The organism is Vibrio sp. CJQ_6, assembly GCF_043106745.1.
Taxonomy (GTDB): domain Bacteria; phylum Pseudomonadota; class Gammaproteobacteria; order Enterobacterales; family Vibrionaceae; genus Vibrio; species Vibrio furnissii.
In genome coordinates, this window is the sequence record NZ_JBICMV010000008.1 from 862,472 (window position 1) to 1,052,521 (window position 190,050).

Consider the following 190,050-nt stretch of genomic DNA (forward strand, 5'->3'; position numbering starts at 1 on the left):
TGTCGCGCGCGTGGCGGGCATGTTGGCCGCGCAGGGCGTTACCAAAGGCGATCGCGTGATTATCTACATGCCGATGATCCCCGAAGCGGCGATGGCGATGCTGGCGTGTGCACGTTTGGGCGCCATTCACTCGGTGGTATTTGGTGGCTTTGCGCCAAACGAGCTGGCGGTGCGAATTGAAGACGCCGAACCCAAAGTCATTATGACGGCCTCTTGCGGCGTAGAAGTCAATAAAGTGATTCCTTATAAGCCCTTGGTGGATAAGGCGATCATGGATAGCCGCTGGAAACCTGAGCACGTGTTGGTGTATCAACGTCCGGAGTGCCCGGCCGATTTAACCAGCGAACGCGATTTGGAATGGAACACGCTGATTCAAAGTGCGCTACCGCACGCGTGTGTGCCCGTGTTGGCGACCGACCCGCTATACATTCTGTACACCTCGGGCACGACCGGTAAACCGAAAGGCGTGGTGCGCGACAACGGCGGTCATGCGGTGGCGCTCAAGTACTCGATGAGCAGTATTTATGACATGCCACAAGATGGCGTGTTTTGGGCTGCATCCGACGTGGGTTGGGTGGTGGGGCACTCATACATTGTTTACGCACCGCTGCTGCACGGCTGTACGACCATTTTGTACGAAGGCAAACCAGTGCGCACACCGGATCCGGGTGCTTTCTGGCGCGTGTGTCAGGAATACAAAGTGACCGCGCTGTTTTCAGCGCCAACGGCTTTCCGCGCCATCAAAAAAGAAGATCCGGAAGGGGAACACCTCAAAAAGTATGACTTGTCGAGCGTGAAAACCATCTTTATGGCAGGTGAACGTTTGGATCCGCCGACTTTAGAATGGGTGGAATCAAAAACCGATAAGCCGGTGATTGACCACTGGTGGCAAACCGAAACGGGCTGGGCGATTGCCGGCAATCCGACCGGCATTGAACTGATGCCGATTAAAGCGGGTTCAGCGACCAAGCCGATTCCGGGGTATCAAGTGGAGATCCTCAATGAACTCGGCGAGGTGCTGCCACCCAATCAACAAGGTTTTGTGGCGTTAAAACGCCCGTTACCGCCCAGCTGTTTGCCGACCGTGTGGCGCAACCACGACCGTTTTGAGACCGGTTATCTGTCGCAATTTCCGGGGTACTACGTTTCGGGTGACGGCGGTTATCTCGATGAAGACGGTTATCTGTTCATCATGGGTCGCATTGACGATGTGATTAACGTTGCTGGTCATCGCCTCTCGACGGGTGAAATGGAAGAGATCGTCGGCGCGCACCCTGCGGTGGCGGAATGCGCGGTAGTCGGCGTGCACGATGAACTGAAAGGGCAGTTGCCACTCGGACTCGTGGTGCTGAAAGATGGCGTGAAGATCGATGCGCTGGCGCTGGAAACCGAATTGGTCAGCAGCGTGCGCAGTCAAATTGGCGCGGTGGCGTGTTTTAAACACGCATTGGTGGTGGAGCGATTACCCAAAACCCGTTCAGGTAAGATTTTGCGCCGCATTATCCGCCAGATTGCGGATGGAGAAAGTTACACGGTTCCATCCACCATTGACGATCCAACCAGCCTCAACGAATTGGAAAAGGTGCTGCATCATTAAGGTGTAGCTTGTGCTCAAGCCGCGTGAGAACGTTCTGGCATGCGGCTTGAGGAAACTAGGGGAAACGCAGTTCATTTTGACCCTTTGTGCTCCGCACTCGCGGAGCATTTTTTTACCTGCCGCATACGATTCATCATATGTATTCAAAATATATATGGATAATTACCTGAAATTTATCAACTTATGCAAATACTCATTATTTATTTCAATTAGTAGGCTTTACATATAGTAAGTAAAGCTTACTATATGCCTAACTTGTTTCTAAATGTAACCACGCATTGAGAAAGATGAATAACATAAATCAAAAGGCGAAGTTATGACGGCTCCATCCATTGGCTATTTACTGTGGGATGTTATGCGTCTGGTACGGAAACAGTATCAGGAAGAATCGGGGGCGAATTGCCTCACCATTGCACAAGCCAAAGCGCTGTCACAGATCGCCCGTTATCAGGGCATCAAGCAGGTGGAGCTGGCGGAACTCCTCGAAATCAAACCGATGAGCTTGGTGCGAGTGATCGACTCGTTGGTCGACGAAGGGTTGGTTGAACGTCGTCCTGATCCCAAAGACCGCCGTGCCCATCAAATTCATTTGTTGCCTGATGCTGAGGCGCAGTTAGTGAAAATTAAAGCCGTGAGCAATCGCATTTGGGATGAAGCCTTACAAGGTTTAACGCCAGAAGCGCGCGAGCAATTCATCAGTACGCTGGAACACATTCACAGCAATCTCTCCAAATAAATAATACGTATCAGGAATATCTTGTATGTCTCACGAACAATCACAGACACCTTCCCAACCTGTATCCAAACCACGTCGCAAAACCAAGCGGACCGTACTGCTTTTTCTGGTGCCCATCATGGCGGTGGCGGGAAGCGTGGCGGTCTATCTGCATGGGGGCCGTTATGTGGAAACCGATAACGCGTATGTGAAAGCTGATAAAACGTCAATTACTGCGGAAGTCTCCGGGCGCATCATCAATGTTCCGGTGGAAGAGAACCAACATGTCAAAGCGGGCGAGTTGCTGCTGCAAATCGACCCAACCTCGTACGACATCGCGGTGGCACAGGCGCGCGCCAATCTTAATGATGTCAGCACCTCACTGACCACCTTGAAGGCGGAATACCAGAGCAAACTGGCGAACATTGAGGTGTCTAAAAGTCAGCATGAATACCTTAAAAAAGAAGAAGCGCGTCAGTTTAACTTGTTGAAGAAAAAATACATTTCTGAATCTCAGTTTGATTCGGCGCGCCAGAAAACCTTGGTCGTGGAACTTGAAGTCAACGCACTGAAAAAAGAACTCAAGCAAATTGAAGAGAGCTTAGGCGGCGATGTGACAGCGCCAGTGGAACTGCATCCGAAATATCGTGCGGCGTTGGCAGCTCTGGAAAAAGCGGAAAACGATCTGCAACACGTGAATGTGTACGCGCCCGCAGATGGTGTGGTCACCAAAGTGGTCGAGAAAGGGCAATACACGTCACCGGGCACATTGGCGATGATGCTGATTTCAGCCTCGGATATTTGGATTGAAGCGAATTTTACCGAAACCGAATTGACACACGTTCAGGTTGGCCAGGACGTGGACATTAATGTCGACTACGCGCCGGATTTCAAATGGCATGGCGTAGTGGAAAGCCTAAGCCCAGCAACCGGATCTGAATTCTCAATCATTCCGGCGCAAAATGCGACGGGCAACTGGGTGAAAATTGCCCAACGTTTGCCGATTCGTATCCGTATTGAGGCTAACCCAGAAGCGCCGCAACTGCGTGCAGGGTTAAGCGCCGTCGTGACGGTTGATACCAAACATCAACGTCATCTGTCGCTGTAAGGCTGAGGCGCTCAGATGGAAAGTCATGCGACACCTGTCGCGAGTGATGACAGCGGTAAACGCGGGTTTATTACACTGTCGGTCATGCTTGCGACCATCATGCAGGCACTCGATACCACCATTGCAAACGTGGCGCTGCCGCACATGCAAGGCGCCATGAGTGCAACGCAGGATCAAATCTCGTGGGTTCTGACGTCGTACATCGTTGCTGCCGCAATTGCGATGCCCCTGACGGGTTTTATCGCGGCGCGCATTGGTCGTAAGCGTCTGTTTCTCTATTCGGTAGTTGGATTTACGTTTGCGTCGGTGCTGTGTGGTGCGGCGCAATCGCTGGAACAAATCATCCTCTTTCGCTTGTTGCAAGGGATCTTCGGCGCGAGCTTGGTGCCGCTCTCCCAATCGGTGCTGCTCGACACGTATCCCACCGAACAACATGGTTCGGCGATGGCGATGTGGGGCGTGGGTGTCATGGTCGGGCCGATTCTGGGCCCGTCATTGGGGGGCTGGCTCACCGAGTATTACAACTGGCGCTGGGTGTTTTACATCAACGTGCCGTTTGGGATTCTGGCGTGGCTTGGTATTGCGGCGTTTGTGAAAGAAACCAAGTTAGACCCCAGTCGGCGTTTTGATGTGTTTGGCTTTGCGCTGCTCGGCCTTGCGATTGGGTGCTTGCAGATGTTTCTCGATCGCGGCGAATCGCAGAACTGGTTCTCCAGTATGGAGATCGTCATTGAAGCGGGCATTTCCGTGTTGGCGTTTTACATGTTCACCGTGCACATGTTTACTGCCAAAGCGCCGTTTTTAGAGCCGGTCATGTTCAAAGACCGCAACTTTGTGGTCGGGCTGTTGTTTGGCTTCATGATGGGCGTGATTTTGCTCGCGACGATGGCATTGTTGCCGCCGTTCCTGCAAAACTTCATGGATTATCCGGTGTTGGATGTTGGCTTACTGCTCACGCCACGCGGTTTTGGCACCATGGTCGGCATGATGATCGTCGGGCGGTTATCGGGCAAAGTGGATTTGCGTTACCTGATCACCATTGGGTTATTGCTGATGATCTTCTCGTTGTGGGAAATGACGCACTTTTCAGTATTCGTCACACGTTGGGAAATCATCCATACCGGGATTGTGCAGGGGCTGGGGCTGGGATTGGTCTTTGTGCCGCTGTCGACGCTCACGTTCTCCACATTGGAACCGCGCTATCGCAATGAAGGAACGGCGCTATTTAGCCTGATTCGTAACATTGGTAGCAGCATCGGTATTTCGGTGGTGGTGACTTATCTTGCGCACCGCGCGCAGATTAACCATGCGGTCTATTCCGAGCACATCAATCTGTTCAATCCGGCGTTGCAAGAGGCGGTGCAGAAAGGGGTGTATGACATCTCGAGCACGGCGGGATTGGTTGAAGTCAACAGCATGGTCAGCAGCCAAGCCTATATTTTCGGCTATTTGCAGGATTTCCGTTTCATGATGTACGTCTGTGTGGTGATGATTCCGCTTTTGGTTTTGTTACGCAAGCCGGGGAAACGTTAAGTTTCTATTGAATAAAACGCCGCTCTGCGGCGTTTTTGTTTTATTTTCTCAAGTATTAATCTCAATACTTAGCTTTTCGCGATAAAAACTCATCACACCACGATGTTTTTTTCTCGGACGATCTTATAAAATCTCCTCAAGACTTCTTGATTAACTTCACAAAAATGTCATCAGTTTCGCTCCAAGCGGCCCAAATAGCAGATTTAGAAATTTTGAATCAATTGATGTTCGACCTGCACGATGAACACCATCGCGCCTGCCCGGAATATTTCAAAACGGCAGAAGAGGTGGAGCAGGAAAAGAGTATCGCGCGCTATATTGAAAATCCGGATTGCTTGGTGCTGGTGGCGAAAGTCGATACCCAGATCGTCGGTTTCATTACGGGGTATTTTAGTGAATTAGTCTCATCGGTCAGTAAGCCTGTGCCGATGGGCAGTATTGATGAGCTCTACGTGATGCCGCAATACCGCCAACAAGGCATCGCACGCCAACTGTTTTCTCGTTTAGAGCAAACGTTTGTTGAGTATGGCGTGGCCGAGGTGTTTGTCGAAGTCTGGGATTTTAACAAGGAAGCACAATTATTTTATCAGGATGTCGGTTTTTCCCATCATATTCATTGGTTGAGAAAGTCAGTGCGTCGTTCTTAGGTGGCTGACCCTTTGTGATAATAGGTTATTAGTGTGTACAAGCGATTGTCAGTACTCGGCTTCAGTTTAGTGATTTCTCTCGCGGCGTCGTTTTTTACGTATGCCGCTCCCCAAGTCGCGCCCGAGCATTTAAGAGGGGCGCTGTGCCTTGTTCGAGCTGACGACAAAATTGTGTTGGTCGACGAGATCATTACCAAACAACTCTCCCTGCCTGGCGGCACCATTGAAGGCGGGGAATCACCAGAATTGACGGCGCAACGTGAAACGTGGGAAGAAACAGGCTTGGTGGTGACGGTCGGCAAACTGCTGGGTTATACCGAAAGTGCCGCCGTTTATGATTGCGTCAGCGATTCAGACATCATCGTGTATCAATACATCAATCGCTGGGGCGGGTATGAATTGCCAGTATGGTTTGCACCGCATTACGGCATTGAAGTGTCACAAGCGATGTTGGTGCATCCGAGCCGAATTGCAGACAGCCAATATCGTTTCCCCAAACAGTGGGCGCATATTCAAACGCTATTTAAGGACGCGACCAATCAGTCAACCAATGTGGTGCCTGAACTGATTAAAGCGGCTCCCGCGCTACATCAAACCGAAATCGGTTGGATTGTTGCGCTGCAATACGCAGTGGCAAGTTTGCCGCACGTGGTTGAAACGGCGTTGAGCGAACTGATTTTGGTCAGCGGTGCGTTGGCATCACCGGTGCTGGGGCTGTTGCTGTTTCCGTTTTTCTATTGGCAAAGTGGCCGCGCGTTTTGCTACAAAGCTTTCTTTTCTGTCACGGTGATTTCGCTGGTGTGCTTGATCGCTCAGCAAGGGTTTGCCTTGCCGCGCCCACATGCGTACATGCCATCGATTCAACTGGTGAGCAGTTCGGGTCACGGCTTCCCTAGTTTACCGTTGGCGGTGTGGGTGTGTTTAGGCATTCTCTGGCTACTGGAAAATGAAAAACTGGGCTGGAATAAAAGTACAGGCGCGCTACTGGTGTCAGTGTTGTGGCTGTCGTTATCCAAGTTCTATTCGGGCAGCGCGTTTATCGTCGATATGTTGGTCGGTGCGGTGCTGGGTGCGTTGGTTGCATGGCACATTGTGCGTCTGGATGAAAAAGCGCAAATTCAGGTGGATCGCTTGCTGTGCTCAAGAGGGCCGTGGCTCACTTTGACGGCGATCGCCGCAGTGGTCACGTATTTGTGGCCGATGCCTGTGTTCACCTCTTGGCTGGTCGTGTTAGCGGTCATGACCGTGGTGGTGATGCTGACGCGAGATGCCAACACCCATGCGATGTCATTTCGACAACTGCTGTTTGTGATTATGGCGTTACTGCTCGCCAATGAGCTGGTGAGTTACGCCGCAACGTTCGTGTCATCCAGTGGCACATGGTCGTTGGCGTTGAGCACACTGCGCGAGCCGATTCTGATCATCTTGTTCGTGCTCATGGCACGGCTCGCAACGCGGCAGTCCGTCACGGAAGTGACTCCTTCATGCGATTGAACAAAGCCCGGTGATCTCACCGGGTTTTTTATTTCCCGTCCTTTGCTCATTACGTCCTTCGAATAATATTCTGTTATTTCAACGAATTGTTCGAGTATTCCTCTCATCAGTAAATTGGCCTGATTCGGCCTGTTTCTGCACCGACTTGATTTCACGCAAAATCATCATGTCATCTGAATATTTGGAAATGATCGATTTCTTATTTCGATAACGTACTGATATATAATTAATAAAAAATATTGTAAGAATTTATTTATTAAATATTAATATGAAACGCTTGTCATAAAATTGCCGTGGTCATAGGATAGCTGAGAACACTTTTTGTACAGGATGTGTGCAAAAGATTCGTCTGGTTTTGACAAAATTATCTATACGTTATGGTCATTCCATCTGAAATGACCTCATGGAGGATACAAGATGTGTAATGTTTTAGTGTCTTTTGCTGAACAGGTAAAAGCGGCCCCAAACAGCATCGCAGTGAGCCACGGTGATCGACATTTAACTTATCAGGAACTTGCCCACAGAAGTGACGCATTGTGTGGCGTTCTACAGCAAAACAACGTGCAGTCTGGCGACATTGTCCCTTTAATCGCGCAGCGAACCCCGGAATTTATCATCGGCATCTTGGCCATTTTAAAAGCAGGGGCAAGTTACATTCCCGTCGATATTCATTACCCGCAAAAGCGCATTATTAACATTACCGAGCAAAGCCATGCACCGGTGATCCTCTTGAGTCACAACGCGTTTTCTTCCATCCTTGGCGACACCGACAAACGGGTGATTGCCATCGATCGCGAGACAGAAAGCAGCGCAAATACGTTCACGTCAGTGCCGATTGCCGCCGACAGTACCGCTTATGTGATCTTTACGTCGGGCACCACGGGCGTGCCCAAAGGCGTGATGGTGTCGCATGCGTCCTTATACAACTTAGTGAAATGGCATAACGATGAATTCGACATGACGCCCGCCAGTCGTAGTTCCTTGATTGCGGGGATCAGTTTCGACGTCGCGCAATGGGAGGTTTGGTCGCCGCTGATGTGTGGGGCGCGATTGGTGTTGCCAGACAACGAAGAAACCCGCTTACAACCTGCCAGTTTGTTGAAGTTCTTTGCCAAAAACGACATCACACACGGTTTTGTGCCCACGGTGATGGTGGCTGAGTTTGTCGGTCAGCCGCAGCCCGATACGCTGGCGCTGCGTTACTTGTTCACCGCTGGTGAAAAACTCAGTCCGCTTAATTTGAGCCAAGTGCCTTACCAAGTGGTCGATTATTATGGGCCAACGGAAGCCACCATTTTTGCCACATGCAACCCGGTGGAATGCGTCACCCACAATCCAGAACCGAGCATTGGTTTCCCAATTGCAGGCGCCGAGGTGTTTATTTTAGATGAGCAATTGCAGCGCGTGCCCAAAGGGGAGCCTGGGGAACTCTTTATTGCCGGACCGGGGCTTGCTAAAGGGTACCTTCACAATCCTGAATTGACCGATCAAGCGTTTGTTACCGCGCCTTCGGTGCCGAATACGCGTTTGTATCGCAGTGGTGACCGCGCGCGTCAATTGGCAGATGGGCGGATTCAGTTCTTGGGGCGTTTGGATGATCAGGTGAAAATTCGTGGGAACCGAATTGAGTTGGGCGAAATTGAAAGCGTCCTGCTGCAAGTGAAAGGGGTAACTTCAGCCGTGGCTCTCGTCACCGATGAAGCGTCGTTGGGTGAGAAAAAAATCCTCGCCTTTGTGGCGGCAGACGGCGTGGAAACGGCGACGTTGCGCGACAAATTAACAGAGATGCTCCCGGACTATTTCATGCCTGCGGCGATTCAAATTTTACCGCGTTTGCCATTAACGCCGAATGGCAAAACTGACAAACCCGCGCTGCTGGCGAGTTACCACGCCAAAGTGGCGCACGAATCCAATGCGGTCTTCCAGGGGCTTGAAGCGGTGTTGGCCGAAATCTGGAAAAAACTGTTGGGCGTGACGATTGCGTCAGCGGATGACAATTTCTTTGACCTCGGCGGCCATTCGTTGATGGCGGCCAAACTCGCCACGGCCATCACCCAGAAAACGGGCACACGTGCTTACGTACGTGATATTTACGACTCACCGACCATTCGCACGCTGGCGCAGACATTAGAAGAGCGTAGCAAAGAAACACCACCGACTGCAGATAGCGAGCCGTTGCGTATTTTGCAAGACGATGTGTTTCTCTCGGATGACATCGTGTTCAACAACGATTGGCGTGCTGAGCAGATCACCGCGCCACGCACGATTTTCCTCACCGGCGCCACCGGTTTTGTCGGCTCACAGCTGTTAGCGGATCTGTTAAAAACAACGTCGGCGCACATTTATTGCGTGGTTCGCAGCCACAGTGACGAACAAGCGCGCAAACGCATTGGCGACACCTTGGCGCGCCATGCCGTAGGGTTGTCGGCGGAGCAAGCGGAGCGAGTTCATCCGCTGGCTGGGGATTTAGCTGAGCCGAATTTCGCGCTGTCGCCAGAGGTGTATCAGCAATTGTGCCAAGACACCGACATCATTTATCACTCGGCCAGCGCAGTAAACTTCATTCAACCCTATTCGTGGATGAAGCGCGATAACGTGCAAGGGCTGCGCGAAATTATTCGGTTTGCTGGCGCGACCCGCACCAAACCGCTGATGTTGCTGTCGACCATCTCCGTTTACAGTTGGGGACACCTGCATACAGGGAAAACGGTGATGCGCGAAGATGACAGCATCGATCAGAACTTGCCGGCGGTGATCACCGATATCGGCTATGTGCGCAGTAAATGGGTGATGGAGAAAATTGCGGATCTGGCTGAATCACGCGGCTTGCCGTTGATGACGTTCCGCCTTGGTTACGCCACTTGCCACAGTCAATCGGGGGCGAGTGCGGATTATCAATGGTGGGGACGTTTGGTGAAAACCTGCTTGGAAAGCAAAACCATGCCGATCTTGCGCGATCTGCGAGAAGGGTTAACCACCGTCGACTACATGACGCAGTCGATTGCGGTCATCACCCGTAATCCAGAGGCGTTGGGGCACAAGTTCAACCTCATTCATGAGCAGAAAAATAACCTGACGTTGGAAGCCTTCTTCCAAAAACTGGAGCACGAGTTCAACCTACAATTTAAACGCATGCCATTCACAGAGTGGCTCGCGCAGTGGGAAGAGGATGTCGATGCGCCATTGTATCCGCTGCTGAGTCTATTTAAAGACAACATGACGGGCGGGCAATCAACCGTGCAGCTCTACCAAGACACATATATATGGGATTGCAGTCACGTGAAAGCGTTTTTGCAGGGCAGTGGTGTTGAGGAGCCGATCTTTAATCGCGAGCTGTTAGAGCGCTACTTGCAACGCTCGATCGGTTATACGATTCCCCAATCCGCCAATGTGGCCGATGAAATGTTGAGTTGAGCGTGACGTCGCTTCAATTCGAACGGTGATTCACTGTTTCGGTAGTTCATTTGATTGATCACGGAAAAAGGGCGTCTCAATTGAGTTTGAGACGCCCTTGTTTTTTAAGGTTGAAGCGTTTACCGATTAGCTTTCAAGGCTGAGGTAAGTTTCTAAGAATTGGCATACTTTTACCAAGTCATCGACGGCGATGTACTCTTCGGTGGTGTGCACTTTGGCCATCCCAGTCGAGATGTTCACCGTGGTCAAGCCTTTCTCGTTGAAGTTGTTGGCATCGCTACCGCCACCGGTACGTTTGGTTTTCGCTTCAATGCCCATGGCGTTAAACGCTGCTTTGAGTTCGCAAATCAGCGGATGCGTTTCGTCCAGTACAAAAGCGTTGTAAGCACGAGTCGATTGAATCACGGCTTCTGCACCATGTTTTTTCGCCACGGTGTCAAACGTTGAAATCATGTGCTCGACTTGCGCCGCCAGCTTGTCATCATTCAACGAACGCGCTTCGGCGACGATGGTCAGCTCTGGCATCACGATGTTGGTCGCCTGACCGCCATTCACCATGCCGATGTTGGCAGTGGTTTCTTCATCAATACGCAGCAGTTTCATTTGGGTAATCGCGTCGGCCGCTACGCTGATGGCACTGATGCCATCTTCTGGCACAAGGCCTGCGTGCGCAGGTTTGCCTTTGATGGTTACAGTGAGTTTCTGTTGACCCGGTGCCGCTTTGACAATAGTGCCAATTGGACCGCCGGTATCCAGTACCACCGCTTTGGTGGATTGAATGAAGTTCATGTCGAAGTTTTGTGAGCCTTTCAAGCCACCTTCTTCATGCACGGTGAACGCAATCTCAATGGTTTTGTGGGCACGGTTTTGTTCTTTCAGTGCGCGCACGGCTTCCAGAATCGCCGCGATACCGGACTTGTCATCGCCCCCTAAAATGGTGTTGCCTTTTGAGCGGATGATGCCATCTTCGATGATGGGTTCAATGCCGATGCCCGGTTTGACCGTGTCCATGTGACAGCTCAATACCACGCTGTCCGCTAAGGTGCCATCGAGGCGAGCATAAATGTTGAAGCCGTTGGAGACCGCTTCAGGAACCGACAATTTGTGGACCGTAAAACCCAGTTCGCCCAATTGCTCACACAGGTGTTCGCCAATGGCTTTTTCGTTGCCAGATTCACTATCAATTTGAATGAGTTGCAGGAAGTTGTCGATCAGACGCTGCGAGTGGATGTGACTCATAATAATACCTCGTAGGGAACAGTGGCCATACGATGCATGGAATCGCTGCGAACTGTGCTGAGTTAAATCAATAAAGCACGTAAAAAAGGCCAGTGATCACACTGGCCTTTTATGACGGTTTAAGAACATGGCGATTTAGGCCACGCACTCACATTCGTCAGGGTCGTGCCGTAAACAGCAGGTGTCGAGTTCAAGCAGTGCATCCGAGAACGAGAGCGGCTTGGCATAATAATAGCCTTGTTGATACTGCACGCCTTTCTCTTTGAGATAACACGATTGCACTTTGGTTTCGACGCCTTCGGCGACGATTTCGACCTGTAGTTGATGGGACAGATCAATGATGGCGTTCAGCACCGGCGCATTGACCGACTCCACACCGATGGTATCGACGAAGCATTTGTCGATTTTAAGAAAATCGAACTCAATGTTCTGCAATACGGAAAGCGCGGTACGTCCGGTACCGAAATCGTCAATCGCAACGAGAATGCCGCTGTTGCGCAGTTCATGCAGCACTTGTTGGCCTTGCTCATCCAGCAACTGACGTTCGGTGATTTCGGCAATCAACTGCAGGTTAATGTCTTTGTATGCCTTTGCGTACTGCTTCAGTTTTTCGACGCACACCGGATCAAGCAAATAGGATGGGGGAATATTCACCCCCATGTGATGACGTTCAATCAATTTCGCTTTGCTCCAATCACGGAGGACGCTATCCAACACATAGTCCGTCAGCTTATTGATGAGGCCGAACTCTTCCGCAATGGGAATAAAATTATCCGGGCCGACAAAGCCTAACTTCGGATTGACCCATCGCACTAACGCTTCAAACCCTTTGATTTCACAGGGTTCACTTCGAACGACAGGTTGGTACGCCATAAACAGCTCGCGCCGTTCAAGCCCTTTCCGTAAGTCGTCCACCAAAGAGGAACGCCCACCGAAGAAAAACAGCAGAATGGTGATCAGTACGGAGATAGCGAATGACACCGGAAGCGCACCCAATAGGTAAAAGGTTAATCGCTCGGTGACATAAGGATCGCTGGCTTCCAGCATTAACAAAAAGCTGTATCGATCGGACTTGGCGACCACACTGCGATTGACGGTATTGAAACTGGCGTTATATGGGTACGTTGTGTCGTGAAGTTTAAAGGCTAGCTTCTTGATTCGGTTGTCGGTGTGATAACCCAAACGTCCGGCAATGTAGTTTTTTTCAACCACAGAGATCACGCCGTGGGTCGTGTCGTGCGCATCGGCATCAATAACCAACAGCGTCCGTTTTGCAGGATCGCCTTCCAAATCAAACAGCACCACATTCGATTTGATTTGACCGTTCGGATAATAGCGGCTGATGTCACGATTCAGCTCGCCACGCTTGGACGAGCAGGTGATCGTCCCATCGTTGACGATCAACATTTCCCGCAAAATGCTCTCAAACAGCAGGTCGTCCTGCAATTTTTCGCAATTTCTCGGGTTATAAAGCGCTTTTTCGTTTTCGCTTCTCAGTTCATTAATAATGACTTCAATGCGAGAAACGTATGAATTGGCCATGTTCATTAAATTGCTGTCGACGCTTTCCATGCCTGCACGATACGCCGCAGAAATGACAATAGGTAAAGGCAACAGGATGATGGCCAGAGCCCGTTTCATCCATTGAATTTGTTGTTTGGAAAGTCGTCTTAACATAAATGAAATTTGTCTTAAAAATGATACATGCAACCAAATGCTTGCGCAGTATAAGTGAACGACCTCAAATCACGAAGGGTTATATTTGAACATTGCGTAATTTTTACACTGTTAGAATTTTGTCTGCGCCTCGTTTTGCTTAACGATTCTGTAACGTCAAGATTACCCTGTACGCATTTGTGTACTGTTGAATGTTGCTGATATTTTGTTCGCCAAAATCACTTATTCAACAAAATTATTATTTTATATCAATGAGTAATTGAGCATTTTTACCACGATTCTATTAATTTATACCTTTGATATTAGATGAAGGTAATGAATGTAATAAAAAAGTTACACTGCGTCTGGTCGACAGATGATGGGCAATGATTGGCTCCTCTATATCTTTTTAAAGCGCGCTCATTCAAATTTATAACAACTAATTAACAACAGCTAGTTGACAACAAAAAGACAACTGAACGGAAGGAGTAGAGCATGAGCGCCAACATCAACCCATTGGGTACCGATGGTTTTGAATTTGTCGAGTACACGGCCGCAGATCCCCAAGGTATTGACGATCTAAAGCAGCTGTTTTCTTCGTTAGGGTTTGCTGAAATTGCCAAACATCGTTCCAAAGAAGCGTGGTTGTATCGCCAAGGCGACATCAACTTTATCGTCAATGCGCAGCCGCGTAGCCAAGCCGAAGCGTTTGCCAAAATCCACGGCCCATCCGTTTGCGGCATGGCTTTTCGTGTCGAAGATGCCGCGTCTGCGCTGAAACATGCGTTAAACAACGGCGCAGAGGAGTACAAAACTGAAATCGGCCCGATGGAACTGAGTATTCCAGCGATTTACGGCATTGGCGAAAGCTTGCTGTACTTTGTTGACCGTTACGGCGATCGCAGCATTTACGATGTCGACTTCCACTTTTATGACGATGCTGCCGCGCGCATGCAGGAATCCCAAGCGGGTTTGATGGTGATCGACCACCTCACGCACAACGTGAAACAAGGCCACATGGACACTTGGTCTGGCTTTTATGAGCGCATCGGCAATTTCCGTGAGATTCGCTACTTTGATATCGAAGGCAAACTCACCGGGTTGGTGAGCCGTGCGATGACCGCGCCGTGTGGCAAAATCCGCATTCCGATCAATGAATCCTCGGACGATAAATCACAGATTGAAGAGTTCATTCGTGAATACAACGGCGAAGGCATTCAGCACATTGCACTGAGTACCGACGATATTTACCAAACCGTGCGCACACTACGCGAACGTGGCATGGACTTTATGCCAACGCCAGATACGTATTATGAGAAAGTCGATGCGCGCGTTGAAGGCCATACTGAGAATGTCGACGAGCTCAAAGCGTTGCGCATTCTGATTGACGGCGCGCCGATGAAAGATGGTATTCTGCTGCAAATCTTTACTCAAACCGTGATTGGCCCAGTGTTCTTTGAAATCATTCAACGTAAAGGCAATGAAGGCTTCGGCGAAGGCAACTTCAAAGCGCTGTTTGAATCGATTGAAGAAGATCAGATTCGTCGAGGAGTATTGAGCGATGCATAAGTGGATGACCTTCCCGCACCGGGAAGGGGTATGCTCCAAACAGGCGCATGCCGATTTCCCGAGTGACGCAATATATGAACGTGAAGCGGGCCGCAGCGGTTTCTTCGGCCCAGCGGCACACTTCCATCATCAACATGCCCCGACAGGTTGGAGCGAGTGGGAGGGCGAACTGCGCCCACGCGCGTTTAACTTCAATCACGTTACTGAAGCCTCGCAGCTTTCCCCTTGGTGTGTGCCGCACTTGTTGCACAATCAGGACGTGAAGGTTCGCGTCTGGAAGCTGGCGCAGCCGATGGAGTGCCTAGTGCGCAACGCCGATGGCGACGACTTACTGTTTGTTCATCAGGGCAAAGCGAATTTGTACTGCGATTACGGCCATATGAATATCAGCGAAGGGGATTACGTGTTGATCCCACGCTCGACCAACTGGCGTTTAGAACCGCAAGAGCCGCTGTTTCTGCTGATGATTGAGAACACTGACGCGGCGTACACGCTGCCGGAGAAAGGCATTGTCGGCAATCATGCAGTGTTTGATCCTGCCGTGTTGGAAGTGCCAAGCATCAATGACGCGTTTAAAGCGCAGTATTCCGAGCAGCAAACACAGGTTCAGGTCAAACGCCATGAGCAGGTGAGTGTGATTACCTATCCGTTTAACCCCTTGGATGCGATTGGCTGGCACGGTGATTTGGCGGTGGTCAAACTCAACTGGCGCGACATTCGCCCGTTGATGTCGCATCGCTACCATTTGCCGCCGTCTGCGCACACGACGTTTGTCGGTGCTGGTTTTGTGGTGTGTACGTTTGTGCCGCGTCCGATTGAAAGCGACCCGGGCGCGCTCAAAGTGCCGTTCTACCACAACAACGATGATTACGACGAAGTGCTGTTCTACCACGCCGGTGATTTCTTCAGCCGAGACAATATCGAAGCGGGCATGGTGACTTTCCACCCAGCCGGCTTCACCCACGGCCCCCATCCGAAAGCGTTTCAAGCTGGGATGGAATACAAGAAAAAATTCACCGATGAAGTGGCTGTGATGATTGATACGCGTCATGCACTACAGTTTGGTGAAGCGGCGCAAAAGGTGGAAAACCGCGAGTACGTCTACAGTTGGAAAGCAGTCAAAGAATAATAAGGATAGACAATGAAGTTAGCGACGCTAAAAAATCATACCCGTGACGGGCTGCTTGTGGTCGTCAGCCGCGATTTAACCAAATGCATTGCCGTGCCGGAGATTGCGGAGAATCTGCAGCAAGCGCTGGACAGCTGGAGCATGAACGAACCGATGCTCGATGAAGTGTATCAGGCGCTCAATGAGGGGGAGCTGTATAACGAAATGGAGTTTGACCCGACGCTGTGCGAATCGCCCTTACCACGCGCCTATCAATGGGCCGACGGTTCTGCATACGTGAATCACGTGGAGTTGGTGCGTCAAGCGCGCGGTGCTGAAATGCCGCCAAGCTTTTGGACTGATCCGCTGATGTATCAAGGTGGCTCCGATGCCTTCCTCGGCCCCAAAGACGATATCCTGATGGAAAGCGAAGCGTGGGGCATCGATTTTGAAGGCGAGGTGGCGGTGATCACCGACGATGTGCCGATGGGCGCAGATGCGGAACACGCGGCGCATGCGATTCGCTTGATCATGCTGGTTAATGATGTGTCTCTGCGCGGCCTGATTCCCGGCGAACTGGCCAAAGGGTTTGGCTTTTTCCAATCCAAACCGTCGTCGGCGTTTTCGCCTGTGGCTGTCACGCCCGATGAACTGGGCGAACACTGGGATGGGGGAAAAGTGACGCTGCCGCTGCTGTCGACCTATAACGGTGTGCCGTTTGGTTGCCCGAGTGCGGGGGTGGACATGACGTTTGAATTTCCACAACTCATTGCCCACGCGGCGAAAACCCGTCCGTTAGGTGCGGGCGCGATCATCGGGTCTGGCACCGTATCGAATAAGCAAGGCACCGATTTTGGTACTGCGATTGCTGAAGGGGGCGTCGGCTATTCCTGCATTGCAGAAGTACGCATGATCGAAACCATTCGCGATGGTCAGCCAGCAACACCCTTCATGAAGTTTGATGACACCATTAAACTGGAGATGCTTGATCACAACGGACAAACGATCTTTGGCAGCATTGAACAGCGTGTGGTGCAATATTTACCGCCCAAGCAGGTGATTTATGAGTGAACGTCAACTCTACGGCTACTGGCGATCATCGGCCGCGTATCGAGTGCGGATTGCGCTTCATCTCAAAGGATTGGCATACACACACTGTCCGGTGCATCTGGTCAAAGAGGGCGGCGAACAGCACAGCGCTGCCTATCATCAATTAAACCCCAGTGAGTTAGTGCCGACCTTGGTTGATGGAAAAGTGACATTGTCACAGTCTTTGGCCATTATCGAATACTTGGATGATGTGTATCCGCAAATGCCCTTGATCCCAAGAAGCGGGCATAAGAAATATCAAGTGTTGTCGTTGGCGCACGATATTGCGATGGACATTCATCCCATCAACAACCTGCGCGTTTTACAGTATCTCAGCAGCGAACTTGCTGTGAATGATGCGCAAAAAGCCGAATGGTATCGTCACTGGGTGCAGGTCGGGTTTACTGCGTTTGAAGAGAAGCTTAATACGCGCGCTGGGGCATTTTGTGTCGGCGACGAACTGTCGCTGGCGGATGTGTGTTTGGTGCCGCAGGTTTATAATGCCGAGCGTTTCGGCGTCGATATGACGCCGTATCCACAAATTGCACGAATCAGTGAGTCCTTGCGTCATATTCCCGGCTTTATCAAAGCCGCGCCAGAGCGCCAGCCAGATTCTCAGTAGCGGGAAACTTTGTATCATTGGTTAGAAATAACCTTCGCGCTGATAAGGGTTTAGTTGCATTGCAGCACAATGGCTCCCATAATGTTCGCGTCATGTGTCGCAGGGTCACAACGGCCTTGCTGACACCCAAATATGGGGAATTAAGTGTGCTTACTGCCATTAAAACGCTGCACAGCAAAATGTTTGAATTGGAACAATGGCGCATAGGGATCGTGCATCAAAGCCTCAATGAGGTGCTTACCATGGGCGTTCAGCCGAACAATATGGAGTGGTTTCCAGTTCAGCACTACGATTTTGTTGCCGACCCGTTCTTATTTACACTCGATCATCAACAGTACCTTGCCTGCGAAGTCTTTGACTATCTGCGCGGTAAGGGCAAACTCAAATGTTTCGACTTATCCGGAAAAGAATACCCTTTTTTTGATGCTATCAATGCCCTCGGTGGGCATAAATCGTATCCGTTGGTGATGGAACATCAGGGTGACTATTACGCCATTCCGGAAACCAGCGATCGCCGTGAAGTGGCGCTGTATCGGTTTGACCGTGCGACCCAACAATTCGTTTGGCATCAGGCGCTGCTGTCTGGTGGCGATTATGTGGATACCTCCGTGGTGGAACATCAAGGATATTGGTATCTGTTCACCTCTGGCGCCAGCGATCCATTCACGCAGCATCTGTTTATCTCCGATGAGTTCGCCGGACCGTATCAAGAGCATCCATTATCTCCCATTTGTCGCGATGTGTGTGGCGGTCGAAATGGTGGCGCCATCTTAAAACATGAAGGCGATCTGTATCGCTTTGGACAAAACTGCGATGGCGGTTATGGCAAAAGCTTGTTGGTGATCCGAATCAACACGTTGACGCCGACAGACTATTCAGAGTCCTACGTCAATGAACTGCATCCGGTCGCGCCTTACAGCGATGGAATTCATACCCTTGCTCATGACGATGACACCACCATCATCGATGCCAAAATTCACACCTACTACCTCAAAAATCTGTTGAAGAAGACGATATTTAAAATCATGGAACGATTTGATATTGAACGCCCCTATGATTAAGTGCTATTAAGCGATAGCAGACTGAGAAAAGGGAGCGGCAAGCGCACATATGTCTTTAGAACAATTGATTTCGGATTATGGCTATTTTGCCATTGCGGCCGGGACCTTTTTTGAAGGGGAAACCATTCTGGTTTTAGGCGGCTTTGCTGCGCATCGGAGCTATTTAGAGTTGCCTTGGGTCATTGTGTGTGCGTTTGCAGGTACCTTGTTTGGCGATCAACTGTATTACTACATCGGCCGAATCAAGGGCAAACAAGCGTTGGCCAAACGGCCCCATTGGCAACAAAAATCTCAGCGTGTGTTTGAACTGCTGGATAAACACCAAATTCTACTGATCTTAGGATTTCGGTTTTTGTACGGTTTGCGTACGGTCACGCCGTTTTTGATTGGGGCAAGTAAAGTGCCGCCGCTGCGTTTTCTGATTTTTAATGTCATTGGCGCGGCTTTCTGGGCGATTACTGTGGGTGTATTGGGCTATCTGTTTGGCAATACGCTGGAAATAGTAATTGGCAACATCAAGCATTATGAGATGCAGGCCTTCGCCGTCATTGCGCTCGTTGGCGTAGTCGCTTGGTTTCTACGTCATCGCAAGAAACGTTCACCATCAGATACTCAATAACATCATGACGCCCTTGGTTTTTCACCCAGGGCGTTTTATTTAACTGATTAATTTACTTAACGCATTCATTGATTTAGCGCGCTAATGCGGGGTAGGTAAAGAAAACCAGATGCGTGAGGTTAAAGGCGAAATGGAACAGGACCGCGACCCAGAGTCGGCCACTCCAGTGATACGCCAAACCATATCCCAAACCCGCCAATGCGGCGAACATGACCAAGAGCAATCCGCCAGCCACATGGGCTAAGCCAAACAGCAGACTTGCACTCAAAATGCCCACGATGGTGCCGCCCACGCGTGTCAATGTTTGCTGAATCACACCGCGAAACAGTGCTTCTTCAACCACACACGTTAGCAGCAGGTTGTTGAGCGCAAACAGCCACAGCCAATCCGGTAGCGAAAACTCGGGTTTCAGAGCGCCTAAAACCCAAGCGACCAACAACAACCCGAGCAGTGGCGGTAAAACACATAGCGTCTTTCGCCATTGAGGGGCCGCTTGCGTGCCTAGCAGCGCTGGAAATGCCAGCCAAAGCGCAAAGAAGACCAAAGGTTTGTCGATGTTGAGATAGAGCGAAAACGGCATACTCATCGGGCCGGAAATCACCTTATCGAGAACTTGTGTGTTGCCAAAGCCGGGGAGGGCGTGAATCATCAATGCCACGCACCACAGCAGCAATCCGCACCAAGCCAGTGTGTGTTTATAACCGGTGAGCTTGGGAATGAGAGCGCCTAAGCCTAATCCAAGCAGGCTGATCAATAGCGCGAGAGTGGAGAGCTTATCGCCCAGCCACGCCCCCGCTAAAGTCACCGCCAATAAAGTCAGCGCGGCCGGGCGTTGTTTGCACAGCGCGGCAAGAATCGCGAGGATCAATGGGATCCAAATCCACAGCGAGCTAGTGATGTTCATGTTGTTTTCCACAGAGTTTATGGTGCTCATCGCACGAAAGGCGGCGATTCTATGCAACACGGCACAAGAAACAGATTCTACCAGTCAGTACAGAGTTCTAATTATTTGAAACAATGTTTTAAATTTCATTTTCCCTTACGGAATATGAGAGTAATATAGATGGCAGAAACGACAAATAAAGGACCATTCTTGTGTTTATTGGTAAGACTTCACAACTTGAATTTGCGCAATGTTTATCACCTAAGCTCCTTACGTTGATTCGCGAAGCGCTGGCTAAATTGGCCGATGCAGAAAAAGAGGGCACGCCGATGGCAAGCGGCCGTCATGAGCTGGATGGCGAGCGCGCGTTTTTCTTCATCATGAACGACCACACGCAACATCTTGCGCAGCGTAAATCGGAGTGTCACCGCCGTTATCTGGACGTGCAGATTTTGCTGCAAGGCCGCGAAACCTTTGGTTATAGCCTTACGCCATTTGATGCGTTGGATGAAGACATGCTCGATGATCGTGACTTGGCATTTAGTGAACAACTGAATGATGAGCTGTTTGTCTCCATTCAAGCGGGCGATTTCATCGTATTTTACCCAGGTCAACCTCATCGTCCGTTGATTGCGACTGACGAACAGCCGATGCCTGTACGCAAAATGGTGATTAAGGTGGATAAAGCGCTGTTTGCGTAAGTCACCAGCGCCTGATCAGTGATGATCGTTGAAAAAAAAACGCCCGCATGACGCGGGCATTTTTGTGTTCGACAGTGTTGACGTTAAATAAAGCGACTTGGCCTGTCGGAGAAAATAGCATCCACTTGATTGAGCAAAGGAAACTTATCGCCATCGTTGACCGTGTAACACCAGATTTGATAGCCGTCTTGGCGCAAGGTTTGCACATGCTTTTCTGTCAACCAGCGGTAATTTAAGTTGGCACTGAATGCGTTCACTTCTTTGAGGACCGCTTTGTCTTTGGCAGACAATCGCTCGCTGAGCACGCCGAGCTTATAACCCGGGCAGTGCTGGTGGAGTTCGCGAATGATGTCATGACTGAAACTCGACAGCAGAATCTTCTCTTGCGCCAACGGGCTTTGATCCAGTTGCGCTTTGAGTTGCGACGCCACTTGCGCCACATCGTGATTGTCGACTTTGACTTCGATGTTCAACCCTAAATCGTTGGCAGCCGCCAGTTCGAGCAGTTCTTGCAGCGTCATGATGGGTTCGCCGCTGAACTTGGTGTCAAACCAGCCGCCGAAGTCAAATTCGCGCAGTTCTTCCAACGTGTAGGCATCGACGCGGCCTTTGCCGTTACTGCAACGGTTGATGGTGTGATCGTGACACACGATCAGGACATGATCTTGGGTGGGCTGAACATCGATTTCGACCCACTTGAGGCCCATATCGATCGCAGCCTGTACGCTGACTCGGGTATTTTCCGGGAAAGTTCCGGCCACGCCTCGGTGACCCACAATAATCGGAGACATAACGCTTCCTTAAGCTTTGAGATTGGCGAACTACGCCACGACCATATCGACGTAATGATGCTGACACAATTGTGTCATCTCAGGTGTGGCGAGATCGACAAAGAGTCGTTGTATTTCAGACAGTTTACCGCTAACCACCGGAGCATAGCGCCCCAATTTAGTTTTGTCTGCAACTAACCAACATTGTTCGCTCTGTTCGATGATGGCGCGAGTCAGATGGGCTTCTTCTGGCGTGAAATCGAGCAACTGACCTTTGTCGTTCAAACCGCCCACACCGAAAATACCAATCTTGATGTTAAATTGACGATAGAAGTGGGTGGTGGCTTCGCCGACCGTATCTTCATCCGACGGGCGAACCGCGCCGCCCGCGAGGTGAATCGCCATGTTGGGGTTGCGGCTTAAGGTTAATGCGGCGTTGATGTTGTTGGTGACCACGGTCAGCCCCGGGTGATCCAGCAGTGCGTGCGCCACATGTTTCGGCGTGGTGCCGATGCCCAGAAAAATACTGCTGCCTTCGGGCAATTGGTCCACCACGCGTTGCGCTATTTTCTGCTTCGCGGAGAGATTGATCAGCTCCCGATTGGTGAAGGAGAGATTGTCGTTGGCACTGGGGAGCGAAATCCCGCCATGCACGCGGCGCACCATGCCTTTGTCGCTCAAATCGTTCATGTCTTTGCGAATGGTTTGCACCGAAACATCAAAGCGTTCAGACAACAGCGCGCTAGAGAGCACGCCGTGCGCCTGTTGCAAATACGCCAGAATCTGTTTTTGTCGGGTCGATAAACTCACACGTATCCTTACGCAATCGCGCGTTGAGCCAGAGAAACAGGGCAGAGTCGCTTGCCATGTTCATCAAACAGATGCAGGTTGTCGGGTGTCACCGACAGCGTGAGTGGATCGTGGATCTGCAGCGCCATTTCCGGCGTAACGGCAATGAAATCGCGCTCGCTTTCCAAGCCAATGATGCGGCCATGCACCAGTTGATTTGGCCCCAGCGGTTCGACGACGTTGATATCGAGTTCAAAGCACAGCGTGTGTTCGCTGCAATTGAGTTGCGCATGCTCAGGACGAATGCCGAGCGTGATCGATTCGGCGCTCAAGCCATCATATTCGGGCAGATAACACTGTTGTCCGGCGACATGCAAGCGACCGTTTTTCAGCGACGCGGGCAGAAAGTTCATCGCCGGACTGCCGATAAAGCTGGCCACAAAGGTACTGGCGGGTTGGTGATACACTTCAGCGGGTGTGCCGACCTGTTCAATTTCACCTTGCTTGAGCACCACAATGCGATCGGCCAGCGTCATTGCTTCAACCTGATCGTGCGTCACATACACACTGGTGACGCCCAATTCACGTTGCAGCTTTTTAATCTCTAGACGCATGTGCGCGCGCAGCGCGGCATCGAGGTTAGAGAGCGGTTCATCGAACAGAAACAGCTGCGGATCGCGCACAATCGCACGGCCCATGGCCACACGCTGGCGCTGACCGCCCGAAAGTTTCGACGGTTTGCGATCGAGGTATTCATCAATCTTGAGCGTTTTAGCGACCTTGCGAATTTTCTCATCGATGGTGCTTTTATCCACACCGCGATTTTTCAGCCCGTACGCCAGGTTATCGTACACGCTCATGTGCGGGTAGAGTGCGTAGTTCTGAAACACCATGGCGATGTCGCGCTTGGCGGGTTTCTCATTATCGACACGACGGCCGCCCAAATGAATTTCGCCGCTGCTGATTGACTCCAACCCGGCGATGGAGCGCAAAATGGATGACTTGCCACAGCCAGACGGGCCAACCAGTACAATGAATTCACCTTGCTGAATCGATAAGTCGACCCCTTTGACTGCGCGGTGGCCGTTTTCGTAGGTTTTCACCAGTTGTTTGATATCGAGCATCACGTTGTCCTGCTCCTTGCGCGCTGCGCTGTGTACTAAATGCATCACGGAATTATTTTTCACTTTCGACAAGTCCTTTCACAAACCAACGCTGGAACACCACCACCACCAAAACCGGCGGCAGCATCGCAAGAATGACCATGGCGAAGGCGTAGTCATAGCGGGGCAGGTTGGTCTCATTAATGTTGTTCAGAATCTGTTTAATACCCATCACGATGGTGTTGTAGTGCTCATCGGTGGTCATCATGATGGGCCATAAATATTGGTTCCAGCCGACGACAAACATGATGATAAAAATCGCCGCCATCATGGTTTTTGAGAGTGGAAACAGAATATCGATGAAGAATCGAATTGGCCCGGCGTTATCGAGTTGCGCCGCTTCCAGCAATTCGTCAGGAATGGTTTTAAAAAACTGACGAAAGAAGAAGGTCGCGGTTGCCGACGCAATCAACGGCAGAATTAATCCGGTGTAACTGTTGAGCATGCCAAGGCCGGACACCACTTCATAAGAGGGGATGATGCGTACTTCCAGCGGCAGCAGTAGCGTGACGAAAATCAGCCAAAACCACGCGCTGGCATACGGCAAACGAAAGTAAACCAGCGCAAACGCCGCCATCATCGAGATGATGATTTTGCCAATCGCAAAGCCAAGCCCCATCACCATCGAGTTAAAAATCATGGTGCTGGCGGTGACGTTACCGGCAAAGCCGAGGCTTTTATTCCACGCTTCGTCGTACACCGCCGACAGGTTATCGCCGATGCTCCATTGCAGACCTTCACTGATGATGGTGTTCGGATTGTGGGTCGAACTGGCGAAAATCAGCCAAATCGGCGCCAGCATAAACAGTGCGCCGGCAATCAGGATCACGTGATCCGACAGTTTATTGCTTTTCATAGTCATTCCTTAAACATCGTGTCCATCAGTAGTGCACGCGCTTTTCAACAAAGCGGAATTGAATGAATGTCAGGCCGAGCACCAGCAGCAAAAGCACCACGGATTGCGCCGAACTGCCGCCCAAATCAGCTCCCACAAACCCGTCGCGATACACCTTGTACACCAGCGAGGTGGTGGTGCCGCCGGGGCCGCCGTTGGTCATGGTGTCAATCACGCCAAACGTTTCGAAAAAGGCGTACGTCAGGTTGATCACCAAGAGGAAAAAGCCCGTTGGTGCCAACAGCGGAAAGGTAATTGTCCAGAAGCGTTTGCTGTCGCTAACGCAATCAAGCGTGGCTGCTTCTTTGACCGCGTAAGAAATTGACTGCAATCCAGCAAGAAAATAAACGAAGTTGACCGCGACCTGTTTCCACACCGACACCAAAACGAGTGCAAAAGTGGCATCGAACGGGTCGGTTTGAACGCTGAATGTCCAACCGACTTTGGCGAAGAAATCGGTCAGCACACCGATGTGTGGGTTAAACAAAAATCCGCCGATGATGCCCGCGACGGCTGGCGCGACGGCGTACACCCAAGTCAGCGTTACTTTGTACGAGCCTTGGCCGTGAATCACATTGTCGGCTTTGACGGCCAGCAGCAGCGCGATGGCCAGTGACAAAAACGAGACCAGTACCGAAAACAGCACGGTGAAACCGAGTGATTCCAGATAGTCGCTCGATTGAAACAGCATCTGGTAGTTTTCAAACCAGACGAACGTGGAGGACATGCCCCACGGGTCTTCCAGCATGAATGAGAGATAAACTGCTTTTGCCGCCGGATACACGAAGAAGATCGCGATGATCACGATTTGAGGCGCCAGCAAAACATAAGGCAGTGGTGAGTGAAAAAATTGTTGTCGACGTTCCACGACTCTTTCCAGTAATGCTTAACCCCGAGAATATCCGGTGAAGCGAACAACTTCCCGGTATCTTGGGGTTGGGTTAGCTACTTTTCGCGCAAGCGAAAACAGCATCAAAAAGAAAGCCTGCTTACTCTGGTGAATAAGCAGGCGAGCGCGTTATTGCACGGTGCGTGCGAAGCGATTCAGCAGTTTTTCACTTTCGTCTTCGACTTTGTTCAGGCTCGCTTCAACCGAAGCACGACCTGCGAAAATGTTGTCGAATTCACGGTGCATCACTTCACGAATCTGCGGGTAGTAACCGAGGCGGTAGCCTTTGGTCCATTCACCCGATGCCAGGCTCAGCTGTTTCACGCCCACTTCTGCGTCCGGCTGCTTGGTGTAGTACCCGGAGGCTTTGGTCATGTCATAAGCCGCGTTGGTGACGGGCACGTAACCGGTGGTTTCGTGCCAGTACATTTGCACTTCCGGGCGAGTGAGATAAGCGAAGAAGGCCGCGACCGCTTTGTCTTCCGCTTTCGGATGGCCATTAAGCGCAAACAGCGCCGCACCGCCGATAAAGGTGTGTGTGCCTTTGGCGTTCAGCGACTGCCAGTAAGGCAGGTATGTGGTGCCCAAATTGAAGGTCACGCGGTTACGCAGGCCGCCGAATGAACCCGAAGAGCCCATCCACATCGCCACTTCTTGACGTTCAAATGGCGTCTGGTTTGCATCCCAGTTACTGCCGTAGTATTTGAAGTAACCTTTGTCCGACCACTCTTTGAGTTTCTTGAAATGCATCACCATGTCTTGGGTGTTGAACATCAGCTTAGAAGAGAGTGATTCGTAGCCGTTCTTGTGATCAGAAAGAGGCAGGTCATGGCGCGATTTGAAGTTCTCAAACATGATCCAAGGGGTGTGTGACTGAGAAAATGCCACGTAACCTTTGGATTTCAGCTTCGCTGCCAGCGCTTCAAGCTGCTCGTACGTTTTTGGCGCTTCGCCATCTACGGTGCTCAGAATGTCTTTGTTGTAGTAGAGCACCGGTGTTGAAGAGTTAAATGGCATGCCCACCATTTTGCCATCGTTGTCGGCATAGAAGTTACGCACGCCCGCCAGGTAATCTTTGGCGTTAAATGAATAGCCCGCATCGATCATGATGTCTTGCACGGGTTTTGCCACACCCGGCGCATTCATGATGGTTGCTGCGCCGGCATCAAACACCTGAAGAATGTTTGGTGATTGGCCCGCACGAAATGCCGCAATACCGGCCGTCAATGTTTCAGTGTATTCACCTTTATAAACGGGCGTGATTTTGTAGTCGTTCTGCGATGCATTGAAATCGGACGCAATCTTGTTCACGGTTTCGCCCAACTGACCGCCCATGGCGTGCCACCACGTGATTTCTGTTGCCGCTAAACTGGATCCTGAAAAGGTTGCTGACAGCAGACCCGCTAACCATAGCTTATTCATTGTGTTTTCCCTTGTTGAGTTTCGAACGAGACTGTTCTTGTTTCGTTTGACGCTATGGTGGCGAAGAAATATGTCACATCCGTGGACGTTAAATTTCATTCCGATGAAAGATTTATGGATCGCGTGCGCGGCATCACAGGCTGTGGTTTATCGGACGATTGCACAGTGATAGCGCATAAATACTTATGAATGACCTAATAAGGCGCAATATCTCAGTTCAAAACGCCAGAATATGAGAAAAATACAAAATATAATTGGAACAAAGATTGCTAAGATTAGTAACATCACTGGACGTTATTGTCGTTTTTATCAGGGAAAGAAAATGAAAATAGGTGTGATTGGGGCAGGCGCTGTTGGGGTTGGGATCTGTAACTACTTGTTGACCTTAGGCAGTGTGAGTGAACTGATTTTATTGGACCGCGATGTGGCGCGCGCGGAAGGGGAAGTGTTCGATTTTCGCCACACGGCGGCGCTGACCTTTTCTAAAAATACCCGCATTGTGCCCACGGACGATTATCTGGAGCTGATTGGTGCCGACATCGTGGTGATCACCGCTGGCGCGCAAATTCAGCAAGGCCAGTCACGGATGGATCTGGCTGAAATCAATAGCAAAATTGGTGTGGATATCGCGAAAAAAATTGAGCGTGTTGCTCCGAAAGCGGTGTTGATTGTCGTGACCAATCCTTGTGACATTGTCACGCACAGCATCGTCGCCAACACCGGTTACAGCCCGGGCCGGGTGATCTCGGCAGGTTGCGTGGTGGATACCGCGCGTTTGATGACCATTGTCGCCCAGCGCGTCAATCTCGATCCGAAAAACGTGTTTGGTTACGTGCTGGGTGAACACGGTAGTCACTGTTTTACCCCGAAAAGCTTAATCAGTATCGCCGGACAAGCCGCAGACTATTACTGTGATGCCAACCATCTTGACCGCATTGACGCCGATGAGTTGTTGGAGTCTGTCAAACAGGCGGGTTATGAAATTTTCAAACGTAAAAACAACACCACGCACGGTATCGCGGCCAGTGTGTTTCGTATTATTCAGGCGGTGACCATCAACGAACATTCTGTGCTGCCAGTAGGTACCTTGTTGCGAGGGGAATATGGCCTCAACGATGTGGTGCTGAGTTTGCCTGCGGTGGTAGGGCGAAATGGGGTGGAAAAAATCCTGATTCATCCATTTACCGATGCCGAAATGCAGACGCTGGTGTCGATTGCAGACAACTTGCGAGAAAACATGATAAACGTCGCCAAATCGACGGGATTGAGCTACTAATTTGATCGGGCGAGTATTTTTGCTCGCCCGTTGCGGTTTTTACGTGCCAGCGCTGCGAAGGCTGCTATGCTTACTCCATCCAAGGAATGGATAGAACAGCAAAGGAAACGCGTGAAATTACATACTCTTAAAGGCTACATTCAGAACATCTACCTCGCCGAATACCCCGATAAACTGCTGTTACTTGATGGTGCCAGCCGCGCCGACGTGCCGATGATTCAAGCTTTTATCGAAACGACGCTTGAGCGTCCACTGAGTGACCTCAAGACCGTTGTCGTGACTCACATGCATCCTGATCACGCGGGCGGCGCGCACAAATTGCGCGAGTTGACGGGCTGCCACATCGTGTCGGCCAATAAGGCAACCCATTGGTATCAAGGTTGGGAGGGTGTGTTGATGTACCTGACCGATTTGGCGCTCGCACACTGGATGGCGAATCGCCTGCGCAGCCCCAAGCGCCGCTTATGGTTTGCCCGTAAGCTACTGGCGGACGTTCGTGTGTCTGACGGTGACACCATCCCCGGGTTTGATGAGTGGCAGGTGTTAGAAACGCCAGGACACACTGACCGCGATTTGTCGGTGTATCACGCTGAACAGGGCATCCTGTATGTGGCCGATTTGATTGTCGAAGTGAAGAAGCGGTTGATTTCTCCCTTTCCGATTTTCTATCCGAATCAGTATCGCCGCTCGGTCAAACGTGTTTTGGATCTTGCCCCCAACACATTATTGCTCGCGCATGGTCAGGACATTCCGTTTGATGAAGCGGCGTATCAGCACCTAATCGATACTGCGCCGGTTCGCCCGGCGACCCATTGGCGTGTCGCCAAGCTCAAAGCGAAAAGTGTGCTCAAATCGGTGTGGTTATTTGGCTTTCTGGAACGGAAAAATCAGCTTTGAGGTATCAAAGCCCGCCGCCTGCGCTTTTTTGAGGGCGGCTTGTAATTCATTGTCGGCAATGGTCGGTGTGCGTGACAGCAGCCATAGATAGTCGGTGTTGTAGCCGCTGACCAGCGCCAACGAGTAATCATCTTTCAAATCAAACACCACATAACTGCCATAAAACGGGCCAAAGAACGACACTTTCAAATGCGCGATGTCCGGTGAGGCGACAAACTTGGCTTTGCCTTCGGCTTCCTGCCATTGTTGCGCATGGTCATTCCAGCCTCGATTGATGACCTTGACGCTGCCGTCGTCATTGCGTGAATAAGTGGCGCTGATCTGGTTTAAACCCCGCTCAAAACTGTGGTCGAGTCGCGCAATTTCATACCACGTTCCTAAGTATCGATTGAGCTCAAAATGGCCGACCGGCGTCACTTTATCCGGCGTTCCGGTGCATCCCGCGAGCAACATCATCAACACCACGAATAGATTAAATTTCAACAATTTCATAACACTATCCTTTTTATACACGTGAAAGGGCATACGGAAGATAACGCATAGACGATCATTATTCATCGCGTGATTGTCGCCAGCAGGAAAAGCGGATAGAATGGCAAACTTAGTTGATAATGAGAGCTTTTATCAATAACATATTCGCATTCTCACGCGGTAAATGATTACAATGATGAACCTTTTAAAACCTAGCCTAGTACTGCTTTCTGCAGCGACCATGCTTCCAGCTTATGCCAATACTCTGGACGATGCGAAAGCCATTCAGAACAAAACCAATGCAGCGTCTGCATCCAGCCAGCGCACGATCGACAAAAGCTCGGCCGCCGCGATGGAACTGCAATCGGAAATCGAACAATTGAACGAAGAGGTCAAAAACCTCAGCGTTTACCGCGACCACTTGGCCTCATTGGTTGTAAGCCAAGACAGCGAAATCACCAGCCTTCAAGAGCAAATCGTCGAAATCAATCAAACTCGTCAAGGCATTGTGCCATTGATGTACCAAATGATTGATGGGCTGCAAACCAACCTGAGCGAAGATAAACCCATTCGCCTGACGGCTCGTGAAGACCGCATCGAAAAACTCAAAGCACTGATGCCACGTGCAGATGTCAGCGATGCAGAAAAATACCGTCGTATTTTAGAAGCCTACCAAATTGAGATGGATTACGGTTCGAAGCTGGGCGTTTACCAAGACACCATTCAACTGGCTGAGAACGATGCGGTGAAAGCAGATATTCTTTACCTTGGCCGCGTGTCGCTGATTGCGCGTAACCTGAACGCCACGCAGTACTGGTCTTGGGATCAAACACAGAAACAGTGGTCTGCGGTGAGCGGCAGTAATAAAGCCGATCTCGATACGGCTTACAACCTGGCGAATCAACAAATTGCACCCACCTTGTTGACGCTTCCTGTATCGCTGACTCAAGCGGAGGCAAAATAATGACCTTGAATAAACTTGTCTCTGTGATGGGGCTGAGCCTGATTCTGACCGCGCCAACATTCGCCGCGACAGACTTAGTGCAACAAGCGAGAACGGAAAACCGCACAGAGCAAACACACAACGTGAAACGCGAAGCGGATTTCAAGAAAACCGAACAAGAACTAAAAGCAGAAAAAGCGGCGTTGATTGCCAAACGTAATGCGTTGCAAGCAGAAGCCGACAAACTGTCAGCTCAATTCAGCAAAAATGAAAACAGCCTCGCGCGTTTGGAAGAAAAACTGCGCTTAGAAACGGGCAGTTTAGGCGAAATTTTTGGCGTTGTGCGTCAAAACGCCAAAGAGATCAAAGCTGAGCTAGAACACTCCGTTACTGGCGTAGATCGTCAACAATACGCATCCGTCATTGATGACATTGTGGCGGCCAAATCACTGCCTTCGATGAAACAACTGGTCGGCTTGTGGCATGCGATGGATGAACAGATTGTCGCCAGTGGCGAAATCAGCACGCACGACATCAACTTCATTGATGGCGAAGGCCGCACGCACAGTGCGTCCGCAACACGAATTGGTGCGCTCGGTTTGGTAACAGACCAAGGTTACGTGAGTTGGAACAACGCACGTAAAGATGCCATCGCTTATCACAAACAGCCTGATAACGGCCCAACGTCGTCTTCACTCACGGCGATCGCACAAGGTGACACCGCGCCTGTGGTTCTTGACCCATCGCGTGGCACGTTACTTGAACAACTGGCACAAGCACCGACGCTAAAACAACGCCTTGAAGCGGGTGGTGTGATCGGCAAGATCATTCTGGTGCTACTGGCCGTGGGCCTGATCATTGGTGTGTATCGCGGTGTGGTTCTGGCGATCGCACGTCAGAAAATCAAAGCGCAACTGAAAACGCCAAATCAACCGGGCAACAACCCGCTGGGTCGCATTCTTTCGGTCTACAACAAAGAACAAAACCGCAGCGTGGAAGCGCTGGAACTACGCTTGCTTGAAGCAGTCGTGGATGAGCAAGCGGGGCTTGAAAAAGGACTGTCGATGCTGAAACTGCTGGCTGCACTGGCACCGATGCTGGGTCTGCTCGGTACGGTGACCGGGATGATTGAGACCTTCCAAGTGATCACTCAGTTTGGTAACGGCGATCCAAAAGTAATGGCGGGCGGTATCTCAATGGCACTGGTCACCACGGTGCTTGGCCTTGTGGCGGCCATGCCACTGTTGCTGGCGCACAACATCCTCAGTACCCAAGCAGAAAATATCCGCAATATTCTGGAGAAACAGGGGATTGGTCTGGTCGCGGAAGAAGCGGAACGCGAATGTGGCGTGACGCCAGCTTCTAGCGTGGTTGGCAACGCAGCGTAAGGAATCAAGATGAACCAAGCAGACTGGTTGTTTTCACTGAAAAATCTGTTTTTGCCACTGTCAGAGTTTATGGCTCAGGGCGGAACAGTGCTTTGGTGGCTGGCTGCGGTCGTCGCTTTATGTTGGCTGTTGGTGGTGGAGCGCGTGATTTATCTCGCCTTCACGTTTCCTAAACAACGTAAGCAGTGGGTTGAACAGTGGCATGCGCGCCGCGATCATCAATCGTGGCACGCACATGCCATTCGTGAAGGGTGGATTGGTCAGGCTCATATCGCACTGACACAAAACCTCAACGTCATCAAAGTACTGGTTGCCATTTGTCCGATGCTCGGACTGCTTGGCACCGTCACCGGGATGATCTCGGTGTTTGATGTGATGGCAACCCAAGGCAGCAGCAATCCAAAATTAATGGCGTCAGGCATCTCTCTTGCGACTCTGCCCACTATGGCAGGCATGGTCGCTGCGCTGGCCGGTATGTTCGTGCACGCGCGTTTGGCTAAAACCTGTCGCCTGTTTGAACTGAAATTAGAAAAATCGTTAAGGAGTCAGCGATGAGACTCGGTCGACGTCAGTCGAAACAAGAAGAGGCGCAAATCGACCTCACCTCAATGCTGGATATCGTATTCATCATGTTGATCTTCTTCATCGTGACCAGCTCGTTTGTGCGAGAGTCCGGTGTGGAAGTGAATCGTCCGTCTGCGGCCAATGTGGTGGCGCAGAAAGATGCGGGCATTTTCGTGGCCATTACCTCAGCCAACGACATTTATATTGATAAACGTCAGGTTGATGTGGAGCGCGTTCAAGCCACGTTGGAACATCTCTTACTGGAACAACCGGAAGCCTCTTTGGTGATTCAGGCGGATGAACATGCCTACAACGGCACGGTGGTTAAAGTGATGGATGCGGCGAAAGGCGCGGGCGTGAAGAACATTGCCTTGGCTGCGGAGAAACGCTAATGGGGCGTCTATTGTTAGCCATGCCATTTGCCGCAAGCATCTCGATTGGGTTGTTTGCCTTTATGGCATGGATGGTCAACAACGACGGCATGCGAGCACCTAAGCAAGGCGAATCGCTGAGCTTTAACATGGTGATGGTGGAACAAGAGCAGGATGTGCAACGCCGCCAACGCAGTGTTCCGGAGCAACCGAAAGCCCCGGAACAGCCGCCAGAAACACCGGTATCACAAAAACAGACAACGGCCAGCAACACCGTTTCGCCAACCAGCGTACCGTCACTGGGTTTGGATACGGCGATCAATGGCATAGAAATCAGCGCGCCAACCTTTGGTGACTTTGGTGTGAACCAACAAGCGCTGCCACTCTATCGTGTTGAGCCAAGTTATCCGCCGCGTGCGTTGAAGCGGGGTGTTGAAGGCTATGTGGTGCTTAAATTTACCATTGACGAAACGGGTCGTCCGACCGACATCGAAGTGGTTGATGCCAATCCGCGTCGTATGTTTGAACGTGAGGCAATGCACGCGTTGAGAAACTGGAAATACCAACCCAAACTATTGGATGGCAGTGCCGTATCTCAGCCGGGTCAAACCGTAAAACTGGAGTTTAAATTAGCCAAATGATGAAACGATTAATCGTCTGTCTATTGCTGATGAGCTCGGCGTCACTTGCGACAGCGGCGGAACTGAGCCAATACGCGGCCAACAAAGCGATGCGCGCCAACCAACTTGCGCAAGATAACAAGTTAAGGGAAGCCATCAACACGTTGAAAAATTCTGAGGTGACGCGTGCTTACGACAAAGCGTACTTTGCGCGAATGTTGGGTGTGTTTTATTGGCAAAACGAGCAACTGAAACCGGCGATTCAATCGTTGAATGATGCGGTTTCAAGTGGTCAACTGGTTGATGATCAAGGGTGGACGACGCGTCGCATGCTGGCCGATTTGCTGCTGATGAATCAGCAATACAAGCAAGCATTGCCGCACTACTATGAGCTGGTCAAGTCAGCACCGAAAGATCAAAAGGTGTATGAACTGTGGCTGCGCATTGGGCAAATTCATTATCAAGCGCAGCAGTGGCAAAAGTCACTCAATGCGATTGCACGTTATGAAGGTTTTAAACGCCCAGACGAAGTGACGCCACTGTCGGTCAAACTGGGTGCTCAGCTTCAATTGGAGAAGTGGAAAGATGCCATTCCAACCTTGAAGCGCCTCATTGCGCTGGAGCCGGAGAAAGGCAACTGGTGGCTGCAACTGGTCAGTTTAGAACTCCGTACCGGTCAGAAGAAAGATGCTCTTAGCAGCTTGGGTCTGGCTAAATTGCAAGGTGTGGCGTTAAGTCAGCACGACCTGCGTTTGTTGGCGCAACTTTATGCGCAAAATGGTGTGCCTGAGCGCGCTGCACGTGTGATTGAGTTACTCGATGAAGCGGACTCAGACATTCAACTGATCACCGAGCGTGCCTTCTACTGGCAACGCGCCAAAGAGTGGGATCGCGCGATTGAAACTTGGACGTTGGCTGCCAAATTTGATCGTCGCTACCACTGGAACGTCGCCCAATTGCTCAATCAAAAAGGCGAGTACCGCTCTGCGTTGAGCGAACTCGACCACGTGAAAGAAAAAGATCGTCAGCCGCAAGTGGCTTTGGCACGAGCGCGGGCGCTGTACAAGCTTAACCATTTGGAAGAGGCGCTGATTCAAGCGAAGCGTTCAAACAATCTTGACCCGTCAGATGAAGCGAAAGGCTGGATCAAATACCTCACGCAGTTGCGTCAAATTCAGACGCGCCAAACGTCGTAATACATCGCAACGCCATCTCGAAAAGACCTCCTTGTGAGGTCTTTTTTCGTTCTGAACACCTGTCGGGTATCGGCGTCGTTGAATGCTTGTTGCCCAATCAAGCGCTGGGCTAGGGCGAATGATGAAATCATAGTAACTTGCAAATGATATTGATTTGCAAACAAGAATGGTTCTTTGTATGCTTTACCCCATCATCGAGTTTCAGGATCATCCTTCGTCATGAATAAGGTCAGCACGCAGAGCCAAGCCGCCTTTGAATCGTTGTTTCACTATGCGCAACAACTTACGCCTTATCTGGATGGTCGTGTGGGGGTTGCCCAAGCGGGGGAAGAGGCGATTGCGCTTGAACGTCACAATGGCGACACGTTTGCCGCAATTTATGACGAAATCAAAGCCGCGTCTCCTGAAGCTGGGCAAGCTTATTGGCTAACTCGCACCTGGGGGCTGTTGTGCTGGCAACCGGTGTACCTGTCATTTCTCTCCGTTTACACACAAAAAGCGTTGCCGGATTTTACCCGCATGACGCAATATCGCCGTCCGCTGTTTGTGGCTGGATTCAGTTTTGAACCGCATGAATGGCAGCATGGCAATCGCACGCAGTTGATCCATCGCGTGGCCCATCAATTGACGACGCTGTTTGAACAATATCGCGCAGAGATGAACGAGTTCGTGCGGATTCGTCCGGGGTTTACGCAGCATCTCTTAGCTGACATGCTTTTGAGTTGTCTGGTGAAATTGCAGCAACTTCGGCCGCACTATTCCAACGCGCAAATTCTGACGCAAGCGCGCGTGTGGTTAGCGGCGTTTGATCTGCCAGACAAACACTTATCCAGCTTGAAATTGGATCCAAAATCCCAACAACTCACCTTGGTGCGTAGCAGTTGCTGCCTCGTCTACAAATGCAGCGGCCGCAAGGTGTGTCCGGATTGCCCCCGTGCAGCGGTCAATAAACAAGCGCAAGCGCTCGAGCTGACGCTTGTTCATTAAGTTACATATGCAATCCCTATTCGATTAATAACTAAAACCCATTTGGCGCTCGGCGTGCATAGGCTTATCCTGATCACAGATTAATGATAAGAGGAGCATGCAGATGGCAGAGACAACAGCACTGGTAGTAGAAGGCGGAGCAATGCGCGGCATATTTGCCAGCGGCGTGTTAGATTCCTTCATGGATTTTAACTACCGACCTTATGATTTCGTGATGGGTGTGTCTGCTGGGGCATCGAATCTTGTGGGTTACCTTTCCAATCAGCCACTGCGCAGTTATCAAGTCATCACCAAACTCGCGACCAGTAAAGAGTTTTACAACCCAGGTCGATTTCTTCGTGGTGGTAGCTTGGTGGACGTTCGCTGGTTAATTGATGAAGCCAACCGCATCTATCCTGTGGATGAAGAACGCTTGTTCTCATCGATTCCTTTCTATGCGGCGGCCACCAATGTCGACACGGGTAAAGCCGATTACTATCGGGTGACGCAAGACAACTTTGCCACCGCAATCGAAGCCACGTCGGCGCTGCCCCTAGTGTACAAACCCACGCCATGTTTTTCGGGGGGCTGTTACACCGATGGCGGCATTGCCGATTCAATTCCAGTGAAAGAAGCGTATCGCCGCGGCGCTCGTGACATCACTGTGATCTTATCGCATCCGCTGAGCTATCACATGGCGAAACCGAAAAGTGAATGGATGATGAAACGCCTGTTTTCAAAGCATCCTCATGTGGCGAACTCAATCATTCACCGCTTTGAGAAATACAACGGTTCGTTGGAATTCATTCACAATCCACCGAAAGATGCGACGATTCGCGTGATCGCACCGCCAGAAAACTTTGCCGTCAAGCGCTTAACCATGAAGAAACCGCTGCTTGATGTCGGTTACGACATGGGTGTGAAAGCGGGCAGAGCGTACATTCAGTCCCAAGGAGCCTTATGATGAATTTTATAGAGAAAATGGTCGTTTTCGTGTGTGAGATCGAGACGTATCAAGATGTGTTGGCTGGCCTTGCTAATACGTACGAAGAAGAAGTTTGAAGCGGCTCGCGACTTGTCACACAGGGCCATGGCGTTGGGGATGATAAAGCATGATAACTCTCGCATCGTCACACTCACGCTTTTGGCCTCATTCGATAACCTTTCCACAATAGAGCACATCCCTGACTCATCTGGACGTGCTCATGCAACTCAAACTCACTCTTATTGCTGCGGCGTTATTGACGGCGCAGCACGCGCCAGCCATTGCGAATCCACTGGCTTTTGTTCCTGTCGCCCAAGCCAATGAATACCACGATGGCATCAATATTTATGAATATTGGCAGAGTGAAAAACTCGATGGTATTCGTGCTATTTGGAATGGCAAACAGCTGTTGACCCGCAATGGCAATCGAATCTACGCGCCACATTGGTTTACCGACCCGCTACCGGATTATCCATTGGAAGGAGAGTTGTGGGCTGGACGAGGTCATTTCCCACTTGTGCAGCAGACGGTGCTGGATCACACCCCATCTGATACGGCGTGGCGCAAGATTGATTTCATGCTGTTTGATATGCCGGAAGCTGCCGGCGATTACACCAAGCGTTATTACAACCTCAAATATTTAGTGGAACAGGCCGCCGCATCGCACATCAAATACATCGAGCACTCACCGGTGCTTTCTGAAGCGGAACTGTTGAACTATTTAGACTCGTTAATCAACCAAAATGGCGAAGGTGTCATGTTACGCAAAGTAACAGCGAATTATCAGGCAGGGCGCAGCAACGATCTGTTAAAGCTGAAAAAATATCAGGATGCTGAAGCGCGGGTCATGGGCTATAAATTTGGTAACGGCAAATACAAAGGCATGATGGGGTCGTTGCTGGTCCGCACTGACGAAGGCACCGAGTTTTACGTAGGAACCGGTTTTACTGACGAGCAACGTCAGAATCCACCTGAAATTGGCAGCCTCATCACTTACCGCTATAACGGCTTAACGGCCGAAGGCAAACCTCGCTTCGCGCGCTTTGTTCGCTTTCGTGCCGTGTACTAACGCCATGCCATCATTCATATCGTGAACTCACCTGATGGTGTTAACGACCCACCGTGACGGAGCAGCGCTTAAACAGAGCTTGCCAGTATTGCATGTGATGTTGGATCGCTTGGCGAAATGCTTGGTGGCTCTGCACAATGGTAAAGGCGTAGTCGCTCAACGGTGTCGGTTCAAACGGCGTTAGATTGGGTGCCAATGTGAAGTAAATGCTGTCAATTTTAGCGAGGTAAGGTTGCAGCTTCTCCACATAAATAGATTGAAATACATTGCGTAGATAATTGAGTTTGGTTGGGTTACGGTTGGCACCACAAACAATGGTGGCATCGTGTTGAGTTAATTGCTGGGTGGCCGCACTCAGCCAGCGCGCCGAATTGTCGAGCGAGAATTTCAATTGACCGAGCAAGGGTTGCTTCTCCAACGCTTCTTGATAAGGCGTGACAACTGGCAATGCCACCGCCAGTTGTTGTTGCGCAATGGCCGCATGGATGGCGGAGAACGTGGTTAACGCCTCATTAATCTGTGCCGTATCCCAATGACCTTCGAGCCATTCATGGCTGGTGAGCTGCTGACGCATGGCTGTGCTGGTGTACAACAAGTTGTGCCACTGCGCCGGTAATTGGTCGATTTTATCTGCTTCGATGTCACTTAATTGTTGGCGCAATTTCGGCGAAAGGTCGTTGTCGGTGATGCAGCGTGTGAGGCCGTGCAACAGTGCCAATTCATAATCAAAACGGCGAAATTCATCTTGAACTTTCCCCAGAACGGAATTGCGTTCTGCGATCAGCGAAAACAACGCACATTTGCGCAGTTCATAGCTGTCTAGTAAGCCAAGGGTGAGCGGGTCGATGGTGATGAGAAGATTGCGTTTATCCGGTAAGGTTTGATTTTGCGTGTCAGGAAAGGGAATGGCTGCGGCGTCCTGAACATTAGCAATGCGTTGAATGTAGTCGGCAAAATCACGCTCAATCGCAGGCCGCGCCAAGTCGCAACCTGTCATCCACAGCGCCATCAATCCAATCATCCAATAACGCACGCAACCTCCTTATACTTCATTCCGTATACAAAAAGGCCAGCGTTCTGCTGGCCTTCAAACTCGTGGGTTTAGCGGGACGCAAAATGCATTTGCATGTCGTCGTCTTGTTTCTGCACCCAGTACAGACGCAGGCCGAGCATCAATGCCGCCGAACTTAAGCCGATGATGAAACCAATCCAGAAGCCTTGAGCACCCATCGGTTCCACAATTAGATCCGTCATCCCCAAGATGTAACCGGATGGAAGGCCAAGAATCCAATAGGCGATGAACGTACGGTTGAAAATCGCCGCCATGTCTTTGTAGCCGCGTAGGGCACCTGCGGCGATCACCTGAATGGCGTCAACCACTTGGTAGATGGCTGCAAACATCAACAATGTCATCGCTAGGCTGACAACCGCTGGGTTCTCGGTGTACAACAGTGATACGTGTTCACGGAACAAAACGGTCAATGTGGCGGTGATAACTGCAGTGCCAACACCCACCATCAAACCGACGTTGGAAGAAATCGCCGCACCACGGAAATCTTTTTCACCCAGCGTATGGCCGACCCGGATCGAAACCGCCGCACCAATACTCATCGGTAACATGAACACCAACGATGAGAAGTTGAGTGCCACTTGGTGCGCTGCCACCACGAGGGAGCCTAATGGCGCCACCATCAGTGCAACCACGGCAAAGAGTGTCACTTCAAAGAACAGCGCCGCTGCGACCGGGAAGCCCAGACGGAACAGACGAATCTGCGCTTTCAGTTGGGGTTTGTGGAACGAATCAAACAGCTTAATGTGCGCCAAACGGTTGGATGTGATGACGTAAAACAGCAGCATGAAGAACATCAGCCAGTAAACGATCATCGTGGCCACGCCACACCCAATGCCGCCCAGTGCTGGCGCGCCAAATTTGCCGTAAACAAAAATCCAGTTGAGAGGAATGTTAAACAACAGACCAACAAAACCAATCACCATGGCTGGCTTGGTGAGAGACATGCCGTCGGTAAAGCTACGCAGCGTTTGGAACAATAAAAAGGCTGGTACCGCAAACACCATCGCGTGCATGTAACCGATAGATTTTTCCTGCATCATCGGTTCGACCTTCATCACGCCCAAAATGGCTTCGGTTTGCAGTAGCACGATGATGATCGGCACGGAAATCACCAGGGCTAAAACGCCGCCTTGATGAATTTCAAACGGAATTTTGTGCTGACGTCCGGAGCCGTTGAGTTGTGCCACCACAGGAACCAGCGCCATAAGCAACCCAATGCCAAACAGAATGGAAGGCAACCAAATACTGGCCGCGATGGACACCGCCGCCATGTCGATAGCACTTACGCCACCGGCCATAATGGTGTCAACAAAGCCCATTCCCGTCTGTGCGACAGATGCGATGAGAACTGGCGTCGCCAATTTAATTAAATTAGACGCCTCGATTTTATATTGATTACGGTGCACGAATTTCTCCGGAAGGAACGACTGCTAGAGCGCATCAAAAGCAAATTTTGATGCTGGAGTGAATGATAAAGAAATGTCACACTAAGCACCACGAAAAACTGTCGGAATCACAAAATGTTTACAGGTATTGTGCAAGGCACAGCAAAAGTTGTGACCATCGAAAAGAAAGAAAAATTCCAAACTCATGTGCTCGATTTACCGGCGGGACTGGGACAAGGCTTGGCGATTGGTGCATCTGTCGCGCATAACGGTTGTTGTCTGACGGTGACGAAAATCGAAGGCACGGAAGTTTCGTTCGATTTGATGCAGGAAACCTTACGCCTCACTAACCTGGGTGAACTCGCCCCGGGAGCTTGGGTGAACATCGAGCGTGCTGCGAAATTTGGCGATGAAATTGGTGGCCACAACATGTCTGGGCACATCAGTGCAGTGGCGACGATCACCGAGGTGATCGATACACCCAATAATCGAACCATTTGGTTTGAACTGCCAGCCCAACACATGAAGTACATATTGGCGAAAGGGTACATTGGACTCGACGGGTGCTCACTCACCATCGGTGAAGTCAAAGCGAACCGCTTTAATGTTCACTTGATCCCAGAAACTATGCAGCGCACGTTGTTTGGGCACAAGCAGGCTGGCGATCACGTCAACGTTGAGTTTGATCCCCAAACGCAAGCGATCGTCGATACGGTCGAACGCGTTCTCGCTGCCAAGCAGATGTAAAAAAGAGCGCTTAGGCGCTCTTTTTTTTCTCAGAAAATCTGTTCATCATCCGCATCGATATACAGCTCGATGGTGTCTTGTTGTTCATCCACCATCATGTTGAGGTGAATGGCATGACAACACGCGGGGCAGTCGTCATAAAATTCTTGGCTGCCATTTGAAGAGTCCAGGGTAATGCGGATGGAATGGCCACAATGCGGGCATTGAACCGTTTTTTCAGTGAATTCTCTCATCTCACTTTCCTTACATCTACGGGAGATGAGTTAATAGTAAGCTGCGAAGTTAGTTAAAGAGAGAAATTAAGTACAAACTTTGAGGCAAGGCATAAAACCGATAAAGAACACCCGTTAGCGTATTCTTTATCGTCACAAAGTGTATCCGTGATAAGTGACTAACTGTTTAAAAAGTAAGAATTTTCTTAACCAGTTTGTCCGCCTCGGCAAGGTAATGACCACCAAAGTGGTTGTAGTGATTCAAGATATGGTACAGGTTATAAATGTCTTTGCGTTCACCGTAATTAAAATCAAGCGGTAACACGCTTTCATACCCTTGGTAGAAATCAGGTTGGAACCCGCCAAACAGTTCCGTCATGGCGATGTCGCACTCGCGGTCGCCCCAATAACACGCTGGATCGTAGCAGATCGGGCCAAATGCAGAGTTTGCCACGTTGCCATGCCATAAGTCGCCATGCAGTAACGACGGACGAGGCGAGTGGTTGGCCAAACGCTGTTTAACCAGTTCAACAAACTCATTGATGTTGACCAGTTCAATGCCTTTTTCTTTCAGCAATTGCAGTTGCCAGCCAACGCGCTGTTCGGCAAAAAAGAGGCTCCATTTCTTCGCCCATTGATTGGGCTGCACAATGTTGCCAATGAAATTATCGACATCAAAGCCATACTCTTTTTGATCGCCCCATTGATGAAGCTGCGCCAGTTGAACGCCAAACTTAAAACTGTTCGTCGCATCGTCCAGTGGTTTGGTGGGCAGGTAATTGAGGATGATAAACGCATGGCTTTTGCTGGTGCCAACCAACACCAACTCCGGCACGGAAACGGTCGAGCTTTCCCGCAAAACGCGTAGGTTTTCGGCTTCTAACTCGTATTGGGGCAAATGTTCACGTTGGTTGAGTTTGACAAAATAACGCTCACGGCCATCGGAGATCATGTAGCACTCATGCAGGTCTCCGCCGTTGATCTTGTCTTTTTCTGTGATGTCGAATTGGAACATCAAAGTGTCTGAGAGCTGTTGCGCGATCGCTTGCCACATAGTTTTGCTCCGTCCCGGTACGTCGTTGTTGTAAGACAGTTTAGGCGATCATTGACTATATTTCAGACAACGAATGCACATAATTTCATTCACTTACTGACTCCGTCCTATAAATGCATATAAATGTGACTATTATCAAAAAACCGATAACCCATCATCGTAAGTTATCTCGGTTCACTCATGATCCAGTGCAATAATGTCGCCTTGTAATGCAATATTTAGCCAATCAACATACGACGTCGATTCATCATTTCAGCAAAATGTGTTCGTCTCTTGATATTGGGCAAGAATATGAGGGATTACCTCAGTGAGAAACTGTGAAAAAACGGACACATGGCTTAGTATTACACAAGGTAACGTCGTGTTTGGCATTAAGCGGTATAGCGGAGAAGAAAAGTGGTTGTAGAAACCGATGGTTATTTAGCGCTGATTGAACACCTGGCAATGAACATGGATATCTTTACACGTGAAGGTGACACTGGCGAAGAAAGTGTCGAAGACGTGGCTACGGATATGGTTGCCAGTAACATCATGGCTATTTTTGAACAAAACCCGGAACTCCATTCCAGCGTACGTTTTCAATTGCTGAAAGAAGCGGACTCTGTCGTCGACGATCTCGGCGAAGTGTTAGCGGGCGTGTGGGGTAAACCGGCAACCAACGAACAAATCATCTTCCTTGATGAGTATATTGCGTTGGTGAAAAACCTGTTTGATACAGCAGTCAGCCAATACGATTAATGGATCTCAGGCGGAGTCTCTATCCGCCTGAACTGCCAAAACTTGGAAGCCCAATATGGGTTATCCAACCTCGAAATCATCACACCTTGCGATGTTGAGGCATGCATAAATAGTTTGTTGCCCAGATAAACGCCCACATGCTGCGTGCTACGCGATGTCTTAAAGAACACCAAATCCCCATATTTTGCCTGATTGTATGCCACGGCATTGCCAACTTGGCTTTGTGACGTCGTGGTGCGCGGTAGGGGCTGTTGCCACGCATCGCGATACGCGATCTGCACGAATGCAGAACAATCGACGCCGCGTTTGGTATTGCCACCAAATTGATAAGGGACACCTTGCCATTGGTTGTAAATATCAAAAAACGCAATCTCTTTGCGCGCTTCGAATGAATCGTCTGACATGGCATTGGCCGGCGACGATGGTGCCGCAAGGCTTTCCGATACTTGGTGGTCGGGGGGAACGGATGAACATCCCGCAAGTGCGAGGCATACCACCAGAAAGGGAATACGTTTTCTCATCATCTGTCACTTAAATGAAATTTGAATGAAATATTTCTGACACATTCGATTCCTACCATGGCGACGGATCTTTAAAAGTGGAATCGGACTCTCAACTTCCTATGACTCAGCCTAATCAGCCAGGCAAAGCGTTGTCTCTTATTCAAACGCTCACTGCCATCTTTATGTCGATCACACTACTCGTCATCGTTCTTTCTGTCACTAGTATCAAAGGCATTGAACGAGTGGGTGACCAATTCAATCACCTGTCAGAGCAAGCACTGCCTTTGGCGATGACCAATGCGTCGCTCACTCAAAATATTCTCGAACAAGTTAAATTTCTTGGTTATGGCACTCGCGCCAAAACTGCCGACGAGCTCACCGCCATTCAGTCCAACATTTCTGAGCTCGAGACGCAAGCCCAGCAATCGCTGGAACATATGAAAGCGATTTCGGCGCAGTTTGCCAACCTCATCGACGCCGACAAATTGCAAACGTTGATGGAGAACATTCACCAACTGAGCGCGTTGTCCAACACCATTCTCAATGCCCAGCAACAGCAATTGACTCAGCAAAAGACCATTGCCGAGCAAGCGACCGGCTTCCGTTACGGATTAAGCTCGATTGGACCTGAGATGAGCCGCATCTCGTCGTTTCTTTCGGTCGATAATCCTGAGTCGATGGATGCCGCCAACCGCTTTACGGCCTCAGCCAGCTCGATGGAAAGCACCTTTTTAATGTTGATGATGCAAGATGACTTCAACAACGCGCAAACGCAATACAAAGAGCTGAAAAATCGCCTTGCTGGTTTGGCATTGGCGTTTGATGATTTCAAAGAGTGGCACCCAGATGTCATGGATTTTGCCAGCTTGACTGCGCCGTATGACATGGTGCAAACCGGATTTAAGTCAGGCGGTATTCTTGACCAGATCATCGACAAGCTGCACACCTCACAGCAACAAAACCAACAGTTTGAACAAGCGGCGATCGTGGCTCAAGCGACAGTGAACACACTGAACGCGTTATCAAGCGATGCAAAAGCACTGATTAGCGCCAAAGAGCGCGAAGTGCAAAGCACCATGTTAAGCGTCACTTGGATTCAAGTGGTGAGTGGTGCCGTCTTGGTCGTGATGATTGTGCTGGCATGGTTTGGTTTACGTCGATGGGTCAACAATGGCATGCGAAATATCAGCAAGCACCTCACCTTGATGACCGAACATGATCTTGCTCATCAGGCGTCAATGACGGGGCCGAAAGAGTTTCACCACATTGCGACCCAACTGAATCAGGTGATTGACAGCACCCACGAGTCGATTTCGACCGTGACACGCAACTGCGAAACCTTGTATCAAACCGCTGAGTTAAGTTACGACGCTGCTGATCAATCAAACAAAAGTTTGGCGTTACAGAATCAAGCATTGATGAACATGGTGACCACCATTAACCAGTTGGAAGCGTCGATTCGCGAAATTGCTGGCGTGACTAACGATTCTTACACCGATTCGCTGTCGGCAGCGAAGTATTCTGCGCATGGGGTGACCGTGGTGGAATTGAATCGTCAGCGTCTGCAGTCGTTGGACTCAACGCTCAACATCAACGAAGCCGCCATGTTGGAACTCGATACACGTGTGACCAAGATTCGTGAAATGGTCGATTTAATCAGCGGTATTGCCGACAGCACCAATTTGCTCGCACTAAACGCAGCCATTGAAGCCGCGCGTGCCGGTGAACAAGGGCGCGGTTTTGCGGTGGTTGCCGACGAAGTACGCAAGCTGGCCAGTGATACCACCACACAAACGGCAAATATTCGCGAAATGATGAATGAGTTGGTGCAAGCGGCTGGACGCTCGCGTCAGGCGGTGGAAGATTCAAGATCGGAAATGGCGCACGCACTGACTTCCAGCGAAGAGGTGAAAACCAGCTTTGCGGATATTGAGCAAGCGGTCACGCACATTCGCGCACGCGTCGAACAGATCTCAGTCGCCACCGAAGAGCAGGAGCGCGCGACGGCCGATGTCAGCCAATCAATCACACACATCTCGGAGCAGGGCGAACAGACCAAACTGCAATTGGAATCAATGGTCGAAAGCTCCGAACAGGTCGCGGAGATTGCCGGTCATCAACAAGCCATGCTGCACAAATACACGCTGAGTTAATGATCGCGAAATGGCTGGGTCAGCATTTTGTCCAGCCATTGTTCTCGGGGTTGCTGAAACAGCGGCAGTCCGATTTTCATCCCATCATGACCTTGTTCCGGCTGAGCGATATAGGTGTGGAACATTCGATCCCAAATCGACAGAAAGAAGCCAAAGTTGGAATGGGTTTCCCGTTCAATCACCGAGTGATGCACGCGATGCATGTCGGGCGTCACCACCACTAGACGCAACCATTGATCCACTTTGAGCGGTAAGCGCGCGTTACTGTGGTTGAACATGGCACTGGCATTGAGCAGAATTTCAAACACCACCACAGCCAGCGGAGAAACACCAATTAAGGTGACAGCACCCACTTTGATCCACATGGAAATGATGATTTCGACCGGATGAAAGCGCGTGCCGGTTGTGACATCAATGTCTTGGTCTGCATGGTGCATGCGATGCAGACGCCACAGGGTCGGCAGACGATGAAACAGCACGTGTTGAGCATAGATCACGCCATCGAGCAGGATCACTGACAGCACGAAAGCAAGGGCAGGGGAAAGGTTGAGCCAATACAACACGCCAAACTGAGTGACTTCCGTCCAGTGAGCGGCAGAGACCGCTAAAATCGGCATGGCGAGGGTGAGCAGCACGCTGTTTAAGCCAACCAACCCAAGATTGTTAACCCAACGCAACCATTTTCGCTGCGTGAGGATTTTGCGTGGCTGATTCGATTCCCATAACGCACAGGCAACCAGCACCAAAGTAAAAAACAGCAATCGAACCGCTTCCGTATGTTGTAGCATCACGCCTCCAGCAAATGTCCATTTCGCTAAAAACTTTGCGTTAATTTCCACACAACACTGGCGAACTTGGGTGGCTAACAGTAAAATCGCTGCCTGTTTTCCCCCTCTGTCACAGCGTTTATGAGAATTCACGCCTTTCATCGTTTGTATCAGTATCGACTCGAACGATCAACCAAACCTTTTTTAGCACGCGGTTCGCGTATTCAACGCTGCCCCTATTGCCATGTGAGTTTGGCACACTGTTTGTGCGACCACCAGCCTGATACTGAAACACATCTGGCGGTGATGTTGATCGTGTCAGAAAATGAAGTCTTTAAGCCAAGCAACACTGGGCGTTTGATTGCCGATGTGGTCAAAGAAACCTATGTGTATCAATGGAGTCGCACTGAACCATCACATGAGATGTTGGCGATCCTCAACGATCCTGCTTATTTCCCGGTGGTTGTGTTTCCAGCGGAGCTTGATGAAGACAAACAACGGATGTTAACAACGCTGCCAGAACGGATGGATTCGCGCACTCCGTTGCTCATTTTTCTCGATGGCAGTTGGCGCGAAGCGAAACGTATTTTCCGTAAATCGCCTTATCTTGCCGATTTACCCCTCATGTCCATCGAACCAGACACGTTATCACGTTATGTGATGCGCAAATCTGACAACGAACAACACCTTGCAACGGCGGAAGTGGCCAGTTTGGTGTTGGATAAATTTGGTGAGTTTCAAGCGGCAGAAACCCTGCGCTTGTGGTTTGACGCCTTTAAAGAAAGCTACCTGATGTGTAAATCCCGTCTCAAAATCGATGGAGACAAAGTGGCGTTGAAACGGTTTATTGAACATCGCGAAAGCGAGAAGTCACTCTAAACTCTGGCAATTTGCCGGGTGTGACCGCCGCGATTCGTGCAACAGGCAAAATAAACCTGCCTTTGGTCACGGACTGTGTCAGATGGTCTATGGATAATACTGCTGTTTAACTTTTGTTATTTTGACCCCAAGATTTGGGGTGTTTTACTAGGAGAGAATCGCATGTACTACGGCTTTGATGTCGGCGGAACAAAAATTGAGTTCGGTGCATTCAACGAAAAACTTGAGCGCGTCGCAACAGAGCGTGTGCCAACACCGACAGAGGATTACCAGTTACTGGTGGACACCATTGCCGGTTTGGTTGCGAAATACGACGATGAATTTGGTGTTCAAGGCACGATTGGTCTTGGTTTGCCGGGCATGGAAGATGCCGATGATGGCACTGTGTTGACTGTGAACGTTCCGTCAGCCAAAGGCAAACCTCTGCGCGCGGATCTGGAAGCTAAAATTGGCCGCGGCGTAAAAATTGAGAACGATGCGAACTGTTTCGCGCTGTCTGAAGCGTGGGATGATGCGTTAAAAGATGCACCGTCGGTGATGGGGTTGATCCTTGGTACTGGTTTTGGTGGCGGTTTGGTTTACGAAGGTCGCATTTTCTCTGGCCGTAACCACGTTGCAGGTGAAATTGGTCACATGCGTCTGCCGATTGATGCGTGGTTCCACCTCGGCTCAGAAAAAGCGCCACTGCTGAGCTGCGGCTGCGGTAAAAAAGGCTGCATGGACAACTACTTGTCTGGTCGTGGTTTCGAGCTGATTTACGAACACTACTTCGGTGAGAAGAAGAAAGCGGTCGACATCATTAATGCGCATCAAGCCGGAGAGGCGAAAGCGGTTGAGCACGTTGAGCGTTTTATGGAATTGCTGGCCATCTGTTTTGGTAACATCTTCACCGCAAACGATCCGCACGTGGTTGTACTCGGTGGTGGTCTGTCAAACTTCGAACTCATCTACGAAGAAATGCCGAAACGTATACCGAAGCATCTGCTATCGGTAGCAAAATGTCCGAAAATCATCAAAGCCAAACATGGCGATTCGGGCGGCGTGCGCGGTGCTGCATTCTTGAATATCAAGTAATCGCACCTGATTGAGTCAAGAAACATACCGACTCAAGCAACACACTGAATGAAAGAAAAGGGCGCTGAAATCAGCGCCCTTTTTATCGTCATTTTTTCGGTTTCTTACCTACACCAAAGTTTTCTTTCGGTTGCATGGTAATGAGGCTAAATCCCAGTTTTCGGAAGTGATTGTCGCGGTAATTGCGAACCGCTTTGGTATCCGAAATCGCTTCGATTTGCTGTTCCATTTTCAGATAGTCCGTCAAATCGATGCCTTCTGCTTCCGCCACCGCTTCATGAATGTTGCGATGCTTCTCGTAAGAGAAAGTCAGCGTTTTTTCCTGATCTTTGTAGGTGTAAATGATGGTGCGAGCCATGTTTTCTCTCTCATACCCAATGAATGGGCTAGATTCTGCCTTGTAGTGGGAGGATTGTCACGCTTTCACCGACTTTTACTGTATCAATCGAAGGACTGATTTCAATCAGGCAGTTGGCTTCGCTCATGGAACGCAGAATCCCCGAGCCTTGTTTCCCGGTGGTTCTGGCGGTCAGTTGACCTTGTTCGTTAAGGCTATACACGCCGCGGCTGAATTCCGTGCGGCCCTGACGCGAACGCAGGTCTTCTGTCGCAATGGCTTGGATTTTCAACGGTGACCAATGTGTTTCGCCTTGCATTTTCCGCAGCGCCGGTTCCACGAAGTTAATGAATGACACCATCACAGCCACGGGATTGCCCGGTAAACCAAAGAAAGGCTTGTGGTTGATATGGCCGAACGCCAGCGGGCGTCCCGGGCGCATGTTGATACGCCAGAAATCAATTTGTCCCAATTTCTCCAATGCCGATTTAATGAAATCAGCATCACCAACCGACACACCGCCAGAGGTCATCACCACATCCGCATTCGCCGCGGCATGTTGCAATGTGTCCATCATGCGCACTTCGTCATCCTCAATAATGCCCAGATCGATGATCTCACACCCTAAATTGGTCAACAGTCCCATCAGGGTGAAACGGTTGGAGTCGTAAATGCAATGGTCGTTTTGTTCGCTACCCGGCGCTTGTACCTCATCGCCGGTGGAAAACAGCGCGACTTTTAATTTGCGGTAGACGGGCAGTGATGCCAGCCCCAGTGAGGCGATCATGCCCATTTCGGCGGCATGAACGCGCTGACCTTGTGTAAACACGTTTTGGCCCAACGCTAAATCTTCGCCCGCTTGACGCACATTTTGGCCCGGTTTGATCTGGGCATCGCCAAAGGAAACGTAGCGACCATCGGTGTGTGCTTGTTCCCGCATGACTACCGTATCGGCACCGTCTGGCACCGGCGCTCCGGTCATGATTTTCACCGTTTGCCCAGCATGCAACGTCGCGTTGTAACCGTGTCCGGCCATCACTTCGGCCACCTGTTCAAATTGCGCTAAACCGATATCTTCACTGCGGATGGCATATCCATCCATCGCGGAATTGCGATACGCAGGCACATTGATGGGCGAGGTGATCGTGTCGCACAGGACGCGCTGATACCCCGCATTGACGGCGATGGTGTCTCGCTCACGCAACACGTTCACCGCATCAAGGATCGCCTGACGGCCTTGTTCGACCGACAAAAAGGCGGGAGAGAGCGTGTCGCAGCTGCCAGATTCCGCTTTCTGGGTTGATTTGGGTTGGCTGGCAGTGTTGACGTACGCCAAAACAAACTGAGCGATCGCATCTAAGTCATTGATGTTCATCTGTGGCAACGTGGTATCGACCTGCTCATCGGCGGCGATAGCAATGATGTTGTCATCGTTTGGATATAGCCATGGTTTGCCGACTTCAGCGCGGTGCAGTTCGATTTTCGGAAAGGCGATGTTTTTGCAGCCTTCCACCAAAATCACATCCAGTTGCTGCGCGTCGAAACGTTGCAGCAAATAATCAAATTCGGCTTCAGCGTCTGGTGTTTCAGTCATGAGCGCGTATCGGTTTCGTGACGCAATCAGCATCTGTGACGCGCCAGCTTTCCGCAAGCGATAGCTGTCTTTACCCGGTTTGTCGACATCAAAATTATGGTGCGCGTGCTTTAAAATCCCCAAACGCAATCCCGCTGCAGTCAATTTGGGCACCAGCAGTTCAAGGAGGGTGGTTTTCCCGGTGCCAGAGTACGCGGCAAAGCCAAGTAAAGGCAGTGAAGGACGTGAAGAATGATGTGAACTCATGGCTGAAGCGCTCCAAATTGAGCCAGCTCTTGTGGCGTATTTAAATTGAAAAAGCAGTCGGGTGAATCGCTGAAATCGACTTCTACCGTGTGGCATTCGTTGTAGAGCAGGATGATTTTTCGATCACCACGTTCAAGGAAGGCGGCCAGTCGAGGGAGAACGCGTTTGTGAAATAGAGTAAAAACAGGCTGTTGATGGTTGCCATCGGTGGCAACCACGATATCGGTGTCTGGTGTCACGGCAGCACAAAAACGTTGCACCAAGTCCGTCGCGATCATCGGGCTGTCGCAAGGCACAAAACCAACCCAATCGGTGGTGGCGGCAGTTAGGCCAGCATGGATACCACCGAGAGGGCCCGGATAGCCAGCGAAATGGTCAGAAACCACGGGGGCAAATTGCTGATACCAATCTTGATGACGATTGGCGTTGATAAGAATCCGTTCCGCTTGGGGTTGCAGACGTTCCAAAACGTGCTGCACCAAGGGTTTATCGTTGAGTTTGATCAGTCCTTTGTCGTTTCCACCCATGCGGCTGGCCTGGCCACCCGCTAAAATCACCCAACTAGTTTGAGAGGGAAGTAACATAGGTTTTCTCTTGTTCTTCTTTGACGACATGAAGCAACGGCGATTCAACCAGTGTGAGGTCTTTTATCCACCACTGCTTTTTACACAATGTAGTGAGTGCGTTTGTCTGATGGCTTGTGATCACCAAACTGGAGCCTCGATCCAGTAAATCCTTGGCCATTATAACTAATCTGTCGATGGATTCCTGATCTAATGATGCACTTGGCTCATCCATTAGTAAAATCGATGGTTTCAAAATCCATGCGCGCGCCATGGCCACGCGCTGTTTTTCACCGCCCGAGAGCACCGAAACATGTTCATCGGCAAGTGTTTCTAGCCCCACCATGCGCAGCGCGGTGATCACTTCCGACCGTTTATCTTGAGCCGATTGAGAGGAAAATCGAATACCATACACCACATTTTGGTACACGGTGTCGTCAAATAGATAAGGACTTTGATGAAGATAAATCACGTTGCGACGAGCGTTGGTGTGCCAGAGACGGCGCCACCATGTGTCTTGATTGAGCACTTGGCCCGTCGTTGGCGTCAGCAAGCCGGCCAAAATTTTGAGCAGCGTGGTTTTACCCACACCGTTGTCGCCCTTGAGATAAATCGCGTCGTTGGGACCAATGGAAAGTTGGGGAATGTGAAACAGAACGCGATCTTTAAAACGCATGGATAACTGCTGTGCGGTTAGCTTAATCGACATTCGACATCCTTATGTACGTAGATAGCCTTTGCCACGCATACTGGTAAGCAAAAAATTGAGAGCCAGTGCTAATGAGAGTAGCACCATTCCCAATGCAACACCTTGCGCAAACGCGCCTTTATGACTCTCCATGGCGATGGCGGTCGGAATGTTACGCGTTAATCCCATGATGTTGCCGCCCACCATCATGGAACAGCCAACCTCGGTCACGATGCGAGAAAAACCAGCGATTGTGGCGGCGCAGAGCGGGAAACGGGTTTCCCACATGATGGTGGCTGCGATGCGAGGCACGGATACGCCTAGCGTCATCGCGGTTTCAACCGAACGACGATCGCTTGATTGCAACGCGCCATGCATCATGGAAACCAAAATCGGAAAACAGATCAACATCTGGCCTGCAATCATCGCTTTTTGCGTGAACAGCATCTGCCAATCGCCCAAAGGACCGGAGCGCGACAGCGTCATGTACAGCAATAAACCAATCACCACAGTCGGCACCGCTTGTAGAGTGTTGATCAACGAGAGCAGCAGCCACTTGCCTCGAAAATTGGTGTAAGCCAGCACAAAAGCGAGCAGCACGGAGGGCACCATCACCAAACTGATGGCCGCTAAAGAAACACTAAAGGAGACCGCAACGATCTCCCAAAGTTCGGAATCAAAGCTCACCAGTAAGGTGAGTGCATCCAATGTGGTTTGCCATAAGCTCATGAATGGCGATTACTCGTTCGCGTTTGCAACAAACAGCTGTTGTCCATTCAGTTTAAAGTCGTTAATCAACTTTTGGCCGTTGTCCGCAACCAACCAATCACTGAACGCTTTTGCGCCTTGGTAGTTGATGGTTGGGTAGCGTTCTGGGTTAATCAAAATCACTTGGTATGGGTTGAACAGTGCTTTATCGCCTTGGAACAGCACTTTGAGGTCCAGCTTGTTGGTGTAGGCCAGCCATGTGCCGCGGTCGGTCATGGTGTAGGCTTGCATCTCAGAGGCCATGTTCAGCGTTGGCCCCATGCCTTGACCGACAGAGCGGTAGCCACCAAAGTTCGGTTCAATGTTGGTTTGCGCCCAAATGCCCAGCTCTTTCTTGTGTGTGCCGGAGTCATCACCGCGCGAGATGAAGCTGACACCGCTTGTGGCGATCTGCTTGAACACTTGCGCGACATCTTTCTGTTGCGCTATGTGCGCCGGATCGTTCTCAGGGCCAACAATAATGAAGTCGTTGTACATCAGTTTACGTGGCATCACACCGTAGCCGTGCTCCACAAAGCTCGCTTCTGCTTTTGGTGCGTGCGTCATAACCAAGTCCACGTCACCGTTTTCACCCATTTTGAGCGCTTTCCCGGTGCCTGCGGCAATCACATCCACTTTGTAGCCAGAATCGTGTTCAAACTTCGGCAACAGGTAGTCCAGCAGGCCGGAATGGTATGTACTGGTGGTGGTCGCGAGGCGAATGCGTTGAACATCATCGGCACTGGATGCGGAATAACTGACGAGAAGCAAAGAAGAGGCTGTAAGGCTGAAGATCACTTTTTTCATTCTAATTTCCATTTGGCAGATAAGAGTCATTACAAAGGCATTGCAGCGCGCAGAAGCCGCGCGAGCAATCCGCGTCTTCTTGCAATCTGGATGCCAAAACTAATAACTCAATTCACCATCAAAAAACAAAGGTTATTCAACAAATCCTGACTAAAATAAGTGTTAGTGCACATATGTTAGGACAAATTGTCCCATGTTAAGCGTATCGATAGTAAGGTTAATTGCGTCGATATGTCTCACTAGGTAATTAGAATCCATTATGTCTCAAACGTTTGATTTGCAATCGTCTCTGCAATACCAGGCCTTTTCTGTTCTCGTCGTGGATGATGAACCTGGCATGCAAGCCATCCTCAAAAAATCGCTCGGAAAATGGTTTTCCAAAGTCGACTGCAGCGGCAGCATCGAAGATGCCGAAGCCCTGCGTTGTGAACAACATTACGATCTGATTATTCTCGATATCAATCTTCCCGGCCGCTCCGGCATTGAATGGGAGGAAGCATTCAATGATGAATCCCGCCGTGCGGATGTGATCTTCATGACTGGTTACGCCGATCTCGAAACCGCCATCCGTGCGCTCAAGCTGGGAGCGTCGGACTTCATTCTCAAACCGTTTAACCTCGAACAGATGCTGCAAGCGGTCAAACGCTGCATGGATAAGCGCCTCAACGAGCGCATGCAGTACGCATTGCAGCGCGATTATCAACGCCATTGCGCCACGCAAATCATTGGTCAATCGCAGAAAACCGCACAACTGAAACAGTTGATCCTGCAATTTGCGCCGTCCCGCGCCTCCGTATTGATCGAAGGCGAGTCGGGCACCGGCAAAGAGTTGGTCGCTCGAGCGATTCATGAAGCTAGTGAGCGCCAAGGGCCGTTCGTGCCGGTAAACTGTGGTGCCATTGCGCCAGAACTGTTGGAAAGTGAACTGTTCGGTCATACGTCGGGCGCGTTTACCGGCGCCAAGAAAAGCCGTGAAGGACTGTTTCGTGTCGCCAATGGAGGCACGTTATTTCTGGATGAAATTGGCGAGATGCCTTTGGCCATGCAATCTGCGCTGCTACGCGTGTTAGAGCAGCGCGCCATTCGTCCGGTGGGTTCTGAAAAAGAGATCAGCATTGATGTGCGAGTTGTGGCAGCAACCAACCGAAATCTGATACAAGAAGTGGAACAGGGGCGGTTTCGCGGTGACCTGTTTTATCGCCTGAATGTGCTCAAAATCGATGTCAGCCCACTGCGTGAACGCAAAGCGGATCTTACCGATTTAGTGCCGTTTTTTACCCAGAACCTGTGTGCGGAATTGAGTATGCCGCTGCCCAAATGGGCACATGAAGATGTTTCCGCGATTCAGGATTACGATTGGCCGGGCAACATTCGTGAGCTGAAAAACTTAATTGAACGCTGCATTTTACTCGGCAAACCACCGGCGCATTACTGGCGTGAGTTGCATGGTTACCCTGTGCTTGATGAGGTGACAACGTCACTAGGAAACTCCACCAAACCAACCAGCCATACCGCACTCAGCGACAGTGCGATCGTGGTGCAGACAGCCGAAACCGGGTATCCCAACCATTGGACGCTGAAAGAAGTGGAAAAAGCGCACATCATGCAGTTGGTTGATTTTTATGAAGGTAACAAATCGGCAGCGGCGCGCGACTTGGGCGTCGCCCGCAAAACCTTAGAGCGTAAATTCAAAGAGTGGGATGGCGATGAGCAAGAGAATCTTGGCTAAACTCCCGCTGTGGCAAACGTGGCACCAACGCGTCAAAACCATGGTGCGTTATCGGCTGCTGATACTGACGTCCGTACCTATCGCGTTTACGCTGATTGCGCTGATTGTCATTTCCATCTATTGGTCGATTCATTACACCTGGCAAAGCGCCTTGGTGGATGTGTCGGAACGTTTGGGCGTCGCCTACAACAGCATGACGCTGTTGCAACAAAAACAGGCCAGTTATGTTCGTGCGATTGGCGATTCCTATGAGTTTCGAACCCGAATTCTCACATCCAACCACGATGAGACGCTCAATCAATGGATTGACGAGCAAAAGCAGCGCTTTGACCTCGACTTTCTGGTGTTTGAGCCCGTGGACACGCTCGAGCAGAAGTTTCGCTATCTTGACCTCACTCGCCGTGAATCGTTTTTTGATGTGCTGTCGTCACACGAATTAGCCAGACTCAGCCCGCAGTTGGCTAAACGAGCCGAGATTCCATTCGTTGATTTACCGCAAACCGCTGATTTACCTCAAACCGCTGATTTACCGCAAACAGAAAAGCGCGGCCTCGTCAGCCGCACCGTGATTCCGGTGCTCAACCAATATAACGACATCATCGGATTTTTGGATGGCGGATTGCTGCTCAACAATAGCAGTGTGTTGGTCGATCAAACGCGCGACCTGATTTATCCCATCAAACAGGACAAATTACGGCCCAACGGTACGCTGACGATTTTTCTCGATGACCTGCGGGTCAGCACCAACGTGCCGCTCGACAGTGATGAGAGCGCTGGCCGAGCGATTGGCACACGCGTTTCAAACGCGGTGCGCGATACCGTGCTCAATCAGGGCAAAGAGTGGGTGGATAAAGCCTATGTCTATGATGCGTGGTACATCACCGCATATCGACCCATTCGAGACCAATATGACAACGTGGTCGGTATGCTGTATACCGGCTATTTGGCGTGGCCGTTTGTCAAAGCGTATCTGACGAACATTGTTGAGATTGGCGTGGCGACGATTCTTTTGCTGCTGGCCTCCGGTGTGTTTGTTTACCGAGGTTCGCGCGATCTATTTCGCCCGATTGAGCGGATTCACCGCGTGGTCAAAATGGTTCAATTGGGTAAAAACCAGCGCATTGGTGCGATTGGTTTGGACGAGCAACACGAACTGGCACAGTTGGCCAAGCAATTTGACAACATGCTGGATCTATTGCAGCAGCGCAATGAGGAGATCCAACGTGCCGCACATGAGCTGGAAGAAAAAGTGCTCGACCGAACCGCCAGCTTGCAAGAAAAAACCGAGCAGTTAGAGCATCACATTCAATTACTTAACCAAACCCGCGATAAGCTGATCGTCCATGAAAAACTCGCGGCGCTGGGCGAGCTGACGGCGGGCATTGCCCATGAGATCAACAACCCGACGGCGGTGATCTTAGGCAACACCGAACTGATTCGTTTTGAATTGGGCGAAGACGCCAATCGAGTAACAGAAGAAATCGACGCCATCATGTTGCAAATTGACCGCATTCGAAACATTACGCGCAGTTTGCTGCAATACAGTCGTCATGGCGGCGTGCAGGACGAAATCACTTGGCAGCATGTGAACCCAATCATTGATGAAAGCATGACGTTGGTTAAAACCGGCTCGAAGAAGCGCGACATTGAATTTGTGACCGATCTGCAAGCGCAAAGCTCAGTGGAGGTGAATCGTCATCAACTGCTCCAGATTTTGGTGAACCTGCAAATGAATGCGATTCATGCCATGAACGGCAAAGGGAAGCTGACCATTCGCAGTGAAGATTGGTGTGAACACGGCGACGTGTTGGGCGCGATCGTTCACATTGAAGATGAAGGCTGTGGCATCAAGCCGGAATACCTGAAACGCGTCTTTGATCCGTTTTATACCACCAAGCGCGACGGAACGGGGTTGGGCTTATCCGTCTCACAGAGCCTACTCAGCCAAACAGGCGGCGAAATTCGCGTTCAATCCGAATGGGGCAAAGGCAGTACGTTTAGCGTTTATCTGCCGAGTAAAGCCGATACGCATCTACTCATCACCAAAGCGTCTTAAATCAGCGCGACACACCGTCATCCGTCGTTAAAAAAACGCCTCTCATCTTGAGAGGCGTTTTGACTGATTTACTATTTTTACTGTAGTTACTCGCTAAAGCTTAAGGCGGGCTTGGTGCTTACTGCGCCTGCACCGCGATCTTCGGCGGTTTGATGTCGTGTTTTTTGAACTCTTTCATCACCCGCAAGGTAATGTCGGTTTCAAATAACTTTTCGTACGCGGTATCCACCACATAGGCCTTACAGGTCAACTGCACCGCCAAGTAGTTATCCGTAATGGTTTGTTTCACCAACACGGTCACCGGTTTGGGCAGGTGAATATAACGGCTTGACGATGCGGCTTCTTGAATCAGGTTACGCGCCAATTCAATGTCTTCATCCATGCCAACATAGAAAGGGATCACCACCTGCATGTCCAACGCCCCGTAGTTCCCACTGATGGTTACTTCGTTGAGGAATTTGTTGTTTGGAATGGTGATGATGTCGTCCGTTAAGGTGCGCATGCGTACCGAACGCAAACCAATCGCAATAATATCGCCGTAGTTGCCTTCAAACGTGACGCGGTCACCCACTTGAAACGGGCGGTCAATCATCACGGTCATGCCCGCGATGAAAGAGGCGGCCAAGTCTTTTAATGCAAAACCCACCGACACTGCGAGCGTACCGCCAATCAGCGCGAGGATGTGGTCGTTGATGCGAAAGCTCAACATGAACACCACAATCCCTGCACTCATGTAGATAAAGAACTGCAAGAAGGAGTGACACTTGTGCAGCACCATTCGGTACTGCGCAAATTGAGAGCCGATGGCATCCACCAAGGAGGTCATAAATTTGAGCAACAACCATGTCGCCGCGATGATCAACATCGAGAAGAAGACGCCGCTCCAGCGGATCAAGCTGGCAAATTGTTGAAAATCTTCTAGGTTCGCCAAGTCGTCGGCCGCCCAAACCGGGCGAGCTAATACGAGTAGCAGTAGTGCTGCCCAGCGAAATGATTTGAATCGAGAGAGTGTATTCATTACTTCACCAGCAAATGTTGACGGTCGAGCACGTTGGTAATGGTGCGATACCAGTGGTCAGATACGCGGGTTTTATCTTCAGCCCATTCGATGTAACCGCGGCTTTCAAAGTAGCGCATGATGCCAATCACTTCAGGCACACTGAGCTGCGTACATTCTGATAATTCTTCCGGCGCGGCCACTTCGAGTTGAACAATCGAACGCAGCACCGCCAGCATCGGCTTGGGCATTTTTTCCAGCTCTTGAGATTCAGGAATGTGGAACAAGCGCACCACCACCTGCTGCGTTTCTTTATTGCGATTGAGCGAGCGGCGGAAGAAGCGCAACGCAAACGTCGGGTTACCATCGGCGTAATGCCACAAAATGCGATAGAAACCGCGACGAGCGCGCGTTTCATCACTGCTTTCTTCTTGGCCCCATTGTTTGGGAACGATCAAACCATCGAAAGAGACCGGATGTTCTACGTCGGGATTGATGCGACTGTCGAGCAGATCTTCGAACTGTTTTTCACTCCAGCGTGGCAGAATGCTCACCCAGTCAAACAGCAAACGTTCGCCTCGCGCGCGGTCTACAAAACGCCAGCTCGATTTTTCAATCGCCATCACCACGCGGTGGTTTTTCTTCGAGCGGCGCAACAAGTTGGTCAAGCGCATTAAACTGCTTAACCCGCCCACCATCGGTTTCACCAACCGCTGCGCGTTATCAACGGCAATCAGATAGGTTTGCTCGCTTTTACGCAGATACGCCAGAATCTGCACTTCGGTGGCGTCTTCATCCAAGCCTAGGCTCAACGCCAATAGCGACAACAGTTCGTTGTAGCCGGAATATGGGCAGTTGAGATACAACGGCTCGGCATTTTTCACCTTGTTGAGTAGGGTATACAGCAAGGTCGTGGTACCAATGCCACGTTCACCGCTTACCACACAAATGGCGGGGCTGTCAGTCAGCAGATAGCGCGAAAGCTGTTTGATTTCATCATGCGCATAATCAACCAGTGGGCTGTCGATGGTGCCGGGCAAGACGTAGTTAAACGTTTCGTCACCCCGAATGCGGACGTAGTTCTGATCGGCTGCAATGTTGGTGGTTTGCTTCGCCGCTTCAATCCGAAACAGGTACGCCAACGCTTGACTGAAAAAGGTGTAGTTCGACAACGCAGAGACCAAACGGCGCTGCGTGCCATGTACCGAAATCCAGACCATGGCAACCAAAGTCGCTGCCACGCGAATCAAAAAGGTGTCTTTTTTACTGATGGCCCACAAAACCCACAGCGGCTTATCGGGTGTTTTCTCCACGATGGCAAAAATACGTTCACGCCATAAGTTGAGCACCGAAATAATCATCAACAAGAACCATGCGTACATGGTGTTGAGAATCCAGGTATAAATGGTGCCTTTACCCAATGTGCGCATGGAAATTTGCAACACAACGCCCGTCACAATGATGGTCCAGACAATGCGGCGAATGGTGCTCAGGCGCAGCGCGATCAACGCTTTGTTTGAGGTGTGGCTGGAACGATAGGTGAATTCCAATATCAGACTGACTGCAATCGAGCCTCCCCAAATCCACCAAATGAAGATTTCGAGAAACACCAAATGCTGCAAACTCTTAATGGCACTCAGCACCTGAAGCGAAAGGGTGATCGCAATCAACCAAGCAATCGCTTTGTTTGCACTGCTGATGTACCACACGAGGCGAGCCAACAATGACGGCGACTGTTTATCCTTGAGGTAATTTTGCCAAAACAAGTCAATCAGGTGTTTGCTGTTTCTCAACCACCACACCAGCAAGACATAGATGAACAGCACTTTGCACACCGACCAAATAAATGGCACCGGCGAGATCAGTAAGTCGTTGACCAACGATTGGAAACTGCGAATTTGAAACAGCAACAGGTATTCAAGATTGAGTTGAACCTGTTTCAGTTCGCGTTTGAATTGTGTGACGCCGCCGGGGCCAAAACCAGTGAGCTCTTCACGCGTGTATGCATCGGTGAGCGACAACAATTGCTGTTTTGAGTAGGAGAGGCTGGCGAGAGACAAATAGCTTTGTTGCAGATTGAACCAGTTGAGTTCATCGCTTTGATGGCGATAGTTATCAAGATAGTGTTCAAACTGCTCCACCGTATCGCGCTGCGATTTGATGGTTTCACGCAGCAACAGGTTCACTTTCTGCTGCTCGCTTCGGGACATAAACAACGGTTCCGGTAAAGCCGAGACTTGTTTTTCCAATTCAAGTGCGCTGTCCGACGCTTTGGGGATCAAATCAACGTGGTCGTATTCCCATTCCGCCAAGGCGGGAAACGCCACACACCAACATAACAAGAGTAAGACTCGAGACACTGCCTGCATAGAGGATTCGCTTAGTTAACTTATTGATTATGAGAATTTAGTGTAGTTGATACACAGCCAGAGTCGCGACTCAAGATTGGGATCGCGACTCCATATCGGCAGGCGAAATGACGGGGAGGAATGTGAACGTGGCGTGACAATGTCACACCGTAGGGAGCCTACTCGATGCGTTACGCATTCTCGTCGGCAAGGTGACCTTTAACATCAAAGGTTACTTTGTCGACACCACTGTATATTTGGAAACGCAACCCTTTTGCTCTGGCAATGGTGGTGATGCCGAACTGATGTGCCAGCTCCAACCCCATTTGTGTCACGCCAGAGCGGGATAACAACACGGGTATCCCCATCTGCGCGACTTTAATGACCATTTCCGACGTCAAGCGCCCTGTGGTGTAGAAAATTTTATCTTCACCGCGGACGCCATTCAGCCACATTTCCCCAGCAAGGGTGTCCACCGCGTTGTGACGGCCAACATCTTCTACGAAGGAAAGCACCTGATTTCCCTGACACACTGCACACCCATGTACAGCACCTGCTTTCTTATAGGTGTCATTGTAATGAGTCAGCGCTTCCAGTGCCGCATATATTTCAGATTGTTTCAGTAGAATTTGCGGAACTTGGTAATTTTCCAACAATTTCATGACATTCCCATACATGGTGCCTTGGCCACAACCGGAGGTGACGGTCTTTTTCTTCAAGGCTGGCTCAAGATGATCCAAGTTTTCTTTGGTGACGACCGCCGCGGAGCTGGTTTCCCAGTCAATGATCACCGAATCGAGTGCATCCGGATCGGTAATAAATCCCTGATTCTTCAAATACCCCAACACTAACGCTTCCGGCCGAGAGCCTAACGTCATCAAGGTGACAATCTCTTTCCAGTTCAGCAGCACCGTTAACGGACGTTCACAGGCGATGGACTTCACCAACTTGTCACCGTATTCGTCATACACCTCCACATCCATGGTTTGTAATGGGTTTTCACTGGTTTTAATGATCGAAAGTTTTGTCACTGCCAATTCCTGTTGTTTTGCACATCATGTCTTCACGGGTTCTGAAGCGCGCTATCGGATAAGGGAAGTCCTCAGCAAGGATTGTTCCAAATCTGACTTCAACACTAGCGAAAAAAGCCAAAACGGTCTAATCGTTAATCACACACATGTGGCGCGCCCCTCGTGATAGCAGACGACTGGCGCAATAATTGCTAATTCACGTGAATACGCCAATAAACATGATTGGGTTCTCGTGAGCAGCGACGTTGAGTCGCGACCACAATAGAACAGACCAATCAAACCAAGAACGATTAGGTATCCCCATGTCAGACACACACTCCACCATTTTGGATACAGCGAAAACAGAGACCACCTGGCCACTCGGTTGCGAACTGGTGGCGCATGAAATCACGACGGGTATGTGGGTCACCACCCAGTGGCAACTCAAAGGCTTTCAACTGCAGGCTGATGACGCGCCGTATCCGGCCATTCTTGAACTGTATCGTGATGAACGCACCGATTACCGCTTTAACTTGAGCTCTCAGCAACCCAAACTCTTTCTGGTGCTTGAAAACCCAGAAGAAGATGTTCAACCCAATATCATTCGTTTGACCGCGTCTCAGAGCGTGGCAGGCCAGTATATGGATGGCGATTACTTGGTTTTGTCGAATGAAATGCCGCTGCCTGTGCAGGCGTGGATGGAAGCGTTCATCGGCCGCCATGGTGAACTATTGGAAGTGAAACGTAAGAAGCGCAAAGGCGCGGGGAGAGCCAGTGGCCAGTGAATCGTTTTTATCCCGTTGGTCTCAGCGCAAACTGGAACCGCAAGAGGAATCAGCGTTAGTTGAGGCGCCTACTGCGAGTGTCGAAACGGATGAGGAGCATACCGAAGACGTTGAACTCACAGACGACGTTGAACTCACAGAAGCACATATCGGTAGCGCTGAAGAGACGACCCAAGACGCCAAAGCAACTTCGATTGCGGCATTGCTGGCTTCAGAAGCAACTCAGCAGGTAAAAAAGGCCGCGCTGCGTAAACTGTTTTTGAGTGGTGAGTTCAGTGAAGTCGATCGCCTCAACGATTACGACCATGACTACACCGCCGTGAAATCTCTCAGCGTTGAAGTGGCACAGGGGCTACGAGATTGGATGAACAAAGCCGATGAGGGTATTCAAACTACCGACGTGGACGAGAAACTTGACGGTGAAAGCGGTCACATCGACGCCATGCCAAGTGAATCTGAGCAAACCGCTGCGGTAGAACCGGCCCAAAACTCAGATTCCAATGCGACTACCCATGAGGTAAAGCCGGAGACAAAACATGAGACAAACATTACCACATAAATCGTAGGTACATTTTGACCTATTGAATGAGAAACAGGGTGCGACAATTTGTCTCACCCTTTGTTTTTGTCGCAACGTGAACGGCGCGAAATCGGGTTAACGGGCTGAATTGGCGCTCAAAATCAGGTTGGAACACTAATTGCTATTTTCATCAAAAAAGGGCGAACACAAAAGATTCGCTTCAATCATGGAAACGAGCAATGTTAAAACAATTTCTGCAACAAGCGACGTCACCCAATGGCAGCGCGCGGTGGTTTGCCATTGAAAACACGGTGGAGCTGACCAACTTGATCCCACCGACCGTCAGCTACGAGAGCGGCGGTCATACATTGATTCTCGGCCCCACCAGTCTGATTGAACGCACCGTGCTGCAATTATCTCAAATGGCGTCCATCACGCTGCTGTCGGTTGATGGCGAGCAGGGAACGCATGAGCAGCTCTATTTTGCGGATACGGTTGAAATCAGCGGCTTTCTTGGGGCTTTTAACGTCACCGTCGAAAATCATGGCAAGCGTATGAATCTCGCCAATGCAGCACTTGATCTCGACTGCTTCGATATCGTGCTGGATATGTCGCTCAACGGGGTGATGAGTGAAGAAGTGCCCGTGCCGGGGTATTTCCCGGTTGGACGCGGGTTTCCGAAACTCTCCGATGCGCTGGAAGAAATTCCCGATTTGATGGGCACATTCGATAAACCCAAATACTTTCGTCTCGACACCGATTTGTGCGCGCATTCATCGCGTGGCGTCAAAGGGTGTGACCGATGTGTCGACGCGTGTCCAGCCGGCGCCTTATCCAGCGAAGGCTCCGAGCAGACCGGTCATCGCATTCAAATCAACCCGTATTTGTGTCAAGGCGTGGGCACTTGCGCCACATCGTGTCCAACCGAAGCTATTCACTACGCGCTGCCAAACCCGACCGAAACGCAGAAATTCATTGAGCGTTTGCTACTTAACTATCATCAAGCGGGCGGCGAAAAGCCGATCGTGCTGATTTGTAGCTCGCGTCATGAGCAATACAACTTGATGGCGCTGCGAGTACTGCCTGACAACGTCATGCCAGTCACGGTCGAAGAGCTGCCTTCGGTGGGGATCGATACCTGGTTTGCCGCGCTGGTCAACGGCGCGACGCAAGTGTTGTTTGCTGCCAGTCGTCATATGCCGCCAACCATTCTGCGCATACTCAATCAAGAAGTAAGTCTGGCGCAAAGCTTTTTGACTCACCTTGGTATTCGCAAAGAAACCATCGACATACTTTATCTCGAATCGCTACGCGAAGCGGCACCGACCTTGTGTGATGAACCCCTTGGTTTGCACATTGGCGAGCTAGATGGCAAGAAACGCGATCGTTTATACATTGCGCTTGATGCGCTGGCGACAACGCGTGGCACAGAACCTAGCGCGCAGCCGCTGGCGGCCACAGCACCTTATGGCGCCATTGCATGTTCCACCACCGATTGCACCTTGTGCATGAGCTGTGTGGCGGTGTGTCCAACCCGTGCGCTGCATCATGAAGGGGAGTTACCGTCGCTGAAATTCGTTGAGCAAGATTGCGTGCAATGTGGGTTATGTGTGAAAGCCTGCCCGGAGAACGCGCTCACGGCAGTTCAACAACTCAATTGGAATGCTACTCAGCGTCAATCGGTGATGACCTTGCATCAAGAAGAGCCGGCGAAATGCCTGCGTTGTCACAAGCCGTTTGCGCCTCAATCGATGATCACCATGTTGCAAGATAAGTTACGTGGTCACTCCCATTTCTCCGATCAAGCGTCTCTGGATCGCATTGCGATGTGTGAAGACTGCCGCGTTGTCGATGTGTTTGAGTCGATGGCCAATGATCCCGAAAAACAACTGCGCTACTAAGGAGAACGAGAGATGCCACACGATCCATTGAACGACACCACCGCCTCGGACACCACCGCCTCGATGCGCTCAGACATCTATTTGCTGCTGGCGACGTTGCTGCGTGATGTACCGTCACCATCACTGGTCGAATTCCTTAGCCAGTTGGACTATGAAAACAACGGTACGCCGATGGCTGATGCGTGGCGCGCGTTAACACAAGCCGCGCAAACCACGCCGCCAACGGAGCTTGCGCAAGAGTATCAAGAACTATTCATCGGCATTGGCCGAGGCGAAGTGGTCCCGTTTGCATCATGGCATTTGACCGGTTCGCTGATGGAAAAACCGTTGGCGGAAATACGATTCCACCTCAATGAACTTGGGTTGGAGCGTGATGCGTCGGTGAAAGAGCCGGAAGATCACATAGCCGCCTTGTGCGAAACCATGGCCTATCTGTGCGACGCCAACGATGGCGCGCAGCAGGCGTTCTTTAATCGCCATATTTCACCGTGGTTTGAAAAGCTGGTGGACCAAATTCAACAGGCGCAGCACGCGCAGTTTTATCTGTCCGTCGCTCAGTTACTGTTGGCGTTCCTGACACTGGAGAATATTGCGCTCACACAAGCGCTAGCAAGTCGCCGTAATACACACCGAATCGAGGTGAAAAACCTCACCGATAAAGCTCAGCAATGACGATAAGAAAAGCAGACGAACCAACCCGTGTTGACACCGACGTGTTCAATCACGGGAAAGGGAAAAGGAAGCAATGATGAAAGAAGATAAACCGATCAACGAAAGCAGACGTGAGCTGCTCAAAGGTCTCGGAACCGCCGCGGTCGCTGGCGCTGTCGTGACGGGCGTTTCTCAGCACGCAGTCGCGAGCGAAAAGCCCATTGAAGCGAAAGATACGCTGAAAAAAGGGTATCACGAAACACAACACATTCGTGATTACTACGACACGCTATAGGAGCGCCGTGATGAGACTAACCAAACGTTCAGACAGCACGAGCAAGGAAAAGAATCAGCTTGGTATCAGCCGCCGTGCGTTCATGAAAAATACCTCGCTGGCCGCAGGGGGCGCCGCTGTCGGTGCAGCGTTGTTTGCGCCGGGCATGATTAAGAAAGCACAAGCAAGCGACGTGGATCGCAGCGCAAAAACCGAAGTCAAACGCACCATTTGTTCACACTGTTCAGTCGGGTGTGGCATTTACGCCGAAGTACAAAACGGCGTATGGACCGGCCAAGAGCCCGCATTTGATCACCCCTTTAACGCCGGCGGCCACTGCGCCAAAGGTGCAGCGCTGCGTGAGCATGGCCATGGTGAACGTCGCTTGAAATACCCCATGAAGTTAGAAGGCGGCAAATGGAAAAAGATCTCGTGGGATCAAGCAATCACCGAGATCGGCGATGAAGCACTAAGAATTCGTCAAGAATCCGGCCCAGATTCAGTTTACTGGCTTGGCAGCGCGAAACACAGCAACGAGCAAGCGTATCTGTTCCGCAAAATGGCGTCGATTTGGGGCACCAACAATGTGGATCACCAAGCGCGGATTTGTCACTCCACCACGGTCGCTGGCGTCGCCAACACGTGGGGTTACGGCGCGATGACCAACTCGTTTAACGACATGCACAACTGTAAGTCGATCCTGTTCATTGGTTCTAACCCAGCCGAAGCGCACCCGGTGGCGATGCAGCACATCCTGATCGCGAAAGAGAAAAACAGCTGCAAAATCGTGGTTGCGGATCCTCGCCGTACCCGCACCGCCGCCAAAGCCGACTATTTTGTCTCGCTGCGTCCGGGCACCGACGTCGCGTTCATTTGGGGCATTTTATGGCATGTCTTCAAAAATCAGTGGGAAGACAAAGAGTTCATTCGCCAACGTGTGTTTGGCATGGACGAAATTCGTGAAGAAGTTGCGAAATGGAACCCAAAAGAAGTGGAGCGCGTGACGGGCATTTCGGAAGCCGAAGTGTATCAAACTGCGAAAATTCTGTCTGAGAACCGTCCTGGTTGCGTGGTGTGGTGTATGGGCGGTACCCAGCACACCACCGGCAACAACAATACTCGTGCATATTGTGTGTTGGAACTGGCACTGGGTAATTTGGGCAAATCAGGCGGCGGCGCTAACATTTTCCGTGGTCACGATAACGTGCAGGGCGCGACCGACCTTGGCGTGTTGTCGCACACATTGCCGGGCTATTACGGCTTAGCCAACGGGGCGTGGAAACATTGGTGCCGCGTTTGGGATCTTGATTTTGCATGGCTCAAAGATCGTTTCGACCAAAACGAATATCGCGGTCAGAAACCGATGAACAACATGGGCATTCCGGTCTCTCGCTGGATTGATGGCGTGCTGGAAAACAAAGCGAACATCGAGCAGCGCGACAACATTCGCGCCATGTTCTACTGGGGCCATGCGGTGAACTCGCAAACCCGTGGCGTCGAAATGAAGAAAGCGATGCAAAAGCTCGACATGATGGTCATTGTTGACCCGTACCCAACGGTAGCGGCAGTCATGAACGACCGCACTGATGGCGTGTATCTGCTACCAGCAACGACGCAATTCGAGACTTACGGCAGCGTGACTGCATCGAACCGTTCGATTCAGTGGCGCGATCAAGTGATTCAACCGCTGTTTGACGCCAAGCCCGACCATGAAATCATGTACTTGATGGCGAAGAAATTGGGCATCGCCGACCAGCTGTTCAAACACATTCGTGTCGAGAACAATCAACCGGTGATTGAAGACGTCACGCGTGAGTTCAACAAAGGCATGTGGACCGTCGGTTACAGCGGCCAAAGCCCAGAACGCCTCAAAGCACACCAACAAAACTGGCATACCTTCCATAAAACTACCTTGGCAGCAGAAGGCGGCCCTGTACATGGTGAAACTTACGGTCTGCCTTGGCCCTGTTGGGGCACGCCAGAAATGAAGCACCCCGGCACGCACATCCTGTACGATACGTCAAAACCTGTGGCCGAAGGCGGCGGGACATTCCGCGCGCGTTATGGGGTCGAATTTGAAGGCAAGAGCTTATTGTCAGAAGACAGTTTCTCCAAAGGCAGTGAAATTGAAGACGGCTATCCAGAATTCAGCGACAAATTGCTGAAACACCTTGGATGGTGGGACGATCTGACACCCGAAGAGAAAGCGGAAGCCGAAGGCAAAAACTGGAAAACAGACTTGTCCGGCGGCATTCAACGCGTTGCCATCAAGCATGGCTGTATTCCGTTTGGCAACGCCAAAGCTCGCGCGATTGTCTGGACGTTCCCAGACCGCGTGCCTTTGCACCGCGAACCGCTCTATACGCCGCGTCGCGACCTGATTGCCGATTACCCAACGTGGGATGATGCCGAGTCAATCTATCGTTTGCCAACGCTGTATAAATCGATTCAGGACAAAGACGTCTCGAAAGAGTACCCCATCATTCTGACATCGGGTCGTTTGGTGGAATACGAAGGGGGCGGTGAAGAAACCCGTTCGAACCCTTGGCTGGCGGAACTTCAACAAGAGATGTTTGTGGAAGTGAACCCGAAAGATGCCAACGATCTCGGGTTCAAAGATGGCGAATACGTCTGGGTGGAAGGGGCTGAGAAAGGCCGCATCCATGTCAAAGCCATGGTCACACGCCGCGTGAAACCGGGCATGGCGTTCATTCCATTCCACTTCGGCGGTATTTATCAAGGCGAAGATTTACGCAGCAAGTATCCAGAAGGCACGCAACCTTACGTTGTCGGTGATTCCGCGAACATTGCGACCACCTACGGTTACGATCCAACCACTCAAATGCAGGAAACCAAAGTCACCCTGTGTAACATTCGTAAAGCGTAAGGAGCGCAATCATGGCCAGAATGAAATTTCTATGTGATACCAAACGCTGCATCGAGTGTAACGGTTGTGTCACGGCATGTAAGAATGAAAACGACGACGCACTAGAGTGGGGCATTCAGCGCCGCCGCGTGGTGACGTTAAACGATGGCGAACCGGGCGAAAACTCGATCTCGGTGGCGTGTATGCACTGTACCGACGCGCCGTGTATGGCGGTGTGTCCGGCTGACTGTTTTGTGCATACCGAAGACGGGATCGTGCTGCACAACAAAGATCTCTGCATCGGGTGTGGTTACTGCTTGTTTGCGTGTCCGTTTGGCGCGCCGCAGTTTCCAAAACAGTCGGCGTTTGGTGAACGCGGCAAGATGGACAAATGTACTTTCTGTGCTGGCGGCCCGGAAACCGAGCCGGGTTCGGAAGAAGAGCGCAAGAAATACGGCGCCAACCGGATTGCCGAAGGCAAACTGCCGATGTGTGCGTCACTGTGCTCAACCAAAGCACTGATGGCGGGTGATGCCGAGAAAGTGTCTGACATCTTCCGCCAGCGTGTGGTGGAACGTGGTGCCAAAGGTGCCGGTTGGACCGATGGTGAAGATCTCTCTTACGATGCAACAAGGAGCTAAGTGGTGATGCGACATATTTGGATGCGCGCCACTCGTTATGTGCTGCCGTTACTGGCAGCACTGATGTGCTTTGCTGTTCAACCTTCGTTTGCCGAAGAGAAAAGCAAACCGGATGTGGTGCAAAGAGAAATCACGCAACTGGCAGGCGCAGATTACTGGCGTCAGGTTCGCCAAGGAGAGTCGGGCTATACCACGTCTCAGTCCCCTGAACATGGCGTATTGATCAGCAAACCCGGCGAAACCTGGTTCATCTTGAAAGAAAAATGGATGTCACCGGCTGGCGCAGTCGCCATTTTTGGCAGTATCGCGATGGTGATTTTTGCCTATGTGGTTATGGGGCCGCTGATGCTGAGTAAGCCGAGAACTGGGCGGAAACTGAAACGTTGGTCGCGTTTGGACCGCGCGCTGCACTGGAGCATGGCGTTTACCTTTTTAACCCTTGCGTTCAGTGGCTTGATGCTGGTGTATGGCAAACACTTTTTGAAACCCTATGTGCCGACGGATCTTTGGGGATTCATTGTGTATGCCGCCAAGCAGTACCATAACTACATGGGGCCGATATTCTTTGTGTTGCTGGTGTTTATTCTGCTCAAGTGGTGGCGTAAGTCACTGTTTAGCAAAGTGGATCTGCATTGGTTTATGAAGCTGGGCGGCATGGCAGGCAAACACAAAGGCAGCCACCCGTCGGCCGGTTTCTCCAACGGTGGTGAGAAAGCCATTTATTGGCTGCTGATCTTTTTTGGCGCGTTCGCGGCATTCAGTGGATTGGTGTTGGATTTTCCCATCTTCGGCCAAACGCGCCGTGATATGGAACTGTCGAATTTGGTGCACATGATTTCCGCGTTGATTCTTATCTGCGGTTTCATCTTCCATATTTACATTGGTTTGTTCGGTATGGAGGGTGCATTAGAAGGGATGGTCACTGGCAAAGTTGATGAAACTTGGGCCAAAGAGCATCACGATCTTTGGTACGAAGAGATGAAGCAGCAAGGCCAAATCGAAGAAGCGGACGCCGCTGAAAAGACACATCACGTTGTGACAGGAGAGCCTAAGCATGAAACCCGCTAGTCAAAACGGCGCCGTGTGGTTTGTTTATATCGCCAGCTTACTGACACCGTTCACCTGTTTGGTATCCGGCGTGATTGGGATCATTTACGCGGGCTATCGTCTGGACAAGAACGAAGATGGGGAGGTGGCGAATTCTCACTATTATGGGCTGATTCGCAGCTTCTTCTTGTTTCTGACTTTCTTTGTGGTCTTGCTTGTCACCGTTGCGACCTCCAACGGCTTGATTATTGGCGTTAACCGATACTGGTACGCCAATTCTTGGCTCAACAGTGTGGGGTACGCCATTCCTTACATCGGCGCACTGATTGCGTGTTTTGCCATGCTGATCTGGATCGGGCGCATGGTGCAGGGGATGAAGCAGTTGAAAAGCGATATTCCGCATAAGCCATCGAACGGCCCTAATCTCTGATTCAACACCCGGTTTTATACCGGGTGTTTTTTTGCGCAACATTCCAGTGCGCATCAAAGTAGTGCCATTTCTCCATATTGGTGCATTGTCCGCACCAGCATAAACCAACCCATTCACCACGTTTCAACTCATCTTTTTACTTATTTAAATCATTTCAATCACTTATTAATTGCTCATCAGTCATTAATATAACCTTCAATCATTGGAACGTATCTTGCTCTATCAGTGAAAAAATAGAATAACCTCACCAACTTGGTGAAAATTTAAACGAGTAGCACAGGATTAGTGCACTACTTTGTTATGGAGTAAATGAGAATGAGTGAAACCGTAAGTCAGGTACAAGGTGCCGTTCAAACCCTGACCCAAAGTTCAGATACTTTATTTTTGCTGCTTGGCGCCATTATGGTGTTTTTGATGCATGCAGGATTTGCATTTCTGGAAGTGGGAACCGTCCGAAAGAAAAACCAAGTCAATGCGCTGGTGAAAATTCTGGCCGATTTTGGCGTGTCCACCATTGCCTATTTCTTTATTGGGTATTGGATTGCCTACGGCGCCAACTTCTTTTCTGATGCCGCAACGTTGTCGCAGGGGAACGGTTATGAGTTGGTAAAATTCTTCTTTCTATTGACGTTTGCCGCAGCAATCCCCGCCATCGTATCAGGCGGCATTGCAGAGCGCGCCCGTTTCTACCCTATATTGATGGCGACATTTTTCACCGTCGGGATCGTGTATCCATTCTTTGAAGGCATCATCTGGAACGGAAATTACGGCATTCAAGCGTGGTTTGAATCCAGCTTCGGCGTCGGGTTTCATGACTTCGCAGGTTCCGTGGTCGTGCATGGTGTCGGCGGTTGGATTGCGCTGATTGCAGTGATTTTTCTGGGCATGCGGAAAGGGCGCATTCGCGCTGGCAAACACACCAACTTCGCACCATCGAACATTCCGTTCTTAGCGCTTGGCGCGTGGATCCTCAGTGTGGGTTGGTTTGGGTTCAACGTTATGTCCGCGCAAACCCTCAACGGCATTAGCGGCTTGGTTGCGATGAACTCCTTGATGGCCATGGTTGGCGGGATTTTAGCCGCGTTAATTGCCGGCAAAAATGACCCCGGCTTCATTCACAATGGCCCGTTAGCAGGCTTAGTCGCAGTTTGTGCGGGATCGGATTTAATGCATCCACTTGGCGCATTGGTGACGGGTGCGATCGCTGGCGCGTTGTTCGTGTGGCTGTTTACGCAGTTACAAAACAAAACCAAAATTGACGATGTGCTGGGCGTTTGGCCATTGCACGGCGTATGTGGCGCGTGGGGCGGCATTGCTGCGGGGATCTTCGGTCAAGCTGCATTGGGCGGCATGGGCGGTGTTAGTTTCGTCGTGCAAGTGCTGGGAACCGGATTGGGCATTGGGGTTGCGGTCGTTGGTGCGTTTGTCGTGTACGGCGCGCTGAATCGCGTTTCAGGCTTGCGTCTCTCGGAAGAAGACGAGTTTAACGGGGCCGATTTGGCAATCCATAAAATCTCTTCGGTGAACGAAGAGTAGTACGCCACACTCTGGGATGAAAGAGCAGGTGATGAACCTGCTCTTTTTGCATTTGGGCTCACAGAAGAGGGCATAGTTGTTTGAATTAATACTATGGTCTAACCCGCAAAGCTAGGGATGTCGGGGCATCGGTGCTAAGCTAGCCGAAAAGCAAAATAAAAGGACGTTGTATGAATTTTCCGTATCGCAATGTTGTTGTACTGACGGGTGCAGGCATCTCGGCAGAATCCGGGATTCAAACTTTCCGAGCCCAAGACGGACTATGGGAAAATCACCGAATCGAAGATGTCGCGACACCGGAAGGGTTTGAGCGAGATCCGAATCTCGTCCAAGATTTCTACAATCAACGCCGCCGTAAACTCCAGTCTGAGAGTATCCAACCCAATGCTGCGCACATCGCGCTAGGTAAGTTAGAGAAAGCACTCGAAGGCAGCGTCACCATCATCACTCAAAATATCGATAACCTGCACGAGCGTGGCGGCAGTCAAAACATCATCCATATGCACGGCGAGCTACTGAAAGCGCGCTGTAGCGTCTCCAATCAAGTGGTTGAGCATAAAGATGACATTCTCACTGGCGAGTTGTGTCATTGCTGTCAGATGCCGTCGCAGATGCGTCCACACATTGTGTGGTTTGGGGAGATGCCACTGCGCATGGGCGACATCTATGCTGCGTTGGAACAAGCGGATCTATTTATTTCGATTGGCACGTCCGGCGTGGTGTATCCAGCGGCTGGTTTTGTCCACGACGCGAAAATGCATGGCGCGCACACGATTGAAATTAACTTAGAGCCGAGTGCGGTAGAAAGTGAATTCGCCGAGAAACGCTACGGTAAAGCCAGCGTGGAAGTCCCACGTCTGGTCGAAGAAATTCTGGCATTGCAAGAACCGACCATCAAGCACGCGTGACGATAACATCGCGCGCCAATAGGCGGTAGATACCGTGATGGAGAGACTGGGATAAAAAAAGCGGCCAATGGCCGCTTTTTGCTTGGTTGCGAATTACTTTGAATTCACTTTAAGCTTTTGGAAGTACTCTTCGTACAGTGCGGCGGCTTCGCCGACTTCATCTTGCCAAACGCCACTGTCCATCACAGATTGAGGCGGGAAGACGTTCGGATCATTTGCAAATTCAGCAGGCAGCAGGCTGTATGCGGTTTTTACTGGCGTTGGGTAGCCAATTTCCAACGCAATTTTCGCTGCATTTTCAGGGCGCAGGAGGAAGTCGATCATTTTGTGCGCAGCTTCTACGTTTTTCGCACCGGCTGGAATCGCGATGCTGTCCATCCAGAAAATCGTGCCTTGCTCTGGCCAGATGATTTCAATTGGCGCGCCTTCTTCACGAGCCATGTATGCAGAACCATTCCACAACATGCCCAGAGAAACTTCACCCGCCAAATATGGGTTCGCTGGGAAATCCGAGTTAAAGACCAACACGTTTGGCATCAGCTTTCTCAGTTCGTGATAAGCCGCTTCGATTTCTTTGGGATCGGTGGTGTTTGGTGAGTAACCAAGTTTGCTAAGCGCGATGTGGAACACTTCACGTGCATCATCCATCATCATCAGCTGACCTTCCCACTTCGCGTCCCACAGGTCGCCCCAGTTTTTCACGGAAGATTTGTCCAGCATGTCAGTATTGATACCAATACCAGTTGCGCCCCAGATGTAAGGAATCGAGTACTTGTTGTCCGGATCGAAAGGCTTGTTCAAATAGTTAGGATCCAAATCCGAAAAATGACTCAATTTTGATTTATCGATTTCGCGCAACATACCTTCTTTGCGCATTTTTGAAACGAAATAGGTTGATGGCACAACCAAATCGTAACCCGAGCCTTGAGTTTTCAATTTCGCATACATGCTTTCATTGGACTCATAGGTCGAGTAGATGACTTTAATACCAGTTTCCTTAGTGAAATCTTCCAAGACTTCGTTAGGAATATATTCAGACCAGTTGTAGAAATACAGTTGTTGGTCGTCAGCAATTGCATTGGTAGTGAATAGAGTCGCAGCGCATAGTGCGCCAGCATACAGTTTACTTTTCATTACTTTTCCATGATGTAGTGCAAGAGCCTAGCCAGGCAGGAGCGTGTTCATTTGGGGGGAAGAGTATACCAGCTCAAAAAAAAATAGGCAGCCAAGGCTGCCTATTTCATTCATTTTCGGAGTTTACTGACCCGCTTTAAGCTTCATGAAGTAATCTTCGTACTTCACAGTTTTGTCGCCAACAGCTGCTTGCCATTCAACACGGTCCAGATCTTCTTGAGAAGGGAAGAGTGGTGCGATGTCTTGGAACTTGTCGTTCGATGCTTTCACGCCAGTGAGGTAACCCGTGTCACGTGAGATTTGCTCTGCAATTTCAGGACGCAGCAAGAAGTCGATCATCTTGTGTGCCGCTTCTACGTTTTTCGCGCCAGATGCAATCGCAAAGTTATCAACCCAACCGATACCGCCTTCTTTCGGGAAAACCAGTTTCAGAGGAAGACCTTCTTTTTGCGCTGCTGCTGCTGAACCGTTCCACAACATGCCTAGGCCAACTTCACCAGACAGGTAAGGTGCCGCTGGGTTATCCGAGTTGAAAACCAAAACGTTTGGCATCAGTTTTTGTAGTTCAGCGTAAGCTTCGTCAATCTGTTTGTCGTCAGTGGTGTTACCTGAGTAACCCAGTTTACGTAGTGCGATATGGAACACTTCACGCGTGTCATCCATCAGCATCAACTGACCGGCCAATTCCGGTTTCCACAGGTCGCCCCAGCTTTGGAAATCGTTTGGATCGTACATGTCGGTGTTCACTGCCAAACCTGTGATCGCAACAACGTGAGGAATCGAGTAATCGTTGTTTGGATCATAAGGTTTGTTCAGATAGTTTGGATCCAAATTTTTGAAGTTTGAAAGCTTAGATTTATCAATTTTCTGAAGCATACCCTCATCACGCATCTTAGAAACGAAGTAGGTTGATGGAACAACCAGATCGTAACCTTCGTTATGCGTTTTGAGCTTAGCGTAGAGTGTTTCATTCGACTCGTAAGTCGAGTAAATCACTTTGATGCCTGTTTCCTTAGTAAATTGTTCCAGAATGCCGCTGTTGATGTACGGTCCCCAGTTCATAAATACCAGTTCTTTATCTTCCGCTGCTGCTGTACCCGTAAACAGTGAAAGCGCACATGCACTACCAGCCAATAGAGTAGCCCATTTTTTCATTGACGTTAGCTCCAAACCAAACGTTGCCCATTCGGGCGTTAGATAGAAAAACAGAATGACGTGAGTCATTCTGTTTCGTGCTTTTTAAGAAATTGAATTCTACTTCACTTTTTCCCTTGCTAACAACTGTGAAGTGATAACAAGTACTAAAGAAATCACTAACATCACTGTAGCAAGTGCGTTGACTTCTGGCGAAATACCCACTTTAACCATCGAGTAAATCTTCAAAGGTAGAATTTCGTAGGTTGGTCCAGTCACAAATGAGCTGATAATCACGTCATCTAGCGACAGAGTGAAACTTAATAACCAACCCGCAGCAACCGCAGGTTTTGCCAAAGGCAGAATGATTTTTTTCAAAATCACCCATTCGCTGGCACCCAAATCTTTTGCGGCTTCCAACATTTTTACGTCAAACCCATTGAGGCGGCTGTAAACCGTCACCACCACAAATGGCAAACAGAATGTAATGTGTGCAATCAACAGGGTAAAGAAGCCCAGTTTTGCACCCAACACTAAGAATAGCGCAAGTAGAGAAATTGCCATGACAATATCTGGGGACATCATCACAACAAATAGCATCCCGTTGACCATGCCTTTGCCTTTGAACTGATAACGGAATAGGGCAACTGCTGTCAGGCTACCAATGATGGTTGCCGCCGTGGCAGAAAAGACCGCTACGTTCAAGGAGTGCCAAGCCGCTTGCATCAAGCTGTCATTGGCAACAAGAGCGTGGTACCACTTAACCGTAAATCCACCCCATTTAATGCCAAATTTGTTGTCGTTAAACGAGTTGGCAATTAGCACGATGATCGGTAGGTACAAAAATAAGTACACTAAGCTCATAAAGCTAAATCTAACTGCTCTTCCCATTAGTCTAGCTCCACTTTTTTGTTCAACAGTTTACCCGCGCGGTAGTACGCATACAGCATGACCGCCATGGCCATCGTCAATGCAATACTGGTTGCAGCGCCAAACGGCCAGTCACGCGCGTTCAGCACTTGGCTCTTAATCACGTTACCAATGAGCAAGTTCTTCGCCCCGCCAAGCAGGTCAGCAATGTAGAACATGCCCAACGCCGGAAGCAGCACGAGCAAACAACCGCCGATGATACCCGGCATTGTCAGAGGCAGGATCACTTTGGTGAGCGTTTGCAGTTTGTTCGCGCCCAAATCGCGCGCCGCTTCAATGTAAGTGCCGTCTAGTTTCTCAATCGCAGAGTAGAGCGGCAGAATCATAAATGGCAGCAGAATGTAAACCAGACCAATCATGACCGCAGTCTCGGTGTACATCAGACGAATCGGAGTATCAATCAAACCAATGCCCATCAGCGCTTGGTTCAAAATCCCTTGCGTCCCCAGAACAATCTTTAAGCCGTATGTACGGATCAGAGAGTTAGTCCAAAACGGCACAATCACCAAAAACAGCATGATCGGGCGCCATTTCTCGGGCATTTTGGCCACGATGTAGGCAAATGGGTAACCGATAATCAAGCACAAAATAGTGGCCACAATCGCCATGTAGAACGAATGCAGCATGACTTTGGCATATAGCGGATCCAATAAACGCGCGTAGTTTTCAAGCGTGAATGTGAGGTCAATCAGATTGGCTTCATCACGCGTTAGAAAACTGGTCCCCACGATCATAAGGTTAGGGATCAGAACAAATAGAACCAACCAACCAACAATGAGGGTAATGATCGCGTTTTGAAGACTAAGCTTTTTGCTCATCATTGAGGACTACCTCCCAGCTTTCAACCCAAGTGATTGCGACTTTCTGGCCGATAGAGTGGTCCACATCCGGATCATCTTCGTTAAAGAATTCGCTAACCAGTACGCGCATACCAGAATCTTCTAGTTCAATGATCGATTCCAGCGTCATGCCTTTATAGGTACGATCGGTCACTCGACCCAAAATACCGTTGGTTTCAGACTCTTTAATCTCTTCAATGCGCAAATCTTCAGGACGAAGCAGAACCTGCAACTTATCACCCGAGTTAACGTCTTGATCGTAATAAACGACCGAATCAACGCCTTCGATTTCAACACGCACGCGTTTTTCATCCAGACGCTCTTGCATCACGGCGTTGAACACGTTGATTTCACCGATAAAGCGGGCAACAAACAGGTTCTTCGGTTCTTCGTAAATTTCACGTGGAGAGCCATCTTGTTCGATCACACCGTCACGCATCACGATGATACGGTCCGACATCGACAGGGCTTCTTCCTGATCGTGAGTTACGAAAATAAAGGTAATGCCTAATTGACGCTGCAGCTGTTTGAGCTCGATTTGCATCTGTTTACGTAATTTGTAATCCAGTGCAGACAGCGATTCATCCAGCAGCAATACTTTAGGTTTGTTGACAACAGCACGAGCAATCGCAATACGCTGTTGCTGGCCACCAGAAAGTTGATGCGGTTTGCGTTGAGCCATTTGCTCAAGACGCACCATCTTCAGTGCTTCTAGAACGCGAGGTTCGATCTCTGCCGTTGGCACTTTCTGCATACGCAGACCAAATGCAACGTTCTCGAATACCGTCATATGCGGAAAGAGTGCATAGCTTTGGAAGACAGTGTTGACGTGTCTTTGCTCAGCAGGAACGGAAGTAACATCTTGACTATCAAGAAGAATTTGACCTTCATCTGCCGTCTCAAAACCGGCGATCATTCTCAGGACGGTGGTTTTACCACAACCAGATGGCCCCAATATGGTTAGGAATTCACCGTGGTTTACATCAAGATCTAAGCGACTGATGATTTCCTTACCATCGAAACTTTTACTAATGCCAGAAAGACGAATAACTGGCTTTCCTACTGAATTTTGTTCGTTCAACGTCTGTTTTTCTCCCACCTTGGTCCGTAGATTCGCTCTACTGATTAGACCTGTAGCAATACACCAAGTAAGGCGCGAATCATAATCATCATGGAAACGAATTCAAAGTTTTTTCTTATTCTGAAACAGAAAAAATTTTGCACCTAAAAGTAAAGATTAATTACCATAGGCGTTTCGCTTAACTCTTAATGGTTTCAAGTGGTTAATTATCAACCATAGTTTCCAGAAAGCAAGACGAGTTTGGCACACAGAGTTTAGACTCGGTAGCATTTCAGTATAATGACCGAGTATTTTATCTGTCTTGTATAGGTCGCATTTTTGACAAGCCAACTTAGGGCACATTATGAATAACGATATCGAAAAAGATTTCAATTTGGGAGGAACGGTTGAGCGCGCTCTGTCGGGCCAGTATCAACTCAAGATTGGAGAGGTATTTAAAGAAGCCTTTGACTGCACCATTAAACATTTTCTGTCCTTTTCTCCTGCCATTGTGATGCTCATTGTCGTTCAGGTTGCGATCTTCTTTATCGCACTCAAACTGCAACTTGGTGATCCATCGATTATTGTCTCTGCCATCGCTCAAGACGGCGTGTTCCCACAAGGTCTGGTGCAGGCAATATTTATCGCAAACTTCAGTTATGAAGTGGTTAGCGCGCCGATTTATGCTGGTGTGTGTCTGATGGCAATGAGCCACGCAGCAGGGTTGAAGACCAAAACTGGCCATATCAGCAAAGGCCTGCAATACACGGTGCCGGTGATCATTGCCACACTATGTGGGTTAGTACTACAAGGCGTGGCGGGCATGCTGTTCCCGCTGTTGTCGATGTATCTTTCATTGGCGTTTAGCAACTCAGTGCTTCTGATTTGTGAAAAGCAAGTGACACCGATGCGTTCATTGCTACTTTCACTGCGCGCCGTCAACAAGAAAATTCTGCCGCTGGTCGTCATCTACATCGTCATGATGATGATGTTCGTCGCCGCTGCAATCTTTTATGGCATTGGCCTTATCTTTGTGCTGCCATTTTTCTTCCATGTCAAAGGCATTATTTACCGCAATATGTTTGGTATTCGCCTTAAGATCGTCACCACATCGTCAAACCATGACGACGATAACAATGATAATAACCAAGATTCACAGGTGTTTAATGCTTAATAAGAATAAGTATCTCGCTTTATCTGTCGTTGCTGTGATTGCTAGCTGCAGCGTTTACTATGTCAAACAACACTCGACCGACTCAATGTCGATTGAGATGAATGGTCAGGCTGTGTCTGATGCGCCAGATTTCGCCGCCATCAGCGATATTCCAGAGAAAAAGCATGCATTTTTCTCTTACCTGAAACCTGGGATCGCGCTGGAAAACGAGCGCGTCATGAAAGAGCGTAAAATTATCAAGCGCATCAAAGACAATTTTGAGAAAAATCGGGTGTCCGAAAAAGATCTCGATGATGCGAAACACTTAGCGCGTCTATACAATGTGGCGTTGACCGACAACCAAGTCGACGACAAATGGCTGGCCATCATGCTGCATCGTGTGGACGTCCTCCCAGAAGCGCTGGTATTGACTCAAGCCGCCAATGAATCAGCATGGGGTACATCACGCTTTGCCCGCGAAGCAAACAACTACTTTGGTCAGTGGTGTTACACTGAGGGCTGTGGTTTGGTGCCTCGGGCACGTGCCGAAGGCATGACTCATGAAGTGGCGAAATTTAGCTCGGTCCAAGAATCGATTCATCGCTATTTCATGAACGTGAACCGCAACGCTGCGTATTACGACTTACGCAAAATTCGTTACGATCTACGCCAAGACCAAAACAACTTACTCAGTGTCGAGACTGCTGTTGAACTCACGAACGGTCTGCTGAAGTATTCAGAACGCGGCGCAGATTATGTGGCAGATCTTCAAACCATGATCCGTCACAACCAAAAATATTGGCTCAACTAAGCATGAAAAAAACACTGTCATCCTTAATGCTCGCGACACTTTGCGCGAGCTTCTCTGCGCCAACCTGGGCGCAAGAGTACATGTTTACCTATTCAAAACTGTACTCACAGATGAAAAACAACGTGAAAGACAACCATGAAGATGTCAAAGTTGGCTTTTTCTTTGTCGATGCCGACAACAAACAACTTTGTCACATTGAAAAAGCATGGATGGAGAAAGAGGAGCACTACGAAGCGCTGACGCCATCGGCGGGGCATGAGTTGATTGTGCCACTGGATAATAATCTTCGCCAAGCCAACCCGTTGGTGTTTGTTGATACGCCGAATGATCGCCGCTGCGATTTTTCCATGGTGGTCATGACAAAAGCACCACTTGAAGGCAAAGTGACTTACGCGCAAGTTGAAACGTTGCTGCCACAGATGCAAAGCTTACTGGAAGATTTAGGCGGCATGTTTGCCAGTTGGTTTACACCGGCGGTGACGGGTGTGACGCTGGAATTTGCCAACGATCTGAATTCGACGATCGAACTCAGCAGCGGCGAAAGCATTCCCGTCATTCACGGGAAAGCACAGGTTGATTTGGCGCAAATCGGCCAAGACGGTTGGATGATGCTGCCTGAAACCACAACGCGCGTGTTGCCTTATCTGCCAAAAGGCAAAAAATAGCATTCGAAACGTTCATCCATCGATACAGAGATAAAACAAAGGCTGCATACGCAGCCTTTGTTTTTATTAGATATTCGTGACATCTAATTTTAAACTTGGGTCAAACTCCATCACCAAATCTTCGTCTTCAACCTGTTGGGTGGGCATCTCTTCTTTATCGAAGCCGATGTCACCACCATTGATCACGCCAGAATCGCGGTCGATGGATTTGAAATCAAACAGTTCAAAGTCTGCCAAGTGGCTTGGTACCACGTTCTGCATCGCGCGGAACATAGACTCAATACGACCCGGGAACTGCTTGTCCCACGCATTGAGCATCTGTTTGATGTTTTGACGCTGCATGTTTGGTTGTGAACCACATAGGTTACAAGGAATGATCGGATAACCACGCATGTCAGCATACTTAATGATGTCTTTCTCACGGCAATAGGCCAATGGTCGAATCACCACGTGCTCACCGTTGTCAGAGACCAACTTTGGCGGCATGCCTTTCATTTTACCGCCGTAGAACATGTTCAAGAACAATGTCTCGATGATGTCATCGCGGTGATGGCCCAAAGCAATCTTTGTCGCACCTAGCTCTTTTGCGGTGCGGTAAAGAATGCCACGGCGTAAACGAGAACACAGTGAACACGTCGTTTTACCTTCAGGAACTTTGTCCTGAACGATCGAGTAGGTGTCTTCTTCGACAATTTTGTATTCTACGCCAAGGCTAGCCAAATACTCAGGCAGAATGTGTTCAGGGAAGCCAGGCTGCTTCTGATCAAGGTTAACGGCAATCAGAGAAAACGAAATCGGTGCGCTTTTCTGTAAGCTCATCAAAATTTCGAGCATGGTAAAGCTGTCCTTACCGCCGGACAGACACACCATGATGCGGTCGCCATCTTCAATCATGTTGAAATCAGCGATAGCCTGACCAGTATTACGACGAATGCGCTTTTGCAGTTTATTGAAATTGTATTGTTGAGCTTTGGTCAACTCTTGTGTTTGCTCTGTCATCAGCCTGCAGTCTTACTTCTTCAAAACAAAATGAAGTGCGTATGATACGGATAAATTATCCAGATGCTAGTGCTATCCGTGCTAGAAAAGAAAAAATCCCCAGCACTCAGGCCGGGGATTCATCACCATGGTGATCAGGTTAGCTGGCTGTTTTGGGATCTAGCGGGCTAATGTAGCCAGGTGGTTTCAATGCCAACACGTCACAATTGATTTTATCAATCACATGTTCGGCGGTGTTCCCGATAAATACGGCAGATAACCCCGTACGGCCCGTGGTTCCCAGAATCACCATCGCCGCGTTCAGTTTGGTGGCCGCCTCAGGAATGACATCTTCTGGCAACCCTTGTTCAACCATGGTTTGTGCTTCATCAATACCGTGTTTCTGACGCAGCGCTTTCATCGATGTTAAATGATGACCGCGTACCGCATCCGTGTAGGTGGTGGGGTCAAATTCCGGCAGCTCAATCGTAATATTGGCAGGTGTGACCGGGTAGGCGTTCACCAGATAAGGCGTTGCTCCCAAGCGTGACGTCAGGCACAGCAACTGTTCGACCATGATGTCGTTCAATTGCAGATGCGTTTCAACTTCTGAGCCGACATGGACAGACGCGACGATATTTGCATCTGCCGGCCATTCTGCGTTTTTGACCAACAGCACTGGCGTAGGGCATTTACGCAACAAGTGCCAATCAGTCGGCGTGAAGATCACCGACTCCAACACATCATGCTTGCGCGTGCCTTTAATGAGGATATCGTGCTCACCGGCAAATACTTCGCCGATGATCGCTTCGTAAGGGCGATTATGCCAAACCACTTTGACATCAAACATCACCGACTCATCAACATAAGATTCCGCGACTTTTCTCATCCACTGCTCACGCTGGTGAATTACGCCTCTGCGCATGGCGTCACGCTCATCAACAGAGAGCATGGATGTCATATCGTAAGAAAAATCATAGATAGACAGGAAAAACGTAATGCGGCTGGTTGATTTGCTTTTAGCAGCCAGTTGCATCGCACGGGCGAGGGCAGGTTGCTCATCATGATTGATGTCGGCAACAACTAAGATTTTGCTATAGATACTCATAACAAACTCCTTGTGAGTGGAGGAGATTTCTTACTTTTACTTTAGCGTAGTTAATCGAAGAGTTTTAGCTATTTAGGAAGGAAAATCGGAGAAGTATGAAGTAGCTCATTAATGAGCTACTTCATTGATGTTACTTGCTTTCTTGTGAGACGCCAGCCAATTCCATCAGCGCATCATGATCAAGAATGGTAATGTATTTACCTTTTACGCTCAGAATTTCTGACTTTTGGAAACGACCCAGTAGGCGACTGATGGTTTCAACCGTCAAGCCAAGGTAGTTACCAATATCACCACGTGTCATGGTCAGACGGAATTCACGAGGGCTGAATCCACGCTGAGAGAAACGCGTTGAAAGGTTGTACAGGAACGCTGCCAGACGCTCTTCAGCGTTTTTCTTCGATAGCAGCAGAATCATTTCCTGGTCGCCTTTGATTTCATTACTCATCAGGCGCATAATTTGCTGACGCAGTTTAGGCATTTTGCCAGACAGGTCATCAAGAATTTCGTATGGAATCTCACACACCATAGATGTTTCAAGCGCTTGCGCGAAACTGGGGTGAGAATCACCGGTAATCGCATCAAAACCGACTAAGTCACCGGCAAGATGGAAAGCGGTAATTTGCTCGTCACCTTGTTCAGTAATGGTGTAGCTTTTGATGGTGCCTGAACGAATTGCGTACAGAGAGCGCAGATCATCACCAGCTTTAAACAGTTCCTGACCCTTCTGAATCGGCTTTTTACGCTCGATAATCTGATCAAGCTGATCCAACTCTGATTCATTCAGAGTAAACGGGATGCAAAGTTGGCTAATACTGCAGTCTTGACAATGAATTGCACAACCACCGGATTGAATGCGTTTTGCAGCAGGCTTTTCAGAAATCATAACAACCTTTCACTATTTGATATACATCAATATTTTAGCATCCCTTAACCCCAAAGGATAGCGAAAATAATTGTGCAAAGAATCAACTACCTAAACTAAGGTAATCAGCATGTTTACGGCTCCGACACCGGTATAAACGCCGTAAACGATAATAAATATTGCCGCTATATGACGAAATATTTTCGATTGTTGCAACTCTTTTATTTTTGTTGCCCCAAAACCGACCAACAGCATCGCGGGTAATGTGCCTAAACCAAACGCCCCCATCACAAGTGCGCCTTGCAAAAAACCACCTGAAACCGCGGCCCAAGTCAAAATTGAATACACTAAGCCACATGGCAACCAGCCCCAAATGAAACCAAACGGCAGGGCATACCAACTCTTTTTCAAAGGCAACAGTGCTTTACCGGCAGGCGAAATGCCTTTCCAAAGACGTTGTCCTAACGCCTCGAGCTTGAGGACACCAAACCACCAACGCCCCACATACAAGCCAAGACCAATCATCAGGATCGCGGCCAGCAATCGTAACCAAACCAAAAAATGATTGAGATCCGCAACGGCAGAAAGAGAGGCGGTTAACCCGCCAACAATGGCACCAAACACCATGTAGCTGCCAAGACGGCCGAGATTATAGAATAGCAGCGGCATAGCTGGATTCGTTTGATGATTTAAGGTGAGCAGCGACCCCAAACCGCCACACATACCCATGCAGTGACCAGCACCCAATAAGCCAATCACAAAGGCGCCGATAAAATCGGGGCTCATTGTTTATCCTTACCGGATTGATCGGCGTGCTCATCATCTTCAAACAAAATGTTGTGCCCCTGACGCTCCAGATCCTCAAACTGCTCGCTTTTCACTGCCCACAAAAAAATGGCAACAGCGACACACACAAGCACAATCGCAATCGGGATCAGAATATAGAGGCTTTCCATTTACTTACCTTGTTCTTTCAACAAACGAAGAGAGTTGGATACTACTATAATTGAGCTGGCAGACATACCCACCACCGCCACATAGGGTGCAACTAATCCCGCCACCGCCAAAGGTAAAATCAGTAAGTTGTAGCCCAAAGACCACGCAAGATTTTCACGAATAATACGTCGAGTTTTCAGCGCTAACGTGCGAGCCTCTAACAATTTATCCAACCTATCACCAAGTAAAACCATGTCGGCCGACGCTTTCGCGACGTCAGTGCCGCCACCCATCGCCACAGAAATGTGCGCGCCAGCAAGCGTCGGCGCATCGTTAATGCCATCGCCAACCATCATGGTGATATCTTGGGTATTGATTTGATTCAAGTACGCCAGTTTATCTTCTGGTTTAGCCTGAGCAACCACATGATCAATGCCCATCTGACGAGCGACGGTTTGCGCGTTTGCTTCAGAATCGCCGGTCAACAAGGTAATTTTGATGCCAGCATCGTGAAATTTGTCGATAAATGTTTTTGCTTCTTTTCGTATTGGGTCTTGGTAATGGAAGGTCGCGACATGGTCACCGTCCACCGCGAGATAAATGGCGTTCACTTCACCTTGGTGAATGTCATCCAATACAAATTTCGCGCTACCGATCTTCACGTCATGTGTTCCGTATCGGCCCACAACGCCAGAGCCGATCACGTTCCGTACTTGCTCTACAGCAAACGTTGTATCCGCGTACGTTCTAAATGCCTTGGCAATGGGATGATTCGCGTGTTGTTCCAACGACGCTGCGAGCGCCAGACATTGTTTTTCCGTCCACGACGAATGAAGAACCACTTGGCCGATTTCGATATTACCATGCGTCAAGGTGCCCGTTTTGTCGATCACCAAGTGATTGACCTTACACAACGTTTCAAACACGTGGCTCTTGCGAAGCAAAATCCCAAAGCTCCCCATGCGTGATGTGGCACACGTGAGCGCCGTCGGAGTGGCCAAAGAGAGCGCACAAGGGCAGGTGGCGACCAAAACAGACAACATGATCCAAAACGCATCATCTGGGTTTGCTTCATGCCAATAGAACCATGTCCCGGCGGCAATAATCAAAATGACTGCAACAAAATAACGCGCCACAACGTCTGCCACTTCAGCAATACGAGGTTTGGACGACTGGGCATCATCTTGAAGACGTACGATATTGGAGATGACCGAATCGGCTTTCGATGCCGTCACTTCCAGCTCAAACGCCTCTTCTCCATTGAGGGTACCCGCAAATACCGCATCGCCAACACTTTTAACCACTGGTAGCGATTCACCCGTTAACATGGACTCATCGACATGGACGCGTCCCTGTCGAATATGACCGTCAGCAGGAATATGTTCCCCAGGAAGCACTCGAATTCGATCGCCCAATTGCAGCGTTTTCACTGGCACTTGCTGACCATCGAGCGTGGTAGCAATCGCCGGGATCAATTTGAGTAAATTACCGCTGGCCGCCGCCGCTTTACGGCGTGCTCGCATCTCAAGAAAACGTCCAACCAACAGGAAGAATGTGAACATGGAGATGGATTCGAAAAAGACTTCGCCTTGTTGGGTCACCGTTGCAACCAAACTCGCCACATAGGCAAAGATCAGCGCAATTGACACCGGAACGTCCATGCCAAGCGTTCGACCCTTAATACTGCGCCACGCGTTAAAGTAAAATGGCAATGCCGAGTAGAGCAGAACGGGGGTCGCGAAGATCAAACTGACCCAGCGAAAATAGTTTTTAAACTCCGTGTCCAAATCGCCGAAGGCTTCGAGATACAACGCGACAGCCAACATCATCACTTGCATTGTGGCAAGGCCCGCAATGCCGAGACGATAAAGGTATTGCTTCATCGTCTTGTGGTAAAACGCTTCATGTTGGTCTGCTTCAAATGGTGCAGCTTTGTATCCCAGTTTGTGGATTTGGCTGAGAATCTCGCTTAATTTGGCTTTGGATTTATCCCAACTCAGCAGCGCACGGTTGGTGGTGGTGTTGACACGAATCGAAAGCACGCCGGGTTCGTTAGCCAATTGCTTTTCAATGAGCCAAGCACACGCAGCACAAGACACGCCATCAAGTGACAATGTCACTTCACTGCAATCTCCTTGATTGCGCACAAATTCGGCTTGAACATCGGAATTGTCGTAGTGAATGAGCGATTTCAGTTGCTCAGGTACCAACTCCACTTTTTCAGCAGGTGCCGTGCGAAATTGGTAGTAGGAGACAAGGCCGTTTTCAACGATGGTCTGCGCCACCGTCTGACATCCAAGACAACACATTTCTCGGTCTTCTCCGAGAATCTCGACTTTAAAATCCGTGTTGGCTGGGACATCTTCACCGCAGTGATAACACGCTGTCGTCATGGCATTAATCATTCATCAGGCGAGTTGGAGACTCAGAAGGGAACGTGACTCGGCCTTGAACCAACCATTCGCTATTGTGAGGCGTCAATTCAATAAACCAAGGGCCTTGAAGTTCGTTATCGCGAACAATTCGATAACGGCCTTTTGCATCCGCGGTTAATAACATGGAGAAATCACGGTCAGGGAGCGTGCGATGTGCAAACATGGCTTGAACGGCCGGGTAGTGCTCAAGCTTACCTTTATCCAACTCGATCACAATGTCATTCCCGTCAGAATAGACCGACGCGTTGAGACCGAGCTCTTTGGCCACATGAATTTTCGACAAATCAATATTAATGCCTTTGCCTTTTTTATAGTAATCCTCCGTCACCAAGGATACTGAGTTATTGGAAAACACGATGACAGTGATGATTGTCCAGACAACGACCGTAAGCGGAAGAATAATCAGAAACCACGGCCAGAATTGTTTATACCAAGGCTTTACCATAAAAAAGTTCTCTACAACAAATAAGAAGGCTCTAACTTAAGAGAAAGACAGCCCCTTTGGAAAGGGGCTGTTATTGGACTGTTACTTATTTTTCTGAATTGCTCAGGCTCCAGACATAAGCCGCAACCAGTTGCACCTTGTCTTCACCGAGGATATCAATCCATGCAGGCATCACACCTGAGCGACCGTTCGATACAGTCTCAGTGACCGCAGCACGTGAGTCGCCAAACAGCCAGTCTTGGTCTGTCAGGTCTGGGGCACCTACAGCTGGGTTACCTTTACCGTCAGTACCGTGACACGCGGCACACACAACAAAGCGTGCTTTACCCGCTTCGGCTTCACGAGCGTTCACAGAACGACCCGATAAGCTCAGAGCATAGCTCACGACTTCCTGAACGCCTTGTTCACCCAGCGCATCTTTCCATGCTGGCATTTGACCGATACGTCCGTGACGAATTGTCGTCACGATAGCATCAGGTTCACCGCCATACAGCCACGCATTGTCAGTTAGGTTAGGGAACCCCTTCTGACCACGCGCATCTGAACCGTGACACTGAGAACAGTTTTGTAAGAACAAACGCTGTCCAACTTTTAGTGCATCGGAATCGGCTGCAATTTCAGGAATAGGGCGCAGATCTGAGCCGCCATCTTTGTAAGCCAGACGTTTGAATGCTTCACCAAAATAGGTGTCTGCATCGTCGAGTTCTTTCGCGTACTGCACCAGTGTTTTGTTATCCTGAGCAGCCGCAATCGAGGCTTTTGATTCTTCCAGTGAGCGAACTCGCTGGTCAGAACTTTGCCAACCCAACACGCCCTTAAAGTTACCCAGACCCGGGTAAAGAGTCAGGTAGACCGCCGCAAAAATGAATGTACTTACAAATAGGTAAGTCCACCATTTTGGCAATGGGTTGTTGATTTCGCGAATACCATCGTACTCGTGGCCCATGTCTACGCCTTCTTCCACGCCCATTTTGTCTTTCAGACACCAAAAGAGCAGGAAAGCACAGCCGAACAGGGTTCCAAGTGTGATGACGGTAATCCATAGACTCCAGAATGTTGTCATTACTTAGTCACTCCTTGTTTTTTTGAGGGCGCTTGCTGTTCGTCAGCAAAAATCAAATTGGCAGCCTCATCAAAGCGAGCTTTACGTTTCTTGCCGTAAGCCCACCAAACAACGCCAATAAAGCAGACGAAAAGCACTATGGTCCAAATACTGTGAATAGTACCGATATCCATAATTACCCCTGTTATTTCATTGCATGACCAATAGACTGAAGGTAAGAGATAATGGCATCCATCTCCGTTTTACCTTCCACATCTTTTGTCGCATTCGCGATTTGTTCATCAGTGTATGGCACACCAAATTTGTCACGGAACAGCTCAAGTTTTTGTTGAGTGTATTTTCCGTCAAGGACATTTTCAGCGAGCCACGGGAAGCCTGGCATGTTTGATTCTGGAACCAGCTCACGAGGATTCATCAAGTGAACACGATGCCATTCATCAGAATAACGGCCGCCAACACGCGCGAGATCCGGACCAGTACGCTTAGAACCCCATAAGAATGGGTGTTCCCACACACTTTCGCCGGCAACAGAGTAGTGACCATAACGTTCAGTTTCAGAACGGAATGGACGCACCATTTGGCTGTGACAGACGTTACATCCTTCGCGAATGTAGATATCACGACCTTCCAGTTGCAATGCCGTGTAAGGCTTCAGGTTTTCAACCGGCTCAGTTGTTTGCTTTTGGAAAATCAACGGTGTGATTTCAACCAACGCGCCCCAACTGATCGCAAAAACGATGAAAATAGCCAACAAACCGACATTACGCTCAATGATTTCGTGGCGATTATTAGAATTATTACTCATTCCTCAATCTCCTTAAGCCGGTTGTTGGATAGCTTTCAAGCTATCTTTTGGTGCAGCAATGGTCTTATACGCGTTGTATGCCATCAGGAACATGCCCGACAGGAAGATGAAACCACCGATGAAACGAACGGTATAGAACGGATAAGACGCCTGAACTGATTCGACAAAGCTGTAAGTCAATGTACCGTCAGAGTTTACGGCACGCCACATCAGGCCTTGCATCACACCAGAAATCCACATCGCAACGATGTACAGCACTGTGCCGATGGTTGCCAACCAGAAATGGGCATTCACCAAGCTCATGGAGTACATGCGCTCTTGACCAAAGAGGCGAGGAATTAGGTGGTAAACCGAACCGATAGAGACCATCGCAACCCAACCCAGCGCACCAGAGTGAACGTGACCAATCGTCCAGTCGGTGTAGTGAGAAAGTGCGTTCACGGTCTTGATCGACATCATCGGGCCTTCGAAGGTCGACATACCGTAGAAAGACAGAGAAACGATCAGGAATCGAAGAATTGGGTCATAGCGCAGTTTGTGCCATGCACCTGATAGCGTCATGATACCGTTGATCATGCCACCCCAAGATGGTGCGAACAGAACCAAAGACATCACCATACCCAACGACTGAGTCCAGTCAGGTAGCGCTGTATAGTGAAGGTGGTGTGGACCCGCCCAAATATACAAAGAGATCAGTGCCCAGAAGTGAACGATTGACAGACGGTAAGAGTAAACTGGACGTTCAGCTTGCTTAGGGACGAAGTAGTACATCATACCTAGGAAGCCGGCGGTCAGAAGGAAACCAACTGCGTTATGGCCGTACCACCATTGAACCATAGCATCCACCGCACCAGAATAAATCGAGTACGATTTCCCCATAGAAACAGGGATTGCCATGCTGTTCACGATATGAAGAACTGCGACGGTGAGAATAAACGCACCGAAGAACCAGTTTGCTACATAAATATGAGACGTCTTACGTTTCACCAGCGTTCCAAAGAACACCACGGCGTAAGAAACCCATACAAGAGCAATCGCGATATCAATCGGCCATTCCAATTCCGCGTATTCTTTACCTGAGGTGTAACCCAGAGGCAGAGAAATAGCGGCAGAAACGATTATCGCTTGCCATCCCCAAAAGGTGAATGGGACGAGCGGGCCACCAAAGAGACGAGTTTGACAGGTACGCTGCACAACATAATAAGATGTTGCAAACAGTGCACTGGTACCAAACGCAAAAATTACCGCATTTGTATGCAGAGGACGTAAGCGACTATACGTCAGCCACGGCGTATCAAAGTTGAGCTGTGGCCATACTAATTGAGCGGCAATCAAAACACCAACACCCATACCGACAATACCCCAGAGAATAGTCACCAAGGTAAATTGACGGACGACTGTATAGTTATAGTTTTGTTCAAGCTGCTTTTCTTGGCTCATTTGCATGCTTCCAATGTCTAATTAACTACACTTTACTTCCAACACGACACATGTCGTAATGCCACCCAAGTTCACAATAAAAATTAATGTCTTTTCATAACGTTAATCCTATTGCTGACTTTATAAAAAAGTGGCATTTTCAGGCCACAACTATACTGCAATTAACAATTCAATGACAGTGTAGTAACCTTACTATCCATCTGGATTTGACCTTTTATTTCAAAACTTTGAAGTTTGTTACATGGGGAACACAAAGACATGGCGGCTGAAAAGCTAACCAAACATAGACTTGCTCAAATAATCACCACCTTAGCTGTGCTCGTGATCGCTTTTTTTTGGCGCACGATCACATATCGTGATGTACCAACACAGGAATGCATTCCACAACCAAAATGTTCTTTATTTGTGAATGGACAAAAATTAACTGTAACAAAAAGTGAAGAGTTCCCAGGCGTGTATATAATTCGTCCAATCCCCGTGGAATGGCGCTTAGAATCGGATGATGAATTGATTCGAGAAGGCGAAAGTGTGCAGCTCAAGGTGATTCGCAACAACTCAAAAACAAATAGCACGATTAATATTAATGACTCAGTAAACATTAATATTAATGATTAATAAGGTCGTATAATTTGCGAGACAGCGTTCATTAAGTTACGAGAAAAAATTTAATATCGCCTCAAGTTAATGTATAAAGATTGAAGAATTTTTTTAACTTATATTCGCATATGCGATTGATAACGACTTTTACTCAATCTTCTGATCTCATCAATGCTATTCATCAACTGAGAGAGTCCCTAATATTAAAGGGGCTTTCTAGTGTTGCTCTCTATTATACTGACGAATATCCTGTAGAAACATTATTCACGCTATTTAAGCAAGCATTTCCTAATATTCCTTTTATTGGGTGTTCATCGTGTAAAGGCGTGATGACTGAAAAAGGTTATCATACCGGCCCAGTCATCGCCGCCATGGGGATTTACGATTCAAACCAGAGCGCGTACGGAACCGGATTGATTGCATTGGATGAAGGCCAAGACTTTCGAAAATCCACTCGCAAAGCGATTCAACAAGCACTGCGTTCTGCAGGCCGAATTGGCGAAGTTCCAAGTCTGATTGTGCTTCATGCAACCCCCGGTCATGAAGAGCTGTTTATCGATGAAATTGACGATACGTTCGGGACTCAAATCCCCATCATCGGGGGCAGTGCAGCAGACAATTATATTCAAAAGCAGTGGTCAAGTATGACGGAGCAAGGCTGGATTCAACGTGGCATTGCGATTGAGCTCTTTTTCCCATCTAAGCCGCTGACCACTGGATTTAGCGCAGGCTATTCACCCACAGAGTTTGTTGGCACAGTCACGAAGGCGTCCGGACGTTTTATCCATGAAATCGATGGAGAGCCGGCTAAACAAATCTACAAAGAGTGGATCAGTGATCACTCCAGCGTCCAAATATCAGAACATTATCTCTTTCACCACGTCACTCGCTTTCCACTCGGCCGCGTTGCCGGGCACATTCATCAGCAGCCGTATTACAAACTATCTCATCCAGTGCGCATGACACGCAGCGGATCGATGGAGATGTTTACCGCTGCTGTTGAAGGCGAAACCGTCACGTTGATGACCGGATCCAGAGAGCAACTGATCAATCGAGCGTCTCGAGTTGTAAAAGAGGCCAATACCCAGAATTATCATGAGTCACAACTACTTGGCTCAATCATCATCTATTGCGCCGGTTCAATGTTGCGCCTTGGCGAAGATATTCTCGAAGTGCAACGCCAATTAAAATCCCAAATGAACAATCAACCGTTTATTTGTCCCTTTACCTTCGGTGAACAAGGGCGTTTCATCGGTGGCGAGAACGCACACGGGAACTTGATGATCTCGTCAGTCCTATTCTATGAGTCTGAGTAACCATCTGATGGAACAAGAAAAGATAGAGCAGCTTAATGAAGCGTTATTGGAACTGGAACGCAGCAAAGAACGAGAACAGCGTCTGGCCGAAGAAAACCGGGTCATTTTGGCGGCGTTATCCGCGCTTAGTCACGCCGACAACAAATACCAAATTTTTGAAGAACTGAAAAAAGTCCTCAGTCGCTACATTCGGTTCGACGACTTCATCGTGATTTCAAAAGATAAAGAAAGCAGTATCTTTTCGACGTATCTAGCATCTAACTTAGCGTTTCAAGGCAAAGAGTGGTTCAACGGCGACAAGTTTCAACGTGTGTTGGATGGTGAATGCATCATTCTTTTCGAGCCCAGCAAACTCGATGAGTTTCAAAACTTAAATCACTTTCTAAAAGATCAGATCAACTCAGCACTCGTGACGGGAATTCGAGCGCAAACCAGTGACTCTGTTTTGCTATTACTGGGCACACGAAAAGGGCAATTTAGCCTCGAAACTAAATCAACGCTGTCACGCTTTCGCCCATTACTTGAACGCGCGATAAACGACATTGAACACAAAGAAGCGCTGCAAAAACTGGTCGATTTAAAAACTCGAGAACTGAAATTTGCTCAGCAACTGGCGGAGCAGGCGAACCAATCCAAGTCACAATTCCTTGCCATGATGAGTCACGAACTACGTACGCCACTCAATGCCGTGTTAGGGCTGATTGATTTACTGCGTGATGATTCAGATGCTTATCAGCAAGACATGCTGGAGCAGATGGAAAATTCGGCTGAGTTACTTTTGGTCATCATCAACGACATCCTCGACCTCAGCCGCATCGAGTCAGGTCATTTTGAGTTACAACGTCACTGGATTAGTTTAAGCCGTAAGCTCCAACATGCACTCGAATACCATAGCCAAGTAGCGCAAGCCAAAGACATTACCTTCAACGTCAAAGCCTCCATTTGTGAGCAATTTGAATATTGGGTCGACTCAGTTCGTCTCACTCAAATCCTATTTAACATCATCGGCAATGCAATCAAGTTTACCCATCACGGTTTTGTCGATGTATCACTGGTGACCGCACGGGATCGCCTAGAGATTGAAGTCAAAGATTCCGGCATTGGGATCGACAACGAGCGAATCGAACACCTGTTTTCACCCTTCATTCAAGCCGACACCTCGATTACGCGGAACTACGGCGGAACCGGGTTAGGGTTAGCCATCACCAAACATCTGGTTGAACTGATGGGGGGCAGCATTACCGTGAGTAGCAAACTAGGCGAGGGAAGTCTGTTTACGATTTCGATTCCTTTGCAATCGCGAAGTTCAGAAACATCTCATCTCGATGAACTTCCGCTCTCTCATACCGCATCACATCGTGCGCTTGATGACACCAAACACATCCTCGTTGTCGAGGATACCAAGACAAACCAAATGGTCATCCAGCTCTTACTCAATCGAATGGGTTACAACGTAACACTTGCTAATAATGGACAACACGCCATAGAACTGGTTGAAAAAGATAGAACTTTTGACCTGATCTTCATGGATATTTCAATGCCAATCATGGATGGGATTCAAGCAACTCGCATTTTGCGTTCTCGAAAACTCGCCACACCGATCATTGCACTGACTGCACACGCCATGAATAGCGATCATGAAAACTGTTTGGCCGCAGGGATGAATGACATTGTGTTGAAGCCCATCCGAAGCAAAGAGCTACAACGAATCTCAGATCGCTACCTGAATCACCAGCGATAGGTGAGACCTATCTCTGTAATAGTTACAACCTGATCGGTTGATATTGATTCTCATTTAAATGAGGAATATGTTGTCTATAGCAGATTTATTTCAGGCATGACAACTGATGAACACCACACTTTATTCGCCTAAACACGACCGATTCACTCAGCTTTCTTTTAAGTTTAAAAGCAAACTTCTGTTACTCGGACCAGCATTTATTGCCGCAATTGGTTACATTGACCCGGGTAACTTCGCCACCAACATCGAAGCCGGTTCAGCCTTTGGCTATCAACTTCTTTGGGTGGTACTGTGGGCAAACCTCATGGCGATGTTAATTCAATATCTATCCGCGAAACTCGGCATCGTGACAGGCAAAAACCTAGCGGAACATCTAAGAGAACGGTTGCCAAAATGGGCGATAGTGCCTTATTGGATCCAAGCAGAACTCATCGCCATTGCGACTGACCTGGCTGAATTTATTGGGGCTGCAGTCGGTTTTCAATTGTTGTTCGGTATTCGGTTGATTGATGGCGCCGCCATTACAGCCGTCGCAACCGTGGCCATATTGATGCTCAATAAGAAAGGGCAAAAACCGTTGGAAATGACGATTGGTGGGCTGCTACTGTTTGTCGCCATTGTCTACGTGGCAGAATTGCTGTTTGCACATCCATCGGGCTCAGACCTCACAACCGGCATCTTGGTCCCAACACTAAATAGTAGTCATCAAATCTACTTAGCAGCCGGTATCTTAGGGGCAACGGTTATGCCACACGTCATCTACCTGCATTCCGCATTGTTTAAAAACACCTACAATCAAACCGTAGAAAAACGTCTGCGTTCAACCAAATTCGATGTGTCCATCGCGATGATTATTGCCGGTTTCGTGAACATCGCGATTGTTGCAATGGCGGCGGCAGCATTTCACGCCAGCGGAAATCAACATGTGGCAGAAATCGAAACTGCATACAAAACGCTGGAACCGCTGGTTGGTAAGGCCGCATCCATCTTGTTTGGTATCTCACTGATAGCATCAGGTTTGTCATCCACGGTTGTTGGCACAATGGCAGGCCAAGTCGTTATGCAAGGGTTTGTCCGTATGAGCATTCCCATGTGGTTGAGAAGAACCATCACCATGGCGCCGTCGTTTGTGGTGATTGGGCTAGGCATTAACACCACACAAATATTGGTGATGAGCCAAGTCGCACTTAGCTTTGGTATCGCATTGGCGATCATTCCGCTGATTCTGTTTACCGCGAACTCAAGTATCATGGGGAAATACACCAACAGTAAAGCAGTCACATCGACTGGCGGTGTCATCATTGGTTTGGTGTTGTTATTGAATGCGTATCTGCTTACGACACTGATCTAAACAAAAGCAAGCCATCTTAATTACCATATTGATTACGCGTGTGAACGTGAATCAATATGGTAATTATATACTTTATGGTAAATCATTTATGTTCAATGCCTTAAGTGGTTCTCAGCAAGAAAGAGGGCCAAACCAATATATTTCATGGTGCTCGAGTGACATCATTTAACATAATATACATAATGCGCACTGGAGCATTTCTAATTTAAGGGCTACAAAGCCCGTTAAAGCCATTGATATTCCTGAGATTCCTAGCCCGTTATACTTTTTTGCAATGCGCTGCCAAGCTTGTTGTGCTTCGTACGTTTTGGCTTTATCAGCAGCCAAATACACAAGTACAGTTTCTGCATCAGCACCAATTGCGTTTGCTAAATAAAGTGCTTCTGTTTCAGTTAGATAGCGTTCGCCTTTTCTAATTCCCGACAACTTTTGAACACTTATCCCTAAGTCGTGAGCGATTTGCTTATCCTGCACATAGTTTTTCACCTGTTTATAGGCGTCTAACAGTTGGTTTATGTACATTTCTAAATCCTGATTGCTGTGTTTCTGTAGTCATTCTAGCTCATCTGTCCGCAAAAACGTGTATTTACAATACTCAGATATGCGTATTTACTGTACGCAAATCTGTGTATTAGACCACCTTGGGCGTTAGCCCTTGAAGCTTTCGCGCTTGGTGGTCGCTCTCTCAACTGTTCAAGGTGGTTGGTCATGGCATTCTCAAGTAAACACATTCAAGCAAGCGCATTTTGTCAGTTTGTTAAGCGCAATTGGGATTTGATTGGTTGGCTTTCGTCTTGTCTGCTTGTTTTCCTGTTCTTCTACGGTCTCGCCGTTCTTAGCAAACTTTTGCCGGATTACGTTGAAATTGGTGCTGGAAAATATTTTGAAGTTTCTGATTGGTACTCTGATGAACATGCTCGACCACTGATTGCCAGCGCTCTTTCTGATGGTGAAATCAGTTTCTCAGAATACTACGAGATTAGAGATGCCATGTCTGAAAAAGCCAAATTGACCCGCCTGATTCAGGAGAGCAATTAATCATGGCTGCTGAAAAAATCTTTTATGACCTCATGCCTGACAATTCTGTATCCGTTTACATGTTCGGTGATTGGGATTATTTCAGCTCATACGCTGGCCTTGTTTCTTATCTGAATTCGAACGGCGTTTATTACAAGCTGGTTGATATTACAAACACCACGCTTGAAGAACGTCTAGTTATTATGGGGATTCAACAATGAAATTTGCTTGTTTGGATTGTGGTTCTAATTACGAATCCCCGACTCTTTGCTGCTGTCCAGAATGTGGTTCTGGTCTTATTAACCAAATGAACATGGATGATATTCAGGTATTTGGTAAAAAATCTCAGCGTAAAAAAACCGATGACCATCGTTTATCGTCATCCTATGTATATCGCCCTAAAAAGGCTGGCTTGCCTACTGAATTTGTTAACCATACCGTTAACGAATATACGTTTATTGAAGATTATGAGCAGTCGCCTGTTATTGTCGATTACTTGTGCTTTACGGTGAATATGTCTGACTTCCGGCATTGTAAAAAAGAATCGCCCTATTCTGGCATACACTTCCCCGATGAACCTAAATTCTCCACACATCAGGCTCGGTTCTACGAAGATATTGAAGCGTATGAACGTTATTTTCGTGAAGTGTATATGGATTATTTGCAGGAGTGTGTACGCCGCTTTATTCAGTATGTGCTTGGGTTCAATTATGGTGCGCCTCGTGGCCGTGGCTTCCAGTTCTATCAGGATTCGTTTGTATTGACCTCTGAGTTTGGTGATGACTACTGCGGTCAGGTCGGTTTTGGCGGTAACAGAGACACCATTCACTTTCAGATTACTGGACACGGCTGTAAACACCTTTTTGCGCAGCGCTCTTGCCGTTTCCTGCATCACTGGCTTTCAACGATTTTGTGTTGTAAGCAACTCGCTCGTATTGACTTGGCCTTTGATGACTTTGATGGCCTGCACACTTGTGAAGCTGCCGAACGCGCTTCCAAACATGGTGCCTTTAAACGCTCTCGCGGTTTCGCTCCCAAAATCAAAAGCGGTGATGAATGGGAATGGGCTGAGGATGGAAGCAAAATTTTTACTCGTGAAGAGCGTAATTTTGGCTCTCGTCAATCGTTAGTTTACTGGCGTATTTATAACAAGAAACTTGAGCAGAATATCGACGCTGAGGATTTTCAGTGGTATCGCTCTGAGGTTGAATTAAAAAAATGGGATACGGATATTTTATTAAATCCGTTAGGTGGCTTTATTGCATTAAATGCTTATGCTGCCTCCCTTATTTCTGAAGACGTTGCACCTGTTGTAACGCGCACCAAAAAGAAAAAGCGTGCGGCCTGTGATGTATTGGCGTCTGCCTTTTGGGCAAAACGTCAATATGGTCGAGTGGTAAATAGTTTGTTGAATTTATATCAAGGTGATTTCGAAAAAGTAGTCACCACGTTGGTCAGGGACGATAAATTATTATCTTATCCGTCTATGCACCAGAAATTAATTAATGCTTTGGAGTAAATAACATGGCTCGTAATCGTTTATTTGTGTTGGGTGTTGATATTTATTGGAACAGTATCGAGGGGGATTTTGCTGTATTAAATATCTCTCGCCCTTTGCGTGAACTCGATATTAATAAGAAAGAAACGGGTTTTAAAATGACTCGTCGAACTCTTGGTGAATCCGGTGATGTTTCTCAATACGACAAACCTATTCGAATTGACCACGAATACGCACTCAAGCTCGAAAAGGTTGGCGCTCTCGTTCCTCGTCGTGAATATGAGTTTGATTTGGACTTGAACCCGCTCGACCCGTTAGCGGGTTCTATTGTTACCAAACTGATTCCGGTTGACCCCGAAATCAAGAAACACTTTGAAGCCTCTCTTGGCGAAAAACAAGGGGCTTAACCATGAGTCAATGCGTAATCGCTTCGAATGGGTATGTCGTTCCGTCGTCCTCGTCTTGCGATTACGTCCTGTTAACCGCTACTGAGTTGGAAGAATTACAAGCCGATTCAGTGGGCGCGTTAAGTATTGACCAGAACTTATACACCACGGTCAGTGGCTATTTGTTGTTGTCGCTTGTCGGTGGTCACGTTCTAGGTCGTATCGTTAAAGGCCTCGGTCGAGGCTGATTTTTGTATGTCACTAACAACGGAGTAAATCCTTATGAAAAACATTCTTGCTTCTATGAAACAACACGCGGGTAAAGTTACCGCGGCTACTGGTGCTTTGGTTCTCTCTGGTGCGGCTAACGCAACCGTTGAAGAATCGCTGAACGCGGCTGTTGCTTCTGGCCAATCAAACTATTCGATTGTTGTTATCGGTCTGATTGGTTTGGCGGCTGTCGGTTTTGGCCTCCGTGCAATCGTGGGCGCGATGCGTTAAGCCATGGTTGAGCTGATATCAAACGTCGTCACCATACTTCTAGCCGTGGCTAATGGTGGGGCGTTCATATACGGCTTCTACACTGGAATCAACGCCTCCTAACGGGGGCGTTTTACTTCATGGGGTGCCTTATGCGATGCGCGACGAATACCTGTTTGACTCTCCTACTTTTGCTTACTGCTTTTCTGACTTTATCTTCATCTGCTTATGCTGAGGAAGTCGGTTGTCCTGTTGGTGCTAGTCGCCTTATGTGGTGGTCTGAGTCCATTGGTGCTTTCCCTACGGTTTGTTCGAGTTCTAATAATTGTCGTTATCAGGCACCTGCCACTACATCGTGTGCGAATGGTTGGTGTAGTGCTTATATGGTCAGTGATGGAACCTTGTGTGAAGAAGGCGAAAATCCGCCTGAGTGTGAAGGTGATGATTGTGTGACGCCTGCTCCCGTTCCTGACCCTGAGCCAGACCCTGACCCGTACCTTCCTCTGAACAATTATTTTAAAGCTACTTGCACTAATGGGGTTTGTACTGGAACGGTTGAGACCAATTCTGCCATTAGAGCGTGGTCGGAGACTTCATATAATTGGGCGCACTTCATGAATAATCGGGGCTATAAGGCGCTTACAGATGCTCTAACGCTTACCATTCCCCAAAAAATCGTTAAGGCAAAGAAAGATACACTCGACAAACTGGATGACATCGAAGCCAGTATTGAGAGCCAAAGCGAGATTGATTTGGATTCTCTCCTTCTGAATTCCCAACAATACAGGGATGATCGTCAAATGATGAACACTATCTTGAGACTTTCAGGTCAAGCGGAAAGTGCGGCGAACATTTCCAGCTTTAAACTCGATATGCTCAGCTTAGATATGATGAAGCTGAACGACAAAATCGATGGGAATCAAGGTTCAAATACTGCCAACATTTCAGCACTGGCCGACAGCATGACGTCAAATTTCAAGACGACTAACGGCAATATTTCGGCTCTATCTGATGGTCTTGAAGCCCTCTCTTCTCAAATCAGCGGTGCGGGTGGTACTGGTGGTGATGTTGATTTGTCCGGTGTCGAATCAAAGTTGCAAGGCATCCAAGAAACTCTCAACGGTAAAGGTATGGTTGGGCGTCCCTTTGAGGGACAAGTCGATTTTGAAGCAAACGGCCTTTACGGCTCTGATGCGATTGAAAATCTTGAGGGTGAAATCGAACAGCTTGAAACACAGTATCATGAGCAAATGGAGCAGTTTAAATCACTGTTCACGTTTGATGAGTCCGAGCTTGCTGATGGGACTTACATTGAACACAAGTGGACGTTTCGATTTGCTAACGGTCATGTGAACTCGTTCTCGTCTGGTGTATTTCCAGCCTTACTTGAAAACTCAAGCTTGATTGCTGCCGTCCTGTTGTTTCTTGCCGTCTTGCTCGGCATCAAAGCCCTGACGGATTAGGAGGACGTATGCAATTCTTAGTCGATCTCATTAGCTCACTTGGCGATTTCGGTCAGACCATCGTCGATTTTTTGGACTTCGTTCCGACCTACTTTCAACAGCTCGTTGCCTACATCAACGTGTGGTATATCAAGCTCAAACTTGTCGGCCTGATTTGGACAATGCAAGTCTACTACGCGACCGCTCAGATACTGCTTGAAGAAATCGGATTCACTCAGGCGATTGCCTCGGCCTTTAACGCACTGCCGGACGAGCTGCGTTATTACGCGCACGCTTTTGGCCTACCTCGCGCAATCAGTACCTATTTCAATTTCCTTGCCACTGGCTTCGTCATGAAGATGTTGAGGTGATGACATGGCTATTACTATTCGGACAGGCGCTAACGGAGCCTACAAATCATCTTATGTTGCCTACTTCGTGATATTGGAAGCGCTCAAAGCTGGCCGTGTTGTTGTGACCAATATCGAGGGTATGGAACCACTCGACGAAATTGAGCGCCGTCTTGACCTCCAGTTCCCGAGCACGACCCGTTTGATTCGTATCTTTAGCCGCGACAAAAACGGGCTTGACCTGTGGCAACATTTCTTTTGCTGGTGCCCGCTTGGGGCGTTGATTGTTATCGATGAATGCCAGGATATTTTCTCTAAGAACATCGGCTTTCGTATGGAAAAGGTAACGGCTCGCCCTTTGTCTGATTTTCTCGATAACTTGCCGAGTGACTACGAGAATTTCTTTAACTCGCGCCATGTGCCTGTTGATATGACCAAGCTCAAGCCGTCTGAAATCGATGACCGTGGTCAAGCTGAGTACGACGAGAACGGGCGGATTATCTACCCCTTCACCTTTAATGAAGGGTTCGCGCGTCACCGTAAATATAACTGGGATATTGAATTGCTCTCGCCTGACTGGGGACAGATAGACACAGCGATTCGGGCTTGTGCGGAACAGTGCTTTTTCCATAAGGCCAATGACGGCATGTTCTGGGCTAAGCGTAAACCTTATGTCTATAAACATCCCAAAAACACGTCAACGCCTGTTATACCCAAAGGCAAAGACCCCAACGTCATGACGGTCAAAATCCCGCTCGATGCGTTCCTGCTCTACAAATCCACGGCAACGGGTGTTGCTCGTCATTCTGGCGCGGTTAACGTGCTTTATAAAAACCCGAAATTCATCGGCGCTTTGGTCGTGGGTATCGGCTGCATGGGGTATTTTTTCTATGGTTTATCCGGTTTGGTTTTTGGTTCTTCTGAGGAAGTGGCGAACACGTCCACGTCAAAGACTCAATCTAACGTTTCTGCGTCGGCCGATGGGTCTGGTCAAACGGGTTCTAAAGGTTCTGGCGTTCTACCTAATGGTGGGAATCGCAATTCGTCTAACGGCGGTGCCCGTGATTCAGTTTCTCTTGCAGCAAACAGGCTTGAACTGATGCGGCAAATGCTCGGCCTGTATGAGATTCAAAGCCTCTACTACACAGGACACACGACGCAATCGACGAGCACCGGCTTTAAGTTCATGGTCACGCTGGAAGCAAAAACACCGGATGGTGTTTATCGGTTTGACGACACGTTCCTTAGAGCGAACGAGATTAAGTTTGTGCATTACGATGACTGCTTGCTCAAGCTGACTAAAGAGGCTGTTGACCTTAATGTATTTTGCAAGCCTCGTGAAGATGCGCAGCAGGCGAGGCCTGAGCGGGCTGAAATCAGTTTAAATTCTGTTTTTTAAGGAGTGGTTAAGATGGAAACGGTCACGTTTACGATGGAGCAATTCCAAACGATTATAGATACGCTGATTGTGCTTTGTGTGGTCACGGGTGCATTGTCGGCCTTTATGGCGCACCTTGTGTTGCCGTCGGTCGCTTATGGCGCTCGCCGGATTAGGGTTTGGTATCGATATCGACGAAATAAAGCGTAATCGCACGGCGGTATGTCAAAAAATGACATACCGTTTTTTTTGGGGTGGGATAAAAGTTGAAGTCGTTCTCTGAACTATCCCCGAAGGGATAAGGGAGCAAGCCTGCGACCGTGGCACCAAGCCACACGAAATCGGTTAGTGTCTCGGTTGATTTGAATGGCGCGGTTTGTATCTGCCCATGTTAAAAGGCATAAAATACACCACGTCCTGCTAAGCCATAAGTGATGTGCAGCGTTCTCGTTGTGTCGGAGTGAAGCAATCGTGACGTCTAAAGCTTGGCGAGTGTCGAGCAAGCTTTTTCATCTTTCATTCATTAAATCCTTTCAGGGTCATGCGGCGTGGCGGACGACGACGAGGACTGAGGAGGAGGAGCAAGCGGAGCGACCCCCGTGCTTGTACTACGGGGGTACTTTCCACCTAACTATCAGCTCTCGCGGGACTTTAGCGGATTTGAAGCTTTTACGACTCTTGATGATTTACACCTAATCGTAGGCGTTAATGCGGTTTCTCTTCAGTTATAAAAATTAAACCTTGATACACTTCCCCTGTCGGCCTATTTATGCGGTTATTTTGAAGTGATTCAAAGGCTCGCATGCAAGAATTTCTTCTAGTTGAGCCTTTAATCTCTATGATTTTGATTAATCCATCTTTGCTTATTTTAACCTTAAAACTACAGGTATCGTTTCCTTCGATATAGTCATAGAGTTTAGATTGAATTAAGGCATCTACTTGGGATGTTATGCTTTCTTGCTTGGCTTTGTATTCGGCAAGATCACCTGCCAGTTTGTGGCCTTCTTTTGCTGGGAACAGCAAAATACTAGCTGTGACGATAAGTAACCCGATTTGCGCCATTTCATGTCCTTAAGATGTAAGAGGAATCAGTTCCCCTTTATTCGTGCAAGCTCTCTAGCTATCTTAAGCAATTTGCTGCAAGTTTTTAATTCAATATCTGATTGAATTTCAAGTAATGCTATACCCGTCAATAATTGCTGAGCTGTAATCATTTGTCCCGTTGGTAACATCATTTGATTGTGTACCATTGCAAAATGGTCCCATTCTGGATGATGGCTTAACTCACGTCTGGTTTCCCACCGCATTAAGCGTTTGCACTCTGGTGGTATCTCTTTCCCTGAATCCCAACCCGTGATAACTCTCACACTTTTAAAACAAAGTTTTGCTGTTTGTTCTTTCGTTAAACCACATTCTAATTCACGAAAAATGTAATTCTTAGTCATCTCGTGATACTTCACTGTCAATACTCCTAAAAGGAGTATTATTACCAAATGTGATATGCACCCAAGGATTATACATAATGAGGCATAATGCGCACCAAGTCCGGTGAATTTAACATCTGATAAAACCTGTCGGTTTTCATGACCTAAAACCCTGATACATGAGCCGTATTTCTAGTTAACTGGGCTTTTCTTCGTAGTTTGACGTTTGTTTTCACTGAGTCGTCTTCATCGTGCTTTAATGATTTCAGCCTCACACCTTATCAAGATCATTTTGTCACACACATTTGTTAGAGTTCCCGTGCATCAATTTGAATCCTGATGAACCGTTCTGGGATTTGGTATTTGTACTTTTTGCCAACCTTGATGGCCTGTTTGACGCGTTTACAAAGTTGCGCGTCGCCAAGCGTTGAGACTTGTACGACCTTGGCGTACTGATTGTCGATGTGATTCATGTCGACAAATACATCGCAAAAACCTTTTGCAGACACATTCTGTTTGCTCAGCACTTTGAGAGTTTTGGCTTTGATGAGCCTTGCGACGTTGTTGATTTCTGTATCGTCTGCCCATGCGTGCTGTGAACAAAGCCATATTGCGATGATGAGTAATTGTGGTTTCATTGTGTCACTCCAATAAAAAAACGGCTGAATACTACATCTGGTATTCAGCCGTTTCAGCTTGAAGCGTTAAGATTTCGGTCTAGTTTGCACCTTGATGCAAACGTGTTGTCGCTAATGGCGCAATCCTAGTGACTCTTTTTACTTTTATCACCGTTGCCTTTGAAGCCTTGATGTGGAAACACGTTTCGAATGCGCTGTTGTACTTTCTTTGGCACCTGGTTCGAGAACACCAACTTCATATTGTGCCTTTGATGATAAACTTTGAGTTCACCATCAAATGGCGCATTTTCACCAATCTCAATGACATTATGTTTAAACGACGGCGGAAAATGACCTTTAACCTGTGTAATGACACCATTTTTAAACTTAACTTTGAGTACAGGCCTGTCGGCCGCGACCAACCAAAAGATGACGATTGCAGCAATTAAAATCACATACAACATCTTGCTAACTCCTAATCAGACAGCAATTTACTTAAATCTTCTTTTAAACTCGAAACCGTGCGGCTCGCTTTCTCGCTCCGTGACGCTTCGCTAAGCAGATACTCAATGGCATCGGATAACGTGCATCCCAGTTCGTTTGCTCGCACAGACAACTTTTCCCACACGCGATAATCTAAATCGATGGATTTCTTACGTGTATGCAACTGCTCTGCATTGAAATGACGCTTCCGTTTGGCACGAATGGCTTGTTTGAGCTTGTTGTCCAAATCTGGTGCCATATGCTGTTCGATCCATTCAAGCACCAAGGTTGGCTCATGTTCTAGAGATTTGAGTTCTTGAACAGCGGCATCTGCCTCACTACGATCGATATGACAAGTGATCGGTTCGCCATCTTTCCATTTTTTGATTAAGTACTGCCACTTCCAACCGCATTCCAGGTTTTCGAGTTGTTGATATTTCATGTCTGGCAAGCCTATTTTAAATTAGGGTGACAGCGTAACCCAAGTGACACAGTCGTTTCAATTATATCGATAAAAAACACGACCAAGATCATCACAAATATCAAAGCTATTCGCGCTTTGGGTTTTTCTATATAATTTGTCTCCTTTTCACGATTTCGACGATTCAATGACACAAGATATCTGGCGTTTAGTGACGCCTCAGTATGACCAGTTCAGCACTGAGTTATCTCAATACCCTAACCTGCCTTCTGTTTCTCTGTTTGGCACTCAAACCAGACTTTCACAAGCAATTGAAAGGTTCATTCACGTCAAAGGTTTTAGCCGCATTCTGTTAGTCAATGCGCCAGATAACTCAATCTACCGCGCTTTGATTAAAGAGCAGATGGAGAGTATGACGTCTTCAGTGCCCGTTGTGGTGACTGAAACGTTAGATATGGGTGCAATTTTCGGACAAGTCAAAGCTGAAAATGGCCATATTGTCAGTGAAGTCAGCGGCCTATTAGACAAAGCTGATAACGGATATCTTGTCGTTTCTGCGAATTTACTACTCGCGAATCCGCGCTGTTGGCCAATGTTGAAATCTGCCGTGCTGGGCGACGCCATTTCACCGGTGAATTGTGACCCCAAGTCACCCATTCACTCATTGCCGACAAAAAGTTACAACGTCAAACTCGTTGTGGTTGGTGATAGAAACCAGTTAGGCGACATCGATTTTCTGGATGCAGATATTCACTCAGGGCTATGCTTGTTCAGTGAGTTGGAAGTGGATATCAAACTTGATCAGGACTCCATTACGACTTATTTAGGCTACCTACTCTGGCTCACTGATCGCTATGAGTTACCAATGCTGACGAACGATGCTGTTGAAGCGGTCATGACCGCCGGCGCTCGTTACACCGAAGATCAACATTACGCCCCCCTATGTGTGATGTGGCATCGCGCGCTGCTCGAAGAAGCGGCACTTCTGGGTCATCAAGCGACGATCGAAAAAGAACACATTGAACAAGCACTGAATCAACGTTATTACCGTGAATCTTACTTACCTGAGCGTGCACTTGACGACATCCTTGATGGCCAAGTCATTATCGAAACTCAAGGTGAGCAAATCGGACAAGTCAACGGCCTGACTGTCATCGATATTGCTGGTCATCCAGTATCTTACGGCGAGCCAGCCCGTATTTCATGTGTGATTCATTTTGGTGATGGCGATATTTCTGATGTCGAACGGAAAGTTGAGCTGGGTGGTAATTTACACGCTAAGGGCATGATGATCATGCAAGCGTTTGTGAGCAGCGCGCTCAATCTGGACGTTCCGCTGCCATTCTCCGCTTCAGTCGTATTTGAACAGTCTTACAGTGAAGTGGATGGCGATAGCGCTTCGCTCGCTGAATTATGCTCATTAGTGAGCGCCCTATCCGAATATCCTATTGACCAACAAATTGCGGTCACAGGCGCCGTAGATCAGTTCGGTCGCGTCCAAGCAGTTGGTGGGCTCAACGAAAAAATTGAAGGTTTCTACCGGGTTTGCCAACATCAAGGTTTTACCGGTGAACAAGGCGTCATCCTGCCGAAAAGTAATCTGAAACACCTTGCGCTTCATCAATCTGTCGTCGAAAGTATTAAAAATGGGGAATTCAACATTTGGCCCGTCTCGAATGTTGATGAAGCTGTTCCTGTACTCATGAATAAACCATTCCGTGGTGATGATGAGGAAAGCGTGATCAGCCGAATCGCCGAACGAATTGAAAACTTTGAAAAACACATTCAGCCACAAGGATTTGTGGAACGCCTCAAAAACTGGTTCGTTTAGTACTGATCGGAGTTGTTTGGCGTACACGTGTTCACTAAGATGCACCGTATCAGAAATTGGAGTAATTGATAATGCACAACAAACGAGACTCTTATAACCGCGACGATCTTTTAGCTTCTAGCCGGGGCGAACTTTTTGGCCCTGGTTACCCTCAACTACCAGCACCAAACATGCTGATGATGGATCGAGTGACTAAGATGTCTGAAACTGAGGGTGATTTTGGTAAAGGCTTGATTCTGGCCGAACTCGACATCACTCCAGATCTTTGGTTCTTTGATTGTCACTTCCCTGGCGATCCAGTGATGCCTGGCTGTCTTGGCCTTGATGCAATGTGGCAACTGGTTGGTTTCTTCCTTGGCTGGGTTGGCGGAAAAGGTAAAGGTCGTGCATTGGGTGTTGGCGAAGTAAAATTCACTGGTCAAATCCTACCGACAGCGAAAAAAGTTACTTACGAAATCCACATGAAACGCGTTGTAAACCGTAAATTGGTGATGGGTCTTGCTGATGGCCGCGTATTGGTTGATGGCAAAGAAATCTATGTTGCGAAAGACTTAAAAGTTGGCCTGTTCCAAGACACTTCAGCGTTTTAATTCGTTGTGATTGAATCTAGCCGCTCGATTGAGCGGCTTTTTAGTTGGTAGTATATTTAGTTATAGTGCATCAGGTGATTTAAAATCCAAATAAAAAGCCCCTTTCGGGGCTTAGATCCTGTGTTGTATGTGGAAATTATTTATAGAGACCAGTCAGTTTGTCTTCTCTAGCTTCACGCCAACCACCTAGCCAAAAGGATCGAGCTTCCATTTGTTGGTAGGGACATTCTTCTTGCGATCGGCCATTCAGGCCCGCTTTGTATCCCTGAGATTGCGCTCTTTCCAGGCGATCACGCTTTTGTCTCTTCATAGTGCAGTCCTCATACAGTAGCTTGTGTCTAAGTTACAACTATTAAAATCGTGTGGCATTTCCATGACCACACCATTAAGAATTGCTCAAAAAACCACCTTCATCAAGCCAAAAAAAAGCACAAGTCCAGATCTGTGAACTTGTGCTTCGTTTGACAAAAATTTACTATTTTCTACGGAACCCGAGGAAACCTAGTACAGCCAACATCCACAGACCAACACCTGCACCACTACGCTCAGTCGTTGTTTCATCTGTGCCACGGGCTAAAATATTGCTGCTCGTGGCGCCTGGAATTGGCACCAGTTTGACAGCAACCGTTGTCTCATCTTTGCTGCCTCCACCACACGTCGCATTATATGCGGTGGTATCGTAACCGTTCTCACACTTCAACGCGGTTGCAGAAATCACACCGGCATCGTTGATGTCAGTGGCATCAATGATACGGTATTGGTTGTTTCCTGATACGTCCACCGAGCTGGAATCAGGAGCCGGACCATTGGTTAGATTATCTAACCACCAAGCTTTATTGTTGAAGACTGCTCTGCGGTCAGAATCCGTGCCATCTGCATCATATGGATAGATAAATCCTCGCTTACGACGCGGCTTACCATTCACCTCACGGGTAGATTCAGCATCGATTTGGCCCACAATTTCATTGTAATTATTAATGCCTCCGGCTTTACCACCAGCGCCATCAAAAAAAATGCCCCCAGAGAAAAAAGTCGCTGAAGGTGATGATACAGAAACATCCGGTACAATAAACAAACGAGTTGTAGCTGCACCATTGTAAGGTGTTCTTCCCCAACGCTTGGCCTCGCCGATTGCAATTAAATTGCTGTTTACAGAGGTCAATAGTGTGTTGGAATACACGTGCTCGCCATCTGTTCCACCATTCGAATAAACTTTAGCCTTATTTATACCGACCGTAATCCAGTTAGACGGTGAAACGAAATCAGCTTTAGCAACCTTAGATATGCTAGCTTCCATATAGTTACGATTACTATAAAAACTGTTATAGCCTACTGCATAAATGGTCTCATCTGCATCATCATCGATTACAAAATCACGAAAACTGCCCTGAGCAATAGTACTGTTGTCATAAACTTGTGTATTGCTCGGCCAAGCCACCTGAACTAAACCATCACTACTCCACATTGCCGCTTTTGATGAATAGTAGGTACCATTTGTATTAGATACAGAAGTGGAGACACTACCTACGGTATAAGTATCATCCGTTTTCCATGCGCGAGATTGCAGATAGCTGTTAGTTGTAATGTTATCAGCTAAAGCTTCTACAGTATTGCGGCGGAAAACAGAAACATCACCTTGAGCCAATTTGATACCAATCGGTTCGCCTAAATTATCGAGACTGTTTACCACCACGTTGTAACTTTCGTCTACAGGAGAACCTGTTGCAGAATTGCCTGTGAATGCAATTGAATTGATATCCGAAACACCTGAGATCTCATTACTCCAAAGATTCCAGCGTATCGATGCCCACGTGTCACAAGTGGCATAACGCAACTGAACATCACAATAATTTTCGAAGTCATCCGAATCCTGAATATATATGAAGGCGTTATCCATACCAAACGGCGCTTCTTCTCGGAAACTCAAACCGTCGACCGCCTCACCGGCGTTCACTTCAGACGAACGGGTTTCACCAGCAAGTATATAATCGGTACAACTTTTGCCGCCGTGACCAGTGATTGTTGCGCTATTAAAACAATTATCTTCGGCATCATCTGTCACTGCAGGTTGAATCGCAACACCAAAGCTACTCTTGTAAGAATACGTTGTACTTGGTGTCACTTCGACGACTTGATACAAAGCTGCGGACGCAGTGGTCGATGACACAATCGCGGCGGTGATGAAGGTCAGTTTAAAAGTGTTACTACTCATTGGTTTCATTAACTTTCCTGTTGCATTGCCTCGAGCTCTTCCCAGCGCTCAAATGCAATTTCAAGCTCCTGCTCAGTGGCAGCTAACTTGTCTAAAATGGGTTGTGTTGCCTCTACAGGCTGACCAAAGAAGTCAGGGCTATTCACCTGTTCCTGCAGAGCGTCAATCTCAGCTTCTAATTCTTCGAGTTTCACAGGCAGAGTTTCTAGTTCGCGCTGCAGTTTATAAGATAACTTCTTAGACTTAGGCTTCGAAGGCGCGGTTTTGGGAGATTCCTCAACCACTTTCTCTGCTTTGATTACTTTTTCAGCGTTCCGGTACTGAAGAACTTGCTGTCGTTGTTGTTGAGCATCGTGATAGCCCCCAACAAACTCTTCAATGACACCATCGCCTTCAAAGATCCAACTCGACGTCACGGTATTATCAACAAACTCACGGTCGTGGCTGACTAACAATAACGTGCCTTGGTAATTGGCAAGCAAATCTTCCAAAAGTTCCAAGGTTTCGATATCTAAATCGTTCGTTGGTTCATCAAGCACCAATAAATTGTTCGACTTGAGGAAAATACGCGCTAACAGCAGGCGGTTTTTCTCACCCCCGGACAGTGCTTTCACTGGCGTACGTGCGCGCTTTGGTGCAAACAGAAAATCTTGCAGGTAACTCAATGCATGGCGTTGACGTCCGCCCACGGTCACTTCTTGCTTCCCATCAGCCAGGTTATCAATCACCGACTTTTCTGGATCCAGAACTTCGCGGTATTGGTCGAAATACGCGACTTCAAGCTTGGTACCGCAATGCAAACGACCTGAATCCGGCTGAAGTTCACCCAGCAGTAATTTCAGCAAGGTACTCTTACCGCACCCATTTGGACCGACAAGGGCGATGCGATCGCCACGCATGATGTTAAAGCTAAAGTCCTGAACGATGGACTGGCCGTCAATCGCGTACTGTAAATGTTCCGCCTCAAAGACAATCTTGCCTGAACGCGCCGCATCATCGATTTGTAGGTTCACCTTGCCCTGCACTTCACGACGCTCACCGCGCTCTTCACGCAGCTTCTTCAGTGCTCTAACGCGACCTTCATTACGCGTACGACGCGCTTTGATGCCTTGACGAATCCATACCTCTTCCTGCGCCAGTTTCTTATCAAACTCCGCATTCTGCATCTCTTCAATTCGCAGCTGCTCTTCTTTTTCCACGAGGTATTTTTCGTAGTTCCCAGGAAACGAATTCAACTGACCACGATCCAAATCCACAATACGTGTCGCCATGGATTTAATAAACGCACGGTCGTGGGAAATGAAGATGATTGAACCGCGGAAATCCTTCAGGAAACCTTCTAACCACTCAATCGTTGTCACATCCAAATGGTTGGTCGGTTCATCGAGTAGCAACACATCTGGGTCACAGACCAGCGCACGCGCCAATGCAGCTTTACGTTGCCAACCACCGGAAAGTTCGGTCAATTTCGTGTGACCATCAAGCTTCAGTGCACTCAGGACGTTCTTGATTCGGTCTTCAAATCGCCATGCGCCAGCATGCTCAAGCTGCTCTTGAATATTCGCAAGACGTTTAATGTTGGATTCCGTGGGTTCGACCGCCACCAGATCCAGCAGATCTTGATAGATCTTGAGTTGTTCACCGACCTCTTTCAAACCACCAGCAACGTAATCGTACACATTGCCTTCCTGATCGCGAGGTGGGTCTTGCTCAAGGCGAGAAACGACAACATCCTGCATCACCTGTATTTTGCCGTCATCCATCAGGGTTTCCCCTGCCAAGACTTTCATCAGTGTCGACTTACCGGCTCCGTTGCGGCCCACAAGACAAACACGTTCATTTTCTTGCAGTGCGAAATCTGCATGGTCCAGCAATGGGTGATCACCAAATGCCAGCAACCCGTTATGAATGGTAATTAATGCCATTATTTTCCAACCATTGAGTTAATTCGTTGATATCAAAAGGCCAATTCAGCTCTGAATTCTGATAGGAAAGTACGGGGATTGTGACCCCGTAACGAGAAAACAGTACATCGTCGAACGCAATGTCGACGATGTTAACCTGTTGAGTGAGCTGAACTTGTTTAAGCAAGTCATACGCCATTTCACATAAATGGCAGCCTTCCGTGCTATAGAGAGTTATCACATCCGTGCCCTGTTATTTTTTGTGCGTCACAAGCCAGCAGTTGTGAATGTGTTTATTGCGCTCGAAATCCAATGGCAATGTTTGCGAGGAGATATTCTGCGCTTCAAGACCGAGCGCTTCCATCTGCTCCATATCCATCTTGAAGTGACGCTTGTTGTTGGAGAATACAATCGTGCCTTCTGGACGAAGAATACGTTTCAAATTCGTCATCAGCTGAATGTGGTCACGCTGAACGTCAAAAGACTGTTCCATACGCTTCGAGTTCGAAAACGTCGGTGGGTCGATAAAGATTAAATCATACTGACCAGTCGCCTTCTCCAACCATTGCAAGCAGTCCGCTTGAACATATTGATGCTGGCGACCTACTTGACCGTTCAGCGCCATGTTTTCTTTGGCCCAATCAAGGTAGGTTTTGGACATATCGACGGTTGTGGTCGATTTCGCGCCACCACAGGCCGTATGCACGGTGGCAGAGCCGGTGTACGCAAACAAGTTGAGGAAATCCTGGCCTTTCGCCATTTGACCTAAGCGACGACGAGTCAGCTTGTGGTCAAGGAATAGACCGGTATCAAGGTAGTCATACAGGTTCACAATCAGTTTGACGCCGTATTCTTGAGCGTACATGGTTTCAGATTGCTGACTGAGCTTCTGATACTGAGACGTTCCTTTCTTCTTCTCGCGAACTTTCAGTACCACTTTGTTTGCATCAATTTCCGTGACCTGAATGGCAGCACGAATGATATCCGTCAGACGGCGTTTCGCAGTCTCTTCAGGAATGCTTTTCGGCGCCGCGTATTCCTGAATCACCAAATGATCCAAATAAACGTCAATCGCCACGTTGTATTCCGGCAGATCCGCATCATAAATGCGGTAACAGTCTAGCCCTTCACGTTTCGCCCATTTACCAATCTTACCGATGTTTTTCTTTAAGCGATTGGCGAAGTCTGGTGCAACCAGCGATGTTTGACGACCTTCCGTCAATTCAGATTCCGCTCGTACCGCAATACTGTAGTTTTTTTGGTGACACGGTAACGCACCATTGTTTAATTTGAACTGCTTTTCAGCACGCATACGCAAACAAGCGAGCAATTCATCCGAACTAGAGAAGATTGAGGCTTGGCATCCGCCAAACTGTGCTTTCAGTTGCGCGCCAAATGCGGTGTACAACGCAATCAGGCCAGGATGCGTTCCTAAACGTTCACCGTAAGGCGGGTTACAGATAATCACACCATTCTCGAAACCAGCAGGACGCGTCAATTTAGCCGCATCGCCAACGTTAAATTCAATGAGGTCGCTCACACCAGCGCGGCGGGCGTTATCTTTAGCCACTTGGATCACGCGCGTGTCGTTATCAAAGCCATAAAACTTAGTGTCAACTTTCTTGGCGCCACGTTTTGCTTGCACGCTCGCTTCCGATTTAATGGTCGCCCACAGCTCGGCATCAAAGTCTTCAATCGCTTCAAAGCCCCATTTCTCACGCTTCAGTCCTGGCGCGATATTGGCTGCCATCATTGCCGCTTCAATCAGCAACGTTCCCGAACCACACATCGGGTCAAGCAACGGTTTTGATTCATTCCAGCCACTACGCATCACAATGGCAGCCGCTAGCGTTTCACGAAGCGGTGCTTTACCTGATTCTGGGCGATAGCCACGCATGTGCAAGCCGCCGCCGACCATATCAATACCAAGCAGTGCTTTGTCATTGTGAAGGCGAACATGGATTCGAAGATCTGGACGATCTTTACTGATCGACGGACGTGGGAGATTTTTCTTTTCAAAACAGTCCACGACTGCATCTTTGACTTTCATCGCACCGTATTGACTGTTGCGAATTTCACGGTTGGTGCCGTTGAAATCAACCACAAACTTTCTAGAGCTATGGAAGTGATTGACCCAGTTGATCGCCGTGGTTGACAGATACAAGTCCATATCGTTCTGGCAGTTAAACTCCGCCACGACACGTACGAATCGAGAAGCAAGACGGCTCCATAAGCAACAACGGTAGATTTGCTCATTGGTTGCTTTGAATTTCACCCCTGCCTGAACAGGCTTGGCATCGGAAATTCCTAAATTTGTTAATTCTTCGACTAATAGGTTCTCAAGACCGTTAGAGGTAACCGCTAGATACTGATTCATAGTGTTCTTTGACTGGTAAAAATGGCTTCAGATTATAACTGACAATGCAGGCCATTCCTAAATCTAAACGAATCATTTCATTAAAAAGCCCGTTAAGTGGTGATTCATCCAACAACCAAGCTGCCACGTTCTCCCCAACCTCACTCCTTCATCATTGATACGACTTCATCTGCGCTAACGGCGAAGTGAGTATTTATTCACACTCAAATTGGACTATACCAGACCAACTTTTACACTGTAAATTTATTACAAAACCCACCAAAAGCGGAATATTTAAGGGGAATTCACCCCGAATACCGGTGAATGACTCGTCACTTTTGTCATAAAAAATATTCGATTCAGGGGTAAATCTCAGGCGTAAGACGTCCCAACTTGGCAAGCAAGCTGTCCTTGGGAAGGAATTTGAGGCAAAAAAAATCGGCTTGCGCCGATGGGAAATGAAAAAAGAACGAAATTAACTTAGGGAAAGTTTAACCGACCAAAGCCATTGGCTCTGATACGAAAAGATGGTTGGCGTTGGCCATACGGTCATGCATCACTTTAATGACCTGACCGAATTCGAGCGATTTAGAACCGTTTAATACAAACGCCTGTAAATCGACCAATGCACATAAACTCGCGTTATCGCCCACTTCGAGCACGATAAAATAACCTTGATTGTACCCATTAACCAAACTGACCATGTCACCCTCTTCCGGTGCGACATCCCCACCCTGATAATCAAAGAACCAGCTCTTAGGCTGAACCGGCTTGTGGAAGCGCTTTGCCGCCACACAATACAGTGCCAGCTCGACACGGCGCGGTTCGCTCATTTCTAAGCAACTGATGCGTTCTTTGTAGGTTTGGTAATCTGAGGCATCGTCGACAGTAAAATGGTTTTCAGAAAAAGCGCAATCGACTAATAGGTTTCGGCTGAGATTCGTGCGGAACACCATCTCCTCGCCTAGGTCTAGCATCAAATAGCCTTCGCTAACTGAGTAGTACCAATTCCATTTGTCACTTGGTTTAAGCATTGTTCCGACTCTCAATTTACGAATTATCAAACGATTAGGTAAAACGCTTAATTACCTTTGCCAACGAATAGTTGTAATTCTAAGAACGGAAAATCAAAAAAAAAGAGGAAATGATTATCTCATTTCCTCTGTTTGTCACCTTGTCACTTTTGACAACGGGTGATGAACGCCAGTTGATTGTCGTCAATTACAGGTTTTTGACGATATCGCTGACCAATTTAGGGCCTTGGAAAATAAATCCACTGTAAACCTGAACCAGTTTCGCACCGGCCATCAGTTTTTCTTTTGCCGCGACATAAGAATCGATACCGCCTACCCCGATAATTGGAATGTCATCCCCCAGCTCTTGATACAAGCACTTGATCACTTCGGTACTGCGGGATTGCAAAGGACGACCACTTAACCCACCCGCTTCGGTGGCATTTTTCATGCCTTCAACCAAAGAACGGTCTAATGTGGTGTTGGTTGCGATGACGCCATCAATCTTGTTCTTCAGCAACGATTGGCAGATCTGTTTGATCTCATCATCACTCAGATCCGGCGCGATCTTCAGCGCCAGTGGAACGTACTTGCCATGTTTCTCGGCAAGTTCTGACTGTCGTTCTTTCAGTGCTGCCAACAGTTCATCCAATGCGTCACCATATTGCAGCGTTCTAAGCCCAGGTGTGTTGGGGGATGAAATGTTGACCGCAATGTAACCAGCGTATGGATATACTTTGTCCATACAAATCAGGTAATCGTCAGCACCCTTTTCAATCGGCGTGTCTTTGTTCTTACCGATGTTGATGCCGATGATGCCGTCGTAATTTGCTTTTTTAACATTCTCAACAAGGTGATCCACACCTTCGTTGTTAAAGCCCATGCGGTTGATAATCCCTTCAGCCGGGATCAATCGGAACAGACGCGGTTTGTCATTGCCCGGTTGAGGACGTGGTGTCACTGTACCGACTTCGACAAAGCCAAAACCCATTGCACCAAACGCATCGATACATTCGCCGTTTTTGTCCAGACCAGCGGCCAAACCAACAGGGTTTTTGAATGTTAATCCCATGCATTCTACAGGACGGTTTGGAAGGTGTTGACGATAGAAGAGATCGAGAGGAGTACCAGTGAAACGTTTGAAGTTTTGAATGGCGAGTTCATGCGCCTTTTCAGCATCCAGTTGAAAAAAGCCAGCTCTGGCTAAGCGGTAAAGCATTGTGCCTCCAAAAGAAAAAAGCCCCGAATAAACGGGGCGTTATTATTGACGTATTTATCTAACAATTCAATGCTTATTCCGCCGCCTGGCAGTTTAAGTTGAGGAGCATCAATTCTCGCATCGCAACCGAGAACTTCGCGAACTCATGAACCGTACCGACTTTGAATTCGTTAAGAATGTTTTCCCAACGATGCAGTGACACCTCGTTGTTTTCAATCCACTCTTCCAACGCTTTCATCACGTCCAATTTCTCTGGGTCACACGCACAGTTCAACACTTGTGCAGTCAACTGGCGTTGTTGCCAATCGAGATCTTCGCGGAACGCTGCGCGAGCCAAAGCTTGCCAGTTGTTATCGACCGCTTGACCATTGATCTGCTTCAGGAACCAGTGCAGTGATAAACGGTCGCCCAAGTTAAAGTACAGCTTGGCCGTTTGTTCCACCGATTTACCTTTTTCACGGGACACTGTGGATATATCCAGTACTGAGTACAAGCTCGACAAACGTGCTACATAATTAGCCAATTCTGCATCAATGCCCTGCTCAGCCCACACCTGCGCCATCGCTTTATGTTCAGCTACTTCATCAGCCACTAGCAATTGATCCAAATCTTTCGCTATGGCTTTCACATCCGATTGGTAACTGTCGATGAGTGCTTGAACCGATTGTTTTCCTGTACGATTGCGCAGGAACCAGCGCGACAAACGGCGCAGTGTACGACGAACATGGAACATCACATCGTATTGCGCATGCGCTGTTGCTTTGTTGTCGAGCGTACGCACTTGTTCAAGTACCGCACCCAAACCGTAAATTTCACGCGCCGCGGCGTAAGCATTCACGATATCAACGGCATTCGCGCCCGTTTCTTCTTGCAGACGCGTCACGAAGTTACAGCCCATTTCGTTAACCATCTGATTTGCAAGCGCTGTTGCGATGATTTCTTTACGCAGAGGGTGATTCTTCATTTGATCTGAGAAGTTACGACGTAACTCAGATGGGAAGTATTTCACCAATTGAGTGGCATGGAAGTCATCATTGGCGATGTCTTCACACGCCAGGTCTTCTTTCAAGACCATTTTGCCGTACGCGACCAAGACCGCGAGCTCAGGACGGGTTAATCCCATGCCCTGTTTTTCACGTTCCAGCAGTGTTTCATCGTCAGGGATATATTCCAGAGCGCGATCGAGATGACCCGATTTTTCCATGTGATGGATAAAGCGAATCTGCTCTTTCACCACACCCACACCTTGCTGCTCGGTCACCGAGATTGATTCAGACTGGGTGTAAGCATCTTCGAGAACAATGTCGCCCACTTCATCTTCCATCGATTCAAGAATCACATTGCGCTGTTTGATCGTCATGTCACCGTTGGCAACCAAACCATTGAGGAAGATCTTAATGTTCACTTCGTTATCAGAGCAGTCAACACCGCCCACGTTATCAACAAAGTCGGTGTTGACACGACCGCCGGTCAACGCGTATTCCACACGACCCAGTTGTGTCATACCGAGGTTACCGCCTTCACCGACAATCTTCGCGTTCAGCTCACGACCATCAATACGCAGCGCATCATTGGCACGGTCGCCCACATCGGTGTGCGTTTCTGCAGAGGATTTCACGTACGTGCCGATACCGCCGTTCCACAACAGATCCACATCCATTTTCAGGATCATCTTAATCAGATCGTTCGGTGCAACCGAGGCCTTCTTCGTCCCCAACATTTTCTGAATTTCAGGACTTAGCGTGATGGATTTCGCTTTACGCGAGAAAATGCCGCCGCCTTTCGAAATCAGTTTCGCGTTGTAATCTTCCCAGCTTGAACGAGGCAAGTTGAACAAGCGTTGACGCTCTTCCCAACCGCTGGCAGCGTCTGGTGTTGGATCGATAAAGATGTGCAGGTGGTTGAACGCGGCTTGCAGACGAATATGTCTCGACAGCAACATACCGTTACCAAACACGTCGCCAGCCATATCACCGATACCAATCGCAGTGAAATCTGTGGTTTGACAATCAATCCCGATTTCACGGAAGTGACGTTTTACCGATTCCCAGCCACCTTTCGCGGTGATGCCCATCGCTTTATGGTCGTAGCCGTTTGAGCCGCCGGATGCAAACGCATCCCCCAACCAGAAGTTATATTCCGCCGAGACTGAGTTGGCCAAATCCGAGAACGTTGCCGTACCTTTATCTGCTGCAACCACCAAGTACGGATCATCTTCATCGTGTCGAACGACACTCTTCGGTGCAATCAATTCACCTTCAATGATGTTGTCCGTGACATCCAACAGCGCGCGGATAAAGCGTTTGTAGCAGCGCTGACCTTCGGCGAAGATCTCATCACGCGTGGTGTACAGGTATTGTTTCTTACACACAAAGCCACCTTTCGCTCCCACAGGAACGATCACGGTGTTTTTCACTTGTTGTGCTTTCACCAAGCCCAGAATTTCGGTACGGAAGTCTTCTTGACGGTCAGACCAACGCAAACCACCACGCGCGACTTTACCACCACGCAAGTGCACCCCTTCGATATCCGGTGCGTACACGAAGATCTCAAACGCTGGCACGGGTGCCGGAATGTCTGGAATGTCGCTCGGTTTCATTTTGAGCGCTAACCAAGGTTTCGGCTGTTTGTCTTCATCGAGCTGGAAGTAGTTGGTACGCAGTGTGGCTGCGATCATTTCCATGTAACGACGCAAAATACGATCGTCATCGAGGCTTTCCACATGATCCAATTGCGCGGTCAGTTTGGTGACTAGATCCGTTTGACCTTTTTGTGCCCCTTTGAATTTCGGATCAAAACGACGAACAAACAGTTCCACCAGCCCTTTCGCCAGATCTGGATAATGGTTCAGTGTCTCTTCGATGTATTGTTGACTGAATGGGAAACCGACCTGACGCATATAACGGGCGTACGCACGTAGAATAGAGACTTCACGCCCCGTCAATGATGCGCCCAGTACCAGACGGTTGAAGCCGTCGTTTTCTAGGTCACCATTCCAGATTGCGGCAAACGCTTGTTGGAAACGATCGCGTGCTTCGCGAAGATCCACTTCTTTGTCGCTCTTATGCAGCATGGAGAAATCTAGGATCCAGTAGGTCTGGCCGTTAGATTTCACGACTTCGTATGGTGATTCGCCAATGACACGCAGGCCGAGGTTTTCCAACATCGGCATCACATCCGACAAATGGATAGGCTCATCGCGGTGATATAGTTTCAGACGAACCGCTTTTGAGTCTTTCTTCTCTTCCTGCGGGCGGTAGAACAACATGCCCAGTTTGTTGTTTTCGTTCAACGCTTCCAAGCTTTCAATGTCAGAAACCGCAGAACCTGGCATCACATCTTCTTTGTAAGAACGTGGGAAAGCATGCAGATACTCTTTTGAAAGCGGTAGACCTTTACTTTCGCCAAAGTTTGCCACGATCGCTTCAGACAAACGATCATCCCAAGTTGTTGATGCTTCCATTAAGTTCTGCTCTATTTTCTTCACATCGACGTTCATGCTGTTGTTGTCCACACGAACAATGTAGTGCGTTCTGGCCAGCGGGCTTTCAGAGAAATACGTGGTGAATTCCACTTCTTGCTGACAACCAAAATAATGCTTGAGAATGCGTTGTGTCTGGCGGCGCAGTTCTGTGTTGTAACGCTCTTTGATCACATACACCATGCAGCTAAAGAAACGGCCAAACGGGTCTTTACGCACGAACAGACGGATCAGGTCACGATCCTGCATCTGTACCACGCCCATACCCACTTCCAGTAAGTCTTCTTCACGCGCTTGCAGTAGTTCATCACGCGGGTAGTTTTCCAGAATATTGTGCAGCGCTTTGTACGCGTATGAACCCACGCGGTAGCCGCTGGCATGCAGAATACGTTCTACTTTTTCGCGAATCAGCGGAATGCTTTCCACCGCTTGGTTATACACGGCCGACGTGTATAGGCCGGTAAAGCGGTGCTCACCAATCACTTTGCCGTTGTCATCAAACTTCTTGATGCCGATGTAGTCGGTATACGCCGGGCGGTGAATGCGAGACTGTTTGTTACCTTTGGTCAAAATCAGCAAGAATGGCTTTTTCGCTTCCAAACGCGCTGAATCAGGGAAGTTAGACAACTTCACGTTGCGCACACGTTTCGCGTCAGAGAACAGACCCATGCCCGCTTCTTTCGTTGGGCGCAGCTCGGTATCGCCTTCCACGTTAACCAAATCAAATTCTTTGTAGCCCATGAACGTAAAGTTATGATCCCCAAGCCAACGGAGGAACTTCAACGTTTCATCGTAACGATCCTCATCCACGGGGATACGATCTTTTTTCGCTTCCAGTTGTGCGATCACTTGATCCAACTGATTCGCCATCGGTTTCCAATCTTGAACCACCAGTGCGGTATCGCTCAGAATATCCAGCAACTCATCCTTCAGTGCGGTCATCTCTTCTTTGCTGTTGAGTCGGTCGACTTCCAAATGGAACAAAGACTGCAGCGGGCCTTCACCTTCGTTAATGCTTTTGATTGTACCATCGGCATGACGCGCGATTTGAGTCGGGCCATTGAGCATTAGGTGCGAGGTCAGATCCAGACGGCTCAATGCCATCTTGATGGAGTCAACAAGGAACGGGCTATCCGGAACCACAATTTCGACGATGGTGTGGGTTGATTGCCAACCTTGTTTACTCACCGTTGGGTTAAACACTCGAACAGAGCGTTCTTCCGGTTTTTTCTCGTTGATGTGATGCCACAGACTGACGACGGCTCCGTATAGGTCGGATTCATTTCGTTCGATCAAATCGTCTTGTGCGACATTACTAAACAGGTGTTGTGCGAGTTGGGTGACGAGGGGTTGTTGAGCAAGCTCAAGTTTGTCTTGAATCAGTTGATACACTTTTTCAAGCAGAACCGGCATTAAACTTTCACGCGCGGTCATAGGCGACTCCAAAGATTAGAATTATGTGCTTTGTAGGGTATGCAGTAAGCATAGAGCTTACGCTTGGTAATGCAGAGCTATTGTAAAAGCTTTATTGATAAAAAGTTAATGGTTTTGCGGCTGGTAGGAGGTGAAATGTCTGAGAATGTGACTAAGGTACCTATTTAAATTACTGCAAAATCACGAACTCACAGAACTTCTAACTTTAGGAACTTATTGTTTTGGTCAGTTGTTAGACGAAATCGACCTTTCACACCAATTTGACTAAGAAATGGGCGGAATTTTGCGGCGGGTAATTGGAGACGCAAGCCACTTTCTGTTAACACTAAAACGGTACTCGCGGCCCCAGAATAGTGTGACAAAAACGACTGGTAAGAGATGTTCAGAGAAAAGAAATAGTGATTCATGCTTTAAAAAATGGTGGTACCGAAGTACCACCTTGGTGTCCCTTAGTTTTCGAGCGCTTTGTTGACTTTCTCGAACAGGTCGCGAGCGAGGTTATCCATCGCTTTCAACCCTTCCAGTTCTGCTTTGATCATGGCTTGGCGCTCATCATCATACAGGCGGAATTTCAGCAGTGGATCAATCAAACGAGATGCCACTTGTGGGTTGCTGCTGTTCATCTCACGCAGGATCTCGCCTGCAAAGCGGTAACCCTCACCACTCTTGGCATGAAAACGAACTGGGTTAGCACTGAGGAATGAACCAATCAGGCTGCGAGTACGGTTCGGGTTTTTCAGGCTGAATGCTTCATGGTTCATGGTTTGCTTGATCACGTCCAGCGCATTGTCTGCTGGGTTACACCCTTGCAGCGCGAACCATTTGTCCATCACCAAACCATCGTGTTTCCACTTGTCGCTGTAGTCTGCCATCAAGGCTTCGCGGCACGCAAGACCCGCCGAGTTCGCGGCAGACATCGCCGCAATGGTATCGGTCATGTTGTTCGCTTGAGTATACTGCGCGCTCACCAGCTCGTTGCCTTGGGCTGTGTAAGCCAAATAAGCCAAGCAGGTGTTGCGTAGCGCGCGGCGACCAATCGCGGCGTGTTCAATGGTGTAATCGGCTTGTTTCAACGTGTGATAGGTGGCGCTCAGTTCATCTTGCAGTTCTGTCGCCAAAATTACTTTGGTTGCTTTCAGCACCTGAGCAATGGCATCAACGTCGACACGTTTGTACCAACCCGACACTTCATTGTGGCTCGGCAGCGACAACATTTCCGCCACAAACGCAGGCTCCAGAACATCACTCAGCAACACACCGCGGAAGGCATCGACGACCGCTTCAGACAATGCCACGGGCTTGCCCTGCTGCACGTTTTCAACGTTGGCACGAATGTATTTCGCCAGCAACATTTGCCCCGCATCCCAACGCGCAAACTCATTGGTTGCGTGAACCATCAGGAACGTCAGTTCTTCATCGCTGTAGTTGTATTCCAGTTTGACTGGTGCTGAGAATTCACGCAGCAATGAAGGGATCGGCTGCTCAACCACGTTTTCAAACACAAACGTTTGTGTAGCTTCTGTCACATTCAGGACATTCGCCACGGGCTTTCCGTGACATTGTAACGGAATAACGTCGCCCTTCTTAGTGTACAGTTCCACATCGAACGGAATGTGTAGTGGTTGTTTCTCTTTCTGTTCGTGTGTCGGTTCGGTGTGCTGTGCGATGGTCAGCGCGTAGGTCTGCGCATTTGCATCGTATTCACTGCTCACTTTCACCGTTGGTGTGCCCGATTGACTGTACCAAAGACGGAATTGTTTCAGAGAAACACCAGACGCATCTTCCATGGCTGAAACGAAATCTTCACACGTTGCCGCCGTACCATCATGACGTTCAAAGTAAAGCTTCATGCCCTTTTGGAAACCCGCTTCACCCAGCAAAGTATGCATCATGCGAATCACTTCACTGCCTTTTTCATATACGGTCAAGGTGTAGAAGTTATTCATCTCGATCACTTTATCCGGGCGAATCGGATGTGACATCGGGCTCGCATCTTCGGCAAATTGCGGGCCACGAATGATGCGGACATTGTTGATTCGGTTGACCGCGCGAGAGCCCAGATCTGAAGAGAATTCTTGATCGCGGAAGACGGTCAGCCCCTCTTTCAAACTCAGTTGGAACCAATCGCGACAGGTCACGCGGTTCCCTGTCCAGTTGTGGAAGTATTCATGACCAATCACCGCTTCAATGCCAAGGTAGTCAGTGTCGGTGGCGGTTTGATCGTTGGCTAGCACGTACTTGGAGTTAAAGATATTGAGACCTTTGTTTTCCATCGCGCCCATGTTGAAGAAATCAACGGCCACAACCATGTAGATGTCCAAGTCGTATTCAAGATCGAAACGGGTTTCATCCCATTTCATCGCATTGATCAGCGACGCCATGGCATGATGTGCGCGATCCAAATTGCCTTTGTCGACAAAAATTTCCAGATCTACATTGCGGCCCGATTGGGTCACAAACTTGTCGCGCAGTACATCAAAGTCGCCAGCCACTAAGGCAAACAGATATGCAGGTTTTGGATGTGGATCTTGCCATTTCACCCAGTGACGACCCTGTTCTGCTTCACCCTGTTCAACTTTGTTCCCGTTACTGAGCAAGAATGGGTATTGTGCTTTATCCGCAATAACGGTGGTGGTGTATTTCGCCAGAACGTCTGGACGGTCGAGGTAGTAAGTAATGCGGCGGAAACCTTCGGCTTCACACTGAGTACAGAATGCACCACCTGATTTATATAAACCTTCCAGCGCGGTGTTCGCTTCTGGATTGATTAACGTGATGATAGTGAGTTCAAACACTTCTGGCAGCGCGCGAATTTCAATGCCCGCTTCCAGCAACGTGTAATCTTGCCAATCGGCGCCATTAACTTGCAGCGCTTTTAATTCCAGCCCTTCGCCATCCAGAGTCAGCGTTGCAGTTTCTCCTTGCTGCTTCACTTGAGACACAGCAGTCACGGTAGTCGCCGTGTCATGAAGATCGAAAGTGAGTTCAATATCTGAAATCAAATGGGAAGGCGCTTTATAATCTTTACGGTACTTGGCCTGTGGAGTTTGAGCCATTGTCGGAATCCTTTTGACGTAATGAAATGTGACGATATCCAATTACTTGGTGTTACAGATCTTAGGCTTGTTGGTGCCAATAACAACCCCTGAAAAGAAAAAACGAGGTATTTACGCGAAATACCTCGTTAAATGGCTAGGTAGAACAAATGAAATAACACAATTCCCTAATTGATGTAGGCCTGACAGGCTTTCTGCCATCTGGCTAACGAATCCGATCCATCACCGCGAACATCGACCCGTCTTCCACTTCCAGCGTCAGTTGATTCTGGTTCAAGGTATAACGCGTATCGTGTTCACCATCTTCGTACATCAAAACCAAATGGTTCCCTTCGGTATAGTAAACACCACGATGAATCGCCTCGGTGCCATTGTCACCACTGGCTCGAAACAGAAACACAAAATCAGGCTGCAAGATCAGATCGACACTTTGGATACTTTCTGCTGACAAGTCATTTCCCGACAACGAGGTGCTCGACCAAATGCCCGCAAGTGCATTCGACAACGCTTTGGTAAACGTCACACCATTGAGGTGGAGTAAATTATGATTGCCTTTATACTCGTAGACTTGCGGTTCATCCGAATTGAGGCCAAGAATAATCGTGTCGTTGTTGGCCGCAAACATCCCCTCCCAATGATCAACACTGTAATCTTTCTTTTGAATGTCGATGGCAAAGGTGTAATCCGACGAAAAATTGAGTTTGATCGCTAGAAAATTCTCTCGTGACTCTTCCGGGTTTGGGTTCACCAAGTACCAGTCACCGAGCAAAAACGGTTGATCAAATTGTGTTAAATCTTTGCTATTTGAATCCGTAACGCTAAACGCTGGGCTGGTAGAAACCAAGCTCAGACAAGCGAAAATCATCATGATCCATTTCATTGCGCTTCCCCTCACTTTTTTCTTTAAGCTTAGGACTTCCACGCGAATAACGCTAAATTATTTGAATTCAATCACAATAATCAGTCTTTTCAACGACTTTTTTGAAAGTTACTCCTTGGCATTTCTTTCACCCTTCATCGTTAAAATGCATTGTTTCTCGCGGAGTTTTAAACGCAATGTACTCATGCGAAATCTGTTAATGCAATGTTAAATCGACATTGTCTTATTGTCATCGTGTGAACTATAGTCAGAACACGTAATCTTCAAGGAGACGACAAACATGAGTCAGACAGCTTTAATTTCACGCTTAAATGAACTCCCTCGCATTCAAAGCCTGTTGCATGAGTTGTTAGAAATGGTCAACCAAGACGATGTCGACTTTCACGCATTGGCACACAAGATCGAAATGGATCAAGTGCTCAGTGCCCGATTGTTGCGCATGGCCAACTCGGCGCATTTCGGTGGCAATAAAACCGTCGCCACCGTCAACGATGCCTTGATTCGCGTCGGCACCGGGCCGGTCAGAACGTTAGTCGTCGCATCGGTGTTATCGAGCGCCTTCCCCCACATCACGACTTTAGATATGGAAAAATACTGGACTGACACGTTTGAAGTCTCTGTCATTTCAAGCAAACTCGCGGCAGAAGTCGGCATGGACAGCAACGAAGTCTTCACCACCGGTATACTGCACAACATTGGTGAACTGATGATTCATACCTTGGTTCCGGAACACGCGGCGGCCATTAATCAGAAAATTGAAGCGGGCGGCGACCCTTTCGCCATTCAAGAAGAGATTTTGGATGTGTCCTCCCCGACTCTTGGCGCACGTTTGGCGCGCAGTTGGAATTTTCCAGAAGAAATGGCGGACGCCATTGAACATTTCAATGAGCCACGTGAAGCAGAAGTGTCTCCAAAACTCGCGACCATATTGCACTTCGCCCGCTCGATTAACGATCATTGGGATAGCTTTAGCGATGACATGAAGAAGTACGAATTTTTAGCGCAGCACCCAGATTCACGTCTTTTGAGTATTTCCGCCAAATTCTCCGGCACCATCGATCGCATCCGTGGCAACGGCCGCGACTTAGCGATACACATGGTGCAGGTATAGTTGAATCACGCGCATAAAAAAAGCGGGCTCAACAGCCCGCTTTTTATTTATGCTTATTTCGATTGTTTGATCATATCGACCATGATCGAAACCGACTCATCCAAATACGCATCGGGCGCTTCGTAATCTTTCGGCACATCCGTCAACGCTTTGTACGTCTCTTTACCCATCGCTTTCTGACGAGTATTGATACGTGCTAAACGTTCCTGATCTGATTTATCACTCTGCTCTTTGCGTACTTTTTCGTTTAAAGATAAGAAGTTATCATCTTTTTCAGCTTTGTATTTCGCAATATCTTGCTGAATAAAACCAAACTCTCGATCTTTCGCGATACGCGCCTGATGTTCTGTATTCAACGTACTGATCAGCGTGTGGAAATCGTGTAGCTTCTCATACTTGGCTTTGTCGATACTGTCCCAAGGCAGTGCATTCGGCTCCACACTCTCGCCCGTTTCCGCAGCATCAACTGCAGTTGGGAACGCAATGTCCGGAATCACACCTTTATTCTGTGTACTGCCGCCATCAATGCGGTAGAACTTTTGAATGGTGTATTGCACATAACCCAGTTCTTTATCGAACAGATCATAAATATGATTTAGTGAACGGTGCTGTTGCACGGTTCCTTTACCAAATGAGTTTTCACCCAGAATGATCGCACGACCGTAATCTTGCATGGCCGCAGCAAAAATTTCTGAAGCGGATGCACTGTATCGGTTCACCAACACGGTCATCGGACCGGTGTAGCTGATTTTGCCATCGGTATCGCTGTTGACATTCACTCGGCCGTAACTATCACGCACTTGCACCACTGGGCCGCTGGTAATAAACAGGCCAGATAATGCGGTGGCTTCTGTCAATGCGCCGCCGCCATTGTTGCGCAGGTCAACAATGATGCCATCCACGTTCTTCGCTTTCAGCTCGGTGATCAGCTTGTCGGTATCTTGCGATAAGCCAACGTAGAAACTCGGGACTTCAAGCACGCCGATTTTCTTGCCGTCTTTCTCAATCACTTCTGATTTGACAGCGCGGTCTTCAAGACGAATCTTATCTCGAACAATTGTGACAACGTGACTTTTTGCATCTTTGCCCTCAGGCAGAATCTGCAGCTTCACTTTGGTGCCTTTCGGACCTTTGATCAATTGCACGACATCGTCTAAACGCCAGCCGATCACATCAACAACATCTTCGCCGTCCTGACCCACACCGATAATGCGGTCGCCTTCACCCAACTGTTTACTATTGGACGCCGGGCCACCAGCCACCAGCGAACGAATCACGGTGTAATCATCGGTCATTTGTAATACCGCACCGATCCCTTCCAGAGAAAGGTTCATCTCCGATTGGAATTGTTCAGCATTACGAGGTGACAGATAACTGGTGTGCGGATCGACTTGGCGCGCAAATGCGTTCATGTAAAGTTGGAACACATCTTCACTGTGCGTTTGCGTCAGACGTTTGATGGCGTTGTTGTAACGTTTGGCCAAGGTTTCTTTAATCTCTGGCCACTCTTTACCGGCTAACTTCAGGTTCAGCGCGTCATATTTCACACGCTTGCGCCATAACTCATTCACTTCCGCCTGATCTTTCGGCCAACTTGCCTTTGAGCGATCAAGCTCAATTGATTCGTCGGTATCAAACGTGATTTCGTGATCAAGCAGTGTGAGGGCGTATTGGAAACGGTCAAAACGCTTTTCCATCGATAGGTTGTACAGATCGAAGGCGATTTGGTTGTTCCCGACCTTCAGTTGGTCATCCAACTGCATCGACCAATCTTTGAAAGAATCGATATCCGCTTGGGTAAACAGGTTACGGTTATAGTCCAGCATTTCGATGTAACGTTCGAAAATCGCTTGAGAGAATTGATCGTCGAGATTGAAATGTTTGTAATGAGAACGAGTAAAACGGGAAGTCACTCGTTTGCTCGCCGTTTCATGCTGAACTTCAGGAGCAAGAAGAGGAAGATCTTCTTTATGAATTGTGGCTTCGAGAGCCTGAGCTGAAAAGGCTGCTAGCCAAAGGCTAGCAGCAATCAGAGATATCTTTGAACGGCATTTCATGCGTAGGAATTTCTCCTTTATGCGCGCAGGTGCTCCGCTTTCACAACCATTTGCAGGCCGTTGCCGAGTTGAACACGCACATCTTCCTTATTGATTTCAACAATGGTCGCAGCCATGTTGCCTTTGCCCATGTTCACGTTCACTTCGTTGCCGACGTTTAGTTCGTCTGCAGTCAAAGCACGCGTTTCAACTGGCTTTTTATCCGCTTTAGGTGCTGATTTTTGTTGAGGACGACGAGCCTGAGGTTTTTTTGCTGCCTTTGGCTTCGCTTTCGCGTCTTCACGCACCTTTTTTCCTTGCTCTTTACGACGGGCTTCAACACGAGCTTTGCTCTCTGCCAACGCCGCTTTTGCGTGTTCTACATGTTGCTCTTCCAATACGCCACATGCATTACCATCTAGATCGACACGAACCGCACCAGCTTTAACGCCGTGCAGGTAACGCCAAGATGAGGTGTACTGTCTTAACGCTGCACGAAGTTGAGTTTTGCTTACTTTAGAGTCTTCATTAAGACGATCAGCAAGATCTTGAAAAATACCAATTTTTAGAGGCTTTGCCTCACCTTCTAAAGTAAAGCAGTTAGGGAAACATTCAGCAATGTACGCAATCACTTCTTTGCTGTTTTTTAACTTTTCAGTGTTTTCCATGAGGATTCCTGGTTGATGCGGCTGGTCCGCGAAGCATTAGTATAAATATGTTCGGTATTATAGTGACCTGACTACGAAAAACCACAGGCAAAGGCCAATTTATGCCTTGTTCGCCTGTGAATTAAGCAGCTTTTCTACTTCAGTCATCAAAAACGTGAGCCCTTCTTCATCAGTTTCTGAAAAACGGCCAACAGTTGGACTGTCAATATCCAACACGCCCATGACTTCGCCGTTGATCGAAAACGGAATAACAATCTCAGAATTGCTTGCCGCATCACAGGCAATATGTCCTTCAAACGCGTGAACATCATACACACGTTGTACAGAATTTGTGGCAACAGCCGTTCCACAGACACCACGTCCGACAGGAATACGCACACAGGCCGGCTTACCCTGGAACGGGCCCAATACCAACTCACCGTCTCGCATCAGGTAGAAGCCGACCCAGTTCAGGTCTTCTAATTCCATGTTGAGCAGTGCGCTTAAGTTCGACAAGTTGGCGATCATGTCTGGTTCAGACTCCAATAACGCAACAGCTTGCTTGGTTAAGCGGTGGTAATGTTCTACTTTCATACTAACTTCCAATTGAAAAATAAAGACTTCACTAACGGTTCTACGTAAAATGGCACCCAGAAGTTAAATAGGATGCATTCTCATTATAATGACGTATACCAGTGACACTATTAGCCGTTCTTGGCTCATAACTCAAGTTAAAAAACATAAGTCTAAGTTGTTGTACGCGAATGCGATCGCGATCGTTGCAACTTTAATCAGCGTACCGATCCCGCTGCTGATGCCGCTCATGGTTGATGAAGTGCTCCTCAATCAACCCGGAACCGGCTTAGCGGTGATGAACCATTGGTTGCCAACCGCGTGGCAAACGCCAACTGGCTACATCATGTTTACCCTGTTGCTGGTGGTACTCATGCGTGCGGCCAGCCAACTGCTCAATATCGTGCAAAACCGCCAATTTACGCTGGTGTCAAAAACCATCACCTTCCAAATGCGCAGCAAGATGATTGATAAATTGGGGCGCATTAGCATAAAACAATATGAAACCCGCGGCAGTGGCGGGATCAATGCGCATCTCATTACCGATATTGAAACGATTGATCAGTTTATTGGCACCACGCTGAGTAAATTCATCATCAGTTTCTTAACGGTGATTGGCACTGCGATTGTTTTGCTTTGGCTGGAATGGCGTTTAGGCCTGTTTATTTTGCTGGTCAACCCGATTGTGATTTATTTCTCGCGCAAGCTGGGCAGCAAAGTGAAACACCTCAAGAAACGTGAAAACCAAGCATTTGAGCGCTTCCAAAATCGCTTGGTTGAAACGCTGGACGGTATTTATCAGTTGCGCGCTGCCAACAAAGAGCGTGAGTTTCTCGCACAATTGACAGCCAACGCTGATGCGGTACGTCGTCATGCCGATAAGTACGCTTGGCAATCCGAAGCTGCCGGTCGTCTCTCGTTTCTCCTCTTCTTATTAGGTTTCGAGCTCTTTCGCGCCGTTGCCATGCTGATGGTGGTATTTAGCGACCTGACCATTGGCCAGATTTTTGCCGTGTTTGGCTATCTGTGGTTCATGCTCAGCCCTGTGCAAGAGCTTTTGGGCATTCAGTTTTCGTGGTACAGCGCCAAAGCTGCCTTGAATCGCATCAACGATTTACTCCAACTAGAAGAAGAACATCGCCCACCAAGCAAGGTCAACCCCTTTACCGATGACCGTGAAGTGGATGTGTCGATTTCGCACGTCGATTTCTCTTACGATGGCGAACACAACGTATTGGACGATTTGTCACTCATCATACCCGCCGGTAAGAAAGTGGCCTTAGTCGGTGCCAGCGGTGGCGGGAAATCCACCTTAATCCAGCTATTGATCGGCGTGTATCGCGCCAATTCCGGGGAAATTCGCTATAACGGCGAGACGTGCGACGACATCAGTTTTGATGTGATTCGCAGTCAGATCGCGGTTGTGCTGCAACAACCTGTACTTTTCAATGATACTTTGAGGCATAATCTCACCCTTGGTAGCGACTACGATGAACTGTCCTTGTGGCGCGCATTAGAAATCGCACAGATGCAGGATGTGATAAGCAAACTGAATCAGGGGCTCGACACTCAAATTGGGCGCAACGGCATCCGTTTGTCCGGCGGGCAACGCCAACGTTTGGCGATTGCTCGAATGGTGCTCAGCAATCCGAAATTTGTCATTTTGGATGAAGCGACCTCGGCACTCGATACCGCTACCGAAGCCGCGCTGCATAAAGCGCTAACGGAGTTCCTGCAAGGCAGAACCACACTGATTGTGGCGCACCGCCTCTCTGCAGTGAAGCAGGCCGATTTGATCTACGTGCTGGAAGACGGGAAAGTGAGTCAATCCGGTACACATGGAGAGCTGGTTGAACAAGAAGGTTTGTATCAGACATTGTACGGTTCCATTCAATCGCACGCCTAACAGTGACTTTGTCACTCGAGCGAGTATGGAACGAACGCGATGAAAGTCAAAGCGTTACAGAAGCACCTGACGGAAAGCAGCTCGATTCGACTGTGCCAAGGGTGCGAACTGCCTGTGGACGTGATTGACGTCGAACGGGGAAAAAGCGCTTATTGTCCACGCTGCGGTACGCAGTTGTATCGTGGCGGCAGTCCGTCACTGTCGGGCAATTTGGCCATCGCAATCACCTGTTTGCTGCTGTTTATTCCATCGCAATTTTTCGATTTCATCAGCATACGCTTGGTCGGCGTGATGATCCCAGCCTCTCTGCCCGCAGGTATCCTGGCAATGAGCAACGAAGGCTACCTCGCGCTCGCCCTACTGGTGTTTTTCTGCAGCACGCTGGCACCATTTTTGGTGTGTGGCTCGGTGGTGGTGGCGCACTTATCGCTGCACCACCACTGGTTTAAAGGCTTGCGTTATTCACTCACTTTGATTCAGAAACTCAAATCTTGGGCCATGATGGATGTGTTTCTGGTCAGCGTCGCCGTATCGTGCTTCAAACTCAAAGACTACTCCGATATTTTTGTCGGCCCGGCGTTGTATAGCCTCGTGCTGCTGCAACTCTTCACTGTGCTCCTGATCAGCCGCATCAGTGTGCGCCGCTATTGGGAAGCGTGGAAACCTGAGTGCGACTACGCCGCCGACAATAAACAAGTCCACTGTCACAACTGCCATTTGTCGCAGCCAGAAGCAGCGCGTTGTACACGTTGCCATCACAAACTGTATCACCGGAAACCGCAATCCATTGAACGCACGTGGGCATATGTCATTGCCGCCAGCGTCGCGATTTTCCCAGCCAATATCATTCCAATTTCGATTTTGATCACCAACGGTCAACGCTTAGAAGACACCATTTTTTCCGGCGTTGCTTCATTGGTGAACAGCGGCATGGTGGGGATTGCAATCATCATTTTTGTCGCCAGTATTGTTGTACCAGTCGCCAAAATTTTGGGACTGATTTATTTATTGCTGGCGATCCGCTTTAAACGCAGCGTATACCACCGCCAGCGAATGACGATTTTTTATGTGATTCGATGGATTGGCAAATGGTCCGTGATGGACCTGTTTGTGATTTCCATCATGCTAACCTTGGTCGATCGTGGCCAGATTCTTGATTTTACGCCCGGATATGGTGCGGTCGCTTTTGGTATGGTGGTCGTATTGACCATGTTGGCCGCAGAAAGCCTCGACCCCCGCCTGATATGGGACAATTATCCGAGCGCCGCTTCGAAGAATGAGTCGAATAATGAGTAATGAACCAACGAAACAAGCCGCCTATTCGCCCGATGTAAAGCGCAATAAAGGCATTTCCCCATTGTGGATTTTGCCGATCCTCACGATGATTCTTGCCGGTTGGCTAGTCGTCAAGGCCATTCACGATGCGGGCGAGCGTATTCAAATTTACTTCTCCGATGCACAAGGCTTGGTTGCCGGTCGTACCACCATCCGCTATCAAGGCTTGGAAGTGGGCATGGTTCGCGATATCAAGCTTTCTCCGGATCTCAACAGTATTTACGTTGAAGCCGATGTGTATCCAGAAGCCACTCGCCTACTCTCTTCGGAAACACGATTCTGGCTGGTCAAACCAACCGCAAGTTTATCCGGTGTTTCGGGGCTAGATGCGTTGGTCTCGGGCAACTATATCGCCATCCAGCCGGGCAGCGACGTGGATGACGACAACGATCATCCTGAACAATATCGCGCGTTGGATTCTGCACCGTCGGATCTGCTGGCCAACAGCGGTTTAACCATCTCGCTCAAAGCCAGCGATTTGGGTGGCATCTCGATTGGGTCGCAAATCGTCTACAAGAAAATTCCGATTGGTGAAGTCTACAGTTACAAGCTCAATGACGACGCCAAATCGGTCGTCATTCAGGCGTCTATTCGCAACGAATATCGCCACATTATTACCTCAGAAAGTCGTTTCTGGAACGTGAGCGGCATCGGCACCAGCATTGGTTTTGATGGCGTCGATGTGCGACTGGAAAGCCTCAGCGCGCTGCTGGGCGGTTCGATCGCGGTCGATTCCCCAGATGGTGGTGAACCTGTAGCGCAGAATACACAATTTCGCCTCTACAAAGATCTCAAAACCGCCGGGCGCGGTATTCCGGTGAAGATCGTGCTTCCAGACGACAACAACATCAATCCGTCGGGCGCACCAATCATCTATCGTGGCATTGAAATTGGTCAAATCACCAACTTGCAGCTGCAAAATGACCAAATCTTAGCATCGGCCGCCATTCAACCAGCGTTTAGCGATCTGCTCACATCGGGCAGCCACTTTGTGTTAGAAGAAGCGAAAGTCTCACTAACCGGCGTTGAAAACTTAGCCAACCTTGTCAAAGGTAACTTTCTCACACTGGTTCCAGGTGACGGCAAACGCGCCAGACATTTTACTGCCGTGCGTAAAGTGGCATTCAACCAAGAGCAGTCGCAATCTGTCCCCCTCACCCTGACCGCCGACAGTTCTTTTGGCTTGGATAAGGATGCGCAGATTCTCTATCGCGGCGTCGCCGTGGGTTCGGTCACCGCAGTGAAGCTCGCTGAAGACCATGTGGAATTTGATGTACAAATCGACAAACAATACGCAGCGCTGGTGCGCTCTCAAAGTCGCTTCTACGTCACAGGGGCAGCAACAGCAGAGCTGACCGAAGCCGGCTTAAATGTCTCCATTCCTCCGGCCAAACAGCTCTTGACCGGCTCCATCAGTTTCGTCAGCGAAGGCAACGCCACGATGCAAGCAAACTACCGCTTGTATCAAAGCCAATCTCTGGCCGAAATTGCGAAATACAATCAATCTGGCTCGCAAACCTTGCAGCTATTTGCCGATGAGCTGCCACCAGTGAGTGCTGGCAGCCCGCTGCTCTATCGCAATCTCAAAGTTGGCACCATCGCGAACTTCAAACTCACGCAGAGCGGCGTCCTGATCGAAGCGAAGATCGAAAACCAATACAAACATTTGATCACGCCACAAACGGTATTCTGGAACCGTTCCGGTGTTGAAGTGAACGCCTCATTGTCTGGTGTGAGTGTCAAAGCCGCGCCGTTGCAGACGCTGATTCAAGGCGGCATCGCGTTTGACAACATCAATGGTGTTGAGAATAAACAGGGCAAGTTGTGGAAACTCTACCCCGATTACCAACACGCGCAGAAATATGGCGAAGAGATTCTTCTTACTGCCAATGGTGATACCGGCATCACACTGGGTACGCCGATTAAATACAACGGCGTCCAAGTGGGCGAAATTACCGATGTGATGCCCGACTTTGGCTCGCCAAACGTGCGTTTTAAAGCCCGCATTCAGCCCGCTTACGCGCCTTATATTGCCAAAGCAGGGTCGGTATTCTGGTTAGCGGAAGCCAAAGTGGGTCTGCAAGGCATCGCCAACCTGCAAAATCTGATATCCAAGTCGATTGAAGTGAAACCGGGAAGCGGTCAAACCACCAAGCATTTTACGCTGGCCGATATGCCTTATCAGGAAAAAGGCGTTGTGTTTAGCCTGCAAAGCGAGACCCGTGGCTCCGTGAATGTGGGCACGCCGGTGCTGTATCGCGACATTGAAGTGGGACGCGTCACGGATGTTCAACTGGGTAGCTTTGCCGATCGCGTGATTTCCACCATTGAAATTGAGCCGAACTATGCCTACCTCGTGCGTGAAAATAGCGTGTTCTGGAACACGTCAGGGCTGGATGTGTCGATTGGCCTGACAGGGGCGAATGTGAAGGCGGGAACATTGGATAGCTTAGTGCGCGGCGGCATTACCTTCGCCACCCCAGAGCAAAAGCAGTTGCTCGCGCCCGCAAAATCCGGGCAGTCGTTCTACCTCTATCCTGCTGCGCAAGACGATTGGAAGAAATGGCGAACCGCCATTCCAAAATCTTAGCCCAAGCGAAGTCCTACATGGAACGCTATCCATACATCTAACCCTATCCATAAGGCAGCCAAACGGCTGCCTTATTACTTTACGTCACACGACAACTTCAAGAACTTCAGTGAAAGGTATATAATTCCGGCCCCCAATCCGAGACCGAGATACCATTTTGCATTCAAATATTTCTCTACCTGAAGCGTTTCTTTCCACCATGGCCGAAATCCTACCTTCGTCGTTGAACATGGATGATTTCATTGCCGCTTGTCAGCGCCCATTGCGTAAAAGCATTCGGGTCAACACGCTGAAGATCAGTGTGGAAGCATTTCTGTCGCGCGCCAAAGAGAAAGGTTGGATGTTAGAAGCGGTGCCTTGGTGTGACACCGGATTCTGGATTGATGCCGACGAGAGCGAGGTGCCGTTAGGCAATACCGCAGAACACATGGCGGGACTATTCTACATTCAAGAAGCCAGCTCAATGATGCCCGTCTCGGCACTATTTATGGATGCTAACGAACGTTTTGATGCCGTATTGGATATGGCGGCAGCGCCGGGTTCGAAAACCACGCAAATCGCAGCACTGATGAATAATGCCGGCATTTTGGTCGCCAATGAATTCTCAGCCAGCCGTGTGAAAGTATTGCACGCTAACATCGAACGCTGTGGCATTCGCAATACCGCATTAAGCAACTTCGATGGTCGTGTATTTGGCGGCTGGTTACCCGAACAGTTCGATGCGGTGCTGATTGACGCGCCCTGCTCTGGCGAAGGCACCATTCGCAAAGATCCCGATGCGATGAAAAACTGGAGCAAAGCGTCTGTATTATCGATTGCGGATACACAAAAGGACTTAATTGAAAGCGCATTTCAAGCGCTGAAAGTCGGCGGTGTGTTGGTCTATTCAACCTGTACATTAAGCCGAGAAGAGAACCAACAGGTCTGCTGGCATCTGAAAAATACCTATGGCGATGCGGTGAGTTTTGAGCGCCTTGATGACTTGTTCGAGCATGCAGACCAAGCGATTACCGAAGAAGGTTTCTTGCATATTTTCCCTCAAGTTTATGACTGCGAAGGCTTCTTTGTGGCGCGGATTCGCAAACATGCCGCCGTTGAAACACCTGCGGTGAAAAAACGCTTGGGCAAATTCCCGTTCGAAAAAGCGTCGAACAAAGTCCGCGCCGAGATTGAAAAACAACTGGATGGCGCATTGAGCATCCACCTACCACAAGACGCGGACATTTGGCTGCGCGACAACGATGTGTGGCTATTCCCGCATGCCCTTGAACCGATGCTCGGAGAACTACGTTTTTCACGCATGGGGATCAAAATTGCAGAAACCCATAAGAAAGGCTATCGCTGGCAACACCAAGTTGCGACGACGCTAGCAACTGGCCAAGAAGCCAATCGTGTTGAACTTTCGATTGATGATGCACGTGAATGGTACATGGGGCGAGATGTGCGTCCCGAAGGTCAAAGTGGCCAAGGCGAAGTGATTGTCTGTTATGGTAACGATGTGATTGGACTCGGGAAATGGGTGGGGAATCGCTTGAAAAACGGCCTTCCTCGCGAACTGGTTCGAGATAAAAACCTGTTCTAAACCGGTAAACGACAGCATGAAATGCTGTCGGCCTGTCGCGAAAAAATGAGTCTGTACTACACTTAATCTTAAGCAGTCTTAGACTCAGTTCCATTAGCGCAGGCTCTTTGGAGCCATTCCCCTAGGCCCTAAACGCCTTACGTTTTGGGCCTTTTTTTCTTAGGGAAAATACCTTATTCAGCGAGGCGAATGCCGTCTTTTTCAATCAGGATCTTACCTTGCTTAAACAGACCACCGATGGTCTTCTTGAAGGTACCCTTACTGGTTCGGAAGGTCGCAAAAATCGCTTCCGGCGTCGACTTATCGCTCAGTGGCAAGAAGCCGCCTTTCTTCTGCAAAGTGTCCAGAATTTTCTCACTCAGATCATCCATCTTCGCAACGCCCACTTTCTGCAGCGCCAGATCGATTTTGCCATCTTCACGAATATGCTTGATGTAACCTTTCAGCTTCTTACCGATAAAGAGCTTACCAAATACATCAGATGGGAAAATCATGCCCCAGTGTTGACCGTTGATGATCGCCTTATAGCCCAAGTCGGAGCGTTCTGCGATGATCAAATCAACCTGTTCATTTTGCGCGTACTTGGCTGGCGTTTTATCCAGCAGCTTGTTGAACTTCGTGGTGCCCACGATACGGCCCGAGGCTTTATCGGTATACACATAAACCAAGATATTTTGACCAGCAGTGAAACGCGCACGTTGCTCACTGTAGGGCACAAGCAAATCTTTGTCTTTGATTCCCCAGTTGACGAAAGCACCGGTCGTGTTGACGCCTTCAATCTTCATCAGGCCCCATTCACCCACTTTGGCGATTGGTGTTTCTGTGGTCGCCGCCAGTTGGTTTTCTGAATCAAAGTACAGGAACACATCAATAAAGTGTCCCAATTCCACACCTTCAGGTGCGAATCGTTTTGGCAGCAACGTCGTCCCGAATTCCCCGGCGTCCAGGAAGACACCAAAATCGGTAATTTTTACGACTTCTAGATTGTTAATCTGACCAACGTTAATCATTTAAAACTGTCTCACATCAAATTTGCAGAGATTATACGTGATCTCTGTTATGCTTTCCCCCATTCAACAGAGAAAATTAAGCAATTTTTTCAGGAGTTTTCGTTGATCACTGTCGATAAGCAAGATGCCGTCACCCTAAAGATTTCATCGGAGATGTCCGATAGCAAAAAACTCGATCTTGATATGTATCTGTTTATCCCCGGAGAGCTCGGGCTCACTCCGGAAATGATGTCAGAGACGGAGTTTTTTTACAGTTCCATCCACCAAAAACGGTCCTATTACAGTGATCAGATCCTGTTGCCCTTGGTGCACAGCCGTCTGGCACAACGGGGGCGCTTGTCGTCGACGCAGTACCGTGTCAGCTTGAGTTTGTTTGCTTATCAGTATGTGATTGCGCTCGATAAAGCCGTGAACCAATTGAATGACACAAGTGACAGCGTCACGTCAGATGAAGTGGATACTGTGATTGAGTTGTCACTCGACATCCTTAAACGACTGCGTCGAACCATTCCCTACGAAGAAAGCCTCAAGCGCTATTACGCCAACATCGATAACTATTTGTCGTGGTATACGGAGCAAAAGTTTCTGTCAATGGTGTCGCATCTCACCCGCGACAACGAATACAAAACCATCAAAGAACGCTTGATCACGCTGGTCGAGAAAGAACAAGCGCACCGGGCGCTAAACCATTACAACTCTGATAAAGCCGACAAAGACATCACGCGCCTCAGTAACAAAATGCGCCTACTGCGCCGTTTGATTGAACACCCCATCATTCTCAACGAGAAAGTCACGTCGCTTGGCAAGAACATGAAGCGTGCGGTCAAAGGCATTGCCACAGGCTTGGTGATGGTGGTGGTGACCATTACCGCGATTACGGCTCGTGATTATTGGGGAGAGATCACCGCATCTTTCATCATTGCGATGTCGTTCATCTACGCCTTGCGAGAGATCTTTAAAGATGACCTGCGTGACATCCTGTGGCGCTGGATTCGGAAAGGCAAACCCAAATGGCGTCGCCGCTACTTCGACCCAAGCACCGGGAAACAGGTCGGTCAAAAGGACGAATGGTTAGATTACAAAAGTTTGAGTAGCTTGCCAGACAGCATTCAAAACATTCGTAAGAAACGGGTTGTGCAGCGTGAAGAGCAAATTCTGCATTACCGCTCAGAGACCGAGATGACCACATCCCGATTCATGAGCGGTTACGAAGCCACACGAGAAAGTGTGCTGGTGGATTTACGAGCATTAACGCGTTTAATGGATAAAGGATCGAACCGCATTTATCAACTGAGCAATGGCCAAGTGAGTAAAGAGTCGGTCGAGAAGCGTCATTTGATTAACTTGATCGTCAAAGAGAAAGACCACAAAAACAAGCCGCGTTATTACCGTTGGAAAATCGTGCTCAACCGAAGCAAAATTGTGGACATTGAATCGATTGAACTGGATTAACGTCGATTTACGCGCTTGAGTGACAGGGTTAACCAGAATTCCGCCATCGGCTCATCACCATGCAATGAGGGGCAAGTGGCGGTAATTTTAACGGCCTTATTCACACGCTCACCGGTTTCGATGGTTTCATCCAACATGGCGTCAATCGCGTCGCCTTCATCACAATGAAAATACACATCTGCTTCCGGCCGTTTTAAAAACTCCCCTTTCACCGCTTTAAATGCCAGCGAGACGGTTTCACCGCGTTGCTGTGCTTTTTGCATCGCCATAAAGCCACCCGCGACGTCTGCACCGACCGCGAGAACGCCAAAATACATGCTATTGAGGTGATTTTTATTGCGACGCTTTAGCGGTATACGCACCACCACCGATTGGTCGTTCAGCGTGATGAGTTTTGGCCGGCAATACCAGATGAGCGGAACTTTCATCAAGCCAAAGTAATTGAGGTAAAAATTTGCTTTTGTGAGTGCGGAGAGCATAGGTCAGACCTTCTTTTATAGTTGTCAGACCAGTTGACTAGACCGCATTTAAATTGTCAATGAGATGTTACAAAAAACAAGAAGCCAGCCTGCTTAATGGCTGGCTTGTCGCATCAAGTTCACTTAGAAATTGAAGATGGCTTCCGCTTGCGCGTTCTCCAACAAGTAATTTTGAAGTTTCGGATACGATTCCAACGACTGCGTGACGACCAACACGGGCTTTTTCGCTTGATGGGCAGCTTTTATCGCAATATCTGCCAGTTGCGTAATCGACTCGCTGTCTGGGTTGTACAAGTACGCCAACGACTCATTGAGCTTGTCGATGCCAAGCGTAAATTGCGCCAGCGATTCCCAATCCAGCACCACACCATCAAAGTAATGCAGCAAACGATCTGCCACCATCACGCTGGAAGGCACATTGCACACGTACAGCACTTTCAAGCCATTCAGACCGCGAGGCAAGCCCTGCTCCGCCAGTCGATCAATGATGGTCGCTGCATCGCTCAGCGTGCGCACAAACGGGACAACAATTTCGACGTTGTGATGATTTTTGCGCAATTGCTTAATCACGTCACATTCCATCGCAAACGCTGCGCTATAGTCTGACGCAGCAAAACGCGCCACACCACGTACGCCCATGACCGGATTGATTTCATCGTGTTCCAATGAACCACCCAAGAGCGCTTGAAACGCATAGCTGTCGGCCGCACTCAAACAGACACGAATCGTGTCATGATGCGCTTCGATGTTGTTTTCAATCTGCGTAACTAATGTCTCGACAAAATGATGCGCCAACGGCTTCCCGTCGAGCATCGCGCCCAGTGAGCTTTTCTCCAACGCAGTGAGGTTTTCAACGCCGCTCACTAAGGCAGGATGATAGAATACGCTTTCAGCAATGAGTTCAGACAAAGAGACAAACAGATGAGAACTCGGTACTTGTACATTGGCTTTTGGCAAGGTGTTCCCCAGAGCGAGTTGCTCATGAAGGGTGGCATGGTGTTCTAAACTCATTACAGCTCCGTTTATCATGATGATGTTCAAGTCGAAAATACCTAGAGATGCAAAGAAAAACAAGCCTACAAATCAATATTTATTGAATTATTTTGCATAACTTTTCACTTTACGCGCGGTAAGAAATTCCTTTTTTGCGTAACGGTTTATTCTGATACTTAAATTCGTTATCTTTAGGGCCTCGCAATAAAAGGACAGGCTATCCTATGCCACTAAAAACTGATGAATTAAGAACCCAAGCACTGGGCCCCATGCCCACACCGGCAGAACTTAGCCACGCCCATCCCATCACGGATGAAGTAGCAGAACGCATCGCCAATTCTCGACGCCAAATCGAGCGCATTCTTACCGGAGAAGATGATCGCCTGTTAGTGATTGTCGGCCCATGCTCTGTTCACGACACCGAAGCTGCGATGGATTACGCGCGCCGCCTAAGTACTATTCAAGATCAATACGCCAACGAACTGTTTGTTGTGATGCGTACCTATTTCGAAAAACCACGCACTGTCGTTGGCTGGAAAGGCCTGATCACCGATCCGAACCTCGATGGATCCTACGCACTGGAAACGGGTTTGAACAAAGCTCGCCAACTGCTACTGGACATCAACAAACTGGGTCTGGCAACTGCCACTGAATTCCTCGATATGATCACCGGCCAGTACATTGCAGACCTGATCACTTGGGGCGCAATTGGCGCACGAACGACTGAATCTCAAATTCACCGCGAAATGGCTTCGGCACTGTCGTGCCCGGTTGGCTTTAAAAATGGCACCAACGGCAATGTGAAGATTGCCATTGATGCGATTCGCGCTGCGCAATCCGGCCACTATTTCTACTCGCCAGATAAAAATGGTCGCATGACGGTCTACCGCACCAGTGGGAACCCGTTTGGTCATATCATTCTGCGTGGTGGTGATAACGGCACCAACTTTGATGCTGCTTCTGTTGATGCCGCATGTACAAAGCTGGCGGAATTTGGTCTTCCTGAACGTTTGGTGGTGGATTTTAGCCACGCCAACTGTCAGAAACAGCATCGCAAGCAGATCGATGTAGCAAAAGACATTTGTCAGCAGATCGAATCCGGCAGCCATAAAGTGGCGGGCGTGATGGCTGAGAGCTTTATTCTTGAAGGCAACCAACCGATGCACGATCTGGACAACCTGACTTATGGTCAATCGATCACCGATCCGTGTCTGAGTTGGGAAGATACAGCAACAATGCTTGCTATGCTGGCTCAATCGATTAAAGTACGCCGCGCAAGTTAACCATAAGGAAAACATTAAGATGCCTTCTTTTGATATTGTTTCTGAAATCGATGTTGTTGAAGTTCGTAACGCTGTTGATAACTCCAACCGTGAGTTGGCAACCCGTTTTGATTTTCGTAACGTAGACGCCAGTTTTGAACTGAAAGAAGAGACAGTGAAATTGGCTGCGGAAGGTGACTTCCAACTACAACAGCTGATGGACATTCTGCGTAACAACCTGGCTAAACGTGGCGTTGACCCACGTTCAATGGATGTGAAAGCATCGGTGCACTCAGGTAAGAACTGGTACAAAGATGTCGTGTTCGTCCAAGGTATTGAAACGAACCTCGCGAAGAAAGTCGTAAAAATGATCAAAGATGCCAAGCTGAAAGTGCAAGCATCTATTCAAGGCGACAAAGTGCGAGTCACCGGCAAGAAACGTGATGATCTGCAATCGGTCATTGCCCTGCTGCGCGATAGCGAACTGGAACAACCATTCCAGTACAACAACTTCCGCGACTAATGCGTTGCAATGAAGTCTAAAAAAATCCAGCCTCAGGACTGGATTTTTTCTCCGCGAAAAATGTTAACGGTCTTGCTCTTTCTCAATCGCAACCGAATTCACACAGTACCGTAATCCACTCGGCGGTGGCCCGTCAGGGAAGACATGGCCTAAATGGGCATCGCAGCTATTACATCGAACTTCCACTCTCGGCGTCGCCAGTTTGGTATCCATATGGTAGGAAATTGCGTTCGGTTTGACTGGCTGAGAAAACGACGGCCATCCCGTGCGAGAATCGTATTTCGTGTTGGAATCAAACAGCACCGTTTTACAGCAAACACAGTGGTAGATCCCCGCTTCAAACACGCTGCACATTTCCGAAGAAAATGGCCTTTCCGTGCCATGGTCGCGCGTGACGTGATACTGCGCTTCCGTCAGCAATTCTCGCCATTCCTGCGCAGATTTATCAACACGGCGCGTTGGGGTCAGATTGCCATGATTGGCAAACTCCAGAACATCTTTCCAACTCAGCATAATCACTCGCTTATCACGGTTATCTCTATCTACACGACCTGAAAACCACACGAAAACTTTCACATCCTCGTATTGAGGATAAAAAAATAGCTCATCTGAGATGAGCTATTGCATATTTACAGGCCGATTTCTTCGGACAACGCTTTGATTTGTTCCAAATCCATTTTATGGACTCGTATCATCTGATCCAATTGGCTAATCCGAGAATTGGCTTCATCTTGCTTGTCACAAGAATCCGATTTGGCATCCCATGATTTGCCTTCTAAATAGGCATCGCACTCTTTCTTCAGGTCTTTCAACGCAGGAACCAATGCATCACGTTCTTTCTGCATCGCTTCCATTTCTTGCTTGATCTTAAGCTCTTTCTGGAATAACTCACGAGAACGTTCAAACATGGTGGCTTGCATATCCGCCTGACGGTTCAGTTTGTTATTTTTCGCATCAGAAGCCGCCAACGCATTTTTCTGTGCGGACAGTTCGTTTTCTAATGTCGAGTTCACTTTCTCAAGCTCGGAGACTTGTTTTTCAAGCTTGTTGACGTTTGCTTGATGTTGTTTGGTTTGTTCATCTAACGCCGCTTGCAGCTTGGCTTCCCACTCACTGTTCATTGCCGCTGTTTTTTGTTCGGTGTCAGCCTTTTGCTGGGTATCATCGCTTTTCGAACGCTGAAATTGCGCTTCCAATGTGTGATAAGCACTTTCCCACTTCGCTGCCGTGAGCGACGAGCCAACCAGCCCACCCAGCGCTAAGCCCAGCACTGCGGCGATACCAATATAGAGATAACTGCGCTTATCACGCTCTTCAATGACAACTACATCTTCGTTATCGTCTAAATGTTTCTGGTTCAAGTTTTACTCCTAAATCAACATCAGCGGATTAATTCAGCAACGACCACGGAGACGGTATAAATCACGAATGCCGCCCCTAAAGTAATAACCACACCTTTCTGAAGTTTCTCACTGGTTCGATAGCGGATCAGAAAGTATGCCAGCACAATCAATAATCCTATGGTTATCAGTCTGATCATGGCTCGCTCCCTTTGTAATTCTCTATTTTATACCACTTATACCGCATGAAAGGTCAGAGAAAAGTTTATTCCACCACATCTTAGACAAGATTTCTGTATTCGATGAATTTTGTAGATGACATCACACTTTGTTTTGGTTAGTATCATCGAGCAAGTTACCTATCTCTATAGGTAATTGTTCCGTTGAAGACTGCAGGAGAGAGGTTGTTAACCTATTTTTAACAAAATAGGCAAACATACCCGCCGAAGAAGTAAATCTTTCAGGTGCTTTATTCTTCCCCAAGAAGAATGTGCGAGGACTGTAGTTGGAGGAACCTCTGGAGAGAACCGTTCAATCGGTCGCCGAAGGAGCAAGTTCTGCTTATCCACTAAGCGGAGTGAAACTCTCAGGCAAAAGGACAGAGGAGTGAAAGGTTACCCGTATTGTAGCTGGCCATTGGCCTGTTACTGTTTGATCCATTTTTCGATCCGCCCTTTCCCTCTTCTCCTTAGATGTTGTTTATTAAGGGGAAAACATGACTAATCTACTTTCACTATTACATACAATTGATAGCTTTGTGTGGGGCCCACCACTACTTATTTTGCTCGTCGGTACTGGCGTGTACTTCACTTTTCGTTTGGGTCTATTGCAATTTCGTCACCTGCCAACAGCACTAAAAATGGTGTTCAGCCGAGACAAATCTTCCGATAAACAAGGGGACGTTTCGAGCTTTGCCGCGCTGTGTACGGCACTGTCTGCCACCATCGGTACGGGGAACATTGTCGGCGTCGCAACTGCCATTAAACTCGGTGGTCCTGGTGCACTTTTCTGGATGTGGCTGGCTGCGCTGTTTGGTATGGCAACCAAATATGCTGAATGCCTACTGGCGGTGAAATACCGTAAAGTCGACGACAATGGTCAAATGGTCGGCGGCCCAATGTACTACCTGCAATATGGCGTGGGTTCGAAAGCGTTGGCAATCATGTTTGCCATCTTCGCGCTTGGCGTTGCCTGTTTTGGTATCGGTACTTTCCCGCAAGTGAATGCAATTCTCGATGCGACTGAAATTTCCTTTGGTGTGTCGCGTGAAGCATCCGCAGTTGTGCTGACGCTGCTGGTCGCATTCGTCACCATCGGTGGCATTCAGTCGATTGCTAAAGTGGCCGGTAAAGTTGTTCCAGCCATGGCTCTATTTTATATCGTCGCGTGTTTGAGCGTGATCGTCACCAATGCAGATCAACTGATGAGCGCGGTGGAACTGGTTCTCACCTCTGCCTTTAGTTCTTCAGCAGCAACAGGCGGCTTCTTGGGTGCGAGCATCATGCTGGCGATTCAATCGGGTATTGCACGCGGTGTGTTCTCAAATGAATCGGGCTTAGGTAGCGCACCAATGGCTGCTGCGGCTGCGAAAACCGACTCTTGTGTCAAACAAGGTCTCATCTCGATGACAGGGACTTTCTTCGATACCATCATCATCTGTACGATGACTGGCTTGGCGCTGATCCTAACAGGCGCATGGCAGAGTGATTTTTCAGGCGCTGCGATGACCACTTACGCATTTGCAGTAGGCTTGAACGCTGAAACGATTGGCCCAATGATGGTTTCTATTGGTTTGATGTTCTTCGCATTTACAACGATTCTGGGCTGGAACTACTACGGTGAACGCTGCATCGTATTCTTGTTCGGTACCAAAGCGGTGCTGCCCTACAAAATCGTATTCATTGCACTGGTAGCCTCAGGCGCATTCCTGAAATTGGATATGATCTGGGTGATTGCCGATATCGTGAATGGTTTGATGGCCATTCCGAACTTGATAGGTCTGATTGCGCTGCGTCATATTGTGGTCGAGGAAACCAAGCGTTTCTTTGCCAATGCAATGAACGAGCCGCAGCCAGCGTTCAAAGCTCAGCAAACACGATAAGAAAAAAGCGCCCATTGGGCGCTTTTTTCTTAAACCGTATCTTTTTCGAGTAAGAGCTTCAAACCCAACGCGACCAAAACAAAACCGGTTGTCCCTTCCATCCAACGCATAAAAGATGCGTTCTTCAACAAGTTTTTTGCAGAGCTCAATGCTCCCGCCAGGCCACACTGCCAAACCATCGCAATCACAAAATGAATACCTGCCATCAATAACGACTGAAGCAACGGTGAATGTTCAGGGTTAATAAACTGTGGCAAAAACGCGAGGTAGAAGACCGCCGTTTTAGGGTTAAGAACATTAGAAAGGAAGCCTTCACGCAGAGAACGCTTAACGCTGAGCTGTGAATGAGACAAGGTTGCCACGTTCATGCCCTGTCCAGTTTTCAACAAGGTACGCAAACTAGAGATACCCAACCAAATCAGATATGCCGCACCAATCATTTTCATGAAGTGGAACAGATCAGCCGACTGAGTCAGGATCGCAGAAATACCAATCGCGGAAAACGTCGCGTGCACGAATAAGCCAGCACAAATCCCAAGGCTGGTCACACAGCCATCCACCATCCCCGCTCGGGAGGTGTTGCGAATCACCAGCGCAGTATCAAGACCGGGCGTTAAAGTGAGAATAGTAATGGCGATAAGAAACGCTTCAATGTTCTGTATGTACATATCAATCCCTGAAAAATCACAAGTGATTAACTTATACCGTAAAGTGTGATTTGTGTCTCTAACAGATTATCATCAGATAAGAAAACGCCCAGCTGAGGGCTGGGCGTTTTCTTTAAATTTTTATTGATGGCTAGCACTCAGAGCTTCATCTAAAGTCTTTACTTTTTCTAAAGTATATACTTTATTCAGTTTATCCCATGGAATTGGGTCAATGGAAACTCCTTCAGCCTCAGCTCTTTCTTTAACCTCAGCTAATAAGGAACTATTTTTATAATCATCAGCTCTCATCCCATTACTATCATGTTCAAGAACTCTGTCTGGTGGTAGCTCTTTGACATAAATCATTTCATCACATCCTTTGAGCCAAATTTTTGCATTTCCATTCGGCAGTAAGCCAAATACTAATTCCTTACGAAAACAATCATGAATAACAAAGCCACTTTCAAGCGTATAACTAAGATTGATAGACATCAGCCGTTTAACTGACTCGTTAAGTTCATATTTTGTTACGTAAAATTTAGTATTTACCAAAGATGCCCAATAAATATAAATGTAGTCTGGTAAATGGGTTGTACCACCAATTTGGTCGCGTCGTACAATGCTTATTGAATGCAACGGTAATCCATATCCGTCATAGTCTGATAGTTTTTCCCGCGCATTACTTAATTCGCTTCTCGTCATAAACTGCGTAAAATTATGCAGCATTACAGTCCAATCTTCCTCCTCATTCACACCATAGGCCTGAGTGACATTTACCGGATAGAATGAAGGCATTACAACACCCACTTGCCATTTATCCTCCGGGAAATAATAACTTTGTGAGGAACAGGCACTCAACAAAAATATTATAAAAAACTGGGAAATATTATCCATAATAATATTCACTCGAATAAAATACAAGCATTAATAAATTTTATAATACTACTAAATATGCTTATCGAGCTAGTACTTCTCCTAAAGAGACAATCGGTTCATTTGTGTAGACTTTGTTCACTTTCTCCCAAGGGGTTGGGTCTATTGATACTCCTTCATCTTCGGCTCTTTTCTTAACGCGAGCTAATAGCGAACCATTTTTATAAACATCTGCGCTCATTCCTTTACTATCATGAGTCAAAACTTGGTCTGGTTGTAACTCCTTAACATAAATTGTCTCACCACATCCTTCTAGCCATACTTTAGCATTTCCATTCGGTAGCAACCCAAAAATTAATTCGTTACGGAAACAGTCCTCCATAACAAACCCATTAGGTAATTGGAAACTAACTTTTCTTGACATCAATTTCTTTACCGAATCTTCAATTTCATATTTAGTCACATAAAACTGGGTATTAATTATAGATACCCAATAAATATAAACAGTATCTGGCAAATAATTCGTTCCACCAATTTGATCTCTTCTGTATATACTTATTGGATGTAATGGTAAACCGTAACCATCGTAGTTTGGTAGTTTTTTTCGCGCATTATTTAATTCGCTTCTACTCATGAACAGCGTAAAATTATGTAACATTACGGTCCAATCTTCTTCTTCATTTACTCCGTAAGCCTCGGTAACACTTACAGGATAAAACGAAGGCATAACAACACTCACTTGCCACTTGATTTCAGGAAAATAATAGCTTTGCGAAGAACAAGAATTCAAAATAAACAATATCAATAACTGCGTCATCTTAGTCATAATAATATTCACTCAAAACAAACAAAATCATTCATGAATTTTATAGTACTAACAAGTACGCTCATCGAGCTAGTACCTCTCCTAAAGAGATAATCGGTTCATTTGCGTAAACTTCGTTCACTTTGTCCCAAGGGATTGGGTCTAAAGAAACGCCTTGAGCTACGGCTCTTTTGTGAATACGGCCAGGCCAATATAGGAAGAACTTTTATACGTATCTGCCGTAAAACCATTGCTGTCATGGTCCAAAATTCTATCTGGTGCTAATTCTTTTAGAAACACTATCTCACCACACCCCCGCAGATAGATCTTAGCTTGCCCATTGGGTAACAGCCCAAAAACAAACTCCGTACGATAACATTTAGAACCTAAGGAGCCATCCATACGTCTATATCTCGCGGGCTTAGCCATCAAGTCTCTTACTCTCATTGGAACCTCATACTTGGTCACATAAAACTGAGTATTGAGTAGTGATACCCAATATAAATAAAGGGTATCTGGAGGAAATTTAATCGGAGAAATTTGCCTTTTCTGGTTCATAGCGTAGTCAGCAATAGGTAGTCCAAAACCTTCATACTCTGGAAATCGGGGCGAAATATTTTTGAAATCACTAATCCTCATAAACTGAGAAAAGTTATGTAATAGTGATGTCCAATCTTGCTCTTCGTTGACGCCATAAGCTTCTGTTACTTTCGCGGGATACAATGTAGGTACAGCAATGCTAACAGTCCAAGGGAGCTCAGGAAGAGCTGAAGCATATGATGAGCATGCAATTAACAAAGCTAACAGCAATACAAAAACGTTACTTTTTATTGAGCCAACGATCTCTTTCAGATTCATTATTTATACATCCATAAAGTAGCCAGTATCATAATTTCTCAATACATATCAGTTCCGAACAATCGTAAATGACAAACTTATGTTGTCGATTTAGACTTCCATCAATTATCACCAGACACAGAAAACGCCCAGTAGTGGACTGGGCATTGCGCATTGCATTTTATTAGTGGATAGCAGTCAGAGCCTCATCTATACTCTTTACTTTTTCTAAAGTATATACTTTATTGACCCTGTCCCACGGAATCGGGTCAGTTGATACACCTTCATCTTCAGCTCTTTTTTTAACATCATTAAACAATGAGCTATTTTTATAATCCTCCACACGTTTCCCATTACTATCATGGCCAAGAATTCTATCTGGTGGTAACTCTTTCACATAAATTGTCTCGCCACATCCCTCAAGCCAGACTTTTGCTCTTCCGTCAGGCAGCAACCCAAAGATTATTTCGTTGCGATAACAGTTCTTAACTACAAATCCGTTTTCACGCTGAAAACTTCCTCTGGTAGCCATTAGTTCTTTCACTGATTTATCGAGTTCATATTTTGTCACATAAAACTTGGTATTGACTAACGATACCCAATAAATATAGATAGTATCAGGAAAATGATTCGTTCCACCAATTTGATTTCTGCGAATGATGCTTATCGAATGTAATGGCAATCCAAATCCATCATAGTTGGGTAATTTTTCACGAACATAATTCAATTCACTGGTACTCATAAATTGAGTAAAATTATGCACTAATACAGTCCAGCCCTCATTGTCATTTATTCCATATGCTTGAGTAACATTCACTGGGTACAACGACGGCATAACAACGCTCACTTGCCACTTACGCTCAGAAAAATAATAACTTTGTGAGGAGCAAGCACTCAAAAAAGCTAACATCAATACAAATAATCCAATTTTAATTACCACTTTCACATTCATCGCTTATACGCCAAAATATCAACTAGATATCATTTTTCAGAATATTATGTATTTCATCTCAACCCCTGAAATCGTAAACAGAAAATCACACCATAAAATTGGGTTTATAATTCCATTCATTCTCTCCAATGAGTAAAACTAATCTTAAGATAAGTGTTGAACATTCAGGTTTAGTTAATGACTGTCAATTAGAGCTTCATCTAAAATCTTTACCTTTTTTAAACTATATACTTTATTCACTTTGTCCCATGGAATCGGGTCAATGGATACACCTTCATCCTCGGCTCTTTTTTTAACCTCAGTAAAATATGGGCCTTTCTTATAATCCTCAATACGTTTCCGAATGTTATCATTATCAAGAATTCTGTCTGGTGGTAGCTCTTTTACATAAATCATTTCATCACATCCTTTGAGCCAAATCTTTGCATTTCCATTCGGTAGTAAACCAAAAACTAACTCCGTACGGAAACAATTATGAACAACAAATCCGCTTTCACGCTTAAAACTGAGATTGACAGACATCAGCCGTTTAACCGATTCATCAAGTTCATATTTGGTAACGTAAAACTTAGGATTTACCAAAGATGCCCAATGAATATAAATGTAGTCTGGTAAATGGGTTGTTCCAGCAATTTGCTCGCGTCGTACTATGCTTATTGAATGCAACGGTAGTCCATATCCGTCATAGTCTGGTAGCTTTTTCCGCGCATTACTTAATTCGCTTCTCTTCATAAACTGCGTAAAATTATGCAGCATTACAGTCCAATCTTCCTCCTCATTCACACCATAAGCCTGAGTGACATTTACCGGATAGAATGAAGGCATAACAACGCCAACTTGCCACTGTTTTCCAGGTACTGGCGAAGCATCCGAAGCACAAGCAATCAATAAAAGTGATAGTACAGATGTTATTATATATTTATAATTCAAATCATTCCCCCTTTTCATATTCATAACTAGCCCGTTTGTAACAATTCTGTTTTTCATCCCAAAGGGGTGCCATACCAATATCGCCGCCCGATGAATGATGAAACAAGCCCATTTTCATGAATGACTCTCTAATTTTTTATCACTCAGTTTTTTGGACAAAGAGTCATAATCGCCACATTTGGAAAATTTCAATATTTCATCATTAAATTCTCTGAAACCAATAGCATCAGTATCTTGCACTGTATATTGACTTTCAGCTTTATCTCGTATAGAGGGAGACCAAATTTTGCCATCATCATCAAATGGTACACCATGAAATTCTGACAATCCGTACATCAAGCGGAGATAAATCCTAGATAATTCGACTGAAACCGAATGTTTGATAATTACTGTTCCACTACATCACTTACACATCTATAAAACAGCCAGAATCATAATTTCTCAATACCTATCAGTTCCGGATAATCGTAAATGACAAACTTGCGCCGTAATTTTCGATTTAGATTCCCATCACAAAGAAAACACCCAGCTATGGACTGGGCATTAAGCATTACATTTTATTGATGGCTAGCACTCAGAGCTTCATCTAAAGTCTTTACTTTTTCTAAAGTATATACTTTATTCACTTTGTCCCATGGAATCGGGTCAATGGATACACCTTCATCCTCGGCTCTTTTTTTAATCTCAGTAAAATATGGGCCTTTCTTATAATCCTCAATACGTTTCCGAATGTTATCATTATCAAGAATTCTGTCTGGTGGTAGCTCTTTAACATAAATCATTTCATCACATCCTTTGAGCCAAACTTTTGCATTTCCATTCGGCAATAAACCAAAAACTAATTCCTTACGAAAACAATCATGAATAACAAAGCCACTTTCAAGCGTATAACTAAGATTGATAGACATCAGCCGTTTAACTGACTCGTCAAGTTCATATTTGGTTACGTAAAACTTAGGATTTACCAAAGATGCCCAATAAATATAAATGTAGTCTGGTAAATGAGTTGTACCACCGATTTGGTCGCGTCGTACTATGCTTATTGAATGCAACGGTAGTCCGTATCCGTCATAGTCTGGTAGTTTTTTCCACGCATTACTCAATTCGCTTACACTCATAAACTGCGTAAAATTATGCAGCATTACAGTCCAATCTTCCTCCTCATTCACACCATAGGCCTGAGTGACATTTACCGGATAGAATGAAGGCATAACAACGCCTACTTGCCATTTATCCTCAGGTATTGAGTTGGCATTAGAAACACAAGCAATCAATAAATGTGATAGGACAAGTGTGATTATACATTTATAGTTCAAATTATTTTCCTTTCTCACATTCATAGCTGGCCCGTCTGTAACAATTCTGTTTTTCATCCCAAAGGGGCCCCATACCAATATCGCCGCCCGATGAATGATGATACAAGCCCATTTTCATGAATGACTCTTTAAGTTTTTTGTCACTCAGTTTTTCGGACAAAGAGTCATAATATCCACATTTGGCAGACTCTAATATTTCGTCATTCAACATCCTGAAACTAATCACATCAATATCTTATACTGTATATTGGTTCTCATTTCGTGCTGAATCAGTCAAATTTTTTCCATTCCTATCATTAAATTGAACACCAGCCGTACATTAAACGAAGGTAAAGCCTAGATAATTCGACTGAAACCGAATGTTTGATAATTACTGTTCCACTACATCACTTACACATCTATAAAACAGCCAGAATCATAATTTCTCAATACATATCAGTTCCGGAGAATCATAAATGACAAACTTACGCCGTAATTTTCGATTTAGATTTCCATCCATTATCACCAGACAAAGAAAACGCCCAGCTATGGGCTGGGCGTTTTCAGTAAATTTTTATTGATGGCTAGCACTCAAAGCTTCATCTAAAGTCTTTACTTTTTCTAAAGTATATACTTTATTTACTTTGTCCCATGGAATCGGATCAGTCGATACACCTTCATCCTCGGCTCTTTTTTTAATCTCAGTAAAATATGGGCTTTTCTTATAATCCTCAATACGTTTCCGAATGTCATCATTATCAAGAATTCTGTCTGGTGGTAGCTCTTTAACATAAATCATTTCATCACATCCTTTGAGCCAAACTTTTGCATTTCCATTCGGCAGTAAGCCAAAAACTAATTCCTTACGAAAACAATCATGAATAACAAAGCCACTTTCAAGCGTATAACTAAGGTTGATAGACATCAGCCGTTTAACTGACTCGTCAAGTTCATATTTGGTAACGTAAAACTTAGGATTTACCAAAGATGCCCAATGAATATAAATGTAGTCTGGTAAATGGGTTGTTCCACCAATTTGGTTGCGTCGTACTATGCTTATTGAATGCAACGGTAGTCCATATCCGTCATAGTCTGGTAGTTTTTCCCGCGCATTACTTAATTCGCTTCTCGTCATAAACTGCGTAAAATTATGTAGTAATGAAGTCCAATCTTCCTCCTCATTCACACCATAAGCCTGAGTGACATTTACCGGATAGAATGAAGGCATTACAACACCTACTTGCCATTTATCCTCAGGTATTGAGTTGGCAGTAGAAACACAAGCAATCAATAAAAGTGATAGGACAAGTGTGATTATACATTTATAGTTCAAATTATTTTCCTTTCTCACATTCATAGCTGGCCCGTCTGTAACAATTCTGTTTTTCATCCCAAAGGGGCCCCATACCAATATCGCCGCCCGATGAATGATGATACAAGCCCATTTTCATGAATGACTCTTTAAGTTTTTTGTCACTCAGTTTTTCGGACAAAGAGTCATAATCTCCACATTTGGCAAATTTCAATATTTCATCATTAAATTCTCTGAAACCAATAGCATCAATATCTTGTACCGTATATTGACTTTCATCTATATCTAGTATGGCGTGAGACCAAATTTTGCCATCATCATCACCAAATGGAACACCATGAAATTCTGACAATCCGTACATTAAGCGAAGATAAAGCCTAGACAGATCACCTGAAACCAAACGTTTGATATAAAGACGACCAATTACTGTTCCACTATCTCTGTCGTTTCCTCTATTTATTACCTCAAATTCTGGTTCAGAATAATCGCTCTCATTCCATCCAGTTAACAGATCTCTTTCCTTATATACCATCAATTTAGATTTTATATATTTCTTAGCTCGCTCTTTCTCCCAGTCACCAGAAAAAGATCTGCTGATTTTCTTTACCAACTTATTCTCAAGCATTGGGAGCAAAAAATCTCTTCGAATATAACTTTGCCGCGAATGATAGCCGCCACCTATATCTGAATGAGCTCCCGGCAATACAAATTCATAGAAATGTTGCTCATCTCTTGAGTTGAGATGATTCAAACTAAAATTATCACGGCATTCAATGGTTGGATCAGCAGTTAGGTGTACGACACGTCTTACGCGCTCAGGATCGAGCCAAAGCCGAGCATAACCATTATCAGTATGCGTTGAGAAATCAAACGACAAAAGATCAACTACAGAAGCAACTGTATCAAATAGCCCAGCAAAGCTGATTTCGCAACTTGCCTTGCACTCATCTTTTTCGTTCCAATCAAATCCGAACTTCAAAGGTAATCCTGCATTGGCACATGCCTTTGAAAAGGCTGGTACAAACTCACCATGTTTACCATCCAATACCACATTTACAAAATGCCTCGCGGCCGCAGCGCCTCGGCTAAAACCAAAAACATCCAATTGTAACTTACCAATGCCATCTATATCAGGTCCAACTTGTTTACGAATTTCGGAAGCCACGTCTTTCATACTTTTTGAAAGTTGATCAATACCTGTGGAGACCTTAGCCTTTACACCATATTTGCCTGTTCCCAGTCCTTGACCAATCAGAGATTCATCCGCTGGTGAGATATTTGTGCTGTTGCCTGTTCCAATTCCTGTTACGTATTCCGCATGAGAAAACGTCTTGATTTCTTTAAAATATGTATTATCTGCATATAACTCATACAGCTTCTGAACATTAGTCAGCTCATTGGTTGCACTGCCTTCCACGGTTTCGATTTCCCCATCATCGTTTTTAAACAATGAGATAAAGAAGTTATCTTTCTTAGGATACGCAAAACAGTCATCAGAAAGCAGCACTTCTGGTATAGCATTTTTAGGGTAACCGGTTTTTCTGGAAAGAATGTCGCAGTCTGCTTCGTATTTTGCCTTCCAAGTGGAATAGTATTTTTCCAGTTCCTGCTTACCCCATATCGCACCATAGGTATTGTTGGCAGTACCATCGAAGAACATGCCGACACGCAAGGTGATAAACTTGTATGCTCTGACCTGAAGAACATACGTTTTATCGACAATCAATTTAACTGCATCACCTTGCCCTTTTTGGTGGTAAGTCGGCAGTGTTACTTTCTCGGGTAACAGCGTGAGATCGCCAGTGGTGATTTCTGCATATTTCACGAGGCCACCATTGTGACCGCTATAACCAGCAGCAAAATCTTTGGTCGGCTTATCGGTGTTATTTCTCGGATGCGTCTCCGCTTGAGCTTCGAGAATCCATGGCTCTGCGTCTAAAACCAGTTGTACCGGGCCGGGTGGTAGCTGCTCAATCAAAATGGGCGCATCACTTAGTTCGACAGGATGTTCAACTTGATTGGAGTCAATCAGTACACCAGTCACCCCCGAGAATGGTTGATTATTTTCATCTCGAACAAGAATTTCTATCCAGTGAGTTAACTGTTGGCATGGTAAGCAATAAGCGTTGGTTCCTGTACTGCTCATACAAATTTCTCCTGAATATTCAATAACTGTTCTTGTTCTGGATTAGATAAGTGAAAAGCGAGGCCTACTTCCTCCATCGACACCGGAGTACATTGAACCAGCATGTTCAACACTGCCAGTTCCCCTTGTTCGGGGTTAAATCCTTGCGATTGAGCCTGAACCAAAGTCTGTTTGATGCTCTCCACGGGTTGGTCAAGCGCTTCCATCGATTCGGGCAACACTTCCCAGAATCGCTTTTCTAAAATCACAGCATGAGTTTGAGTGGAGTACAGTGGCTCAAGATGTGCCTCTTTCATTCGCCACCAAGGTGCTGATTGCAATTCGAACGGCGTCACTCGGGTTGACGACCAAGTTTGCAATTGGTCTGTTTCGGTACAAAAAGCAGTCAATTCCTTGATATTGCCGAATAGCACGTTGAGATCGCTCTCGTCCATTACCTTAAGCATTGGCAATAACACTTTCGGATCGTAAAAGCGAAATACCACTTCTTCACCATCCAACCCTGCGGTCAACAAACTACGCAAATGGTCAGTCAGATCCTGTAGCTCTGCTGACGATGTGAAGAACAACCCCTGCTGCAACGTCTCTTGAGAAACCGCAGCCAAGGATTCATCGGCAGGCACCAACCAAGGTGACAATGGCATCGCTTTGGCAAACATGTCCCCATAAAAAAGTGGGACGGAATGCTCGAACGCAAAACCGCCATTTTCGCTTACCGCTTGTTTAAAAAGGTCTGCTTTGGCAAGCCAAAAGACGGGCAAGCTTTGTGTGTCTAGCCACTCAGAAATCATGAATTACCCTCCGCGAGTGGACAAGGTTTCACTGCAGGCACATTGGCTTCCTCTGCCTGCAACAAAGCTTGGTAAGATACCGTTTTCGGAGCATCCAGTGGCGGCGCATCGTCCAAATTGCCCGGTAGTGTGGCAGCTTGGCCACTGAAACCACTGCCACTGCCCGGGCTACCGCCCGAGTTTAGGTTCACACCTGCACCTGAAAGATGAACCCCTGCTGGGTCGACTTTCACAAAGCTGCCGCCCGCTTTCACGGTGATTTCGGAGCCAGCTTCAATGACGACCTTTTGGCCCGCTTTAATATGAACTTCAGTACCCGATTCATTCACCCAAACACTGCCGGTTTTCACATGCAATGAACCTTCAACCATCAGAGTTCGATTTCCGGTCACTGATTCACGGCTTTCGCCCCCCACCGTCAGATGCTGATTGTTTTTGATCTGAGTGAAGCGATCGTTCTCCACCGTGAGGTGTTTGTCGTGCTTAATGACACTGGTGTGGTCGTTTTCAATCAGTCCATCAAAGTCTTTCTGTGCGTGTAGGTAAATTTGTTCGCTGCCCGCTTGGTCTTCAAAACTGAGTTCGTTATAACCCTGCCCCTGATGGGTTTCGGTGCGCAGCACAGTTTTGGTTTTGTTATCCGGTAGCGTATATGGCACGGTGTTGGTGGCGTGATAGGTACGGCCGGTGACAATCGGTTGGTCGGGGTCACCATTGAGAAACGACACAATCACTTCATGACCGATGCGCGGAATGGCGATCATGCCGTATTGGCTGCCCGCCCACCCTTGCGAGACACGCACCCAGCACGAACTGTGCTCATCACCGTTGGAATAGCGATCCCATGGGAAATGCAGTTTGACTCGGCCGTGTTCATCACAGAAGATCTCTTCGCCTTGCGGGCCTACAACTGTGGCAATCATCGGACCATCAACCTGAGGTTTGGCTTGCGGCGTGGCGCGCCAGGTGCGATGCGCCGGGATCAATGTGAATTGGTTCGCGTAGGTGGTCGCGCCATTACCTCCGGCTTCTTCCAGCGCCTGAGGCTGCGTGCCTTGGCTGGTGACACTCACCACCAACCAATCTCGGTTTAAGGTGTCGTCGAGGTGCTCTTGCAGGTCAAACTTCACCCCCGGACGCAGCAGCGGTTGGTTGCTTTTGCCCGTTGCGGTGTGCGCGTTGCGGCGCAAATAATCAAGGCGGATCTGGCTGAATGCTTTACCGCTAACATCGTCTTTATAGCGCCCCGGCGCATCGAAATGTTCGTAATCTGGCAGCTGGTAGTCCATTTCTGTCCCGACCGCTTGCTGGGCAAAGGCGTATGTCGGCTTTTTGAAACTGTAATCCTGCAGCGCCGTTTGACTCACCTCCGATTGGGTGTGCACGCTCAGCGCCGAGATATACGGCGATTCAATCATGCCGCCCGCCAGCGTGTTGTACGGGATCGGCTCACCGAGTTTCGGCAGGCTGTCGGAGGCGTCGCTGAATATCAGCGTGTGTTTGCCTTCTTCATGAATGAAGCTGTACACCAGCCCTTCTTCGGCAGCCAGGCGATGGAGAAAATCTAAGTCGGTTTCGCGGTACTGAACGCAGAATTCACGCTGCGCGCAGTCACGAGTCAACGCAAAGGCGTAATCGTTGATGCCCATTTCCTGCAGCAGAATAGAGAGGATTTCCGGCACGGTGTTGAGTTGAAAGATGCGGCTGTTGTGGCGCAGAGACAAACGCTCTAAAGCAGGGACTAACGTGAGTGAATAGAAGGTGTGGTGGTGGCCGGTATCGCCCTGCGTAAAGCAGCGCACGATGCCGTTTACGCGTTGAACGAGCACATCATCGCGATAGAGCGTCAGCTCCGCGACTTTATCTACTACCATCTCCGGTGTTAAATTGGCAAGCCGACTGGCCAATTCCAGTTCATAACGAAAACCGTGGCACGGTTGTTCATTCAATAGCTGCCCATTTATGCGTTCGCTGGAAAGCGTTTCCTGCCCGTCGAACCCACGCACCACCAGCGTGTCGTCCTCCAGACCTTCCACATGAAACTGATACTTTAACGTCGCCATCCTGCCATTCCTTCATACTCAGTAAAAATGGTGAAACCTTAAGCGCAAAACACCCGAAACCGAGCGGATGCTAGGGTGCGGGTTAGATGCTTTGTGCTTAAGGTTCACAAGGTTGCCCGCCTTGAGACGGGCAACACAGATCGAGCGTAACTTACGCTTCGATTGGTTTACGCCAATCGTCTGAGCCTGAAGTGCCCGCGTTCACGTGATCCCACGTGATTTTGCGGTATGACATCGAAACAGTCAGGTTCTGAGTGAAATCAGATTTTGCTGGATCTTGGCAGTGTGGCATTTCACATTGGATATCCACGATAGACGCGTTTTCCAGCTTGGTGGTGAAGAAGTTTTCTTGTTTGCCTTCGATAGACGTGCGGTACCATTTCAGTTCAACCGTCGTCATCTTCTCGCCTGAAGCCAGTGCGTTGTACAGCAGAGGAACAGCTTTGTTCAGAGACACGGTGAATTTGAATGGTTTGTGCACACGTTGACCTGAAGGCTGACCTGATTGTGGGTCAGTTGGTACGGTAACGATATGGTCGAACTGCTGAACCAGCATTTCGTCTTCATGACCTTCAACGAATGAATCGCCGATAGAATCCGCAGTACAAGCGCCTGCAGTGATAAGACCCTGAGTTTGACCTTCGATAGAGATATAACATGGAGTTGGCATTGCTCATTCCTTTCTAACTGGTTGTTTATCAGGCAACGGGTTAAGACAACCTTTGCCATTCGATAAAACGTTCGTGATGTAAGTGCGCTCAGCGCGAATTCAGTGAGTAAGGGAGCAAAGTCGATGCCACTTTAGCATTCTTTTAAAATCAATCAGTTATATTTAATTCATTACAATTAGAGCAATAAACTGCCTTTGTGCAAGCAAGATCTTGCTTGTCGGGCAAGGTTCACGTCGCTGGGTCAGGTCACCAAAACACCGATTCAGGTCACTTGTTAATTTGTAGCACGTTGGTACACTTCTCTCTCATTTTTCGTCAAGGAAGGCTATTCTCATGAGTGCATTCGATAAATTAGTTAAACACTCTAAAAAGGTTTCTCACTTCAATCATTTGTCTGCCATCTGCGGTTGGGATCAAGCGGCGGTGATGCCGACGGGTGGCGCTCGAGCGCGTTCAGAAGCAATGGCTGAACTCTCTGTTCATATTCATGGTTTGATGACGCAGCCGCAACTTGGCGATTGGTTTACCGAAGCAGAAGCGGAAAGTCTCAATAGCGAACAAACCGCTGTCCTGCGCGAGATGAAACGCCATTGGCAACAAGCCAACGTATTGCCTGAATCTTTGGTCGAAGCCAAATCGCTGGCTGGCTCAAAGTGTGAACATGCCTGGCGCTCTCAGCGCAAAGCAAACGACTGGGCCGGTTTTGAAAAGAACTGGGCTGAAGTGGTGAAGTTATCTCAAGAAGAAGCACAAATCCGTGCTGAAGCGACGGGCACCACGCCTTACGATGCGATGCTGGAACTCTATGAACCCGGCACGACGACTGAATCTTTGAACCGCGTGTTCAGCGATGTAAAAAGCTGGCTCCCAGAGATGATCGATCAAGCGATTGAGAAGCAGCGTTCTGAATCGGTGTTAGAGCCGAAAGGCTACTACCCAACACAAAATCAAAAAGCGCTTGGCCTTGACGTCATGAAACTGCTTCAGTTCGATTTCGATCATGGTCGTTTGGATGAAAGTGTCCATCCATTCTGCGGCGGCGTGCCTAGCGATGTGCGAATCACAACGCGTTACAATGACAATGAATTCGTGCAATCGCTGATGGGAATCGTGCATGAAACAGGTCACGCACGCTATGAACAAGGTCTGCCAAAGCATCTGGCGGGAACCCCAGCAGGTGAAGCGCGTTCGATGGGCATTCATGAATCACAATCCCTGTTCTTTGAAATGCAGTTGGGTCGTAGCCCTGCATTTATCGATCATTTGGCGCGTTTGTCTGCGGATCACTTTGGCGCTCATAATGACAAAGTGTTTCAAATCGACAACATTCAAAAGCTGTATACACGGGTGAAGAAAGACTTTATTCGTGTGGATGCCGATGAACTCACCTACCCTGCACATGTTATTCTGCGTTATGAAATTGAGCGTGATCTGATGAACGGCGCGATCAAACATACCGACGTCCCTGAGCTATGGGACGAGAAAATGAGCGCGTCTTTGGGCCTGAGCACCAAAGGCAACTATCAGAATGGATGTATGCAGGACATTCATTGGACCGAACACAAATCTACAATGTCTACTGCAAAACATGACTATAAAAACGGGTGTTTACAAGACATTCACTGGTGTGATGGTAGCTTTGGGTACTTTCCAAGTTATACATTAGGAGCCATGTACGCAGCTCAATTTATGGCGTCGATACGCAAAACAATTGATGTGGATGATGTAATTCGAAGTGGTAATCTGACTCCTATCTTCACTTGGTTAAGTAAAAATATATGGAGTAAAGGAAGTTTGCTCACGACTGATGAACTGGTTAAGGCTGCTACAGGTGAAGTATTAAACCCTGAGCATTTTAAGAACCACCTCAAATCTCGTTATTTGGGTTAATTAGTTACACAAGTAGTATATGGGTCTGGGAGTCTCCCTAGACCCATTTATTGGTTTCAGTGATCGTTTATTGTTATGGCAAAACAAAATCAGTTTGGAGTGCTTTTTAGTCGCATATATTCACAACAAAAAAGTTGACCATCTAAACGAGACTGAACTAGCCACGGCAACTATGCACTGAATGTTCCATTTAGATAACACAGCCTTATTCTACTCTACGAAGTTAGTAATTTTCTTGTGCCATATACCCACGTCAGCACCGAACGTTCTAACCATAACAAAGGATCTGATCCCAAGGTTGGGAATTTTTTTAACTGATTTAGGCAACAACGCGCCCTTTTGCTGACAAGTAGTTAAAAAAGCGCGATTGATTAGCTAAGATACTATTTCAGTTGAAAAAGATTCAGTTAATCGGAAATGCACTTCCGACGTTAATTTTTTAGTGTTAGTGAAAATCAAAATCCTAATCATCCCTTATACATTTATAAGATAGATATTTTAAAAATTACTATTTATTCTCTTCCACACATGTAAATTTGTAAGACTTTCCAGAGTCAATTCTCGCAGAATTAAAACCAAGCGCTTGGAATATATTTTTAATGTTCCTTGTAATTTTAGCTTGGCCTATATTATCATCTTTACGTTCAGAAATTTTTAGTTTATTTGGAAGAATATGATTGATGATGCTTCTATGGTTATATAGTTCCTTATCTATACCTATAAATGAACCATGAAATTTTTTACCTTTATACTCTTCTCTGCTAGAGATAATAATAAAGTCTTGAACTAAATCAACCTTAAGTATACTTCGAAGGAGTAAAGCTGCATCTAGTTTAGTTTTCTCAATTGCTGACCCTAGCTGACCAATACTTCTCCCTGTCCTGATAATTTCTAACACATCTTTATCAAAGTGAGGATTTTTTTTATTACCATAAAAACCACTTGGTAAATTATCAAATGAATCTTCAACAATATTGAACTTCAACTTAGCTAAGGTTAATTTAAGAGCATCATAAAAATTATCAATCAGCACTTTCTTTCTAAATTCGATACTGGACTCTATCCAATCCTCAGGAGAATTATTATATTTATTATGGTCTAACGTGATCGGTGTAGATAGACCAAAAATGCCAAATCGGATATTCTTTGCTTTCCGTAATCGTCTAGAAGATTGTATTATTTCCTTAGGCGTCAGAATTTTATCACATAAACAATAAACGGTATCCGTGTAATTCGATTCAATACTGAATCCTTCTTTTAAAACTGGACTGCATATAACTGTATGATACTTAAATATTTCCGTATTTGGGCTACGGATAAATTTTTCGACAGCCTCTTCATGGTGTTCTTTCAAGAATTTGCTTGCAACAATTACAAGTATTTGGTTATCCAAGGCACTTATATAATCTACATTGCCATCATCACTAATAAATCCCGATTCTTTCAAGATAACATCAACTTTATCTTTTGAAGATGAGAATACAAAACAGTTCTCATTCACATTTTGGATTTTATCAATGATAGTTTGTTTTTCATGGCTTCCATTTAAAAGAGATACCTCTATAGACCCAAAATCATGTTCTAGACAAGAATTATATGCGTTCGCAAGCAATACGTTCCTTTCAAACTTTAACAAGCTCTTGATGACATTTTTTGTTATTTTGTTAGTAATATCCGCGTCCATTAACAACAGTTTCGTATTAGGGTCATTTAATGAATATTGAAGTAATTCTCTAACTATAGATTTTTCACGTTCGTCTATATAGCTATTACTTTTTGAATATAATGCCTCAAAAACTTTTTCCACCTCATCAATAATAATTATATCTGATGATATCACAGAATCTATAATATGCGGTTTACTTAATGATTTTAATGTCGTAGCAATATGTTTACTTTCTTCAATTTCATAGAGAACTGCTTCTGATGTTATAATATGGCAAGGCTCTAATTCTACCATTAACTGACTGACTTTTTCTTGTAGCCTATGCTCATAAGACTGAATTACCGACTTCAAATTTGAAATTATTGATGTTTTTTTTCCTAGACGATGAGCATGAATAACAACGTCTAGCGCCAAATCAGTTTTGCCACTACCTGTCCCTGATTTTAATAGTGTAACATCAGGTATAAACTTCCACAAATCCCCTCGCCCCATACCTCGCAAAGGTTTTAAATATCGGATACTCAGGTCACTATTGCCATTGATTGAACCTTCATAATAAATAAAAGAACCAGGATCAGTCACTTCTTTTGAAAAAACCAATGACTCATCAACTATATGATGCACAAAATTTTCAGCTGACTTTTTTTTAATCTCTACAACTGAGGTTAAATCTAGATCTAATGAAAATGCAATTGCACTATCTATATCTTCTTGACTAAATTGATCTTTTACAGATTTTCTAGCTTTCAACATAGCCATTGATGTACAAAAGTTCGATGCATTATGCCTTATCAAAAATTTATATACAGATAAATAGTAATTAAAAGTTATGTCTTCAATAAGTGGGTTACTTAAAAACTCAAATATTACGTTTCCATCAAGATCATGAAAGAGCAAGCCTTTTATATTAGATATATTTGATCCTTTATAAATAAAAAAATCATTAAACATTGAAAAAGAAACTTTTTCATCAGAGATGTAAATCGCTTCCAACCAATTTTTAACTCTAAAACCTCTATTATGATATTCTAAAACTCTTCGTATATCATTAACATTTTTAATATGTACGACTCTTCGATTATCGTACATAGCCCATGCTGGAAGCATATCTGATAATACAATGATGCACTTATTTGATTTTGTATTTCCATGTAATGAGAAATACTCTTTACTGTTTGCCATTAAATTATAATCATATAAAAATTGATTTACTTTCAATCAAAGCGAGATACCTTGTCGTGAATGACACTATTCCGCACCTTCACCCAACTGCCCTATTAAAATAAAAATGCCTTGTAAATCTAGCATATTTCATGAATAGCTGAACTGATTTTCATAGTACCAATACTCTAATGAATGACGACTTGCGACTCTTAACTTTATAGTTGTACAGCAACTTGATGTTTATTTACGCAGCTACGCTGCGAGAAACGACAGGTTGGTGCATGTCGTATCCGTGCCCAACGGTGATTGTCCGTCTCTTCAGCTTCATTACCGCTATGCACTTTTTACATGAATATATATATTTGAGCAATAAGTGCATGGCTAACGTCATACCATTATTTGAGATTGCACAGCTTCGCTGTGCTCACTTGACGCAGCTACGCTGCGAAAAACGATAGGTAGGATCTGTGTCGTGTCCGTGCCCAACTGTGTTTCTTCGTTTCTTCCGCTCTTCCGCTTCCTTTACGCTATGCACTTTTTACGTGAATATATAAATTTGACGATAAGTGCATAGCTGACGTCATCCCTCCATTTGATATTGCACAGCTTCGCTGTGCTGACTTGACGCAGCTACGCTGCGAGAAACGATAGGTGAGTCCTGTGTCGTGTCCGTGCCCAACTGTGTGTCTTCGTTTCTCCCGCTTCCTTTACGCTATTCACTTTTTACGTGAATATATAAATTTGACGATAAGTGCATAGCTGACGTCATCCTTCCATTTGATATTGCACAGCTTCGCTGTGCTGACTTGACGCAGTTACGCTGCGAAAAACGATAGGTAGGATCTGTGTCGTGTCCGTGCTCAACTGTTTTATGACCAGAAGTTACAATTTCCCAAGTAACTGATAGAAGTGCCTTAGCGTATATACTCACTTCTCTAATCCCAATAAGCAATGTAATATGAAGTAGTCAATCAATCTTAAGGCCATGATAGTTTGAAGTTTTACGTTGTCTCCGACCTACATCTCGACATTCAGGGAATACGCCGTGATTATTGGCATGACTTCGATAAAGAAGCTACTTTGATCGTTGCAGGTGACACGTCGAACGGTCTCTCAGGCATAGCATACGTAAAGAATGTACTTTGCCGCCACTTCAAGACAGTCATCATGATTGCTGGAAACCATGAGTGGTATAGCAATAAGTCTAAATCCTACCGCCATAAAAATACGTCTGTTGAGTGTAAATCTAGTGCTGACTCTGGCGTGCTCAAAGATTCTGGGAGTTCAGTACTAACCAAACTTAAGGCTCATAGCGATACTACTGAAAACCTTTTCTTTTTGAATAATGAATCGATTGCGTTGGACGGATTCACTATTTTCGGTGGAACCCTCTGGTTTCCTATTCATACATACTCCGTCGAGCTTGTAGAAGCATACTCAGAGTTGATGAACGACATTAAGTTTATTGACTGCTCAATGATTGAAGAGCAGTACAAATCGTTCGTTAAAAACCTACCAGAAAAAGTTGATCTTGTTATTTCACATCATCTTCCTTCTAAAGAAGCCTTCGCTAAAGAAGAGCATGCGAATAGTGTTTATGCCCCCTACTACAATGCAGGACTGAGCAACGAGATGGTCTCAAGAACTAGATTCTGGGTGGCTGGGCATCAACATGATGCAGTAGAGAAAGTCATCGCAGGCGGTAGTACCACTTTCATATCTAACCCCAAGGGTACTGTCCACTTGAGAACCAGTGGACTAATGCCTAATAAAGCTTATTATCTCTAACCACAAGCTAAAAAGAAAATTCGTCATTTGAAAGCCCGCCAGGGGTTTCTCTCTACTGTCAGTATCTACTCTTATTAGTATTCAGATGACCACATCGCGGATTGTCCGTTATCGATTAGTTAATGTTTTAGATAATGGCCTTCCCTACCGAATATCCGAAAACTTAATGCTTATAGAATTATTTCGGATGGAAATCAAAGCGTACCTTTGTACTAGTGACAATGCCTTGGTCAGTAAAAAATACATCTCAGCTTTCAAAATAATTAATTATTACTACGATTATTTTTAGACTAACTATCATCTGACATATAAGATATTTTATCACAATAAAATATTCATGGACAAACATCACAAATGAAATTAGAATTAATAAATAAATATAAAAATAGAATTTAAAGGCAAACCAAAATGCATACATTTACTCTTAAAAACATCACCATCACAGAAAGAGAAAATAAAAGTAAACGTAGACTACGCAAAGGAGAACAGCACTAGGATACAATTTTCGAAGTAGACCTAAACACGAAATGCAACATCTTTAATTATGGTGTTACCTGCCACGCTAGAAGTCTAATTAAATTCAATAATATGGCGCAGGCAGAACAACTCGATCAAATGGTCGAGACTATTCTTCACGACATTGCTGCTAATAAAACCAAAATAATTAGTGAATTTAAAGAACATATCTTTCGTGTTAATATAAAAACTGAAAAGATCCAGATTAAAGTAATTAAATCACATAAAGACAAGGTTAAGAAAGCCTTCCGATCAGCTAAATTCAATTGGGACGATCTAGCATGGGAAATTAAGAAATCGTCTGCAAACATGAAAAAGGCATCACAGCTAATTCAAGAAATTAAAGATATAGCGACAGAGGAAGACATTCTCGCAGTTCTTAATTAATGTTAGTGATGGTTACATATCTAAAACTCTTCTAGATATGACTTCATCAAAACAATATCAAACTCAAAATTCTAATGATTAATCAAATGATAATGTTAATCTCTCCTAAATACTCAGTAGCATACTCTCGCCCGCTTTCACACTCAGAAAATCGAATCACAAGTTCTCTGCTAGTGCAAAGATTTCAGAAAATTCGTACTGAATAATGCCAAGCATGTGCTGGGCTTATCGATAATTCTGGATTCTTAAATCGACGAGTGGACCAAGTCCCTAGATCGCGAATTCTTCGAGTGTTCTACCTGCATCAAGAGCTTCTTGAATTGCTGACGGGGTTCTTCCTTGACCTGTCCAGGTTTTCTCGATGCCATTTGCATCCATATATTTGTACTTCGCAGGTCGAGGTTCACGCTTACCCTGCTTTTTAGATTTCTTAGTACTAGTCGATGATAAAGCTGAAATCAGTTCATTGACATCTAATCCTTGAGCAGAAATTTGTTTAGCTATCTCTGCAAGTTTTGCTTCTTTTTCTGCTTGCTCTGCACGAAGAGCTTCCTCTTCTACTCGGCGTTCTTCGAGAACCGTAGTAAATTTGCTATATGCTTCTTCGAGCTGTTCAAGTGTCAAATCTCGCGAGAATGCACGTAAACTACGGATATTGAATAACACTTTTTCTAGTTCGTTCATAGTAACCCCAATAGATCATGATGTGGTACGCCGAAAATTTTGACATTGTTCAGTCATACCGTTTATGAATTTAGTTATTAACTTAATGCGTTCAAGATTCTATAGTACTTATAGTCAGTAAGAAATGCAAAATAGCTTTACACTCATCTACCGCATTAGCTATCGACTAAGTATGTGCTGCCAATTGTATTTCACCTTGGATCACGTCTATCGAATCACGAATTAAGTGTTTATCGTTGTACACCACAGCTCTATTGGGATGGTAGATGATTGCGATAAACGTCTCGGCTTCAAACCCCACAAGTATCCATTCTATTGTTCTTTAAAGCAGTTTGTAGTTCACTGCTTTATGAAAGTGAAGCTCACCATTGTTCATATCGAGTTTTTCCGAGCAATATGGACAAAATCTAATGTTAAACGCCGTTTGCCATAAAAGCTCTCCTACGGTATTAATTTCCGTGCTTAACTCCAAGTCTCTTTCTTTTGCAGTTTCTGAAATGAATAGAAACCATTGTCGATCTGATGTGTAATGATCCGTGAAATAGATAACAACCTCTTCTGGCATATGTTCACATTTATGCTGCTTATTCATAACTTTACCTTCGGACTTTGTTAATTTATCTTTTTAAAAAAATACGAAACTTTCTGATGTCTCATCCGCTACGTTTCTTCTCGATTTATACCTGTTGCATCCATATAATCCTGGAACACGACTCTCCTTTTTATTCGGACTTTGCTGATACAACTGGTTGGTAACGGGCTTTTCTTTAGTTCCATAATGTCTAAAGCGTTCGAGCTGCTCTTCAACACTTAATGAATTAGCTTTAATAATAGCTTCTTCATCTGAAATGCTAAAATTTTTCTTTCCGAGATTACTATCAGAAGCTAACCCAACACTTCTAGTATTAATGTGCTGATACTTTCTTCTTTTCTTAACTGTTAGTTCATAATTCATGATAACCTCCATTATAAATACATCCTAAAATTAAAATCATTGCATTTAATTAACCATAGTTACACTTCCTTGTAAAGGATATTTTTAAATATCATCTTCACCTGAATTTAATAATTAAATATTAAATTATTTAATTCAGGTCTAAATCGTAATCAGTGATCATGGCAGATCGTGAAAGCTATTAATGTCGAGTTGTATTCGCGTCAATTCGGACATACAATAACGTAGCTAAAGCCATGAAGATTAATCATTTTTAATGTAAGGAGTTCCATCTTGAAAATGATTTTCGAAATGCAGTACCGCCGTACAGAAAAATTCATTTATAAACGTGAAGAGATCTGCTCAATCTTTAGATGTGATGATATTGAGCAGATCATCGCAAAACACGACTATATCGTGAGTATTGATTTTGAGCGATTTGTTTACTTGCGTTCGACATTGCCGCCTGATTTCTTTGACAAACTAGCTTTGTCACTGCGAGAAGGCGAACTGTGTTATATCTCTTTCGAAGATGCCCTTTCAAGATGGAGTGTTATCTCTCAGATCCCGATGATTTTAATTCTCGGCACAACGGGTGAATCGGGTTTTTATAAGACTAGATTTGGCAGTATTGAGTTTGTCCATGTTCCTCATAGTCGAGAGTTAATACTTTCAAATACGACCGAACCTTATTACGCCATTCGTTTAGCTAAGAAGTTTTTTGCTTTTGAAGATTTAAAACGGATTGATAGAAACATGCATCTTATCGATTACGAAGAACTCTATTGTGATGATTAAATAATTAAAATCATAAACCTTTACTTTTTATAGAATTTAATTGACTTTAATCATCATCAGTTATAACTTAAAAACAGACGCGTTAAACACCCCGCGTGTCACTTAATAAATCTACAATAAACGAAGTTTTGGGGTAAGTTTATTAAGGATTTATTATGCAAAATTTGAAGAACTATCAAGAACAGTCAAATAATCAATTTTCTTTGATTAACCACCCTCTACTCACTAGTCATGACATTCGTTTAAACGGCAGAAAATTACATATCACTTCCCCACTAGACCTATGCCTTACTTTTGCACAATCTATGGAGCTAGTACTCCTTTCGTATATCAAATTGAACGATGGTTCCGTTATTATGGCAACCTTTTCAAGCTTGTTTCTAAGTCAGATAGAAAGTGAGGAGGACATTTTAAACGTAGTGTTTGCTCTCAATAAATCTCATTTTAGAAATCTAACTGATAAAGGGCAACTTCAACTTTATCTTTTTGATGATGTCGATAACAACTCCGAAACGGATGATTTCTGTTGTTCCTTCTCAATTAACGACTGGCTAGATCACACTAAGACACATCAAACCTCGTAAAACCATATTTTTACTCTATGTTAATCTTTCCCCAGATTGATTGTTGCCAGCGTGTTAACGCTGGCTTTTATCGTCTGTGCCTACCTCACATTTATGCTCAATAAAACATCCATCAACACTATCTGGATTGATGTCAGACCCAAAATGGTTCATACTTCAAACATTAAATAATTCACGATAATTGCTATGGACCAACTTAGCTACGCTCAAAAACAACGATTGTCTTATATAGATTTCCGTTTGATGTTTGTGGGCCATTTTTCGCGAGCTGAAGTCGTCGCACATTTTAAGATGGGGCTTTCCAATGCCACTCGGGACATTAACCTGTATAAAGAACTGGCTGGAGAGAATCTTGTGTACGACAATGCCGAGAAGCGTTATTTCCAAACGTCATCTTTTAAGCCACTTTTTGACTATGATGCACAAAAAGCGCTGAGTCAGCTTACGCACAACTTCAGTGATAGCATCGACATAATGGAAGATGTTCGTTTCCCTGTTGAAACACCGAGTCAGCTTGCTGTACCCAATATCCACATTGTTTCTAAGCTAACCCAATCAGCACTCAACAACAAAGCGGTATCGATTGAATACATTTCTCTAGATAGTGGCCCAAGCAAAAGAACGATAGTACCACACACATTAGTGAACAATGGTCTTCGATGGCATGTACGTGCATACGATATGAAGAGCCATGAGTTTCGTGATTTTGTTATTACTCGTATAACTAAAGCCAAACTACTGGATCTAGCGGTATCAGAGTCTCAATCAAAGATGTCAGATAACCAATGGTTACGTATCGTTCCATTAGAGCTAGTACCCCATCCCAAAAATATTAAGCACCCCAAAGCCATTGAGTTGGATTACAACATGAATGATGGTGTTTTATACCTCGATGTTCGAGCCGCCATTGCTGGCTATTTATTACGAAGACTCAATGTCGATTGCTCTGATAGTGCCAGATTACTGTCTCCAGAACACCAACTATGGCTGCGTAACAGTCCAACACTTTATGGTATCGAAAACCTACACTTAGCCGCAGGCTATGAGGGGAATCGAACTCAACTTCATTCTTTAGGAAACATCGATGTCTGAACACAAACGCTACCTAGGCGATCTTATTGGTGGAAGTCTAATGCTCCGTGAAAGCCAAATCATTGCCGACCTGCTGTTAACAGAACCAACCCTAGAGGATTGGAACAAAGCGATTGTAGAAGAGAACATCTTGCAAAAGCCTTCAGCTGCGTCAGCTAAACGCAATGCCGCGACGATCAAAAAGCGTCTGGAGTCGTTAAACAACGAGTATCTTCAAAAATTAGCTTATAGCGGTACAGAAGAAGCAACACAGTTAATGTTCGCTGCAACATTAATCAACGCCCCTATCCTAGCGGATTTCATGCGAATCGTAGTAACAGACGCAAAGCGTATGTATAGAGAAGCATTGAGTGTAGATGACTGGCAGCATTTTTGGCAGGAGCGCGGACGCTTATACCCAGGTTTACTTGAGATGTCAGAGGCATCTACATATAAAATATCCCAAGTCGCGTTCAAAGTTTTAGCAGATGCAGGCTATATAGACTCCACCAAACACAAAAAACTCATGAATATCTTTATCTCACCTGATGTACGCATTCTCCTATCAGAGATGGATAGAGATGATATCGTCAGAGCAATGGAGCCATAATGCAAACAGTACAGCAACTCCAGCAACGTTTGGAAAAAGTGCAAGACAAACTGGAAAGTGATGAATTTCTTACCAATAAAGAATTAGGCGGTGAGATAGGCTTCTACATTTTCGACTACCCTGCTGAGCACGAGATTATCGTTAGAGAGCATATCGACTTTTTGACTAAAAAACTGGCATCACGCAGCGAAATCACAGGTAAACGCTTCGCGAGTATCAATTTGTATGAAATGGTCGTCGAGTTACTGAAGTCTCGTAAGCTACTCGATCGAGCTTACAAGATGCAATTTGAGAAAGGTGATGATGCCTTATTCAAAGCACTAAAAGGCCCTCTTGAACAAAATCGGTTTGCTGAATTTATTGTAAAACAGGCTAATGTACTTGAATGTGACTTCATCATCTTACACGGGCTAGGCAGTGTCTGGCCTATCATTCGTGGGCATGGTCTTCTCAATGCATTGCATGCCAAAGTGGGGAACGTGCCTACCGTAATGTTTTATCCTGGTGAATACGATGGAGCAACATTAAAACCATTCGGCCGTATCGAATCAAATAACTATTACCGTGCGTTCAAACTCGTCCCATAGCTCAGTAAAAAGTATATGACGATGAACTTGCAAACTTACAATAAGCATGTTGGTTAGAAAAAGAATGAATATTAAACAACTTTTTACGAAAGATATCGCTCGCCCTATCAATGGCGTTGTTAAAGCAGATCAAACCGAAAATGAAACCGTCTTTGTCGAACTTGATGAATACGTCATCACGAATGAACTAAAAGAGCATATAGAGAACTTTTTTAAATTTTATATGCCCTCTGTGTACGACCCAGAACAAGCTGCGATCACTGGCAAATCAGGGATTTGGGTTTCTGGCTTTTTCGGTAGCGGTAAATCGCACTTCATCAAGATCCTGTCATACCTTTTGAAAAATGTGTCAGCTACTGATGGAATAACGACTCGCACAGCGTTTGATTTTTTCTCTGAAAAATTGAAGGACGATGCATTCCTAGTTGGTGACATTGAAAAAGCGATCCAGAAAGACAACAAAGTTATCTTATTCAATATTGATAGCCGAGCCGACACTGATGACAAAGAAGATGCGATTCTTAAGGTCTTCCTAAAAGTATTCAATGAAGAAATGGGCTACTCAGGCGATCATGCGCATATTGCCCACTTGGAGCGAGAACTGGATTCTCGTGGGCAGTTTGAAGGCTTTCAAACTGCCTTTGAGTCAATCACAGGTGAAAGCTGGCTAGAACAACGGGATTCCTATGATTTCTACCGTGATGACATGGCAGAAGCACTGGCACAGGTTACGGGTCAATCATTAGATTCCACTAAGCTGTGGGTCGAGAAAATTGAAGAAAACTTCCCTCTGGATATTGCAAATTTCTGTAAGTGGGTAAAAGAATACCTTGATGGGAATCGCGATCGCCGCTTGCTCTTCTTCGTCGATGAAATCGGTCAGTTTATTGGTAAAAACACCCAGATGATGCTCAAACTACAAACTATCACCGAGAATCTCGGAACAATTTGTGGTGGTCGCGCTTGGGTGATAGTGACTTCTCAAGCCGATATCGACTCCATTGTTGGCGGTATGCAAGGCTCAAAAAGCCAGGATTTTTCCAAAATCCAAGGTCGATTTGAACGTATTTCCCTTTCTAGTTCCAACACAAATGAAGTCATCGAAAAGCGTCTACTCAGTAAAACAGAGGAAGCTAAAAGTCACCTGTCTGAACTTTATGATGCCAAAGGCGATATCATTCGTAGCCAGTTGAGTTTTGAACAAAGCAATGCGGCTGAAATGGCGAACTATCAAAGTAGCGATGATTTCATCAATACCTATCCATTCGTGCCGTACCAATACAACTTGGTACAAAAGATCTTCACAGGCATCAGCCGTGCTGGTGCTTCAGGGCAACACATGAGTCGTGGTGAACGTTCGTTGATTGACGCCTTCCAAATCGCCTCAAAAGAGTTTGCCGATAAAAACGTGGGTCGCTTGATCCCTATTCACAGTTTTTATCACTCCATTAAGAAGTTTCTTGATGATGCTGTCGTGCGTGACATTAATCATGCCGCAGACAAAACTTCCATTGATGAATTTGCAGTTCAAGTTCTGCAAACCTTATTTATGATCCGTTACGTCGATGAAGTGAAATCCAATATTGATAACTTGGTAACCCTTTGCATCAGCGAAATTGATCAGGATAAACGCGCGTTGCGACTGGCTATTGAGGCTCGTCTCGAGGTACTGGAACGTAACAACTTAATTGCTCGACAAAACGATGAATACATTTTCCTGACTAATGAGGAAAAAGAGATCGAAGAAGCGATTAAGAAGACCGATATCGAACCTTCAGATGAGACAACCGAACTGAGTAACATCATCTTTAACGAGATATTGCGTCGCAACAACAACTTCCGTTACCCAGAGAACAAGCAAGATTTTCCAGTGGCTCGTTTTTGTAACGGTGTTCCTTTTGATCGCAATTTAGACAGTGATATTTTGCTGAAAGTCGTTTCACCTATCGACAACAGTTACGACGAATACAACGACGCTACCTGTGCAAACTTTTCATCAGATTGCATTCTTGTCAAACTGAATGATAACCCTCGCCTATTCGATGATCTTCGTACTTATATTAAGACGGAAAAATTCATTCGCAAAAGCAGTAGCGCCTCAGGCTCAAGTCAAGAACAGATCCGCCGCGATAAAGCCAACGAGAACATGAATCGTCGCAAGCGATTAGTCGGAGATCTCGAAGAACTAATCAAAGAGTCTGATTTTTACACGCTTGGCTCTGGCTTTGATGCAAAAGGTAGCTCACTTGCTGTCATGCTAGAGGGAGCCTACCGCTACATCATTGAAAATACTTTCGGTAAGCTCAAACTGATCAAACCATTCCCTGGAAACATCCTAAGTGAAATCCAGCAAACTTTAGCCGCTGGCGATACGGCACAGATTGGCCTCGACTTAGCAGGTGAAGAAGCCAATCCACTCGCAGTTCTTGAAATAGAACAGCACGTTTCATTAAGTGACGACCATGGTTACGCGGTCACAGCGGCCGATATCATCAAGAAGTTCTCAAAGCGCCCTTATGGTTGGAACACCGATGAGATCATCCTAATATTGGCACGTCTTGGTCTTGCCAATAAACTTGTGTTTCAGGCTAACCAACAGGAAGTCCCGTTAAAAGGCTTATATGAACATCTAAGTAAGTCTCAAAAAAGAGCGAACCTGCGTATTCGCCGTATCAAGCAACAATCTGAAGCTAATCTGAAAAAAGCAGCGAAGCTGTATAAAGATCTTAGCTTTGGCACCGCTCCTAGCGCCGAAAAAGAGTTATTTAACTCAGCAGTTGAAAAGTTAAATCAATGGCTGACTAAATTGAGACGATTCAAATCTATGTCATCGACTGGTCATTACCCTGGTGGTAACGAGATCGATGATGGCATTATGTTGTTATCAGGCTTAACGGAAATCAAAACCAGCTTCCAGTTCGTTGATGAATTCATCGCTAAAACCAACGACCTACTCGATTTTGAAGAAGAGTATGAGTTACTGGAAAACTTCTACGAAACTCAGTTTACAAGTTGGCAAGGGCTAGAGCGTGCTTTAAATATCACCTTCTCCGCAAACCGTGCGTTCCTTGAAAAAAATGCGGAGGCGATGGCTGCACTTGATAAGCTTACTGCTATTTATCACAACGCATCACCGTATCGAGATATTCGTAATATTCAACCTTTGGTTGAGACGCTGACCGCCATCAATAACCAACTGATTGAAAAACAGCAAACTTACACTGTTAAAAAGCTGGAACAACGTATTGATGAAGTTAAAGAACTGATTGAAAACGCTGGAGCAAGTGCAGAGATCAGCAACAAAGTATTATTGCCATTCCAGAATGCAATTAAACGCGTACAACGTGAAAACAGCGTTTCGCAGATTAAGCACGAGCTTATTGAAGCGGATGATTGGTTTAATGATGCGGAAAAGGCAGTGAACGCCTACATTCTTCAGCAGCAAGCACTAGCGAAAAAAACGAAAGAAGCACAATCTTCAAATTCAGAAGCCACCGACTCACCATCATCAACGAGTCAGTCTGCTACGAACTATGGTTCATCGACAACAGAAGCAATGCCTGTCCGCGAAAAAGCGCCCAAGGCAAAGCCTACTCAAGCAATTGATGCGATGGAAGTCTACAGAGAAGTCTCTGAGGCGACTTATATGGAAACCGTCGAAGATGTTGAAAATTACCTAAAGGCGCTGCGCGATAAACTGGTCACTCTCGTTGAGAGTAACCATAAAGTACGCATTAAATAGCAGTGAAAGCCAACAACCATTGAATTGCTGCCTGAGCGCAAGCTCAGGCTAAACCATCGAGTTATATAAAATGAACACAAACAAACTCAAAGCTTATGCCCCGAAAGCCCGTTTGGCTTTTATGGATGCAGTAAAAAAACGCGCTGCCGTACTCGGCATTTACGAAAATAAAATCAGTGAAGCCACGACACAAGGAACTGATACCCTTATTGAAGGGCGTATCTTTACACGCAAGCAAGGTCAACAGCGTCAACAGTTAGTGAATCGCATCGAAGCGCTCGGTGGTGGTAAAGATGGCTACAACCAATTTATTAACGAGATGGCGTTTACCTGGTTTAACCGTTTTACGGCCATTCGTTTTATGGAAGTGAATGGCTATCTTGACCATGGCTTCCGTATGCTGAGTAAAGAAGTTGATGCGGAGTTTGGCCAAGGCTTTGAAATCTTAGCTCATGCCGCTGATGTGGCAGAGGATTTGGGATTAAATAAATCCGACATCGTAGAAATGCTATTAGCTGGCGACAAAGAAGAAGAGCTGTATCGTGAATTATTGCTCGCTCAATGCCACCAGCTCAGCAAAATCATGCCATTCATGTTCGAAAAACTGGATGACGCCACTGAGTTACTACTACCAGATAATCTGACTAAAACCGACTCAATTCTAAAAGAACTGGTTAATGACGTACCTGAAGATAACTGGCGAGAAATCGAAGTCATCGGTTGGCTGTACCAGTTCTACATTTCCGAGCACAAAGATGCGGTTATTGGTAAAGTCGTTAAAAAAGAAGATATTCCAGCTGCAACACAGCTTTTTACTCCAAATTGGATCGTAAAGTATTTAGTTCAAAACTCACTTGGTCGCCAGTGGTTAGCCACCTACCCTGACTCTGAGCTGAAAGAGAAAATGGATTACTACATCACTCCTGCCGAACAAAGTGATGATGTCATCGAACAACTCAAGGCTATTACACCGACAAGCATTGACCCTGAAGAAATCAAAGTGCTTGACCCTGCTTGTGGTTCTGGTCACATCTTAGTTGAAGTATACGAAGTACTACGTGAAATTTACCTGGAACGTGGCTACCGCCTGAGAGAGGTCCCAGAGCTGATTCTGACCAAGAATATCTATGGTCTAGATATTGATGATCGAGCAGCGCAAATGGCCGCGTTTGCTGTTTTAATGAAAGCGCGTGAAGATGATAAACGTATCTTCACACGTGATATCAAGCTTAACATCCACTCAGTTCAATCAACTGAAAACCTGGACATTGACAAGCTATGGGCAAATTTAGATCTTGATGGCAACAAACAAACAGGTTCAATGGGAGACTTATTTTCAGAACCGCAGTTAGAACTAGCTGAACCCTCAACAGAAAACAAAGTTTATCTCGATTTGCTTCGATACCTAAAAGAGCAGTTTATTGACGCCAAAAACTTAGGTTCATTGATTGAAGTTGATAGCCAGCACTTTGAAACCCTATTTGCATTGCAAGCAAAGCTAGCGGTCAAAGCACAAGGTAATGAGCCAACCGCAAAAGAAGCAGCGCAAGCACTATTACCTATTGTTGAACAAGCAACTATTCTGGCTCGTCAATACGATGTTGTTGTCGCAAACCCACCGTATATGGGAAGTAAGTACCAAACACCATTAGTTAAGAAGTTTTTAAAAGATAAATTCACAGGATACGATAAAGACCTCTTCTCAGCATTCATCATTCGTAACTTACAACTTACTCGTGAGCATGGTGAGTTAGGTTTCATGACTCCATTTGTATGGATGTTTATCTCAAGTTATGAGCAACTTAGAGCAAAGCTGATTGAAGACGAAATCATTTCAACATTAGTACAACTTGAATACTCTGGCTTCGATGGTGCAACAGTCCCTATTTGTACATTTACACTAACTAAAGGTCATATTCCTGATTATAAAGGTAGCTATGTTCGACTATCTGATTTTAAAGGGTCATCAAATCAGGGGCCTAAAACGATTGAAGCGATTCAAACTCCCTCTTGTGGTTGGTTTTTTAATGCTAAGCAAGATGATTTCAATAATATTCCTGGTAACCCTATTGCTTACTGGGCTAGTGAACGTGTTATTAATGCATTCAAAACAGGATCAAAATTAAGTAGCTTATCAGCGCCTCGAACAGGCTTAAATACTACCGACAATTCAACTTTCGTTCGCTACTGGCACGAGATTAATGCGTCTGATATCAATTTTACGTGTAATGATATCCAAGAATCTATTGATTCGCCTTTAAAATGGTATCCTTTCCAAAAAGGAGGAGAGTTTAGAAAATGGTATGGCAATAATGAATTTGTAGTAAACTGGAAGAATAATGGAGCCGATATCAAAAAAGCAGTAATGAATAATCCTAGAGATAATACGACGACCCATTGGTCTCGACGTATTTTTAATACAGAGTATTACTTCAAAGAAGGGGCTTGCTGGTCAACGATAACCTCCTCAACTTTCTCATCACGATACATGGATAAAGGATTTATATTTTCTAATGCTGCGGGAGGTATTTTTCCACAAAAAATATCGACCCATGAAATTGTAGCTCTTGTTAACTCTCCAGTTCCCGATTATTTTTATAACATGCTCAACCCTACATTAAATTACAGTTCAGGTCTAGTTGGTCAGTTACCAATATTGCCAATTACTCACAACAAAGATGTAACAACAAGCGCTATAAGTATAGCAAAAAAAGACTGGAATGAATTTGAAACCTCATGGGATTTCTCGACTTCACCATGGATAGAAATAAAAGAAAACACCTTGAGAGCAACGTTTTCTTCTATATTAAAAAAACATTTAAATTTGGTAAGTAGACTAAAAGATCTCGAAGAAGAAAATAACAGAACAATTATTAATGCCTACGGTTTATGTGACGAAATTGAAAGCAATGTAAAAATTGAAGATATTACGTTAAATATAAACCCAGCCTTTAGATTTCCTAAAAATGCCGAAATTTCAAAGCAATCGACACTTGTATGTGAACTACTAAGCTATGTAATGGGGAACATCATGGGACGATACTCACTAGATCGTGAAGGCTTAGTCTACGCTCACTCAGGCAACAACGGCTTCAAAGAACTTGTAGCAGAAGGCGCATACAAAACTTTCCCTGCTGATGATGACGGTATCGTGCCATTGGCGGCCGAAGACTGGTTATTCGATGATGATGCAACTAGCCGCTTCCGTGATTTCGTCAAAACGGTTTGGGGTGAAAAACATCTACAAGAAAACCTCGACTTTGTAGCCGAAAGCTTATGTTTAGATGCGATCAAGCCAAAGAAAAACGAAAGCTCGATGGAGACGATTCGTCGTTACTTCTCTACGCAATTCTACAAAGACCATTTGAAAACGTATAAAAAGCGCCCTATTTACTGGCTATTTAGCTCAGGTAAAGAAAAGGCATTTGAATGCTTGGTGTACTTACATCGTTACAATGAAAGTACCCTTGCCCGTATGCGTACTGAGTATGTCACCCCATTGATGGGTAAGCTGGAAACTCAGCACTCGATCTTAACGGAAAGCCGCACAAACGCGAGTAGCACAGAGCAGCGACGTATTGATAAAGAGTTAAAGTCAATCGAGAAGAAACAGTCCGAACTCCGTTCCTTCGATGAAGAGTTGAAGTACTTAGCAGAAATGAAGATTTCTATAGACTTAGATGACGGCGTAAAAGTTAACTACGGTAAATTCGGCAACCTACTCGCAGATGTCAAAGCGATTCATGGTAAAAGTCCAGAAGAACTTAAGTAACTGATAGAGCAGGCTATATCTACAGTAGCCTGCTCTACCTATTGCGGTTTTTATGTAATAATTGCATGCAGGATGTAAGTGAAGGAGATTTCGATGAGTGAACATAAGGCTCAATACTGGAAGTGTGCTCTGCAAGTAAACCCTGCGAGTTACATCAAGCATCGGGGAGAGCAGCAAAGTCAATCAGAAGATGAGTATAATCAAGCTATCTTAGCAGCTTGCCTTGAAGAAAGTATCAAAATTATAGGCTGCGCAGACCACGGTAATGTTGCTGAAATTGCGTCACTAAAAAATGTACTGGAGCCACATGGTATCGTCGTTTTTCCTGGGTTTGAAATTGCATCTAGCGAAAAAATTCACTTTGTTTGTCTGTTTGATGAATGCAAAACATCCACAGAGCTGAATAGAATTCTCGGCAGCTTAGATCTTATAGATCCTACCGATGGTGTTTCTCCGTCTAGACTAGGAGCCATTCAACTCATCGACAAAGTAACTGAGCTGGGTGGTTTTATCTATGCGGCACATTCAACCAATGATGATGGTGTATTAAAAAGACGGATGCATCATATCTGGCAGCATTCTGGATTACTAGCGGCTCAAATCCCTGGGTCGATAGAAGATCTGAAAGGTGTCGAAGATGACTTTTACAGAAAAGCAATTCAAAACAAGCTTCCTGACTATAAAAAAACGCCTAAGATAGCCGTCATAAATGCAGCCGATGTAGCAAAACCAGATGATCTTAGAAAACCTGGTGCTAGTTGCTTTATCAAGATGACAACACCTACCTTTAGTGCATTCAAAATGGCATTCGTTGACCCAGAGTCAAGAATAAGGCTCCATTCCGACATGCCTGAAAATCATGCTTCAGCTATTGAGCGTATTGAGTTTATAGATGGGTATCTAGATGGTATTGATATATCAATATCAGAACATCTAAACACGATAATTGGAGGTCGGGGAACAGGCAAATCAACGTTGCTAGAGTGCATCCGCTATGCTCTAGATAAAAAGCCGTTTGAAGCAGGCTCCGCAGACAAACAACATAAAAAAATTATTGACCAGAACCTCGGAAAAGATAAAGGGATGGTGAAACTGACGATCAGAAGCAATGTGTTAAATGGTCGTCGATTTACTGTATCTAGAAAATATGGTGAATACCCTGTCGTCCGCGATGAGCAGAATCAAGTAACTCAGTTCCATCCATCTGAGCTGGTTCCCGACTTAGAAATTTATGGGCAAAATGAAATCTACGAAATGGTTCGGGATGATGTCCAGCGAACAGTTTTAATCAAACGATTTATCTCCGATGAAAAGCCAAATGAAATGGCTCAACGTCTACAAACGCATATTGCAGAGAATAGAAAGAAAATACTAGACCAACAAAAAGAAATTGCTGCGGTTGAAACAGAAGTGGAGCAGCTACCTAACCTCCAAGAACGTGCGAAGCTGTTCGCAGACTTAGGACTAGAAGAAAAATTAAAAATTATTCCTATTTTAGAACGAGAGAAACAATTGGTTCAAACAACTAAGGACGAAGTATTACGCTTCTCTTCCCTGGTTGAGATAATCAATGACAATCTGCCTGATCCTGTATTTCTAAGCGAAACAGCTATATCCACCTTACCTCGTGCAGAAGATTTTCGAAAACTACGATCTGTTTTAGAAGATCTAAAGAATACAGGTATCAGCATTAGCAAGCAGCTACAAGAAAGCTCAACAACTGCAATGAATACTTGTACTCCAATAACTGAAAGCGTAGCTGCACAAGTTAAAGCTCAGGAGGATGAGCTTGAGAAGGCCTTCAGGAAAATCCCTGCGAACAATGGAAAATCAGGAAAAGCACTAGGGGCAGAATATAAATCTATATTAACTCGTATTGAGCAGATCAAACCTAAGCAGCAGCAACTAGCAACAAGAAACACATTGCTAACTGAGTTGTATAGAAACCGAGCGACTTTAATGGCTGATTTACGAGAGGAAAGAACTAGACATGCTAGCGATTTAAAACGAAAAATCAAAGCCTTAAACCGTAAGCTTGAAAACAAAGTAAAACTAGAACTATGCTCCGAGGCTCAAAGGCAAGACATAGTTGACTACTTACTTGGATGTCGTCTAGAACAAGTCGGTGCTGCAAGACTATCTTGGGTAATAGAAAACGATTTTACCCCAGCGCATCTCGCAACAAAGATTAGAGAGGGGCATGATGCCTTGGTTAACTGTGGTTGGGGGATAACTCCTACGGTTGCAACCTCTCTATGCAAAATGACAGAACAGCAACTTCTTATGCTTGAAGAAGTACAAGTGAGCGATCGAATGTCCATAGAGTTGAACGTCAGTCATACAGATGAAGAACAATTTAGAGATGTTGACAGCTTATCTACGGGTCAGCAATGCACAGCTATCTTGCATTTATTGCTTTTGGACAATAATGACCCACTCATACTAGATCAACCTGAAGATAACTTGGACAATGCCTTCATCGCAGATAGAATCGTGACCCAGCTACGTAGTGCCAAAACATCTAGACAGTTTATCTTTGCAACTCATAACGCCAACATCCCTGTATTTGGTGATGCTGAGTGGATAGGAGTTATTAGCTCTGACTCAGACAAAGGTGTCATACCTGAAAGTCAGCAAGGTTCTATTGATGTTGAGCAAATACAGAAATTAGCCGCCGATATCCTTGAAGGCGGTGAAGCTGCTTTCAATCAGAGACGGAAAAAGTATGGCTTTGACGATAAAGCTGTTACGAATAAATAACTTGGAAGAAAAAAATGTTAAGAACAGAGCTACTTGAAATCATTGCTAACGGTGAAAACTCAGGTGTTGAATTCAAACGTGACGACATCAGACCAGAACAACTTGCCAAAGAAGTGGTAGCTCTAGCGAATCTGCGCGGCGGTCTAATTCTCCTTGGTGTGGAAGATGACGGCTCTATCAGCGGCATCAACAGAGAAAACCTTGAAGAATGGGTTATGACGTCTGTATTTTCCGCCAAAGTTCATCCTATGATTCTGCCATTTTATGAAGAAATACAAATAGAGGATGGCAAAAGGGTCGCTGTAATATCTCTAACCCAAGGAACTAGCAAACCCTATGTGGTAAGACATAATCAACGTGAAGACGTCTACGTGCGCTTAGGTAGCACATCTCGCTTGGCTAGTCGAGAAGAACAAGCTCGCTTGTATGAAAGTGGTGGAATTCTTCACACCGAAGTTTTACCCGTAGCGGGAACTTCTTTTGCTTCACTAAGCAGAGAGCGGCTAACTGATTATCTCCAAAATATTCTGCAAGAACCTGAAATGCCAACAACCGAACAAGAGTGGATTACACGACTACTTGGGCTTGGTTATCTTGTCGAAGGTGTTGGTGATCAGGTTGTGTGTACTATAGCAGGCTTGCTTTTATTCGGAACTGCTCCGAGGCGCTACCTAAGGCAATCTGGTATTAGACTTATGGTGTTCGATGGTGACAGCATGGAATACCGAGCAGAACTCGACGAGGTGATAAATGCACCTTTTGTGGGTTTATGGACAACTGAAGACGGAACGCGTCAGCTTGAAGAAGTTAACTACGGGATCATCGAACGCTTTATTGACAAAATCACACCTTTTATTAGTGAAGAAGCTGACAACATCGATAGTGGTTTCAGACGAGAAAGTCAGTGGCATTATCCGAAAGAAGCAATTCGTGAGGCTCTAATCAATGCCCTTGTCCACCGAGACTGGACAAGAATGGTTGATATTGAGGTTGTTGTTTACTCTAACCGAATCGAAATATCTAGTCCAGGAGCTATGCAAAACTCAATGACCATCGAAAAGATGCTCGCAGGACAACGTTCGCCTAGAAACCCTCTGATAGTTGAAGTTATGCGAGATTATGGTTATGTAGATGCGCGTGGAATGGGAGTAAGGACTAAAATAATCCCTCTCATGAGGCAACACTCAACTTCAGAGCCTGAATTCCAGCTTACCGACGATTACCTGAAACTAACACTGTACCGTTAGTTAGGTTTAAAACCCCACAGTTGTAGGAAGTTCCCGATAGCAAGCTAGTAAAATTGCTGCTTCTCGGGTCATGATAATTTCAGGTAAAAAATAATGAACATAGACCAAATATCTCAGGGCCTTTTAAACAAATTTGAACATAGCCGTTTGGTATTTTGGCAAGATACCGACAAAGAGTTCATTGATCAGCTTGATGAGCTTTCTATTGACGGCATTGAGATCATCCATTTAGATGATAAGTCCCACTTCGAAGTAAAGACTCGTGTCGAGCTACTTGAACCAACCACCCGATTTGTTCTGTACAGCAACACTGAAACCAACAAACCAGAACGCGATTGGTTATATGACATTCGCCTTTACTCCGAAGATTTCTATGCTGACTCAAGCTCAATGATCCTGAATGAGATTGGCATGAGAATGGAGTTTCGTCAGGTTATTTCCCATTACCGCGCCTTTTTTACAGCTAAGGTTCGCCGTGAACGCCTGAAGAAGTTGTTGCCTCACAGTGCAAATAAAGAAGAGCTGGAACTAGCACTACTAGCAGCGACACTTAAAGTTGAGTCTCCAACCTTTCCTGCTATCTTGAATCATCTGTTATTAAAGCTTGCAGATAGCATCGATGTTAATACTATTTTCAGTGATCTAGAAAAGTACAACTTGGTTGATACTTTCTGGCGCTTTGCTTTCGATGTGATGGGATATCAAGTTGAAAAATTTGATGACACAGAGCAAATTCAACCTCATCTAAACGATTTGGTGACCAAACTTCTATTCACAGAGTGCTACCAGTCTTTACTTAATAGTGGAATCAACGGTAATCACGAGGTCTTTGCAAGGTTCAAGCAGCACCTGCTACCAATCAATTTAGATGAATCAGGTAAACGCGATTATACCGAGCGAAGAACATTTAACTCATCTAAACGAGCGACAGCGATCAGTTTTATTAAGGGTATGCGAGAAAATCGAAATTTATCAAATGCATATAACACCCTTGCAAAACAAGTAGAGCAAGAATTCGAGATAAAGCACATCTTGTCGATGGTTAAGTCCCCTACGCACCTTCATCGTGTCGATACTTTTGAATATGCAGAGCAACATTTTATTATCTTACTCGCTCAACAATTAAGCGACCTCGATCAAGTTGAGGTCGATTCGTTGATCTCTCATCGCTTAACGACACATTGGACTCATCATCAGCCAAATTACGCAGCTATCTTAAAAGCAATTCGAGCTGCCAAACAGTTTTATGCGTTAAAGCAGCAGTATATTGATGGCTTTAACTTTTCGTCTGCCAAAGAAATGTACCGAGCGTATGAAACTGACTTGTATAAGTTCGATTCTGCATACCGACGTTTCTGTGAGCATGCTTTAAAAGTCGCTCATAATGGCTCTGATATATTGAAAAAAACAGGGTTGGTTTCTGATATCGAAACACTCTATGTGGACTGGTACTTACACGACCTAGCGATCGCTTGGGGTAAACTCGTCGATGAAGAATCTTTGTTAGATAACTGGAAGATTTCAGGCGTACCAAACCAAAATGAGTTTTATAGACGACAAGTCGAAGGCATTTTTAATACAACACAAGTCAAAAAAGTATTTGTCATTATCTCTGATGCACTTCGTTATGAGGTTGCCCATGCAATAAGTGACCAAATAAATAATGAAAAGCGCTTTCATTCCGAGATTAAATCTCAACTTGGTGTCGTACCTTCCTATACTCAGCTTGGTATGGCTTCTTTGCTACCACACAATGAAATCTCTACACACATCAACTCAACCGTCGAATACAAAGTCGATGGTATCAGTGCCCGAGGTACAGACAATCGAAATAAGATTTTGGCTAAGCGCAATGGGATCGCGTTTAAAGCCTCAGAAGTGCTGAACTGGACTAATGAGGAAGGCAGAGAAAAAGTTCACGACGCTAGAGTGATCTATATCTACCACAATGAAATTGATAAGGTTGGAGATAAAGGTGAATCAGAGCATCAAACTTTTGAAGCCTGTGCGACAGCTATCAGTGAAATCAAGCAGTTAATTGAACGTATCATCAATCGCTTAAATGGTAGTCGTGTGTTAGTTACCGCTGATCATGGTTTTATTTTTAAATCCAGCGATGTTGTCGATTCAGATAGAACGGCTTTAACCGTCAAACCAAAAGGTGCTGTTGAAGCTAAAAAGCGCTACATCATTGGCGAAAGCCTCCCAAAGGACAGCTTCTATTGGCACGGCAAGATGACCAACACAGCGAGTTTAACTGTAAACTCGGAATGCAGTGGCGGTGAATTTATTGTTCCCCGCGGGTCAAATAGGTTTAATTTCGTTGGTGGGGCAAAGTTTATTCACGGTGGTATTATGCCACAAGAAATTTGTGTTCCAGTCATCCAAGTCAAAGAACTAACTACAAATAAATTGCAGTCACGATATGCTAAAGAGCGAGTACCTGTTGTTCCGCTTTCAAACCCTATCCGTCTTGTCTCTATGGCAGATAAAATAGAGCTTTTCCAGGCTGCGGCTGTAGGCGAAAAATATACGGCTCGTGAGCTAGAGATTTGGATTGATGATCCTAATGGCCAACCCGTATCCCACAAACAGAAAGTGATGTTTGATGCGACCTCTGAAAAGCAAGATGATAGAAAGCGAAATGTCGTGATCATGCTCAACGGTACGGGATTTGATCGCACCGTATCTTATAAATTAATGATGAAAGATATCAGCGATCCAACTAAGACACAAGAGCTACAACCACACTCTGTCACGATCGATATCGCGATAGAAGATGACTTCTTTTAAGGCGTTAGGAACCCTGTATGACAGAAAATTATAATCAACAAGAGCCTATTGACGTTCCTAGTCAGGCAGATGAAATCCAACATGTCAGAGATGTCGATCTGGATGAGTTGATGACGACTCAATTCAAAGGAAGAGTCGTACGTAAAGACCTGACCAAACAACTTAAGGAAGGAGCCAATGTTCCTGTCTATGTCCTCGAGTACCTGTTAGGGATGTATTGCTCGACTGATGATGATGAGTTGATAGAAGCTGGCTTAGGTCGAGTAAAACAAATTCTGACTGATAACTATGTTCGCCCAGACGAAGCTGAAAAGGTCAAATCACTGATCCGAGAAAAAGGCACACATAAAGTTATTGATAAAGTCACTGTAAAGCTTAATCAGAAAAAAGACGTATACGAGGCGAGCCTATCGAATTTAGGTATCAAGGACGCGGTGATCTCTGCCAATGTTGTTAAAGAGAATGAAAAGCTGCTGACAGGCGGTATTTGGTGCATCATCACTCTAAGCTACTTCTATGAGGAAGGGCAAAAGACGTCACCATTTTCTGTTGTTGGCTTAAAAGCAATTCAAATGCCTTCAATGAACATGCAAGAAGTGTTTGACGCTCGACGTAACTTCACTATGGATCAATGGCTAGATATGCTATTACGCTCAATTGGTATGGAACCTGCCAATCTGGAGCAGCGTGCTAAGTGGCATATCTTAGCCAGAATGATACCGTTCGTTGAAAATAACTATAACGTCTGCGAGCTAGGCCCTCGCGGTACAGGTAAGTCTCACGTTTATAAAGAATGTTCCCCGAACTCTTTATTGGTATCGGGTGGTCAAACCACCGTCGCTAACCTTTTCTATAACATGTCAAGCCGCCAAGTCGGTTTGGTTGGCATGTGGGATATTGTCGCTTTTGATGAAGTCGCTGGTATCCGATTTAAAGACAAAGATGGCGTGCAGATAATGAAAGACTACATGGCTTCAGGTTCATTTAGCCGTGGTCGTGATTCTATTGAAGCGAAGGCTTCAATGGTCTTTGTTGGTAATATTGATCAAAGTGTCGAAACACTGGTTAAAACGAGTCATCTACTTGCCCCATTCCCTCCAGAGATGATTGACTCAGCATTTTTTGACCGTTTCCACGCTTATATTCCTGGCTGGGAAATTCCTAAAATGCGCCCAGAGTTTTTCACAAACCGTTTTGGTTTGATCACTGATTACCTTGCTGAATACATGCGCGAAATGCGCAAACATGCATTTGCTGATGCTATCGACAAATTCTTCAAGCTAGGAAACAATCTCAATCAGCGAGATGTTATCGCCGTTCGCCGTACTACATCTGGACTACTAAAACTTTTAGTGCCACATGGCGAGTACTCTAAAGAAGATGTACGGATTTGCTTGACCTATGCACTCGAGGTTCGCCGCCGAGTGAAAGAGCAACTCAAAAAAATTGGGGGAATGGAGTTCTTCGATGTTAACTTCTCTTACATTGATAATGAAACGCTCGAAGAGTTCTTTGTAAACGTTCCAGAACAAGGCGGGGCAAAAATCATCCCACCAGGTAGACCCAATGCGGGAGTCGTTCATTTCGTTAGCCCTGGCACTGCGGGTAAACTTGGTGTCTTCCGTATTGAAACTCAAAAAACAGCAGGTAACGGTAAACTAACGACATCAGGGCTTGGTTCGGATACAGAAGCAAAAGAGCAAGTCAAAGTCGGTTTCGAGTATTTCAAAGGAAACCTATCACGAATAGCGGCGAACAATCAGTATTCGGAACATGAGTTCCATTTGCATTTTGTTGACCTCCAGATGTCTGGTCACTCACATAGTTCTAGCCTAGCCGCTTTGATTGCTAACTGCTCTACTCTACTTGGAAAGCCGATGCAAGAATCAATGGTGGTTTTGGGGTCGATGACCCTAGGAGGCGTATTGCATCCAGTTCAGGATTTGGCAGGCTCAATGCAGGTCGCTCTCGAAGCTGGTGCAACCAAGATTCTCATTCCTATGGCATCTGCTACGGATATCCCGACGGTGCCAGCTGAAACATTTACTAAGTTTCAAGTTAGCTTTTACAGTGACCCTGTAGATGCTGTTTACAAGGCCCTCGGGGTTAGCTGATATTTGTTTATGATATATTAAAGCGGCTTATGCCGCTTTAATACAATTATGCTGCTCAGTATTTATCATTTAGTCTTATATAAACTTCGCTTGCACTGACTCACTGCCAACATCGGAATTGACCTGTTCATTAATGTAGGTATTTAATGGCAAGCCTTAAAAATGCAACAAATCTCACAGCAACTATCCTACACCAATACCCTTGCACCTGGTACGTAACCGCCCGATTTAGCTATCCTACGTTTTAATTCAAGGTGGTTATCAATAGGTAGCCCACACCACTTTCTGACATCTTCAATGATAGAGAATAACTTCAGTGAATTGATGTTCTCGATTACGACTAACAAGTCATTCTCATCCACATCAGTTTGCCAAGTGAGTTCACTCATATGTACGGCTCCATCGCCGTATTTTTCAGTATCTGGATAAGAACAAATCTGGTACTCATGAGAAAGATGAATCAGCAGGTGATAGTTCATGTCTTCACTTAGGTACAGTTCGCATCGTATCGATTGCCATAAATCATGTTTGATGCATTTATTGTTTGGATAGCGACGGCCATCGCCAAAACGCTCGATAATCGGTTGATTAACAGGTTTGGGGTTCGAATTTTCGATTAGTAATACTTTCTCTCCTGTCATGACGACCTCTTCAACATCAACGACAGGATTTAGGTTAAAAGACTCCTCGGTAGCTAGTAAAAATGTCGGACATTGCTTAACAAGCATCCAAAGTTGGTATATCAAGTGGAAGACATCTTTATCTTCAACTAACACAGAGCTGTTGAACACAGGCATCTTAAGACAGGAATCCTCATTCTGATTTTTTAACCAGTGATGATATCTTTGGAAGGTATCTTCTAAGTCATCATCGCGAATCATTTCATCTATATCTGACAAGCGAATAGTTTCAATGTAGTTACCATTCTCATCTTCTATTGGAATACACTTACTTAATAAACTGGCCTGATTTTCATGATCTTGGAAAAAGCGAATGAGTTCCCGCAAGTAGCGATTTTCCATTAACTCACCAAACGACGCGACAAAGGTGTCTACGCTGTTAAAGCATAAAGCATGCTCAAAACGTCCAGACTCACGACGCGGCGCTCCGCAAAAGTCGATAATTGATTGCCTTTCAGATGGCGACAAAAGTCTTTTGGCCGTTTTCATCTCACTTATGCGAGACTCTTCTATACAGAGTACATTTGACATATCTTTCTGCGTTTTACCCTGACTCTTAAAGTAGCTGATAGCGTGGTTTATCCACAATATGGTATCTCGTTTCTTGCTCATAAGTTCTCCTTAAGTATTGATTTATAGACTATAGAATACCCAATGAGATGTAATTACTTATTTGTCGTAATTTGTCGTAATAAATTACGAATAAATACAGAGCATTTTGCACTGGGAGGT

General features: G+C 46.9%; 168 protein-coding genes, 2 pseudogenes and 1 riboswitch (1 of these 171 running past the window's edge). Of the genes and pseudogenes, 85 read left to right on the plus strand and 85 right to left on the minus strand.

The features are described from left to right. The 7 genes and pseudogenes from ACF8PK_RS06090 to ACF8PK_RS06120 all read left to right on the plus strand — a co-directional run. Window positions 1-1,597 (plus strand): annotated as a pseudogene (locus ACF8PK_RS06090) (propionyl-CoA synthetase); its annotated part reaches 293 nt to the left of the window's first position; the annotation flags it as partial. Between the two features lie 316 nt (window positions 1,598-1,913). Next, window positions 1,914-2,333 (plus strand): MarR family winged helix-turn-helix transcriptional regulator, encoded by a 420-nt coding sequence (locus ACF8PK_RS06095; RefSeq protein ID WP_014205031.1) that lies wholly within the window; start codon window positions 1,914-1,916, stop codon window positions 2,331-2,333. A 25-nt stretch (window positions 2,334-2,358) separates the two neighbouring features. After that, complete coding sequence (locus tag ACF8PK_RS06100) at window positions 2,359-3,420, plus strand: HlyD family secretion protein (protein WP_014205032.1); 1,062 nt, start codon at window positions 2,359-2,361, stop codon at window positions 3,418-3,420. Between the two features lie 15 nt (window positions 3,421-3,435). After that, entirely contained in the window at window positions 3,436-4,953 is a 1,518-nt protein-coding gene (locus ACF8PK_RS06105; protein ID WP_158165317.1) for a DHA2 family efflux MFS transporter permease subunit, read from the plus strand. Window positions 4,954-5,117: 164 nt separating this feature from the next. Further along, window positions 5,118-5,600 carry a GNAT family N-acetyltransferase gene (locus tag ACF8PK_RS06110; protein ID WP_014205034.1) on the plus strand — a complete coding sequence of 161 codons (483 nt, stop codon included), beginning with the start codon at window positions 5,118-5,120 and terminating at the stop codon, window positions 5,598-5,600. Window positions 5,601-5,633: 33 nt separating this feature from the next. Then, window positions 5,634-7,094 (plus strand): NUDIX hydrolase, encoded by a 1,461-nt coding sequence (locus tag ACF8PK_RS06115; RefSeq protein ID WP_158140751.1) that lies wholly within the window; start codon window positions 5,634-5,636, stop codon window positions 7,092-7,094. A 417-nt stretch (window positions 7,095-7,511) separates the two neighbouring features. Beyond that, on the plus strand, window positions 7,512-10,508 hold the full coding sequence (locus ACF8PK_RS06120; RefSeq protein WP_392440530.1) for an amino acid adenylation domain-containing protein: 2,997 nt from the start codon (window positions 7,512-7,514) through the stop codon (window positions 10,506-10,508). Between the two features lie 126 nt (window positions 10,509-10,634). Here the strand turns inward: ACF8PK_RS06120 and ACF8PK_RS06125 are convergent, their stop codons facing one another. Next, entirely contained in the window at window positions 10,635-11,747 is a 1,113-nt protein-coding gene (locus ACF8PK_RS06125; RefSeq protein WP_392440532.1) for a M20/M25/M40 family metallo-hydrolase, read from the minus strand. Between the two features lie 135 nt (window positions 11,748-11,882). Beyond that, window positions 11,883-13,424 carry an EAL domain-containing protein gene (locus tag ACF8PK_RS06130; RefSeq protein WP_158140753.1) on the minus strand — a complete coding sequence of 514 codons (1,542 nt, stop codon included), beginning with the start codon at window positions 13,422-13,424 and terminating at the stop codon, window positions 11,883-11,885. Between the two features lie 474 nt (window positions 13,425-13,898). On the opposite strand from ACF8PK_RS06130, the gene hppD reads away from it, so the two are divergent. The 6 genes from hppD to ACF8PK_RS06160 all read left to right on the plus strand — a co-directional run bounded on the left by hppD (window position 13,899) and on the right by ACF8PK_RS06160 (window position 19,471). After that, window positions 13,899-14,972 (plus strand): 4-hydroxyphenylpyruvate dioxygenase, encoded by a 1,074-nt coding sequence (gene hppD / locus ACF8PK_RS06135; RefSeq protein ID WP_392440534.1) that lies wholly within the window; start codon window positions 13,899-13,901, stop codon window positions 14,970-14,972. Then, complete coding sequence (locus tag ACF8PK_RS06140; RefSeq protein WP_392440536.1) at window positions 14,965-16,101, plus strand: homogentisate 1,2-dioxygenase; 1,137 nt, start codon at window positions 14,965-14,967, stop codon at window positions 16,099-16,101. Before hppD ends, ACF8PK_RS06140 begins: the two co-directional genes overlap by 8 nt. Window positions 16,102-16,113: 12 nt before the next feature. Beyond that, entirely contained in the window at window positions 16,114-17,151 is a 1,038-nt protein-coding gene (locus ACF8PK_RS06145) for a fumarylacetoacetate hydrolase family protein (RefSeq protein WP_392440538.1), read from the plus strand. Further along, entirely contained in the window at window positions 17,144-17,791 is a 648-nt protein-coding gene (maiA, locus tag ACF8PK_RS06150; RefSeq protein ID WP_392440540.1) for a maleylacetoacetate isomerase, read from the plus strand. The genes ACF8PK_RS06145 and maiA overlap by 8 nt, the downstream gene beginning before the upstream one ends. A gap of 146 nt (window positions 17,792-17,937) precedes the next feature. Then, window positions 17,938-18,852: a hypothetical protein gene (locus ACF8PK_RS06155; RefSeq protein ID WP_392440542.1), complete on the plus strand. Its 915-nt coding sequence runs from the start codon at window positions 17,938-17,940 to the stop codon at window positions 18,850-18,852. Between the two features lie 49 nt (window positions 18,853-18,901). Next, window positions 18,902-19,471: a DedA family protein gene (locus ACF8PK_RS06160; RefSeq protein WP_004725823.1), complete on the plus strand. Its 570-nt coding sequence runs from the start codon at window positions 18,902-18,904 to the stop codon at window positions 19,469-19,471. A gap of 73 nt (window positions 19,472-19,544) precedes the next feature. On the opposite strand, the gene ACF8PK_RS06165 is transcribed toward ACF8PK_RS06160, so the two are convergent. Further along, a complete protein-coding gene (locus ACF8PK_RS06165; RefSeq protein ID WP_392440544.1) occupies window positions 19,545-20,375 on the minus strand; it encodes a CPBP family intramembrane glutamic endopeptidase in 831 nt (276 codons plus the stop codon). Window positions 20,376-20,566: 191 nt separating this feature from the next. On the opposite strand from ACF8PK_RS06165, the gene ACF8PK_RS06170 reads away from it, so the two are divergent. Continuing rightward, window positions 20,567-21,055 carry a YhcH/YjgK/YiaL family protein gene (locus ACF8PK_RS06170; RefSeq protein WP_392440546.1) on the plus strand — a complete coding sequence of 163 codons (489 nt, stop codon included), beginning with the start codon at window positions 20,567-20,569 and terminating at the stop codon, window positions 21,053-21,055. Window positions 21,056-21,138: 83 nt separating this feature from the next. Here ACF8PK_RS06170 and ACF8PK_RS06175 read toward each other — a convergent pair whose 3' ends face one another. The 6 genes from ACF8PK_RS06175 to ACF8PK_RS06200 form a co-directional block, all read right to left on the minus strand. Beyond that, complete coding sequence (locus ACF8PK_RS06175) at window positions 21,139-21,846, minus strand: glycerophosphoryl diester phosphodiesterase (protein WP_392440548.1); 708 nt, start codon at window positions 21,844-21,846, stop codon at window positions 21,139-21,141. 30 nt (window positions 21,847-21,876) lie between these two features. Further along, window positions 21,877-22,635: a DeoR/GlpR family DNA-binding transcription regulator gene (locus ACF8PK_RS06180; RefSeq protein WP_208549850.1), complete on the minus strand. Its 759-nt coding sequence runs from the start codon at window positions 22,633-22,635 to the stop codon at window positions 21,877-21,879. Window positions 22,636-22,643: 8 nt separating this feature from the next. Beyond that, window positions 22,644-23,738: a sn-glycerol-3-phosphate import ATP-binding protein UgpC gene (locus tag ACF8PK_RS06185; protein WP_238809363.1), complete on the minus strand. Its 1,095-nt coding sequence runs from the start codon at window positions 23,736-23,738 to the stop codon at window positions 22,644-22,646. 52 nt (window positions 23,739-23,790) lie between these two features. Further along, window positions 23,791-24,633, minus strand: coding sequence for a sn-glycerol-3-phosphate ABC transporter permease UgpE (gene ugpE, locus ACF8PK_RS06190; protein ID WP_020331012.1), 843 nt, complete (start codon window positions 24,631-24,633; stop codon window positions 23,791-23,793). Window positions 24,634-24,658: 25 nt separating this feature from the next. Further along, window positions 24,659-25,540 (minus strand): ABC transporter permease subunit, encoded by an 882-nt coding sequence (locus tag ACF8PK_RS06195; RefSeq protein WP_004725838.1) that lies wholly within the window; start codon window positions 25,538-25,540, stop codon window positions 24,659-24,661. A gap of 150 nt (window positions 25,541-25,690) precedes the next feature. After that, window positions 25,691-26,983, minus strand: coding sequence for an extracellular solute-binding protein (locus tag ACF8PK_RS06200; protein ID WP_172562236.1), 1,293 nt, complete (start codon window positions 26,981-26,983; stop codon window positions 25,691-25,693). A gap of 322 nt (window positions 26,984-27,305) precedes the next feature. On the opposite strand from ACF8PK_RS06200, the gene ACF8PK_RS06205 reads away from it, so the two are divergent. After that, on the plus strand, window positions 27,306-28,259 hold the full coding sequence (locus ACF8PK_RS06205; RefSeq protein ID WP_004725841.1) for a malate dehydrogenase: 954 nt from the start codon (window positions 27,306-27,308) through the stop codon (window positions 28,257-28,259). Between the two features lie 111 nt (window positions 28,260-28,370). Continuing rightward, window positions 28,371-29,156 (plus strand): MBL fold metallo-hydrolase, encoded by a 786-nt coding sequence (locus ACF8PK_RS06210; protein WP_014205053.1) that lies wholly within the window; start codon window positions 28,371-28,373, stop codon window positions 29,154-29,156. On the opposite strand, the gene ACF8PK_RS06215 is transcribed toward ACF8PK_RS06210, so the two are convergent. Next, a complete protein-coding gene (locus tag ACF8PK_RS06215; protein WP_041942540.1) occupies window positions 29,121-29,648 on the minus strand; it encodes a lipocalin family protein in 528 nt (175 codons plus the stop codon). The genes ACF8PK_RS06210 and ACF8PK_RS06215 overlap by 36 nt on opposite strands. A 175-nt stretch (window positions 29,649-29,823) precedes the next feature. Here ACF8PK_RS06215 and ACF8PK_RS06220 point away from each other — a divergent pair, with 175 nt between their 5' ends. The 9 genes from ACF8PK_RS06220 to ACF8PK_RS06260 all read left to right on the plus strand — a co-directional run bounded on the left by ACF8PK_RS06220 (window position 29,824) and on the right by ACF8PK_RS06260 (window position 37,729). Continuing rightward, complete coding sequence (locus ACF8PK_RS06220; protein WP_206980613.1) at window positions 29,824-30,591, plus strand: DUF3450 domain-containing protein; 768 nt, start codon at window positions 29,824-29,826, stop codon at window positions 30,589-30,591. Then, the gene (locus ACF8PK_RS06225; RefSeq protein ID WP_392440552.1) at window positions 30,591-31,958 is read left to right on the plus strand and encodes a MotA/TolQ/ExbB proton channel family protein; all 1,368 of its coding nucleotides are present in this window, start codon (window positions 30,591-30,593) and stop codon (window positions 31,956-31,958) included. Before ACF8PK_RS06220 ends, ACF8PK_RS06225 begins: the two co-directional genes overlap by 1 nt. Before the next feature lie 9 nt (window positions 31,959-31,967). Continuing rightward, entirely contained in the window at window positions 31,968-32,513 is a 546-nt protein-coding gene (locus tag ACF8PK_RS06230; RefSeq protein WP_004725850.1) for a MotA/TolQ/ExbB proton channel family protein, read from the plus strand. Next, window positions 32,510-32,914, plus strand: coding sequence for a biopolymer transporter ExbD (locus ACF8PK_RS06235; protein WP_154181178.1), 405 nt, complete (start codon window positions 32,510-32,512; stop codon window positions 32,912-32,914). The genes ACF8PK_RS06230 and ACF8PK_RS06235 overlap by 4 nt, the downstream gene beginning before the upstream one ends. Beyond that, a complete protein-coding gene (locus ACF8PK_RS06240; RefSeq protein WP_004725855.1) occupies window positions 32,914-33,534 on the plus strand; it encodes an energy transducer TonB in 621 nt (206 codons plus the stop codon). Before ACF8PK_RS06235 ends, ACF8PK_RS06240 begins: the two co-directional genes overlap by 1 nt. Beyond that, window positions 33,534-34,709, plus strand: a complete 1,176-nt coding sequence (locus tag ACF8PK_RS06245) for a tetratricopeptide repeat protein (protein WP_392440617.1) — start codon at window positions 33,534-33,536, stop codon at window positions 34,707-34,709. The genes ACF8PK_RS06240 and ACF8PK_RS06245 overlap by 1 nt, the downstream gene beginning before the upstream one ends. A gap of 219 nt (window positions 34,710-34,928) precedes the next feature. After that, the gene (locus ACF8PK_RS06250; RefSeq protein WP_055466843.1) at window positions 34,929-35,696 is read left to right on the plus strand and encodes a siderophore ferric iron reductase; all 768 of its coding nucleotides are present in this window, start codon (window positions 34,929-34,931) and stop codon (window positions 35,694-35,696) included. 103 nt (window positions 35,697-35,799) lie between these two features. Continuing rightward, entirely contained in the window at window positions 35,800-36,639 is an 840-nt protein-coding gene (locus ACF8PK_RS06255; RefSeq protein WP_038151119.1) for a patatin family protein, read from the plus strand. A gap of 241 nt (window positions 36,640-36,880) precedes the next feature. Further along, complete coding sequence (locus tag ACF8PK_RS06260; protein WP_392440555.1) at window positions 36,881-37,729, plus strand: DNA ligase; 849 nt, start codon at window positions 36,881-36,883, stop codon at window positions 37,727-37,729. Between the two features lie 40 nt (window positions 37,730-37,769). Here the strand turns inward: ACF8PK_RS06260 and ACF8PK_RS06265 are convergent, their stop codons facing one another. Further along, the gene (locus tag ACF8PK_RS06265; protein ID WP_392440557.1) at window positions 37,770-38,762 is read right to left on the minus strand and encodes a DUF3080 domain-containing protein; all 993 of its coding nucleotides are present in this window, start codon (window positions 38,760-38,762) and stop codon (window positions 37,770-37,772) included. A gap of 68 nt (window positions 38,763-38,830) precedes the next feature. Beyond that, window positions 38,831-40,207, minus strand: coding sequence for an MATE family efflux transporter (locus tag ACF8PK_RS06270; protein WP_041942541.1), 1,377 nt, complete (start codon window positions 40,205-40,207; stop codon window positions 38,831-38,833). Between the two features lie 114 nt (window positions 40,208-40,321). Between ACF8PK_RS06270 and ACF8PK_RS06275 the strand changes: the two genes are divergently transcribed. Beyond that, entirely contained in the window at window positions 40,322-40,933 is a 612-nt protein-coding gene (locus ACF8PK_RS06275; RefSeq protein WP_154181174.1) for a riboflavin synthase subunit alpha, read from the plus strand. A gap of 29 nt (window positions 40,934-40,962) precedes the next feature. Here the strand turns inward: ACF8PK_RS06275 and ACF8PK_RS06280 are convergent, their stop codons facing one another. Both ACF8PK_RS06280 and ACF8PK_RS06285 read right to left on the minus strand, forming a co-directional pair. Further along, entirely contained in the window at window positions 40,963-41,166 is a 204-nt protein-coding gene (locus ACF8PK_RS06280; protein WP_232658788.1) for a CPXCG motif-containing cysteine-rich protein, read from the minus strand. Between the two features lie 166 nt (window positions 41,167-41,332). Further along, window positions 41,333-42,199 (minus strand): fructosamine kinase family protein, encoded by an 867-nt coding sequence (locus tag ACF8PK_RS06285; protein ID WP_004725873.1) that lies wholly within the window; start codon window positions 42,197-42,199, stop codon window positions 41,333-41,335. Between the two features lie 396 nt (window positions 42,200-42,595). Between ACF8PK_RS06285 and ACF8PK_RS06290 the strand changes: the two genes are divergently transcribed. Beyond that, complete coding sequence (locus tag ACF8PK_RS06290; RefSeq protein WP_004725876.1) at window positions 42,596-42,937, plus strand: DUF3802 family protein; 342 nt, start codon at window positions 42,596-42,598, stop codon at window positions 42,935-42,937. Here the strand turns inward: ACF8PK_RS06290 and ACF8PK_RS06295 are convergent. Beyond that, on the minus strand, window positions 42,934-43,461 hold the full coding sequence (locus ACF8PK_RS06295) for an NlpC/P60 family protein (protein WP_041942542.1): 528 nt from the start codon (window positions 43,459-43,461) through the stop codon (window positions 42,934-42,936). The genes ACF8PK_RS06290 and ACF8PK_RS06295 overlap by 4 nt on opposite strands. A 98-nt stretch (window positions 43,462-43,559) precedes the next feature. On the opposite strand from ACF8PK_RS06295, the gene ACF8PK_RS06300 reads away from it, so the two are divergent. Further along, the gene (locus tag ACF8PK_RS06300) at window positions 43,560-45,593 is read left to right on the plus strand and encodes a methyl-accepting chemotaxis protein (protein WP_392440560.1); all 2,034 of its coding nucleotides are present in this window, start codon (window positions 43,560-43,562) and stop codon (window positions 45,591-45,593) included. On the opposite strand, the gene ACF8PK_RS06305 is transcribed toward ACF8PK_RS06300, so the two are convergent. Then, complete coding sequence (locus tag ACF8PK_RS06305) at window positions 45,590-46,381, minus strand: sterol desaturase family protein (protein ID WP_004725884.1); 792 nt, start codon at window positions 46,379-46,381, stop codon at window positions 45,590-45,592. The genes ACF8PK_RS06300 and ACF8PK_RS06305 overlap by 4 nt on opposite strands. Window positions 46,382-46,501: 120 nt before the next feature. On the opposite strand from ACF8PK_RS06305, the gene ACF8PK_RS06310 reads away from it, so the two are divergent. Both ACF8PK_RS06310 and nagK read left to right on the plus strand, forming a co-directional pair. Further along, window positions 46,502-47,239, plus strand: coding sequence for a tRNA-uridine aminocarboxypropyltransferase (locus tag ACF8PK_RS06310; RefSeq protein ID WP_392440562.1), 738 nt, complete (start codon window positions 46,502-46,504; stop codon window positions 47,237-47,239). Window positions 47,240-47,401: 162 nt separating this feature from the next. Then, window positions 47,402-48,313: an N-acetylglucosamine kinase gene (nagK, locus tag ACF8PK_RS06315; protein ID WP_392440564.1), complete on the plus strand. Its 912-nt coding sequence runs from the start codon at window positions 47,402-47,404 to the stop codon at window positions 48,311-48,313. An 88-nt stretch (window positions 48,314-48,401) separates the two neighbouring features. Here nagK and ACF8PK_RS06320 read toward each other — a convergent pair whose 3' ends face one another. From ACF8PK_RS06320 to ACF8PK_RS06345, 6 genes are read right to left on the minus strand one after another with little or no spacing between them, the layout of a single operon-like run. Further along, window positions 48,402-48,671: a DUF2960 domain-containing protein gene (locus tag ACF8PK_RS06320; RefSeq protein WP_004725890.1), complete on the minus strand. Its 270-nt coding sequence runs from the start codon at window positions 48,669-48,671 to the stop codon at window positions 48,402-48,404. 28 nt (window positions 48,672-48,699) lie between these two features. After that, window positions 48,700-50,490 carry a bifunctional molybdopterin-guanine dinucleotide biosynthesis adaptor protein MobB/molybdopterin molybdotransferase MoeA gene (locus ACF8PK_RS06325; RefSeq protein ID WP_392440566.1) on the minus strand — a complete coding sequence of 597 codons (1,791 nt, stop codon included), beginning with the start codon at window positions 50,488-50,490 and terminating at the stop codon, window positions 48,700-48,702. After that, the gene (mobA, locus tag ACF8PK_RS06330; RefSeq protein ID WP_041942543.1) at window positions 50,487-51,074 is read right to left on the minus strand and encodes a molybdenum cofactor guanylyltransferase MobA; all 588 of its coding nucleotides are present in this window, start codon (window positions 51,072-51,074) and stop codon (window positions 50,487-50,489) included. The genes ACF8PK_RS06325 and mobA overlap by 4 nt, the downstream gene beginning before the upstream one ends. Then, the gene (locus ACF8PK_RS06335; protein WP_004725897.1) at window positions 51,052-51,762 is read right to left on the minus strand and encodes an energy-coupling factor ABC transporter ATP-binding protein; all 711 of its coding nucleotides are present in this window, start codon (window positions 51,760-51,762) and stop codon (window positions 51,052-51,054) included. Before ACF8PK_RS06335 ends, mobA begins: the two co-directional genes overlap by 23 nt. Window positions 51,763-51,771: 9 nt before the next feature. Beyond that, complete coding sequence (locus ACF8PK_RS06340; protein WP_004725898.1) at window positions 51,772-52,470, minus strand: ABC transporter permease; 699 nt, start codon at window positions 52,468-52,470, stop codon at window positions 51,772-51,774. Window positions 52,471-52,479: 9 nt separating this feature from the next. Continuing rightward, the gene (locus ACF8PK_RS06345; RefSeq protein ID WP_004725900.1) at window positions 52,480-53,295 is read right to left on the minus strand and encodes a substrate-binding domain-containing protein; all 816 of its coding nucleotides are present in this window, start codon (window positions 53,293-53,295) and stop codon (window positions 52,480-52,482) included. A gap of 259 nt (window positions 53,296-53,554) precedes the next feature. Between ACF8PK_RS06345 and ACF8PK_RS06350 the strand changes: the two genes are divergently transcribed. Together ACF8PK_RS06350 and ACF8PK_RS06355 are read left to right on the plus strand one after the other, a co-directional pair. Further along, complete coding sequence (locus tag ACF8PK_RS06350) at window positions 53,555-55,024, plus strand: sigma-54-dependent transcriptional regulator (RefSeq protein ID WP_392440567.1); 1,470 nt, start codon at window positions 53,555-53,557, stop codon at window positions 55,022-55,024. Then, window positions 55,014-57,080 carry a cache domain-containing protein gene (locus tag ACF8PK_RS06355; RefSeq protein WP_392440618.1) on the plus strand — a complete coding sequence of 689 codons (2,067 nt, stop codon included), beginning with the start codon at window positions 55,014-55,016 and terminating at the stop codon, window positions 57,078-57,080. The genes ACF8PK_RS06350 and ACF8PK_RS06355 overlap by 11 nt, the downstream gene beginning before the upstream one ends. 118 nt (window positions 57,081-57,198) lie before the next feature. On the opposite strand, the gene ACF8PK_RS06360 is transcribed toward ACF8PK_RS06355, so the two are convergent. The 3 genes from ACF8PK_RS06360 to ACF8PK_RS06370 form a co-directional block, all read right to left on the minus strand. After that, on the minus strand, window positions 57,199-58,098 hold the full coding sequence (locus ACF8PK_RS06360; RefSeq protein WP_014205071.1) for a mechanosensitive ion channel family protein: 900 nt from the start codon (window positions 58,096-58,098) through the stop codon (window positions 57,199-57,201). After that, window positions 58,098-60,446, minus strand: a complete 2,349-nt coding sequence (locus tag ACF8PK_RS06365) for an AAA family ATPase (RefSeq protein ID WP_038151139.1) — start codon at window positions 60,444-60,446, stop codon at window positions 58,098-58,100. The genes ACF8PK_RS06360 and ACF8PK_RS06365 overlap by 1 nt, the downstream gene beginning before the upstream one ends. Before the next feature lie 170 nt (window positions 60,447-60,616). Beyond that, window positions 60,617-61,456, minus strand: coding sequence for a formate dehydrogenase accessory sulfurtransferase FdhD (locus ACF8PK_RS06370; protein WP_014205072.1), 840 nt, complete (start codon window positions 61,454-61,456; stop codon window positions 60,617-60,619). Window positions 61,457-61,758: 302 nt separating this feature from the next. On the opposite strand from ACF8PK_RS06370, the gene ACF8PK_RS06375 reads away from it, so the two are divergent. The 11 genes from ACF8PK_RS06375 (at window position 61,759) to cobB (ending at window position 72,994) form a co-directional block, all read left to right on the plus strand. Then, the gene (locus ACF8PK_RS06375; protein WP_392440568.1) at window positions 61,759-62,220 is read left to right on the plus strand and encodes a DUF3305 domain-containing protein; all 462 of its coding nucleotides are present in this window, start codon (window positions 61,759-61,761) and stop codon (window positions 62,218-62,220) included. Then, entirely contained in the window at window positions 62,210-62,779 is a 570-nt protein-coding gene (locus ACF8PK_RS06380) for a DUF3306 domain-containing protein (RefSeq protein ID WP_392440569.1), read from the plus strand. Before ACF8PK_RS06375 ends, ACF8PK_RS06380 begins: the two co-directional genes overlap by 11 nt. Window positions 62,780-62,979: 200 nt before the next feature. Further along, window positions 62,980-64,641 carry a 4Fe-4S binding protein gene (locus ACF8PK_RS06385; RefSeq protein ID WP_392440570.1) on the plus strand — a complete coding sequence of 554 codons (1,662 nt, stop codon included), beginning with the start codon at window positions 62,980-62,982 and terminating at the stop codon, window positions 64,639-64,641. Window positions 64,642-64,704: 63 nt separating this feature from the next. Beyond that, window positions 64,705-65,313, plus strand: coding sequence for a molecular chaperone (locus ACF8PK_RS06390; protein ID WP_392440619.1), 609 nt, complete (start codon window positions 64,705-64,707; stop codon window positions 65,311-65,313). A 73-nt stretch (window positions 65,314-65,386) separates the two neighbouring features. Further along, a complete protein-coding gene (locus ACF8PK_RS06395) occupies window positions 65,387-65,587 on the plus strand; it encodes a twin-arginine translocation signal domain-containing protein (protein WP_392440571.1) in 201 nt (66 codons plus the stop codon). 10 nt (window positions 65,588-65,597) lie between these two features. Next, entirely contained in the window at window positions 65,598-68,453 is a 2,856-nt protein-coding gene (locus tag ACF8PK_RS06400; protein ID WP_392440572.1) for a formate dehydrogenase subunit alpha, read from the plus strand. An 11-nt stretch (window positions 68,454-68,464) separates the two neighbouring features. Next, window positions 68,465-69,073, plus strand: a complete 609-nt coding sequence (gene fdh3B, locus ACF8PK_RS06405) for a formate dehydrogenase FDH3 subunit beta (protein WP_004725926.1) — start codon at window positions 68,465-68,467, stop codon at window positions 69,071-69,073. 6 nt (window positions 69,074-69,079) lie between these two features. Next, window positions 69,080-70,141: a formate dehydrogenase subunit gamma gene (locus tag ACF8PK_RS06410; protein WP_041942686.1), complete on the plus strand. Its 1,062-nt coding sequence runs from the start codon at window positions 69,080-69,082 to the stop codon at window positions 70,139-70,141. Further along, window positions 70,128-70,550 (plus strand): hypothetical protein, encoded by a 423-nt coding sequence (locus ACF8PK_RS06415; protein WP_014205079.1) that lies wholly within the window; start codon window positions 70,128-70,130, stop codon window positions 70,548-70,550. Before ACF8PK_RS06410 ends, ACF8PK_RS06415 begins: the two co-directional genes overlap by 14 nt. A gap of 315 nt (window positions 70,551-70,865) precedes the next feature. Next, window positions 70,866-72,086, plus strand: coding sequence for an ammonium transporter (locus tag ACF8PK_RS06420; protein ID WP_158140784.1), 1,221 nt, complete (start codon window positions 70,866-70,868; stop codon window positions 72,084-72,086). 170 nt (window positions 72,087-72,256) lie between these two features. Beyond that, window positions 72,257-72,994 carry a Sir2 family NAD+-dependent deacetylase gene (gene cobB / locus ACF8PK_RS06425; protein WP_004725934.1) on the plus strand — a complete coding sequence of 246 codons (738 nt, stop codon included), beginning with the start codon at window positions 72,257-72,259 and terminating at the stop codon, window positions 72,992-72,994. A gap of 93 nt (window positions 72,995-73,087) precedes the next feature. Here the strand turns inward: cobB and ACF8PK_RS06430 are convergent, their stop codons facing one another. The 5 genes from ACF8PK_RS06430 to potA all read right to left on the minus strand — a co-directional run bounded on the left by ACF8PK_RS06430 (window position 73,088) and on the right by potA (window position 78,130). After that, window positions 73,088-74,128 (minus strand): extracellular solute-binding protein, encoded by a 1,041-nt coding sequence (locus tag ACF8PK_RS06430; protein ID WP_004725936.1) that lies wholly within the window; start codon window positions 74,126-74,128, stop codon window positions 73,088-73,090. A 123-nt stretch (window positions 74,129-74,251) separates the two neighbouring features. Beyond that, entirely contained in the window at window positions 74,252-75,283 is a 1,032-nt protein-coding gene (locus tag ACF8PK_RS06435; RefSeq protein WP_004725938.1) for an extracellular solute-binding protein, read from the minus strand. Window positions 75,284-75,382: 99 nt separating this feature from the next. Then, a complete protein-coding gene (gene potC / locus ACF8PK_RS06440; protein WP_004725940.1) occupies window positions 75,383-76,153 on the minus strand; it encodes a spermidine/putrescine ABC transporter permease PotC in 771 nt (256 codons plus the stop codon). Next, the gene (gene potB / locus ACF8PK_RS06445) at window positions 76,153-77,010 is read right to left on the minus strand and encodes a spermidine/putrescine ABC transporter permease PotB (RefSeq protein WP_014205083.1); all 858 of its coding nucleotides are present in this window, start codon (window positions 77,008-77,010) and stop codon (window positions 76,153-76,155) included. Before potB ends, potC begins: the two co-directional genes overlap by 1 nt. Next, window positions 76,994-78,130 carry a spermidine/putrescine ABC transporter ATP-binding protein PotA gene (gene potA, locus ACF8PK_RS06450; RefSeq protein ID WP_004725943.1) on the minus strand — a complete coding sequence of 379 codons (1,137 nt, stop codon included), beginning with the start codon at window positions 78,128-78,130 and terminating at the stop codon, window positions 76,994-76,996. The genes potB and potA overlap by 17 nt, the downstream gene beginning before the upstream one ends. A gap of 325 nt (window positions 78,131-78,455) precedes the next feature. Here potA and ACF8PK_RS06455 point away from each other — a divergent pair, with 325 nt between their 5' ends. Genes ACF8PK_RS06455 through ACF8PK_RS06465 form a run of 3 tightly spaced genes read left to right on the plus strand, consistent with a single transcriptional unit; the run spans window position 78,456 to window position 80,720 of the window. Next, window positions 78,456-79,265 carry a hypothetical protein gene (locus ACF8PK_RS06455; RefSeq protein ID WP_004725944.1) on the plus strand — a complete coding sequence of 270 codons (810 nt, stop codon included), beginning with the start codon at window positions 78,456-78,458 and terminating at the stop codon, window positions 79,263-79,265. Continuing rightward, on the plus strand, window positions 79,258-80,055 hold the full coding sequence (locus tag ACF8PK_RS06460; RefSeq protein ID WP_041942544.1) for a glucosaminidase domain-containing protein: 798 nt from the start codon (window positions 79,258-79,260) through the stop codon (window positions 80,053-80,055). Before ACF8PK_RS06455 ends, ACF8PK_RS06460 begins: the two co-directional genes overlap by 8 nt. A gap of 2 nt (window positions 80,056-80,057) precedes the next feature. Next, the gene (locus ACF8PK_RS06465; protein WP_004725947.1) at window positions 80,058-80,720 is read left to right on the plus strand and encodes a DUF2987 domain-containing protein; all 663 of its coding nucleotides are present in this window, start codon (window positions 80,058-80,060) and stop codon (window positions 80,718-80,720) included. A gap of 66 nt (window positions 80,721-80,786) precedes the next feature. Here ACF8PK_RS06465 and ttcA read toward each other — a convergent pair whose 3' ends face one another. From ttcA to ccoN, 11 genes are all read right to left on the minus strand, one after another. Beyond that, the gene (gene ttcA, locus ACF8PK_RS06470) at window positions 80,787-81,719 is read right to left on the minus strand and encodes a tRNA 2-thiocytidine(32) synthetase TtcA (protein ID WP_004725949.1); all 933 of its coding nucleotides are present in this window, start codon (window positions 81,717-81,719) and stop codon (window positions 80,787-80,789) included. A gap of 139 nt (window positions 81,720-81,858) precedes the next feature. Continuing rightward, window positions 81,859-82,806, minus strand: a complete 948-nt coding sequence (gene uspE, locus ACF8PK_RS06475; protein ID WP_004725950.1) for a universal stress protein UspE — start codon at window positions 82,804-82,806, stop codon at window positions 81,859-81,861. A gap of 130 nt (window positions 82,807-82,936) precedes the next feature. Beyond that, window positions 82,937-83,689, minus strand: coding sequence for an FNR family transcription factor (locus ACF8PK_RS06480; RefSeq protein ID WP_014205085.1), 753 nt, complete (start codon window positions 83,687-83,689; stop codon window positions 82,937-82,939). Window positions 83,690-83,779: 90 nt separating this feature from the next. Further along, the gene (locus ACF8PK_RS06485; RefSeq protein ID WP_392440573.1) at window positions 83,780-84,454 is read right to left on the minus strand and encodes a sulfite exporter TauE/SafE family protein; all 675 of its coding nucleotides are present in this window, start codon (window positions 84,452-84,454) and stop codon (window positions 83,780-83,782) included. After that, a complete protein-coding gene (ccoS, locus tag ACF8PK_RS06490; protein ID WP_004725957.1) occupies window positions 84,451-84,624 on the minus strand; it encodes a cbb3-type cytochrome oxidase assembly protein CcoS in 174 nt (57 codons plus the stop codon). The genes ACF8PK_RS06485 and ccoS overlap by 4 nt, the downstream gene beginning before the upstream one ends. After that, window positions 84,625-86,997 carry a heavy metal translocating P-type ATPase gene (locus ACF8PK_RS06495; protein ID WP_392440574.1) on the minus strand — a complete coding sequence of 791 codons (2,373 nt, stop codon included), beginning with the start codon at window positions 86,995-86,997 and terminating at the stop codon, window positions 84,625-84,627. A gap of 4 nt (window positions 86,998-87,001) precedes the next feature. After that, the gene (locus tag ACF8PK_RS06500; RefSeq protein WP_041942545.1) at window positions 87,002-87,484 is read right to left on the minus strand and encodes a FixH family protein; all 483 of its coding nucleotides are present in this window, start codon (window positions 87,482-87,484) and stop codon (window positions 87,002-87,004) included. A gap of 85 nt (window positions 87,485-87,569) precedes the next feature. Then, on the minus strand, window positions 87,570-88,547 hold the full coding sequence (gene ccoP, locus ACF8PK_RS06505) for a cytochrome-c oxidase, cbb3-type subunit III (protein ID WP_004725963.1): 978 nt from the start codon (window positions 88,545-88,547) through the stop codon (window positions 87,570-87,572). After that, window positions 88,547-88,720 (minus strand): CcoQ/FixQ family Cbb3-type cytochrome c oxidase assembly chaperone, encoded by a 174-nt coding sequence (locus ACF8PK_RS06510; protein WP_038151150.1) that lies wholly within the window; start codon window positions 88,718-88,720, stop codon window positions 88,547-88,549. Before ACF8PK_RS06510 ends, ccoP begins: the two co-directional genes overlap by 1 nt. Window positions 88,721-88,731: 11 nt before the next feature. After that, window positions 88,732-89,352, minus strand: a complete 621-nt coding sequence (ccoO, locus tag ACF8PK_RS06515; RefSeq protein WP_004725967.1) for a cytochrome-c oxidase, cbb3-type subunit II — start codon at window positions 89,350-89,352, stop codon at window positions 88,732-88,734. A 12-nt stretch (window positions 89,353-89,364) separates the two neighbouring features. Continuing rightward, on the minus strand, window positions 89,365-90,792 hold the full coding sequence (ccoN, locus tag ACF8PK_RS06520; RefSeq protein ID WP_195723464.1) for a cytochrome-c oxidase, cbb3-type subunit I: 1,428 nt from the start codon (window positions 90,790-90,792) through the stop codon (window positions 89,365-89,367). 258 nt (window positions 90,793-91,050) lie between these two features. Here ccoN and ACF8PK_RS06525 point away from each other — a divergent pair, with 258 nt between their 5' ends. The 4 genes from ACF8PK_RS06525 to ACF8PK_RS06540 all read left to right on the plus strand — a co-directional run bounded on the left by ACF8PK_RS06525 (window position 91,051) and on the right by ACF8PK_RS06540 (window position 95,797). Continuing rightward, window positions 91,051-91,407, plus strand: a complete 357-nt coding sequence (locus tag ACF8PK_RS06525) for a hypothetical protein (protein WP_208550596.1) — start codon at window positions 91,051-91,053, stop codon at window positions 91,405-91,407. Between the two features lie 110 nt (window positions 91,408-91,517). Next, window positions 91,518-92,705: an FIST signal transduction protein gene (locus ACF8PK_RS06530; protein WP_392440620.1), complete on the plus strand. Its 1,188-nt coding sequence runs from the start codon at window positions 91,518-91,520 to the stop codon at window positions 92,703-92,705. A gap of 7 nt (window positions 92,706-92,712) precedes the next feature. Then, window positions 92,713-94,446 carry an ATP-binding protein gene (locus ACF8PK_RS06535; protein ID WP_392440621.1) on the plus strand — a complete coding sequence of 578 codons (1,734 nt, stop codon included), beginning with the start codon at window positions 92,713-92,715 and terminating at the stop codon, window positions 94,444-94,446. A 106-nt stretch (window positions 94,447-94,552) separates the two neighbouring features. Then, window positions 94,553-95,797, plus strand: a complete 1,245-nt coding sequence (locus ACF8PK_RS06540) for an Nramp family divalent metal transporter (RefSeq protein WP_004725977.1) — start codon at window positions 94,553-94,555, stop codon at window positions 95,795-95,797. Window positions 95,798-95,962: 165 nt separating this feature from the next. Here ACF8PK_RS06540 and ACF8PK_RS06545 read toward each other — a convergent pair whose 3' ends face one another. Next, the gene (locus ACF8PK_RS06545) at window positions 95,963-96,319 is read right to left on the minus strand and encodes a DUF3693 domain-containing protein (RefSeq protein ID WP_238819979.1); all 357 of its coding nucleotides are present in this window, start codon (window positions 96,317-96,319) and stop codon (window positions 95,963-95,965) included. Between the two features lie 186 nt (window positions 96,320-96,505). On the opposite strand from ACF8PK_RS06545, the gene ACF8PK_RS06550 reads away from it, so the two are divergent. The 10 genes from ACF8PK_RS06550 to ACF8PK_RS06595 all read left to right on the plus strand — a co-directional run bounded on the left by ACF8PK_RS06550 (window position 96,506) and on the right by ACF8PK_RS06595 (window position 102,558). Further along, on the plus strand, window positions 96,506-96,835 hold the full coding sequence (locus ACF8PK_RS06550; RefSeq protein ID WP_392440575.1) for a hypothetical protein: 330 nt from the start codon (window positions 96,506-96,508) through the stop codon (window positions 96,833-96,835). Between the two features lie 2 nt (window positions 96,836-96,837). Beyond that, complete coding sequence (locus tag ACF8PK_RS06555) at window positions 96,838-97,035, plus strand: hypothetical protein (protein WP_275725380.1); 198 nt, start codon at window positions 96,838-96,840, stop codon at window positions 97,033-97,035. Beyond that, window positions 97,032-98,333: a replication initiation factor domain-containing protein gene (locus tag ACF8PK_RS06560; RefSeq protein ID WP_392440576.1), complete on the plus strand. Its 1,302-nt coding sequence runs from the start codon at window positions 97,032-97,034 to the stop codon at window positions 98,331-98,333. Before ACF8PK_RS06555 ends, ACF8PK_RS06560 begins: the two co-directional genes overlap by 4 nt. A gap of 5 nt (window positions 98,334-98,338) precedes the next feature. Further along, window positions 98,339-98,719, plus strand: coding sequence for a DUF1293 family protein (locus ACF8PK_RS06565; protein WP_392440577.1), 381 nt, complete (start codon window positions 98,339-98,341; stop codon window positions 98,717-98,719). A 2-nt stretch (window positions 98,720-98,721) separates the two neighbouring features. After that, complete coding sequence (locus ACF8PK_RS06570) at window positions 98,722-98,946, plus strand: hypothetical protein (protein ID WP_392440578.1); 225 nt, start codon at window positions 98,722-98,724, stop codon at window positions 98,944-98,946. 34 nt (window positions 98,947-98,980) lie between these two features. After that, a complete protein-coding gene (locus tag ACF8PK_RS06575) occupies window positions 98,981-99,199 on the plus strand; it encodes a hypothetical protein (RefSeq protein WP_392440579.1) in 219 nt (72 codons plus the stop codon). 362 nt (window positions 99,200-99,561) lie between these two features. After that, window positions 99,562-100,641 (plus strand): hypothetical protein, encoded by a 1,080-nt coding sequence (locus ACF8PK_RS06580; RefSeq protein ID WP_392440580.1) that lies wholly within the window; start codon window positions 99,562-99,564, stop codon window positions 100,639-100,641. Between the two features lie 8 nt (window positions 100,642-100,649). Beyond that, on the plus strand, window positions 100,650-100,991 hold the full coding sequence (locus ACF8PK_RS06585; protein ID WP_232658765.1) for a DUF2523 family protein: 342 nt from the start codon (window positions 100,650-100,652) through the stop codon (window positions 100,989-100,991). Window positions 100,992-100,995: 4 nt separating this feature from the next. Further along, complete coding sequence (locus ACF8PK_RS06590; protein WP_392440581.1) at window positions 100,996-102,369, plus strand: zonular occludens toxin domain-containing protein; 1,374 nt, start codon at window positions 100,996-100,998, stop codon at window positions 102,367-102,369. Window positions 102,370-102,381: 12 nt separating this feature from the next. Further along, window positions 102,382-102,558 carry a hypothetical protein gene (locus tag ACF8PK_RS06595; RefSeq protein ID WP_392440582.1) on the plus strand — a complete coding sequence of 59 codons (177 nt, stop codon included), beginning with the start codon at window positions 102,382-102,384 and terminating at the stop codon, window positions 102,556-102,558. 495 nt (window positions 102,559-103,053) lie between these two features. On the opposite strand, the gene ACF8PK_RS06600 is transcribed toward ACF8PK_RS06595, so the two are convergent. The 5 genes from ACF8PK_RS06600 to matP form a co-directional block, all read right to left on the minus strand. Further along, window positions 103,054-103,410 carry a hypothetical protein gene (locus tag ACF8PK_RS06600; RefSeq protein ID WP_392440583.1) on the minus strand — a complete coding sequence of 119 codons (357 nt, stop codon included), beginning with the start codon at window positions 103,408-103,410 and terminating at the stop codon, window positions 103,054-103,056. A 26-nt stretch (window positions 103,411-103,436) separates the two neighbouring features. Next, a complete protein-coding gene (locus tag ACF8PK_RS06605; RefSeq protein ID WP_392440584.1) occupies window positions 103,437-103,808 on the minus strand; it encodes a regulator in 372 nt (123 codons plus the stop codon). Between the two features lie 272 nt (window positions 103,809-104,080). Then, window positions 104,081-104,410, minus strand: coding sequence for a hypothetical protein (locus ACF8PK_RS06610; RefSeq protein WP_004725979.1), 330 nt, complete (start codon window positions 104,408-104,410; stop codon window positions 104,081-104,083). Between the two features lie 125 nt (window positions 104,411-104,535). Then, window positions 104,536-104,853: a DUF3634 family protein gene (locus tag ACF8PK_RS06615; RefSeq protein WP_055466014.1), complete on the minus strand. Its 318-nt coding sequence runs from the start codon at window positions 104,851-104,853 to the stop codon at window positions 104,536-104,538. An 11-nt stretch (window positions 104,854-104,864) separates the two neighbouring features. Beyond that, window positions 104,865-105,314: a macrodomain Ter protein MatP gene (gene matP, locus ACF8PK_RS06620; RefSeq protein WP_004725983.1), complete on the minus strand. Its 450-nt coding sequence runs from the start codon at window positions 105,312-105,314 to the stop codon at window positions 104,865-104,867. A 166-nt stretch (window positions 105,315-105,480) separates the two neighbouring features. Between matP and ACF8PK_RS06625 the strand changes: the two genes are divergently transcribed. Together ACF8PK_RS06625 and fabA are read left to right on the plus strand one after the other, a co-directional pair. Then, window positions 105,481-107,124, plus strand: a complete 1,644-nt coding sequence (locus tag ACF8PK_RS06625) for a S16 family serine protease (RefSeq protein WP_392440585.1) — start codon at window positions 105,481-105,483, stop codon at window positions 107,122-107,124. A gap of 71 nt (window positions 107,125-107,195) precedes the next feature. Continuing rightward, window positions 107,196-107,714 carry a bifunctional 3-hydroxydecanoyl-ACP dehydratase/trans-2-decenoyl-ACP isomerase gene (gene fabA, locus ACF8PK_RS06630; RefSeq protein ID WP_004725988.1) on the plus strand — a complete coding sequence of 173 codons (519 nt, stop codon included), beginning with the start codon at window positions 107,196-107,198 and terminating at the stop codon, window positions 107,712-107,714. Between the two features lie 136 nt (window positions 107,715-107,850). Here fabA and rmf read toward each other — a convergent pair whose 3' ends face one another. The 11 genes from rmf to ACF8PK_RS06685 all read right to left on the minus strand — a co-directional run bounded on the left by rmf (window position 107,851) and on the right by ACF8PK_RS06685 (window position 125,269). Beyond that, complete coding sequence (gene rmf / locus ACF8PK_RS06635; protein WP_038151159.1) at window positions 107,851-108,024, minus strand: ribosome modulation factor; 174 nt, start codon at window positions 108,022-108,024, stop codon at window positions 107,851-107,853. A 165-nt stretch (window positions 108,025-108,189) separates the two neighbouring features. Further along, window positions 108,190-109,935, minus strand: a complete 1,746-nt coding sequence (locus tag ACF8PK_RS06640) for a DUF3466 family protein (RefSeq protein WP_392440586.1) — start codon at window positions 109,933-109,935, stop codon at window positions 108,190-108,192. Next, on the minus strand, window positions 109,935-111,851 hold the full coding sequence (locus ACF8PK_RS06645) for an ABC transporter ATP-binding protein (protein WP_392440587.1): 1,917 nt from the start codon (window positions 111,849-111,851) through the stop codon (window positions 109,935-109,937). The genes ACF8PK_RS06640 and ACF8PK_RS06645 overlap by 1 nt, the downstream gene beginning before the upstream one ends. Beyond that, window positions 111,829-112,071 carry a glutaredoxin family protein gene (locus ACF8PK_RS06650; RefSeq protein ID WP_081454430.1) on the minus strand — a complete coding sequence of 81 codons (243 nt, stop codon included), beginning with the start codon at window positions 112,069-112,071 and terminating at the stop codon, window positions 111,829-111,831. The genes ACF8PK_RS06645 and ACF8PK_RS06650 overlap by 23 nt, the downstream gene beginning before the upstream one ends. Window positions 112,072-112,083: 12 nt before the next feature. Further along, on the minus strand, window positions 112,084-114,207 hold the full coding sequence (rlmKL, locus tag ACF8PK_RS06655) for a bifunctional 23S rRNA (guanine(2069)-N(7))-methyltransferase RlmK/23S rRNA (guanine(2445)-N(2))-methyltransferase RlmL (RefSeq protein WP_392440588.1): 2,124 nt from the start codon (window positions 114,205-114,207) through the stop codon (window positions 112,084-112,086). A 470-nt stretch (window positions 114,208-114,677) separates the two neighbouring features. Further along, window positions 114,678-115,220, minus strand: a complete 543-nt coding sequence (locus ACF8PK_RS06660; protein WP_392440589.1) for a cell division protein ZapC — start codon at window positions 115,218-115,220, stop codon at window positions 114,678-114,680. Window positions 115,221-115,407: 187 nt separating this feature from the next. Continuing rightward, window positions 115,408-116,418 (minus strand): quinone-dependent dihydroorotate dehydrogenase, encoded by a 1,011-nt coding sequence (gene pyrD / locus ACF8PK_RS06665; RefSeq protein WP_004725999.1) that lies wholly within the window; start codon window positions 116,416-116,418, stop codon window positions 115,408-115,410. A gap of 73 nt (window positions 116,419-116,491) precedes the next feature. After that, window positions 116,492-121,333 (minus strand): NAD-glutamate dehydrogenase, encoded by a 4,842-nt coding sequence (locus tag ACF8PK_RS06670; protein ID WP_392440590.1) that lies wholly within the window; start codon window positions 121,331-121,333, stop codon window positions 116,492-116,494. Window positions 121,334-121,521: 188 nt separating this feature from the next. Continuing rightward, the gene (locus ACF8PK_RS06675; protein WP_081454431.1) at window positions 121,522-121,740 is read right to left on the minus strand and encodes a DUF2835 domain-containing protein; all 219 of its coding nucleotides are present in this window, start codon (window positions 121,738-121,740) and stop codon (window positions 121,522-121,524) included. Window positions 121,741-121,782: 42 nt separating this feature from the next. Next, window positions 121,783-124,389 carry an aminopeptidase N gene (gene pepN, locus ACF8PK_RS06680; protein ID WP_392440591.1) on the minus strand — a complete coding sequence of 869 codons (2,607 nt, stop codon included), beginning with the start codon at window positions 124,387-124,389 and terminating at the stop codon, window positions 121,783-121,785. A 205-nt stretch (window positions 124,390-124,594) separates the two neighbouring features. Next, complete coding sequence (locus ACF8PK_RS06685; RefSeq protein WP_004726003.1) at window positions 124,595-125,269, minus strand: hypothetical protein; 675 nt, start codon at window positions 125,267-125,269, stop codon at window positions 124,595-124,597. A gap of 280 nt (window positions 125,270-125,549) precedes the next feature. Here ACF8PK_RS06685 and ACF8PK_RS06690 point away from each other — a divergent pair, with 280 nt between their 5' ends. Beyond that, window positions 125,550-126,380 carry an HDOD domain-containing protein gene (locus ACF8PK_RS06690; protein WP_004726004.1) on the plus strand — a complete coding sequence of 277 codons (831 nt, stop codon included), beginning with the start codon at window positions 125,550-125,552 and terminating at the stop codon, window positions 126,378-126,380. A gap of 53 nt (window positions 126,381-126,433) precedes the next feature. Here the strand turns inward: ACF8PK_RS06690 and prc are convergent, their stop codons facing one another. From prc to ACF8PK_RS06705, 3 genes are all read right to left on the minus strand, one after another. Further along, window positions 126,434-128,437 (minus strand): carboxy terminal-processing peptidase, encoded by a 2,004-nt coding sequence (gene prc / locus ACF8PK_RS06695; RefSeq protein WP_055466008.1) that lies wholly within the window; start codon window positions 128,435-128,437, stop codon window positions 126,434-126,436. 17 nt (window positions 128,438-128,454) lie between these two features. After that, on the minus strand, window positions 128,455-129,084 hold the full coding sequence (gene proQ, locus ACF8PK_RS06700) for an RNA chaperone ProQ (RefSeq protein ID WP_004726006.1): 630 nt from the start codon (window positions 129,082-129,084) through the stop codon (window positions 128,455-128,457). A gap of 99 nt (window positions 129,085-129,183) precedes the next feature. Then, window positions 129,184-129,657: a GAF domain-containing protein gene (locus ACF8PK_RS06705; RefSeq protein ID WP_004726007.1), complete on the minus strand. Its 474-nt coding sequence runs from the start codon at window positions 129,655-129,657 to the stop codon at window positions 129,184-129,186. An 88-nt stretch (window positions 129,658-129,745) separates the two neighbouring features. On the opposite strand from ACF8PK_RS06705, the gene ACF8PK_RS06710 reads away from it, so the two are divergent. The 4 genes from ACF8PK_RS06710 (at window position 129,746) to rsmF (ending at window position 137,049) form a co-directional block, all read left to right on the plus strand. Continuing rightward, window positions 129,746-131,542 carry an ABC transporter ATP-binding protein gene (locus ACF8PK_RS06710; protein WP_055466007.1) on the plus strand — a complete coding sequence of 599 codons (1,797 nt, stop codon included), beginning with the start codon at window positions 129,746-129,748 and terminating at the stop codon, window positions 131,540-131,542. Window positions 131,543-131,581: 39 nt separating this feature from the next. Then, entirely contained in the window at window positions 131,582-132,838 is a 1,257-nt protein-coding gene (locus tag ACF8PK_RS06715; RefSeq protein ID WP_055466006.1) for a paraquat-inducible protein A, read from the plus strand. After that, window positions 132,831-135,467 (plus strand): PqiB family protein, encoded by a 2,637-nt coding sequence (locus ACF8PK_RS06720; protein ID WP_004726010.1) that lies wholly within the window; start codon window positions 132,831-132,833, stop codon window positions 135,465-135,467. The genes ACF8PK_RS06715 and ACF8PK_RS06720 overlap by 8 nt, the downstream gene beginning before the upstream one ends. 157 nt (window positions 135,468-135,624) lie before the next feature. After that, entirely contained in the window at window positions 135,625-137,049 is a 1,425-nt protein-coding gene (rsmF, locus tag ACF8PK_RS06725; protein ID WP_392440592.1) for a 16S rRNA (cytosine(1407)-C(5))-methyltransferase RsmF, read from the plus strand. Between the two features lie 173 nt (window positions 137,050-137,222). Here the strand turns inward: rsmF and ACF8PK_RS06730 are convergent, their stop codons facing one another. Further along, entirely contained in the window at window positions 137,223-138,059 is an 837-nt protein-coding gene (locus ACF8PK_RS06730) for a S1 RNA-binding domain-containing protein (RefSeq protein ID WP_014205113.1), read from the minus strand. Between the two features lie 102 nt (window positions 138,060-138,161). On the opposite strand from ACF8PK_RS06730, the gene ACF8PK_RS06735 reads away from it, so the two are divergent. Then, a complete protein-coding gene (locus tag ACF8PK_RS06735) occupies window positions 138,162-139,511 on the plus strand; it encodes a hypothetical protein (RefSeq protein WP_004726013.1) in 1,350 nt (449 codons plus the stop codon). Here the strand turns inward: ACF8PK_RS06735 and ACF8PK_RS06740 are convergent. Next, the gene (locus ACF8PK_RS06740; RefSeq protein ID WP_004726014.1) at window positions 139,508-139,990 is read right to left on the minus strand and encodes a PaaI family thioesterase; all 483 of its coding nucleotides are present in this window, start codon (window positions 139,988-139,990) and stop codon (window positions 139,508-139,510) included. The two genes, ACF8PK_RS06735 and ACF8PK_RS06740, sit on opposite strands and share 4 nt — an antisense overlap. A gap of 123 nt (window positions 139,991-140,113) precedes the next feature. Next, window positions 140,114-141,001, minus strand: coding sequence for a putative PEP-binding protein (locus ACF8PK_RS06745; protein ID WP_392440593.1), 888 nt, complete (start codon window positions 140,999-141,001; stop codon window positions 140,114-140,116). Window positions 141,002-141,207: 206 nt separating this feature from the next. Here ACF8PK_RS06745 and ACF8PK_RS06750 point away from each other — a divergent pair, with 206 nt between their 5' ends. After that, a complete protein-coding gene (locus tag ACF8PK_RS06750) occupies window positions 141,208-142,266 on the plus strand; it encodes a 3-deoxy-7-phosphoheptulonate synthase (RefSeq protein ID WP_014205115.1) in 1,059 nt (352 codons plus the stop codon). Between the two features lie 19 nt (window positions 142,267-142,285). Continuing rightward, complete coding sequence (locus ACF8PK_RS06755) at window positions 142,286-142,768, plus strand: YajQ family cyclic di-GMP-binding protein (protein WP_004726017.1); 483 nt, start codon at window positions 142,286-142,288, stop codon at window positions 142,766-142,768. 63 nt (window positions 142,769-142,831) lie between these two features. Here the strand turns inward: ACF8PK_RS06755 and msrB are convergent, their stop codons facing one another. From msrB to ACF8PK_RS06770, 3 genes are all read right to left on the minus strand, one after another. Then, window positions 142,832-143,281, minus strand: a complete 450-nt coding sequence (gene msrB, locus ACF8PK_RS06760; protein WP_275724361.1) for a peptide-methionine (R)-S-oxide reductase MsrB — start codon at window positions 143,279-143,281, stop codon at window positions 142,832-142,834. Window positions 143,282-143,397: 116 nt separating this feature from the next. Further along, window positions 143,398-144,129 (minus strand): hypothetical protein, encoded by a 732-nt coding sequence (locus tag ACF8PK_RS06765; protein WP_004726019.1) that lies wholly within the window; start codon window positions 144,127-144,129, stop codon window positions 143,398-143,400. A 20-nt stretch (window positions 144,130-144,149) separates the two neighbouring features. Then, a complete protein-coding gene (locus ACF8PK_RS06770; RefSeq protein ID WP_038151167.1) occupies window positions 144,150-144,308 on the minus strand; it encodes a hypothetical protein in 159 nt (52 codons plus the stop codon). 307 nt (window positions 144,309-144,615) lie between these two features. Beyond that, window positions 144,616-144,720: riboswitch (glycine riboswitch) on the plus strand. A 103-nt stretch (window positions 144,721-144,823) separates the two neighbouring features. Here ACF8PK_RS06770 and ACF8PK_RS06775 point away from each other — a divergent pair. Next, window positions 144,824-146,209: an alanine/glycine:cation symporter family protein gene (locus ACF8PK_RS06775; RefSeq protein WP_392440594.1), complete on the plus strand. Its 1,386-nt coding sequence runs from the start codon at window positions 144,824-144,826 to the stop codon at window positions 146,207-146,209. Between the two features lie 29 nt (window positions 146,210-146,238). On the opposite strand, the gene ACF8PK_RS06780 is transcribed toward ACF8PK_RS06775, so the two are convergent. From ACF8PK_RS06780 to hcp-2, 13 genes and pseudogenes are all read right to left on the minus strand, one after another. Continuing rightward, the gene (locus ACF8PK_RS06780; RefSeq protein WP_004726022.1) at window positions 146,239-146,877 is read right to left on the minus strand and encodes a LysE family translocator; all 639 of its coding nucleotides are present in this window, start codon (window positions 146,875-146,877) and stop codon (window positions 146,239-146,241) included. A gap of 120 nt (window positions 146,878-146,997) precedes the next feature. After that, complete coding sequence (locus tag ACF8PK_RS06785; RefSeq protein WP_392440595.1) at window positions 146,998-147,750, minus strand: DUF2931 family protein; 753 nt, start codon at window positions 147,748-147,750, stop codon at window positions 146,998-147,000. Between the two features lie 61 nt (window positions 147,751-147,811). Then, a complete protein-coding gene (locus tag ACF8PK_RS06790) occupies window positions 147,812-148,555 on the minus strand; it encodes a DUF2931 family protein (protein WP_392440596.1) in 744 nt (247 codons plus the stop codon). Between the two features lie 61 nt (window positions 148,556-148,616). Further along, window positions 148,617-149,392: pseudogene (locus ACF8PK_RS06795) on the minus strand (DUF2931 family protein). A gap of 163 nt (window positions 149,393-149,555) precedes the next feature. Then, on the minus strand, window positions 149,556-150,305 hold the full coding sequence (locus tag ACF8PK_RS06800; protein ID WP_392440622.1) for a DUF2931 family protein: 750 nt from the start codon (window positions 150,303-150,305) through the stop codon (window positions 149,556-149,558). 192 nt (window positions 150,306-150,497) lie between these two features. Then, the gene (locus ACF8PK_RS06805) at window positions 150,498-151,253 is read right to left on the minus strand and encodes a DUF2931 family protein (RefSeq protein ID WP_392440623.1); all 756 of its coding nucleotides are present in this window, start codon (window positions 151,251-151,253) and stop codon (window positions 150,498-150,500) included. A gap of 114 nt (window positions 151,254-151,367) precedes the next feature. Continuing rightward, window positions 151,368-151,592 carry a hypothetical protein gene (locus tag ACF8PK_RS06810; protein WP_392440597.1) on the minus strand — a complete coding sequence of 75 codons (225 nt, stop codon included), beginning with the start codon at window positions 151,590-151,592 and terminating at the stop codon, window positions 151,368-151,370. 218 nt (window positions 151,593-151,810) lie between these two features. After that, complete coding sequence (locus ACF8PK_RS06815) at window positions 151,811-152,569, minus strand: DUF2931 family protein (RefSeq protein WP_392440624.1); 759 nt, start codon at window positions 152,567-152,569, stop codon at window positions 151,811-151,813. Between the two features lie 553 nt (window positions 152,570-153,122). Next, on the minus strand, window positions 153,123-153,905 hold the full coding sequence (locus ACF8PK_RS06820) for a DUF2931 family protein (protein ID WP_392440625.1): 783 nt from the start codon (window positions 153,903-153,905) through the stop codon (window positions 153,123-153,125). Further along, entirely contained in the window at window positions 153,883-156,006 is a 2,124-nt protein-coding gene (locus ACF8PK_RS06825) for a phospholipase effector Tle1 domain-containing protein (RefSeq protein WP_392440598.1), read from the minus strand. Before ACF8PK_RS06825 ends, ACF8PK_RS06820 begins: the two co-directional genes overlap by 23 nt. After that, a complete protein-coding gene (locus tag ACF8PK_RS06830) occupies window positions 156,003-156,797 on the minus strand; it encodes a DUF4123 domain-containing protein (protein ID WP_392440599.1) in 795 nt (264 codons plus the stop codon). Before ACF8PK_RS06830 ends, ACF8PK_RS06825 begins: the two co-directional genes overlap by 4 nt. Then, window positions 156,794-158,860: a type VI secretion system Vgr family protein gene (locus ACF8PK_RS06835; protein WP_392440600.1), complete on the minus strand. Its 2,067-nt coding sequence runs from the start codon at window positions 158,858-158,860 to the stop codon at window positions 156,794-156,796. Before ACF8PK_RS06835 ends, ACF8PK_RS06830 begins: the two co-directional genes overlap by 4 nt. 151 nt (window positions 158,861-159,011) lie before the next feature. Next, complete coding sequence (gene hcp-2 / locus ACF8PK_RS06840) at window positions 159,012-159,530, minus strand: type VI secretion system effector Hcp-2 (RefSeq protein WP_020331126.1); 519 nt, start codon at window positions 159,528-159,530, stop codon at window positions 159,012-159,014. 334 nt (window positions 159,531-159,864) lie between these two features. On the opposite strand from hcp-2, the gene ACF8PK_RS06845 reads away from it, so the two are divergent. Further along, window positions 159,865-161,421 carry a carboxypeptidase M32 gene (locus ACF8PK_RS06845; protein ID WP_392440601.1) on the plus strand — a complete coding sequence of 519 codons (1,557 nt, stop codon included), beginning with the start codon at window positions 159,865-159,867 and terminating at the stop codon, window positions 161,419-161,421. 508 nt (window positions 161,422-161,929) lie between these two features. On the opposite strand, the gene ACF8PK_RS06850 is transcribed toward ACF8PK_RS06845, so the two are convergent. Next, window positions 161,930-164,269: a hypothetical protein gene (locus ACF8PK_RS06850; RefSeq protein ID WP_108693854.1), complete on the minus strand. Its 2,340-nt coding sequence runs from the start codon at window positions 164,267-164,269 to the stop codon at window positions 161,930-161,932. Window positions 164,270-165,244: 975 nt separating this feature from the next. Here ACF8PK_RS06850 and ACF8PK_RS06855 point away from each other — a divergent pair. Both ACF8PK_RS06855 and ACF8PK_RS06860 read left to right on the plus strand, forming a co-directional pair. Beyond that, window positions 165,245-166,039, plus strand: coding sequence for a metallophosphoesterase (locus ACF8PK_RS06855; protein ID WP_108693855.1), 795 nt, complete (start codon window positions 165,245-165,247; stop codon window positions 166,037-166,039). A gap of 588 nt (window positions 166,040-166,627) precedes the next feature. After that, a complete protein-coding gene (locus ACF8PK_RS06860; protein ID WP_108693856.1) occupies window positions 166,628-166,942 on the plus strand; it encodes a hypothetical protein in 315 nt (104 codons plus the stop codon). Between the two features lie 270 nt (window positions 166,943-167,212). Here the strand turns inward: ACF8PK_RS06860 and ACF8PK_RS06865 are convergent, their stop codons facing one another. From ACF8PK_RS06865 to ACF8PK_RS06875, 3 genes are all read right to left on the minus strand, one after another. Continuing rightward, entirely contained in the window at window positions 167,213-167,626 is a 414-nt protein-coding gene (locus ACF8PK_RS06865) for an H-NS family nucleoid-associated regulatory protein (protein ID WP_025789647.1), read from the minus strand. Window positions 167,627-167,948: 322 nt separating this feature from the next. Next, window positions 167,949-168,218 carry a hypothetical protein gene (locus ACF8PK_RS06870; RefSeq protein WP_061899402.1) on the minus strand — a complete coding sequence of 90 codons (270 nt, stop codon included), beginning with the start codon at window positions 168,216-168,218 and terminating at the stop codon, window positions 167,949-167,951. Between the two features lie 33 nt (window positions 168,219-168,251). Further along, entirely contained in the window at window positions 168,252-168,581 is a 330-nt protein-coding gene (locus tag ACF8PK_RS06875) for a hypothetical protein (protein ID WP_096070878.1), read from the minus strand. Between the two features lie 291 nt (window positions 168,582-168,872). On the opposite strand from ACF8PK_RS06875, the gene ACF8PK_RS06880 reads away from it, so the two are divergent. From ACF8PK_RS06880 to brxL, 11 genes are all read left to right on the plus strand, one after another. Beyond that, window positions 168,873-169,358, plus strand: a complete 486-nt coding sequence (locus tag ACF8PK_RS06880; protein WP_108693885.1) for a hypothetical protein — start codon at window positions 168,873-168,875, stop codon at window positions 169,356-169,358. Between the two features lie 155 nt (window positions 169,359-169,513). Further along, window positions 169,514-169,942 (plus strand): hypothetical protein, encoded by a 429-nt coding sequence (locus ACF8PK_RS06885; protein ID WP_392440602.1) that lies wholly within the window; start codon window positions 169,514-169,516, stop codon window positions 169,940-169,942. Between the two features lie 186 nt (window positions 169,943-170,128). Beyond that, window positions 170,129-171,034 (plus strand): WYL domain-containing protein, encoded by a 906-nt coding sequence (locus ACF8PK_RS06890; RefSeq protein WP_005444571.1) that lies wholly within the window; start codon window positions 170,129-170,131, stop codon window positions 171,032-171,034. Next, window positions 171,027-171,623, plus strand: a complete 597-nt coding sequence (locus tag ACF8PK_RS06895; protein ID WP_025605130.1) for a DUF1819 family protein — start codon at window positions 171,027-171,029, stop codon at window positions 171,621-171,623. The genes ACF8PK_RS06890 and ACF8PK_RS06895 overlap by 8 nt, the downstream gene beginning before the upstream one ends. Further along, the gene (locus tag ACF8PK_RS06900; protein WP_108693858.1) at window positions 171,623-172,210 is read left to right on the plus strand and encodes a DUF1788 domain-containing protein; all 588 of its coding nucleotides are present in this window, start codon (window positions 171,623-171,625) and stop codon (window positions 172,208-172,210) included. The genes ACF8PK_RS06895 and ACF8PK_RS06900 overlap by 1 nt, the downstream gene beginning before the upstream one ends. Window positions 172,211-172,274: 64 nt before the next feature. Next, window positions 172,275-175,952 carry a BREX system P-loop protein BrxC gene (gene brxC / locus ACF8PK_RS06905; RefSeq protein WP_108693859.1) on the plus strand — a complete coding sequence of 1,226 codons (3,678 nt, stop codon included), beginning with the start codon at window positions 172,275-172,277 and terminating at the stop codon, window positions 175,950-175,952. Window positions 175,953-176,022: 70 nt separating this feature from the next. Beyond that, the gene (pglX, locus tag ACF8PK_RS06910; RefSeq protein WP_108693860.1) at window positions 176,023-179,724 is read left to right on the plus strand and encodes a BREX-1 system adenine-specific DNA-methyltransferase PglX; all 3,702 of its coding nucleotides are present in this window, start codon (window positions 176,023-176,025) and stop codon (window positions 179,722-179,724) included. A 93-nt stretch (window positions 179,725-179,817) separates the two neighbouring features. Next, entirely contained in the window at window positions 179,818-182,484 is a 2,667-nt protein-coding gene (locus ACF8PK_RS06915; protein ID WP_108693861.1) for a TrlF family AAA-like ATPase, read from the plus strand. 14 nt (window positions 182,485-182,498) lie between these two features. After that, window positions 182,499-183,731 (plus strand): RNA-binding domain-containing protein, encoded by a 1,233-nt coding sequence (locus tag ACF8PK_RS06920; RefSeq protein ID WP_108693862.1) that lies wholly within the window; start codon window positions 182,499-182,501, stop codon window positions 183,729-183,731. Between the two features lie 93 nt (window positions 183,732-183,824). Further along, complete coding sequence (pglZ, locus tag ACF8PK_RS06925; RefSeq protein WP_108693863.1) at window positions 183,825-186,524, plus strand: BREX-1 system phosphatase PglZ type A; 2,700 nt, start codon at window positions 183,825-183,827, stop codon at window positions 186,522-186,524. A gap of 74 nt (window positions 186,525-186,598) precedes the next feature. Continuing rightward, window positions 186,599-188,638 (plus strand): protease Lon-related BREX system protein BrxL, encoded by a 2,040-nt coding sequence (brxL, locus tag ACF8PK_RS06930; protein WP_219929056.1) that lies wholly within the window; start codon window positions 186,599-186,601, stop codon window positions 188,636-188,638. 188 nt (window positions 188,639-188,826) lie between these two features. Here the strand turns inward: brxL and ACF8PK_RS06935 are convergent, their stop codons facing one another. Continuing rightward, window positions 188,827-189,930, minus strand: a complete 1,104-nt coding sequence (locus tag ACF8PK_RS06935) for a hypothetical protein (RefSeq protein ID WP_108693865.1) — start codon at window positions 189,928-189,930, stop codon at window positions 188,827-188,829. Window positions 189,931-190,050 lie beyond the last annotated feature (120 nt).

Bases quoted from the DNA above. Each gene is read 5' to 3' on its own strand.
- ACF8PK_RS06890 (WP_005444571.1), top strand. From the start codon at position 170,129: ATGGACCAACTTAGCTACGCTCAAAAACAACGATTGTCTTATATAGAT.
- proQ (WP_004726006.1), bottom strand. From the start codon at position 129,084: ATGGAAAACACTGAAAAGTTAAAAAACAGCAAAGAAGTGATTGCGTAC.
- potB (WP_014205083.1), bottom strand. From the start codon at position 77,010: ATGAGCAAAAAGCTTAGTCTTCAAAACGCGATCATTACCCTCATTGTT.
- ACF8PK_RS06710 (WP_055466007.1), top strand. From the start codon at position 129,746: ATGACGTATACCAGTGACACTATTAGCCGTTCTTGGCTCATAACTCAA.
- ACF8PK_RS06160 (WP_004725823.1), top strand. From the start codon at position 18,902: ATGTCTTTAGAACAATTGATTTCGGATTATGGCTATTTTGCCATTGCG.
- ACF8PK_RS06320 (WP_004725890.1), bottom strand. From the start codon at position 48,671: ATGGCTCGCACCATCATTTACACCTACAAAGATCAGGAAAAAACGCTG.
- ACF8PK_RS06835 (WP_392440600.1), bottom strand. From the start codon at position 158,860: ATGGCGACGTTAAAGTATCAGTTTCATGTGGAAGGTCTGGAGGACGAC.
- ACF8PK_RS06915 (WP_108693861.1), top strand. From the start codon at position 179,818: ATGAGTGAACATAAGGCTCAATACTGGAAGTGTGCTCTGCAAGTAAAC.
- ACF8PK_RS06345 (WP_004725900.1), bottom strand. From the start codon at position 53,295: ATGAAAAAAGTGATCTTCAGCCTTACAGCCTCTTCTTTGCTTCTCGTC.
- ACF8PK_RS06130 (WP_158140753.1), bottom strand. From the start codon at position 13,424: ATGTTAAGACGACTTTCCAAACAACAAATTCAATGGATGAAACGGGCT.
- ACF8PK_RS06580 (WP_392440580.1), top strand. From the start codon at position 99,562: ATGGTCAGTGATGGAACCTTGTGTGAAGAAGGCGAAAATCCGCCTGAG.
- ACF8PK_RS06860 (WP_108693856.1), top strand. From the start codon at position 166,628: ATGGCGCAGGCAGAACAACTCGATCAAATGGTCGAGACTATTCTTCAC.
- hcp-2 (WP_020331126.1), bottom strand. From the start codon at position 159,530: ATGCCAACTCCATGTTATATCTCTATCGAAGGTCAAACTCAGGGTCTT.
- ACF8PK_RS06460 (WP_041942544.1), top strand. From the start codon at position 79,258: ATGCTTAATAAGAATAAGTATCTCGCTTTATCTGTCGTTGCTGTGATT.
- mobA (WP_041942543.1), bottom strand. From the start codon at position 51,074: ATGTTACTTCCCTCTCAAACTAGTTGGGTGATTTTAGCGGGTGGCCAG.
- ACF8PK_RS06690 (WP_004726004.1), top strand. From the start codon at position 125,550: ATGAGTCAGACAGCTTTAATTTCACGCTTAAATGAACTCCCTCGCATT.
- ACF8PK_RS06780 (WP_004726022.1), bottom strand. From the start codon at position 146,877: ATGTACATACAGAACATTGAAGCGTTTCTTATCGCCATTACTATTCTC.
- ACF8PK_RS06365 (WP_038151139.1), bottom strand. From the start codon at position 60,446: ATGCAGGCAGTGTCTCGAGTCTTACTCTTGTTATGTTGGTGTGTGGCG.
- ACF8PK_RS06175 (WP_392440548.1), bottom strand. From the start codon at position 21,846: ATGTCTCCGATTATTGTGGGTCACCGAGGCGTGGCCGGAACTTTCCCG.
- ACF8PK_RS06640 (WP_392440586.1), bottom strand. From the start codon at position 109,935: ATGAAACCAATGAGTAGTAACACTTTTAAACTGACCTTCATCACCGCC.
- ccoP (WP_004725963.1), bottom strand. From the start codon at position 88,547: ATGACAACATTCTGGAGTCTATGGATTACCGTCATCACACTTGGAACC.
- ACF8PK_RS06245 (WP_392440617.1), top strand. From the start codon at position 33,534: ATGAAACGATTAATCGTCTGTCTATTGCTGATGAGCTCGGCGTCACTT.
- ACF8PK_RS06920 (WP_108693862.1), top strand. From the start codon at position 182,499: ATGTTAAGAACAGAGCTACTTGAAATCATTGCTAACGGTGAAAACTCA.
- ACF8PK_RS06865 (WP_025789647.1), bottom strand. From the start codon at position 167,626: ATGAACGAACTAGAAAAAGTGTTATTCAATATCCGTAGTTTACGTGCA.
- ACF8PK_RS06575 (WP_392440579.1), top strand. From the start codon at position 98,981: ATGAAAAACATTCTTGCTTCTATGAAACAACACGCGGGTAAAGTTACC.
- ACF8PK_RS06755 (WP_004726017.1), top strand. From the start codon at position 142,286: ATGCCTTCTTTTGATATTGTTTCTGAAATCGATGTTGTTGAAGTTCGT.
- ACF8PK_RS06255 (WP_038151119.1), top strand. From the start codon at position 35,800: ATGGCAGAGACAACAGCACTGGTAGTAGAAGGCGGAGCAATGCGCGGC.
- fdh3B (WP_004725926.1), top strand. From the start codon at position 68,465: ATGGCCAGAATGAAATTTCTATGTGATACCAAACGCTGCATCGAGTGT.
- ACF8PK_RS06600 (WP_392440583.1), bottom strand. From the start codon at position 103,410: ATGGCGCAAATCGGGTTACTTATCGTCACAGCTAGTATTTTGCTGTTC.
- ACF8PK_RS06485 (WP_392440573.1), bottom strand. From the start codon at position 84,454: ATGAGCCCCGATTTTATCGGCGCCTTTGTGATTGGCTTATTGGGTGCT.
- ACF8PK_RS06260 (WP_392440555.1), top strand. From the start codon at position 36,881: ATGCAACTCAAACTCACTCTTATTGCTGCGGCGTTATTGACGGCGCAG.
- ACF8PK_RS06415 (WP_014205079.1), top strand. From the start codon at position 70,128: ATGAAACCCGCTAGTCAAAACGGCGCCGTGTGGTTTGTTTATATCGCC.
- ACF8PK_RS06585 (WP_232658765.1), top strand. From the start codon at position 100,650: ATGCAATTCTTAGTCGATCTCATTAGCTCACTTGGCGATTTCGGTCAG.
- ACF8PK_RS06125 (WP_392440532.1), bottom strand. From the start codon at position 11,747: ATGAGTCACATCCACTCGCAGCGTCTGATCGACAACTTCCTGCAACTC.
- ACF8PK_RS06830 (WP_392440599.1), bottom strand. From the start codon at position 156,797: ATGATTTCTGAGTGGCTAGACACACAAAGCTTGCCCGTCTTTTGGCTT.
- rlmKL (WP_392440588.1), bottom strand. From the start codon at position 114,207: ATGAATCAGTATCTAGCGGTTACCTCTAACGGTCTTGAGAACCTATTA.
- ACF8PK_RS06140 (WP_392440536.1), top strand. From the start codon at position 14,965: ATGCATAAGTGGATGACCTTCCCGCACCGGGAAGGGGTATGCTCCAAA.
- ACF8PK_RS06390 (WP_392440619.1), top strand. From the start codon at position 64,705: ATGCGCTCAGACATCTATTTGCTGCTGGCGACGTTGCTGCGTGATGTA.
- ACF8PK_RS06230 (WP_004725850.1), top strand. From the start codon at position 31,968: ATGAACCAAGCAGACTGGTTGTTTTCACTGAAAAATCTGTTTTTGCCA.
- ACF8PK_RS06610 (WP_004725979.1), bottom strand. From the start codon at position 104,410: ATGAAACCACAATTACTCATCATCGCAATATGGCTTTGTTCACAGCAC.
- ACF8PK_RS06400 (WP_392440572.1), top strand. From the start codon at position 65,598: ATGAGACTAACCAAACGTTCAGACAGCACGAGCAAGGAAAAGAATCAG.
- ACF8PK_RS06820 (WP_392440625.1), bottom strand. From the start codon at position 153,905: ATGAATGTGAGAAAGGAAAATAATTTGAACTATAAATGTATAATCACA.
- ACF8PK_RS06305 (WP_004725884.1), bottom strand. From the start codon at position 46,381: ATGCTACAACATACGGAAGCGGTTCGATTGCTGTTTTTTACTTTGGTG.
- ACF8PK_RS06235 (WP_154181178.1), top strand. From the start codon at position 32,510: ATGAGACTCGGTCGACGTCAGTCGAAACAAGAAGAGGCGCAAATCGAC.
- ACF8PK_RS06410 (WP_041942686.1), top strand. From the start codon at position 69,080: ATGCGACATATTTGGATGCGCGCCACTCGTTATGTGCTGCCGTTACTG.
- ACF8PK_RS06105 (WP_158165317.1), top strand. From the start codon at position 3,436: ATGGAAAGTCATGCGACACCTGTCGCGAGTGATGACAGCGGTAAACGC.
- ACF8PK_RS06215 (WP_041942540.1), bottom strand. From the start codon at position 29,648: ATGAAATTGTTGAAATTTAATCTATTCGTGGTGTTGATGATGTTGCTC.
- ACF8PK_RS06750 (WP_014205115.1), top strand. From the start codon at position 141,208: ATGCCACTAAAAACTGATGAATTAAGAACCCAAGCACTGGGCCCCATG.
- ACF8PK_RS06300 (WP_392440560.1), top strand. From the start codon at position 43,560: ATGACTCAGCCTAATCAGCCAGGCAAAGCGTTGTCTCTTATTCAAACG.
- ACF8PK_RS06545 (WP_238819979.1), bottom strand. From the start codon at position 96,319: ATGTACATAAACCAACTGTTAGACGCCTATAAACAGGTGAAAAACTAT.
- nagK (WP_392440564.1), top strand. From the start codon at position 47,402: ATGTACTACGGCTTTGATGTCGGCGGAACAAAAATTGAGTTCGGTGCA.
- prc (WP_055466008.1), bottom strand. From the start codon at position 128,437: ATGAAATGCCGTTCAAAGATATCTCTGATTGCTGCTAGCCTTTGGCTA.
- ACF8PK_RS06685 (WP_004726003.1), bottom strand. From the start codon at position 125,269: ATGAAATGGATCATGATGATTTTCGCTTGTCTGAGCTTGGTTTCTACC.
- pepN (WP_392440591.1), bottom strand. From the start codon at position 124,389: ATGGCTCAAACTCCACAGGCCAAGTACCGTAAAGATTATAAAGCGCCT.
- maiA (WP_392440540.1), top strand. From the start codon at position 17,144: ATGAGTGAACGTCAACTCTACGGCTACTGGCGATCATCGGCCGCGTAT.
- fabA (WP_004725988.1), top strand. From the start codon at position 107,196: ATGCACAACAAACGAGACTCTTATAACCGCGACGATCTTTTAGCTTCT.
- ACF8PK_RS06900 (WP_108693858.1), top strand. From the start codon at position 171,623: ATGCAAACAGTACAGCAACTCCAGCAACGTTTGGAAAAAGTGCAAGAC.
- ACF8PK_RS06850 (WP_108693854.1), bottom strand. From the start codon at position 164,269: ATGGCAAACAGTAAAGAGTATTTCTCATTACATGGAAATACAAAATCA.
- ACF8PK_RS06770 (WP_038151167.1), bottom strand. From the start codon at position 144,308: ATGATCAGACTGATAACCATAGGATTATTGATTGTGCTGGCATACTTT.
- cobB (WP_004725934.1), top strand. From the start codon at position 72,257: ATGAATTTTCCGTATCGCAATGTTGTTGTACTGACGGGTGCAGGCATC.
- ACF8PK_RS06200 (WP_172562236.1), bottom strand. From the start codon at position 26,983: ATGAATAAGCTATGGTTAGCGGGTCTGCTGTCAGCAACCTTTTCAGGA.
- ACF8PK_RS06565 (WP_392440577.1), top strand. From the start codon at position 98,339: ATGGCTCGTAATCGTTTATTTGTGTTGGGTGTTGATATTTATTGGAAC.
- uspE (WP_004725950.1), bottom strand. From the start codon at position 82,806: ATGAGTATCTATAGCAAAATCTTAGTTGTTGCCGACATCAATCATGAT.
- ACF8PK_RS06465 (WP_004725947.1), top strand. From the start codon at position 80,058: ATGAAAAAAACACTGTCATCCTTAATGCTCGCGACACTTTGCGCGAGC.
- ACF8PK_RS06875 (WP_096070878.1), bottom strand. From the start codon at position 168,581: ATGAATTATGAACTAACAGTTAAGAAAAGAAGAAAGTATCAGCACATT.
- ACF8PK_RS06285 (WP_004725873.1), bottom strand. From the start codon at position 42,199: ATGTGGCAAGCGATCGCGCAACAGCTCTCAGACACTTTGATGTTCCAA.
- ACF8PK_RS06730 (WP_014205113.1), bottom strand. From the start codon at position 138,059: ATGATTAACGTTGGTCAGATTAACAATCTAGAAGTCGTAAAAATTACC.
- ccoO (WP_004725967.1), bottom strand. From the start codon at position 89,352: ATGAGTAATAATTCTAATAATCGCCACGAAATCATTGAGCGTAATGTC.
- ACF8PK_RS06385 (WP_392440570.1), top strand. From the start codon at position 62,980: ATGTTAAAACAATTTCTGCAACAAGCGACGTCACCCAATGGCAGCGCG.
- ACF8PK_RS06625 (WP_392440585.1), top strand. From the start codon at position 105,481: ATGACACAAGATATCTGGCGTTTAGTGACGCCTCAGTATGACCAGTTC.
- ACF8PK_RS06935 (WP_108693865.1), bottom strand. From the start codon at position 189,930: ATGAGCAAGAAACGAGATACCATATTGTGGATAAACCACGCTATCAGC.
- ACF8PK_RS06705 (WP_004726007.1), bottom strand. From the start codon at position 129,657: ATGAAAGTAGAACATTACCACCGCTTAACCAAGCAAGCTGTTGCGTTA.
- ACF8PK_RS06455 (WP_004725944.1), top strand. From the start codon at position 78,456: ATGAATAACGATATCGAAAAAGATTTCAATTTGGGAGGAACGGTTGAG.
- ACF8PK_RS06295 (WP_041942542.1), bottom strand. From the start codon at position 43,461: ATGATGAGAAAACGTATTCCCTTTCTGGTGGTATGCCTCGCACTTGCG.
- ACF8PK_RS06745 (WP_392440593.1), bottom strand. From the start codon at position 141,001: ATGAGTTTAGAACACCATGCCACCCTTCATGAGCAACTCGCTCTGGGG.
- ACF8PK_RS06495 (WP_392440574.1), bottom strand. From the start codon at position 86,997: ATGACGACAGCGTGTTATCACTGCGGTGAAGATGTCCCAGCCAACACG.
- pyrD (WP_004725999.1), bottom strand. From the start codon at position 116,418: ATGCTTTACCGCTTAGCCAGAGCTGGCTTTTTTCAACTGGATGCTGAA.
- ACF8PK_RS06740 (WP_004726014.1), bottom strand. From the start codon at position 139,990: ATGCTCTCCGCACTCACAAAAGCAAATTTTTACCTCAATTACTTTGGC.
- ACF8PK_RS06420 (WP_158140784.1), top strand. From the start codon at position 70,866: ATGAGTGAAACCGTAAGTCAGGTACAAGGTGCCGTTCAAACCCTGACC.
- ACF8PK_RS06615 (WP_055466014.1), bottom strand. From the start codon at position 104,853: ATGTTGTATGTGATTTTAATTGCTGCAATCGTCATCTTTTGGTTGGTC.
- ACF8PK_RS06885 (WP_392440602.1), top strand. From the start codon at position 169,514: ATGCAAAATTTGAAGAACTATCAAGAACAGTCAAATAATCAATTTTCT.
- ACF8PK_RS06535 (WP_392440621.1), top strand. From the start codon at position 92,713: ATGGAACAAGAAAAGATAGAGCAGCTTAATGAAGCGTTATTGGAACTG.
- ACF8PK_RS06395 (WP_392440571.1), top strand. From the start codon at position 65,387: ATGATGAAAGAAGATAAACCGATCAACGAAAGCAGACGTGAGCTGCTC.
- ACF8PK_RS06145 (WP_392440538.1), top strand. From the start codon at position 16,114: ATGAAGTTAGCGACGCTAAAAAATCATACCCGTGACGGGCTGCTTGTG.
- ACF8PK_RS06670 (WP_392440590.1), bottom strand. From the start codon at position 121,333: ATGACCGCGCGTGAAAGTTTAATGCCGGTTCTGCTTGAAAAAGTGTAT.
- ACF8PK_RS06595 (WP_392440582.1), top strand. From the start codon at position 102,382: ATGGAAACGGTCACGTTTACGATGGAGCAATTCCAAACGATTATAGAT.
- ACF8PK_RS06645 (WP_392440587.1), bottom strand. From the start codon at position 111,851: ATGGCATTAATTACCATTCATAACGGGTTGCTGGCATTTGGTGATCAC.
- ACF8PK_RS06325 (WP_392440566.1), bottom strand. From the start codon at position 50,490: ATGAGTTCACATCATTCTTCACGTCCTTCACTGCCTTTACTTGGCTTT.
- ACF8PK_RS06435 (WP_004725938.1), bottom strand. From the start codon at position 75,283: ATGAAAAAATGGGCTACTCTATTGGCTGGTAGTGCATGTGCGCTTTCA.
- ccoS (WP_004725957.1), bottom strand. From the start codon at position 84,624: ATGGAAAGCCTCTATATTCTGATCCCGATTGCGATTGTGCTTGTGTGT.
- ugpE (WP_020331012.1), bottom strand. From the start codon at position 24,633: ATGAAAAGCAATAAACTGTCGGATCACGTGATCCTGATTGCCGGCGCA.
- ACF8PK_RS06715 (WP_055466006.1), top strand. From the start codon at position 131,582: ATGAAAGTCAAAGCGTTACAGAAGCACCTGACGGAAAGCAGCTCGATT.
- ACF8PK_RS06555 (WP_275725380.1), top strand. From the start codon at position 96,838: ATGGCTGCTGAAAAAATCTTTTATGACCTCATGCCTGACAATTCTGTA.
- ACF8PK_RS06220 (WP_206980613.1), top strand. From the start codon at position 29,824: ATGAACCTTTTAAAACCTAGCCTAGTACTGCTTTCTGCAGCGACCATG.
- ACF8PK_RS06240 (WP_004725855.1), top strand. From the start codon at position 32,914: ATGGGGCGTCTATTGTTAGCCATGCCATTTGCCGCAAGCATCTCGATT.
- ACF8PK_RS06335 (WP_004725897.1), bottom strand. From the start codon at position 51,762: ATGTCGATTAAGCTAACCGCACAGCAGTTATCCATGCGTTTTAAAGAT.
- ACF8PK_RS06310 (WP_392440562.1), top strand. From the start codon at position 46,502: ATGAGAATTCACGCCTTTCATCGTTTGTATCAGTATCGACTCGAACGA.
- ACF8PK_RS06895 (WP_025605130.1), top strand. From the start codon at position 171,027: ATGTCTGAACACAAACGCTACCTAGGCGATCTTATTGGTGGAAGTCTA.
- ACF8PK_RS06360 (WP_014205071.1), bottom strand. From the start codon at position 58,098: ATGAATACACTCTCTCGATTCAAATCATTTCGCTGGGCAGCACTACTG.
- ACF8PK_RS06570 (WP_392440578.1), top strand. From the start codon at position 98,722: ATGAGTCAATGCGTAATCGCTTCGAATGGGTATGTCGTTCCGTCGTCC.
- ACF8PK_RS06510 (WP_038151150.1), bottom strand. From the start codon at position 88,720: ATGGATATCGGTACTATTCACAGTATTTGGACCATAGTGCTTTTCGTC.
- msrB (WP_275724361.1), bottom strand. From the start codon at position 143,281: ATGCTGAGTTGGAAAGATGTTCTGGAGTTTGCCAATCATGGCAATCTG.
- brxC (WP_108693859.1), top strand. From the start codon at position 172,275: ATGAATATTAAACAACTTTTTACGAAAGATATCGCTCGCCCTATCAAT.
- ACF8PK_RS06430 (WP_004725936.1), bottom strand. From the start codon at position 74,128: ATGAAAAGTAAACTGTATGCTGGCGCACTATGCGCTGCGACTCTATTC.
- ACF8PK_RS06675 (WP_081454431.1), bottom strand. From the start codon at position 121,740: ATGAATCACTATTTCTTTTCTCTGAACATCTCTTACCAGTCGTTTTTG.
- ACF8PK_RS06280 (WP_232658788.1), bottom strand. From the start codon at position 41,166: ATGAGAGAATTCACTGAAAAAACGGTTCAATGCCCGCATTGTGGCCAT.
- ttcA (WP_004725949.1), bottom strand. From the start codon at position 81,719: ATGACAGAGCAAACACAAGAGTTGACCAAAGCTCAACAATACAATTTC.
- ACF8PK_RS06880 (WP_108693885.1), top strand. From the start codon at position 168,873: ATGCAGTACCGCCGTACAGAAAAATTCATTTATAAACGTGAAGAGATC.
- ACF8PK_RS06205 (WP_004725841.1), top strand. From the start codon at position 27,306: ATGAAAATAGGTGTGATTGGGGCAGGCGCTGTTGGGGTTGGGATCTGT.
- ACF8PK_RS06375 (WP_392440568.1), top strand. From the start codon at position 61,759: ATGTCAGACACACACTCCACCATTTTGGATACAGCGAAAACAGAGACC.
- ACF8PK_RS06250 (WP_055466843.1), top strand. From the start codon at position 34,929: ATGAATAAGGTCAGCACGCAGAGCCAAGCCGCCTTTGAATCGTTGTTT.
- potC (WP_004725940.1), bottom strand. From the start codon at position 76,153: ATGGGAAGAGCAGTTAGATTTAGCTTTATGAGCTTAGTGTACTTATTT.
- ACF8PK_RS06480 (WP_014205085.1), bottom strand. From the start codon at position 83,689: ATGATTTCTGAAAAGCCTGCTGCAAAACGCATTCAATCCGGTGGTTGT.
- ACF8PK_RS06120 (WP_392440530.1), top strand. From the start codon at position 7,512: ATGTGTAATGTTTTAGTGTCTTTTGCTGAACAGGTAAAAGCGGCCCCA.
- ACF8PK_RS06275 (WP_154181174.1), top strand. From the start codon at position 40,322: ATGTTTACAGGTATTGTGCAAGGCACAGCAAAAGTTGTGACCATCGAA.
- ACF8PK_RS06775 (WP_392440594.1), top strand. From the start codon at position 144,824: ATGACTAATCTACTTTCACTATTACATACAATTGATAGCTTTGTGTGG.
- pglZ (WP_108693863.1), top strand. From the start codon at position 183,825: ATGAACATAGACCAAATATCTCAGGGCCTTTTAAACAAATTTGAACAT.
- ccoN (WP_195723464.1), bottom strand. From the start codon at position 90,792: ATGAGCCAAGAAAAGCAGCTTGAACAAAACTATAACTATACAGTCGTC.
- ACF8PK_RS06560 (WP_392440576.1), top strand. From the start codon at position 97,032: ATGAAATTTGCTTGTTTGGATTGTGGTTCTAATTACGAATCCCCGACT.
- ACF8PK_RS06340 (WP_004725898.1), bottom strand. From the start codon at position 52,470: ATGAGCTTATGGCAAACCACATTGGATGCACTCACCTTACTGGTGAGC.
- ACF8PK_RS06110 (WP_014205034.1), top strand. From the start codon at position 5,118: ATGTCATCAGTTTCGCTCCAAGCGGCCCAAATAGCAGATTTAGAAATT.
- ACF8PK_RS06825 (WP_392440598.1), bottom strand. From the start codon at position 156,006: ATGAGCAGTACAGGAACCAACGCTTATTGCTTACCATGCCAACAGTTA.
- hppD (WP_392440534.1), top strand. From the start codon at position 13,899: ATGAGCGCCAACATCAACCCATTGGGTACCGATGGTTTTGAATTTGTC.
- pglX (WP_108693860.1), top strand. From the start codon at position 176,023: ATGAACACAAACAAACTCAAAGCTTATGCCCCGAAAGCCCGTTTGGCT.
- matP (WP_004725983.1), bottom strand. From the start codon at position 105,314: ATGAAATATCAACAACTCGAAAACCTGGAATGCGGTTGGAAGTGGCAG.
- ACF8PK_RS06660 (WP_392440589.1), bottom strand. From the start codon at position 115,220: ATGCTTAAACCAAGTGACAAATGGAATTGGTACTACTCAGTTAGCGAA.
- ACF8PK_RS06870 (WP_061899402.1), bottom strand. From the start codon at position 168,218: ATGAATAAGCAGCATAAATGTGAACATATGCCAGAAGAGGTTGTTATC.
- ACF8PK_RS06785 (WP_392440595.1), bottom strand. From the start codon at position 147,750: ATGGATAATATTTCCCAGTTTTTTATAATATTTTTGTTGAGTGCCTGT.
- ACF8PK_RS06350 (WP_392440567.1), top strand. From the start codon at position 53,555: ATGTCTCAAACGTTTGATTTGCAATCGTCTCTGCAATACCAGGCCTTT.
- ACF8PK_RS06185 (WP_238809363.1), bottom strand. From the start codon at position 23,738: ATGCTCGATATCAAACAACTGGTGAAAACCTACGAAAACGGCCACCGC.
- ACF8PK_RS06100 (WP_014205032.1), top strand. From the start codon at position 2,359: ATGTCTCACGAACAATCACAGACACCTTCCCAACCTGTATCCAAACCA.
- ACF8PK_RS06530 (WP_392440620.1), top strand. From the start codon at position 91,518: ATGCGATTGATAACGACTTTTACTCAATCTTCTGATCTCATCAATGCT.
- ACF8PK_RS06720 (WP_004726010.1), top strand. From the start codon at position 132,831: ATGAGTAATGAACCAACGAAACAAGCCGCCTATTCGCCCGATGTAAAG.
- ACF8PK_RS06790 (WP_392440596.1), bottom strand. From the start codon at position 148,555: ATGACTAAGATGACGCAGTTATTGATATTGTTTATTTTGAATTCTTGT.
- ACF8PK_RS06525 (WP_208550596.1), top strand. From the start codon at position 91,051: ATGGCGGCTGAAAAGCTAACCAAACATAGACTTGCTCAAATAATCACC.
- ACF8PK_RS06540 (WP_004725977.1), top strand. From the start codon at position 94,553: ATGAACACCACACTTTATTCGCCTAAACACGACCGATTCACTCAGCTT.
- rmf (WP_038151159.1), bottom strand. From the start codon at position 108,024: ATGAAGAGACAAAAGCGTGATCGCCTGGAAAGAGCGCAATCTCAGGGA.
- ACF8PK_RS06550 (WP_392440575.1), top strand. From the start codon at position 96,506: ATGGCATTCTCAAGTAAACACATTCAAGCAAGCGCATTTTGTCAGTTT.
- ACF8PK_RS06225 (WP_392440552.1), top strand. From the start codon at position 30,591: ATGACCTTGAATAAACTTGTCTCTGTGATGGGGCTGAGCCTGATTCTG.
- ACF8PK_RS06590 (WP_392440581.1), top strand. From the start codon at position 100,996: ATGGCTATTACTATTCGGACAGGCGCTAACGGAGCCTACAAATCATCT.
- ACF8PK_RS06165 (WP_392440544.1), bottom strand. From the start codon at position 20,375: ATGAACATCACTAGCTCGCTGTGGATTTGGATCCCATTGATCCTCGCG.
- ACF8PK_RS06845 (WP_392440601.1), top strand. From the start codon at position 159,865: ATGAGTGCATTCGATAAATTAGTTAAACACTCTAAAAAGGTTTCTCAC.
- ACF8PK_RS06500 (WP_041942545.1), bottom strand. From the start codon at position 87,484: ATGGTAAAGCCTTGGTATAAACAATTCTGGCCGTGGTTTCTGATTATT.
- ACF8PK_RS06095 (WP_014205031.1), top strand. From the start codon at position 1,914: ATGACGGCTCCATCCATTGGCTATTTACTGTGGGATGTTATGCGTCTG.